We start from the raw sequence: 225,119 nt of genomic DNA on the forward strand, positions 1-225,119 counted from the left end.
GCCGCCTACGCCCTGTCCAGACTGCGGCCGATCTTCGGCAGGGCGATCTTCGCGGGGATGCTGGCCACCCTCATGCTGCCGGTCGCCGCGCTGCTGGTGCCCGCCTACCTGACCCTCGTCGACCTGCCGATCCTGCACCTCAACCTGCTCAACTCGCCCTGGGGTCTGTGGTTGCCGGCCGCCGCGAACGGTTTCAACATCTACGTCCTCAAACGCTTCTTCGACAACATCCCGCACGAGATTCTCGAGGCCGCCGCGGTGGACGGTGCGTCCCGGCGAACGACCCTCACCAGGATCGTGCTGCCGCTGTCCCGACCGGTCCTGGCCGTGATCTCCATCTTCTCGATCATCGGCATGTGGAAGGACTTCCTCTGGCCGATGCTGGTCATGCAGGATCCGGAGAAGCAGACCCTCTCGGTCGCGCTACAGCGGCTGTCGGCCACCAGCCAGGTGCCGCCCACCGAGATGATCGCCGGCATGACCCTCGCCTCCATCCCGATGATCGTCATCTTCGTGGTCTTCCAGCGGCACATTCTCGGCGGACTCTCCGCCGGCGCCGTCAAGGGCTGACCCGGCCCCTTCCCACCCTCGCTGTCTTGGAGTACTGCCTTGCCTCGAACCGTTACTCGAAGTGACCAGTGGTGGCGCTCCGCAGTCATCTACCAGGTGTACGTCCGGTCCTTCGCCGACGCCAACGGCGACGGTGTCGGCGACCTCGCCGGCGTCCGCGAACGCCTCCCCTACCTGGCAGAACTCGGCGTCGACGCCCTCTGGTTCAGCCCGTGGTTCGCCTCTCCCCAGGCGGACGCCGGGTACGACGTCGCCGACTACCGGGACATCGATCCGCTCTTCGGCGACCTCGCCGACGCGGAGGCGGTGATCACCGAAGCGCACGCGCTCGGCCTTAAGGTGATCATCGACATCGTTCCGAACCACGTCTCCGACCAGCACGCCTGGTTCAAGGCGGCGGTCGCCGCCGGCCCCGGCTCACCGGAACGGGAACGGTTCTGGTTCCGGCCGGGCCGCGGCGACCTACCCCCCAACGACTGGCAGTCGGTGTTCGGTGGGCCGGCCTGGACCCGGGTCCCGGACGGGGAGTGGTACCTGCACCTGTTCGCGCCCGAACAGCCGGACGTCAACTGGAACAGCCCGGACACCGCCGCCGAGCACGAGGACGTCCTGCGCTTCTGGTTCGATCGGGGCGCGGACGGCATCCGCATCGACTCGGCGACCATGCCCGCCAAGGATCCGGACCTGGCCGATTTCGATGCCGCGAACCCGCCGCAGCCGCACCCGTTCATCGACCGCGACGCCGTCCACGACATCTACCGGGCCTGGCGAACCGTCGCCGACGAGTACGATCCGCCCCGCGCACTGATCGGCGAGATCTGGCTGGACAAGCCGGACCGGCTGGCCATGTACCTACGGCCCGACGAGATGCACACCGCGTTCAACTTCGACTACCTGAACTGCGCCTGGGACCCGAAGGCGCTACGACACGTCATCGATGCCACCATCAAGGCGCACGTTAAGGTCGACGCGCCGCCGACCTGGGTGCTGTCCAACCACGACGTGACCCGGCACGTCACCCGGTACGGCCGCGCCGACAGCAGTTTCGGCCACACCACGCGCCAGCACACCACCCCGGTCGACCTGGCCAAGGGCACCCGTCGCGCCCGCGCCGCCCTGATGCTCAACCTCGCGCTGCCGGGCTCGGTCTACCTTTATCAGGGTGAGGAGTTGGGACTCGACGAGGTCGACGACCTCCCGGCCGCCGCCCGCCAGGACCCGATCTTCTTCCGCACCGGTGGTCAGGACGTCGGCCGGGACGGCTGCCGGGTACCGCTGCCCTGGTCGGGGACGGCACCGCCATTCGGCTTCAGCTTCTCGTCGGCCGGCGTGTCGCCGTGGCTGCCGCAGCCGACGAACTGGGCCACCCGGACAGCACAAATCCAGAGTGGTGACCCGGAGTCGATGCTCGAACTCTATCGCACCGCGCTGCGACTGCGCCGTGAGCACCTGAACGAGGCCGGCGCGGACCTGGATTGGCTGCCCGGCAGCGCAGAGGTGCTGAACTTCACCCGGCCCGGTGGATTCACGTTCCTGGCCAATCTGTCCGACCAGGCGGTTCCGCTGCCAAACGCTTCGTCGGCCGGCTCGTCGGCTGTCGAGGTGCTGCTGGCCAGTGGGCCGCTCACCGCTGGTGCGGTTCCGCCGGACACCGCGGTCTGGCTGCGCACCATCTGATCAAACCTGCCGCGCCGGGCCTGCTGCGTGCGCCCGGCGCGGCCACCGCTGCGGCCCGAAGGTGCCCGCTACTGCCATGATCTCCCCTCGGCCACCAGCCCACCGGAGGCTCGGCCGAGCAACGCCGTTTCCCGGTCCTCGCCGGTGCGGGAGGAGGATGACGGGGCCGTTCGCCGTACGGCCGTATACGGTTCCGTGCCAGGCGGTCGTAACGGTGGGGGCGATGCGGTTTGCCTTCTTGTCGGGTAGTTCCCAGAGCCACTTCCCGCTGTCGTCGAAGGCGCCCGCCCAAGCCTGGCGTTGGTCCTGGCAGATGGTGACGCTGCGGTCGTCGTGGCGGCAGGTGATGTTGTAGGCGGTGGCCTTGCGATCCGCCGGTGGCGGTCACGATCTTCGGGCGGGCCCGCCTGATGGTGATCGTCACTGCGGGCCCGGTGCGCCAGCGCTCCGCGCCGCTGTCGATGGCGAGTGCACGCGCGACTGGGTCTTGGGGAGTGTAGCGACTTTGGCCCACTGCCGCGACCCGCCGGCTGACCCAGCAACCCCACGCCCGAGCAGCAGCACGGAGGGACCCGGCCCAGCACGGGCCGCCAGCATGCCGGGCTTCCCGGCAGCCTCAGGCTGCTCGGGACTGTTCGGCGCGTTCTCGGAGCAGCCGGTGTTCCACCCGGATCAGCCGCAGGAATGCCACCAGGCCCACCCCGCCGACCACGTTACCGAGCACCGACCAACCCAGTACGCCGAGCCAGTCGAGGTAGCCGAACGGGGCGCGCCCGGTTGCCAGTGCGGCGAACATCAGGATCGAGTCCAGCACGCTGTGGAGCAGTTGCCCGCCGGCGAGCAGCGCGCCGAGGAGCAGGGCCGGCACCAGTCGGACTCCGAGGCTGTCCGTGGCGTGCTGCATTCGGGTCATCAGGGTTATCACCATGCCGGCGAGCACCGCCAGGACGAACGAGCGCAGGTTGATGCCCAACTCGGCGTAGAAGCGGCCGGTCTCGATCGCCGTCTCGCGCAGCTCGGGCAGGCCGGTGACGATCAGCCAGGCCAGCAGCCAGCCGCTGACCAGGTTGCCGGCCAGGGTGACCACCCACAGCCGCAGCAGCGAACCGAGCGACTTGCGTCGAGCGGCCACCGCGGTGACGGGTACCAGAAAATTCTCGGTGAACAGCTCGCTGCGGGCCAGCAGTAGCGCCACGAAGCCCACGCTGAACGCCAGCCCAGCCAGCAACGGCTGGCCGGTGGCGTGCTCGACCAGCAGGTACGCTAGCACCCCTGTTCCCACATCGATGCCGCCGAGCAGCGCGGTGGCGATCAGCGGCGGCCAGGGCCGGGCCAGCCGCGTCTCACCCTCCTCCACCAGCCGGTCGTATGCCTCTTCGAGCTCGGGCTCCGGTCGCTCGGGAGCAGCCTGCTCGACCCAGCCGGCCGTGCGACCCTCTTCGTTCATCCCCCCGCCTTACCCGAACTGGCGCGGGCTAGACGAGCTATTCCACCAGGTCAGTGGTCTTCGGCGGTCGTCTGGCCCCTGAGGTTCGGGAAGTGCGAACTGAGCTTCGCAGTGGCAGCGGGTCACACCGGCGATGGTCGTCGGTTGGATCGCATCGCCGCTAATCGAGCAGTGGCCGCCTACAAACTTGATGACGGAGACGCGTCAGGAGTCAGCGGTCCAGCGCGCTGCCGAGCCGCTTGAGGGCGGGGCGGGTGGCCGCCGAGGTGGCGGTGCAATTTGGGGCAGCCGGCCGGGCCGGCTCGGCGGTGCCGGCGATGCGCGTCGCCGCGTACAGGATGAGCTTGACGGTGACGGGCCGGCGGACCTGTCGCTGTGTGGCACGCTGCTCGTCGAGGCCGCCCTCGCGGCGGCCCGCTGCGCCGACGTGCGGGGCGCGCTCGAACTGGTCAGCGAGGCGGATGGTGGAGGGCGACGGTTGGCGGTGGTTGCCCGTCGCGCATCGTGCCGCCCAACTGGTCGACGTCAGCCGCGCCGGCCGAGGTACGCCATCGACCTGTCGCCCGCGACCTGGCAAGCCGACCGGCTCGGCAACCGGACGTCCCGCCGGCCGTGGTCCGGCTCGCCGGCGCCCTGGTGCCGTAGGGGTCTGACTCCGAGCGATGTGATCGCGACGTGCATCGTCGATGTGGTGTCCGGCGGACCAGCCATGGTTGCCGTGCCCGACGCGGCGCGGACGGCATCGAAAAGGCGGGTCACCCGGATCGCGTTCTCGTCGCTACGATGACGCCCCCGGCGTCGATCAAGGCGCCACCGCGGGGAGGAGACACCCACATGAAACCCCTCAGATCGGCTGCCCCGATGACGGTTCTCGCCGTCGTGGCCGCCGTGCTGACCACCGGCTCCCCGGCCTCGGCCGCCGATTCGTACGACATACCCCTGAAGAGTTGGACCTATCTCGACTCGCAGAGCCCGAAGACGAAGTTCGTCGACGCGGACGTGACACCGCCGGTCGGTACGTCCCGGGACGACGCCGGCCGGACGCACACCTACCGGTCCTACTTCACCTACGACCTGACCTCGTTGAAGGGGACGGTCGTCCACAGCTCCTACGTGTGGGCGAACGAGAAGACGGTCACCGACTGCTCGGCCCCGGCCACCATCGAGGTGTGGCGGACCGGGCCGGTCAAGGACACCACCACCTGGCTGCGTCCGCCGGCCGAGGTCGAGAAGCTGTCGACCGCCGAGCGGGGCGCGGGTGCCTACTGCCCGGGCTACCTGGGCGTCGACATGGCTGCCCAGCTCAACGAGGCGCTGGCCCGGCGCGAGAAGAGCATCACCCTGGAATACCGGGTGACCGCCGGCCAGGAGGCCGACGCACGGACCGGTCGTACGTTCGTGAAGCCGCTGCTCAGCGCGACCGCGAACCACCCGCCCACCATCACGGGTCTCCAGCTCAAGTATCCGGACCGGCCGTGCGGCACCCTGGCGAAGCCGTCGCCGGCGGCACAGCACACGGTGTTCGCCGCCACCGCCAGTGACGCGGACGAGGGCCAATACCCGACCGTGCGGTACGCGATCTGGCCGGTCGACCATCCCGACCAGCGTCGCGAGTTCCACGACTACTACGGCACCGACCTGAGCGAGTACGCCGACGGCACGGTCCTCGCCTGGCAGGCGCGGGCCAGTGACTACGACGACCAGGGCCCATGGAGCAAGACCTGCTACCTCGTCATGGACCGGACCGCCCCGGCGAATCCGCCGGTGGTGTCGTCGCGGACGTACCCCGAGGGCGATTCGCCGGGTGGCGGCAACGGCATCGAGGGAACGTTCCGCTTCGACGGGGCCGGCGACCGGGACGTGGTCGGGTTCGTCTGGCGTGACTCGATGGGATATTCGGGGCAGCTCTCGGCCAAGCGCCCGGGCGGCTCGGCCATCCTGAAATACACCCCGAAGCTGCGGTTCAGCACCGACCTCTACGTCGCGTCCGTCGACGCGGCGGGCAACCGCGGGCCCGAGCGCGACTACCGGTTCCGGGTCGCCGAGACGGCGCCGTACGCCGATGTCGTGGTGAACGGCGTCGGCCTGCCCAGCACGATCACGTTCCTGGCGCGGAAGGCGGAGACCACCGCGTTCGGTTACCAGCTCAAGGACGGCTCGGAGGTTCGCCTCCCGGCGATCGACGGCAAGGCCACCGGATCGATCACGTTCACCGCGACCGGCCAGGTCGACGTGGCGGTGCGGAGCTACGTGAAGAACAAGCTGATCGGGCAGGAGACGCTTCAGGTCTGGGTGACCGACGCGCCCGGCGTCGAGTCGGCGGAGTTCAACTTCGACCACGACCAGGTCGCCGGCACGGTCGGTTCGTTCCGCTTCACCCCGCACAGCGACGACGTCACCGCCTACGAGTACAACCTCGACGGTGAGTGGAGCACCGTCCCGGCGGCGGACGACGACACCGCGGTGCTGTCCTGGACGGCGACGCCGGGCTGGCACTCGATGGTCGTCCGGTCGGTCCGGGCGGACGGCTCGACGTCGATGGAGACGGACTACCCGTTCAACATCATCGACACGCGTCCGAACGCCTACGCCAGCGACCTGAGCAGTTGGCCGCGTCGGGACGGGGTCGGCGTGCCGTTGCGCGTCGAGTTCCAGAGCCAGTTGCCGGACCTGACCGGGTTCGTCTACCGGTTCGACGGCGGCGCCGAGCAGACCGTCTCCACCGAGGGCAACCCGTACGCCTACGTGACGGTCACGCCCACGCACGCCGGCGACAACACGGTGGTCGTCGAGGCGCTGTTGTCGGACGGTACGCGATCGCCCGCCACCACCTACACGTTCGGCATCTGGTCCGGTCCCGTGGTCTCGCAGACGCCCGAGGGCAGCGGCACCGTCGGCCGGCCGATGACGTTCACGTTCCACCCGGGGCTGCCGGACGTCGTCTCCTACCGCTACTCGCTGTACGGCGGCGACGAGCAGACCATCGCCGCCGGTCCCGACGGCACCGCGTCGGTCACGTACACGCCGACCTCGTGGGGCTACAACGACGTGCGGGTCACCAGCGTCGGCGCGGACGGCACCGAGTCGGAGCTGCGGATCGAGGCGTTCAGCGTCCGGGACAACCGGGTCGACGTGTACAGCACCTACGACTGGTCGCGGAGGGGAATCGGCTGGACCGGCTACTTCTTCTTCCACACCCAGCTGTTCGGCGAGGTGACCGAGTACCACTACCGGGTCAACGACGGCCCGGAGCAGGTCATCCCGGCGAGCACCGACGGCACGTCGACGCTGGTCGCGGTGCCGTTCGACCGCAACGGCACGAACACGCTGCACGTCCGGAGCCTGACGTCGGGCGGTGAACTCTCGCCCGTGACGGACTACGACTTCACGGTCGGCACCGCGCCCTACGTGGTGAGCGCCCAGTATCCGGACGGCACGTGGTCGGGCGGCGGCGGCGTTCCCGGCACCTTCGAGTTCAGCGGGGGCACGGCGGGAATCACGTCCTTCTCCTGGCAGATCGACGACGGCCCGTCGACGGACGTGCCGGCCGACAGCCAGGGGAAGGCGTCGATCACCTGGACGCCGACGCAGAACTACGAGACGCGCACCCTGTCGGTGACCGGCCACAAGGCGGACGGCACGGACACCGACACCACCCGCTACTCCATCTACGTCGCCAGCGGCGCCTGACGACCGGGTACGCCACAACCGGCCCCTCCGGTGTCCGTGATCGGGACACCGGAGGGGCCGGCCGTCTGTCGTCAGGAGTTGGCGACGAGCTGGAACCGCTGGTTGGCCTGCCCGTTGCAGTCGTAGATCTGGACCTGCTGCCCGTTGCCGGTGCCCCAGACGTCGAGGCAGCGGCCGGATTGGACGCCGGTGATGGTGCCGTTGGAATTGACGTTCCACTGCTGGTTGGCCTGGCCGTTGCAGCTGTAGATCTGCACCGCCGCGCCGTTGCCGGAGCCCGCGGCGTCCAGGCAGCGGCTGCCGCCGTAGATGGTCAGTTGCCTGCTCGACGTGTAGGTCCACTGCTGGTTGGCCTGCCCGTGGCAGTCGTAGAGCTGCACCCGGGTGCCGTTGTTCTGCGACGAGTTGGGCACGTCCACGCATCGGCCGGACTGGTTGCCGAGGATCCGGCTGGCGCCGCCGGACGGCGGCGGCGTGGTCGGCCCGGAGGTCGGCGTGGCCGTCGGGGTGCCGGTCGGCGCGGGGCCGGCGGCGTTGAGGGCGTTGAGGACCGAGGTGTACGCGGCCTTCTTGTTGCCGCCGCCGTCGAAGAGCAGCGGGCTCTCGTTGGAGCGCCAGGAGTCGCTGTCCCGCACACCCCACACGGTGATGCCGATGCAGCGCGGCACGTTCAGGCACGCCTGCGTCAGGCCGGCGTACTGCGAGGTGGACGAGTTGGTGACGTCGACCTCGGTGAGGGCGACGTCGACGCCGAGGGCGGCGAAGCTGGACAGCGTGGTCTGGAAGTTGCCCGGCAGCGAGCTGCCGCCGGTGAAGTGGGTCTGCAACCCGACGCAGTCGATCGGCACGCCCCGGGACTTGAAGTCCTGGATCATCCGGTAGACGCCCTGCGTCTTGCCGTAGGACCAGTTCTCGATGTTGTAGTCGTTGTAGCAGAGCTTGACCGACGGGTCGGCCGCCCGCGCGGTGCGGAACGCCACCTCGATCCAGTCGTTGCCGGTGCCCTGCAGGTTGGAGTTGCGGCGGCTGCCGTCCTCGTTGAACGCCTCGTTGACCACGTCCCACGCGGCGAGCTTGCCCCGGTAGTGGGCCATCACGCCGTTGATGTGGTTGATCATCGCGTTACGCAGCGTGCTGCCCTGCATGTTCTGCATCCAGCCGGGCTGCTGGGCGTGCCAGGCGAGCGTGTGACCCCGCACCTTCAGGCCCCGCTGGGTCGCCCAGTTGTAGATCTGGTCGCCGGCGGAGAAGTTGAACTGGTTCTGGTTCGGCTCCGTGGCGTCCGGCTTCATCTCGTTCTCGGCCGTGATCATGTTGAACTCACGCGCCGCGATGGTGCTGTAGGTCGAGTCGCCGAGCCGGCCGGCCGCGATCGCGGTGCCGAAGTAGCGGCCGGACTGCGCCGCCGCGGCGCCCAGGGTGGTGGCCGCCTGGGCCGAGCCGGGCACCAGCAGCGCGGTGGCGGCCAGCGCCAGCGATCCGGCGGCGGCCGCCGCCAGTACGCGGTAGCGGTGCCGCCTCAGTGGACGTTCCATGACACTCCTCTGCATATCGGACGGGTGATGCGCAGGGTTGTCGACACGGCGCGCGCACCTGGCGCGGGGCGCCACCGGGCGGTACGCGTTCCGGTCACCGGCCCTGAAACTTTCGGAAACGTACCGGTAACTCCAGGGCAAGATACTTCGATGAACCGTCATCGGTCAATGTCGATGACCTCGCAGGTGACCGCGAGGTCAGGCGAGTCCGGGCCGGACGCGTTCCGGAAATTTCCCCCCGAACGGCTGCCTTCCCTTTTCAGCCGAGGGCGGTGCACTGCGGCGGCAACCGCAGCTCCAGTTCGATCTGCACCTTCTCCTGGCTGACGGTGATCGGCTCCGGCCGACCGGTCCAGTAACCCTGGGCGAAGTCGACCTCGCACCGGCGCAGCAGGTCGATGGTCTCCTCGTCCTGGACGTACTCGGCGGCGACCCGGATGCCGAGCGTGTGGCACAGCTCGACCAGTGTCGACACCACGGCCTGGTCGATCGGCGATCGGCAGAGGTCGACGATGAAGGTGCCATCGATCTTGACCAGGTCCACCGGCAGGTACTTCAGATGGGTCAGCGCGCCGTAGCCGGTGCCGAAGTCGTCGAGCGCCAGGTGGCCTCCGATCTCCCGGATACCGGTGGCGAACGCCAGCGCCTCGTTGCGATTCTCGATCAGGGCCGTCTCGGTGATCTCGAACGTCAGGCACTCCGGGTTGACCCCGTGTCGGCGTATCGCCTCGGTCACGTGGGTGAGCAGCCCCGGGTCGGCGAGCGACTTGCCGGAGATGTTGACCTGGTAGTGGGAGGTCTGGGCACCGCGACCGATCAGCTCCAGGGCGTGGTCGACGACCCACCGGTCGACCGTGAGGATCTCACCGACCCGCTCGGCCATGTCGAGGAAGGCCCACGGCGCGACCGGCTCACCCGTGTCGCTCCGCACCCGCAGCAGGATCTCGTGCCGGGTGATCTGGTTGAGCTGAAGTTCGACGATCGGCTGGGCGTAGAGCGCGAAGCGGCCGGCCGCGACGGCCCGCTGGATCCGGGACCGGCATCGGTCCGTGCGCGTTCGCTCCTCGACCGGCTGGTCGAGGACCTCCACCGCGGCGTTGGCGCGGCGCGCGTCGCGGGCCGCGTGCTCCCCGTCGATGATCAGGTCGAACCCGGTCGTGGCGACACCACTGTCGAAGTGCACCACCCCGGCGAAGACGGTGAGGCGCAGTGGCCGCTGGCGGACGCGGAACAGGTGGTTGCGGAGTGTGTCGACGATCCGGGCCGCCAGGTCCTCCGCGCCCGCGGCCCCCTGCCCGAGGAGCACCCCCCACGAGCCGGAGCCGAGGAGACCGCAGGTCACCTCCTCGCCGACCACGGCACGGAGCAGGCCGGCGACCTCCGCCGTCACCTGGTCCCGGTCCTCGTCGGTGAGCGCCTCGGGCAATCGGTTGGCCGGCTCGGTCGCGATCACGACGAGGGCACCCCCGGTGCTGCGGCGCGCCCGGTCGACCTCGTCGATCACGTAGCTCCGGGTCGGCATTCCGGTGAGGACGTCCCGCACGGCCAGGTCGGTGCCGAGCATCCGACTGCGGACGGCGAGCCGGCGGCGCTCCTGCCGGGCCAGTTCGAGAACGGTGACGTCCTCACCGGTCGCGATGATCCCGGACGGCTCGCCCGCGTCGAGGAGTATCTCGAGATGGCAGTGCACGTGGCGGATGCGACCGCCCGGCTGGACCACCCGGAAGACCACCTCGTCGGGGCAGCTCCGCGCCCAGGCCGTCCGGACCGCCGCGCGAACCCGCCGGGCGTCGGTGGGATGGACGAGGTCGAAGAACGTCCCGGGCGTGAGGCGCAGCGTTCCCGGGGCGTGCCCGAAGATCATCGCCATCTCGTCCGACCAGGAGAGCCGACCCGTGGAGCGGGACCGGTCCGGGCCGGCGACCCAGGTGATCGTGCCCAGCTTCGACAGTTGGGCGGCGCGCGCGATCCTGGTCGCCTCGTCGACGTCCCCGGTCAACGGGTCCGTCAGATCGGCGTCGACCAGGATCTCGTAGCCCTCGGCGACGGAGAGGTCGTACTGGCTCTGCACGGTGCGCGCGACCCGGCGCGCCCGGGCGAGTTCCAGCGGGCTGGGCGCGGTCTCGGCCAACGCCAGGATGTCATCGAGATCCACGGCGCTCCCCCTGCCGCCGGCTGCCCTGCGAGCGGGTGAAACCGGCCCGTTCGGCCAGCTCACCCAGCCCCTTGCGGGCGGCGGCCTTGTAGGAGCGGACGCTGGTCTCGGCCAGCCCGAGGAGGCGGGAGATCTCCCGGTTGGAGAAACCCTCCCGCGACATCTGGAAGACCTCGGCGTGCCGGGCGGGAAGCTGGCGCAGCCAGGCTCGGAGCGTCTCCTGCGCCTCCCACACGTCGGCGATGTCGGAGTGGGGCGCCGGCGGCAGGTCCTCCGGCGCCACCGCGGCCTCCCGGTGCCGCCGATCACGGTCCTTCAGGATCTTGAACCGGGCCGTCCGGATGATCCAGCCGATCCGCCGGTCGTGTTCGCGGACCTTGGACCACTCCACCCGTGCGTGCAGGTACGCCTCGTGCAGGGCGTCCTCCACCACCTCGCGGTCCCACCACACCGATCGGAGCACCCGCTCCACCGTGTGGTACGACTCCTCGACGAACGCGGCGAACTCCTGGTCGTGCTCGGCCTTCCGGCATACGGCCTCCGCCTCGCACGCGGCATCGTCGACGGTCGGATCCGGTGTCCGGGCGGCGGTGCCGTCGACGTCGTTCACGCCGCCTCCCCGGTGACGTCGGACTTCGGCAGGCCGCGACCGCCCAGCTCCACCTCGCGGTGTCCGTCGCGGTCGCGCTCCACGATGCGCACCAGGTCGTGGTCGGCCTCCGCGAGCCGGATGAGCCAGGTCACCCGAGCCGCGGTACGTGTTGTCGCCTCCCGCTCCTCCTGTATCCGTGCCCGGTGTGCCACGTAACCCCGTACCAAGCCACCGACCACGCCGGCCACGGCCACCGCCACCGCCAGTGCTGCGTCCATCGTTCCCCCTCGCCCCCTCGGATTGCTAATTACTATCCGTGGCGGGCGGCGAATGTAGACGGCTGTCGGTCCACAATGTTCGTGGAGATCGACGATCAAGCTTTCCACGTGCGCAGACAGCAGAAAGTCATGCCTGAGGAACGCTGCGCGAAGGGAGTTCGGCGCCGATTACTCGGCAATTTGCATGTGCGTTCGGTAACCGTTAGCGACGGGCCGACCACGGTGCCGCCGAGGTTGGCGTCCGCCAGCCGGACGCCGTTCAGGCCGGTGCCGAAGAAGCAGGCGCCGGTCAGGTCGGTGCGGCCGGCCATCCGGTCAGGCCGACCAGACCGGCTGCGCCGCCGCCAGCGCCGCGGCCTGGTAGGGCGTCGGCGTGCTGCCCACGGCGACCACCTCCATCGGCCACTTCTCCCGAAGCGTGGTCCACAGCCTGGCGCTAAGGCCCGAGCGCGCCTTCAGCTCGTCCGCGCCGTCGACGACCCGCAGCACGTACACCCAGGTCGGGCCGTCGGGAGCGGAGTCGAGCGGGCTCCGCCACGCCCGGTGCAGGCGGCGGCCGCCGTGCCGGGGGGCCTCACCGGCCAGCAGCCGGTCCGCCGCGGACGGGTCGGCGGCACCCGCCGGACCGGCCGGCGCGAAGCGGTACGCCAGTGCCGGGACCTCGTCGACGACCGGCACATCGAGCAGATCGGGGTTGTCCGGGTCACTGAGGAAGGAGCGGATCAGGGCCTGCTCCTCGCCGGTGATGCCGACGTGCTGGAACGCCAGGCTCAGCAGGAGCGTGTCGTCGCCGATGGCCCACTCGCCGGCGGCGTACTGGTCGCGGAGGGCGCCGAGCGAATCGTCGGGCAGTCGACCGGCGAGCCGGGCGGACATCTCGGTGATCGCCCCGTAGAACCTTGCGTCCATGGCGCTCACTTCTTGTAGTCGCCGATCTCTGTCGTGGTCACGTTGCCCTGGGCGTCCTGGACCACCCGCACGATCTTATTGCCCTTCGGCCCCTCCCACGTCCAGCTGCCGTCGCCGCCGACGTCCGGGTGCGCGTAGTGCGGCGCGACACCCACTGGCGTACCTCTCGGGGCCGGATTCGGCGCGGCCGGATTGGTGATGACCCCCGCGTCGGCCGGGTTGTTCGGGAAGGCGGTACGGATCTCGCCGTTGGCCAGCACGATGGTCTTGACCTCGACGCCGTCGACCCGGCCGGTGTAGTCGTACGCCCAGGTCGGGTTCCCGTCGGCGTCCTTGGCCGGGTACGGCCCGTTCGCCGGCGGCCCCTGCTGGGTCACCTGGTGGGCGGCGTCCAGAACCTTCGCGTCGTCCCAGTCCTTCGGGAACTCGGTCTTCTTCGACAGCCCGGTCCCCGCGCGGTGGCCGCCCTGCTTGCCGCCGTCGCCGTCGAGGATGTGCTGCCGCGACACGTCCGTGTGGCGGATGTCGCCCGCGCCGGGCGGCGTGTTCGGCGTGGTGGACCGGTCGGGCCGGTTGGGCCGCCTCGGTGCGCCGGGGGCGGGACCACCGCCGGGCCGGCCCTGCTGCGCCTGCGACGCGACGGTGTTCTGCGCGGCGTTGACGTTCGTCGGCACGTTCGCGCCGTGCGGCCGCCCGGACGGGCCGTGCCCGCCGTCGCCGTCGCCGTGCGGGTGGGACGGGCCTCCACCGCCGGGAGTGTGGGGTCTGGCCATGGTGAGGGCTAGCCGTCCAGGAGTGCGGAGAGGTTGGTCAGGCTGCTGATCAGCGCCATGACGTAGGTCAGGATCCGGCCGGCCCACTTGACCACCGCGGCGGCGATCTGCGACGCGATCACCGGGATGGTGACCACGAAGATGGCCTCGACGGCCCACACGATCACGCGCGCCACCAGGTCGGCGATCAGGTCCCGGACGATGTCGCGGGTGAACATCACCAGATTGCCGGCGGCCTGGGTGGCGGCGGCCATCGCGGCGGACACCCCGCCGAGCCCGTTGATCGCCTCGACGTTGTGTTCCATCAGGTTGTGGTAGGCGTCGGCGGCCCGCCCCTGCCAGTGCGGCATGTCGCCGTCCACGAAGGACTTCAGGTCGGTGGCCATGCCGGCCAGGGCGGCGGCCATGTTGTCCCAGGTGGCGGCGTGCGAGGCGACGACGTCGGGCATGCCGGTCAGCTCGTCGAGCACCTGGCGCAGCGGCTCGAAGTATTCCATCGCCCAGCCCAGCCCGTTGGCCAGCAACGCGCTCAGCGGGTCCATCACGGTGGCGGCGACCTCGACGCCGAACGCCGCGCCGGCGATCAGGTCGTCGACCCAGCCCTGACTGTGGATGGCGTCGACCAGCCCCTGGCAACTGTCGGCCAGGGCGGCACCGGTCCACGGCTTGCGGGTGGACACGACGCCGGCGACCAGCGAGGTGTCGGTCACGGTGTGGCTCCGGTCAGCCCGCCACCCGCCTTGCGGACCGCGGCGTCCGCGTCGGCGTCGGCGCCGTCGTAGTTGTCGGCGGTGGTCCGCAGCCCGGCGACGACCAACGACAGGTTCTCCTCGACGTACGCGATCAGCTCGTCCTGCCGCGTGTGCCGGCCCTCCAGGATCGCGGGCAGCCAACTGCACAGCAGCCCGTAGGCGGAATCGTCCCGCGCGATGTGCGCGCTGGCGGTCCGCACCGCGTCGAAGCGGGCCCGCACGGCGTCGACGTTGCGGGCGTGCGCGCGGATCTGGTCCGCGTCGACCGCGAAGCCGTCGGCCATCCCGCTCACCACCGCCCGGGCTGGTCGCCGGCGCCCCCGGTGGTGTCCGGGTCGCGCAACCGCTGGCCGACCCGCTCGGCGATCGCCCGGCCGGCGGCCGAGTCGGTGCCCACCGTGTCAGCGATGATCTCCTGCGACCGGTCGGCGAGTTGCCGCTTCGCCTCGCGGATCGTGTCCATCACGGTCCGCGCCACCACGTCGGGAGCGACCCGCTGGCTGCGCGGGCCCAGCCGCAGGTCACACAGCGCCCCGCCGGAGTCGACGGTCACCTCGCAGAGGCCGTTGCCGTCGGCCGCGGTGACCCGCAGCTCCTGGAGCCGGTCGCTCATCGCCCTGGTGTCGGCGGCGAGCTTGTCGATCCGCCCCTTCCAGGCCGCGAGCCGCTCGACGGCACCGTCCGGATCCAGCAGGCCACCAGAGGTCACGAAGCCGGCCATGTGTCCCCCGATACCTTCCCCATGATCACGCCTGGCGGGAGGAGGCTAGCACCGCATCCACGCGGGTGACCACGGTCCGTACGGTGCCCGACAGTCAGCCGGACTCAGCAGCGCACCGCGACCCGGCCCACCACCCGGTCGGCCGTCTCGGGCGGCAGGTCGCGCCCGCCATCGATCTCCAGCGCCAGCAGGCCCTGGTCCAGGCCGACCAGCAGCGTGCCGTCCACCGTGCAACAGCTGAGCGCCGGATGGTAGACGGGGATGGTGTGCACCGCCCGGCCGGTGGACGGGTCCCAGATCCGTACCGTCCGGTCCCGGCTGGTCGAGGCGAGCAGGTCCCGCCCGTCGACCCGCACCAGGCTCAGCCCGGTGACGGCAGCCGTGTGCCCGGTGAACCCGCCCGCCGGTTGGCCCCACTCGGCGTCCCACATGCGGATCGTGTGGTCCGCACTGGCCGACGCCAGCATCCGACGGCCCGCCACGACCAGGCCGCAGAGCGCGGTGACCGCGTCCTGGTGACCCTGCCGGGTCCAGACCGGGGCGTCCCGGCCGGCCCACAGCATCACGGTGCCGCTCTTGTCCGCGGAGGCGAGCGCCTCGACACCGGGCCACCGGACCGTCGCGAGGGCGGTCACCCAGGCCCGGGTGACGTGCCCGAGCAGGACCGTCCGCACCGCGCCGGTCTGCGGGTGCCACAGCCGGACGGCCTGGTCGTCACCGGCCGACGCGATGAGCGTCTCGTCGTCGATGACGATCGGGCAGACCGCCGCGACCGGCGCGTGGTGCTCGGTCATCGCGCCCACCAGCTCGCCGTGCCGCACGCTCCACGACCCGACCGTGTTGTCGTCCTGCGCGGTGACGAGCAGCGGCTCCTCGACGTCGGCGACCGCGCACATCGCGTTGACCGGACCGCCGGGCGTCGGGATCTCCCGCAGCCGCTCGCCCGTCGCGACGTCCCAGAGCCGTACCCGGCCGTCGGCGCCACCGGAGGCGACCACGCCCGGCCGCTCGTCGGGGATCGCGCACAGGCTGTGCACCGGGCCGAGCAGGTCCCGCTCGGCGACGGTGTCCGGCCGGCCGCCGGCCGGATCCCACAACCGGACCGTGCCGTCGTCACCCGCCGTCGCCAGCATCCGGTCCTTCGCGGTACGCAACTCGCACACCGCGCGGATCCAGCTCGCGTGTCCCCGCAGGCTCGGCCGGCTGGTCCAGGTCGACACGTCCCACACCCGGATGAGCCCGTCCTCGCCGGTCGACACGAGCAGACAGCCCTCGTCGACGTCGACGGTGCACAGATCGGTGACCGGCCCGCCGGTTTCCAGGACGCGGACGCAGTCGCCGGTGCCCGGGTCCCAGAGCCGGACCGTGCCGTCGTAGCCGGCCGAGGCGAGCAACGTGCCACCCGGGGCGCGGACGGCGTAGAGGGTGGTCACCCAGCCGACATGTCCGGTGAGGATCAGCGTCGGTCGGGTGTCGGCGGTCGGCTCCCAGATCCGGACCACGCCGTCGAAGCCGGTGGAGGCGAGCAGGTGCCGCCCGCCCGCCGGGACGTACGTCACGGCCGTCACCCACCCGGAGTGCCCGGTCAACGCGTACCGCTGCGCCCCGGTCACCGGGTCCCACACCCGCACCGTCCGGTCGTCGCCGGCCGAGGCGAGCAGGTCGCCGTCCGGCAGCGGGATGACGCAGATGTTGCGTACCCAGTCGTCGTGCCCGCGCAGTTCGTGCCGTCGCTGACCGGACCGCGGATCCCACAGGCCCACGGTTCCGTCGTGGCTGGCGGTGGCGATCAGCGTCCGACCGTCACCGGCGCGCACGGCGCACAACCCGCGGATGGTGTCGACGTGGCAGGTGAAGACCGCCTCGGCCTGGTTGGTCAGCGGGTCCCACAGCCGGACCGTGCCGTCGTCGCCGGCGGAGGCGAGCAACCGCCGGTCGTCCAGTTCGACGGCGGCCACGTCGTAGACCGCCTGCGAGTGCCCGTCCAGCACGCTGCGTTCCTGCCGGGGCGGGGTGTGCGCCCAGCGCGCCCGGTACGGCGCGGCGTCGGCCTCGATCCCGCTGCCCAGCCCGTCGAGCCGGTCGACCACCGAGAAGAGGGCGGCACGCTCGGCCGGCGACGCCGCCACGGCGAGCGGCGTGCGGTGCAGCAGTCGCACCCGGGATCGGGACAACGGCGCCAGCGGACGCTCCGTGTCGACGACCGAGAGCAGGCGATCCAGGTGCGCGTGCAGGAGATAGTCCTCGTCGGCGAGGAGCCGTTCCACGAGCCCGGCCCGCGAGGCGTGCTGGGGCAGAGAACGCCGCAGGTAGTCGGGCACGGCGGCCCAGCCGACCTCGGCCGCCAGCCCGGTCCAGGCCGCGACCAGCCGTCGCTGGTCGTCCCGGCGGGACGCCCCGGCCAGCAACGCGTCGTTGAGCGCCTGGTGGAACAGGCGGTACGCGGGCCGGCTGCCGCCGCCGGTCTCGACCAGGAAGTTCGCCGCCGAGGTCCGGGCGAAGGCGAGGAGTTCGCCCTCGGTGACCGTGCCGCCCAGCGCGGTCACCGCGAGCCGCCAGAGCGACAACGGCAGACCCGGCGTCTCCGCGTACGCCAGTGCGGTGAGGGCAAGCCGGGCGGAGGCCGAGCCGGCCGCCGGCAGCCCGGCCAGATAGGAGTCGAGCGCGTGGGCCACGGTCGCGGTGAACGACACCGACGCCGGGTCGACCGGCTCGATGTCACGCAACGCGTGCGCCCGGGCGACGAGACCGGCCACCAGGAAGTTTCCCTTCGCCAGCGCGGCGATGCGGCGAGCCAGCGGGGCCGCCGCCGCCGGGTCGGTGTAGGGGTTGCCCGGCCGTTCCGCGCCGAGCAGCCGCAGGGTCGCCAGGGCGTAGTTGACCAGATCGGCCTCGGCGAAGTATTCCGGCGTGTCCAGGTCCACCAGATCGACCGTCTCGCCGAAGCAGGCGATCAGGTCACCCCGGTCGTCGCCCCGCCGGGTGCCCACGACCACCCGGAGGCCGTAGCGGCCGCACTCGCGGGCCAGCGGCAGCAGGACGTCGTCGATGACCTGTCGGGCCTGGCCCGGGTCGGCCGCCTCGTCCAGCGCGTCGATGACCAGCGCGAACCGGGCCGGACGGCGCGACAGCCGGTCACGCACCGCCGGCATCAGGTCGGCCGGCGCGCCGGGCAGGTCGACGGCGACGGCGCGGGCGATCTCGGTCGCCACCTCGAGCGCGGTCTTGCCCTTGGCGTGCACCGCGCAGGAGACCGAGCCGGCCGTGGCCCGCACCGCGGTGTCGTCCTCCGGCAGGCCGGCCCGGATCTGCTGGTCGGCCGTGGTCACCACGCGGCCCAGCGCGGCCGACTTGCCGACCCCCGGTGATCCGGTGACGATCAGCGGCCGGGCGGCGGCCGCCGGGCCGTCGACGAACTCGACGACGCGTCGGAGAGCGGCGGTACGCCCCCGGAACCGCGCGCCCCCCTCGGTGTCGACGGCGACGCCGCGCGCCCGGGGCAGCCAGTGCCGGCCGGCCTCACCGTCGGTGCTCAGCGTCCATCCCCATGCGGAGAGCGCGGCGTCGTCGGCGTCCTCGACCCGCCAGGCCGACAACGCGCCCAAGGTCATCGCCGGCACCTGTTCGTCGGCGTGGTGCAGGGTCACCGCTTGGCCCTTGCCCTTGCCGTCGGCGGTGACGACGACGCCGACCACCGCCTGGTATTCCGGGGACCACAGGGCGCCCCCGCTGAACCCCTTGCTGAGTGGCCCGGCGGCGCCGCTGTCGATGGTGACGTGGCCGTAGCCGCCGGCCTCCACGACGGAACCCGTCGCCTGGAGGCCGCCGACCACGCCGCCCGGGAAGCCGTACGCCCAGAAGGGGCGGTCGAGCAGCGGTGCGGTCGGCAGACAGCGCAGCCGTGCCGGGGTGACCGTCGCCGGCACCGCCTCGACGAGTTCGAGCACCACCAGGTCGACGTGTGCCGCCCGCATGCCGTCGTGCCGGCACCGCCGGACCTTGCGCCGGTCGAAGTAGGCGACCTTGGGCGCGCGCGGGAAGGCGACCGAGAGATCGGGGTGCAGGGTGCCGTCGGCGGTGAACGCCACGTGGTGGCAGGTGAGCACCAGGTCGGCGGCGATGACGATGCCGGTGCCGACCGCCATGTGCGGGTTCGCGTCCCGGTGCAGGGCCACCGCCCACGGGCTCTCGTCCGGGGCCGTCGTCACGGGCCGCCCCCTCCGTCAGCGTCGTGGGCCGGCACCGCGATCGGTGGTGCCGTCCGGCTGCCAGGCGAGCGTGACCTCGAAGTTCGCCTCTCCGGTCGCCTTCGCGACCACCCAGCTCGCCGTGCCGGTGGCCTTGATCCCGAAGCGCACCTCCACCGCGTCGGGAGAGACGGTCTTGACCTGTTCCAGCAGTTCCCGGGCGGCGGCGACCGCCGGTGCCGCGGATTCGCGTACCCAACCGGCGACGTCACCGAAGCCGGCGGGCTGAAACCCGGGTGTGGGCTCGACCTCGATCAGGGCAACCGTCTCGTCGTCGACCTGGTAGCGGACCACCTCGGACTGCACCGGTGACCTCCGTCCTCTCGCCGGTCTGCCATGCTGCCCGCTGCCCTTGTCGCTTGGCAATGGTCCCATCGGCGAACCGTCCCGGGACAGCCGAACAGGTGTATCAGGCAGGGCGTCCACGCAGGATCGTCGGAGATCCACAGTGGTGTCCTGTCGGCTTTCGTCAGCGAGGTCGATGACCTTGCGCGAGTCGGACACCGTCGGCAGAATCGGCCCGTGCGCCGGGGCCGACCCCGTTGCCGCTCTCGATCATGGCCACCCCTTCCGAGCCTTCGATCACACCGTTGACGCGGTGGGAGCTCGTGCCGCAGAGGAGCATCCGCATGCCGGAAAAGGAACTGACCCTCGTCGACCGGTGCATTCTCGTCACGCTGATGGTCAAGGCCGCGCCACTGCCACAGACCTACCTCACCAACGTCGCCGGGATCAGCCTGAAGGCGGACCACCGCCGTCGTCTCGAATCCCTCGGCCTGATCGAGGTCACCCAGAAGCCGATCACGTTGGCGCTCACCGACAAGGGATGGGACCGGGCCACCGAGGAGTTGGGCGCGGAGCCGCCGAAGGGTGCCGGCACCGCGGGCGGAGCCCTCTACGTCGCACTCGACTTCCTGCGCCGGCTGATCGACCACTCCGGTGTGCCCGCCGACGACCTGTTCCGCATGCAGATCACCCGGGACGAGGTCCGCCCGGCACCCGCGCCGTCCCCTACCGGCGACGCGGCCACGCTGATCCGGCGGGCCTACCACGAGATGGCCGCCAAGCCCGGTGACTACGTGATGCTGGCCGACCTCCGCGACGCCCTCACCGAACTGCCCCGCGCCGACTTCGACGCGGGGCTCCGCACGCTCAACCAGGAGCGCGCCGTCAACCTGGTGCCCGAGTCGAACCAGAAGGTGCTCAAGCCGCAGGAGCGGGCCGCGGCGGTGACCATCGGCAACCAGGACAAGCATCTGATCGCCATCTCGTCATGACCGGTGACGAGCAACGCCGCGCCCTCGCGGCGCTGAGGTTCAACTGGGCCCCGACCCCGGACGACGTCTGGAAACCCACACCGTTCCATGTGGAGGGCCTGCACCACGACGTGGTCACGACGGTGCTGGACAGCTTCGCGGAGGCTCAGGCCAGCGCCGACTCCAGCCCGGTCGGAGTGGCCGTCCTCGGCCAGCGCGGCACCGGCAAGACCCACCTCATCGGCACCGTCCGCCAGCAGGTGCAGCGGCGCGGCGGGTTCTTCTTCCTGGTCGAACTGCTCGAGGCGCGGACGTTCTGGCAACGCACCGCGATCTCGATGCTGGAGGGCCTGGTCCGGTCGATGCCGGACGGGACGACCCAGTTACGGACGTTCCTGCGGCGCCTGGCCGACGAGGTCGGGGCGCCCCGGACGGTACGGCGCGCGGTCACCGGCGAGACCGAACTCAGCCGGTCGACGCTCGACGCGTTCGTCGACCTGATCCGCAAGAAGGACCGGCAGATCGGCACCGAGTGCCAGGACACCGCGCGTGCCCTCGTGCTGTACGCCGCCGAGCAGTCCACCGTGCAGGACATCGGCTACGACTTCCTCTCCTCGATGGACGAGGAGGAACCCGGCCAGCGGGCCGGATGGGGGCTGCGGCGCAGCCGGCGCGCGCCGCAGGAGGTGGTACGGGACATCTCCCGGCTGCTCGCCGTCGTCGGCCCGACGGTGGTCGCGGTGGACCAGATCGACCTGATGATCGCCCAGTCCGTGAAGGCCACCAACCAGGAGGTGCGGGGCGATGCGGACTGGCAGACCTCGCTCCTGCTCGAACAGGTCGCCAGCGGCCTGATGGCGTTGCGCGAGACCACCCGCCGGACCCTGTCCGTCGTGTCGTGCCTGCCGCAGACCTGGCGGAGCATCCAGCAGCAGGCGACGGACACCGTCCAGGACCGGTTCCGGGAGGCCGCCTCGCTCAAGGAGATCCCCACCGTCGAGGTCGGCCGCGAGCTGGTCGAGAAGCGGTTCGCGGTGCTCTTCGAGAGCATCGGGTTCACGCCCCCGCACGCCACCTGGCCGGTCCACCCGGACGCGTTCCGGGAGGTCGTCGGCTTCACCCCCCGGGAGCTGCTGCGCCGGATCGACGCGCACGTGCGGGGCTGCCTGGCCGACGGCGAGGCGCGGGAGCTGCGGCACCTGCTGCACAGGTCGGGTGACCGGCTCGCCGACGCCGGCGCGCCGACCCCGGTCACCGGGCCGCCGACGGAGAGCCGGACGACCGGATTCGGCAAGATCGACGCTCGGTACGCGGAGCTGGTCGCCGCAGCCGACACCACCTCCGCCGGGTCACCGCAGTCGGAGGACGTCCGCGTTCCGCGGCTGCTCGAAGCGGGCCTGACCGCGTGGATCGCCGCGCAGGGCGCCGACGTCGACGCGTTCAGCCTCGACCCGATCCCCGCCGGGACCAAGCCGGCGCTGCACGCCCGGTTGCGGCACAGCCTGAGCGAGGACAGCGAGGACGAGGAGCACTGGTCGTTCCGGGCCATCTCCGCGCCGCACCACATCGCCGCGCTCAACCGGATCCGCAACGCGATCACGGCCGCCGGGCTCACCGGGGGGGTCGCGAAGCGGAAACTCTTCCTGCTGCGCAGCGCGAGCTGGTCGACGGGCGCCCGGACCCGCGAGGTGGTCGACGCGTTCGAGCGGGCCGGCGGCCGGACGCTGGGCCTGACCGCTCCGGACGTCGCCCGGATGGCCGCGCTGGAACAGCTCATCGGGGACTACGGGCGGGAGACGCTGCGGCCGTGGTTCGCCGATCGCCGGCCGGCGTCCGACATCATCTGCCTGCGGGAGGCGTTGGGCGACGGTCCGGGCGGGACGGCGGCCGTCCGGGCCGAGGAGCGGCCGGCGGAGGCGCCGGAGTCCGGGCCGGTCGGGACGCCGCCGCCGGTCACCGCCGCGCCCCGCTCCGCCGACCCCGTCCCGGTGCCGCCGGCGGCCGGCGTCGACCCGGAGCGGATGGAGATCGGTACGGTCACCGGGCGCGCCGACCCGGTCGGCGTCGACCTCGAAGCGTTGCGCCGGCACACCGTCATCTTCGCCGGCTCCGGTTCCGGGAAGACCGTCCTGATCCGCCGCCTGGTCGAGGAGTGCGCCCTGCGGGGTGTGTCGGCGATCGTGCTCGATCCCAACAACGATTTGGCCCGGCTCGGCGAGGCGTGGCCCGAGCCCCCGCCGGGCTGGGGCGCGGACGACTCCCGCCGCGCGACGGAATACCTGACCGGCACCGACATGGTGATCTGGACGCCGGGACGGCAGGCCGGTCGCCCGTTGACCTTCCAGCCGCTGCCGGCGTTCGCGGACGTGCTCGACGACCCGGACGGGTTCACCTCGGCGGTGAACGCCGCCGTCGCCACGCTCGCCCCGCACGCCCGCGTGGACGGCGGCACCGACAAGGCCCGACTCGGCCGGGCCGTGCTGCGCGAGGCGCTCGTCGGCTACGCCCGCACCGGCGCCAACGACCTGCGCGAGTTCGCCGACGTCCTCAACGACCTCCCGGACGGGGTGAGCCAGCTCGACAGCGCCCCGAAGCTGGCCGCGGGCATGGCGCAACTGCTCAAGGCCGCGTTGATCAACGATCCGCTCCTGGGCGGCGCCGGCACGCCCGTCGACCCGGGCGAACTGCTCACCCCACCCCCGGGCCGCCGGGCCCGGATCTCGGTGATCAACCTCGCCGGCCTGACCGAGGAACATCAGCGGCAGAGCTTCGTCAACCAGTTGCAGCTCGCGTTGTTCACCTGGATCAAACGGCACCCGGCCGGGGACCGGCCGCTGGGTGGGCTCTTCGTCATGGACGAGGCACAGACGCTGGCGCCGTCCGGCGCGGTGACCGCCTGCACCCAGAGCACCCTCGCCCTGACCTCGCAGGCCCGCAAGTACGGGCTCGGGCTCGTCTTCGCCACCCAGGCCCCGAAGGCGTTGCACAACCAGATTCCCGGCAACGCCGCCACCCAGTTCTTCGGCCTGCTCACCGTGCCGGTGCAGATCGAGGCCGCCCGCGACGTGGCCCGGGCGAAGGGCAGCGACGTGCCCGACATCGGCAAGCTGCGGACCGGCCAGTTCTACGCCGCCGTGGAGGGGGCCCGGTTCGTCAAGATGCAGGCGCCGATGTGCCTGACCCACCACCCCCGCAGTCCGCTGACCGTGGAGGAGATCGTCCGGCGAGCCGCCTCGCCCGGGTGAGCGCCGGCTCGGGACATCGCCCGGCCGGCGCCACCGGTCAGGCCAGGGCCGCGCGGCCTGGGCTGAGCCTCACGCCCTGGTCGGCGTCGGAAGGTCAGCGGCGCATCCCCACGCCGCCGTAGCCGTGTGACACCGCCGCCCGCGGCTCGCCGTCGGGCCGCCAGTCGGCCAGCCGGACCAGGCCCGGCTCGACCAGGTCGTAGCCGTCGAGGAAGCGGGCCACCTCGGCGTGGGTACGGGGCATCAGCGGCGCGCTGCTGCGCCGGTAGACCTCGGTGCCGGCCCGCGCCGGCATCGGCGGCGCGCCGTCCAGGGTCAGGTGGGAGAGCGCGAGCAGGCTGCCCGGGGCGGTGGCGTCGCGCAGCCGCGCCACCGCCGCCCACGGGTCGTCCGCGTCGGGCACGAAGTGCAGCACCGCGACCAGCAGCAGCGCGACCGGCTCGGCCAGGTCGATCGTGGCCCGCAACGCCGGGTCGGCCAGCCACTCATCGGGCCGCCGCAGGTCACCCCGGATGACCACGGTGCGGCCGTCGGCGGGCAGCAGCCGCCGGGCGTACGCGACGGCCACCTCGTCGTGGTCGACGTAGACCACCCGGGCGTCGGGGTTCACCGCGCGGACCACCTCGTGCACGTTGCCCTGGGTGGGCAGCCCGGCGCCGACGTCGAGGAACTGGCGTACGCCTCGCTCGGCCGCCCAGCGCACGGCGCGGCGCAGGAAGGCACGGTTGGTCTGGGCCGCCACCGACGTGTCCGGGAAGATCGTCAGGATCTCCTCGGCGGCGGCCCGGTCGGCGGCGAAGTTGTGGCAGCCGCCCAGGTAGTAGTCGTACATGCGGGCGACGTTGGGTCGCGTCTCGGCGTCCGTCACGCCCTGATGTCTAGCACCCTGCGCGACCCTCCGCCGACCCGCCGTGCGGTGTTGAGGACGGGCCCCGCCTTGCCTCCGGGCGGGGCCGAGCACACGTTCAGGTGGTCAGCACGAGCGTGGCGGCGGTGCCGAGGACGAGGAACGGGCCGAAGGGCAGATCGCTCGACCAGCGGAGCCGGCGGACCGCGAGCAGCGCCAGGCCGGCCACCCCGGCGAGGGTCATCGCGAGCACCAGGCCGGCGAGGAGCACCGGCCAGCCGTGCCAGCCGAGCAGCGCGCCGGCGCCGAGCGCCAGCTTGGCGTCGCCGAGGCCGAACCCGCGCCGGCCGAACAGCAGCGTGGTGACCGCGAAGCCGGCGGCGAGCGCCAGCCCGGCCTCGACCGCCCGCAACCAGGACGCCGGGCCGGATCCGGCCAGCGCGGTCACGCCGAGCAGCGCCCACACCCCGGCCGCCGCCGGCCAGGTGAGCCGGTCGGGCAGCCGGTGCGACGCGGCGTCCACCAGTGCCATGGGCACCGCCCAGGCGAGCCACCAGGCCAGTGCCAGGCGCACGCCGAGCGGCCCGCCGGACAGGGTCAGCACGGCCGCCGCGATCAGCAACGCCACCTCCGCCACCGCGGGCGGCGCGCCGACGCGGGCTCGGCAGCCCGGGCACCGGGCCGCCGGACCGAGCGCCGGCAGCGGTTGGTCCAGCCCGATCGGGGTGCCGCACGCGTCGCAGCCGATCCGGTCCGGGTGGTCCGGCTCTACGGCGTAGCGGGCCACGGCGAGCCGGACCGGCGGTACGACCGCGAGGACGGCCAACAGCCGGACGACCGGGCGACGGGCGGCTACCGGTGGGTGGGGGCGGCGGGCCCGTTCGGTGGTCACGCCGGCTCCCCCGTCCGGCCGGCGTGGCCTCCACAGCGGAGCACGCAGAGTGACAGATCTTCGACCGGCGTGTGACGGATGGCGCGGAAAGAGGCGGCCGCGCGCCCGGTGCCGCCGGCGTGGACGAGCTGCGGCGGGCCGGTGGGACGGATCGGACGACCTGGGTGTTCCTCTCCCATATCGGTGGCCCCGAGGGGGGTCGCTGAGGGTTGGTGGACGAGTGCGGGTGGGCGCACGCCCTCCGCCCGGCCGACCGTGGCGCATCCACCCGTCGCGGTCCGGACATTCACCCGCACCCACCACCCGTCTTCACTCACCGTGTTCACGTGAATTGCCTCTGTTGCATCGGCGGACGTCAGCCTATGCTCGCCCCTTGGGTACGACGCAACCCCCGATCAATTGGCGTCGGAGGCCGACCGAGGACATCAGCTCCACATTCGACAAAGATCAGCACAGGTAAATGCAAGCGGTGGCCATCGAGGCCCGGTCGGACAGATCCGGGCGTGCTTCCGCATGCCCGGGGCGACCCACGCGACCGCACCGGGCCGGCACCGAGGAGGGCTCGGCCTTGCGCGTATGGCAATCCCGCCGATGGGAAATCTGCCTGCTCAGCCTTGCACTGGTGGCCGGCACGGCCGGCTGCGGCGGCGGGGCCGAGGTGGCCGCCGGCCCGCTGGCCGGGGGCGCCGCCGCACCCGCCACCCATTCCACCGCCGACGAGCGCGCCGCCGAAAAGGCGGCACTCGCCGCCTATTCCGGATATCTCGACGTCTCCCGGGCGGCGAGTGCGCGCAGCGATCCCGGCCATCCCGCACTGGACCGTTTTCTGGCCGATCCGCTGCTGACCCGGGTGCGGGTGGCAATTCGTGACGCGAAGGAGCACGGCGCGATGCGTACCGGAAAACTCGTTTCCGATCCGACCGTCGTCTCGGTCGACCTGGCCGCCGACCCGCCCACCGTCGAGATCCAGGACTGCCTGGACGCGAGCGGCTACCGGCTGGTCTACGCCAAGGACCGCAGGACCGTGCCCGGCACCCGCGGCGGGCGCTACCTCGCCACCGCGACCGCGGCCCGCTACCCGGACGGCCGATGGCTGGTCAACACCGGCGCGGCGCACCAGGACCAGCCGTGCTGACCTGGGGAGGAGAGGACGTCCCGGCCCGGCCGGCCCGGGCCGGGACGTCCCACCGGCGGTGGTTCGCCGCCGGCCTGGCGGCGCTGCTCATGCTGACCGGCGCGCCGGCACGGGCCGCCGACCCGGGCGGCTCCTGCCCACCGGGACAGACCGACTGCGACGTCTGGGACGACGACCCACCCGTCCCCGGAGACCCCGGCGGGCCGGGCGGCGGCGGAGACGGCGGCGGCAACGGGGGCGGCGCCGCGAAGTGCCAGTGGAACGGCCGCGCCATCCCCTGCTACGACGATCTGCTCGGCTGGTTCAACAACGGCGACGGCTGCTACTACAAGCTGGCGGAGCCGCAGGGGGACCCACCCCCCGGCAAGCAGTACTACGTGGCGAGCTGCAACGGCGGCGCCACCGGGCAGCAGACGCTCGTGCTGCGCGACGCCCCGCCGCCCGGCTACGGCACACCGCCCGACCCGGAGGAGTTGGCCCGGCGCGCGCTCGCCTCGATCTCGCTGCTGCGGCCCCGCGTCTCGGTCGCGCCCCGGCGCAGCAAGGGCCCCGGTCTGGTCGGCCTGCCGGTCTGGATGTGGGCCAGCCCCGGCGCCTCCTACTTCGGGCCGCTGTCCGCCTCGGCCTCGGACCGCGGGCTGACCGTCGAGATCACCGCCAAGGTGAGCCGCATCGTCTGGCACATGGCCGACGGCCTCGACGTCACCTGCACCGGGCCGGGCACCCCCTACCAGGCGGACGGGCCGAATGCCGGAGGGCCCTCGCCGGACTGCGGCCTCCCGCACGGCTACGCCCAGGCGCGCACCTACCAGGTCCACGCCACCACGTTCTGGACCGTCGAGTGGACGTCCAGCGGCGGGGAGAGCGGCGAGATCGCCCAGAGCCGGGTCAGCGGTGTCGTCCCGGTGCAGATCAACGAGCTTCAGGTGGTGACCCGATGAGTGTCGTGGCAGCCCGGAACGGGACCCCGGTGGAGGCGCCCGTCGCACCGCCCAAGGTGGTCCGGCAGCGGCGGATCCGGCCCGGCCTGCTCGGCCTGGCGATCCTGCTGATCGCGCTCGGCGGCCTCGGCGCGGCGTTCGCGGTCACCTCGGTGCGCTCCACCGGCAGCTACCTGGCGGTGGCCCGGCCGGTCGAGGTGGGCCAGCAGATCACCGCCGACGACCTGGTGCCGGTGCGCGTCTCCGGCGGACGCGAACTGCGTCCGGTGCCGGCCGCCCGGATGAAGGACCTCGTCGGCCTGCGCGCGGCCGTCCGGCTCACCCCGGGCACGCTGCTCACCCCGGCCCAGCTCACCGACGCCCCGCTGCTCGGCCCCGGCCAGCAGCAGATCGCGCTGGGCCTGGAGACCGCCCGGGTGCCGGCCCGCAAGCTGCACCCCGGCGACAAGGTGCTGCTGGTCAGCACGCCGGACAGCGGCGCCAGCGGCGCCGAGGCGACGCGTGGCGGCGGCACCCGGTTCGAGGCCACCGTGATCGACACGGCCACGCCGGAGAACGACGACGTGGTGGTCTACCTGGCGCTCGCCGTCCGGGACGTGCCGGCGGTGGTGGTGCTGGCCGCGGACGACCGGATCGCGCTCGTGCTCACCGGGGCGGCCTGATGGCGATCATCGCTTTGCTCTCGGCGAAGGGTTCGCCGGGCGTCACCACCACCGCGCTCGCCGCGGCGCTGAGCTGGCACCGCCGGCTCGTGCTGGCCGAGTGCGACCCGGCCGGCGGCTCGATCCTCGCCGGTTACCTGGGCGGGGCGCTCGACGGGCCGCGCGGCATCGGCGAGCTGGCCGTCGGCGAGCTGCGCGACGGCAGCCTGGAGAGCGCGTTCTGGTCGCAACTGGTCGACCTGGACGCGCCGCGCCGCGAACGGCTGCTGCTGCCCGGCGTGGTCGACCCGGCCCAGGCCGGCAGCCTGGTGCCGCTCTGGCAACGCTTCGCCGACTACTTCACCGGCCTGGAACGGGGGATGCCCCCGTACGACGTGCTGGTCGACTGCGGACGGTTGGCGGTGGGTGGTCCACCGTGGCCGCTGCTGCGGGCCGCCGCGGTGGTGCTGCTGGTCACCCGGGCGCACCTGCCCGACCTCTCCGCCACCCGGGCCACGGTCCGGGCCGTCGAACGGGACCTCACCGAACACCGGGTCCCGCCCGGCAACCTGCGCCTGCTGGTGGTCGGCGACGGGCACGGCACCAGCGAGATCAGCAAGGCGCTGCGACTGCCGGTGATCGCCCGGCTGCCGCACGACCCGCGTACCGCCGAGGTGCTCGCCCACGGCGGCACCGTGCGCGCCAACCGGCCGCTCATGCGCGCGGCCGGCGCGCTGGAGGTGCCGGTCCGGGCGCTGCTGGACCGGCGGCGGGCCCGGCTGGCCTGGCCCGGGGCGACCGCGCCGGCCACGACGCCGACGCCCAGCGTCCAGGGGGTGCCCGGTGCGGTTTGAGCCTGTCTCGTACGACCCGCGCGGGCAGCAGCCCGGCGTCGTCTCCACGGTTCCGCCGCTGGCGGCGCCGAACGGGCGGCACCACGTTTCCGGGCCGGCGCTGCCCGCCGCCCCGCCGGCCGCGCCGCCGCGCCCCCGGGTCGACTTCGCGGTGGTTCGCGAACTGCGCCGGGAGCTGAGCGAACGGCTCACCCACTGGCAGCGCGGCCGGGAGTTCGACGCCGACGCCGAGGAGGTCGAGCGGGCCCGGCTGGCCGTCGCGGTGGTCTCCGCCTACGCGGACTCGGTGCGCCGGGGCGGCCGGCCGATGGCCGCCGACGAGGAGCGGCTGCTGCTCGACCAGGTGACCGCCGAGCTGGTCGGGCTGGGCCGGCTCCAGACGCTGCTGGTCGACGAGACCATCGAGGAGGTGCACATCCTCGGCTGCGACCAGGTACGCATCACCCGGCACGGCGGCGGCGTCGACTGGGCCGAGCCGATCGCCGAGACCGACGACGAGCTGGTGGAGATCCTGCAGGCCGCCGCCCGCCGGGCCGGGGCCACCGAGCGGTCGCTCTCCACCAGCAAGCCCACGCTCGACCTGCAACTGCCCGACGGCAGCCGGCTCGCCGCGGTGTTCCTGGTCAGCCACCGCCCCTACGCGGTGATCCGCAAGCACAACACGCTCGACGTGAGCCTGGAGGACATCGCCGGCGGCCGGCCCGACCTGGACGAGATGATCGACCCGCTGCTGCGCGACTTCCTCCGCGCGTCCATGCGGGCCGGGCTGAACATCATGGTCGCCGGGCTGGCCGGGGCCGGGAAGACCACTGTCATCCGGGCGTTGATGGACGACATCCCGGCCGACGAGCCGTACGTGCTGCTGGAGGAGAGCCGGGAACTGCTGCCGGCCCGGCGCGGGCACAAGCACCGGGCGGTGATGAGCTTCGAGTCCCGGGAGGGGCACGGCGAACGCGGCGCGGACGGTCGACCCGCCGGCGAGGTGAGCATCGCCGACCTGATCCCGGTGTCGCTGCGGATGGGCGTGCTGCGGATCATCGTCGGCGAGGTGCGGTCCCGGGAGATCGTGCCGATGCTCCAGGCGATGACCACCAGCCGCGGGTCGATGTGCACCATCCACGCCCGCACCCCGGCGGGGGTGAGCGAACGCATCATCGAGCTGGCGCTCTCTCACGGCCGGGAGATGACCGTCGACCAGGCCCGGCGAATGGCCGGCAACGCGCTCGACCTGATCGTCTACGTCACGGTCGAGGACGAGACCGCGATCGGCGGCCGCAAGCACCGCTTCGTCTCGCACGTCGAGGAGGTCATCGGCGTCGGCGAGGGCAACCGGATCACCACCACCACGGTCTTCGGGCCGGGGCCGGACGGCCGGGCGGTCCCCCGCCACCTGCCCGAGCGGATCCGCGACCAGTTGCTGCGGGTCGGCTACGACGCCCGCCTGCTCACCCGGTTCGTCGAGGCCGGGGTGGGCGCCTGGCGGCGTCCCCGGCACACCCGTCTCGGGCACCGGCCGAACGGGGGGCCGGCATGACGCAGATCGAACTGATCGCGGTGGTCTCCGGCGCGGCCTGTGTGGCCGGTCTGGTGCTGACCGTGGTCGCGCTCGTCGGCACGCGCCGGCCACCGAGGTCGACGCCGGGCGGCGCCGGGCCGGGCCTGGGCCGGCTCTGGACCGGCTCCGGCGCCGGCCGGGCCGACCAGCGCCGGCACCAGATGCTGCTGGTGGCCGCGGTGGTCGTCGGGGCGCTGGCGTTCCTGCTCACCGGGCTGCCGGTGGTCGGGTTGCTGGTGGCGCTCGCGGTGCCCGGCGTGCCGTGGCTGTTCGCGGTCGGCCGGGCCGAGCAGCGGGCCATCGCCCGGATCGAGGCGGTCGGCGAGTGGACCCGGCGACTCAAGGACATCTCCGGCACCGGCCAGGGGCTCCAGCAGGCCATCGTCGGCACCATCACCACCGCGCCGGAGGAGATCCAGGAGGAGATACGCACGCTCGCCGCCCGCCTCCAGGCCGGATGGCTCGCGAAGTCCGCGCTGCTCGCCTTCGCCGACGAGATCGCCGACCCGGTGGCCGATCAGGTGGTGGCCGCGCTGATCCTGCACCTCACCGACCGGGGTGAGCGCCTCGGCGACGTGCTCGGTTCGATCGCCGGCGCCGCCTCCGCCGAGGTCGCCACCCGACGCGAGGTCGAGGCGAAGCGCACGCAGCCCCGGTTCGCGGTCCGCTTCCTCACCGGCATGACCCTGGCGACGCTTGCCTACGGGCTGGTGAACAGCGACTACATCCGCCCCTACGGGACGGTGACCGGGCAGCTCGTGATGGCGGTGCTCGGCGCGGCGTTCATCGCGCTGCTGGTCTGGGTGCGGTCGATGAGCCAGCCGCCGCGCCCGGCCCGCTTCCTGCCGGCCCCCGACCCGGAGGAGGCGATCGCCTGATGATCATGAACTGGCAGCTCGTCGTCGCCGTGCTGGGCGGATCCGCCATCGGACTCGGTCTCTTCCTGGTGGTCCGGGAGGCGCTGCCGGCCACCCCGGCGCTCGGGCCGGCCCTGCGTCGGCTGCACCAGCCGCCGGGTCAGGCCCCGGTGACCGGCGCCGGGCCGGACTGGCTGGGCGGGTTCGCCCGCTGGCTGCGCCCGCCGACCCGGCAGCTCGCCCTGCTCGACCGCACCCCCGAGCAGTACGCCATGTCGGTGCTGCTCTCCGCGCTGATCGGCTTCGCCACCCCGGCGGTCGTCTCGGCCGTCCTCTTCGTCGGCGGGGTGGCCATGCCGGTGGTCGCGCCGGTGCTGGCCAGCCTGGGCCTGGCACTGGTCGCCGGTTTGGTGGCGCACCGGTCGGTGCTGGCCAAGGCGGACGCCGCGCGGGACGAGTTCCGGGCGGCGGTCTGCACCTATCTCGACCTGGTGGCGTTGCAACTCTCCGCCGCGCACGGCCCGGTGCAGTCGCTGGAACGCGCGGCGACGGTCTGCGACGGCTGGGTCTTCGACCGGATCCGGGAGGCGTTGCGGCTCGCCCAGCTCCAGATGCACTCGCCGTGGGACGAGTTGCAGCACCTGGCCGACCGGATCGGCATCCCGGAGCTGGGCGACGTGGGCGCCATCATGCGCTCCTCCGGCAGCGAGGGCGCCCAGGTGCACGAGACGTTGCGGTCCCGTGCCGACTCACTACGCGACCAGATCCGCACCGACAACCTGGCCCGCGCCGAGGGGGTGACCAGCAAGTTGGACATTCCCGGCTCGCTGCTGGTCTTCGTCCTGCTCGGCTTCGCCGTCTATCCGTTCATCGCCCGTCTGTGACACCCACCCCCGAGAAGGAGACGACCATGTACCTCTACACCTACCTGTACGCGGCGGTGAGCAACCGCCTCGCCGAGCTGCGCCGCGACGGCGAGCGCGGCGACAGCCCGGTGCCGACCGCAGTGATCATCTTCGGTCTGGTCGCGGTGGCCATGGCGGTCACCGGGCTGGCCCTGGCCCGCGCGAACAACTGGATGGAGGCCATCCCGAACAACACGGCCCCGAAGGCGCCGTGATGCTCCGCCCCGCCCGTACGCTCCGGAGCCGGCCGGCACCCGCCGGCCGGCCCGCCGGTCCGCGCGGTCCGGGGCGGATCGCCGCCGCCGTGCGCGCCCGCCTCCGCCGGGGCGGGCGCGAACGGGGCGCCAACCCGGTCGAGCTGGCCGTGATGATGCCGGTGATCCTGGTGCTGCTCTTCGGCTCGATCCAGGTCGCCGTCTGGTTCGTGGCCCGGTCCACCGCGTTGAACGCGGCGCAGACCGGGGTGAACGCCCAACGCACGTTCGACGCCTCGCCCACCGCCGGCCGGGACCGGGCGACCAGCTTCCTGCGCCGCTCCGGGGACTGGCTGATCGGCTGGGACCGGACCGGGCCGACCTGCGTCGAGACCGCCACCGACGTCACCTGCACGGTGCGCGGCCGCTCCCTGTCGGTCATCCCCGGCGTCGACTTCGAGGTCGTGCAGACCGCGCACGGCCCCGCCGAACGCTGGACCGCGGGGTGAGGCCGGTGCCACGGGACCGGGGTTCCGTCTCGATCGAGGTGGCGGTGCTGGCACCCGCCTTCATCGCGCTGATGGTGCTCGCCGGGGTGGCCGGCCGGACCGCCGTCGCCGACGAGGCGGTGGAGTCGGCCGCGCACGACGCCGCCCGGGCCGCCTCGATCGCCCGGACCGCCCGCGAGGGCGAGCAGGCGGCCGAGAAGGCGGCCCGCGACCAGCTCAACTGGTCCGGCCTGCGCTGCACCGCCCCGCCGAGCCTGAGTCTGACCGGGTCGGTGGGCGGGAAGCCGGCCGCCTTCGCCGGCGCGTACCGCAGTGACCCGGGCGTGCCGGCGACCGTGACGGTCACCGTGACCTGCACGGTCTCCTTCGACGACCTGCGCGCGCCGGGGCTGCCCGGGGTGCCGGGCGGCAAGACCGTCTCGGCGCGCTTCACCTCGCCCCTGGACACCTACCGGAGTCGCGGATGACCGGCCGGCGGGTGGCGGAGAGCGGCCGGGTGAGCCTCTTCCTGGCCGTGGCGATGACCGGCGTGCTCGGCATCGTCAGCCTCGCCTACGACGGCGCCGGGCAACTGCGCACGCTGCAACGTGCCGACAACCTGGCCGCCGAGGCGGCTCGCAGCGGCGGCCAGATGATCGACCGGGCGAGCGCCATCGAGGGCGGCCCGAAACGGATCGACCAGGACGCCGCCCGCACGGCCGTCGCCGGCTACCTCGACGCCGCCGGCGGCGTCGGCGGCCACGAGGTCGACTTCCCCGTGGTCGGCACCGAGACCCAGATCCGGGTACGCGTGCGGATCACCTACCGCCGGGACCTGCTCGGTCTGTTCGGCGCGCCGAGAACCGCCACCGTCACCGGTGAGGCCACCGCTCGGGCGCTCACCGCGCCACCACCGTAGGAAGGAAGGCCGCCATGGGTGCACCAGGACGTTCCGCCGCCCGCCGCGCCGGTCAGGTCGTCACCGGGCTCGGCGCCCTCGTCGTGCTGGTCGGGGTGCTGGCCGGCGGGCCGGTCGCGCTGCTGGCCTTCGCCGGCAACCCGCTGCCCGACCACCTGCCCACGCTGGCCGAGGTGGGCACGACGTTGACCAGCCGCGACGACGGGCAGCTCTTCCTGCGGGCGCTGGCCGTGGTCGGCTGGTTCGGGTGGGCCACGTTCGCGTTCTCGGTGGTGGTGGAGCTGCTCGCGTCGGCGTTGCGCCGGCCCGCGCCGAAGCTGCCCGGGATGCACCGCCAGCAGCGGGCCGCCGCCGCGCTGGTCGGTTCGGTGGCGCTGATCCTGGCGGCGAGCCCGGCCGCGGCCAGTGCCGCCGCGCTGACCGCCCCGCCACCGGCGGTCGCGGCGCCGGCGGTCACCGCGGCGTACACCGCACCGCCTGTCGCCACGCCGGCCCCCGACGCCGCCGGCCCGGCGGTGTACCGGGTGGCGAAGGGCGACTACCTGGGCGAGGTGGCCGACCGCTACCTGGACGACTTCGACCGCTACCGGGAGCTGGCCCGGCTGAACCGCCTCGCCGACCCGGACCGGATCCGGCCCGGCCAGTTGATCGAGCTGCCCGGCGGCGCGGTGGACGACGGCGCCCGGCGGCACGCGGCGGGCCGGCTGGTGGTGACGGCGGCGAAGCCGGCGCCGGCGAAGCCCGCCCCGGGTGCCGCGCCGTCGGCGGCGAAACCCAAGCCGAAGCCCGCGCCGGACTCGCCGGCCCGGGACGCCACGCCGACCGTGGAGGCGCCGGACGGGCAGCAGCCGGCCATGGCGGCGGGCGCGTCACGGGCCACCGCCGAGGAGGGCATCAACCGTCCGCTGGCCATCTCGGCGGTGCTGGCGGTGGCGAGCATCGTGGGCGCGCAGATCGGCGCCGTCCTCGGCCTGCGGCGGCGGCCGGTGCCGGCACGGGTGCCGGGCAACGGCCGGCACCGCCGCGACTGAGGCGGGCCCGGGGGTCAGGGCAGTCGGGCCTCGACCCGGCCGGAGACCACCCGGGTGGGGAGCACGACCTGGTCGTTGGCGGCCGGGCCGTGCACCACCGCGCCGCCGTCGAGGCGGAACGCGCTGCCGTGCCACGGGCAGACCACGCAGGCGTGGCCGTCGATCTGCTGGACCTCGCCCTCGCCGAGCGGCCCGCTCTGGTGGGGGCAGCGTTCCAGCATCACGGCGACGTCGTCGCCGTGTCGGTAGACGAGGACCGACACGTCGTCGATCTTCCGGGTGAGCAGTTCCCGCTGCGGCAGGCTGCTCAGGTCGCCCACCGGGTGCCAGCCGTCGCCGATCAGGTGCAGCTCGGAGACGCTTTGGCTGACCTGCGCTCCCTGCTTGTAGGCCAGGTGCCCGCCCAGGTAGGCCCCACCGCTCGCCGCGGAGAGCCCCAGGTAGGCCAACGTGCGGCCGAGCCCGTGCCGCCCGTTCAGTCGGGCCGCGAGCGAGCCGGCGTAGAGGGTCAGGCCGACGATGTTGGCTCCGGCGTGCACCAGCCCGACCCGGCGCTGGTCGCGGGAGAGGGCCGCCCAGTCGTTCCACCCGGCGACCGCCGCCGGCAGCGCGCTGACCGTGCCGAGCCCGACCAGGGCGGTGGCCGCCCGGCGCTGGCCGGGGAGCAGGTCCACCACGGCGGCCGAGATCCACGCGCCGACCGGGACCTGCACCATCGCGGGGTGCAGCGGATGCCCCAGCCAGACGCCGTGCAGCGCGTCCCGGACCCGCTGCGAGCTGAGCGTGCCCTGGACGGCACGTTGCAGCCGGTCACCCACCCGGTCGAGTCCGGCGGCCTGTTCGAGCTTCGTCAGTAGTCGGCGCACCTCTTCCGACTTCCCGGCAGCAGAGCCCCCAAACCGGACGCCCGGGAAAACCGGATGATGCCGCGCGTACCGTCGGTGCATGGCCCGTCGTCGTATCCCCCGCTGGCTCGCCCGCGCGCCGATCCCGCTCTACCGCAACGGTCTCGGCCGGCTGCTCGGCCGCCGGTTGATGATGCTGGAGCACCGGGGCCGCCGCTCCGGCCTGCCCCGGTACGTGGTGCTGGAGGTGGTGGACCGCGAGCCGGGCGCGCTCTTCCTCGCCTCCGGCTACGGCCCGGCGTCGCAGTGGTTCCGCAACGTGCGCGCGGATCCGGCCGTGCGGGTGTGGACCGGGCCGGACCAGGGCGGCGGCCCGCTACCGGCGGACGTGGACGCCCGGCTCCCCCTGGTCCGCCTCGACCTCGCGCACCACTGACGGCGCGATCAAGTAACAGGGCGGCGCCCGCTGGCGCGTCGGGCGCCGTCGCGGGCATGCTGGGCCCATGGGGGTACGCGTCGAGCACGCCGGTGCCGTGACCACGGTGATCCTGGACCGGCCGGAGGCCCGTAACGCGGTGGACGGGCCGACCGCCCGCGCGCTGGCCGACGCGTTCCGCGCGTTCGACGCCGACCCGGACGCGGCGGTCGCGGTGCTCTGGGGCGCGGGCGGCACGTTCTGCTCCGGCGCCGACCTGAAGGCGATCGGCACCCCACGCGGCAACCGGGTCGAGGCCGAGGGCGACGGCCCGATGGGGCCCACCCGGATGGCGCTGTCCAAGCCGGTGGTCGCCGCGATCTCCGGGTACGCGGTGGCCGGCGGCCTGGAGCTGGCGCTCTGGTGCGACCTGCGGGTCGCCGAGTCGGACGCGACGCTCGGGGTGTTCTGCCGGCGCTGGGGGGTGCCGCTGATCGACGGCGGGACGGTTCGGCTGCCTCGGTTGATCGGGGAGAGCCGGGCGATGGACCTGATCCTCACCGGGCGGGCGGTGCCGGCCGACGAGGCGTACCGGATGGGTTTGGTGAACCGGCTGGTCGCGCCCGGTGCGGCCCGGGCGGAGGCCGAGCGGCTGGCGGCCGGGATCGCCCGGCACCCGCAGACCTGCCTGCGCAACGACCGGGCGGCGCTGCTGGCCGGCGCCGACCGGCCGGAGCCGGAGGCGCTCGCCGTGGAGCTGGCCTACGGCATGGAGTCGCTGGCCGTGGACGGGGTGCGGGGTGCCGGCCGGTTCGCCGCCGGCGCCGGCCGGCACGGCGCGCCGGCCGGCTGAGGCGTCACTTCAGGTTGCGCAGCGCGTCGGAGATGGCCCGGTGGAACGTCGGGTACGCGTAGATCATGTGCCGGAGCTGGCTGACCGGCACCGCCGCGTGCACGGCCACCACCAGCGCGGAGAGCACCTCACCGCCGGCCGGTCCGGCCGAGGTGGCGCCGACCAGCACGCCCTGGTCGGCGTCGGCGATCAGCTTGATGAAGCCGGCGTTGCCGGTCTTGTGGATCCAGCCCCGGGCCGACGAGGTCAGGTCGGTGTGGCCGACCTGGACGTTGATGCCCCGGTCGCGGGCCTGCCGCTCGGTCAGGCCGACCGCGCCCACCTCGGGGTCGGTGAACGTGACCCTCGGCAGCGCCCGGTAGTCGGCGACCGGGACGCTGCCCGGCGCGACCGTGGAACCGCCCGCGCTCATCGCGCCGCCGACGGCGCTGACCACCCCGGCCGCGCCGCCGACCACGCTGGCGGTGCCGCTGGCGTCCGGGCCGCCCCTGGCGCGCCGCATGTGGTCGAGCACGTCGGCCACCACGATGCCGGCCTGGTACATGGCGATGTGGGTGAATGCGCCCTCGCCGGTGAGGTCGCCGACCGCCCAGATCCCGCCGGTGACGTGCATCCGGTCGTTGACCGCCAGGTATCGCTGCCCGGCGTCCACGCCGACCGTGTCCAGCCCCAACTCCTCCAGGTGCGCCTTGCGGCCGGTCACCACCAGCAGCTTCTCGCCGGTGAACGCGGCACCGTCGGCGTGGACGGTGAACTCGGCGCCGTCGTGGCTGACCCGGCCGACCTTGACGCCGGTGCGGATCTCCACCCCGTCGGCGCGCAGCGCCTCGGCGGCGAGCGCGGACGCCTCGGGCTCCTCGACCGCGAGCACGCGGTCGGCCGCCTCGACGACGGTGACGCGGACGCCGAAGCGGGCGAACACCTGCGCCAACTCCAGCCCGATCGCGCCACCGCCGAGCACCAGCAGCGTGCCAGGCAGCTCCTCGACCTCGATGGCCTGGTGGTTGGTCCAGTAGGGCGTGTCGGCGAGCCCGTCGATCGGTGGGATCGAGGGGCGGGTGCCGGTGCCGAGGACCACCCCGAAGCGGGCCTCGAAGACCTGGTCGCCGACGCGTACCCGGTTGGGCCCGTCGAGCCGGCCGCTGCCGCGCACGAACCGGCCGCCCTTGCCGGCGAACCGGTCCACCGCGACCTTGTCGTCCCAGGTGTCGGTGGCCTCCTCGCGGATCCGCTTCGCCACCGGCGCCCAGTCGGGCCGCACCTGCGCGGAGCCGGCCAGCTCGTTCACCCGGTGCGCCTCGGCCAGCGCGTTCGCCGCCCGGATCATCATCTTGCTCGGCACGCATCCCCAGTAGGGGCACTCGCCGCCGACCAGATCCCGTTCGATGCCGACCACGTCGAGGCCGGCCTCGGCGAGCCGCTCGGCCACCTCCTCGCCGCCGACGCCGAGCCCGACCACGACCACGTCCACCACTTCCGGCTCTGCCATCCCGCCAGCATTCCGCACCGCCGGAGGCCGGGCCACCGGACCCGGCCGGAATTCCTCCGCCGGTAATGAGTGCGACGGCCTACCGTGACCGGATGCACGCGCGCTTCGCCCCGGTCCGGGACGCCTTCCACGACCTGTTCGCCGCCGGCCGGGAGACCGGCGCGGCGCTGTCCGTCCGACTCGACGGCGTGCCGGTGGTGGAGCTGGTGGGCGGCACCACGGCGGCGGTACCGCCGGGCGCGGTCGTGCCGGCCGTCGGGGCGGACCGGCCGTGGCTGGCCGAGCACGACCGGGTGAACGAGCTGGCCGAGGTGTTGCACTCCTGCCTCTGACCACCCGTCACTTTCCGTCATGTCGGGACGTCGTCACGGAGCGCGTTCGGCCCGGTCGGCTGGCACGTCGCCCGTGGCCGCCTTTGCTCTGCAGCCAATGACACAGCACCGCATTGAGCAGGGATTCTCTTGCGGTTCCGAAAACCGCGCGAGGCTCGGCCGCTCACGGTGCGCAACCGGTGCGGATATGGCTGCAGAGCAAAGGCTGTCGTGGGTGACCACGTGGGCGGACACGCGCGTCACCGACCGTCACCGACGAGCGCCGAACCGGCGCCGCGCGGCCTCGCGCCCCCGTCAGCGCATCCAGACCGGGTCGCTGCCGGGCACGTCCAGCGGCGGCGGGTAGTCGCGCGCGCGACGCTTCTCGTCGGGCAGCCGCCACGGCTGGTGCACCGCCTTGCCCGCCACCGACTCCAGTTCGGGCACCCACCGCCGCACGTAGGCGCCGTCCGGGTCGTACCGTTCGGCCTGGCGTACCGGGTTGAAGCCCCGGTAGGGCCGGCTGTCGTTGCCGGTGCCGGCCACCCACTGCCAGTTGCCCGAGTTGTTGACCCGGTCGCCGTCGAGCAGCCAGCGGAAGAAGACCCCCATCCCGGGCCGCCAGTCCAGCCCGAGATGCTTGGTGAGGTAGCCGGCGGTGATCAGCCGGGCCCGGTTGTGCATCCAGCCCTCGGCGCGCAGCTGCCGCATGCCGGCGTCCACGATCGGCATGCCGGTGCGTCCCTCGGTCCAGGCCGCCAGCGCGTGCGGATCGTCCCGCCAGTCCTCCCTGGCGCCCCGCCGGTAGGCGGTCGTGGACAGGTCGGGGAAGCCGGCCACGACCTGGTGGTAGAAGTCGCGCCAGCAGAGCTGCCGGACGAACGGCCCGTCGCGGTCGCCGGCCCGGTTCGCCACCGCGAGCGGGGAGACGCAACCCCACCTGAGGTACGGGCTGAGCCGGGAGGTGTCGTCGCCGGCCATGTCGTCGTGGATGTCGTCGTAGCGGTCGAGCGTGGGCAGCCACACCTTGAGGCGGCGCTGGGCGGCGCTCTCCCCGCCCTCGGCCGCGTCCGGGCTGTCGCCCTTCGGCGGTTCCGGCAGCCGGCCCGGGTCGACGCCGTCGGGCAGCCGGATCCGCTTCGGCGCGGCCAGCTCGTCCCGGAGCTGCACGCCCTGCCAGGCGCGGAAGTAGGGGCTGAACACCCGGTAGTGGTCGCCACCGGCCGGGCGCAGCGCGCCCGGCTCGACGATGGTCAGCCCGGGGAACAGTCGCAGGAACATCCGGTGCCGGTCGCACTCGTCGCGCAGGCGGCGTTCCCGGCGGTGGGCGTACCGGGTCACGTCGGCGGAGAGCCCGACGCCCTCGGAGCCCACCGCGCGGGCCAGCTTGACCGTCTCGGCGACCGGGTCGCCGCGCCGGACGACCAGGTCGCCACCGCGCCTGCGGAGCGCCTCGCGCAGCTCGGCCAGGCTCTGGTGCAGGAACCGGGTGCGGTTCGGGGAGAGCTTCCGCAGCGTCGGGTCGAGCACGTAGAGCGGCACCACCCGGTCGAACGCCGAGGCGGCGGCGGCCAGCGCCGGGTGGTCGTGCACCCGCAGGTCGCGGGTGAACAGCACGACCGCCGTACGCTCGGTCATCCGGCCAGGGCCGGGGTGCGCGCCGGGCCGGGCACCTGGACCGGCGTGCCGGTCGGGGTGAGCAGCGCCCGCGCGGCCACCGCCATCCGCCGGCGTTGCGGCACCAGGGCCCGACGGACGAAGACGTCGAAGCCCTGCCCGGCCACCTCGTCGAGGATCCCGCCGTAGAGCGCGTACGCGGTCCGCATGCACGCCTGCGAGGCGGGGTTGAGCAGCGGGATGCCGGGCGCGGCGGCGAGGTAGTGGGCCTGGGCGCGGGTCACCTCGTACTCGATCAGCTCGCGGATCGCCGGCGTGGTCCGCCCGGCGGCCTGGGCGGCGAGCAGGTCGTCGCGGGTGACGCCGAACTTGGCCAGGTCCTCGTCGGGCAGGTAGGTGCGGCCCCGGTCGAGGTCCTCGGCGACGTCCCGGATGAAGTTGGTGAGCTGGAACGCGAACCCGAGCTGGCGGGCGGGCTCGCGGGCGGCGGCCGGGTCGGAGCTGCCCAGGATCGGCAGCATCATGGTGCCGATGACGGCGGCCGAGCCCTCCATGTAGTCGAGCAGGTCGTCGTAGGTCGGGTACGACATGACGGTCAGGTCCATCGCCATGCTGCGCAGGAACGACGCGAAGTCGTCGCGGTCCAGGTCGAACACGGCGATGGTGTGCAGCACGGCGGGCAGCAGCGGGTCGTCGACCGACGCGCCGTGCAGGCCGGCGACGAACCGGTCGGACCACTCGCGCAGCCGGGCGGCGCGCTCGGCGGGCGGCAGGTCCTCGGTGCGGTCGACGATCTCGTCCGCGTAGCGGGTGAATCCGTACAGGGCGTGCACATGCCGCCGTTTCCAAGCGGGGAGCAGCCGGGTGGCGAGATAGTAGGTACGGCCGTGACGCCGGTGCAGCTCGCGGCAACGGTCATAGGCAGCGGTGAGATCCGTGTCCACCGGCCCTCCTCGGTTTTCGACGCAGCAATCGACGCAACTCGTAACCCTAGGGTACGCTCCCCCTCATGGCCAACGACGCAGTTGCGGGTAATGCGCTCCGCGTCGCCCCGGCACAGCCGGAAGCGACGGACGATCCGGTCAACGGCGTGCTGGCCGCGTTCACGAAGGACCTGATCACGGGCGTCGACGACACGCTCGCCGCGTTCCTGACCGCCGAGGTCGACTCGCTCACCGAGATCGACGCAGCGATGGGTGGTTTCGCCGCGACGGCGCGCGACTCGGTGCTGGCCGGCGGCAAGCGGGTGCGCCCCACGTTCGCCTACTGGGGCTGGCGGGGCGTGGTCGGCGGCGACGGGTCACTGCCCGCGGTGCTGCCCGCCCTCGCCGCGCTGGAGCTGCTGCACACGTTCGCGCTGGTGCACGACGACGTGATGGACGCCTCCGACACCCGGCGCGGCAAACCCACCGCGCACCGCGCCGCCGCCGCGCGGCACCGGTCCGCCGGGCACACCGGCGATCCCGACCGCTACGGCGAGGCCGTCGCCGTGCTCATCGGCGACCTCTGCATGGTCTGGGCCGACCGGCTGATGGCGCACGCCGCCGTGCCCGCCGACCGGCTGCTCGACGTGCGCCGCTGCTACGACCAGATGCGGGTGGAGACGGTCGCCGGGCAGTTCCTGGACGTGCTCGGCGAGAACGACGCGGCCAACTGGTCGGTCGACCGGGCGCTGCGGGTGGCCCGCTACAAGACCGCCAGCTACACCGTCCAGCGACCGCTGCTCTTCGGCGCCTGCCTGGCCGGCGTCGACGCGGACGGCCCGCTGATCGCCGCGTACACCCGCTACGGGCTGGCCGTCGGCGAGGCGTTCCAGCTCCGCGACGACCTGCTCGGCGTCTACGGCGACCCGGCGGTCACCGGCAAACCGGCCGGCGACGACCTGCGCACCGGCAAGCCGACCGCGCTGCTGATGCTGGCCCGGCAGCTCGCCGACCCGACCCAGCGGCGCGCGCTGGACCGGGCCGGCTCGGTCACCGGCGCCGGCGAACTGGCCCGCCTGGCCGACCTGGTCCGGGAGACCGGGGCCACCGCCCAGGTCGAGCGGATGATCTCCAAACGGGTGACCGAGGCGCTGGCCGCGCTCGACACCGCACCGATCGACGAGACGGCGCGCACCGCGCTGACCGGCCTCGCCACCGCCGCCACCGCGCGGCGGTCCTGATGAGCGATCTGAACAAGGGAGCCGGAATGCGCACCGTCAACGGACGGACCGACCGGGTGGTCGTGGTCGGCGCCGGGCTGGGTGGGCTGGCCTGCGCGCTGCACCTGGCCGGCAGCGGCCGGCAGGTCACCGTGCTGGAGCGCGAGGCGGTGCCGGGCGGGCGCGCCGGCCGCCTCAGCGTCGACGGGTACGAGTTCGACACCGGCCCGACGGTCCTCACCATGCCCGACCTGATCGTCGAGGCGCTCGGCGCGGTCGGCGAGGAGCTGACCGACTGGCTCGACCTGACCCCGCTCGACCCGGCCTACCGGGCCTACTATCCGGACGGTTCGACGCTCGACGTCATCACCGACACCACCCGGATGGCCGCCGAGATCGCCAAGGTCTGCGGCCCCCGCGAGGCGGACGGCTACCTGCGCTTCGTCGACTACGCCCGCAACCTGTGGAAGTGGGAGCGGGCCGACTTCATCGAGCGCAACCTGGACGCGCCGACCGACCTGCTCACCGGCAACCTGCTGAAGCTGTTCGCCAACGGCGCCTTCCGGCGACTCCAGACGAAGATCAACCAGTTCTTCCGCGACCCGCGTACCCAGCGGATCTTCTCCTTCCAGGCGATGTACGCCGGCCTGTCGCCGCACGACGCGCTGGCCATCTACACCGTCATCGCGTACCTCGACTCGGTGGCCGGGGTGAGCTTCCCGCGCGGCGGCATCCACGCGGTCTCCCGCGGCATGGCCGGCGCGGCCGAGAAGCACGGCGTGCAGATCCGCTACGGCACCACGGTGAGCCGGGTGGAGACCGCACACGGGCGCGCCACCGGCGTGGTCACCGCCGACGGCGAGTTCGTCCCGGCCGACGTGGTGGTGCTCAACCCGGACCTGCCGGTCGCCTACCAGGAGCTGCTCCCGGAGAGCCGGCAGCGCAAGCTCACCTACTCGCCGTCCTGCGTGGTGCTGCACGTCGGCTCGAACCAGGGCTATGGCAAGATCGCCCACCACAACATCCACTTCGGACGGGCCTGGAAGGGCACGTTCGACGAGGTGATCCGGCGAGGCGAGCTGATGACCGACCCGTCGCTGCTGGTGACGAACCCGAGCCGCACCGACCCGTCGGTGGCCCCGGCCGGGAAGCACACCTACTACGTGCTGGCCCCGGTGCCGAACCTCGACCGGGCGCCGTTCGACTGGCCCGGCGACCTCACCGAGCGCTACTCCGACCAGCTCGTCCGCACGCTGGAGGAGCGCGGCTACGTCGGTTTCGGTGAGGGCATCGAGGTGCTGCGCACGGTCACCCCGGCCGACTGGGCGGCGCAGGGCATGGCCGCCGGCACCCCGTTCGCCGCCGCGCACAGCCTCTTCCAGACCGGCCCGTTCCGCCCGTCGAACCTGCACCGGACGCTGGGCAACGTGGTCTTCGTCGGCTCCGGCACCCAACCCGGTGTGGGCGTGCCGATGGTGCTGATCAGCGGCAAGCTGGCCGCCTCCCGCATCACCGGGCGTCTCTCGTGACGGCGCGGGAGGACCACCTGGTCGAGCTGGTGGACGACGGCGGCCGGGCGATCGGCGAGACCACCGTGGCCACCGCACACCAGCCGCCCGGCCGGCTGCACCGGGCCTTCTCGGTCCTCCTGGTCGACCCCGCCGGCCGGGTGCTGCTCCAGCGGCGGGCCGCGGTGAAGACCCGGTTCCCGCTGCGCTGGGCCAACTCCTGCTGCGGGCACCCGCTGCCCGGCCAGTCGCTCACCGAGGCCGCCAACCGCCGGCTCGCCGAGGAACTCGGCCTCGGCCCGGTGGACCTCACCGAGGTGGGGGTCTACCTCTACTACGCCGAGGACCCGGCCACCGGCCGGGTCGAGTTCGAGTACGACCACGTGCTGCGCGCCGGGGTTCCCGCCGACGTGGCCGTCCGGCCCGACCCGGACGAGGTGGCCGAGCTGCGCTGGGTCGACCCGGGCGCGGTCTCGGCCGACCTCGACATCGACCCGCGCGCGTACGCCCCCTGGCTGGGTGGCGTGCTGAACCGGCTGCTGCACCCGGCCGACCCGTCCCGGTCGAACGAGCCGGCCGGGCCGTCCCGGTCCGGCGCGCCGGCCACCGAGGCACCGGAGCGGTCGGGTGGCCGATGAGGCGCTGAGCGCGGGGGCCGTCGCGCGCCGACTGGGTGTGGCGGTCACCACGCTGCGAACCTGGCACCAGCGCTACGGCCTCGGTCCCAGCGAACACGTGCCGGGTCACCACCGGCGCTACACGCCTGTCGACCTGGCCCGCCTGGAGATCATGCGACGGCTGACCGCCGAGGGGATCGCGCCCGCCGAGGCCGCCCGCTGGGCCCGGCAGGCGCCGGCCGTGCTGCCGCCCGACCGGCTCGGCCTGAAGGCCGGCGCGCACTCGGTCCGGGACGGCGGCGGCACCACCATCCCGGTCGGCCGCGCCGGGCCGGTCGCCCGTGGCCTGGCCCGGGCCGCCATGCGTCTGGACTCGGTGACGATCGGCCGCACCATCGCCGACGCCCTGGCCAGCGACGGCGTGGTGGCGACCTGGGAGGGGCTGCTCCGGCCGGTGCTCGCCGGCATCGGGGAACGGCACGCCGCCACCACCGGGCTGATCGAGGTGGAACACCTCATGTCCCGGTGCGTGTCCGAGGCGTTCGCCTCGGTGGCCCGGGCGCGTCCCAGCGTCGGGCCGCCCCGGATCCTGCTCTCCTGCGCCGACGAGGAGCAGCACTCGCTGCCCCTGGAGGCGCTGGCCGCCGCGCTGGCGGAGGCCGGGGTGAGCTATCGCATGCTCGGGGCCCGGGTGCCGGTGCCCGCCCTCGTCGAGGCGGTCAACCGGACCGGGCCGGCGGCGGTGGTGTTGTGGTCCCACACCCGCGCCACCGCCGACCCGCACCAGCTCGCCGCGCTGCTCGCCGTCCCGCGCCGGCCGCTGCTGGCGCTGGCGGCCGGGCCCGGCTGGCGGGCCGACTCCCTGCCGGCCGGCGTGGTCCGACCGGTCGACCTGGCCGAGGCGCTCTCGCTGGCCGTCGCCGTACGGGATTCTCTGGATCAGTCGACGGCGGGCTGAGGGGGCCTCCCGCTCGGAGGGTGTCGTCCACTACGGTCGGAAAGTCCGTCTGACCCGACCCCCTCCGGGAGCGACAGATGCGTCCACGCACCGTTCTGGTGTTCGCGCTCGGCTTGGTGCTCCTCGTCACCGGCTGCGGCGGCCCGGGTAAGACCCCGCAGAAGGCCGCCGCCCCGCCGTCGGTCTCGGCCGCGCCGGTGCCGACACCCAGCCCGAAGCCGAAGCCGACCCGCACCACCCCACCACCGAAGCCTAAGCTGCGGCCGCTGCCCGAGAAGCTCCCGGCCGGCCTGCACCGGCGCAGCGGGAGCCCCGGGGTGGCGCTCACCTTCGACGACGGGCCGGACCCGCGCTACACCCCGCAGATCCTGGCCCAGCTCCGGGCGGCCCACGTCACCGCGACGTTCTGCCTGGTCGGCCGGCAGGCCAAGCGGCACCCGGAACTGGTGGCCCAGATCGTCCGCGAGGGCCACCAGCTCTGCAACCACAGCTGGCGGCACGACATGGACCTCGGCCGGCGCCCGCTCGCCGAGATCCGGGCCGACCTGGAACGAACCAACCGGGCCATCCACGCCGCCGCGCCGAACGCGCCGATCACCTGGTTCCGGCAGCCCGGCGGCCGGTGGACCGCCGAGGAGCTCACCGTGGCCCGGCAACTGGGGCTGCGTCCGCTGCACTGGAGCGTGGACCCGCAGGACTGGGACCACCCGCCGGCCACGAAGATCATCAAACGGGTGGAGTCGGCCAGCCGTCACGGGTCGGTCGTGCTGATGCACGACGCAGGCGGCGACCGGACCCAGACGATGGCCGCCTGCCGGCACCTGATTCCCGATCTCAAGCGGCGGTACGGCATCGTCCGGCTGCGCTGACCTGCGGTTTCACTCCGCGATACGCCTGCCGCCATACCGGTTTTGTCGTCCGAGGAGGCATGGCATATGCTTCTCATGCCTCCGGCGGGGCCGGATGGGAGCAAGTCCGCTTGAAGTTGCGAGTGTGCAATGATGGCGGGGCCGCCCTCATCGTCTAGCGGCCCAGGACGCCGCCCTTTCAAGGCGGTAGCACGGGTTCGAATCCCGTTGGGGGCACGATCCGGCTCACGCCGGTTGCAACACCAGCCAGGTCCTGTGGAGCAGTTGGAGTGCTCGCCGCCCTGTCAAGGCGGAGGTCGCGGGTTCAAGTCCCGTCAGGACCGCAAGCGCTGACGCCGCGCACATCATGCGCGGCGTTCTGCGTATCGGCCCGTGCGGTAGCATGTGCCGAGCACCACGGCCAGGTAGCTCAGTTGGTACGAGCGTCCGACTGAAAATCGGAAGGTCGGCGGTTCGACCCCGCCCCTGGCCACATAGCCTTTCGCCGGGCTACAGAGATCCCCACCAGCCGAAACGCCGGTGGGGATCTTGCTGTATCCGCTCAGGAGCAGCAGGTGCCTTCCGCCTTCTTCTCCAGTTTCGGCGAGTCGGCCTGCACGGTGTAGACCTCCCAGGGCTCGTCGCCCGGCCCACGCACCCAGACCTTGTCCTGGAGCGCGTAGCAACACTCGGTGTCGTTCTCCTCGAGAGTGATCAGGCCGGCGCCGGTGAGGCGTCCGGTGGCGGCGTCGACCTCGTCGGTGCTGGCGACCTCGACCCCGAGGTGGTCCAGGACGGTAGGCCGGTCGGCCTCGCCTTCGAGGAGGACGAGCTTCAGCGGCGGGTTCTCCACGGCGAAGTTGGCGTAGCCGGGGCGGCGCTTCGCCGGCTCGACGCCGAACAGCTTGCTGTAGAAGGCCACCGAGCCTTCGAGGTCGGACACGCGCAGGGCGAGCTGGACGCGGGACATTCCGTCTCCTTGTCTAGATGATTTTCGAAGCAGCACCCACGTTGCATGCTGTTTCGAGATCTGTCAACCTAGAGCGATGTCGAAACAATCGTTGCCGGTGGTGGACCTCCGCGCGGTCGCCTGCTGCCCGCCGATCGCCGCCCGTCCGATGGACGCCGACCAGGCCGTGGTGGTGGCGCCGATGTTCAAGGCCCTCGGCGACCCGGTCCGGCTGCGGCTGATGTCGATGATCGCCTCGGTGCCGGAGATCTGCGTGTGCGACCTCACCCCGGCCTTCGACCTCTCCGGGCCCACCGTCTCGCACCACCTCAAGGTGCTGCGGGAGGCCGGCCTGGTCGACTCGGAGCGGCGCGGCACCTGGGTCTGGTACCGGGCCCGGCCCGAGGCGTTCCGCCGACTCGGCGACCTGCTGGCGATCGGTGCCGGAGGCGGCGACTCGTGACCCTCGCCCTGCCCCGCCGGGCCACCGCGGAGTTCGCCGGCACCGCCCTGCTCGTCGCCGCCGTCGTCGGTTCCGGCGTCGCCGCCAGCAGGCTCTCCCCGACCGACGTCGGGCTCCAACTCCTGGAGAACGCGATCGCCACCGCGCTCGCGCTGGGCGCGCTGATCCTGACCTTCGGCCCGGTCTCCGGCGCGCACTTCAACCCCGTCGTCTCCGCGGTCGACTGGTGGCTCGGCCGCCGGGCCGGCGCCGGACTCGCCACCCGGGACCTGGCCGCGTACGTCGTCGCCCAGGTCGCCGGCGCGATCACCGGCGCGGTCCTGGCCCACCTGATGTTCGACCTGCCCGCCGTGGCGTGGTCACGCACCGGGCGCGGCGGCGGCCACCTGTGGTTGGCCGAGGTCGTCGCCACGGCCGGCCTGATCGTCCTGATCTTCGCCCTCGCGCGCTCCGGCCGGACCTCCGCCGCGCCCGCCGCCGTGGGCGCCTGGATCGGAGCCGCCTACTGGTTCACCTCGTCGACCTCGTTCGCCAACCCCGCGGTCACCGTCGGCCGTGCGTTCACCGACACCTTCGCCGGCATCGCCCCGACCTCGGTGCCCGGCTTCGTCGCCGCCCAACTCGCCGGCGACCTGATCGCCGTCGCCGCCCTCGCCCTCTGGTACCCGCGCGCCGCCGACACGGCGGACGACGTGGTGGTGCCGCACCTCGCCCAGGAGACCGAAGTCCGATGAGCAAGCCCAGCGTCCTGTTCGTCTGCGTGCACAACGCCGGCCGCTCCCAGATGGCCGCCGCGTGGCTCCGCCACCTCGCCGGTGACCGCGTCGAGGTCCGCTCGGCCGGCAGCGAACCCGCCGAGGGGATCAACCCGGTCGCGGTCGCGGCCATGCGCGAGGTCGGCATCGACATCACCGACCAGACTCCCGCCCGGCTCACCTGGGACGCGGCCGAAGCCAGCGACGTCATCGTCACCATGGGCTGCGGCGACGCCTGCCCGGTCTTCCCCGGGAAGAGGTACGAGGACTGGCCGCTCACCGATCCCGCGGGTCAGCCGATCGACGTGGTCAGGCAGGTACGCGACGAGATCCGGCAGCGCGTCGTCGAGCTGGTGGCCCGGCTCCCCGGCTGACCGGTCAAGTGGTGGCCGTGCCCTACCGTCGGGTCATGACGACGCTGGTGCTCTCCCTCCTGGTGGCCGTGCTGCTGGTGCTCGCGGTGGCGATCCTCGTCGGTCGGCGCGACCGCAGCCGGAGCGTGTCGTCGGAAGACCCGACCGCGCTGCGGGCCGCCCGCGCCGAGCAGGCCCGCACCGACGTGCAGCGCCACCTCGGGCAGAGCGAGGCGTACCGCAGCCGCACCCCGAACAGCACCTGACGAGCCGCGCCCGGCTGCCGCGGCAGCACAGCGCCTTCCAACTCTCCTCGTCGGGTCCGGTCAGCGTCTCGGACGCTGCTGACGTTGCTGGCTCACGCCGCTCTGGATCGCCTCCCAGACGCTCCGGCCGGCCTGCCGCAGCGTTTGCCCGGCCTGCCCGGCCAACTGCGATGCCCCGGCCGCGGAAGACGGAGCGGCCCCACCAGCCCGGTCGCCACCGGCGGACCCAGACCCACCGCCCGACCCGGCGTCACCGCCCGACCCGGCGCCACCGCCCGACCCGGCCCCGGGGCTCGACTCGGCTCCGCCGCCGGGCGCACCCCCACCGGTGGGACCGGAACCGGCCGACCACTCCCTCCCGGACGACTCGCGCGCGGCCGGCTCGGCGGGTGCGGACCGCCCGATCCGCCCGGCCACCTCCGGCACGGTCCGGTCGACCACCGCGCCGGCGTCGGCGGTCCGGTGCACGGCCGGCGCGGCGACCTGCCCGGCCACCCGGTGCACGTCGTCGACCGTCACCCCGACCGACCGGGCCAGCGCGTCGATCAGCTCGGGATTGCGGTCGATGGTGGTCAGCGCCCGGTCCAGGATCTGCACCAGCTTCTCCAGCCGCACCTTCAGCAGTGCCTCCGCCCGGACGCCGGTGATGTCCAGCTCGACGCCCTCCAGGTGCACCGGACACCGGCGTCGAGCTGGAGCAGGTTGGCCAGCCGGGCACGCAGTGAGAGGTCCGCGTCGAGCCCGTCGACCGCCAGCCGGATCTCGTCGACCGACAGTTCCGGTACGTCGAGCAGGACGTCCGGCTCCGTCTCGGCCGTGCCGGCGGCGGGTCGCCGCTCGTCGGTCGGCTCCCGCGCCCGTTCCGTGGCTCCGCTGTCGCTCATGCTCCCGCTCCCCCGTCGGCCGGTCCGGATCAGCGGCGGTTACCCGCTTTCCGGTGGGGCATCCGCCGGCCCTGCCCACCCGCCGGTGACGGCCGGTGGGACTGTCGGGAACCGGGGATCCCGGTGTCCGGAAGCGGGCGGAAGCAAAGCTGCACAGCGAGACATCAGCCGGTATGGTCCGGGCTTATGGGACAGGAGATGGCCGATCAGGAAGAGGTCCGGCAGGAATCCGACCGTTTCTCCCTCCGCAGCAGCCTTCTCGTCACGGCGTCCGCCGAACGGGCGTACGCGGTCTTCACCGGCGCGCTCGACGACTGGTGGGTCCGCGAATACACCTGGTCCGGGCCGGAGGCGCTGGCCGGGCTCGGCGTGGAGCCGCGGGCCGGCGGCATGCTCTACGAGATCGGCCCGTACGGGTTCCGCAACGACTGGGGCCGGGTGCTGACCTGGGATCCGCCTCGGCGTCTGGTCTTCACCTGGCAGATCGGGCCGGACCGGGTGCCGGTGCCGGACCCGGCCCGGGCCAGCGAGGTGGAGGTGCTCTTCCACCCCGCGGGCCCGGGGTCGACAAGGGTGGACGTGGAACACCGCTACTTCGACAGGCACGGTACGGCTGCCGAGGGCTACCGCGAGGCGCTCACCGCCGGCTGGCACGAGTTGCTCTGCCGCTATCTGGCGACGGTCGCCCGCACCGCCGACTGATCGGGCCGGCGGAGCGGGAGCGGGCGTCAGCCGGCGACACCGCGGCTCGCGCCCGTCCCGGTGAGGCCGGGGTCGCCCAGGTCGGCGCGACGGCCGGCGGCGGCGCCCGGGCCGAAGCCCCCGCCGGCGAGCCGACGGCGCGGGGCGGTGCGCAGGCGCGGGTACACCTCGGCGAGCCGGCGCTGGACGCGGTCGGAGCGGTCCGCCAGCACCAGCGCCACCGACGGCACGCCGGACTCGGCGACCGCGCCGGCCTCGGCCGCGCGCAACCGCTCGGCGACCACCTGGGCGAAGCCGGCCAGCCAGGTGCGCCGGAACGCGGCCGGATGTTCCCCGACCGGTACGGCCGCCCCGGCCAGCCCGTGCGCGGCCTGCACCAGCAGCGAAGTGAAGAGCAGCTCGACGCGTTCCAGGTCGCTGGCGAAGCCGAACAGGTGCATGGCGAAGCCGTTGCCCTCCCGGCGGCGTACGCAGCGGCAGCGCAGTGGGTCGGCGACGGCGGCGAGCAGGCCGGCCTTGTCCCGGGCGTACGGGGCGACCACCTCGACCACCCGGTCGCCGACCGGGTCGGCGGTCGGCTCGCGGGCGGCGAGCAACGCGCGGTCGACGCCGTAGCGGGCGATCAGCTCGGTGGCCTTGGCCATGAAGGTGGCCGACTCGGCGGGTGTGCAGGCCGGGTCCTCGGCCTGGGCGAGCAGCTTGCGCACCTTGCTGAGCATCGCCTCGGACATCGTTCAGGGGTATCACAGACGCGACGCCCGGTGTCAGCCCTCCCGGCTGCGCAGCGTGGCGATGGTCGAGCCGGCCAGCGTGAGCAGGCAGTCGGGCAGCAGCCCATCGGCGGCCGCCGCGCCGAACAGCGCCTCACCGGTGTCGATGTCGTCGTTGGCGTACGCGCTGACGAAGCGGGCCACCCAGCGGGTGTCGTAGTCGGCCTGGTCGATGCCGGGGAAGTCGAGCGCGGCGGCGCCCCCGGGGGCGTCGTCGCCGAGCATCGTGGCGGCCAGGCACCACGCCACCCCGTACGCCCCGGCCAGCCCGGAACGGCCCACGACCGCGTCGAAGGCGCCGACGACGCCGGCGCCGTCGCCGGCCAGCGCCGAACGGAGCACGGCCGTCGCGTCGTCGAGCGTCTGCTCTGCGTCGTCGGTCACCTGCGGAAGAGTAGCGGCGAGGGTCAAGCGGTGACCCGCAACCGGGCCCACGATCACCCACAGTGATATCCGCAGTCGGCGTCCCGACGGAGCCAGGTCCACAGTCCCACGTGCCGCGCGGGCACGCTAATGTGCGCAGCGGACCTTCGCCGGAGGAAGGACGACCATGCTTGGAAATCGCACGTCGCGCGCGGCCCTGTCCACGGCCTGCGCGGTGCTCCTGCTCGCCACCAGCGCCTGCGGGAGCGACGAGCCGAAGGACGCGGGCACCACCCAGGTCCGCCTCTACGGCACCGACGGCAACATGCAGAACTCCTTCGCAGCGGAGCTCAAGGACCGGGCGAGTCTGATCAACGGCATGAAGGGCACCACCCCGCTCACGCCGCTGCCGGAGAGCTTCAAGGAACGGCTACGCACCGTAGATCCGAAGTTGAACGACTTCCTCTATGCCGCCGAGTCGTACGACGCCGTGGTGATCAGCGCGCTGGCGACCCAGCTCGCCGGCACCACCGCGCCACGCGAGATCGCCCAGCAGATCGTCGGGGTGACCGCCGGCGGCCAGCGCTGCGACGAGGTAACGGCCTGCCTCCAGCTCGCCCGCGCCGGTCAGGACCTGGAATACCGGGGCGTGTCGCTGACCCGGGCCGGCTTCACCGACACCGGCGAGCCGGCGACCGCGAGCTACGGCACGTTGCACTTCGACAACCAGCAGCTCGACGACGGGAAGACCGAGTTCGTCGGCGCGGGCGAGGAGGCGGGTGCGAGCAGCAAGGCCCCGCCGCGCGGCCGCAAGACCCGCGGGAAGGCGAAGGACGCGCCGCTGGTGATGGGCGGCCTGCTGCCGAAGACCGGTGACCTGGCGTTGGCGTACCCGCCGATGGCCGCCGCGGTCAGGCTCGCGCTCAACGAGATCAACGCCGCCGGCGGGGTGCTCGGCGAGCCGGTGAAGTTCATCGAGGGCGACGACGGCACCAACCCGGCGGTGGCCAAGGCGACGGTGGCCGGGCACGTCGCCCAGGGGGTTTCGATCATCATCGGCGCCGGCGCGTCGGGCATCTCCCGGGCGGTGCTGCCGGACGTGGTGGCCGCCGGGCGGATCCTCTTCTCCCCGTCCAACACCGACGCCGGGCTGAGCGCTGTCGACGACAAGGGCCTCTACTTCCGCACCGCGCCGCCGGACAGCCTCCAGGGCCGCGCGCTGGCCGACGTGATGCTGCGGGACGGGCCGCGCAAGATTGTGATCCTGGCCCGCAAGGACTCCTACGGCGAGGGCCTCCAGGAGAACGTCCGGGCCGAACTGGAGAAGGCGGGGGTCGGCGCGGACCGGCTCAAGCTGCTCACCTACGCCCCGCCGGAAGACCCGAAGACTCCGGTCGACTTCGGCGGCATCGCCCAGGAGATCAAGAGCTTCGGCCCGGAGGCGGTGCTGGTCATCGGTTTCGGTGAGTCGGCCGGGGCGATCACCGCGCTGGCCGACGCCGGGGTGCGGATCAGGGGCTGAGCCACCAGGCAACGAGGGCCGCACCGGATGATCCGGTGCGGCCCTCGCCGTGGTGGTTCAACGCGGCCGGCGGCGCTCCAGGAACTCGGTCATCCGCCGCTGCTTCTCCTCGTCCTCGAAGAGCACCGCCTGGCTCAGCAGGTCGAGCTGCGGGTGCGCGGCCGGCGGCGCGTCCACCGCCAGCTTGGTCAGGCGCAGCGCCAGCGTCGAACCCTTGGCCATCTCGTCGAGCAGACCGTGGGCGGTGGGGAGCAACTCCGCCGGGTCGGCCACCACCCGGTTGACCAGCCCGATCCGCAGCGCCTCGCCCGCGTCCACCCGGCGGCCGGTGAAGAGCAGCTCCTTGGCTCGCGCCTCGCCGATCAACGCGGGCAGCCGGTAGGTCGCGCCGGCGCCGGCCAGGATGCCCAACCGCACCTCGGGCTGGCCGAAGACCGCCCGGCCCGTGCACACCCGAAGATCGCAGGCGTACGCCAGCTCGGCGCCGCCGCCCAGCGCCGGGCCGTCGACCGCCGCCACGGTGGGCAGCGGCAGCGACCGGATCCGGGCGAAGACCCCCTGGTTGATGGCGGCCAGCGCGTCCAGCCGGCCGCGCTCGCGCAGTTGGGCGATGTCGGCACCGCCGGCGAAGATCCCCTCCGTGCCGCCGGTGAGCAGCATCAGCCGGGGCCGCGCCTCCAGCTCGGCGCAGATCGCGTGCAGCTCGCCGACCAGGTCGGCGTCGATCGCGTTGCGCTTCTCCGGCCGGTCCAGCGTGACCACGAGCCGGTCCGGCTGTTCCTCGATCCGCAGCCCGCTCACCGCTGCGCCAGCCTTTCGTTCGCGACTGCGGGGCTCGCAAGCTCACTCCTCGCGCTCACTGTCGTGTGCCGCCTTCCCAGGTGTAGAACCCCTGCCCGGACTTCTTGCCCAACCGGCCGGCGGCGACCATCTCCTCCAGCAGCGGCGGCGGCGCGAACCGGTCCCCGTACGCGGCCTGGAGGGTGCGCGCGATGTCGAGCCGGACGTCCAGCCCGACCAGGTCGGTCAGCTCCAGCGGGCCGATCGGGTGCCGGTAGCCCAGCACCATCGCCTTGTCGATGTCGACCGGGGCGGCCACCCCGTCGGCCACCATCCGGATCGCCTCCAGGCCGAGCGTGACGCCGAGCCGGGAGGTGGCGAAGCCGGGCATGTCGCGTACCACGACGGGGTCCTTGCCCAGCCGGGCGGCGAGCGCGACGGCCGCGTCGGTGGTCGCCGGCGCGGTGGCCGGGCCGACCACGACCTCGAGCAGCGCCATCGCCCAGACCGGGTTGAAGAAGTGCAGCCCGAGGAAGTCCGCCGGACGCGCCAGCCCGTCGGCGAGTTCGGCGATCGGGATGCTCGACGTGTTGCTGCCGAGCAGCGCCGGCCGGCGACCCTCGGCCTCGCGGAGCACGGCCCGCTTGAGGTCGAGCCGCTCGGGCACCGCCTCCACGATCACGTCCGGCCCCTCGGCCACCTCGGCCAGGCCGGTCCGCAGTGTCACCCGGACCCGGTTGGCGGTGGCCGCCTCCGCAGTCAGCCTGCCCCGCCCGACGGCGCGGTCCCACAGCTCGCCGAGCCGCCGGACGGCGTCGGCGCCCCGCTCCGGGTCGACCTCGACCAGCTCGACCGCGTACCCGGCGCCGGCCGCCACGTACGCGATGCCGAGGCCCATGGTGCCGGCCCCGACGACCACAAAACGACCACTCATCGCTGTCCCTTCGTCGCGGCGGTGGCGCGCGGGGTCTCCGCCGCGCCGGGCCGGCCGCTCGCTCGATCCTGGATGCGACCCTATGCAGGGCGGGTCCGTCGGGCATGCGTGGGGGCCGGCCGGACGGGGTAAAGACCGCCGTCAACGCCGAAGGAAGGAACGAGATGAGCCAGGCACCGGAGAGCGCGCAGGGCACCGAGACGGTCGAGACGGTCGAGACGCGCGGTGACGAGCGGGTGGACCTGCTTCGTGCCGACACCAACAACGACGGCAAGACCGACGTGTGGGTGGTGGACACCGACGGCGACGGCAAGGCCGACCTGTTCCAGTTCGACACCGACGGCGACGGCAAGGTGGACATCACCATGGTCGACATCGACGAGGACGGCACGCCGGACGAGGTGGTCGACGGCGACGGCGGCCTGCCCCCCGAGGAAACCGCGCCCACCGTCCAGGTCTGAGAGGTAAGGAGGGGCCCCTTCTTATCGCCTACGCGATAGGAGGGGCCCCTTCCTAACGCCTCAGCTCGAGCGTGGCGAGGTAGTACGGACGGTCGGTGGTGTCCACGTCGGCCAGCCGCCACGGCGAGCCGTGGACCAGTTCGGCGAACTCGTCGGGCGAGCACACGAGGTAGTCGAACCACTCGGTGCCGAGCAGCCGGTAGCGCAACCGCAGCCGCAGTTGCCCGCCCAGCCGGCCCCGCCGCCGGTTCGCCTCGTGGTAGGCGGTGTGCACCGGGTCGGTGGTGCCGTACGGGTCGGTGCCGTGCGCGATCACCCGCGCGCCGGGGCGGGCCAGCGCGGCGAGCGCGGCCAGCAGCGCGGGGGCGCGCTCGCGTCCCTCGAACAGGCCCAGGTTGTTGCCGAGCAACAGGAAGCTGTCGTAGCGCCGGCCATCGGCGACGTGCTCGTCGACCGTGGCGTGCACCAGCTCGCGGACGCCCCGGTGGCGGCTGACCCGCAACGCACCGAGCGAGGTGTCCAGGCCGGTGACCGGCACCCCACGCTCCTGGAGGCGCAACGCGATCCGGCCGGCGCCGACGCCGACGTCGAGCACGTGGCCGTGCACCCGGTCCACCGCCCGGTGGTCGTGCGGCTGCCACCGTTCGGGCGGATCCAGGTAGTCGTCGGCGGGCGCGCCGTTGACCAGCCCGTCGTCCCGCTCGATGATCTCGATGACCGGGCGCGGCAGCCGACCGCCGGCCATCGGCCGGGGCCCGACGCCGGTGGCCACCGCGTACGCGTCGCGGATCATCTCGCCGAACACGTCGCCGATCGTGGGCTCGGAGGTCATGGGAGCACGCTATCTCCGGCTCGCCGGCACGGTCGCGGCCGTATCCTGGGCGACGTGACCGATCTGGATCGCCTCGCGGCGGAGAAGTACGTCCTGCTCACGACGTTCCGCAAGGACGGTCGGGCGGTGCCGACGCCGGTGTGGGCGGTGCGCGACGGTGACGCGCTGGCGGTGTGGACGGTGTCCGACTCCGGCAAGGTGAAGCGGATCCGGCGTGACGGTCGGGTGACGGTGGCACCGTGCGACGTGCGCGGCCGGCCGCACGGGGAGGCGGTGCCGGGTCGCGCCACCATCGACGACCCGGAGAGCACCCGCCGGGTGCGGGAGTTGCTCAAGCGCAAGTACCGGCTGATCGGCCGGCTCAGCCTGCTGGGCAGCCGGCTGCGGCGCGGCGAGGGTGGCACGGTGGGGCTGCGGATCGTGCTGGACCCGACCGCCCCCGGACACGATTAAGGGCGGTGGCCCGTCGGCCGACCGCCCTTGATCGGGAAGCTGGAAACTCCGTGTCGTCAGTCCCCCTGACGCTGCTGGGGGATCTGCCCCTGCAGCAGGGCCCGTACCTCCGACTCGCGGTAACGGCGATGGCCGCCCAGGGTCCGGATGGCGCTGAGCTTGCCAGCCTTGGCCCACCGGGTCACCGTCTTCGGGTCGACTCGGAACATCGACGCCACCTCGGCCGGTGTGAGTAGCGGCTCTGGTTCGTGCGTTCGCGATGCCATCGGGGTCACTCCTCCACATGTATAGACATCGGCCGGGGTCCCGCCGGCCGACGCGTCTCCCATGGTCCGGCTAGTCCCCGATGTCCGACATGGGCCGAACGGCTGAAGGTCGCTAGACGGACGGATGAACCATGCCCGATTTTTACGACTTTTATGCCGCAGAAACTACCTTATTCGGACTCATGATCACGGTTCGTGATGCGTCAACTACGAGACAGTCTCGCATCCCCTACCCCGAAGGGGGGCAAAGCGGGCGTCAGTTACAGCGTTCCAGAAGTTGCACCGCGCGCCAGCGGGCGACCAGCTTGTCGTACGCCGCCGACGCCTCCTCCGCCTCGCCCCGGGCGAGCCCGGCCAGCCCGGTCGCGACCAACTCGGTCGAGTCGTCCTCCGCGAGCGTCTCGTCCGGCAGCAGCCGCACCAGGCCGCCGTAGTCCAGCTCCACCACCGAACGCGGGTGGAACTCCTCCAGCCAGCGGGCGGCCTCCTCGACCGCCTCGGTGATCGGCGCCTCGCCCACCGACTTGCGCAGCACCGACAGCGCCCGCGACGAGCGGCGACGCGCCTTGGAGATCTCGGTGCGGTAGCGCAGCGCCCGCCGCTCCGGGTCGGTGACCAGGTGCCGCTCGCCGGCCTCGAAGAGCACGAACCACCGCAGCGGCACGCCCCAGGTGGCGACCTGCTCGTGCACCCGCGGCACCCCGTGCTCCAGCACCCGGGCCCCGCTACGCCAGTCCTCCACCACGGCCTTGGCCTGCCCAGCGAGCACCGGCGGCACGAACGCGTCGGCAAGGACCGAGGGCACCCCGTCGCGGGCGCTCAACGCCGCCTCGGCGACCCGGATCCGCAGGTTCCACGGGCAGACCAGCAGCGTGTCGTCGGCCTCCAGGACGTACGCCTCCTCGGGCAGGTCGGGCAGCCGGGTCCAACCCGCGCCCAGCGCCTCGATCACCGAGGTCCGCTGCCGGCCCGGCCCCTCCAGCGGGGCGATCGCCCGGCCCTCGCTGACGTACCGGCGCCAGTACGACTGCCGGTCCCGGTCGAAGGCGGTCAACGGCTCGTACACGCGCAGGTATGAAGCGAAGAGCGACGGCACGGCGCGATCCTCCCACGAGACGGGACCGTCCGTCGCCGCCGTCACACCGGCGACGTGACGTGGGCGACAGTACGGTTCCGGCCGATATTAGGCTCAACGGCACCGGCAGCATCCCGCCGGCGTGCCATCGAAGGTTCCGCGCCCCACAAGGGCGCACACCGACACAGGAGTCAGCCATGGGCGTATTCGCCAGCACCGACGACCCGGGGTCCACGGGTCACGAACAGGTCGTGTTCTGCCAGGACAAGCAGTCCGGCCTGAAGGCGATCATCGGGATCTACTCCACCGCGCTGGGGCCCGCCCTCGGTGGCACCCGCTTCTACCCGTACGCCAGCGAGGCCGACGCCCTCGCCGACGTGCTCGACCTCTCGCGCGGCATGGCGTACAAGAACGCCCTGGCCAACCTCGACCTCGGTGGCGGCAAGGCGGTCATCTGGGGCGACCCGGAGCAGCTCAAGAGCGAGGCCCTGCTGCGCGCGTACGGCCGCTTCGTGGAGTCGCTCAACGGCCGCTACTACACCGCCTGCGACGTCGGCACCTATGTCGCCGACATGGACGTGATCGCCCGCGAGACCCGCTACGTGACCGGCCGCAGCGTGGAGCACGGCGGCGCCGGCGACTCCTCGATCCTCACCGCCTGGGGCGTCTACCAGGGCATGCGGGCCGCCGCCGAGCACGTGTGGGGCGCACCGACGCTGGCCGGCCGGCGGGTCGGCGTGGCCGGCCTGGGCAAGGTCGGCAAATACCTGACCGCGCACCTGCTGTCCGACGGCGCCGAGGTGGTGGCGACCGACGTCAACCCGCGCGCCCAGGAGTGGGTGCGCACCACCCACCCGCAGGTCACCCTGGTCGACGACACCGCGGCGCTGGTCGCGTCCGACATTGACGTGTACGCCCCGTGCGCGCTGGGCGGCGCGCTGAACGACGAGACCGTGCCGGTGCTGCGGGCCAAGGTGGTCGCCGGCGCGGCGAACAACCAGCTCGCCCACCCGGGCATCGAGAAGGTCCTCGCCGACCGGGGCATCCTCTACACCCCGGACTACGTGGTGAACGCCGGTGGCGTGATCCAGGTGGCCGACGAGATCGAGGGCTTCAACGTCGAGCGGGCCAAGCTGCGCGCCACCCGGATCTTCGACACCACCCGGGAGATCCTGCGGCTCGCCGACGACGAGGGTGTCCCGCCGGCGGTCGCGGCGGACCGACTCGCCGAGCGGCGGATGGCCGAGGTCGGCCGGCTGCGCGCCATCCACCTGCGCTGACGGCCTTCGGGGGCGGGCCGCCAGCTCCGCCCCCGAGCCGCGCGATCCACGTCGGGGCGTTAAGCTGGTCCTCGGTGGCTTCGTGCCGATTTGCCCGCTGTCACGGCCACCCCCGGTGGTCACCCCTTACCCGGTACACTGTGTGACAGCCGGAACACTGCGACGCGCAAGGCCGGTCGACGGTGACCCGAGGTGCCGAACGGTGGCATCCCCATGTACCGTAAGAGCCACGAGAGATGCCTGACGTCATCGGGGCCCGCCTTCGGGCTGCCCCGCATTCTGTGCGAGGGGGTCGAGCCATGGGGCGCGGCCGTGCTAAGGCCAAGCAGACGAAGGTGGCCCGGGAGTTGAAGTACCACTCCCCGAACACCGACCTAACCGCCTTGCAACGTGAACTGGCGGGTAGTGGAAAGTCTGAGCACAACTTCGACGACGACTACAAAGAGTATGTCGACGACGATGACGAGGACCACACGGACGACGACCCGGATCCCTGGGCCCGTCCGACCCGCTGACCTCCGGTCGCATCTGAGCACGCGGTAGCCCCCGCGTGCTCACGCATGTGCCCACCCGGAGCCGGTGGACGACCGACGATCAGGGACCTGCCGCACCGGGTGCCTCCCCGGCCGCGCCGGCAGGTCCTTGATCTCGGGACCGCCGCCTCAGCGCGGCCGGTTGTTCCAGTTGTAGAACGTCGGGATGTTCTCGAAGTGGTTCCACGCGCACACCGCGTGGGCGCCGTCGGAACCCGACACCTCCGCCCGCAGCAGGCGCGCCGCCTCGGCCTCGTGGAGCAGCGCGGACAGCCCGACGGCGGCCTCCCGCACCCGGTCGGCGACCACGTCCCGGTCGGTGTCACTGGTGATCTCGGGCATGCTCCAACACTCCCTCCAGTAGGCGGATCTTGCTGTTGCGGCAGTGCTCGGTCTCCGTGCCGTCGAACCGCCCCTGCTCGAAGTAGCGGTTCGCGGCGTGCCCGCCGCCACAGAAGCCGAAGTAGGCGCAGGACGCCCGGCACGCCTCCACCCCGGCGAGGAACTCACCCACCCAGGGTGTCCGCCCGGCGTCGGCGAGGATCTCCCGCAGCGGGGTGCTGAGCACGTTCCCGCTGCCGAAGTCGCCGTAGTGGGGATCGGTGAAGCCGGCCAACTCGGGGGAGAGCACCACCACCGAACCGTCGTGGCCGATCGTCGGGATCGGGTCGAGCCGGCGGGGCAGCAGGTCGTCGGCGGCACCGGCCAGGACCGCGCCGGCGTACCGCAGCGACCACTCCACCTCGCGCAGGTGGATCCGGGGATCGCGGCGCCAGGCCGCGACCAGCTCGGCCCAGAAGCCGGTCACCGCGGCAGCGTCCCGCGCGTTCGTCCGGGTGTTGACGCCCTCGGTCTCCTCGATGTTGACGCCCAGCACCTCGCAACCCAGGTCGAGGAAGTAGCCGTACAGCTCGGCCGCCAACCCCGGCTCCGGCCGGGAGACCACCGCGAGGGCCGAGAAGGGCAGCCTGTGCCGGCGCAGCGCCGCCACCCCGGCCACGATCCGGTCGTACGCCGGACGGCCGCCCCGGGTCACCCGCTCGGCGTTGCACGCCTCCGGGCCGTCCACGCTCACGCTGACCCGCACCCGGTGCTCGGCGAAGAACGCGCACCAGGCGTCGTCGATCAGGGTGGCGTTGGTCTGCACGTGGTGCTCGACCTCCGGCCCGAACGGGGCCAACAGGGCGGCCAGGTGCTCCCGGCCGGCGGCGAGCGGCTCACCGCCGTGCCAGACCACCGAGCAGCGACCCTGGGCCGCCCAGGGGTTCACCGACGCCGCCACCGCCTCGGCCACCGCCACCGGCATCCGCCGGTCCGCCGCGCGCCACGGCAGGTAGCAGTAGGCGCAGTCGAGGTTGCAGAGCGTGGTCGGCTGCATCACCACGTACGAGGGAACGGCGGCGATGCCCCGCATTCCCCCGGGCGCGCGCGCAGCCATCGAGCCTCCCCGCCGGAAAAAACCGCACCTTCAGGCTAGGCGGAGGCGGCCACTCGGGTGAACCCCCGATCAGGTGCCCAGATGATCAACGCAGTGTGATCATCAGCCCCGGGTGTGCTGACCGACCATCTGCACGTTGCCGGTGCCCTCGATGATCCCGCCAGCCTGCCAGGCGTCGACGCCACGACCGGTCAGGGTGGCCAACGCGCGGTCGGCGTCCTCGGCGGCGACGATCGCGAACATGCCGACGCCCATGTTGAACGTCGACTCCATCTCCGGGTCCTCGATCCGGCCCTTGGACTGGATCAGGTCGAAGATCGGCTGCGGCTTCCAGGTGGACCGGTCGACCACCGCGTCGACGTGCTCGGGCAGGACCCGGACCAGGTTTCCCGGGATGCCTCCGCCGGTCACGTGCGCCAGCGCCCGCACCTCCGCCTCGGCGATCAGCTTGAGGCAGTCCTGCGCGTAGATCTTGGTCGGGGTGAGCAGCTCCTCGCCCAGCGTGCGCTGGCGACCGAAGTCCTCGATCACCACGTCCAGCCGCATCCGGCCGGCGCCCAGCAGCACGTGCCGGACCAGCGAGTAACCGTTGGAGTGCAGACCGGACGACCGCATGGCGATCACCACGTCGCCCACCTCGACCCGCTCCGGACGGAGGATCTCGCTCTCTTCGACCACGCCGACGCCGGTGGCCGAGATGTCGTACTCGTCCGGACGCAGCACGCCGGGGTGCTCGGCGGTCTCGCCGCCCAGCAGCGCGCAGCCGGCGTACCGGCAGCCGTCGGCGATGCCGGCGCCGATCTCGGCGACCCGATCCGGCACTACCTCGCCGGTGGCGATGTAGTCGAGCAGGAACAGCGGCTCGGCGCCGCAGGCGACCAGGTCGTCGACGACCATGGCGACCAGGTCGATGCCGACCGTGTCGTGGATGTCGAGCTGCTGGGCGATCACCAGCTTGGTGCCCACCCCGTCGGTGGAGGAGGCCAGGATCGGGCTCTTGTACTTCTTCGTGTCCAGCCGGAACAGGCCGGCGAAGCCGCCCAGGTCACCCATGACCTCCGGGCGCCGGGTCTCCCGGACCTTGGACTTGAGCAGCTCGACCGCGCGGTCGCCCGCCTCGATCGACACCCCGGCGTCGGCGTACGAGACCGAGCGTTTGCGCTGCGTCCGGCCGGACCCCGCCGACCAGGGCTGGCGGTCGCCGCCGGCGCCCGTCGGGCTGGATCCTGCGCCGCTGCGCTCGGACACGTGCGTCACGGTTCTCCCCTTTGTGGTTCCGCGGGGCCGGAGCGGCCGGACCCGCGTCGGTGGTGCTACGGGTGATGGGTCGGTGTGGCGACGAGCGGGTTGGTGGGCTCGGCCGCCTCGGCGACGACCCGGCGGCCCACTCCCTCGAGCACGTGCTTGCCGATCAGGTTCCCGGCCGGCAGTTCGATCGGATATTCCCCATCGAAGCACGCCCGGCAGAGCCGGGTCTTCGGCTGCTCGGTCGCCGCGATGAGACCGGGCAGGGATACGTAACCGAGCGTGTCGGCGCCGATCGACCGCCGGATGCCCTCGTTGTCCAGCCCGTTGGCCAGCAGTTCGGCCCGGGTGGCGAAGTCGATGCCGTAGAAACAGGGCCAACTGACCGGCGGCGAGGAGATCCGGACGTGCACCTCCAGCGCGCCCGCCTCCCGCAGCAGCCGGACGATGGCCCGCTGGGTGGTGCCCCGGACGATCGAGTCGTCCACCACCACCAGCCGCTTGCCACGCACGTTCTGCCGCAGCGGATTCAGCTTGAGCCGGACGCCGAGCGCGCGCAGCGTCTGCGAGGGCTGGATGAACGTGCGCCCGACGTACGGGTTCTTCATCAGGCCCTGGCCGTAGGTGACGCCGGACTCCTCGGCGTAGCCGATGGCCGCCGGCGTGCCCGACTCCGGCACCGGTATCACCAGGTCGGCCTCGACCGGATGCTCCTTGGCGAGCTGGCGACCGATCTGCACCCGGGCGGCGTGCACGTTCCGGCCGGCAATGGTGGCGTCCGGCCGGGCGATGTAGACGTACTCGAAGAGGCAGCCCTTGGGTTCGGGGGCGGCGAACCGGCTGGACCGCAACCCACCCTCGTCGATCGCGATCAGCTCGCCCGGCTCGACCTCGCGGACCACGCTCGCGCCGACGATGTCCAGCGCGGCGGTCTCGCTCGCCACCACCCAGCCGCGCTCCAGCCGGCCGAGGACCAGCGGGCGCACGCCGTGCGGGTCGCGCGCCGCGTAGAGCGTCGACTCGTCCATGAAGACGAAGCTGAACGCGCCGCGCAGCTGCGGCAGCACCTCCAGCGCGGCCGCCTCGACCGAGAGGTCGGGCCGACTCGCCAGCAGCATGGTGACCAGTGACGTGTCGTTGCTCGACCCGTCGGAGTCCATCCCCCGGGCGGACACCTCGCGCTGGAGGTCGGCGGTGTTGACCAGGTTGCCGTTGTGCGCCAGCGCGATCGTCGTGCCGGCGCTGGTGGCCCGGATCGTCGGCTGGGCGTTCTCCCAGGTCGACCCGCCCGTGGTCGAGTAGCGCGCGTGCCCGATCGCGACGTGCCCGCGCAGGCTGGCCAGGGTCGGCTCGTCGAACACCTGGGCGACCAGGCCGAGATCCTTGTAGACCACCACCCCGGAGCCGTCACTGACCGCGATGCCGGCGGCCTCCTGGCCGCGGTGCTGGAGGGCGTAGAGCCCGAAGTAGGTCAGATTGGCGACTTCTTCCCCGGGCGCCCAGACACCGAAGACGCCGCACGCGTCCTGGGGGCCGGGTCGTTGGGGGTCAAGGTCGTGGCTCAGCCGGCCATCGCCTCGGGGCACCTGCCGCTCCCTCGTGCTGGGGGTCTGGACTGGCCTGGCGGAGTCGGGGGGCAGCTCCGCACCGTGGGCCGGGACCGTCGTCGGCCACCAGTGTACGCGAACAGACGTCGCCACCGACAGTCACGATATGTACGCCGAGCGCGACGATTCGGCCGACTAAATCGGGAGGTACGCGGAGAGGTCGGCCCGGTTTCCCGAGACCCGTACGCGACCCTCGGTGACCGCCTCCGCCCACCCGAGGCGACCGGTGGCGACCGCCAGCCAGGTGGCCGGATCCATCTCCACCACGTTCGGTGGCGTGCCCCGGGTGTGTCGCGGGCCGATCACGCACTGCACCGCGCCGTATGGTGGGACGCGCACCTCCACCGATCGGCCGGGGGCGCGGTCCGTGAGGGCGGCCAAGAGCGTCCGGACCGCTTCCCGGAGCACCGGCCGTTCGGGCGTACGCCCCTCGTCGAGCGCGGTGAGCGCGGCGAGCACCGAGTCGGAATAAGCGTGCGGAGAGGACACGACGGGACGATACGACCCGGCAGAAGGCCGCCCGACGCCGGCCCTGGGTAGAGATGATCCGGTCAGACAAGGCATAGTTGCCGACGGCGTAATTCGTACCGTGAGTGATCAACCCGGCCGGACCGGCCGGCGGGGAGATCAGACCCGGAAGGCGGTGGACGTGTCAACACACCGACGTGCCTGGAAGCATCGGGCCGGTGTGGTCGTGGCGCTGGTGTTCGGCGCGCTGCTCACCGTCCCCGCCACACCCGCCCTCGCGGCGTCGATCGTCACTGCCACCAACTCCGTCTCGATCGATGCGGGCAAGAGCAGTCAGGTCGTCGTCAAGGTTCGCCTGGGCAACGGGGAGACGTCTGCCGACATCGACGTGAGTGACCTGCCCGACGGCGTCAACTGCGGAGGCTGCGGTTCGGTCGACTTCAAGGGCGGGCAGGAAACGGACGTCACGCTGACGCTGTCGGCAGCCGGGGACGCCCCGGCCAACAACGCGTTGGCGAAGATCACGGTGACCGGTGGGGGCGTACGCCCGCTTCGCGTCGCCGTGAAGGCCGCCGCCCCGCCGCCGCCGCAGCAGCCGCAGACCGTCAAGACGGTCTCCGGCAAGGTGATCAACTCCGACGGTGAGCCGATCTCCGGCGCGCTTGTCATGCTGCGCGACAGCGCCGGCAAGGAGCGCCGGACGAACACGAACGGCAGCGGCAACTTCAGCTTCAGCGGCTCGGTCGACAACCCGATCGCACCGGGCCGGATCGACCTGGGCGCCTCCGCGGACGGTGCCAGCCCGACCGCCAAGTCGATCAACGCGGCCGCGGGTCAGTCCGCCACCGGGATCCGGCTCAGCATCGCGGTCAAGGCGGCGTCGGAGAGCCCGAGCGCGAGCCCGTCGGCCAGCGAGTCGGCCCCGCCGTCGGAGGAGGCGACCGAGGAAGCGGCCAGCGAGCCGCCCGCCTCCGACACGCCGGCCGCACCGCAGCCGGCCGCCAGCGAGGAGGACTCCGGCGGCTTCGGCTCCTGGTTGCTCATCCTGCTCGGTGGCCTCTTCGTCGCCGTCGGCGTGGGCACCATCGTGCTGCTCTACATGCGCCGCAAGAACGAGGACGGCGACGGCCCGGACGGCCCGATCGGTCCCGGTGGCCCGGACGGGGCCGGCGCGATCCCCGCGGCGCGCGGCGCCTACCGGGGCGCCGACGACCAGACCCGGATGGTCAACGGCATGGGCGCCGGACCGGCACCGACGATGGTCGGTGGCGCCGCGCTCAGCGAGGCGCCGACCATGCTCCAGCGCCCGGTCGTGGACGATGTCCCACCGGATCCGTACGGTGCCCCGCCCGGGCCCGCCTACGGCGTCGGCGCGGGCCAGGGCGGTTACGGCTACGGCGAGAACGCGGCCGGTCCGGGCGGCAACGACGGCTACGGCAACGCGCCCTCCTCGGGTGGCGGCTACGGCAGCGCCCCGTCCTCCGGCGGCGGCTACGGCAACGGCCCGTCCTCCGGCGCCGGCTACGGCGGCCCGGACTACGCGGCCGGCTATCCGCCGGCTCAGGGCGGTGGCTACGGCAACGAGCGCTTCGACGAGCCCACCGGCCGCTACCCGGGTGACGGCACCCAGTACACGCCGGCGGCCGACCCGTACCCGACCAGCACCTACCAGTCCGAGGCGGATCGGGGCTATGAGCAGATTGCCCCGGGGCAGTACGGCCGGGGCTCGGAGCAGGGCGACGGCTATCGCACCGGCGGCGGCTACGGTGACGCGCCCAGCGGTTACGACAACGCCTCCGGCGGCTACGACGGCGGCCGGCAGCAGGCCGGCTACGGCGACAGGCCGACCGGCGACTACGACGCCGACCCCGCCGGCGGCTACGGCGCCACCCGGGGCGCGACCTACGGCGACGCCCCCACCGGCGGCTACGGCGACACGCCGGGCTACGGCGGTGGCCGACCCGGCAGCGGCTACGACAGCCCCCCGACGGGCGGCTACGACAGCGCCTCGACGGGCGGCTACGACAGCGCCTCGACGGGCGGCTACGACAGCGGCCGGCCGACGGGCGGCTACGGCGACGCGCCGACCGGCGGTTACGACGCCACCCCGGCCGGTGGCTACGACGGGCGGCAGTCGGGCGGTTACGACGGCGGCCAGGCCGGCTACGGTCAGCAGGGCGGCTACGACGGCGGTCAGCAGGGCGGCTACGAGCAGCGCCCCGGCTACGGCGACGGCTACGGCCAGTCGCCGCAGGGCGGCTACGGCCAGGGTGGCTACGGCGACCAGGCTGGCTACGGCGACCAGGAGCCCCCGCAGCAGCGCGGCGGCTACGACAACCAGGGCGGCTACCACAACGACCCGGCCCAGGCCGGTCGCGCCCGGGACGGCGGCCAGCCCGACCGGGGTGGACGGCGTCTGGACTGGCTGGACGACTGAGTTTCGCCTGCACCACGGTGGCCGCCCGCTCTCCGCGGGCGGCCACCGTCGTCAGGCCACCGGATCGGTGGAGGAAGGCTGCCTGATCAGGACCATGAACTTGGGCGCGTCATCCCAGGTCGGCGTCAGATGGGTGACGTGCTGCCATCCCCAGGAGTCGTAGGCGCGTCGGGCGACGGCATTCTCCGGATCCACCAGAAGTGTCGCGCGGTCCTCGGCGCGGCGGCTCAGCAACTGGTCGTGCAGCGCCCGCGCCACACCGCGGCGTCGCCACTGTGGCCGCACGAGCAACTCACTGACGGCGAACGTGCGTCGGCCCGTCTCCTCGGTGAAACCCGTCGGCGTGGGTTGTTCGATCCCCGCCCACCACCCGGTCTCCGGGGGCAGGGGAAAGCCGTAGATGTATCCCACCAGCTGACCGTCGGCCGTGGCGGTGACCAGGGTCCAGCCGGCGCGCGTCATGTGAGCGTCGAGTTGACGGCGGTACCGGTCCTCGCTGTGGAACTCGCCGCCGTCCGCGTACACCTGTCGGTAGACGGCGACGAGGTCGTTGACGAGCGGCACCGCCTCGGCGGCGGCGTGGTGACGCAGGTCCAGTTTCTGCACTACCGCCTCACCGCCTGGTCGTACGCGTCGACGAACTCCCGGCGCGCGGGGGTCGGTCGCTGGGTCTGCGCCAGGCTCGCCCTGACCCTCGCGAGATCACGCCGCACCCGCCCGGAATTCACCTGGTCCAGGTCCGGCAGGACGTCCATCGCCGTCCGCGCGGCCTCGTCGACGTCGCCGAGACGGCACCGCGCGTCGGCGAGTTGCACCGCGTAGTAGATCCGATTCCGGCGCAGCGCCGGAGGGATGCTGTCGGTGATCGCCTGGAACGCGTCCGCCGCGCGGTCGGCCCGGCTCATCGCGAGGTACGACAACCCTTCGATGCCCTCGACCTCCTGCGCGGTGACGAAATGCAGGAACGGCAGGTCGTCGTCGCTGGTGCCGCGCTCGAACTCGCGGCGGGCCCTGGTCATCGCCCGGCCGAAGCCGCTCACGTCCCGCAGTGCGGCGTATGCGTGCGCCGTCCGCAGGTGGACCAAGGTCGCCAGCCTCGGCGTGCCCCACCCGGCGGAGGCCCGCAGCGCCGCATCCGCGCTGTGCAGCGACTCGGCGGGGTGGTCGTCCCGGACGAGCAGCGCGAGCTGGATGAAGGCGAGAACCTCCAGGCGCGGATCGTCGGCGATGCGGGCCCGGGTGATCGCCTCGTTCAGGTACGGCCGCGCCATCGGCCGGCGGTCGGAGTCGATGGCCAGCCAGGCGGTCGCAATCGCGAGGTCGGCCAGCGCGATCTGCAAGGCCTCGCCGACCTCCCTGGTGTAGGTGGCCTTCGTCGCCCACGACGAGAGGCGCGCATGGACCCGGGCGGCGATGTCGTAGAGCTGGTCGGCGCCCGCCACCGCATCGGCCTGCCGGAGCTGCTCCACCAGCGAGCCCGCGTAGCGCACCTGTTCCATGCCGACGCTGCGAGGTGCGTCGGCGGGTGCGGAGAGCAGGTCGTGGAAACCGGTCGCGGCGATGCCGGCAAGCGCGGCCAGGGCGTGAAAATGTCGCCGGTCCGTGGTGCCACCTCCTCGGTTTGATGCCGATGTCGCGGCATCCGCCGGGGCCGGCGGGTTCGCCGCCCCGGCTGTCTCCATGGTCGCGGCCGACTCGTGGTCGGGCCGCCCAGCGTCCCCGTGCGATCTGGCCAACGGCTGGTCGGGCAGGCTGATCCACAGCCGGAAGGCCGGAATCCGCAGCAGCCGCGCCCAGTGGATGAGGCGGTCCAGGTGAACGATCGGCGGCCCGTTCTCCACCCGGCTCAACTGCGCCTGCGTGATCCCCAGCCACCCGGCCACCACGCTCTGCGGCAGCGGGCTCCGGCCCTGATAGGGGTGATTCCGGTACGCGCGGATCACCTGCCCGAGATGCCGCCCGGCCAGTGCCACCCGTACCGGTTCGTGCTTCCAGAAGGATGCGGGCACCACCGGCGGTGCACTCCACCGGTCCCGCTCGGCGGCCTGGCAGGGCGCGCAGCGTCCACTGTCGTTGTCGCGAGCCAGGCGTCCCCCGCACCGGGGGCAGTTGGCGTGGGTCACCGGCGACCTCGCTTCGCACGGGTTGCTGTGTCCGAATTCGAGCTTAACCATTCAAGCGGTTCCGCGGCGCGACAGTATGCGTGGCGCGTATATCGCCGTTGGTGCCACTCGACAGCGGCCCCGGCGACCAGTCAGGCGGCGGTGAAGTAGCCCTGCCGGAGCACCGGCACCACGTCGGAGACACCGACCTCGGTGGCGATCACGACGTCCTGGGCGAAGCCTCCCTCGGCCAGTTCCCGGCCGGAGACGCAGCCCCGGACCGCCGCCGGCACGTCGGGCGTGCTGGCCAGCGCGGCAAGCGTCACGGCCGCCTCGACCGAGAGGCCGCCGCGCACCCCGGCCAGCGCGTCCAGCACGCACGCCGCCCCGAGCTGGTCCTCCACGCAGGGTCGCAGTGATCCGTCGGGCCAGCGCTCCCCGGCGGCCACCACACCCACCGGGGCGTCGTTCGTCCCGTACCCCTGGTCGCGGAGCCACCGCCCGACGGCGCGCGCGTTGCGCAGGCACGCCGCCACCACCGGCAGGCCGGTGGCGCTCGCCGCGGCGCTGATCGCCGAGCCGTTGGGCGACGGCAACACCAGGTCGGTGACCGCCGGCGCGGTCCGCAGCGCCGCCGGGGAGAGCGACCACGGATGCTTCGGGGTCGTCTGCCGGCGACCCACGGCGGCGACGGCGCCGATCCGGCGGGCGTACTCGGCGGCCTGCTCGCCCCACGGGAACGGGTGCACCCGGGAGCCGCGGCTGACCGCGACCTGCACGGCGGTGGTGAACGACAGCACGTCCACCACCACCAGGGCGGCGCAGACCCGGCCGAGCTCCGCCGCCCCGGCCAGCCCCCAGTCGAACCGGGCGCCGGCTCCGGGCTGGGCGAAGACGGCCAAGGTCAGGGCCTCAGCGCTGGTCCGGCGCCGGGCGCTGGTCGGGCTCACCGGAAGCCGGTTCGGTGCCGTCCGAGGCGGTCGCCCCGGGCGCCTCGCTCGGGCCGCCGGCGGGCGTCGCCTCGGGCCCGCTCGCCGCGGGCTCGGTGGACTCGGCCGCGACAGTGCCCCGGTCGCCCGGAACCTCGGCCTCGGCAGCGGGACCGGTCTCGGCGATCGGCTCCGCGTCGACAGCGGCCGGCTCCACGCCGACCGGTTGCTCGGCGGTGGACGGCAGCACGGTGGTGGTGCCGGCACGCGTCGCCGCCACCTCCACCTGCGGCGCCTCGGTCTGGCCGAAGAGACGCGGCAGGGTCGCTCCGTGCGCCTCGCGCAACTCGTCGCGGCCGATCCGGAACTGGCCGCGCACCTCAAGCGCGCCGCTGGCCGGGTCGGTGACGCCGATGAACTCCCACGGCACGCCGTGCTCACCGCAGAGGGCGGTGAACGCCTTCTCGTGCCCGCGCGGCACCGACACCAGCACCCGGCCGGCGGACTCGCTGAACAGGAAGACGAACGGCATCGAGCCCTCGGCGAAGTGCTCCGGCAGCGCGATCTGCGCGCCGACGCCACGACGCAGGCTGGACTCGACCAGGCTCTGCGCCAGGCCGCCGTCGGAGAGGTCGTGCGCCGAGCTGACGTGCCCGACCCGGGCCGCCTCCGCCAGCAGCTCGCCGAGCTGCCGCTCGCGGGCCAGGTCGACCTGCGGCGGGATGCCGCCGAGGTGCTCGTGGGTCACCCAGGCCCACTCCGAGCCGGACAGCTCGACGTGCGTCTCCCCCAGCAGGAAGAGCTGGTCGTGGTCGCCGGCCGGCCGCGGCTCGAAGCCCATCGGCACCCGCTGCGCGACGTCGTCCAGCACCCCCAGCACGCCCACCACCGGGGTCGGGTGGATGGCCGCGGCGCCGGTCTGGTTGTAGAAGCTCACGTTGCCGCCGGTGACCGGGATGCCCAGCTCCAGACAGCCGTCCGCCAGGCCGCGCACGGCCTCGGCGAACTGCCACATCACGCCCGGGTCCTCCGGCGAGCCGAAGTTGAGGCAGTTGGTCACCGCGATCGGCTTCGCGCCGGTCACGGCCACGTTCCGGTACGCCTCGGCGAGCGCCAGCCTCGTCCCTTGGTAGGGGTCGAGGCGGGCGTACCGGCCGTTGCCGTCGACGGAGAGAGCGACGCCGAGGCCGCTCCGCTCGTCGATCCGGATCACGCCGGAGTCCTCCGGCTGGGCGAGCACGGTGTTGCCCAGCACGTACCGGTCGTACTGCTCGGTCACCCAGGTCTTGTCGGCCAGGTTCGGCGAGGCGATCATGCGAAGCACGGTCTCCCGGAGCGCGTCCGGGGTGCTCGGCCGGGGCAGCGTCTCGGCCCGGTCGGCCTGGAGCAGGATCAGGTCGGCCGGCTCCCGCATCGGGCGGGCGTAGACCGGACCGTCGTCCACCAGCGAGCCCGGCGGCACGTCGACCACGAGCTGGTCGCGCCAGGTGATGACGAGCCGGCCCGGACGACCGTCCGGGGACGGCGCGGTGACCTCGCCGATGGCGGTGGCCCAGACGCCCCACTTCTCGGCGGTCTTGAGCACCGCCTCCAGCTTCTCCGGCGTGACGACCAGCAGCATCCGCTCCTGGGACTCGCTGGCCAGGATCTCGTGCGGCTCCATCGAGGGCTCGCGCAGCGGCACCCGCTCCAGCCAGACCCGCATGCCGGTGCCGGCGGAGGCGGCGGTCTCGGTCAGGGCGCAGGTCAGGCCGGCGCCGCCGAGGTCCTGGATGCCGACGACCAGCTCGGCGTCGTACAGCTCCAGGCACGCCTCGATGAGCAGCTTCTCCATGAACGGGTCGCCCACCTGCACCGACGGGCGGCGCTGCTCGCTGCCCTCGTCGAAGGTGGCGCTGGCCAGCACGGACACGCCGCCGATGCCGTCCCGGCCGGTCTTGGCGCCCATCAGCACCACGACGTTGCCGGGGCCGGTGGCGTCCTTCTTCTGCAGCCGGTCGACCGGCAGCACGCCCAGGCAGAGCGCGTTGACCAGCGGGTTGCCCTGGTAGCAGGGGTCGAAGACGACCTCGCCGCCGATGTTGGGCAGGCCCAGGCAGTTGCCGTAGCCGCCGACGCCGGCCACCACGCCGGGCAGCACGCGCGCGGTGTCCGGGTGGTCGGCGGCGCCGAAACGCAGCGGATCCATCACGGCCACCGGCCGGGCGCCCATGGCGAGGATGTCGCGGACGATGCCGCCGACGCCGGTCGCCGCGCCCTGGTAGGGCTCGACGAAGCTCGGGTGGTTGTGCGACTCGACCTTGAAGGTCACCGCCAGTTCGTCGGAGACCCGGACCACGCCGGCGTTCTCCCCGATGCCGGCGAGCAGCCGGTCGCTCGGCGGCGCCTTCTCGCCGAACTGGCGCAGGTGCACCTTGCTCGACTTGTAGGAGCAGTGCTCGCTCCACATGATCGAATACATGGCCAGCTCGGCCTGGGTGGGCCGGCGGCCGAGGATGTGCCGGATCCGGTCGTACTCGTCGTCGCGGAGCCCCAGCTCGGCGTACGGCTGAAGCTCCTCCGGCGTGCCGCCGGCGCGCTGCACGGTGTCCACGCCCGGCGCCCAGTCGTCGGTCGGGCCGGTCTGCGGCACCACGCCCTGCGCCTGGGGCAGGGTCGGCTCCGGATGGGTGGTCATGACGTCTCCTTGCTGCGCTCGCTCGCGCTCACGCGGGGGCTCCCACCAGGTGCTTGAGCACCGAGGTGAAGAAGCCGAGGCCGTCCAGGGAGGGGCCGGTGAGAGCCTCCACCGCGTGCTCGGGGTGCGGCATGATGCCGACGACGTTGCCGGCTTCGTTGGTGATCGCGGCGATGTCACGCTGCGACCCGTTGGGGTTGCCGCCCAGGTAGCGGGCGACGACCCGGCCCTCGGCCTCCAGCCGGTCGAGCGTGGCGGCGTCGGCGACGTAGCAGCCCTCGCCGTTCTTGACCGGGACGAGCACCTCCTGGCCCGGCTGGAACGCGTTGGTCCACGCGGTGCCGGTGGCCTCGATGCGCAGGACCTGGTCGCGGTTGCGGAAGTGCAGGTGCTGGTTGCGGGTGAGCGCCCCGGGCAACAGATGGGCCTCGCAGAGGATCTGGAAGCCGTTGCAGATGCCCAGCACCGGCAGGCCGCCCCGGGCGGCCTCGACGACCTTCTCCATCACCGGGGCGAACCGGGCGATGGCACCGCAGCGCAGGTAGTCGCCGTAGGAGAAACCGCCGGGCAGGACGACGGCGTCCACCCCGTGCAGGTCCGGGTCGCCGTGCCAGAGCCGGACCGGCTCGGCGCCGGCGATGCGGACGGCCCGGGCCGCGTCCCCGTCGTCGAGCGAGCCGGGGAAGGTCACCACACCGACCCGGGCGGTCACGAGTGCGCGCCCGCGGTCTCGTCGGCGGTGACGACGTGGACGGTGAAGTCCTCGATCACCGGGTTGGCGAGCAGCTTGTCGGCGATCTCGCAGGCCCGGTCAAGGTCCGGTTCGCCGGTGAACTCGATCTCGATCCGCCTGCCGATCCGGACCGAGGCGACGTCGCTGACGCCGAGCCGGGGCAGCGCGTTTGCGACGGCCTGGCCCTGTGGATCGAGGATCTCGGGCTTGAGCATGACGTCGACGACGACGCGAGGCACTGGGCACTCCTGACTGTGTACGCAGTTGGGTGCCGGCCCACAAACGGCCGAGCGCAGCCAGCCTACCTGGCAGATACCGTCCCGCCCGCACCGGCCGGGGGCAGTTCGGGCGATGATCGGCGGGACCGGCGGCGCGGGTCGACGACCGTTGCGAGTTCGTTGCGCCGTCGATACGTAAACGTTGCCCGCCGAGCCGCGCCCCGGCCGCCCGCAGCGGCTCTCACCAGGCATTTTGCTTATCACTGCCGGTTCATGGGACCGGTTTCCGACATCACCCCGCCACGCCGCGCGGCGCACCTCACACGATCGACCTCGTTCGATCCCTATCTTGTGACACGGCCGGGCACACCCGTAGCATGCATCGTCAGATGTCGATGTGAATGATCGATGTCGCCCGTCGGTCCACCCCGCCCGGCGGGCCCGGTCCCACACCCGGCGACCCCGGGTGTCCCCCCGCAGAAGGAGCCCGACCATGCGCCTCCGTTCCCTGCTCGCCGTGCTGACCACCGCGCTGGCCGGCGTGCTGGCCACCGCGTCCGGCGCCGGCGCCGCACCGGCCGGCCCGCAGCCGATCATCGGCGGCGGCACCGTCTCGTCCGCGCCCTGGGCCGCGGCCGTCTTCAGCAACGGCTCATTCACCTGCTCCGGCAGCGTGATCGCGTCCCAGTGGGTGCTCACCGCCCGACACTGCGTCAGCGGCACCATGTCGGTCCGGGTCGGCAGCGTCTACTATGCCTCGGGCGGCGTCACCCGTAGCGTGAGCGCCTCCTACACCCGCTACGACCTGGCCCTGCTCCGGCTCTCCAGCACGGTCAGCACCTCCACCGTGTCGCTGGCCAGCAGCAACCCGCCGGTCGGCTCCACCAACTCGATCTACGGCTGGGGCATGACCTGCTACAGCGGCTGCGGCGCGTCGCCCCAACTCAAGACCGCCAGCGTCCGGGTGACCAGCACCAGCGTCAGCGACGCGTACGGCGGCCAGGCGATCCGCAGCACCCGGGTCAACGGCAACGCCTGGCGCGGCGACTCGGGTGGCCCGGAGTTCTACAACGGCCAGCAGGTCGGCGTGGCCTCCACCGCCGACGGCTCCAGCATCCAGAACTACGGCAGCGTCGCGTACAACCGGGCCTGGATCACCTCGGTGGCCGGTGTCTGACGCTTTGCACCGGATGCGGCGCGGATGGGCCGGGAGCCGCCCGGCCGTCCGCGCCGCGCCGTTTCGCAGCATGCGATCAGGTGCACACGGCACCCGAACCACCCCCGCCGGTGACTGACAGCATCGGAACCGTGCTGGTCGTGACGACGGATCAACTGCCCGGCTACGAGATCCGCCAGATCCTCGGCGAAGTGGTCTCCTCGATGGCGAGGACCCGCAACCCGTACCGCGAGGGGGTCAAGAACCTGCGCGGTGGCGCCTACGACCCGATGGCGCCGGACAACCTGACCCGGTGGCGGACCGACTCGGTGGCGCGCCTCGGCGAGGAGGCGCAGCGGCTCGGCGCGAACGCGGTGATCGGCATGCGCTTCGACAGCCGCGACTGCGGCGAGATGTGGATGGAGATCTGCGCCTACGGCACTGCGGTGATCGTCGCGCCGAAGACCCCCGACGTCATGCCGCCCGACCAGCCGATGATCGCGGCCGAAACGGCCCACGACCCGGAGATCGCCTCCGCGCCCGGCGGCATCGCCGAGCCGGCCAGCGCCCCCAACCTCAGTTCGGCGGCCGAAACCCCCACCGGCCCCTGACAGCCTCCACCACCCACCCCGCCCCGCACTGTTGATCAAGGAGTGGGGAGCGGTGCAGTCAGAGGATGGGGGGTGGGGAGTAGGCGGCGGCCTCGGGGTGGGCCTCGATGATCCTGGTGATTCGCACGTTGACCCGGGTCACCTGGTCGTCGGCGGCGCCGGTGAAGGTGTTGCGGTCGGCGACGAGGGCATCGATCTCGGAGCGGGTCAGGTTCAGGCGGCCGTCCGTGGCCAGGCGGTCGAACAGGTCGTTCTCGGCCGCGCCCTTCTCCCGCATGGCCAGCGCCACGGCGACCGCGTGCTCCTTGATCACCTCGTGCGCGACCTCCCGGCCGACACCCCGGCGCACGGCGGCGACCAGGATCTTCGTGGTCGCCAGGAACGGCAGGAAGCGCTCCAGCTCCCGGTTGATCACCGCCGGGTACGGGCCGAACTCGTCGAGCACGGTGAGGAACGTCTGGAACAGGCCGTCGGCGGCGAAGAACGCGTCCGGCAGCGCCACCCGGCGCACCACCGAGCAGGAGACGTCGCCCTCGTTCCACTGGTCGCCGGCCAGCTCGCCGACCATCGACAGGTAACCGCGGATGATCACCGCGAAGCCGTTCACCCGCTCCGAGGAGCGGGTGTTCATCTTGTGCGGCATCGCGCTGGACCCGACCTGGCCCGGCTTGAAGCCCTCGGTGACCAGCTCCTGACCGACCATCAGTCGGATCGTGGTGGCCAGCGACGACGGCGCGGCGGCCACCTGCGCCAGCGCGGCGAGCACGTCGAAGTCGAGCGAGCGCGGATAGACCTGGCCGACGCTGTCCAGCACCCGGGCGAACCCCAGGTGCCCGGCCACCCGCCGCTCCAGCTCGGCGACCTTGCCGGGGTCGCCGTCGAAGAGGTCGAGCTGGTCGGCCGCGGTGCCCACCGGACCCTTGATCCCACGCAGCGGGTAGCGCCCGATCAGGTCCGCCAGCCGCTCGTACGCGATCAGCAACTCCTCGGCGGCCGACGCGAAGCGCTTGCCCAGCGTGGTCGCCTGCGCCGCCACGTTGTGCGACCGGCCGGTCATCACCAGCGGCGAGTATTCACCCGCGTGCCAGGCCAGCCGGGCCAGCGTGGCGACCACCCGGTCCCGGATCAGCTCCAGCGACGCCCGCACCTGGAGCTGCTCGACGTTCTCGGTCAGGTCGCGGGAGGTCATCCCCTTGTGCACGTGCTCGTGGCCGGCGAGCGCGCTGAACTCCTCGATCCGGGCCTTCACGTCGTGCCGGGTGACCCGCTCCCGCGCGGCGATCGAGGCCAGGTCGACGTCGTCGACCACCCGCTCGTACGCCTCGACCACGCCGTCCGGCACCGGCACACCGAGGTCGCGCTGGGCCCGGAGCACCGCCAGCCAGAGCCGGCGCTCCATCCGTACCTTCTCCTCCGGCGACCAGAGGGCGACCAGCTCGGGCGAGGCGTACCGGTTGGCGAGCACGTTCGGGATCGTCGTCACGGTGCCATTCTTCCGCACCCGTCGGCCGGTCCCGGTCGGGGTGGGCGCGCCAGGATGTGGAACAACGCGGCTGTCGCCTCCGCCTCGGAGGCGTACCGCCGCCACAGCTTGTAGCGGCCGCGCTCGTAGGGGCCGATCTCCCAGCCGCCGTCACCGGATCGCAGGAACCAGAAGTCGGGCGGGACCGGCTGGTACTCGTGCGCGTCCGCCAACTGGAAGGCGTCGGGTGACACCCCGTTGTTCGCGGTCGGCCAGCGCCGCCTCCGGCAGGTACGCCTCGGCGTGGTCGGGCAGCTCGTCGGTGGATCGCTCGCGGCGCCACGGGCGGCGCCGCTCGTCCAGCCAGGCATTGGTGAGCATGCCCCGGACGTACGCGTCGACGTGTTCCACGCGGCGCACCCGACGCCAGTGTCGATAGAGCTTGCCGACGGTGATGGCGACCAGGTCGTCCGCCGTGTGCCAGTCCCGGCACAGCAGGAAGGCGGTGACCCGCAACGGCTCCAACCGGGCGCTCACGAACTGCCGGTACTCGTCCTCGTCGGCCTGGTTCACCGCGGCGGACCTTGTATGCGTCTCATGTCTGGGGAACGGGGCGACCCGCCAGGCGGGTTGCCCCGGCCCTCGAAGTCGGTGGGTCAGCGCTCCAGGATCGCGGTCACGCCCTGCCCGCCGGCCGCGCAGATGGAGATCAGGCCGCGCCCGCTGCCCTTGCCGTCGAGCAGCTTGGCCAGCGTGGCGACGATCCGGCCCCCGGTGGCCGCGAACGGGTGCCCGGCGGCCAGCGACGAGCCGTTGACGTTCAGCCGGTCCCGGTCGATCGACCCGAGTGGCGCGTCCAGGCCCAGCCGCTCCTTGCAGAACTCCGGCGACTCCCAGGCCGCCAGCGTGGCCAGCACCTGCGAGGCGAACGCCTCGTGGATCTCGTAGAAGTCGAAGTCCTGGAGCGTGAGCCCGGCCCGGGCCAGCATCCGGGGCACCGCGTAGGCGGGCGCCATCAGCAGCCCCTCGTCGCCGTGCACGAAGTCGACGGCCGCCGTCTCGGACCAGGAGAACCAGGCCAGCACCGGCAGGCTGTGCGCCCGGGCCCACTCCTCGGAGGCGAGCAGCACCGTCGACGCGCCGTCGGTGAGCGGCGAGGAGTTCCCGGCGGTCATGGTGGCCCGCTCGGCGTCCGGGCCCTTCGTGCCGAAGACCGGCTTGAGCGAGCCGAGCTTCTCCGAGGTGGTGTCCGGCCGGAGGTTCTGGTCGCGGGTCAGCCCCAGGTAGGGGGTCATCAGGTCGTCGAAGAACCCCTTCTCGTACGCGGCCGCGAGCCGCTGGTGCGAGCGGAGCGCCAGCTCGTCCTGGGCCGCCCGGTCGACGTTCCAGCGCAGCGCGGTCACCGCGGCGTGGTCACCCATCGACAGCCCGGTGCGCGGCTCGGCGTTGCGCGGGATCTCCGGCTTGAACGGCTGCGACGGGCGCAGCTTCGCCGCCACCTTGAGCCGCGCGCCGAGGGTACGGGCCGAGTTGAGCTGGATCAGCGTGCGGCGCATGTCCTCGTTGACGGCCAGCGGAGCGTCCGAGGTGGTGTCCACGCCGCCGGCGATGCCCACCTCGATCTGCCCGAGAGCGATCTTGTTGGCGACCAGGATGGCGGCCTCCAGCCCGGTGCCGCAGGCCTGCTGGACGTCGTACGCCGGGGTGTGCGGGTCGAGCCGGGAGCCGAGCACCACCTCGCGGGTGAGGTTGAAGTCGCGCGAGTGCTTGAGCACCGCGCCGGCCACCACCTCGCCGACCCGCTCGCCGGCCAGCCCGAACCGGGCGACCAGCCCGTCGAGCGCCGCGCCGAGCATGTCCGCGTTGGACGCGTGCGCGTAGCGCGAGTTGGACCGGGCGAAGGGGATGCGGTTGCCGCCGATCACCGCGACCCGCCGGACACTCTGCACGATCAGCCTCCTGGTAGCTGTTGCCCAAACCCTACTCGCCAGTAGGCTACGCCTATGACCGACAGGTACGCGAGCTTCGTCCAGACGGGGGCCGGTCGTGCGCTGGTCAAGCGCCTCGGCCTGCCCGACCCGCCCCGACTGCGCCGGCACACACCGGGCGACCCGCTCGTCCCCGGGCCGGTCCTGCTCGGCGCCGCGACCGGCGGCCGGCTCGCCGAGCCGACCGGCAAGATCCTGACCGCCGCCGGGGTCGAGCTGGCCGACCCCGCCACCACGACCGGCGAGAGCCGCTTCGCGGCCCTGGTGTACGACGCCAGCGGCGTCACCGACTCCACCGGGCTGCGGCAGCTCTACGACTTCTTCCACCCGCGGGCCCGCTCGCTGATGCCCAGCGGCCGGGTGATCGTGCTGGGCACGCCGCCAGCCGAGTGCGGCTCGCCCCGGGAGGCGACCGCCCAACGCGCCCTGGAGGGGCTGACCCGCAGCATCGGCAAGGAGTTCGGCCGGGGCGTCACCGCCCAGCTGGTCCACGTCACCCGCGACGGGGACGCCGGCACCCCGGTGAGCCTGGAGTCCACGCTGCGGTTCCTGCTCTCCGGCCGCTCCGCGTACGTCTCGGGCCAGGTCGTCCGGGTCGGTGCCGGCACCGCCGTCGCGCCGGCCGACTGGGACCGGCCGCTGGACGGTCAGGTCGTGCTGGTCACCGGCGCGGCCCGGGGCATCGGCGCGGCGCTGGCGAAGGTGCTCGCCCGCGACGGCGCCCAGGTGGTGGCGCTGGACATCCCGGCGGCCGGCGACGAGCTGGCCGCGGTCGCCAACGAGATCGGCGGCAGCGCGGTGCAGCTCGACCTGACCGCGCCGGACGCGCCGACCCGGCTGGCCGAGCACCTCGCGTCCCGGCACGGCCGGGTCGACGTGGTGGTGCACAACGCCGGCATCACCCGGGACAAGACGCTGGGCCGGATGGACGCCGACCGGTGGGACTCGGTGATCGACGTCAACCTGTCCAGCCAGGAGCGGATCAACGACGTGCTGCTGGAGCGCGACCTGATCCCGGCCGGCGGCCGGATCGTCTCGGTCTCCTCGATCGCCGGGATCGCCGGCAACCGGGGGCAGACCAACTACGCGACCAGCAAGGCCGGCGTGATCGGCCTGGTCGACTCGCTGTCGCCGGTGCTGCGCGAGCGCGGGATCAGCCTGAACGCGGTCGCGCCCGGGTTCATCGAGACCCGGCTGACCGCCCGCATCCCGTTGACGCTGCGCGAGGCGGGCCGGCGGATGAACAGCATGGCCCAGGGCGGCCTGCCGGTGGACGTGGCCGAGACGATCGATTGGCTCTCCTGGCCGGCGTCCGGCGCGGTCAGCGGCAACGTGGTCCGGGTCTGCGGCCAGAGCCTGCTGGGGGCGTGATGGGGCGGCGCAAGCAGCGGCCGGAGGAGCCGGCCGAGGAGCTGTCGGTGCACGACCTGATCGAGGGCCCCACCCAGGACCTCACCTCCGCCCGGGCGGCCCTGGCCGCGCGCGGCACGCCACAGCCACCGGTCGAGGCGACCCAGGATCTCTCCGCGCTGGCCGACCAGCTCGGCCGGCAGCCGTCCGGGCCGGCGGACGACCGCACCCAGGACCTGACCGCCTCGGCCGGGCGGCTCGGCGGCGGCCGGACCCCGGCGGACGACCGCACCCGTGACCTGACCCAGGCGGCGGCGACCGTCACCGCGGGCTCGGCGGCTGGCCCGGACGAACCGGCCGGCGCGGACCTCGCCACCGGCGCGGCGGCCACCTCCGACGGGTCGGCCCGGGCGGACGGTGCCGCCGGGGACGGCCGGCCCGCGCCGGACCACGCCGGGCCGGACGGGCGGGCACGCGTCGACCTGCCCGGGCTGCCCGCGCCCGGAGCGCTCTACCGGCGCGCCCTGTTCGGGGCGCTGCCCGGCACCGGTCGGCGGCGGGGGCGGGAGCTGCCCGCCGTCGAGCTGGGTGCCGCCGGGGTGACGGTCGACCCGGCGCACCTCGCCGACTACGACCGGGTCTGCGGGCTCCGGCTGGCCGACCGGCTGCCGGCGACCTACCTGCACGTGCTCGGGTTCCCGCTGTCGCTGCGGCTGATGACCGCCGCCGACTTCCCGATCCCGCTCACCGGCGTGGTGCACGTGGCCAACCGGATCACCGTGCACCGACCGGTCCAGGTCGGCGAAAGCGTCGACTTCCGCACGTACGCGGAGAACCTGCGCCCGCACGAGCGGGGCCGGCAGCTCGACGTGGTGCTGGTCGGCTCGGTCGACGGCGAGGAGGTCTGGCGGGGCGTGTCGACGTACCTCGGGAAGGAGCGTGCGGCCGGCGGCGGCCCGCGGCGTGACCGGGGGGACCGACCCGCGCCGCCGGCCGCGTCGGCCCGATGGCGGGTGACGCCGCGCGTCGGTACGGACTACGCGCGCGTCTCCGGCGACCACAACCCGATCCACACCTCCAAGCTGGGTGCGCGGCTGTTCGGCTTCCCCCGCCCGATCGCGCACGGCATGTGGAGCAAGGCCCGGTGCCTGGCCGCGTTGGAGAGCCGGCTGCCGGACGCGTACACCGTGGACGTGGCGTTCAAGCTGCCGGTGCCGTTGCCGTCCACGGTCGCCTTCAGCGCCGCCACCTCGGGCGGCGGCTGGGACTTCGCGCTGCACGGCGACCGGGACGGCAGGCCGCATCTGGTGGGCACCGTCCGCTGAGGAAAGTGGGGGCTTGGCATCCCCACTTTCGTGCGCTAGGTTGTTCTCGGATTGAGTTGTTCTCAGGTTGAGAGAGTGAGCGCCGTGAACGAGCAGGACTTCCTCGCCGGATACGACCCCCGGGCCTACCCGGCGGTCGCGGTCACCGTCGACGTGGTGGCGCTGACCATCCGCGAGGGCGCGCTGCACCTGCTGCTGATCCGACGGGGCGCGCCGCCCTACGCGGGGCACTGGGCGCTGCCCGGCGGCTTCGTCCGCCCCGACGAGGACCTGCTCGCCGGCGCGCGACGCGAACTGGCCGAGGAGACCGGGCTCGGCGGCGAGCGGCTCGACCGGGTGCACCTGGAACAGCTCGGCAGCTACGGCGCGCCCGACCGGGACCCGCGCATGCGTGTCGTGTCGATCGCCCACCTGGCGTTCGCGCCCGACCTGCCCGACCCGGTCGCCGACACCGACGCCGCCGAGGCGCTCTGGCTGCCGGTCACCGCGCTGCCCAACCGGCAGCTCGCCTTCGACCACGGCCGGATCATCGACGACGGGCTGGAGCGGGCCCGCTCCAAACTGGAGTACACGTCGCTGGCCACCCGCTTCCTCGCCCCCGAGTTCACCGTCACCGAGCTGCGGGCGGTCTACGAGACGGTCTGGGGCGAACCGCTGCACGCCGGCAACTTCCACCGCAAGGTGCTCTCCGTGCCCGGCTTCGTGGAGAGCACCGGCGCCAGCACCGAGCGCGGCGGCGCCCGGGGCGGGCCGCGCGCCAAGCTCTACCGCCCCGGCACCGCCCGCCTCCTCCACCCCGCCCTCCTCCGGACCCTCCGATGAGGTGCAAGGAGGGGCCCCCTGTTAACGCCTCCGGTAGAGAAGGGCACCCTTCTCACCGGCAGATGAAGGCACCGCGGCACCCGAGCGACAACGACCTGATGGCACGCGAGGCGCGGGCACTTCGGCGGATCGCGGAGCGCGGGGATCCGCGCCACCTGGCGTACGTGCCCCGGTTGGTCGACTCCTACCCGGTGCGCGACCCCACGACCGGCGCGCAACTGCTGGTCAACGTGCTGGAGACCGTACCCGGGCTGCACAGCCTGGACGACGTGCGGCGGGCGTACCCGAACGGGGTCGACCCCCGCGACGCGGCCTGGATGTGGCGGCGGCTGCTGGTGGCGCTCGGCCTCGCCCACCGCGCCGGCGTGGTGCACGGCGCGGTCCTGCCCCGCAACGTGCTGATCGAACCGGACGCGCACGGCCTGGTGCTCGTCGACTGGTGCTTCTCCGCCGAACCCGGCGGGCTGGTGCCGGCGCTGGTCACCGACCTGGCCGACTGGTATCCGCCGGAGGTCACCGCCAAGCGGCCGTGCGGCCCGGGCACCGACATCGCGCTCGCGGCCCGGTGCCTGACCTGGCTGATGGCCGACCGCGCGCCGCGCGAGCTGCGCGCCTTCGCCCACGGCTGCCGGCAGCCCGCGCTGTCCGCCCGGCCCGACGACGCCTGGCGGCTGCTGCGCGAACTCGACGAGGTGCTGGAACGGCTCTACGGGCCGCGCACCTTCCGACCCTTCACCCTCAACCCCTAGGGAGGCTGCCATGGGCAGCGGAATCTGGTCCACCGACGTGTACGACGCCGCCGACCGCTACCGGCGGAAGACCGGACGGAGCGCGTTCTCCTACAGCGACAGCGGGGCCCGAACCGTGCACCCTGCCCTCGACCCGCGCGGCGCGACCCGGGAGAGCCGCGACTCCGCCGAACACCCGCAGTCCACCCCGATCGCGGTGCTCTTCGACGTCACCGGCTCGATGGGCCACGTGCCCCGCGTGCTCCAGAGCAAGCTGCCGCAACTGCTCGGCCTGCTGCAACGCCAGGGGTACGCCCGCGACCCGCAGGTCATGTTCGGCGCGATCGGCGACGCCACCTGCGACCGGGTGCCGTTGCAGGTCGGCCAGTTCGAGTCCGACAACCGGATGGACGACGACCTCGGCCGGATCGTGCTGGAGGGCGGCGGTGGCGGCCAGATGACGGAGTCGTACGAGCTGGCGCTGCACTTCATGGCCCGGCACACGGTCACCGACAGCTGGGCCAAGCGCGGCCGGCGCGGCTACCTGTTCGTCATCGGCGACGAGCTGGCGTACCCCCGGTTGAAGGCCCGCGAGGTGACCCGGTGGATCGGCGACGGCCTGGCCGAGGACCTGCCGATCCGGCAGGTCGTGGACGAGGTGACCGCCCGCTGGGACACCTACCACCTCCTCCCGGCCGGCAGTCACTACGCCGGCAACCGCAAGGTGCTCGACTTCTGGCGCGGGCTGCTCGGGCAGAACGCGGTCGAGCTGGACGACCTGGACGCGGTCTGCGAGACCATCGCGCTCACCGTCGGCCTCGGCGAACAGGCCATCGACCTCGACGCCGGCCTGGACGACCTGGCTCGGACCGGCTCGACCGCCACCCGTACCGTCTCCCGGGCGCTCGCCTCACTCGGCGGCGACCGGCGGGCGGTGGCGGCACTGCCGTTCACCCCGACCGACGGCGGCAGCGGGGTCACCCGGCTGTGAACCACGTGCTGGTGGTCGACCTCGGCTACGGCGACGCGGGCAAGGGCACGGTCGTCGACGCGCTCTGCGCCACCCGACCGGTCCACACTGTGGTGCGCTTCAACGGGGGCGCGCAGGCGGCACACAACGTCGTCCTGCGCGACGGGCGGGCGCACACGTTCGCGCAGTTCGGGGCCGGCACGTTCCGCCCCGGCGTGCGGACCCACCTGGCACGGCACGTGGTGGTGGACCCGCTGGCGCTGGCCGCCGAGGCCGACCACCTCGCGTCGGTCGGGGTGCCCGACGCGCTCGACCGGTTGACCGTGGACGGGGAGGCGCTGCTGGCCACCCCGTACCACCGGGCCGCCAACCGGGCCCGGGAGATCGCCCGGGGAGCCGACCGGCACGGCTCCTGCGGGCTGGGGGTGGGCGAGGCCGTCGCGTACGGCCTCGCCCACCCCGACGAGGCGCCCCGGGTGGCCGACTGCCGCCGGCCGGCGGTGCTGCGCCGCCGGCTGGCCGCGCTACGGGACCGGCTCACCGCCGAACTCGGGCCGCTGCACGCGCCGCCGGTCGACGACTGCCTGCCGGCGTACGCCGCCTTCGCCGACCGGGTGGCGATCGTCGACCGGAGCTGGCTGGCCAGGGCGCTACGCGAGGGCACCTGCGTCTTCGAGGGCGCGCAGGGGGTGCTGCTGGACGAGTGGCACGGCTTCCACCCGTACACCACGTGGAGCACCACGACGTTCGCCAACGCGGAGACGCTGCTCGCCGAGGCGGGGATGGCCGGCACCGCCCAGCGGCTCGGGGTGCTGCGGGTGACCACCACCCGGCACGGCCCCGGGCCGCTGGTCACCGAGGACCCGGCGCTGCCGTTCACCGACCCGCGCAACCCCGCCAACGAGTGGCAGGGCCGGTTCCGGTTCGGGCACTTCGACGCGGTGGCCCACCGGTACGCGCTGGAGGTGGCCGGCGGGGTGGACGGGCTGGCGCTCACCCACCTCGACCTGGCCGGGCCTCGCCTGCGCATGTGTCGTCGTTACGTCGGCGGCGTCGACCGGCTCGATCCCGGACCGGCCGGGGACCTGGCGCGGCAGGCGGCGCTGACCGGGCGGCTGATGCGGGCGCGGCCGGTGTTGGAGTCGGCCCCGGGCGACTGGGTGGCGGCGGTGGAGGAGGCGCTGGGCGCGCCGGTGCTGCTCAGCTCGCACGGCCCCACCGCCGAGGAGAAGGAGGGGCCCCTTGTTAACGCCTTTTGTATAGGAAGGGCCCCCGCTTAACACCGCAGCGTCGAGCATGGGGGCATGGGGGACGTGCTCGACCTGCTGCACCAGACGGTGACCTCGCCGTGGGTGTACCTGGTGATCATCGCGGTCACCGCCGTCGACGCGTTCTTCCCGGCGGTACCCGGCGAGACCGTGGTGATCACCGCCGGGGTCTTCGCGGCCGGCGGCGAACCGAACCTGGTGGCGGTGATCGTGACCGCCGCGCTCGGCGCGCTGCTCGGCGACCACGTCTCGTACGCCATCGGGCGCGGCGGCGGCGCGCACCGGCTGGCCCGGCTACCCGGCGACAGCCGGCGGCGGGCGAGTTCCGACTGGGCCCGCCGGGCGGTCGACCGGCGGGGCGGGATGATCCTGACCACCGCCCGCTACGTCCCCGGCGGCCGCACCGCGGTCACGCTCACCATGGGCGCGGTCCGCTATCCGCTGCGCTCGTTCCTGCTCTACGACGCGCTGGCGTGCGGCACCTGGGGGATCTACTGCGGGCTGCTCGGCTACTTCGGCGGTCTGGCCTTCGAGCACAACCCGGTCACCGCTCTGCTCGCCGGCGTCGGCATCTCGCTGGCGGTCACCGGGCTGTTCGAGGCAGCCCGTTGGGCCCGGCGGCGGGCGCGATCCCGGGCCGCCGCGCGGCGGGGGTGTTAACAGGGGCCCCCGCCTATGCAAAATGCGTTAGTAAGGGGCCCCTCCTTACACCCCCGGGTGCCAAGTGACGCCGCGTAGGAGTTGGTCGGCGCCGAGCCAGGCGACGTTCATCATCCGGGTGGCGGTCTTCTCGGCGTCGGCCTCGGGGTGGTCGGCCAGCCAGTCGGCGAGCGACTCGGTGGCGCCGACCAGCGCGTATGCGACCACCTCCAGGTCGGTGGCGCCGACCTCGCGCCCGGAGGCGCGCAGCGCGTGGTCGAGCATTCCGGCGACCACCTCGACCAGCCGACCGCGCATGGTGGCCAGTTCGGCGGCGAACGGCTGGGAGCCGCGCGCCTGCCGGTAGAGCACCGCCCAGCCGTCGCGGTGGGCGCCGACGAAGCCGAAGAACGCGCGCAGCCCGCGCCAGAGCCGCTCGTCGGCGGGCAGGTCGGGGGCGGCGGCGCCGGCGATGGCCTCCATCATCCGGGTGCCCTCGCGGTGCAGGCAGGCGACGAAGAGTTCTTCCTTGGTGCCGAGGTAGGCGTAGACCATCGGCTTGGAGATGCTGGCGTCGTCGGCGATCTCGTCCATGCTGGCCGCGTGGAAGCCGCGCCGGGAGAAGACCTTGACGGCCGCGTCGAGCATCTGCTGCTCGCGTACGGCCCGGGGCAGGCGCTTGAAGGTCGGTGGGCTGGACACCCTTGCGAGCATACCTACTCGTGCGTAGGGTTACGCCAGAGTAACCAAGTCGAGAGGTGCATCCCCCATGACTGACTTCGACCCGGCCAACTTCGCCAACGTCGGCCCGAAGGAGTTCGCGCAGCTGGTCAAGTCCACGCCGGACGACAAGATCGCCGAGATCATGTCCGGCGAGGCGCGCGGCAAGATCCTCAGCGAGGTCTTCAACCGGATGCCCACGCTGTTCCGCGCCGACCGCGCCGGCTCCACCAACGCGGTCATCCACTGGAACATCACCGGCCGTCCGGACGGCGGCACCGACACCTACGAGATCGTCATCGAGAACGGCACCTGCACCGTCTCGGAGACCCCCACCCGGGACCCGAAGCTCAGCCTCACCATGGGCCCGGTCGAGTTCCTGAAGATCGTCTCCGGTGGCGCCAACCCGGTGATGATGTTCATGACCGGCAAGCTGAAGGCCAAGGGTGACCTGGGCCTGGCCGCCAACATCGCCAACCTGTTCGACATCCCCAAGGCCTGACCATGGCCGAGTTCTCGCTCGACCTGAACGAGGAGCAGCGAGACCTTCGCGACTGGGTGCACGGCTTCGCCGCCGAAGTCGTGCGCCCGGCCGCGGCCGAGTGGGACGCCCGGGAGGAGACTCCCTGGCCGGTCATCCAGGAAGCGGCGAAGGTCGGCCTGTACGGGTTCGAGTTCCTCGCCACCTGCTGGGCCGACCCCACCGGCCTCTCCCTGCCGATCGCCAGTGAGGAACTCTTCTGGGGTGACGCCGGCATCGGCCTGAGCATCTTCGGCACCGCCCTCGCGGTCGCCGGCATCTACGGCGCCGGCACCCCCGACCAGCTCGTCGAGTGGGTGCCGCAGTGCTTCGGCGACGTCGACCAGCCGGCCGTCGCCGCGTTCTGCACCAGCGAGCCGGAGGCCGGCTCCGACGTCGGGTCGATGCGCACCCGCGCCGTTTACGACCAGGCCACCGACGAGTGGGTGCTCAACGGCCAGAAGGCGTACGCGACCAACGGTGGCATCGCCGGGGTGCACGTGGTCACCGCCTCGATCGAGCCGGAGCTGGGCTCACGCGGTCAGGCCGCGTTCGTCGTACCGCCGGGCACGCCCGGCCTCAACGCCACCCGCAAGCTGCGCAAGCTCGGGCTGCGCGCCTCGCACACCGCCGACGTCTTCCTCGACGACGTCCGGGTGCCGGGCCGCTGCCTGCTCGGCGGCAAGGACGCCCTCGACGAGCGGCTGGCCCGGGCCCGCGCCGGCCAGCGCGCCTCCGGCCAGGCGGCGATGCGGACGTTCGAGCTGTCCCGCCCGACCGTCGGCGCGCAGGCGCTCGGGGTGGCCCGCGCCGCCTACGAGTACGCGCTCGACTACGCCAAGAGCCGGGTGCAGTTCGGGCGGCCGATCATCGAGAACCAGGCGGTCGCGTTCGCGCTCGCCGACATGAAGATGGAGATCGACGCGGCCCGACTGCTGGTCTGGCGGGCCTCCTGGATGGGTCGCAACAACCGGCCGTTCACCGCCGGCGAGGGCTCGATGTCCAAGCTCAAGGCCGGCGAGGTGGCCGTCTCGGTGACCGACCGGGCGGTCCAGCTCCTCGGCGGGGCGGGCTTCCTGCGCGACCACCCGGTCGAACGGTGGTACCGGGACGCCAAGATCTACACCATCTTCGAGGGCACTTCCGAGATCCAGCGGCTGGTCATCTCCCGGGCCATCTCCGGGATGCAGATCCGCTGATCGCCGGCGGACCCCGACCCGACCCGCGACGACGCGCCGTGCCGGGCGCACCCGTCGCGGGTCGGGCCGCCGGTCCGCGATCGGGGGATGTCCGCAGGTTGGGCTGATGATCACGCCGGCTGGGCGGACGGATCGCCCGGATGCATGATCGGGAGATCACGAACGCGAAGGAGGTTGCGCCGTGGACCTGCCGTTCATCGTCGCCACGCTGACCCGACGCGGACTACTCGCCCCGGGCCGCCCGATCCGGGTCGCCTCGCAGCTCAACGCGCTGCGCCGGTGGGGCTGGAGCCTCGCCGGGGAGTTGCGCCAGGCTGCCGCCCGTGACCCCGGCCGCGTCGCCGTCGTGGACGAGCACGGCGCCTCACTCACCTACCAGGAGTTGCTGGACCGGTCGGAGCGGCTGGCCCGCTCGCTGCGGTCCGGGCTCGGCGTGCAGACCGGCGACCGGGTGGGGCTGCTCTGCCGCAACCACCACGGCCTCATCGAGGCGATCGTCGCGTCGATGCTGCTCGGCGCGGACGCCGTCCTGGTCAACACCGGTCTCTCCGCCGCGCAGTTGGTCACCGTCGCCGAGGAGCAGGGCCTGCGCGCGCTGGTGCACGACGCGGAGTTCGCCGACCGGGTCCTCGGCCTCCCGGCCGAACTGCACCGGATCGACGAGCGGCGGCAGGAGGAGCTGATCGCCGGCGCCGTGCCGGGCGACAGGCTCCAGCCGCCGGAGCGCGACGGCCGGACCATCGTGCTGACCTCCGGCACCACCGGCACCCCCAAGGGCGCCCGTCGCCCCACCCCGCACGGCTTCGGCCCGCTGGTGTCCATCATCGACCGGATCCCGCTGCACGCGCGCGACGTCGTCATGATCGCCGCGCCGATCTTCCACACCTGGGGGTACGCCGCCCTCCAGGTCTCGTTCGCGCTGCGCGCCACAGTGGTGCTGCACCGCCGCTTCGACCCGGCCGCCACCCTGGCCGCGCTGGCCGAACAGTCCTGCGACGCGCTCTTCGCCGTACCGGTGATGCTGCAACGGCTGATGGAGGTCGCGCCGCCGCAGCCCCGCCCGCCGCTCAAGGTGGTGGCGGTCAGCGGCTCCGCCCTGCCGGGCAACCTGGCCACCGCCTTCATGGACCGCTACGGCGACGTGCTCTACAACCTCTACGGCTCGACCGAGGTTTCCTGGGCGTCCATCGCCGGCCCGGCCGACCTGCGCGCCGCGCCCACCTCCGCCGGCCGCCCGCCGCACGGCACCCGGCTGGAGATCCTGGACGAGGCCGGCCAGCCGGTCCGCGCCGGGCAGGTCGGGCGCATCTTCGTCGGCAACGAGATGCTCTTCGAGGGCTACACCTCGGGCACCGGCCGGGAGAGCCGCGACGGCCTGCTGGACACCGGCGACCTCGGCCGGTTGAACCCGGACGGTCTGCTCTTCGTCGACGGGCGGGCCGACGACATGATCGTCTCGGGTGGGGAGAACGTCTTCCCCTCCGAGGTGGAGGACCTGATCGCCCGGTTGCCGCAGGTCCGCGAGGTGGCGGTGATTGGCGTGCCGGACCCGGAGTACGGGCAGCGGCTGGCCGCGTTCCTGGCGCTGCGCCCCGGCGAGACGCTCGACCCGGAGGCGGTCCGCGAATACGTCCGGCGCTACCTGGCCCGCTTCTCGATGCCCCGGGACGTGGTCTTCGTCAAGTACCTGCCCCGCAACGCCACCGGCAAGGTGCTCGGCCGGGAGCTGCGCCGCTACTTCGACTGACCGCCCCGCCCGTCAGCCGGGGATCGTGATCCGGCCGTCCACCGCCGCCGCCGCGATGTCGGTGCGGTGGTGGGCGCCGGCCAGCTCGATGCCGCGTACCAGGTCGTAGGCCGCGTCGCGCGCGGCGGCCAGGTCCGCGCCGGTGGCCGTACCGCAGACGACCCGGCCGCCCGCGGAGCGCACGGTGCCGTCGGCGTCCCGGCGGGTGCCGGCGTGGATGATCCCGGCGCGGTCCGCGCCGGTGAGCACATCACCGGTACGCGGGCCCTGCGGGTAGCCCTCGGCCGCGACCACGACGGTGACCGCCGCGCCGTCGCGCCACCGCAGCGGCGGGTGCGCGCCCAGCGTGCCGGTGGCGGCGGCGTGCAGCAGCCCGGCCAGCGGCGTCTCCAGCAGGGCCAGCACCACCTGGGTCTCCGGGTCGCCGAAGCGCGCGTTGAACTCGATCACGCGCGGCCCGGCGGGGGTGATCGCCAGGCCCACGTAGAGCAGGCCGCTGAACGGGGCGCCCCGGCGGCGCAGCTCGGCCAGCGTCGGGTGCACCACGTCGCGCATCACGTCGTCGACCAGGCCCAGCGGGGCCCAGGGCAGCGGCGTGTACGCCCCCATGCCGCCGGTGTTCGGCCCGGTGTCGCCGTCGCCGACCCGCTTGAAGTCCTGCGCGGGCAGCAGCGGCAGGGCCGCCTCACCGTCGGTGACCACGAAGAGGGAGACCTCGGGGCCGGACAGGTACTCCTCGATCACCACCCGGCCGCACTCGGCCGCGTGCCGCTCGGCGACCGCCCGGTCGTCGGTGACCACCACGCCCTTGCCGGCGGCGAGCCCGTCGTCCTTCACCACGTACGGCGCGCCGAACTCGTCCAGCGCCCGCGCCACGGCCGCCGCGTCGGTGCAGGTGTGGGCGCGTGCGGTCGGCACGCCGGCCGCCGTCATCACGTCCTTCGCGAACGTCTTGGAGCCCTCCAGCCGGGCCGCCTCCGCACCCGGGCCGAACACCGCGATGCCCTTGGCGCGCACCGCGTCGGCGACGCCGGCCACCAGCGGCGCCTCGGGGCCGACGACCACCAGGTCCGCCGCGACCTCGACGGCGAGCGCCGCCACGGCCGCCGGATCGGTCGGCGTCACCTCCCGCAGCGAGGCCACCTCGGCGATCCCCGGGTTGCCCGGGGCCGCGACCAGCGCCTCCACCGACGGATCAGCACTCAACCCGAGCGCGAGAGCATGCTCCCGCCCGCCACCACCCACCAGAAGAACCCGCACGACCCAGCATCCTACTGACCCCGACCCCTCACCCAGTTGATCATGAAGTTGGCGGCAGGATGTGAGATCGAACGTGCCGCCATCTTTCTGATCGACGGAAAGGGGGTTAGGGGAGGAGGGGGTGGCGGAGGACGTTTTCGTCTCGGCCTGGGCCTACTCCGACCACGCTCACCCGGGTGTTGGTGAGTTCCTCGACGCGGGCGATGTAGCGGCGGGCGTTCTCCGGGAGCTCGTCCTCGGTTCTCGCCTTGGTGATGTCTTCCCACCAGCCGTCGAGCTCTTCATAGATCGGGGTGGCGTGGTGGAAGTCGGTCTGCGTCATCGGCATGTCGTCGAAGCGCTCGCCGTTGATCTCGTAGCCGACGCAGATCGGCACCTTGGCCAGGCCGGTCAGCACGTCCAGCTTGGTGACCACCAGGTCGGTGACGCCGTTCAGGCGGCACGCGTAGCGGGCCACGACCGCGTCGAACCAGCCGCAGCGACGCTCCCGGCCGGTGGTGGTGCCGTACTCGTGGCCGACCTTGCGCAGGTGCTGCCCGTTGTCGTCGAACAGCTCGGTGGGGAACGGACCGCTGCCCACCCGGGTGGTGTACGCCTTGCTCACCGCGATGACCCTGGTGATCGCGGTCGGCGGGATGCCCGCGCCCACGCATGCGCCGCCGGCGGTCGGGTTCGACGAGGTGACGAACGGATAGGTGCCGTGGTCCATGTCGAGCATGGTGGCCTGGGCGCCCTCCAGCAACACGGTCTCGCCGCGGTCGAGCGCGTCCCAGAGCATCACCCGGGTCTCGGCGATGTACGGGCGCAGCCGCTCGGCGTACTGCAGGTAGTCCTCGACGGTCTCGTCGACGTCGATCGCCTTGCGGTTGTAGACCTTGAACAGGGTCTGGTTCTTCTCCCGGAGCGCCAGCTCCAGCTTCTTGCGCAGGATGCCCGGGTCGAGCAGGTCCTGGAGCCGGATCCCCATCCGGGCGACCTTGTCGCCGTAGGCGGGACCGATGCCCCGGCCGGTGGTGCCGATCCGGGAGCTGCCCAGATACCGCTCGACCACCCGGTCCAGCGCCCGGTGGTGCGGCATGATCAGGTGCGCGTCGCCGGAGATACGCAGCCGGGAGACGTCCACGCCGCGCTCGGCGAGCCCGTCGATTTCCTGCAGCAGCACCTTCGGGTCGACCACCACGCCGTTGCCGATGACGATCATCGCGCTCGGGGAGAGCGCGCCGGACGGCATCAGGTGCAGGGCGTACTTCTGGCCGTCCGGGGTGATCACCGTGTGACCGGCGTTGTTGCCGCCGGAGTAGCGCACGACGTAGTCGACCCGCTCACCCAGCAGGTCGGTAACCTTGCCCTTGCCCTCGTCGCCCCATTGGGCGCCGAGGAGCACGATCGCTGGCATCTTCTCCGCCTCCAGAAGGCTCGGGTGCCAGGTGGCGACCGGTCGGCGAGCCCGGGGTGTCAGGCTAACAAGTAGTGACGGCGGGACCGGCAGGGGTTCGTCGAGAAGCAGGAGGCTCCTTCGTGTACGACGTGGTGCTGCTCACCCTCGGCTCGGGGCGGGGCGCTCCCGGTGGGGGCTGCGGCAGCGGCGGAGCCTGCTGCGGCGGCGCGGACGACACCGCCGCCACGCCCGAGACCGACCGCTGCGAGACGCCGCGTGTGCCGGTGCTGGCCTGCGCTGACGCGTTGACCGCCCGGGGTGCCCGGGTGACCACGGTGACCGCCCGGTCGGACGCGGAGATCGACGAGGTGCTGGCCCGCCTCGACGGGCCGCCCCGCGCCGACGGCCTGCCCTGGCCGGACTCCGACGGCAAGACCCGACTCGTCGTCGCCACGGCCAGTGACGGTCAGTTGCGCGCCGTGCTGCGCCGGCTGGTCCGCAGGTACGCTCCACCGCCCAGCCGCCGCCCGGCGGACCTGGCCGAGAACCGGACGCTGCCCGACCTGCCGCCGGTCGGCGTACTCCCGTTGGACCCGGCCCGGGCCGGGACGGCGCGGGACGTGGCGGCGCAACTCGGGCTTCCCCGCGACCCGGCGGCGGTGGCCGCGGCGGTGCTGGACGGCACGCCGCGCCGGCTCGACCTGCTGCGCAACGACGGTGGCTCGGTGACGCTCGACGGCGCGCTGCTCGGCGCGGCCGACGACGCCGGCCGGCCGCTGCACTGGCGGGCCCGGGTCGAGGTCGACGGCACGGTGCTCAGCGACGGCAGCGAGCCGATCAGCGCGTGCGCGATCGGCAACGCCGGCGGCTACGCGCGTCTCGGCGAGGTGGCCCTGCTCGCCGACCCGGACCCGGCCGACGGTCGACTGGCGGTCGGTGTGGCCGTGCCCGTGGTCACCCGATCGGCGTTGGGCCGGAAGAGGGTCCGGCTCGAGGTGCGCCGGGCTCGGGGCCGGGCGGTGGCGGTCGTGCCTCGGGACGAGAAGGTGCCCTTCCTCGACGACGGGGTCGAGGGCGAGTTGAGCCGGAAGCGGTCCTGGTGGACCGAGCCGGGCGCCTGGGCGGTCTGGACGGGCTGACCCCGATCGATCCGCACCCGGCTCGCCCGGCTGGCCGGACCGCCTATCCTCGGCGGGAGGGATGGGGAGGAACCGCGTGGTGCATGAGAACGACGACCGAACCCCCGTGCCGGGCCGACCGCAGGTGCCGGAGCGGGACGTCGAACCGCTCTGGCCGCCCGAGGAGATCGACGGGGTGCTGGCCGCGCCGCCGTGGGCGGCTCCGGTCCAGCCGGCCGCACCGCCCTGGCCTCTCCCGCGCGCCGACGCCCCGGCCCCGTCGCCGCAGGCCACCCCGGCCCCGTCGCCGCAGGCCAGCCCGGTGCCGCCGCAGGCCGCTGCGAGGCCGCGGGCGGACCCGGGGCCGTCCCAGCCCGGCCCGGCGGAGGATGCGGGTCACGGAGTGGATGCCGGCGGACCACCACGGCCCGCGGTCGGCCTCGATCTTCCGTTCACGCTCGACCAGCCGACACCCGTGCCGATCCCGGCACCCTCCGGCCACCAGCCGGGGACGACCACGCCCGGCCCCGCGACGACCTTCTCCGACGCTCCCGGGCCGACCACGTCCGGCTCCGTGCCGGCCCCCGGCCACCATCCGGCAACGAGCGCGCCGGCGACCTTCGGCGACGTTCCCGGGCCGACCACGTCCGGCCCGACGGCCACCGGGGGTGGACCGGAGTCGGCCACGCCGGGCCCGGAGGGCGCGGACGACCGGCCCGCAGGCACCCCCGCCCCGGCGGCGGCAGGCGGCGGAGGTGCCGCACCGACCAACGGGCGGGCCGCGTCGCCGTGGGCGCAGCCGCCGCAGCGCGGCACGGCCGATCCCGGCTCGACGGGTCCCACCCCGGCCGACGGCCCTGTCCCGGTCGACGGTGCGGCCCGGGCGGACGGCCCGAGCCCGGTCGACGGTCGGACCTCGTTCGGGATGGCGCGGGTCGACGGCCCGGCACCGGTGGTCGGCCCGATGCCGGTAGACGGTTCGACCTCGTTCGGGGTGGCGCGGGTCGACGGTCCGCAGCAGGCAGCGGGACCGGAGCTGTCCGCCGGGGAGCCGCCCCGGCTCGGCCCGTTCCCGCCGTCGCCGGGCGTGCCGATGCCGCAGCCGCCGCCCTACGGCAACGGGCCGACCTACCCGCCGGTCCCCTACCCGCCGCAGCAGCCCGGCCCGGCCGGTCAGCCGGGCTGGTATCCGCCCGGGTGGCCCGCGCAGACCGGGGCACCCCAGCCGGGCGGACCGACGCCGCAGCCCGGAGCGATCCCGCAGCCCGGCCCGACCCAGCACGGCGGCCCGACACCGCACGGCGGGCCGACCCAGCACGTCGGGCCGACACCGCACGCCGGGCCGACCCAGCACGCCGGGCCGGCCCAACACGCCGGGCCACCGCAGGCCCCGCAGCCGCAACCGCCCGCCCTGCCACCCGGCGTGTACCCGGAGCCCGGGTGGACACCGCAGCAGGCGGCACCACCGACCGCCGAGGACTTCGCCCGGCGGCGGCAGGCCCGTCCGGTCGACCCGGTGGCCACCATGGGCGTGCGCGCGGTGGTCAACCGGATGGGGCTGGTCCGGCTCGCGCCGGGTCGCCACGAGCAGGAGATGAAGCGCGACATCGAGATGGTCCGCCGCAACTTCGGCGGGCTGCGCCAGGTGACCGTGGTCAACCCCAAGGGCGGGGCCGGCAAGACGGTGGCCATCCTGCTGCTCGCGATGACCTTCGGGCAGAAGCGCGGCGGGTACGTGCTGGCCTGGGACAACAACGAGACGCAGGGCACCCTCGGGATGCGGGCGCAGCAGGACTTCCACGCCCGCACGGTGCGCGACATGCTCCGCGACCTGGGCCAGTTCCAGGGCGCGCACGGGCGGGTCGGCGACCTGTCGCAGTACGTCCGCTCGCAGGGCGAGGGCATGTTCGACGTGCTCGCCTCGGACGAGTCGGCGACCGGCGGCGAGATGCTGACCGCCGCCGCGTTCGCGGAGATCCGTGACGTGGTCAGCCGCTTCTACAAGCTGATCTTCGTGGACACCGGGAACAACGTCCGGGCGCAGAACTGGCAGGCCGCCATGGACGCGACCGACCAACTCGTGGTCACCATGTCGGCGCGGAACGACTCGGCGGAGACCGCCGCCCGGATGCTCGACCACCTGGAGCAGAGCGGCCGGCAACGACTGGTCCGGCAGGCGGTGACGGTGGTCTCGATGCCGCCGTCCCGCAAGGAGATCGACCTGCCGGCCATCCAGGCCCACTTCGCCGCCCGCACCCGGGCGGTGCTGCTGGCGCCGTACGAGCGGCTCATCGACACCGGCGAACCGCTGCGCTACGGCCAGCTCTCCGCCGCCACCCGCGACGCCTGGTTGAAGATCGCCGCGTCGGTGGCGGAAGGGTTGTAGGAGACGGCACGACGGCCGGCCCGTGGTGGGCCGGCCGTCGTCGGGCGGGTCAGTCGCTGGCCAGCGCGTCCCCGGCGGCCGGGTCGCAGTCGCGCAGGAACTGGGCGCAGCGGGCGGCCTCGTCCGCCTCGCCGATCTCGCCGGCGGCCCGGGAGAGCACATAGAGGCAGCGGAGGAAGCCCTGGTTGGGCGCGTGCGACCAGGGCACCGGGCCGTGGCCCTTCCAGCCGCTGCGGCGCAGCTGGTCCAGGCCCCGGTGGTAGCCGGTGCGGGCGTAGGCGTACGCCGGGACGACCTGACCCGCGTTGAGCGCGCGGCCGGCCAGCGCCGCCCAGGCCGCGCTGTAGGTCGGAAAGCGGGCCGCGACCTCGGCGTACGCGTCATCGGTGCCCTGCTCGACAGCGGCGGCGAGCGCGGCGTCGGCCTCCTCGGAGACGGGGAGCAGGGTGGCCGGTGGCTCAGGTAACAGGTTCTGCATCGCCCCATTCAACCCGCTTCGCCCCCGGGTGCGCGAGGGGGCTGGCCGGCCGGTCAGCTGAACGGCTGAGGGTTTCGTCACGCCTGCGGCGGGACCAGACGTACCGGCGGCCCATGCCGTCGGCGTGGTTCTTGCACTACAACTACAGATCCGGAGCCTCCCCAGGAACCGGTTACGCAGGAGCCCGGCGGCGTGCCCGCCGGGCTCCTGTCCGTACCGCCCGGGTTTGCGCGGTTGCCCGGTCGGGGCAGGATGATCCGGTGCCGACCCCACCACCCGCGGACGTCATCGAGCCGCACGACACCAGCATCGACGAGATCGAGACCCGCGGAGAGTTCGACAGGCGGATGGCCGAGGGAACCCTCGCCGGCCTGACCGTGCAGGGCCTCCGCCTCGACCTGGAGCCGGTCCCCGACCTGCGCGACGTCGACGTCGCCGGCACCCTCTTCGTGGGCTGCCGGTTCGCCGACCGCGAGGTGGGCGCGGACCTGGTCCGGCGGGGCGCCAACGTCGTCCCGCCGTTCTCCGGGCTGCCCTACCCGACCCAGCCGTCCCACCTCTACACCGCGGACGACCTGGCCGCCGGCTTCGCCGAGGGCGGGTTCACCGAGATGTACGACACCCGGGTGTACGCGCACTTCCGGGCGCACGGCGGCGCGCTGCCGGACGTCCGTGAGGCGCTCGGCCAGCGGCTGCACGACCACGGCGTGGACAACGCGCTCGCCGACGCCACCCGCTCGTGGCTGGCCGCGCACGGCCCGCAATCCGTGGTGGGCGTGATGGGTGGGCACGCGGTGCCGCGCGGCAGCGCCGCGTACCGGATGGCGGCGGTGCTGGGCTGGGAGCTGGCGCGGGCCGACCGGCTGGTGGTGACCGGCGGCGGCCCGGGTGTGATGGAGGCGGCGAACCTCGGCGCGTTCCTCGCGGCCTGGCCGGCGGAGGAGCTGACCGCCGCGATCGACGTGCTCGCCGCCGCGCCGGACTTCACCGACCACGACCGCTACACGGCGGCGGCGCTGGCGGTGCGCAAGCGGTACGCGGACGGACCGTCGCTGCCCACGCCGCGCCCGGCGGCGCCCGGCACCGAGTGGGCGCGCTCCGGCGGCCTGGCGATCCCGACCTGGCTGTACGGCCACGAACCGGCGAACCTGTTCGCCGGCCGGATCGCGAAGTACTTCTCGAACGCCATCCGGGAGGACACCATCCTGCGGCTGGCCCGGGGCGGGATCGTGTTCGCGCCGGGCCGGGCCGGCACCGTGCAGGAGGTGTTCCAGGCGGCGACGAAGACGTTCTACGGCACGGACGGGGCCAGCGGCGCCTACGTCTTCCTGGACCGGGCGTTCTGGACCACCGAACTGCCGGTGGAGTCGTTGCTGCGGCCGCTCTTCGCCGGCTCCCCGTTCGGCGACCTGTCCCGGACGATCCACCTCACCGACGACGTACGCGAGGCGGTCGCCCTCCTGGTGAAGTGAAAGGAGGGGCCCCCTCTTAACGCCTGCGGTAGAGGAGGGGCCTCCTATTAACAGACGCGTTAATAGGGGGCCCCTCCTTACCCGCGAAGCGGGTCACTTCATCCGGGTGCCGGTGGAGCGCAGGTGCTCGCAGGCCTCGACCACGCGGGCGGCCAGGCCGGCCTCGGCCAGCTTGCCCCACGCCCGCGGGTCGTACTGCTTCTTGTTGCCGACCTCGCCGTCGATCTTCAGCACGCCGTCGTAGTTGCGCAGCATGTGGTCCGCGACCGGGCGGGTGAAGGCGTACTGGGTGTCGGTGTCGATGTTCATCTTCACCACGCCGTAGTCCAGCGCCTCCCGGATCTCCTCCAGCAGCGAGCCGGAGCCGCCGTGGAAGACCAGGCTGAGCGGCTTGTCCTTGCCGTACTTGGCGCCGACCGCGTCCTGGATCTGCTTGAGCACCTCGGGGCGGAGCTTGACGTTGCCCGGCTTGTAGACGCCGTGCACGTTGCCGAAGGTCAGCGCCGCCATGTAGCGGCCCTTCTCGCCCAGGCCGAGCGCCTCGACCATGGCCAGACCGTCGTCGACGGTGGTGTAGAGCTTGTCGTTGATGGCGTTCTCGACGCCGTCCTCCTCGCCACCGACGACGCCGACCTCGATCTCCAGGACGATCTTGCCCTTGGCGGCCTCGGCGAGGAGCTGCTCGGCGATCTGCAGGTTCTCCGCCACCGGCACGGCCGAGCCGTCCCACATGTGCGACTGGAACAGCGGCTCCTGGCCGTTCTTGACCCGCTCCTGGGAGATGGCCATCAGCGGCCGGACGAACTTGTCCAGCTTGTCCTTCGGGCAGTGGTCGGTGTGCAGCGCGATGTTCACCGGGTAGTTCTTGGCGACCTCGTGCGCGTACGCGGCGAACGCCGTCGCGCCGGTCACCATGTCCTTGACCGACGGGCCGGAGAGGTATTCCGCGCCGCCGGTGGAGACCTGGATGATGCCGTCGCTCTCCGCGTCGGCGAAACCCTTGAGCGCCGCGTTCAGCGTCTGGGAGGAGGTCACGTTGATCGCGGGGTACGCGTACCGGCCGGCCTTGGCCCGGTCCAGCATCTCCGCGTAAGCCTCGGGGGAAGCGATGGGCATGTCGAACGCTCCTTACTTACCGCTCTCGGCCGTGCAGGCCGCCGTCTTTCCTCGGGTGCGCCGGACCGCGCTGTCCACCGCGGGAAGTATCCCGTAGGAGCGAACGCGAGGCACAACCGACCCGGGCACCGCTCACCGCTTGTCCAGCCGGTCCGGCACGGCGACGCTGATCAGCCAGCTCACCACCGACACCACGATGGCCCCCCAGAACGCAGCCCAGAAGCCGTCCACGTGGAACGGCAGCTTCAACAGGCCGGCGATCCAGTCGGTGAGCAGGAACAGCAGGGCGTTCACCACGAGCGCGAACAGGCCGAGCGTGAGCAGGTAGAACACGCAGCCGAACACCTTGATGAGCGGCTTGAGCACCGCGTTAACCACGCCGAAGACGAGCGCCACCACGATCAGCGTGAACACGGTGTTGCCACCGTTGCGACCGGTCACCTCCACGCCGGGCACGATCAGCGTCGCGACCCACAGTGCGACCGCGGTGATCGCCAGCCGGATCAGGAAGCCCACGCCTCCATCCTGGCACCGGCCGCCGCCCCCGGAGGGGACAATCGCCGACTCCGCCGTTCGCCCGGCTCCGAGCGGTGGCCCGGACCAGCCCGTACGGTGGTGTGCAGGACGCCCGCACGAGACGCAGGGAGGGACGATGGGTCAGCCCGACGAGGACTTCACCCCGAGCGACCACCTCGCTCCGGAGGAGCGGGATCCCGAGGCGGAGCCGGCCGACGCGGTCGAGCAGGCCGCCACGGTCACCGACGACGCCGACGGGGAGCCGCACCGGGGCCTGGAGGTCGACGACTGGGACGCCATGGAGCAGGCCCGGGTGGTCACCGCCGACGAGGACGACTACCGCTGACCGGCCCGGCGAAGTCGATCAACCGTTCGGTCAATGTTCGGCATGCGGGACAGCAGGTGGATTAAGGAATCCTTAAGCTCCACGGGCTCCACCTGATCACCCCCACGGGAGGACCCCCGCATGCTCAGCAACTCCACCCGGCGTTGGTTCGCCGGGTTGGGCGTCGTAGGCGCGTTCGTCGCCGCCTCCGCCACTCCCGCGCTCGCCGCCCCGCCCGCGCTCCCCGAACCGCCCGCGGACGACCTGCTGCTCTACGCCAACGACGCGATCGTCGCGCCGGGCGGTCCGGCCAAGGCGGTCACCCTCTACGCCTTCACCGAGGCGCTGCCCAGGGACGTCACCGTCACCGTCGACCACCGCGCGGTCGACGCCTTCGCCGACGTCACCCTGACCGACCGGATGCCCGGGTGCGCGGACACCGCGGGCGTCCTCACCTGCCAACTCAAGGGCGCCGACGTCATCGACTACGTGCTCGACCTGACCGTCAAGGCGAAGGACGGGGCCGCGGAGGGCACCAAGGGCGACCTGCTGCTGAGCCTGGCGCCCAAGGGCGGCAAGGCGGTCAGCACGCGGTCGACCGTGGAGATCGGCGAGGGCGTGGACCTTCGGGCGCCGGAGCGGCTCGGCCTGACCGGCGCCCCGGGCGCCACGGTCCGGACCCCGCTCGGCGTGGCGAACATCGGCGACCGTGCCGTGCACGGGACGGTGCTGCTGCTGGCCACCATGCCGACGCTGACGCCGACCACGAGCTACCGCAACTGCTCCTCGGTCGTCGACTTCGGCTCGACGTTGACCGTGTGCCGCTTCGACGACGACATCCCGGCGGGTGCGGCCCGGCAGCTCGACAGCTCCTCGGCCCTGAAGATCGCCGGTGACGCCTGGGCACCGAGCCGCCAGTACGGTTCGGCCTTCTGGTTCACCGGTGCGGACTTCGAGGAGTTCGCCGCGGACGTCCTGCCGGCGGACGGCTGGCAGCCGGGCAGCGGGGCCGCGCTCACGCTGGTGCCGGCGCCGTCCGCGCAGGCCAGGTCGCTGCGGCAGACCGACAACGACCCGACCAACAACGTCACGTCCGTCGAGGTCGACGTGACCGGCAACCAGCGGGCCGATCTCGCCGCCACCGGCGCCGAACTGCCGGGTACGCCCGGCCGCACGGTCACCGCCGAGGTCGGTTTCGTGAACAACGGCCCGGCGATGGCCAACACCTTCACGCCGGGCGAGGTCGTCACGATCGCCCAGGTGACCGTTCCGGCCGGTGTCAAGGTCGTCAAGGCTCCCGAGGGATGCTCGCCGGGCACCCTTGAGGAGCCGACCGGCGGCTACGGCGAGCCGGGCGCGCGCGTCTACTCCTGCGAGTGGTACGACGTGCTGCACAAGGGTGACGCGGCGGTCTTCGCCTTCGGCCTGAAGATCGTCGAGGCGGGCGGCGCGCCGGGCAAGGTGGAGCTGCGTCACTTCGACCTCGGCGACAAGGGCCAGGTCGCCGACCTGAACCCGAAGAACGACACCGCCGCGCTGGTCGTCGCCGCCGCGGAGGGCGGCCAGGGTGGCGGCGGCACGCTGCCGATCACCGGTTCGTCCACCGGCCTGATCGCCGGAGTCGGCGTGCTGCTGCTCGCCGGCGGCGCCGCGGGCTACGTGGTCTCCCGCCGCCGCCGGACCCACTTCGTCGCCTGACCCGAGAACCACAAGGTGCCCCGCCGACCCGAGGTCGGTGGGGCACCGCCCTATCCACCCCAACCCCAGCAGCAGCACGGGTAGCGACGAAGGCCGACCCAGGCAGGTTTCCGGGGGAGCCCGACCCGCTCAGGGGATCAAGCCTGACCGCCCGGAGCGGGTCGGGCTCCCCGGAAACCCCCACGACAGACGAAGCAAGAGCAAGGAACATCAACCACGTGCTGCTGACCCTCACCACGACCCACCGCCCCGCCACCGACCTCGGCCACCTGCTCGTCAAGCACCCGGACCGCGTGCAGAGCTTCGACCTGCCCGCCGGCGCCGCGCACGTGTTCTATCCCGAGGCGGGCGAGGCGCGGTGCACGGCGGCGCTGCTGGTCGAGGTGGATCCGCTGAAGCTGGGCGGTGGCCGGGGCCGCCGGCAGGCGACCGCGCCGGAGAGCTTCACCCTCGGGCAGTACGTCAACGACCGCCCGTACGCGGCCTCCAGCCTGCTCTCGTCGGCGCTGGCCAAGGTGTTCCGCTCGGCGCTGCGCGGCGAGTCCCGGGACCGGCCCGAGCTGGCCGCCACCTCGATCCCGCTGACCGTCCGGGTGCCGGTGCTGCGCTGCCGTGGCGGCGCCGACCTGGCGGTACGGGTGTTCGCGCCGCTCGGCTGGACGGTGACGGCCACCCCGATCCCGCTCGACGAGTCGTACCCGGAGTGGGGCGACAGCCGCTACGTCGACCTGACGCTCGCCGGTTCGCTTCGGCTCGCCGACGCCCTCAACCACCTGTACGTCCTGCTGCCGGTGCTCGACGACGCGAAGCACTACTGGGTGGCACCGGACGAGGTGGACAAACTGCTGCGGGCCGGCTCCGGCTGGCTGGCCGGGCACCCGGAGCGCGGTCTGATCATCCGTCGCTACCTGGCACACCGCCGGGCGCTGGCCGGCACGGCCCTGGCCCGCCTGACCGCGCTGTACCCGGCCGACGAGCCGCCCGCCGACGACAGCGTCGATCCGACCGCCGACGGGGCCGCCGTCCCGTCCCCAGCCGGTGCCGGGGCCACGGCGGCGCACCGGGCCCCGCTGGCGGTGCTCCGGCGCGAGGCGGTGCTCGCCGCGTTGCGCGACAGCGGCGCGAGCCGGGTGCTGGACCTGGGTTGCGGCGGCGGCGCGCTGCTCGCCGCGCTGGTGGCCGACCGGCGGTTCACCGAGGTGGTCGGCGTCGACGTCTCCGACCGGGCGCTCGGCCTGGCCGCCCGCCGGTTGCGGCTGGACCGGTTGCCGGAGCGGCAGCGGGAGCGGATCCACCTGCGCCAGTCGGCGCTGACCTACTCCGACGACCGGCTGCGCGGCTATGACGCGGCGGTGCTGATGGAGGTGGTCGAGCACCTCGACCCGCCCCGGCTGCCGGCGCTCCAGGACGCGGTGTTCGGTCACGCCCGACCCGGCACGGTGGTGGTGACCACGCCGAACGTGGAATACAACGTCCGCTACGAGGGGCTCGGGCCGGACCGGTTCCGGCACGCCGACCACCGGTTCGAGTGGACCCGGGCGGAGTTCGCCTGCTGGGTGGAGGGGGTGGCGGCGGCGCACGGCTACACCGCCACGATCACCGGTGTCGGCGACGCCGACCCGGAGGTGGGCTCGCCGACCCAGATGGCGGTCTTCACCCGCGACGACCGGAAGGAGACGGACCGATGACCGTGCTGGACATTCCCGAGCTGGCGCTGGTGGCGCTGGTCGGCGTCTCCGGCGCCGGCAAGTCGACGTTCGCCCGCCGGCACTTCGCGCCCAGCCAGGTGCTCTCGTCGGACATGTTCCGTGGGCTGGTCGCCGACGACGAGAACGACCAGGCCGCGTCCGCCGACGCCTTCGACGCGCTGCACCACGTGGCCGGCGTCCGGCTGCGGCGGGGCCGACTGACCGTGGTGGACGCGACCAACCTCCAGCCGCACGCCCGGGCCGGGCTGATCCGGGTGGCCCGGGAGCACGACGTGCTGCCGGCGGCGATCGTGCTGGACGTGCCGGAGGCGGTGGCCTGGGAACGCACCGAGGCGCGCGCCGACCGCACGCACGGCCGACCGGTGCTCACCCGGATGCGTCGTGACCTGCGGCAGTCGTACGGGCGGCTGGCGCGGGAGGGCTTCCGCAAGGTGCACGTGCTGCGCGGGGTGGAGGAGATCGACGCCGCCGAGGTCCGCTTCGAGAAGCTGTTCAACGACCGGCGGGAGCTGACCGGTCCGTTCGACGTGGTCGGCGACGTGCACGGCTGCCGCGCCGAGCTGGAGGCGCTGCTGTCCCGGCTCGGTTACGCGCTGCGCCGCGACGACGCCGGCCGCCCGGTGGACGCGACGCACCCCGCCGGGCGTACCGCGGTCTTCGTCGGTGACCTGGTGGACCGCGGCCCGGACTCGCCCGGTGTGCTCCGCCTGGTGATGGGCATGGTGGCGGCCGGGCACGCGATCTGCGTGCCCGGCAACCACGAGCAGAAGCTGCTGCGCAAGCTGCGCGGCCGGGACGTGCGGCTCACCCACGGCCTGGCCGAGACGATGGCGCAGCTCGCCGCGGAGCCGGCCGAGTTCGTCGCCGCGGCCGAGACGTTCATCGACGGGCTGGTCAGTCACTACGTGCTGGACGGTGGCCGGCTGGTGGTGGCGCACGCCGGGCTCAAGGAGGCCTACCACGGCCGGGCGTCCGGCCGGGTGCGGTCGTTCGCGCTGTACGGCGAGACGACGGGCGAGACCGACGAGTACGGCCTGCCGGTGCGCTACCCGTGGGCGCGCGACTACCGGGGCTCGGCCATGGTCGTCTACGGGCACACCCCGACGCCGGAGCCGGAGTGGGTCAACAACACCATCTGCCTGGACACCGGTTGCGTGTTCGGCGGAAGGTTGACCGCGCTGCGCTACCCGGAGCGGGAGCTGGTGGCGGTGCCGGCCGTGCGGGAGTGGTACGCGCCGGCCCGCCCGCTGGTCCCGCCGACCCCGACGCGGCCGGACACGGTGCTGGACCTGGCCGACGTGACCGGCCGCCGGCACCTCACCCACGCGTACGGGTCGCTGACCGTGCCGGCCGAGAACGCCGCCGCCGCGCTGGAGGTGATGAGCCGGTTCGCGGTCGACCCGGGCCGGCTGGTGTGGCTGCCGCCGACGATGGCGCCCTGCTCGACGTCGAGCGTGGACGGGTTCCTGGAGCACCCGGCGGAGGCGTTCGCCGACTACCGCGCGGCCGGTGTGGACCGGGTGGTCTGCGAGGAGAAGCACATGGGCTCGCGGGCCGTGGTGCTGGTGGAGCGGGAGCCGGGCCGGTTCGGCGGCGGCGTCGTGCACACCCGCACCGGTCGGCCGTTCTTCGGGTCTCCGCTCGACGAGGAGCTGCTGGCCCGGGTGCGCGCGGCGGTCACCACCGCCGGCCTCTGGGCCGAGCTGGACACCGACTGGCTCCTGCTCGACGCGGAGCTGCTGCCCTGGTCGGCGAAGGCCGCCGGGCTGATCCGCGAGCAGTACGCCGGGGTCGGCGCGGCCGGCCGGGCGGCGCTGCCCGCGGTGCTGGCCACCGTGGACGCCGCGGCCGGGCGCGGGCTGCCGGTGGACGGGCTGCGGGCCCGGATGGCCGAGCGGGCGGCCGAGGTGACCGCGTACTCGGCGGCCTACCGGGCGTACGTCGGGCCGACCGACGGGCTGCGCGGGGTGACGCTGGCGCCGTTCGCGGTGCTCGCCGGCGCCGGGGTGAGCTACGCGGACCGCGACCACGGCTGGCACCTGGCGTTGGCGGACCGGCTCCGGGCGGCCGACCCGGATTTCCTCACGGCGACCCGGCGGCTGGTGGTGGAGCTGGCCGACGAGACGGCGGTGACGGCCGCGACCGACTGGTGGCTGGCGCTCACCGCCGCCGGCGGCGAGGGCATGGTGGTCAAGCCGTACGCGGGCCTGGCCGCCCGTTCGCCGAAGGGCGCGCTGCTCCAGCCGGGGATCAAGTGCCGTGGGCGGGAGTACCTGCGGATCATCTACGGCCCCGGCTACACCGAGCCGGCGCAGCTCGCCGCGCTGCGCAAACGTTCGCTGGGTCGCAAGCGCGGGCTGGCCCTGCGCGAGCACGGCCTGGGCCTGGCCGCGCTGGACGCGCTGGACGCGGATGCGCCGCTCTGGCGTCGCCACGAGCTGGTCTTCGCGATCCTCGCCTGCGAGTCGGAGCCGGTAGACCCACGCCTGTGACCAGGTGGCCCGGTCCGCCGCGAGGCCGGACCGGGCCCGGGTACCCTTTGTGCCCGTGGACACCGCAGAGAAGACCCGGATGATCTCCGAGAACGTGGCGTTGAACCCGCTCGATCCCAAGGATCTCATCCACACCTTCGGGATGATCGGCGTCTGGGCGATCCTGTTCGCCGAGACCGGCCTGCTGGTCGGCTTCTTCTTCCCGGGTGACTCGCTGCTCTTCCTGGCCGGGGTGGCCGCCTCCCCGGTGGCGGACGCCATCTTCGGTGACGGCACCCGGCTCTCGCTGGCCGGTCTGATGGTCGGCGGCCCGATCTGCGCGATCGCCGGCGCCCAGCTCGGGCACTGGCTCGGCGCGCGCTACGGCCGGCGGATGTTCGACAAGCCCAACTCCCGCCTGTTCAAGCGGGAGTACGTGGCCAAGGCGGAGTACTACTTCCAGAAGTTCGGCCCGGCCAAGGCCGTGGTGCTGGCCCGGTTCATCCCGATCGTGCGGACGTTCCTCAACCCGGTGGCCGGGGTGCTCGGCATGCCGGCCCGGCAGTTCTTCGTGTGGAACGTGGTCGGCGCGGTCCTCTGGGTGGACGGCATCCTGCTGATCGGCTACCTGCTGGCCCGCCAGATCTACGACGCGATCGGCGACAAGATCGACCGGTACATCCTGCCGGTGGTCGCGCTGATCATCCTGATCTCGGTGCTGCCGATCTTCTTCGAGTTCCTCCGCGACCGGAGGGCGCGCAAGCGTGGCGAGGCGGTCGCGGTGATCGCCGCGGCGACCGCGGCGGGTGCGGTGGACGCGGTCCGGGACGCCGTCGACGGCGACGACCACCCGCACGGGCACGGCGGCCAGCACCGCCGCTGACCGGCACGGACGCCGAAGGCCGGCCCCCGGGTGGGGGCCGGCCTTCGCGCCTGTCCTGTCGGGTGACGGCAGCCGTCACCCGGTGCGACCGATGGCGCCACCCCTCGCACGCCACCGGTCCGGCCCGCATCCGGTCGGGACCGCCCGCCGGGTTCGGCGCGCGTGCCATCGCGCCGTGGCCTCGGCCGGCCGGCCCGTCGGAGGCCGGGCCGTGACGTCAGCGAGCCTTCTTGGTGGCCCGCTTCCGCGGCGGGGTGAGCAGATCCGCGATCGTCGCGATCGCGGTCGGCACCAGCCGGTAGTATGCCCAGACCCCACGCTTCTCCCGCTCCAGCAAGCCGGCCTCGGTGAGGATACGCAGGTGGTGGCTGACCGTCGGCTGCGAGAGGCCGAGCGGCGCGGTGAGGTCACACACGCACGCCTCCCCCTCGGGAGCCGACTGGATCAGGCTGAGCAGCCGCAGCCGGGCGGGGTCGGCGAGGGCCTTGAGGACCCCCGCCAGCCGCTCGGCGTCGGCGCGTTCGATCGGCTCGCCGGCAAGCGGCGAGATCTGAGGCATGGTCATTTCAGCCAACGCAGTTCCCACGTATTCCATCCTTCCACCAGCAGCATCGATCCGCCTGCATATCAGCAGATCCGAATCGGCAAACTTTTAGGCCACAAGGCCGAGGTCAGCCAACGTATAGGCCGCCCGATAAGGCAATCCGGCGGCTCGCACCGCGTCGCCGGCACCTCGATCAACAATAACCGCAACACCCACGACTTCCGCCCCGGCCTCACGCAACGCCTCGATGGCGGTCAACACACTTCCGCCGGTGGTCGAGGTGTCCTCCACCGCCAGGACGCGACGTCCGGCCACGTCCGGCCCTTCGATGCGACGCTGGAGGCCGTGCGCCTTGCCCTCCTTGCGGACCACGAAGGCGTCCAGCGGGCGGTCGGTGCCGGCCGAGGCGTGCAGCATCGCGACGGCCACCGGGTCGGCGCCCAGGGTCAGCCCGCCGACCGCGTCGTACGCCCAGTCCGCGGTGAGGTCGCGCATCACCCGGCCGATCAGCGGGGCGGCCTGGTGATGGAGCGTGACGCGACGCAGATCGACGTACCAGTCCGCTTCGCGGCCCGATGAGAGCACGACCCGACCGTGGACCACGGCCAGGTCAGTGATGAATTTACGCAGGTCGTCGTGGTCCCCCATGGCAACAGAGCGTACTTCGCGAGTCTGTGCGCCGTCCGTGGGGCCCACCTCGGTCAACCCTGCGGGCGACCGATGAGTGGCGATGCCCGGCTACGCTGCGCGACCGTCCATCCCGGTCCGCCACCGCGCGGGCCGACCGGCCCGGTCACGACCGGGTCAGTCGCGAGCCCGGTCGACCCGCCCGCGGGTGTCGCGCGTGAAGCGCCGCAGCAGCCGCTTCGGCGCGTGCCGCAGCCCGGCCACGGCCAGCTTGTACTTCCAGTCCGGAACGCTCACCAGCTTGCCTTTGCGCAGGTCAGCGAGGCCCTCCCCGACCACCTCGTCGGCCCGCAGCCAGGCCCAGGACGGCAGGCGCGACATGTCGATGCCGGCGCGTTCGTGATTGCCGGTGCGGGTGTAGCCGGGACAGAGCGCCATCACGCGCACACCGAGCGGCGCCACCGACTGACCGATCGATTCACTGAAATTCGTCACCCACGCCTTGCTGGCCGAGTAGGTCGATCCCGGCATGGGGACACCGAAACCTGCTACCGAAGAGACATTTATCACTGCCCCGTCGCCGCGTTCGATCATCGGGCCGAGCACCGCGTGGGTCAGCCGGAGCACCGCCAGCACGTTGAGCCGCAGCAGCCGGAACTCCTCCGGGACCGCCGAGCGGACGAACGGGGTGTTGAGGCTGATGCCGGCGTTGTTCACCAGGAGGTGCACCGGCGGCCCGTCGGTCAGCCGGCGCTCCACCACGGCGCAACCGTCGTCGGTGGACAGATCGGCCGGGATCGTCCGCACCTCGCCGCCGTGCCGCCCGGTCAGCTCCGTCGCCAGGGCATCGAGCCGGGCGAAGTCCCGGGCCACCAGCACCAGGTCCCAGCCGTCGGCGGCGAGCCGGCGTGCGAACGCCGCACCGATGCCCAGACTGGCGCCGGTGACCACGGCGCAGCGGCGGGCGGGCTGGGATGTGCCGGTCATGCGCGGTCCTCCGGAGGTGACGCCGGCCCGGGCGGGGTCAACGAAGGTCCGGCCGGCGCGGACGGCGACCCGGGCGGAGCGGACGCCGGTGGCGCCGACGGCGAGGTCAGGCCGGGCGGCAGGCCCCAGGGCGTCGGCCCGGCCACGGGAGCGCCGGATGCGGTCGTGCCGTAGCCGGTCGGCGGACCGGACGGCCTACCTGCCGGGGCCGGGTGGCGGTGCAGGAAGGCGTTCGCCGACGGCAGCGTGAGCAACGCGGCCACCACCAGGTAGCCGAGGATCTGCGCCACCGACAGCGCCGCGTTCACCGGGATCCACCAGGCCGGATACGCGTCGCCGACCAGCCCGAGCAGGTCGGCGGTGACCCGGTCGTCGGCACCGAGGCGCAGTGGGGCGGCTCGCTGCCCGACCAGCACCGCGAGCCCGCAGCAGCCGCAGAGCAGGCCCAGCCCGGCGACCACCCAGGTGGCGGTCCGCGCGCCGGGCCGACCGGAGCGCAGGCCGAGTGCGAGCCCGACCAGCAGCAGCGCGGCCAGCACGCCGAGCACGGCGGCCAGCACCGTCGAGCCACGCAGCAGGCCGGCCACCCGGTCGACGTCACCGCCGGTCGCGTCGGTTTCCGCCGCGGCGGCGCGGAACCTCCCGACCGTGCCGCCGGCCACCCCCAGGCTCGTCACCGCGTAAGCCAGGGCGCCGACCGCCATCAGCAGCAGCACCGCCACCGCCGCGACGACCGTGGCCGGCCGGCGGGGCGCGGCCCGATCGGGGTACGACACGACGGATCCCTCCGGTAGGCGTTGGCAAGCAACCTACTCGGAGGGATCGTCGGCGTCGCTGTTTTCCGGCGGTCAACTTCCGGGTGGCGGCTCCGGGTCACGCCGCTCGCCCGGCTGACCGGTCGGCCCGGCCGGCGGCTGGTCACCGGGGGGCGTGGCCGACGGGCCGGGCGTCGACGGGTACGCCGGGTCGCCCGAGTGGCCCGGGGGCGACGGGTAACCCGGCTCGGCGGACTGGCCCGGGGCCGACGGGTACGCGCCACCCGGGACCGGTGGCTCCCACGCCGCCTTCGGCTTGCGGAAGAACTCGTTCGCCTTGGGCAGCGCCAGCAGGATCAGCGCGCCCAGCAGGGCGACCAGCGCGACGACGCCGAGCAGCAGGCTGACCGGGGCGTACCAGGACGGCAGCGCGTCCTCCAGCCGGCGCTGGATCTCCTGCGTGCTGGGCAGGTCGCCGTTGCCGTTGCCGCCGTTGCCCATCATGCCGCCGGAGACGCCGTTGAGCAGGCTGCCACCGGTGCAGCAGAGCAGGATGCCACCGACCACCCAGGTGATGATCCGGGAGACGTTGCGCCCCCGGTTGTTCAGCAGCGCGAGCACGACCAGACCGATCGCGAGCAGCAGCGTCAGCACCGACGAGCCGATGGTGAAGGCGTACGCGAGGTCGCCGGCCGACTCGGCCGACGTGCCGGCGTACGCGTCCTTGAGCACGTCGCGGATCTTGCCGATGACGGCGAGCGTCACGATCAGGTTCAGCACCTGGATGACGGCGACGAGAATGAGCAGCCAACTGGAAAGCGTCACCACACTGGGACGCGCGCGGGGCGTGGTGCCCGGAGCATCGACCATGATTCTCCCTCCCTGGATCAGATGACCACCGTAGCGATGTCGGACCAGGTGGGCACGGTAGAAAGGCTCAGCGGTCGGCGGCGCGGCGCAGCCGCCGGTGTTCGGCGGTGACCACGCCGAGCAGCGCCAGGTCCAGCGCGACCGCGAAGACCGCGCCGAACTGGTTGACCGTGAAGTTGAAGACCTGCCCGAACAGCAGGTCGACCAACAGGGCCAGTTTGAACAGCCGGAACGCCTGCGTCCGGTCGCGGCGCAGCAGCCAGGCGGCCCGCAGGCTCAGCACGGCGGTGACCAGCGCGGTGGCGCTGACGCCGAGCACCGCGCCCCCAGCCCGCCGCCGCCGAGCTGCGGGTAGTCAGTGGCCCGGAGGTAGGCCCGGACGGCCAGCACGGTGACCACGCCGGAGAGCACGAACGCCTGGAGGTACGCGGCCGCGTCGATCGCCCGGGCCGGCAGCCGGCGGGCCAGCCGGTGGTGTGACCGCATGCCCCGGAACCTAGTAGCCGCGCCACTCCTCGCGCGCGTACTCCAGCACCCTGGGCTGCAACAACGTCGAGGCGGGCACGTCGGCCCGGCCCCGGTCGGCGGGGAACGTGGCGGCGGCGGCGAGCACCTCCGGGGTGAGGAAGCGCAGCGGCGGCGCGTCGGTGGGCAGCGCCAGCTCGGGCGCGCTGCCGCCGGGCGCGGCGAGCACGAAGCCCCAGTCGCCGAAGCTCGGCACGTCGACGTGGTAGGGCACGGTGGCGAAGCCCGCCTCCCGCACCGACCGCTCGACCGACCAGTACGACCGGGGCGCGAAGTAGGGCGACCCGGACTGCACGACGAGCCGCCCGCCGGGGGCCAGCACCGGACGGATCAGCGAGTAGAACTCGACAGTGTAGAGCTTCGCGGTGGCCGTCTCGTCCGGGTCGGGCAGGTCGGCGATCACCACGTCGAAGCGGCGCGTGGCGGTTCGCAGCCAGCCGAACGCGTCCAGGTTGAGCACCCGCACCCGTGGGTCGGTGAGCGACCGGCGGTTCAGGTCGCGCAGTTGCGGCTCGCTGCGGGCCAGCGCGACCACGGCCGGGTCGAGGTCGACGAGCGTCACCGACCGCACGTCCGGATATTTCAGGATCTCCCGGGCGGCGAGCCCGTCGCCGGCGCCGAGCACCAGCACGTCCCCGTGCGGCCCGCGCATCGCCGGATGCACCAGCGCCTCGTGGTAGCGGTATTCGTCGACGGAGCTGAACTGGAGGTCGCCGTTGAGGAACAGCCTCAGGTCGGTGTCGGTGTGGCCGACCTCCCGCACCGAACGGGTCAGCACGATCTCCTGGTAGCGGCTGCGCTCGGCGTGCACCACCGGGTCGCGGTAGAGCTGCTGGCGGGCGGTCACCTCGAAGTCTTGGGCGGTGACCCACGCGTACCCGAGCAGGAGCCCGACCACGACGGAGCCGGCGCACAGGCCCACCCGCGCCCGGCGGCCGAGTTCGTCGCGGAACACGGTGAACACCAGCGCGACGCCGGCGACCGCGTTCACCGCGCCGACCACCAGCGCGCCCTTGAGCTGGCCGAAGACCGGCATCAGCAGGAACGGGAAGGCCAGCCCGCCGAGCAGCGCGCCGACGTAGTCGGCGGCGAACAGGTCGGCCACCGCGCTGCCGGCGGACTGCTCCCGGATGCGTTGCAGCATCACCATCAGCAGCGGGATCTCCGCGCCGATCAGCAGGCCGAGCACGAACGCGGTGCCGACGAGCGCCGGGCCGTAGAGGTCGAGCCAGGCGAACGCCGCGTAGAGCCCGAGCACGCTGAGGCCACCGAGCAGCGCCAGGGTCAGCTCGATCACCGCGAACGCGGCCGCCGCCCGGGACTGCAACGGCTTCGCCACCAGCGCGCCGACGCCCATCGCGAAGACCATCACGCCGAGCACGATCGACGCCTGGCCGACCGCGTCGCCGATCAGGTAGCTGCCGAGCGCGACGAGCGCCAGCTCGTAGACCAGGCCGCAGGCCGCGCAGACGAAGACCGCGAGCAGGACCGCCGCGCGGGCGGCGCGCCACCGCGGCCGCGCGGGCACGTCGACGGTCACGCTTCCTCCCGGGTACGCCCGGCGACGCCCGCCCCGGGGCGCTGCGCGGTCACCGGTCCCCGAGGCTGCCGACCGCTCCCGCTCGGCGCGCCCGGCGCCGCGCCGCGACCCGGAGCGGTCGCCCGGCGGCGCTGCCGCACGCCCACCGTGATGAACAGCGCGGCGACCAGCAGCAGGACGGCGGCGGTGAGCAGCCAGCCCCAGCGGTCGCGCAGCAGGTCGTTGCCGGCGTCCGGCAGCGGGGCCGGCGTGCCGGACGGGGCCGGGGTCGCGGCGGTGGGTGCCGGATCGGCCAGGCCGACCTCGGCGGCGAGCAGCGGCAGCACGGTGGTCGCCCGGGTGATCGCCCAGCCGGGCTCGTCGACGAACGCGTCCGCGTCCAGCCCGAACCGGCCCAGCCCGGAGGCGATCGGGTAGAGGTCGGCCCGCTCGATGTCGGGGGAACCGTCGACGCCGATGCTCGCCGAGTCCTGCGACTCGCTGCTGGAGGAGGTGTAGCGGACGACGGCGGAGACCTCGATCCAGCGCGGGCAGCGCGGGTCGTCCCGCACCGGCGTCCCGTCGCCCAGGTTGGAGCCGACGCTGATCTCGGTGCTCCAGTCGTAGAGCCGCCAGCCGTAGCAGACGCCCTGGGCCTCGAACGCCGACGCCAGCAGCGGCACGGTGGCGGTGCGCTGCTCGGTCGTCGGCGCGGGCACGTCGGTGCTCTCGCCGCCGTTGACGATCCCGATGGCGCAGGGCACGCCGACGAACAGCCCGAGCACGACGGTCCAGACCACCGCCGTACCCCGTTTGTCCTTCGCCTTCGCGGTGGCGGCAGTCCCGGTCATCAGCTGATCGCGGCGGCGATGATCGCGCCGGTGGCGACGTGCACGGTGGCGGAGATCCAGACCGCCGGGTGCGGCTCCGGGTCGACCAGCAGCTCGCCGAGCTTGCCCGGGGTGGCCACGTCGAGCAGCACGAACGCCGCCGCCATGATCACCAGGCCGAGGATCCCGTACGCGGCGGCGCCGACCAGCCCGAGCGCGAAGTCGTCGTCGCTGGCCACGATCGCGGCGACCACCACGGTGCCGACGCCGAGCAGGTTGGAGGCGAGCAGCAGCGTGGCGTTTCGGTTTCGACCGGCCCAGATCAGCTCGTGGAGCTTGCCGGGGGTGGCCAGGTCGACGAGGAGGTAACCGACGGCCATCAGGACCACGCCGACCACGCCGTAGGCGAGGGTGACCAGCAGGTCGGTGACGAGATGCTCCACAGGGACTACTCCAGGGTGAGGGGGTCGGACGGGCTACTTGCCGGCACCGGGGCCGCCGCCCCGGACGGTGCTGCCTCGGCCCCAGCCCCAGCTGTTGCCGACGACGCCGTGGTAGCGGGGATAGGCGGTTCGCATCCGTTCCAGCAGGATCACCGAGCCGACGGCGAGCGGGAGGATCACCACCGAGTCGTCGTCGTAGCGCAGGTAGACGCCGCTGCCGTCGACGTACTGGTCGGCCGGCTGCCAGGTGTCGGTGATCTCCTTCGAGACCTGGCTGGGCGACTTGTTCGAGGTGTACGCGACCGCCTGCGAGCCGATGTCCCGCCCGGACGCGCGGGAGAAGTGGTCCTGCACGTAGCCGCGGGGCGAGAAGTTGCCGTAGAAGATCGCGAAGGCGGCGACCAGGGCGCCGACGACGGCGACCGCCACGCCCACCACGAACCACCGTCGGTACGTCACAGCTCCTCCACCACCGTCTCGGTCAGGACCAGCTCGTTGGTCTGCGGGTAGGCGTGCCAGGTGCGCCAGGCGACCGCGCCGTCCGGCGGGTCGGGCGCGACGGCGAGCGCGGTGACCGCGTCCTCGTCGCCGGGGAACACGCCGACCAGCGCGTACGGGTCGCCGGCCAGCTCGGCGCGGAGCGCCGCGACCCGGCCGCGCAGGCCGTCGCCGGCCGGCCGGAGCACGGTGGCGGTGAAGCGGTAGCCGGCGGCCACGTCGTGCAGGCTGTCCGGCAGGTGCGGCCGGCGGCCGGGCAGGCAGGCGACCGTCTCGGTCAGCGCGCCGGCGACGACCTGGTGGGAGGCGCCCAGCAGGCGCAACCGCAGCCGTGGCCGGCCGGGCAGGTCGAGATCGCGGACGGCGAGCGCGGGCAGCTCCGGGCCGCCGAGGGTCAGGCTCAGGTCGGCGGCGCGGCTGTCGACGTAGGGGGTCTGAAGGGCGACGAGCACGCTCACTTCACCTGGTCCGGGCCGCCCTGCGGGTAGATCATCACCTCGGCGCGGCGCAGTTCCTCACCGAGGTTCACCTCCCAGCCGGCCTCGCCGTACGCCTCGAACGACAGCCGGGCCCCGCCGGGCGCCTGGTAGTCGTGGTAGCGCATGGTGCCGCGCGGGTCGAGGCCGGTGCCCTCGGTGGCGGTGTAGCGGGCCTGGCCGGACTCGTCCCAGTTGTAGCGCCGGCCGCCGATCTCCAACGTGGGCGCGCCCGGCGTGATCGTGGCCCCCGGCTCGCTGGCCCAGAGCACCATCTCCAGGTCCGGCTCCGCCTCGACGGAGAGCCAGCGCTTCACCCCGCCCGCGTCGTCGAGCAGGTGCTCCGACCAGCTCCAGCCGCCCTCGACCAGGTGCACCGAGCCGCGCACGGTGTAGGGCACCGAGCGGATCTCGACGATGTCGCCGGGCTTGAGCGCGCGCGGGTCGCCGCGCAACGCGTCCGCGTCGGATTCCCGGAACGGGTCACCGGGGGCCGCCGCCTTCGGGCGGGACGTCGAGCGGGACCTGCGCAGCGCGAGCACCGCGACCACCACACCGGCCGCCCCGAGCAGACACCCCAGCGTGGCCACCACGTACGCCACCGAACCGTTCATGACCGCCTCCCCCAACGTGCATTGGCGGAGACGGTAACAACCCCGCGCACCTTGCCCGAAGTGCTGTTCGCTGAGTGTGTGGTCAGCTACGGTCAGCCGCCGGTGAGACGCTCGGCGGCGTACTCGCGCAGCGTCGTCCGGCCCATCACGCACCCGCTGAACGTGGTGAACTCGCCGTCGTCGTCGCGCAGCCGCTCCCAGGCGTTCCGCCCGGCCTCCGGGTCGACCGCCTCCAGCAGCGTCGCCGCGTACGCCTTCCCGGCGGGCGTGCCCTTCTTCAGCAACCGCTCGACGCGCTTCCGGGCCGCCTCCGGGTGCTCGCGCAACTCCTGCTCCAGCACCCGGTACGCCTCGGTCGCGGGCAGGATCTGCCCCGCGAACCCGACCCCGCCGAAGGCCAGGGTGTCCGCGTCGTCGAGCGCCCGCGCCGCCTGGTCCAGTTCCCGCTTCCCGCTCATACCCCACTATGTGCCCACCCCACCCCCTCCTCACCCCTCTGCCCACCCCCACGCCCCCGCCCGGCAGGGTGCAGGCCCGGCCGGAGGGCCGGGCCTGCACGGGGAGAAGCGGGTCAGGCAGAGGTGACCGTCAGGGCGTCCTTGGTGTCGGCGAGGTCGACCTGGACCGTGTCGCCGTCGCGGATCTCGCCGGCCAGCAGCGCCTTGGCGAGGCGGTCGCCGATGGCGGACTGCACCAGGCGGCGCAGCGGGCGGGCGCCGTAGATCGGGTCGTACCCGTGCTCGGCCAGCCAGGTGCGGGCCGTGTCGGTGATGTCCAGGCCCAGCCGGCGGTCGGCCAGCCGGCGCCGCAGCCGGTCGAGCTGGATGTCGACGATCGCCCGCAGGTCGGCGCCCTGGAGCGCGGCGAACACCACGATGTCGTCGAGCCGGTTGAGGAATTCCGGCTTGAAGTGCGACCGGACCGTCGCGAGCACACCCTCGCGCCGCTCGTCCTCGGTCAGCGTCAGGTCGCTGATCACCGACGAGCCGAGGTTCGAGGTGAGGACCAGGATCGCGTTGCGGAAGTCCACGGTGCGGCCCTGACCGTCGGTGAGCCGACCGTCATCGAGCACCTGGAGCAGCACGTCGAAGACGTCCGGGTGGGCCTTCTCCACCTCGTCCAGCAGGATCACCGAGTAGGGCCGGCGGCGCACCGCCTCGGTGAGCTGGCCGCCCTCGGAGTAGCCGACGTAACCGGGCGGGGCGCCGACCAACCGGGCCACGGAGTGCTTCTCGCCGTACTCGCTCATGTCGATGCGGACCATGGCCCGCTCGTCGTCGAAGAGGAACTCGGCGAGCGCCTTGGCCAGCTCGGTCTTGCCGACACCGGTCGGGCCGAGGAAGAGGAAGCTGCCGGTCGGGCGGTCCGGGTCGGCGACGCCGGCCCGGGCGCGGCGGACCGCGTCGGAGACCGCGCCGACCGCCTCGGCCTGGCCGACCACCCGGGAGCCGAGCGACTCCTCCATCCGCAGCAGCTTGGCGGTCTCGCCCTCCAGCAGCCGGCCGGCCGGGATGCCGGTCCAGGAGGCGACCACGGCGGCGATGTCGTCCGACCCGACCTCCTCCTTGAGCATCGCGCCGTCGGCCTGGAGCCGGGCCAGCTCCTCCTCCGCCTGCTTCAGCTCGCCCTGGAGCGCGGGGATCCGGCCGTACCGCAGCTCGGCGGCGCGTTCCAGCTCGCCGTCCCGCTCGGCCCGCTCGGCCTCGCCGCCCAGGCGCTCCAGCTCCTCCTTCGCGGTGGAGAGCTTGGTGATGTGGCTCTTCTCGGTCTGCCAGCGCTCGGAGAGCGCGGTGAGCTGCTCGCGCTTGTCGGCCAACTCCTTGCGCAGCCGCTCCAGCCGCTCGGCGGACGCGGCGTCGGGCTCCTTGGCCAGCGCCATCTCCTCGATCTCGAGCCGGCGCACCGCCCGCTCGATCTCGTCCACCTCGACCGGCCGCGAGTCGATCTCCATCCGCAGCCGGGACGCGGACTCGTCGACCAGGTCGATCGCCTTGTCCGGCAGGAACCGGTCGGTGATGTAACGGTCGGAGAGCGCGGCGGCGGCGACCAGCGCGGCGTCGGTGATCCGCACGCCGTGGTGCACCTCGTAGCGCTCCTTGAGCCCGCGCAGGATGCCGATGGTGTCCTCGATGGTCGGCTCGCCGACCAGCACCGGCTGGAAGCGGCGCTCCAGCGCCGGGTCCTTCTCGATATGCTCGCGGTATTCGTCGAGCGTGGTCGCGCCGACCATCCGCAGCTCGCCACGGGCCAGCATCGGCTTGAGCATGTTGCCGGCGTCCATCGAGCCCTCGCCCTTGCCGGCACCGACCACGGTGTGCAACTCGTCGAGGAACGTGATGACCTGACCGTCGGAGTTCTTGATCTCCTCCAGGACGGACTTCAGCCGCTCCTCGAACTGCCCCCGGTAGGACGCGCCGGCCACCATGGCGCCGAGGTCGAGCGAGACGAGCTTCTTGTCCCGCAGCGACTCCGGCACGTCGCCGGCCACGATCCGCTGGGCCAGGCCCTCGACGATGGCGGTCTTGCCGACGCCCGGCTCGCCGATCAGCACCGGGTTGTTCTTGGTGCGCCGGGACAGCACCTGGATCACCCGGCGGATCTCCGAGTCCCGACCGATCACCGGGTCGATCTTGCCGTCGCGGGCGCTGGTGGTCAGGTCGACGCCGTACTTGGCCAGCGCCTGGTAGGTCTGCTCCGGGTCGGCCGTGGTCACCCGCCGGTCCCCGCCCCGAACGGTGGGGAACGCGGCGACCAGGTTCTCCTCGGTGGCACCGGCGTTCTTCAACGCGACCGAGACCGCGCCGCCGACCTGGGCGAGCCCGGCCAGCAGGTGCTCGGTGGAGGTGTATTCGTCGCCCAGCGGCCGGGCGATCTGCTCGGCGGCGCCGATGGCGTTGACGAACTCCCGGGCCAGGGTCGGCTCGGCGAGGCTGGACCCGCGCGCCGCCGGCAGCGCGTCGACCGAGCGCAGCGCGACCCGGCGCAGCTCGGCCGGGTCGGCCCCGACCGCGCGCAGCAGGCCGGCGGCGGTCGAGCCGTCGGTGTCCAGCAGCGACAGCAGCAGGTGCCAGGGCTCCACGGTGGCGTGACCGCGCTGGTTCGCCAGCGCGACGGCACCGGTGATGGTCTCGCGGCTCTTGGTGGTGAGACGTTCCGTGTTCATGGGCTCCCCCGGGATCGGCGTGTCCACTGGGAACGACACAACCAGACTTGAGTCTATTCCGCTCAACTCTGTCGGTGTGACCCGGGTCACTTTCTGGACGGGCCGGGCAGGCGCGCGGTGCAGGGCGTGACGTGGTCGGCGCGTAACACACAGCGCCGGCCGCCGTCGAGCCTGCGGTCGCAGAACACCCAGTGGCGCACGCACTGCTCGTCCTCGGCCGAGACGGTGATCCCGCCCAACTCGACCACCGCCAGGAACCCCAGCGCCCAACCGGCGGTACGACCGAGGATCTTCGCCCGCGCCAGGTCCGCCGCCCGCACCGGCAGGTGGATCACGTATCGCCCGGTCACGGCCGACAGGCCAGGTCGCGCATCGTGGGCGCCCGCCGGGACCGCCACTCCCGCAACGCGCCCTTGATCCGGGCCGCCTCGTCCCGGCTGCGGACCACCTCGGCGTACGCGGCGGCGAGATCCCCGGCGACGCGATCGAGGAACGCGGCGACCTCGGCCGGGTCCGGCCCCCGGCGGCGCGTCCGGAAGCTACGGCCCCGCACCTGCCAGGGCCGCAGCGGGAGGTAAGACGTGGAGCGGTGGGCACCGGGCGGCGCGACGTTGGACGGACCGACGTCCCGCCGCCGGGCACGGATTCGCACGAGGTCGCGCACGACGCTTATCCCTTCTCGCGGGGCGGGGGTCGGGACGAGCCTCGGGGACGCCCGTCCCGACCCGGGGAAGCGCTCCAAGTGCCACCCGGGAGCGTTCACGAGCAACCTACAATCGGTACCGGTTGCAGGTCAACGACCAACCCACGATTGCTTGAGGTCGGAGGTGGAGACGTGGTCGAATGGGCATGCCACCCGGGGAGTGTGTATGCCCAAGCAGCAGTACCAGATGCTCGCAGACGAGATGAAGAGCAAGATCGATTCGGGAGAGTGGCCGCCCGGCCACAAGCTGCCGAGCCGCGCTCAGCTGTGCAAGGAGCACGGCGTCTCCGACACCGTGGTCGGCAAGGCGATGATGATCCTTCGCGCGACCGGCCTCACCGAGACGCTCGAAGGCGTCGGCGTGTTCGTCGCCGACCCCAAGTAGGCGAGCCGGAGCCGACGCCGCCGCCAACCAGTACATGTCCGGCAGAGGTAGCCTCACCGGCGTGCGAGTACGTGTCGAACAGACCGCCTTACCCGGGATCGGCGTACGTCATGACTTCATGACGGAGTCCGGCCGCCGGCTCGGCGTGGTCTCCCACCGCAATGGCCGCCGCGACCTGGTCCTCTACGACCCGGACGATCCCGACTCCGGTCAGCACGACATCCCTCTGACCGACGACGAGGCGGAGGCGCTCGCCGACATCCTCGGCGCGTCGCTGATGCTGGGCCAGCTCTCCGGGCTGCGCGAGCAGGCCGCCGGGCTGCTGACCGAGCAGATCGTCATCCCGGCCGGCTCCAAGTACGTCGGGCGGCGGCTCGGCGACACCAAGGCCCGCACCCGGACCAGCGCGTCCATCGTGGCCGTGCTGCGTCAGGGCGAGGTGAACGTCTCGCCCGACCCCACCTTCCGGTTCGAGAACGGCGACGTGGTCGTCGTGGTCGGCACCCGTCAGGGTCTCGACGGCGTGACAGCGATCCTCGCCGAGACCGATCCGGACGGCTGACGCGTATGCACGAAACCACCGTCCTGCTCATCGAGGTCGGGGCGCTGCTGCTCCTGCTCGGCCTGCTGGGCCGGCTGAGCCGTCGCTTCGGCGTCTCGCCCATCCCGCTCTACCTGCTCGCCGGCCTCGCGTTCGGGCACGGCGGCCTGCTGCCGCTGAACGCCAGCGAGGAGTTCTTCGCCGTCGGCGCGGAGATCGGCGTGATCCTGCTGCTGGTCATGCTCGGCCTGGAATACAGCGCCAACGAACTGGTGGGCAACCTCCGCTCGGCGGCGCCCGCCGGCCTGATCGACGCGGTGTTCAACGCGCTGCCCGGGTTCGCCTTCGCGCTGCTGCTCGGCTGGGGCTGGGTGGCCGCCGTGGTGCTCGCCGGCGTGACCTGGGTGTCCTCCTCCGGCGTGATCGCCAAGGTGCTCGGCGACCTGGGCCGGGTCGGCAACCGGGAGACCCCGGTGATCCTCTCCGTCCTGGTGATCGAGGACCTGGCGATGGCCCTCTACCTGCCGCTGGTCACCGCCTTGCTCGCCGGGGTCGGCCTGGTCAAGGGCGGCTTCGCGCTCGCCGTCGCGGTGCTCACCGTGGTCGTCGTGCTGGCCGTGGCGATCCGGTACGGCCACCTGATCTCCACCGCGCTCTCCGCCAAGGACCCGGAGGCGCTGCTCCTCGGCGTGCTCGGCCTGACCCTGCTGGTCGCCGGCCTCGCGGCGAAGCTCCAGGTCTCCGCCGCGGTCGGCGCCTTCCTGGTCGGCATCGCGCTGTCCGGGCCGGTCGCGCACCACGCCACCGAGCTGCTCTCGCCGCTGCGGGACCTCTTCGCCGCGGTCTTCTTCGTGTTCTTCGGACTGGTCACCAATCCGCTGGACATGCCGCCGGTGCTGCTGCCCGCGCTGCTGCTCGCCGTGGTGACCATGGCGACGAAGGTGGCCACCGGCTACCTGGCCGCCCGCCGGGCCGGCATCGCCGAGCCCGGTCGCTGGCGGGCCGGGCTGGCGCTCACCCCGCGCGGCGAGTTCTCCATCGTCATCGCCGGGCTGGCCGTCTCGGCCATCCATCCGGTGGAGCCCAGGCTGGCCGCGCTCGCCACCGCGTACGTGTTGATCACGGTGGTGACCGGTCCGCTGCTGGCCCGGCTGCCGGACACGCCGTGGTTCAAGCGGTGGCTGCGCCAACGCGCCGCCGCCACCCGGGCCACCACCCAGGTACGGGTGGGCGACTGACCTCGGCCGGGCCGGAGTCGCGACTCAGCGCTCCGGCCCGGCCAACGGTTGTCAAATTGATTCCGGGAAGGTCTACCACTGCTCCGCCCAACCGCGTTAACGTGTCGCCCCAGCAGCAGCATCTGCGGGTGGCCAGCGCCCCCCGCCAGCGAATGCGGAAGGTCGGCCGGTGAGCGTGCAGGAAGAGACGTTCCACGGCTTCGCCAACCCGGTCGACCCGTCGCCCGCCGAGCTGCGAGCCTGGGCCTACCAGCCGGACTCGGTGCCGCTGACCTCCATGCCGCCAGACTGGGACCTGCTGGTCGCCGGTGACCACCTGGTGCAGACGCTGTTCGACCTGGCGATGGACCAGAGCTGCCCGGCGCGTCGGTTCGCGCTGCACTGCCTCTACATCTACGCCGCCGACGGCATCCGGACGAACTTCCGGGCCCACCCGAAGCGGCGCTTCCGCAAGCTGGTCGAGCACGCCGAGCGGGCCGGCGACGACCTGATGCGCAACTGGGCGCACAACAGCCGGGTGCTGCTCGCCCGCCCCGACCTCTTCGTCTACCGGGACTGGTGCGAGGGCGGCCTGGTCCGCGAGAACCGCCGCCTCTGACCCCCGCCCCGCCTCCGAAGCCGTGACGAACGGGCCGGGACCCCCCGTGGGTCCCGGCCCGCACGTCGGTGGATCGTCAGGTCGATCCGCCCTACTTCTTCCGGCGCTCGTCGTCCCTGGCCCGGTCCACACCGTGGTCGGTCTGGTCGCCGAACCGCCCCTCCTTGACCTTGTCGCTGAAGCGGCCCTCGGTCACCCGGTCGAACCGCTCCCGGACGTTCTCGGCCACCTTCTCCAGCCGTTCCTCCGCCCGTTCCGCCACCTTCTTCGCCGGTTCCGCCATGGCTCCCCCCGCCAGCCCGGATTCCGTTTCAGGGCAGTTATCCCTGATCAGCAGCGTAGTGCACGCCACCCTGCCGCACCCGGCTTTCCGGGCAACCTCCGCCCGGTCACGCGCGGTCGGACGCCATGCGTCCCTCAGCGCGTCGGAGACACCCATGGCGCTCCACCGGACAGGCGCCCGCGACGACGAAGGCCAGCACCCCCGGGAGAACGTGGGGATGCCGGCCTTCGGTGGAACGCGAGCGTCAGCGGTCGGGGGTGCGGCGGGGGCGCCAGACGACGAGCGCGGTGGAGGTGCGGTTGGTCGGCACGAGGTCGCCGCGGGCGAAACCGCCCAGCGACTCCAGCTCGGCGATCCGCCGGTACGCGGCATCCAGCTCCGCCTCCAGCCGGGCCACCCGCTGCTGCGCCTCCTCCAACAGCCGCTCCAGCCCGATGATCCGCTTCACACCGGCCAGGTTGATCCCGTCGTCCTGGCTGAGGCGCTGCACCTCGCGGAGCAGCACCACGTCCCGGACGCTGTACCGTCGACCGCCGCCGGCCGCCCGGCCGGGCTGCACCAGGCCCAGCCGGTCGTACTGGCGCAGCGTCTGGGGATGCATGCCCGCCATCCGCGCGGCCACCGAGATCATCAGAATCTTGGCCTCGTAGGCCGGGTCACCCGACCCGACGTACTCCTCCGACATGCCCGCTCACCTCCGCTGCCGCCGTCAACCGAATCGACGCACCCGCGCGTCGAGATGTTCCCGCGCGGCGGGCGGGGTCTGCGCCGCGAAGGTCTCCAGGGCCGCCCGCGCCTCGTCCGACACCGTCGCCGGGACCACCACGTCCAGCGTGACCAGCAGGTCACCGGCGCGGCCGTCCTTGCGGACGACGCCCTTGCCCCGGGCCCGCAGCACCCGTCCGGCGGGAGTACCCGGCGGAACCCGCAGAGTCACCGTGCCGTCCAGGGTCGGGACCCGCAGGTCGGTGCCGAGCACGGCCTCGGCGTACGTGATCGGGACGTTCAGGGTGAGATCGTCCCCGGTGCGCCCGAACAGGTCGTCCGGGCGGACCTTCACGTGCACGAACAGGTCACCGGCCGGACCGCCCCGCTCGCCCGGCTCACCTCGGCCGGCCAACCGGATCCGCTGCCCGTCGGCCACGCCGGCCGGGAAGCGCACGTTCAGCGTGCGGGTCTTGGTGACCCCGCCGGTGCCGTGGCACTCCGGGCACTTCTCCTCGACGACCGTGCCGACACCCTGGCAGTTGCGGCACGGCTCGGAGAAGCTGAACGACCCCTGGTTACGGGTCGTGACCCCGGCGCCGTGGCAGACCGGGCAGGCGACCGGTTGGGTGCCCGGCTTCGCGCCGTTGCCGTGGCAGGTGTCGCAGACCCCGGGCGCGCGCAGGGTCAGCGGCAGCGTGACGCCGCGAACCGCGTCGGAGAAGTCGAGCGCCACCTCGGCCTCGACGTCCCGGCCGCGGGCGGAGCCGCGCGGGCGGGCCGCGCCGCCGCCGGAGAAGATCGTGCTGAACAGGTCGGTGAAGCCGCCCCCGCCGAACCGGGTGTCGCCGCCACCACCGCCGCCTCCGCCGAACAGGTCGGAGACGTCGAACGGCGCGCCGCCCGGCTGGCCCGCGCCGCGGGCGCCGCGCCGGAACGCGCCCGAGCCGAAGAGCGACCGCATCTCGTCGTACTCGCGCCGCTTCTTCTCGTCGCCGAGCACCGCGTACGCCTCGGAAACGGTCTTGAACCGCTCCTCGGCCCCGGTGTCACCGGGGTTGTGGTCCGGGTGCGACTCCCGGGCCAGCTTCCGGTACGACTTCTTGATGTCGTCCGAGGAGGCGGACTTGTCCACGCCCAACGCGGCGTAGTAGTCCTTCTCGATCCAGTCCTTGGAACTCACCGGTCCACCCCCTTCCACGGGTCGGATCCCGATCGTCCCGCCCGCCCGAGCGGGGCGGGCGGGACGTCACGGGTCGGCACTACTCCGGGTCCGCGACCGCGACCAGGGCCGGCCGCAGCAGCCGCTCGCCGAGCTGGTAGCCCCGGCGCATGACCTGCACGCAGGTCGGCTCGGTCACCTCGGCGGACGTCTGGTGCGCCACCGCCTCGTGCCGGGTCGGGTCGAACGGGTCGCCCTGCTCGCCGAACGCGGTCAGGCCGAACTTGCCCAGCGCGCCGGTGAGCTGCTCGGCCACGCTGCCGAACGGGCCCACCAAGTCGCCGTGCTCGCGGGCCCGGTCCAGGTCGTCGAGGATCGGCAGCAACGCGGTGAGCACCCCGCCGGTCGCCTGCTCCTGGACCAGGTTGCGGTCCCGGTCGACCCGCTTGCGGTAGTTGGCGTACTCCGCCGAGACCCGCTGGAGATCGCGGGTGCGCTCCTCCAGGTCGGAGCGGAGCGACTCCAGCTCGGCGCCGAGCGGGGCGGCCGTGCCGCCGGTCTCCCCGCTCGGCTCGGCGGGCGCGTCGACCACGGGCGGCCCGGAGACGTCGGCCTCGCCGACGATCTCGTCGACCACCACCTCGGCCTCCTCGACGAGCCCCTCGGCGGGCGCGTCCGCGGCGGCGTCGGCGGCCGAGGCGTCGTTCGCCGGCTCCTCGGTCACCTTGCCGAGCTTGCGCTTGTCGCGGATGACGACCCGCGGCTCGTCGCCGGCGTCCTTGCCGGCGCCGGCGGAGCCACCCGGCGCCGACCCGGTGGAGCCCGGGTCGGCCGCTCGTGGCGTGTCCGTCATGCGGTTACCTCATCCCTCTGCGGTGCGAGTCGGGTCGGGGACCGGCTGTCACTTCTTGTCCTCGTCCACGATCTCCGCGTCGACCACGTCGTCGGCGCCGCCGGCCTGCGGGCCACCGGTCGCACCGGCGCCGGCACCGGGGCCGGCCGCACCGGCACCCGGGGCGCCCTGGGCACCCGGCTCGCCCTCCTGCTGCTGGGCGTAGAGCAGCGAACCGGCCTGCTGGGAGACCTGGGCCAGCTTCTCGTGCGCGGCCTTGATCTTGTCGATGTCCTGCCCGCCGAGGGCGCTGCGCAGCTCGCCGAGCGCCTCGTTGAGCTGGTCGCGGTTCTCCGCCGGCAGCTTGTCGCCGCTCTCGGCGAGGAACTTCTCGGTCTGCCACTGGAGCGCCTCGGCGACGTTGCGGGTCTCCGCCTCCTCGCGACGGCGCTTGTCCTCGTCGGCGTGCTCCTCGGCGTCCCGGCGCATGCGCTCGATGTCGTCCTTCGGCAGCGAGGAGCCGCCGGTGATGGTCATCTTCTGCTCCTTGCCGGTGCCCAGGTCCTTGGCGTGCACGTTCACGATGCCGTTGGCGTCGATGTCGAACGTGACCTCGATCTGCGGCACGCCGCGCGGCGCCGGCGGGAGGCCGGTCAGCTCGAAGGTGCCGAGCTTCTTGTTGTAGGCCGCGATCTCGCGCTCGCCCTGGAACACCTGGATCAGCACCGACGGCTGGTTGTCGTCGGCCGTGGTGAAGACCTCGGAGCGCTTGGTCGGGATGGTGGTGTTGCGCTCGATGAGCTTGGTGAAGATGCCGCCCTTGGTCTCGATGCCCAGGCTCAGCGGGGTCACGTCGAGCAGCAGGACGTCCTTGACCTCACCCTTGAGCACGCCGGCCTGGAGGGCGGCGCCGACGGCGACGACCTCGTCCGGGTTGACGCCCTTGTTCGGGTCGCGGCCGGTGAGCTGCTTGACCAGGTCGGTGACGGCCGGCATCCGGGTCGAGCCGCCGACCAGGATGACGTGGTCGACGTCGGAGACCTTGATCCCGGCGTCCTTGACGGCCTGCTCGAACGGGCCCTTGCAGCGGTCCAGCAGGTCCTGCGTCATGCGCTGGAACTCGGCGCGGCTCAGCGTCACGTCGAGGTGCAGCGGGCCGGCGGAGCCGGCGGTGATGTAGGGCAGGTTGATGTTGCTGGTGGTGGCGGCGGACAGCTCGATCTTGGCCTTCTCGGCCGCCTCCTTGAGCCGCTGCATGGCCATCTTGTCCTGGGAGAGGTCGATGCCGTGCTCGCCCCGGAACGTCTTCACCAGGTGGTCGATGATCCGCTGGTCCCAGTCGTCGCCGCCGAGCTGGTTGTCACCGCTCGTCGACTTGACCTCGACCACGCCCTCGGCCAGCTCCAGCAGCGACACGTCGAAGGTGCCGCCACCGAGGTCGAAGACCAGGACGGTCTGCTCCTTGGAGCCCTTGTCCAGGCCGTACGCCAGGGCCGCCGCGGTCGGCTCGTTCACGATCCGCAGCACGTTGAAACCGGCGATCTCACCGGCCTCCTTGGTGGCCTGGCGCTGCCCGTCGTTGAAGTAGGCGGGGACGGTGATCACCGCGTCCGCGATCTGCTCACCCAGGTAGGCCTCGGCGTCCCGCTTGAGCTTCATCAGCGTCCGCGCGGAGATCTCCTGCGGGGTGTACTTCTTGCCGTCGATGTCGACGGTCCAGTTGGTGCCGATCTCCCGCTTGACCGAGCGGATGGTCCGGTCGGGGTTGGTCACCGCCTGACGCTTGGCGACCTCACCGACGAGCACCTCGCCGTTGCGGGCGAACGCGACGATCGAGGGAGTCGTCCGCGAGCCCTCGGCGTTGGCGATGACGGTGGGCTCACCGCCCTCGAGAACGCTGACGCAGGAGTTCGTCGTGCCGAGGTCGATGCCGACCGCACGTGCCATGTTCGCTTCCTCGCTTCGTAACGGGTGAGCAGGTCGGACGACCTGCCCGGCGGGTCGCCCGGAGGCGGCCGCACCACAAGTTGAGTGAACTTGACTCAATAGTGCCACGCCGTCGGCAAACCGCAAGTCGAGGTTGAGTCGACCCGGCGCAACCTGACCGTTATTACCGTCCGGTTGTCTTACCTTGCGTCGGTCGGGCACGCTTTAGCGGTGACGACGCATGGCGATCCCGCCACCCGTGCCGGCGCGCCCGCCGTCGCCGCCCGCACCGCAACCACCGACGGCGAGAACCCGCCCGGCGGAGACGCCTCGGGGCTGTCCGCCGCGCTCGCCGGCCTGCGGTCCGCGATCGACGCGGCTCGCTTCCCGCTGACGCTGCCGTCGGCCGAGTCGGCCCGGCAGGCCGCCCACAGCCTCACCGACCAGATCGACGACTACCTGCTGCCGCGGCTGGCCCGGCTCGACGCCCCGCTGCTGGTGGTGGTCGGCGGCTCGACCGGCGCCGGCAAGTCGACGTTGGTCAACAGCCTGGTCCAGGCCCGGGTCAGCGCGGCCGGCGTGCTCCGACCGACCACCCGCTCCCCGGTCCTGGTCTGCAACCCGGCCGACGCGGCCTGGTTCCGCCAGGGCGAGTTGCTGCCCGGTCTGACCCGCACCACCGAACCGAGCGAGCATCCCGGCACCCTGCAACTGGTCACCGCCCCGGCGCTGCCACCCGGCCTGGCCTTCCTGGACGCGCCCGACATCGACTCGGTGGTCGACGCCAACCGGGCGCTCGCCGGGCAACTGCTCGCCGCCGCCGACCTCTGGTTGTTCGTCACCACCGCCGCGCGCTACGCCGACGCCGTCCCCTGGGAGCTGCTGCGCAGCGCCCGGGCCCGGGGCACGGCCGTGGCCATGGTGCTCGACCGGGTTCCGCCCGAGGCCGCCGACGAGATCGCCGCCCACCTGTCGCAGATGCTCGCCAGCCAGGAGCTCGGCGCCGCGCCGCTGTTCGTGCTGCCGGAGACCTGGGTGGACGGGCAGGGGCTGCTGCCCGACCGGATGACCGCCCCGCTGAGCGGGTGGTTCGCCCGCCTCGCCGGCGACGCGGAGGCCCGCTCGGCGGTGGTCCGGCAGACGCTCGACGGCGCGCTGGCCGCCCTGCGTCCGGTGGTCGAGGGGCTGGCCGACGCCGCCGACGAGCAGGTGGCCGCCGCCGAGGCGCTCGACGAACGGGTCCGGGCCGCCTACCGGGGTGCGGAGCGCACCGTCGACCAGGGGCTCAAGGACGGCCGGCTGCTCCGGGGCGAGGTGCTGGCCCGCTGGCAGGAGTTCGTCGGCACCGGCGAGTTCTTCCGCAGCCTGGAGGCGCGGATCGGGCGGCTGCGTGACCGGGTGGTCGCGGCGGTCACCGGGCGGCCCGCGCCGGCCGCGGAGCTGCGTACCGCGATCGAGTCGCAACTCGTCACGTTGCTGCGCGGCGTGGCCGCCGAGGCGGCGGAGAACGCGTACACCGGGTGGAAGGCGCATCCGGCCGGCGCGGCGCTGCTCGAACCGGAGCTGGCGCACGCCTCGGCCGACCTGCCCGCGCGCGGTGAGCAACTGGTCCGCGACTGGCAGCGCGGGGTCCTGGAGCTGGTCCGGGTCGAGGGCGCCGATCGGCGGTTCGTGGCCCGCACCGCCGCCTACGCGGTCAACGCCACCGGACTGGCCGTCATGATCGGCGTCTTCGCCTCCACCGCGTTCATCCCGACCGGCCTGGAGGTGGCCGCGGGCACCGGCACCGCGGTCGCCGGCCAGACCGTGCTCCAGGCCATCTTCGGTGACCAGGCGGTGCGGAACCTGGCCCGCAAGGCACGGGTCGACCTGCTCGACCGGGTCGGCGCGCTGATGGCCGAGGAGGCCGCTCGTTTCCTCGCCCGCACCGAGGCCGCCCGGCCGGCCACCGACGCCGGCGAGACGCTGCGCCGGGGCGCCGGGACCGTCGAGCGGGCCCGGCACCGCAGCGGCCTGTCCACCGCCGACACCGCGTTGCCCACCACCGGACAGGACGGTCTCCGCCCATGACGAACATCGTGGGACGGGTGCGCGAGGCGTTCCGGGCCGACCAGCGGGTCGACCCGGACGTCCTGATCGCCCGTCTGGAGGCGGTCCAGCGGTTCCTCCGCGCGGTGGACGGACAGGTGCCCGACGCCCAACTGGTGGCCGGGCACACGGTGGTCGAGCGGGCCGGCGACCGGCTCGCCCTCTCCGGCCGCCACACCGTGGTCGCCCTCGCCGGCGCCACCGGAAGCGGCAAGTCCAGCCTGTTCAACGCGCTGGCCCGGATGGATCTCTCCCCGGTCGGCGTGCGCCGCCCGACCACCGGGGTGGCGCACGCCTGCGTGTGGGGGCCGCTCGACGGCGCGGTCCGGTTGCTCGACTGGGTCGGCGTGCTGCCCCGGCACCGCTTCGTCCGGGAGAGCCCACTGGACGGCGACGACGAGTCCACCCTGCACGGTCTCGTCCTGCTCGACCTGCCCGACTTCGACTCGGTGCAGCACCACCACCGGCTGGAGGTCGACCGGCTGCTCGGCCTGGTCGACCTCGTGGTCTGGGTGGTCGACCCGCAGAAGTACGCCGACCGCGTGATCCACACCAGCTACCTGCGCGAGTTCCACCGGCACAAGGACGTGACCGTGGTGGTGCTCAACCAGGCCGACCGGCTGCACCCGACCGAGCTGCCCACGGTCCTCGACGACCTGCGCCGACTGCTCGACGCCGACGGGCTGGGCGGGGTGCCGATGCTGCCCACCGTGGCCACCGACCCGGCCGGGCTCGCCGGGCTGCGGGGTGAGTTGGAGAAGACGGTCGCCGAACGGCAGGCCGCCCTGCGCCGGCTCTCCGGCGACGTGGACGCCGTGGTGGCCGATCTGGAGCCGCTGGTCGGGCCCGAGCCGCCGCGCACCCGGCCGGGCGACGCCTCGGCGCAGGAGCTGACCCGGGCGCTCGCCGGGACGGCCGGCGTGCCGACCGTGGCGCAGGCGGTCGAGGGCGCCTACCGGCACCGGGCGGTGAGCAGCACCGGCTGGCCGCTGGTGCGGGGTTGGCGGAAGCTGCGTCCGGACCCGCTGCGCCGGCTGCACCTGCCCGGGCGTGACCCGGACGCGCCGGCGGAGAGCCTGATCTCGGCCACCTCCGTACCCGATCCGACCGCTGCGCAGCGTTCGTCGCTGCACCTGGCCATCCGCGCGGTTTCCGACCGCTCCAGCACCGACCTGCCGGCGCCCTGGCCGGCGGCGGTGACCGCCGCGGCCCGGTCCCGGCTGACCGACCTGCCGGGCGCGCTCGACCACGCGGTCGCCGCCACCGACCTCGGCATGGACCGGCGGCCGGCGTGGTGGCGGGTGGTCGGCGGCATCCAGTGGCTGGTCACCCTCGCCGCGCTCGGCGGGTTGCTCTGGCTGCTCCTGGGCTACGCGCTGCGTTTCCTCGGCCTGCCGCCGTTGGCGCACCCGACGCTCGGCGAGGTGCCCTGGCCCACCGTGCTGCTGCTGGGCGGCCTGCTCGCCGGGTTGCTGGTCGCGGCACTGACCCGGCCGGTGGTCGGCTGGGCGGCGCGGCGCGCCCGGCGGCGGGCCGAGCAGCGCCTGCTCACCTCCGTGGGCAGCGTCGGCGAGAAGTACGTGCTGGACCCGGTCTGGGCGGTGCTGGCGCGTTACGGCGCGGCACGGGACGCACTGCGGGAGGCCGAGCGGCGCTGAACCCGGCGTGCTGACCGGTGTGATGGCCGACCGCGCGGCGTAGGGTCGGTGCATGGCCACGCCACAGACCCCCTACGACGCGGTGCTGCACGCCGCGCGCGACGTGACGAGGCTCGACTCCGCGCTGGACGCGGAGATGCTCGGCGCCGCGCTGCTGGGCAGCGTCTACGCCGTCGCCGAGCACGACCGGGAGCAGGCCGTCCGCGAGTTCGTGGCCGGTTTCCTGGCCGCCACGTCCCGCCGGCGCAGCGCCGCCGCGACCACCATCCGCGCCGTCTTCGCCACCCTGGTGCCGGACGCCACGGGCGCCGCCCGGGTCCGGCCGGGCGCGCACGCCCCGGCCTGGGCCGGCCAGCTCGGGCGGGTGCGCCTCACCGGCACCTGGGCCTACGGCGACGTGTACGGCGACCAGACCTCCTACCTCGCCACGTTCGCCTACGACGACGAGGAGCAGGGTGGGCCGGAGCACGCCCTGGTGGCCCTCGTCGACCACAACATCGGCATCACCAAGGACGTGTTCGTCGGCGGCCCGGCGGACCGGATCGTCGAGCAGGCCCGGGAGATCTGCACCGAGGACGAGCTGACCTGGTTCCGCACCGAGGACCCGGCTCGGATGCACGCGGAGGTGAGCCGGCACCTGGCGGTCACCGACGACCTCGGCGAGCTGCCCGCCCAGGGGTCGCTCGCCACCGACCGGGCGCTGGTGGGCGCGCGGCTGGCCGCGTTGCCCGGGCCGACCCGGTCGGCCGGCCCCACCGGCACCCCGCCGCCCACCGACGAGGAACGGACCCGGCTGGTGCGTGCCTTCCTCGACGCGCCCGAGGCCACCCGGTTCGGCCTGCCCGAGGTCGCCGACGGCGAACTGGCCTCCCTGCACTTCTGCCTGGGCCTGCTGCTGGACCACACGGCGAGCTTCCCGGACGCGGACCCGATGCGGTGGAGCCCGATGGTCGCCGAGCTGTTCCTGCTCGACTGGGTGCACCGTCGCGCCGTGCTCGACATGGACGACGCCGCGATGCTGCCCCGGGTGCTGCGCGCCTGGGCGGCGTACGCGGCCCGGCAACGGGGGCTGTCGGCGGCCGCCGCCGGCCGGACGGACGAGGCGATCACCGAGATGATCCCGGAGTTCGCGCGGCTCTACAGCACCGGTGAGCGACGCAGCCCGGCCACCGCGGCGGTGGCGCAGCTGATGGCGGACGGGGTGGACCCGGACGACCCGGAGGCGTTGAACGCCTGGATCGAGGCGAATCGGCACCGTCTCACCGACGACCCCGCCTGACAGTGCCCGGCGACCGTCCCGCCGCCCGATCACGCCCGCCAGATCCACACCAGTACGGCGAGGTGGCGGTATCGGACCGACCGCGACACCACCACCTCGCCGAAGTGGAGTCGATCAAACCGCCCGGGCTCGGCGGCGACCCACCTGCGCCCACAGTTTCGCAGGCACCGGAACGGCTCTGCGGGAGCGCGGCGGCCACCGAGCGGACCGGTCAGGCTCCGCGGACGCTCCGCGTCGTCACCACCGAAGACGTGCCGCTCGGCGTCGCGGACCGACTCGGCGTCGCGGACCGACTCGGCGTCGCGGACCGACTCGGCGTCGCGGACCGACTCGGCGTCGGAGAGTCGCTCGGCGTCGGCGTGGTGGTGGGAGCGGCGGTGGGGCTCGGCTCCGGCGACCCGTCCGGCGGCGTGGTGGACGGTTCCGGCCCGTCGCTCGGAGTCGGCTCGGACGAGGTGCCGGAGGGCTCCGGCGTGGCTGAGGTGACGGACGGCTCGGGTGTCGGGTTCGGGGAGACCTGGTCCGACGGGGACGGCGACGGCGAGGGCACCGGTGAGGGTCGCGGCGGTCGTACCGGAGTGGGCCGGGTGGGCGCATGTGGGGGCACCGGTACGACGGACGGCCGGGACCGACGGCCGGAGCCCAGGTCGCTGTCGTCGGGCAGGGACGGGGCCGCCGGGAGCACCGGTCGCGGTGGGACGGTGGCGGTGACGCCGACCGCCGGGGTGGGCGCGGGCAGCGCCGGGCCCTGGGTGGTCTGGGGCAGCGGGATGACCACCGGCCCGACCGAGGGGGTCGGCATGAACCGGGTGCCGGCGTCGGGCAGGGCGCTGTTCCCCACCGAGGCGGTGCCGGTGCTGATCGCGGCGAGGATCGGCATCGACGCGGTGCCGGCGAGCAGCGCCACGGTCAGCAAATAGCCGCGACTCGGGGCACCGGCGCCGGGAGCGCGGTGCGCGCCGACCACCGGCCGGTAGCGGGCGGCGGGCATCGCCCGGTGCCGGCCGAGGAAGGGAGCACCTGGCGGACTCTCTGGCTCGGACACCGGCACACTCCTCGTACGCGTCGACGGGAACGAAAGAGCACACGCGGATATTCGGACAAATGCCGCGCGATGCCCTTCGTCAGCTTGACCCAGTGACGCTCAGTTCACCAGCCACCACCGCGTGTCGACACACAATTTGTCCGACGGCCTACGGGGGAGGCCATACTGTGGGCCCGCTCACCTCCTCTGCAATCATTCAGGCACGACGGCAACGCAGCCGCTACCTCCGCGCACCCCGCGGCTGGTGCGGAACGGCGCCGGCGCTCCCGGGCCTGGGTCCCCCGACGGACCCCGGCTCACGCCGCGCGGCAACCCTCACCGGGGCTATGGCGCGGCCGCCAGGGACCGACCCGGCACCTGCCGGGCGGGCGCACGACGTGCGCGGCTCGGGTCACCCCCGGCGCGGCGCAGACAGACAGGGAGAGACGGATGGCAAAGGGCGACCCCGGGGCCGCCACCCGCAGCAAGCGGGCCGCACCCCGTACCAGGCGCGCCGCCGCGACCGGCGAACCGGAACTCGTACAGCTGCTCACCCCCGAGGGCGAGCGGATCGAGACCGCGCTCGGTCCGGACGGGACCGAGTACCGCGTCGACTTCACCGACGAGGAGTACCGCGGGCTCTACCGGGACCTCGTCCTGGTCCGCAAGCTCGACGCCGAGGCGACCGCCCTGCAACGCCAGGGCGAGCTGGGCCTGTGGGCCAGCCTGCTGGGCCAGGAGGCCGCGCAGGTGGGCTCCGGCCGGGCGCTGCGCGCGCAGGACATGGCCTTCCCGACCTACCGGGAGCACGGGGTCCTCTACTGCCGCGGCATCGACCCGATCATGCCGCTCGGCCTGTTCCGCGGCGTCGACCAGGGCGGATGGGACCCGAACGAGTTCAAGTTCAACATGTACACGATCGTGATCGGGGCGCAGACCCTGCACGCCACCGGGTACGCCATGGGCGTCGCGATGGACGGCAAGACCGGCGGCGAGGACGGCGAGGCGGTGATCGCCTACTTCGGTGACGGCGCCACCAGCCAGGGCGACGTCAACGAGTCGTTCGTCTGGGCCAGCGTGTTCAACGCCCCGCTGGTCTTCTTCTGCCAGAACAACCAGTACGCCATCTCGGAGCCGCTGGAGCGGCAGACCCGGGTCCCGCTCTACCGCCGGGCCGGCGGCTTCGGCTTCCCCGGCGTCCGGGTGGACGGCAACGACGTGCTCGCCTCGTACGCGGTGACCCGGCACGCGCTGGACACCGCGCGCAACGGCGAGGGCCCGTCGCTGATCGAGGCGTACACCTACCGGATGGGCGCGCACACCACCTCCGACGACCCGACGCGTTACCGGATCGCCAGCGAGGTCGAGGCCTGGCAGGCCAAGGACCCGATCGCCCGGATGAAGACGTTCCTGCTCAAGCAGCAGATCGTCGACGAGTCGTTCTTCGCCGAGGTCGACGAGCAGGCCCGCGCCGAGTCGGTGCACCTGCGCGAGCGGGTGCTCAACATGCCCGACCCGCAGCCGGTCAGCATGTTCGACCACGTCTACCCGCACGGCTCCGCCGAGCTGGACGAGCAGCGGGCCCGGTTCTCGCAGTACATGGAGTCGTTCGAGGGGAGCGCGCACTGATGGCCACGGAGACGCTCACCCTCGGCAAGGCGCTCAACACCGGCCTGCGGCGGGCCCTGGAGAACGACCCGAAGGTCGTCGTCATGGGCGAGGACGTCGGCAAGCTCGGCGGCGTGTTCCGCATCACCGACGGCCTGCAGAAGGACTTCGGCGACCAGCGGGTGATCGACACCCCGCTGGCCGAGTCCGGCATCATCGGCACCGCGGTCGGCCTGGCCATCCGCGGCTTCCGGCCGGTCTGCGAGATCCAGTTCGACGGCTTCGTCTACCCGGCGTACGACCAGATCGTGTCGCAGGTGGCGAAGATGCACTACCGCTCGCAGGGCAAGGTGCGGATCCCGATGGTCATCCGGATCCCCTACGGCGGTGGCATCGGCGCGGTCGAGCACCACTCGGAGTCGCCCGAGGCATACTTCGCGCACACCGCCGGCCTGAAGGTGGTGACCTGCGCGAACCCGCAGGACGCGTACGTGATGATCCAGCAGGCGATCGCCTCGGACGACCCGATCGTCTTCATGGAGCCGAAGCGGCGCTACTGGGAGAAGGGTCCGGTGGACCTGGACGCCCCGCTCGCGGACGCGTACCCCCTGCACAGCGCGCGGGTCGCGCGGCCCGGCACGGACGCCACCGTGCTGGCCTACGGCCCGATGGTCCGCACCGCCCTGGACGCGGCCACCGCCGCCGCCGAGGACGGCCGGGAGCTGGAGGTCGTCGACCTGCGGACGCTCTCGCCGCTGGACCTGACCGCCGCCTACGAGTCGGTGCGGCGCACCGGCCGCTGCGTGGTCGTGCACGAGGCGCCGGGCAACCTGGGCCTCGGCTCGGAGATCGCGGCCCGGGTGACCGAGGAGTGCTTCTACTCCCTGGAGTCCCCGGTGCTGCGGGTGACCGGCTTCGACATCCCCTACCCGGCCGCCCGGGTGGAGGAGGAGTACCTGCCCGATCTCGACCGGGTGCTCGACGCCGTCGACCGCACCTTCGGGTGGTGAGCGGCATGTCACGGGTCAAGGAGTTCAACCTGCCCGATCTGGGCGAGGGCCTGACCGAGGGCGAGATCCTCGCCTGGCTGGTCAAGGTGGGCGACGACATCGAGCTGAACCAGCCGATCGTCGAGGTGGAGACCGCGAAGGCGGCGGTGGAGATCCCGGCGAAGTGGGCCGGCCGGGTGCAGGCGATCTTCCATCCGGAGGGCGCCACGGTCGAGGTCGGCGTGCCGATCATCGCGATCGACACCGACCCGAACGCCGGGCCGCTGGAGCAGTCCACGACCGGCGCGCCGGAGCAGGCACTGCCGACCCCGTCGGCCGCCTCGCTGGCCGCGGTGGAGGTCGCGCCGGCCGAGGGCATGGTCGAGCCGGGCCTGATCGGTGGCGCCGCCCCGGGTGGGCGTACCGCGGTGCTGGTCGGCTACGGGCCGCGCAACGCCCCGGCCAAGCGTCGGCCGCGCAAGGGTGACGTGCCGGCGCAGGCGACGGCGGCGCCGCCCGCGCCGGCTCCGGCTCCGGCTGCGCCCGCTCCGGCGGTGAACGGCAACGGCCGGGTCTCCGGCCCGGTGCTGGCCAAGCCGCCGGTCCGCAAGCTCGCCAAGGACCTCGGGGTCGACCTGGCCGCGCTGACCGGTTCCGGTCCGCTGGGCTCGATCACCCGCGAGGACGTACAGCGGGCGGCGAGCGGGACCCCGGCGGCGGCCGAGCCGCCGACGGTCGCGGCCCCGGCCGCGTCGGTCGCGAGCTTCGGCGCGGACCGCGAGCAGCGCATCCCGGTCAAGGGGGTACGCAAGCTGACCGCCGAGAACATGGCCCGCTCGGCGTTCACCGCCCCGCACGTGACGGAGTTCCTGACCGTCGACGTGACCCGGGCGATGAAGGCGCTGGACCGGCTGCGCGACCGGCGTGAGTGGCGGGACGTCCGGGTGTCGCCGCTGCTGCTGGTCGCCAAGGCGGTGCTGCTGGCGGTCAAGCGGCACCCGATGGTCAACTCGACCTGGGCCGGCGACGAGATCGTGGTGAAGGAGTACGTCAACCTGGGCATCGCGGCGGCCACCGAGCGCGGCCTGATCGTGCCGAACATCAAGGACGCCGGCCGGCTCTCGCTGCGCGAGCTGGCGGACGCGATGACGGCGCTCGTGCAGACCGCGAAGTCGGGGAAGACCTCCCCGGCGGACATGTCCGGCGGCACGCTGACCATCACCAACGTCGGCGTCTTCGGCGTGCACACCGGTACGCCGATCCTGCCCCCGGGTGAGTCGGCGATCCTGGCCTTCGGCGCGGTGCGCGGGCAGCCGTGGGTGCACAAGGGCAAGGTGAAGCCGCGCCTGGTCACCACGCTCGGCCTCTCCTTCGACCACCGGATCGTCGACGGTGAGCTGGGCTCGAAGTTCCTCCGCGACATCGGGGACTTCCTGGCCGACCCGGAGGCGGCGCTGCTCGCCTGGACCTGACCGGTCACGGTTCCGGCAACGGCCGGTGTGCCTCGGGTGAACGCCCGGCACACCGGCCGTTGCCGTTGAGGGGCGGAATCGTCGGCTAGATGGGGCGGTGGGCCTACGATCCTTAGGCAGGTGGCTCAGCTCACCTTCAAATCGATGGAAATTCGTAGCCAGGTGCGCTTAACTAGAGACATCAAGGGCTGACAACCGAATAGCCAGGAGGAGAGACCCAAGATGAGCATGATCGAGCGAATCCGCACCCGCCGCGACGCCAACCGCCGGGCCCGTGCCATCGAGCACGCCCTGCGTTCCGCCAACTCGCCCGCGGTCCGCGAGGAGCTTCTCGCCATCGCCCAGCGTCACATGAGCTGACGCCACCGACCTTTCTCACCTCCTCCAGTCCGAAGACCCGCCCGGCACGCCGGGCGGGTCTTCGGCGTTCCACGTCGTTCGGCACCGGGATTCCACCTCGCCGCACCGCCCGGTACGGTTGGCACGGTCGCCAATCGACTGCCTCCGGACCGACACGGGAAAGCGAAACCCATCGACGTCGCCCGGTGACTTTCGGTGACGGCTGAGGCTCCCCCGAGCGCCCCCGGGCGACCACCGGATACGGTGCGGGGAGCCCGCACGGCCGGTACCCGCCGGCGACGCCGGCAGCCATGCCGACGGTCCCCGACCGGCATCGGCGGCCGACCTGTGATGGAGGAGGCGCACCCATGACGTCCGAGGCTCCGCACCGCCCCGGCCAGGAGCCGGGCGAGGTGTCGCCGGGCACCGGCGGACCGGTGCCGTACGGCGATCAGCCGGCGCAGCAGGACAACGGGTACCCCGGCACACCCGACCTCGGCTGGGCTCCGCCCCCGCCGGCCGGTCGGCCCGCCCCGGCCGCCCCGGCCTGGGCCGCCGGCGAGGACCAGCCACCCGCCTGGGCCCCGCCCACGGGTCAGCAGGTCACCGGCCGGGCCAGCGCCCAAGTGCCCCCGCCCGCCGACCCCGGTGGTCGCGGCCAGCAGCCCGCCTGGGGTGCTCCCGAGCCGGGCGCGCCCGCCTGGGCCACCCCCGGCCAGGGCGCACCCGCCTGGGGCGCCGCCGAGCAGACCGGCCCCGAGCGGGCCGGTCCGACGCCGCCGTCCTGGGCCGCCGCACCGCCGAACAACCCCGCCGATCCGGCACCGCCCGCCTGGGCCGCCGAACAGAACCGCCCCGCCTGGGGCGGCGGCCAGGCCGACGAGCAACCCGCCTGGGCGCAGCCCGGCGACGCGGGCGCACGCGGCACCGGTTACGTGCCCGCGCCGGCCACTGTGCCGAACGAGACCTGGGTCACCCCGGTCGCCGCGGACGCCGGTGGGTCCGCTCCCGCCGCACCGCAGCGTGACGACGTGAGCCACTCCGGCGGTTGGGCCGTCGGGGCCGGCGCGCAGGCGGACGACCCCAACCGCTCCGGCGGCTGGACGCCCCGCGACGAACCGGCCGACGATCCCCACCGCTCCGGCGGCTGGACGCCGCGCGACACGCAGCCGACCTGGGCCCCCACCGGCCAGCAGAGCGGTGCCACCTGGCCGCCCGCCGAGCCGACCGCCCGGGCCGCCGCCAAGGCCTCCGTGCCCGGCAGCGTCCGCCCGGAGCAGGCGTGGTCCACTCCGGAGCAGTCCGACCAGGACGGTCGCGTCGAGGACGACCCGCGGCGCTCCGGCGGATGGAACCCGACCGGTGGGCCGCAGCACGACGACCCGGCCCGCTCCGGCGGCTGGCCCGCCCCGCAGGCCGAGAACCGGGCCGGTGACTGGGACGGGTCCACCCGGGACGACGACCCCGACCGCTCCGGCGGCTGGGCGGCCGGCGGGCGCGCCGCCGAGACACCGCAGACGAACACGTGGGGCGAGCCGGAGCAGTCCCGAGCCACCGGTTGGCACGGTGCCGAGGCGCCGCAGCGACAGGGCGACGAGCAGGCCGGCGGCTGGAATCCCGCCGTGGCCGTGCCGCCGCAGCGGGAGCCCGAGCGGCAGGCGGACGAGCCGGCGCAGCCCGGTTGGGGCGGCACCGGGGTGCCGGCCCGGGCCAGCGCGTCCGTGCCGACTCCGGACGCGCCGTCCGGCTGGGGCGGCACCAACCCCGACGAACAGGCACCCGAGCGGCCCGCGGTGCCGGACGCCGAGCCCTGGTCCCCCGCCGAGGCGTGGGGCCGGGCCGACGAGGCCGAGTCGGCACCGTCGCGTGGCTGGCAGCCGGCCGACGACGGTCCGGCCTACCAGCCCGCGCCCGCGCCGGGCATCGCCCCCGGCAACGCGGTGCCGCTGCCCGCCCAGGGACAGCGCGTGCCGGGGGCCGCCCTGGCCGCCTCGCCGCCCGCCGACCACCCGGCCGCCGCGCCGTTCGGCGCGGGCGAGCCGGAACACGCCGACGCCGGCTGGGGCACCTCCCGGTCCGGCCACGAGGAGCCGCAGTCGCCGGCCGGACCTGTCGTTCCCGGCCCGCGTACGTCGCCCGAGGCGGGCGCGGTCACGGCCAGCGCCTCGGTCCCGGTGGCCAGCCGCGTCGCCCCGCCGACCGACCAGCCGGTGCATCCCACCGGGTCCTCGACGCCACAGCCCCGGGTCTACGGCCGGCCGGCCCGTCCGGAGCCCGAGGAGAGCGACGGCCCGGACGACGCGCACGGCTATCCGGGCCACGCTGACCCGGCCGCCTTCGGCGGACCGCAGTCCCGGCCCGACGAGGGGCCCGGACACCCCGGATCCCCGTCCCGCTCCGACGACGGCCACGGCTACCCGGCGTCACCGTCGCGACCGGACGACGTACACGGTTATCCCGGCTCGCCGTCCCGTTCGGACGACGGCTACCCCGGGCCGGGCGGTCCGCCGCCGTTCGGCGGCCCGCCGCCGCGGTCGGACGACGCGCACCGCTACCCCGGCCCGGACGGTCCGCCCGCCTTCGGCGGACCGCAGTCGCGGCCGGACGACGACGAGCCGCGCGGGTACGCCGAACCGTCGTCGCCGGCCGGCCCGGCGCCGTTCCCGGTCGGCGTGCCCTCCTTCGTCGACCCGCCCGGCAACAACCGGCCGGCCAACGGCGTGCACCCGCACGACGCCGAGCAGTCCGGTAGGCCACGCGACCCGTTCGGCGCGCCGGGTGGGCCGCAGAACCCGTTCGGGGGCCCCGGCGGTCACCAGGACGCGTTCCACGGGCCCGCCGGCCGACCCGACCCGTTCGGCGGCCGCGGCGGCCAGCCGGACCCGTACGGTCCGCCGGCCGGTGGCCGCGCCTCGGTCGCCGTACCCGGTCAGGGTCCGGCGGGTGAGCCGGGCGGCTTCCCGCCCGCGTTCCCGCCGCCGCCGCAGCAGGCGCCGCCGGCCTGGTCGACCGACGGGCCGTCCGACGATTCCGACCAGGGCCGCTTCGACGCGTTCAAGCCGGACGCCGAGCCGCAGACCGAGGCGCCCACCCCGAAGGTGCGCAACGGGCGGGTACTCGCCGCCGTGCTGGTAGCGGCCGTGCTCATCCTCGCCGTGCCGCTGGGCCTGCTGACGCTGCTGGGCAAGATCAACGGCGACGACAAGCCGGCGGGATTCGACCCGGCGGTCGGCTCGTGCATCAAGCAGTCCGGCACCACGGCCGTGGCCACGAACTGCAACGAGCAGGGCGCATTCAGCATCGTGTCGAAGGTGGACAACAAGGACAAGTGCGCCGACCTGTCCCAGCCCACCGTCGTCCTTCAGGACGGCGGCACCAACCGGGTCCTCTGCCTGAAGCCGGCCGGCCAGTAACACCTCCGCGAAGCGCCCGCCCCCGACCCGGGGGCGGGCGCTTCGCGCTGCGGTGTGCGGCTCTTCACCCGGCGGTCTCCGCCGACGGCGATGCCCGCAACGGCCGGTCCCTCGCCGAGCAGGAATCCGAACTACGCGGCCTAGCCGCCCGCCTCGGCCTCTTCGTCGTCGCCGAGTACGTCGAGCGCGAGGGCACGGGCGCCTCTCGGTTCTCCCAGAAGGCCCGGCCCCAATGGCAGAAGGCCCTAGATGACCTCCGGGTCGGCGACGGCTTCCGTACCATCCTCGCGTGGTCGCCAGACCGCGCCGACCGCCGAGGCGCCGTCGAGATCGGGAAGATCCTCGACGAGCACGCTGACGGCTCGCGCCGGATCGTCGGAGCCGACGGGACCGACACAGGCGACCCCAAGCGGCGGCTGGAACTCATCCTCCGCGCTGAGATTGCCCGCGAGAAGGTCGAGAACCTCTCTCGCCGCGTCAGCCGTACCAAGAAGTTCCGGCGCGCCGAGGGCCGCTGGCTCGGAGGCCAAGCCCCGTACGGGCTCCGCATCGTGGACGGCCAGCTCGCCCACGACCCCGACACGTACCCGGTCGCGCGCCGGATCGCCGACGAACTGCTCACCGGCTCAACGATCTGGGCGACGGTCAAGGGCTTCAACGACGACGGCATACCCTCCCCGCGCGGCAAGTCCTGGGGCGTCGGCAGCCTCGCCGCCCTCATCCGCTCGCCCGGCTTCGCCGGCCTCCAGTCCATCCGCGAGCGCACGCCCGAGGGTCGCTGGGCGTACGTCGCCGAGCCCTACCGGAACGAGCACGGCCAGACCGTGAGCGTCGGCGAGGGCGTAGTCAGCCCCGGCGAGCGTGCACGTATCCTCGTCGCGGTCAACGGCCGCGCGGCGACCACGGCCGATCGTGGCGGCCGGTTCGTCGGTCGCGGCGACCGCCGCTCGTCGACGCTCCTCGCCGACGCCCTGCGCTGCGCTGAGTGCGGCGGCCGGACGGCCCAGAGCGGGGCCACGGGCCGCAAGGTCTACCGCTGCGGCAACTACGGCAACGGAAAGAGGTGCGGCGGCTTTACGGCCCCGCTCGCCGAGACGGACGAGGCCGTATCCCTCGCCTTCCTCCGCCGCCTCGCCGAACTTGAGTCCGGCGACCCCTTGCTAGAGGCCGTCGCCGACGCCTGGGTCGCCCGCGTCGCCCCCGAGGACCTAGCGGCCCGCGACTCCGCACAGGATGCCCTAGACGCCGCCCGAGCGGACCTCGCGCGAATGCGCCGCCTCATCGCCGCTGGGACGTTCACCGAGGAGGACGCCGCCGAGGTCATGCCCGAGCTTCGCGCGAAGGTCAAGGCCGCCGAGGACGCCCTCGCCCGTATCCCGATCCCCGAGGCCGATATCTCGCCCCTGCTGGACCTTGCGCAGTCTGTTCCCGCGTGGTTCGACCTCCCTGAGGCCGAGCGTCGCGGCCTCCTCGGGCTGGCGATCGCGGAGGTACGCGCCACCCGCGCGGCTGGGCGAGGTACCCGGTTCCGGCCGGACGAGCGCCTCCTGATCGTCTGGGCCGACGGGACGTCGTCCCGGCCCGCGCCCGTGAGGGTCGACGAGAAGGCCGAGCGGGTCGCGAAGGTCCTCGCCATGTTGGCCGAAGATCCGGCTCTCTCGCTCGCGGATGTGGCCCAAGCGATCGGCCGCTCGCCGCGAACGGCCCGCGGCGTCCTCGACGCCGCCCGAGCCGTGCCTTCCGACACCCACTGACTCCCCGCCCCGCCCAACCAAGGAGCCTCAATGCCCTGGGGAGCACAACCCGCAGAGCTTGTCCACGCCCCGCCGTCGTACCCGTGCTCGACTACTACACCGGCGAGGGCGAAATCTTCACGATCCGCTGCATCGCGCAGCGCGTGGTGAAAGCACCGGGAGTTTCCCCAGGCCTTACCGTGATCGCGTGAACCTCACTCCTGCCCCCGCCGTCGCCGGCACGCCCGCGACTATCCACGTCGGCGACGACGCCTACCCGGCCGTCGTCGTCCGCGCGTCGGCGACTGCCGTAACCGTCCGGCGCGTCGAGGCCGTCGGTGAGCGTCGCAACCGCGAACACTCCGCGATCGTCGGCGCAGGCGACCTGACCGCCCCGGTCGGTCCGCCGGAGGTGTACCGACTCCTTGACGGCCGCTACCGCACCCGCTCGGCATTCCTCACGCTCGGCGACGCCGTGTCTCGTACGCCTCTTCCCGCGCCCCGTCGCGCCGGCTGGTCACCCATGGTGAGGCAGGATGGACCCATGGCAGCACGCGTACGCGCGCCCGAGCTTCGCGGCCGGGCCTGGCTCAACACCGGCGGCAAGGCCCTCACGCTGGCCGACCTAAAGGGTCGTATAACCGTCCTAGATTTTTGGACCTTCTGCTGCATCAACTGCCTGCACGTGCTCGACGAGCTGCGCCCGCTCGAGGAGAAGTACGGCGACGTGCTCGTGGTGATCGGCGTGCACTCGCCGAAGTTCGAGCACGAGAAGGACCCGGACGCGCTCGCCGCGGCCGTCGAGCGCTACGGCGTGCACCACCCGGTGCTCGACGACCCCGAGATGGACATGTGGCAGCAGTACGCGGCGAAGGCCTGGCCGACGCTCTCGGTGGTCGACCCCGAGGGGTACGTGGTCGCCACCATGGCCGGCGAGGGGCACGCCGAGGGGCTGGCCCGGCTGGTCGACGACCTGATCGCCACCCACGAGGCGAAGGGCACCCTGCACCGCGGCGAGGGCCCGTACGTGCCGCCCGCCGAGCCGGAGACGGCGCTGCGCTTCCCCGGCAAGGCCGTCGCGCTCGACGGTGGCAACCTGCTGGTCTCCGACTCGGCCCGGCACTCCCTGGTCGAGCTGGCCCCGGACGGGGAGACGGTGCGCCGGATCGGCGCGGGTGGGCGGGGCCGGACGGACGGCCCGGCGACCGCCGCCACCTTCGCCGAGCCGCAGGGGCTCTGCCTGCTGCCGCCGCACGTGGCCGAGGTGGCCGGCTACGACGTGGTCGTCGCGGACACGGTCAACCACCTGCTGCGCGGCGTACGGCTGTCCTCCGGCGAGGTGGTCACGGTGGCCGGCACCGGGCGGCAGTGGCGCTCGACGGTCGACGACCACGCGCACGACGCCCGCTCGGTCGACCTCTCCTCCCCTTGGGACGTGGCCTGGTACGACGACCGGGTGGTGGTGGCGATGGCCGGAATCCACCAGCTCTGGTGGTTCGACCCGATCAGACGGACCGCCGGCATGTACGCCGGCACCACGGTCGAGGCGCTGCGGGACGGTCCGCTGCCGGACGTCTGGATGGCCCAGCCCTCCGGGCTGTCGGTCTCGGCCGACGGCTCCCGGCTGTGGGTGGCCGACAGCGAGACCAGCGCGATCCGGTGGGTCGCCGGCGGCGAGATGCACACCGCCGTCGGTCAGGGCCTGTTCGACTTCGGCCACGTCGACGGGCCGGCCGACCAGGCGTTGCTCCAGCACCCGCTGGGCGTCTGCGCGCTGCCCGACGGCTCGGTGCTGATCGCGGACACGTACAACGGCGCGGTGCGCCGCTTCGACCCGGAGACCGGCCAGGTCGGCACGGTGGCCGACGGGCTGGCCGAGCCGAGCGACCTGGTGGTCACCGCCGAGGGCGAGGTGCTGGTGGTCGAGTCGGCGGCGCACCGGCTGACCCGGCTGGCGCCCGGCGCGCTGACGGCGGCGGGGGCGGACACGGTGGCCGGGCCGAGGCACCGGCTGGAGCGGAAGCCGACCGACGTGACGGCCGGCGAGCTGACCCTCGACGTGATCTTCACACCGGCGCCGGGGCAGAAGCTGGACGAGACGTACGGGCCGTCGACCCGGCTGGTGGTCTCGGCGTCCCCACCGGAGCTGCTGGTGGAGGGGGCCGGTACGACCACCGACCTGTCCCGCCGGCTGCTGGTCAACGGTGACGTGGCGCAGGGGGTGCTCCAGGTGACCGCACAGGCGGCCACCTGCGACGCCGACGTGGAGCACGCCGCGTGCCACCTGACCCGGCAGGACTGGGGCGTACCGGTCCGGGTGGTCACCGGCGGCGTCACCCGTCTCCCCCTGGTCCTGCGCGGCTTGAACGAGTGATAAAAGGGGGCCCCTGCTATGCAGAATGTGTTAACTGGGGGCCCCTCCTTTCACGCGAACGGAGTGAGCGTGACCCCCGCGTCGAGGAGCGCCGCCCGCACCAGCTCCGCGCAGCGCACCGCGCCCGGCGTGTCCCCGTGCAGGCAGATCGACTCCACCGGGCAGGAGACCGCGCTGCCGTCGACCGCGACCACGGTCCGCTCGACCGCCATCCGCACCGCCCGGGCGGCGACCTGGTCCGGGTCGGTGACCAGCGCGTTCGCGGCGCTTCGGGGCACCAGCGCGCCGTTGGGCAGATAGTTGCGGTCGGCGAAGCCCTCGGCGACCACCCGCAGGCCGGCGCCGGCCGCGAGCTGGGCGAGCACGGTCCCGGGTTGGCAGAGCACCGGCAGCTCGTGGTCGTAGCCGCTGATCGCCGCCACCAGCGCGGCGGCCTGCGCCTCGTCGCGCGCGGCCGCGTGGTAGAGCGCACCGTGCGGCTTCAGGTAGCGCACCCGGGTGCGGTAGAGCCGGCAGAACGCGTCGAGCGCCCCGAGCTGGTAGATCGTCTCGTCGCGCAGCTCGGCGAAGTCGTAGGCGATGTGCCGGCGGCCGAAGCCGGCGAGGTCCCGGTAGCCGACCTGCGCGCCGACCGCGACGCCGCGCTCGGCGGCACCGGCGCAGACCCGGTGCATGGTGGCCGCGTCACCGGCGTGGAAGCCGCAGGCCACGTTCGCGGAGCTGATCAGCCCGAGCAGCGCCTCATCGTCGCCGAGCCGCCAGCTGCCGAATCCCTCACCGAGGTCAGCGTTGAGGTCCATGGAACCTCACCGTAGTGCCTGGGCGGGCCTGGGCGAGCGGCGTCACGTCGTCGACCACCCCGATGACCGGGTAGCCGCCGGTGGTGGGGTGGTCGGCCAGGAAGACCAGCGGTTGGCCGTCCGGCGGCACCTGCACCGCGCCGAGCACCAGGCCCTCGCTCGGCAGTTCGCCGGCCACCGCGCGGGGCAGGGCCGCGCCGGCCAGCCGCGCGCCGACCCGGTTGCTGTCCGTCCCGACGGTGTACGCGCTGCCGAGCAGCCGGTCGAGCGCGGCCGGGGTGAACCAGTCCCGCCGGGGTCCGGGTCGCACGGCCAGCCACACCTCGGTCGGGGGCAGCCGGGTGACGGTGAGGTCCACCGGCGCCGGCGGGCCGGCCGGGGCACCCAGGGGGAGCCGATCCCCGTCGCGCAGCGGTGGGGGCCCCAGGCCGGAAAGGGTGTCGGTGGAGCGGCTGCCGAGCACCGGCTCCACCGCGATCCCGCCGCTGACGGCCAGCCAGGTCCGCACCCCGACGCGGGCCGGCCCGATCCGCAGCACCGCCCCGGCCGGCAGCGACAACGGCCGGCCCACGTCCCCGGGCCGTCGGACGCGCCCACCGGGCGGCTCGGCGTCGCCGGCCACCGCCGACGGACCGACGCGGGCCGGCGGCGGACCGCCGGGACACCGCTCCGGCCGGACGACTGTCGAGCCCGGGCGGGGTGGGTGCTCGACGTACACGTCGGCCGGGGTTCCGGTGAGCGCGACGGTGACCGCCCGGGTGACTCGCAGCACGCAACCGGTGACCGTGATCTCCAGGCCGGCGGCGTGCTCCGGGTTGCCGACGAGCCGGTTGGCCAGGCGCAGGGCACCCGGGTCGAGCGCGCCGGAGCGGGGAACGCCGAGGTGGGCCCAGGCGGGCCGGCCCTGGTCCTGCACCGTGGTGAGCGCGCCGGCCCGCAGCACCTCGATCACGACGCGTCGACCAGCCGGACCCGGGTGCCGGGGGTGAGCCGGGCCGGTGGGTCGGCCCGCACGTCGAAGAGAGCCATCCCGGTCCGCCCGACCAGCAGCCAGCCGCCGGGCGACGCGGTCGGGTAGATGCCCGCGTACGGGCCGGCGAGCGCGACGGAGCCGGCCGGCACCCGGGTGCGCGGGGTGGCGAGCCGTGGCACGGCCAGCTCCGGCGGCAGCCCGGCGAGGTAGGCGAAACCGGGCGCGAAGCCGCAGAACGCAACCCGGAACCCGGTGCGCCGCAGCCGGTCGACCACGGCCGGCACGTCCACGCCCCAGTGGTCGGCGACCGCCGGCAGGTCCGCGCCGTCGTACACGGTGGGCACCCGGACCTCGGCGGTGTCGGCGGCGGACGCGGAGCCGGCGGGGTGCCAGCCGGCGATCCGCGCGGCGGTCGCCGTCGGGTCGGGCACGCCGTCGAGCAGCACGGTGCGCGCGGCCGGCACGATGTCGACGGCGACCAGGTCGCCGGCGGCGCGCCGGCGCCACAGCTCGGCACGCCACGCCTCGACCTGGTCGGCGTCGTCGCAGTCGAGCAGCAGGGCGTGCGCCCCGGCGGGTCGGATCCGCATCCGGCCATCCTCGCGCCGCCAAGCGTGACGGTCCACACTACTTGCAAGTAACCTACGGTGTCGTAACCTGATGACGTGACCACCTCCGCACCGCTCCGGCTCCGGCCGGTGGACATCGGAAAGCCGCGCATGCGCGGCTGGCTCCACGCGTACGCGTTCTTCGTCGCGCTCGTCTGCGGCATCGTGCTGTGCGCGATCGCCGCCACCCGGCCCGGGTGGGCGCCGCTGGTGAGCTGTCTCGTCTACAGCTTCACCGTGTGCGGGCTCTTCGGCACCAGCGCGCTCTACCACCGGCGGGTCTGGTCCGAGCGCGGATACCAGATCATGCGCCGGATGGACCATTCGATGATCTTCGTGTTCATCGCCGGCACCTACACGCCGTTCTGCGCGCTGCTGCTGGACACCCGGCCCGCCACGATCATGCTCGGCCTGGTCTGGGGCGGCGCGCTGGCCGGCGTGGCGATCAAGATGATCTGGCCGCACGCGCCGCGCTGGGTCTCCGCGCCGCTCTACCTGGCGCTCGGCTGGGTGGCCGTGGCGATGTTGCCGCAGATCCTGCACTCCGGCGGCGTCACCGCGCTGGTGCTGCTGAGCGTGGGCGGCGCGATCTACAGCGTGGGCGCGGTGTTCTACGCGCTCCGCCGACCGAACCCGTGGCCGACCGTCTTCGGCCACCACGAGTTCTTCCACGCGTGCACGCTCGTGGCGGCGATCTGCCACCACATCGCGATCTACTTCGCGCTGTTCGCCTGAACCGCCCCGGACTCGATCCGGCCCCGGACGTGCGCGAGGGCCCCGCGCCGTTGCGGGGCCCTCGGGTCTGTGGGGGGATGGGTCAGGCCGGGTAGCCCGAGCCCGGGCGGCGCACCTCGCGGTACTCCTCACGCACGACCCGGTCGCCCTGCACCGGCACCACCGGCTCCGCGACGACCTGCTCGCGCACCGGCGCGGCGACCACGCGGCGGCGGCTGTTCCAGAAGTAGAGCGTGGTGAGCAGGCCGGCGAGCCCGGCGAGCATGAGCACCCAACCCACCACGTTGAGGTTCAGCCATCCCAGGTTGGCGTCGACCGCGAACGCGAAGATCGCGCCGACCGCGATGAGGAAGATGCTGGCACCGATGCCCATGACGTCGCCTCCTTGGCGTCCTGCTGGCGTTTCCTGCCCGCCGCGGCCATGGATGAGGTAGCGGCACGCATCGACATACCCCGGCGCTCTGATCGCCAATCAGGCAAGCTTGGGCGCATGACGGACGGCAGGAACGGGCAGCGCACGTTGGTGCTGCTGCGACACGCCAAGGCCGAACAGTCCCCGGACGCCCCGGACGCGGAACGGCCGCTGACCGCGCGGGGGCACGCCGACGCCGCCGCGGCCGGCGCCTGGCTGGCCCGCCGCGAGCTGCTGCCCGACGTGGTGCTCTGCTCGCCGGCCCGGCGCACCCGGCAGACCTGGCACGGCGTGGCGATGGGCATGACGGGCTCCCCGGCCGAGGGCGGCCCGGCCGGCTCGACCCCGGCGGTGCGATACGAGCCGACCGCCTACCAGGCGCACCCGGACGAGCTGCTGGAACTGGTCCGTGGCGTCGACCCGGCGGCCGGCACGGTGCTGCTGATCGCTCACAACCCGGGCATCTCGCTGCTGTCGGCGCTGCTCGCCCCGGAGCGGGCGGATCCGGACGGCCTGCGCACCACCGACATCGTGGTGCACCGCCCCACCGGGGCGTGGTCCGAACTCTCGCGCGCACCGCTCTCCGCCCGCCACACCGCCCGCGCCTGAGATGTAAGGAGGGGCCCCCTATTAACGCCTCCGGTAGAGGCGGGGCCCCCTCTTAACGGGGCGACGTCAGGACGGCGGGGCCGTCGGCGGCGGCGGGTCGGGCGGCGGCGGCATCATCGCGGTCGGGTGCGAGAGCCGGTTCTCCTCCACGATGAGGGTGCGGGCCCGCTTGCGGCGGTCCTGCCAGAACCACAGCGTGGTCAACAGGACGCCCAGCCCGGCCAGGATGAAGACCCAGCCGACCGCGCGTAGGTCGATCCACCAGACGTTGGCCCGGATGGCGAAGGTCATGATCGCGCCGAGCGCGATGAGAAAGATGGCGCTGCCAATGCCCATGTGCGCTGCACTCCCCCGTGCGGTGGCCCTTGGGCGTGCTCCGGTCGTGGTCCGCGACGGTTACCCGCCCACCGGCGCGCCTATCCACCTGCCGGCCACCAACGACGACGGCCGGCGGGATGTCGTCCGCCGGCCGTCGTCGTGAGGGGGAGAATGATGCTTCAGGGGAGGATCACCCCGGAAGGGGTCAGAACGCCTCCTCCGGGAGGTCCATGATCTCCAGGTCGGCGCCCTCGATGATCCGCCGGTCCGCGCCGATGCGGGGCAGCACCTCGCGGGCGAAGAACCGGGCCGCCGCCACCTTGCCGGTGTAGAACGCCTTGTCGGTGGTGGAAACCTCACCGCCGAGCGCCTTCAGCGCCACGTCCGCCTGCTTCTGCAGCAGCCAGCCGACCACCAGGTCACCGATCGCCAGCAGGAACCGGCGGCTGCTCAGGCCGACCTTGTAGAGCGCGCGGGCCTCGCCGGCCTGGGCCTCGCCCAGCCAGCCGGTCATCACGCCGAGGATGTTCTGGATCTCGGAGAGCGCCTTGCCGAGCGCCTGGCGCTCCTCCTTGAGCTGGCCGTTGCCGGCCTCGGAGGTGATGTGCTCCTGGATCTCGCCAGCGACCGCCATCAGGGCCTTGCCGTTGTCCCGGACGATCTTCCGGAAGATCAGGTCGAGGCTCTGGATGGCCGTGGTGCCCTCGTAGAGGGTGTCGATCTTGGCGTCCCGGACGTACTGCTCCAGCGGGTAGTCCTGGAGGAAGCCGGAGCCACCGTACGTCTGGAGCGACTCGTGGCCGAGCAGCTCGTACGCCCGCTCCGAGCCGACGCCCTTGACCAGCGGCAGGAGCAGGTCGTTGACCCGCTTGGCCAGCTTGGTGGCCTTCTCGTCACCGGCCGCCTCGGCGATCGCGACCTTGTCCTGCCAGCTCGCGGTGTAGCAGACCAGCGCGCGCAGGCCCTCGGCGTACGACTTCTGCATGAGCAGCGAGCGGCGCACGTCCGGGTGGTGGGTGATGGTCACCCGGGGGGCGGTCTTGTCGGCCTGCTGGATGAGGTCGGCGCCCTGCACGCGGTTCTTGGCGTACTCCAGCGCGTTCAGGTAACCGGTGGAGAGCGTGGCGATGGCCTTGGTGCCGACCATCATCCGGGCGTACTCGATGATCATGAACATCTGGCGGATGCCGTCGTGCTTGTCGCCCAGCAGCCAACCCTTGGCCGGTACGCCGTGCTCGCCGAAGGTCACCTCGCAGGTGTTGGAGACCTTCAGGCCCATCTTGTGCTCGACGTTGGTGGCGTAGACGCCGTTGCGCTCGCCCAGCTCGCCGGTCTCGGCGTCGAAGTGGAACTTCGGCACCACGAAGAGGGACAGGCCCTTGGTGCCGGGGCCGCCGACGCCCTCCACGCCGACCGGGCGGGCCAGCACGTAGTGCACGATGTTGTCGCTCAGGTCGTGCTCACCGGAGGTGATGAAGCGCTTGACGCCCTCGATGTGCCAGGTGCCGTCCGGCTGCTGGACCGCCCGGGTGCGGCCGGCGCCCACGTCCGAGCCGGCGTCCGGCTCGGTCAGCACCATGGTCGAGCCCCACTGCTTCTCGATGAAGAGCCGGGCCCACTTCTTCTGCTCGTCGTTGCCCTCGACGTGCAGCACGTGCGCGAAGGACGGGCCGGAGGCGTACATCCAGACCGGGGCGTTGGCGCCGAGCACCAGCTCGGCCAGCGACCACCAGAGGGCGCGCGGGGCGTTCGTGCCGCCGAGCGCCTCGGGCAGGTCGAGGCGCCAGAACTCGGAGTCCATGAACGCCTGGTAGGACTTCTTGAACGACTCCGGCAGCGGCGCGGTGTGCGTGGCCGGGTCGAAGACCGGCGGGTTGCGGTCGCTGTCCGTGTAGCTGGCGGCCAGGTCCTCGCGGGACAGGCGGTCGACCTCGGAGAGGAAGCTGCGGGCGGTGTCGACGTCCAGATCCGTGTACGGCTCCTGGCCGAACGTCCGGTCCGCCCCGAATACCTCGAACAGGTTGAACTCGAGGTCCCGAAGGTTGCTCTTGTAGTGGGTCATGCTCGCTGGCCCCGCTTCCGGACAGGTGTTACCGATCAGTAACTCCAGACTGTATTACTCGCCGGTAGGTAACGACAAGCCGATCTCGGAAGTGACAGCGATTACACACTTCCGGTTCACCCGTCGGCGGCACCGACCTCCCAGCTCGGCACCGGGGCCGCGGCGGAGCTGCGCGGGCCGGCGTATTCCATCAGGACCAGGGCGATGTCGTCGTCGAGGCGGCCGTGCACCCACTCGACGAGCGCGGTCTCCAGCGAGGCGAGCCCGTCGCCGACCGTGCCGTGACCGAGCAGCCGCCAGGCCCGGTCGGCGGTCGGGAAGAACTCGCCGTCGCGCCGGGCCTCGCCCAGCCCGTCGGTGAACAGCAGCAGCCGGTCACCCGGTTCCAGCCGCTCCACCCGGGGCCGGACCACCGGCATGAAGCCGAGCGGCGGCGCGGGCGCCGGCGGCTCCAGCGGGATCACCTGGCCCCGGCGCAGCAGCAGCGGCGGCGGGTGCCCGCAGTTGACGATGGTGAGCGTGCCGCCGCGCTCCTCGACCAGCGCGGCGGTGACGAAGTCCTCGTCACCGACGTTGCGGGCCACCGCCCGGTCCAGGTCGGTCACCACCGCGCGCAGGTCGGCCCGCTCGTAGGCGACGTGCCGGTAGGAGCCGAGCACGATGCTGGCGAGCCGGACCGCGTCCAGGCCCTTCCCGCGCACGTCCCCGATGATCATGCGGACGCCGTACGGGGTGTCCATCACCTCGTACAGGTCGCCGCCGATCTCGGCGGTCGCGGTGGAGGAGATGTAGCGCGCGGCCACCGCCAGCGTGCCGACCTGCGGGCCGAGCGGACGCAGCACCGCCTGCTGGGCCACCGAGGCGAGCCGGGACAGCTCCGCGATCCGTTCCGCCTGTCGCTGCCGCACCGCGGCCGTGGCGGCGGCGATCGCGGTGACCAGCGCGATGGCGGCCACGCTGACCGCGGTCACCAGCGAGGCGCCCCGTTCGCACATCGCGAAGGCGACGCCGGCCGAGGTCGCCAGCGCCCCGACCGCGAGCACCACCCGCCAGTCGGCCAGCGCGGCGGCCAGGACCGGGGCGGCGGCCATCAGCGCGAGGTAGTGCGCCGGCCGGCCGTCACCCGCCTCCACGGCCGAGACGATCGCGAGCAGCGCGAGGGCCGCGCCGAGGCCGGCGCGGGATCCGGGGCTCAGCGGGCCGTGGCCCGGCTGGAAGGGTCGAGTGCGTACATCGGACAGCATGCCTGATGGATGTGAGACGGAGAATGAACCTGGCCCGTCCGTCGCGGAAGTTCTGCCTGACGGGCCGGTCAGCCCAGCACCTCGTAGCGGACGGCCACCTCACCGAGACCCGTCGAGGCGATGGCCGCGAACGCGGCGCGGGACAGGTCCAGGCAGCGGCCGTCGATGTACGGGCCACGGTCGTTGATCCGGACCACCACGGACTTGCCGTTCGCCGGGTTGGTGACCCGGACCTTCGTGTTGAACGGCAGCGTCTTGTGCGCGGCGGTCAGGGCGTCCGGGTTGAACGTCTCGCCGTTCGCGGTCATCTGCCCCTCGTCGTAGAAGGACGCGCCGCAGGAGCCGCTGTCCACCACCGTCGGGGCGGCGGTCTTCTTCTTCGTCGCGGTCGGCTTCGGCGCCGCCGTGCGGGCCTTGCCGCGCGACGCCGCCTGGGTGCGGGTCGGCCGGGCGCTCGGCGTGGCCTTCGGCGACGGGCTGAGACTCGGCGAGGCGGAAGCGCTCGGCGACGGCGCGGCCGAGGTGGGGGCGAGCGTGCTGGGCAGCGCCTCGACGGCGACCGGCCCGGCCGGGGGCTCGGCGGAGGTGAGTTGCACCGCGCCGACGGTGCCGCCGACCGCGAGCGCCACGCCGACCGCCGCGGTCGCGGCGATGCCGGCGGGCGAGGAGAACAATCCGCGGGTACGAAGGTGCCTAGCAGCCACCGGGCCGTCCTTTCGTCAACTCAACAAACCGGCCCGGACCGTAACGAGAGAAGCACTTCCGAAGTCAACATGATCATGGTGGTATGCCCGCATTTACCCTGGTACGTGTAGCCGATCAAGCCATCCACGCTGGGCCGAACGGTGGAAGGTGTGCAGGATGGACCGCGTGCTGAACCGTCGCCTGGTCGAGCTGTTCCGCTGGACCGATCCTGGGCCGGCCAGCAGCCACCTGGTCAGCGACCTCTCCGGCTGGTGGCGCGACCCCCACGTGCTCGCCGAGGTCGGGCCCGCGCTGGCCGGCCTGCACCCCGACGCGCGGCCCACCGTGGTGATCGCCCCCGAGGTGACCGGCCTCCTGCTCGGCCCGCTGGTCGCGGTGGCCGCCGGCGCGGGTTTCCTGCCCGCCCACAAGGCGGGGGGGTGAACGGCGGCGGATCGGGCCGACCCGGTGGGCGGAGACGCCGCCGGACCATCGTGGGCAGCGGCTACGCATCGGCGTGGACGGCCGCCGGCTCGGCCCTGGTGACCGGGTGCTGCTGGTGGACGACTGGGTCGACACGGGCGCTCAACTCGACGCGCTGCACCGGCTGGTGACGAACGCCGCCGCCGAGCCGGTCGGCGCGGTCGCGTTGGTGTCCACCTGCCCGCCCGCCGTGGCCGAGCGACTACGGCTGCGCGCCCTGCTCACCGGCGACCAACTCCCCGACGCTTGACCTCGAGCACGCTTGAACCCGGACGATCGCCGGATGGACGACATCCTGGACGAGGCATACCAGCGACTGCATCGCACCGGCCCCGAGTTCGAGGGTTGGTTGTCCAACCACGGGCCGATGGCCGCCGAGGCGCTGGTCCGGCACGGGCAGGGCGCGCGCGTGCACCGCTGGCTCGACGGCTACCTGCGCCGGCTCGACGAGCTGCCCCGAGGGCTGCGACCGATCGACGACTGGCGGGCCGCGCTCGGTGACCCCAAACGGGCCGGCGACTGGCTTGATCACTTCGATCGCGAGCTGCGCGAACGACAGTGGCGGGACGTCCTCGGCGAGTGGTGGCCCCGGCTACTGCCCGGCATCGCGGCCGGCGCCACGCACGGCGTGATCCGGGTCGGGCACGCGGTGCGGGTGCTGCGTCTCGACGGGGAGACGCCGGACCGCCGCGCCGAACTGGCTCAGGCGCTCGGCTACTGGGCGGCGCGCTGGCAACCGGTGCCCGGCGCCGGCCCGCTCACCGGCCACTCCGACGTCGCGTCGGCGCTGGCCGGGGTTCCCCGGATCGCCGAACGCACCGGCGGCATCCGGGAGCGGCTGGGCCGGCTGACCGGCGTACCCGGATGGTCCGACGCGGTCACCGCGCTGCGCCCGCCGGCGGACCCGGACGAGGCCGCGGGCACGCTCGGCGAGATGGTGCACCGGGCCGCGCTGGACTACCTGCGGTTCGGGCACGGCGAGCCGGTGATGCTGGTGCACGCGGTGACCGCGCCGACCGCCGTGCTGCGTACCCTGCCGGCCCTGGATCCGGCGCTGTGGAGGCCGAGCGTCGGTGCGGCCTGGTCCGCGACGGCGGCCGTGACCTCGGTGTACGCCGCACCCGCGCCGGCCGCCGCGACGCCGGTCGGCGGGTCCGCCGACCCGGACGAGATGTTCGCCCGGGCGGCCCGGCACGGCGACGAACACGTGGTGAAGCTCGCCGACGCGATGCTGGAGTCCTACGCCACGACGGGTGACCGGCGGGTGCTGGCCGCACCCGCCCACGCCGGCCGGCTGATCTGAGTAGCCTCGGCAGGATGTGGCCCCGCATCGGTGGACTGCGTGCGCTCGCCCTCGGCACCCCGGGCGGGCTGCGCGCCGACCTGAACAACCTCGTGCTCGCCGGCGTGAAGACCGCCACCGCCGGGCTGATCGGCGAGTACGCCGAGGAGAACGAGGAGTTGGCGGCACGTAAGGAGGGGCCCCTTCTTAACGCATTCTGCATAAGAAGGGCCCCCTCCTAACACCTAGCGGCGCAGCTCCGGCAGCAGCGCGGCCACCTCGGCCAGCACCGCCTCGTCGCCGGCGTACCAACTGCTGGCTCGGGGCCAGTGCGTCACCACGTCGGTGAAGCCCAGCCGGGCCGCCCGGGCCACCTGCTCGGCGAACAGGTCGGCGCTGGTCAGCGAGAAGACCGGGGCCGAGTCGAGCGAGAGGTAGCGGTCGAGCGTGGCCGGATCCCGGCCGGCCTCATCGAGCGTCCGGGTCATCCGTTCGGACAGCTCCGCCACCGTGCCCCACCAGCCCTCCAGGTCGTCGCCGCCGAGGCCGGTGGTGACCCAGCCCTGCCCGAACCGGGCGACCAGCCGCATCGAGCGGGGCCCGTTCGCCGCCAGCACGAACGGCACCCGGGGCCGCTGGACGCAACCGGGGTTGTTGCGGGCGTCCACCGCGGCGAACCACTCCCCGCGCCAGGTCGTGCCGTCCTCGCGCAGGATCAGGTCGAGCAGCTCGGTGAACTCGGCGAACCGGTCCACCCGCTGCCGGGGCGGCAGCGTCTCCCCGCCCAGCACCGCCGAGTCGAAGCCGATGCCGCCCGCGCCGAGCCCGAGCAGCACCCGGCCGCCGGAGACGTCGTCCAGCGCGGTGACCTGGCGGGCGAACGCCGCCGGGTGGCGGAAGTTCGGCGAGGCGACGAGCGTGCCGAGGCGGACCCGGGAGGTCACCGTCGCCGCCGCGGTCAGCGTCGTCCAGGAGTCGAACCAGGGCCCGTCGACCAGGTCACGCCAGCCCAGGTGGTCGTAGGTCCAGGCGTGGTCGAAGCCCCACTCGTCCGCCTGGGCCCACCGGTGACGCGCCTCCGACCAGCGCTGGTCGGGCAGGATCACGATGCCAATTCGCATGATCGCCAGGGTACGACCCGGGCCGGACATGCCGGCCCGGGTCGGTCGATCACCCGCCACGTCGGCCACCACGCAGGCGACGTTGTCCGGCGCGCCCGCCGCGTAGGCCAGCTCGACAAGCTTCCCGACGGCGGTCTCCGGGTCGTCCGCCCCGGCCAACGCGGCGTGCAGCGCGCCGGGGGCGACGGTCGCGGAGAGGCCGTCCGAGCAGAGCAGGTAGCGGTCGCCGGGCAGCGCCGTACGCAGCGCCAGGTCCGCCTCCACCTCGCCGCCCGCGCCCAGCGCCCGGGCCAACAGCGCCCGCTGCGGGTGCGCGCCCGCCTCGGCCGGGGTGAGCCGCCCCTGGTCGACGAGGGTCTGCACGTACGTGTGGTCCTGGGTGAGCCGGGTCAGCTCGCCGCCGCGCAGCAGGTAAGCCCGGGTGTCCCCGACGTGCACCAGCGCGAGCCGGGTGCCCCGCCGCACGATCGCGGTGAGTGTGCTCGCCGGCCGGTCGTCGTCGGCGCCCTGGGCGCGTACCGCCCGGTCGGCCCGGGTCACCGCGTCGGCCAGCGCGGCGAGCAGGTCGGCGGCCGGGGCGTCGGCCCGCTCCAACGGCCGCAGCGCGTCCACCGCGGCGGCGCCGGCGGCGGCCCCACCCGGACCGCGTACGCCGTCGGCGACCGCGAGCAGCGTGTCGCTCGCGTACGCGGTGTCCTCGTTGGAGTCCCGGACGGCGCCGGTCTCGCAGCGCGTCGCGTACCGGAAGGTGGTGTTCTCGGACATGGTGCTGCCCCTCTCGGTGAGCTGGTCGACGAGGAGCGCGACGGTCCGGCCGCGGGCGGCGGTGTCCGCGCTGACCCGCCGCCACCAGGCGTCCAGCGCCTCGGCGGCGTCGTCCGGCGGCAGGGCGCAGACGGTCCGGATCTCCGCCAACGGCATGCCGGCCCGGCGCAGCGCGGCGATCAGCCGGGCCCGGTCGAGCTGCTCCGGCGCGTAGTAGCGGTAGCCGGAGTGCGGGTCCACGGCGGCCGGCGGCAGCAGCCCGCAGTCGTCGTACACCCGCAGCGCCTTGGCGGTCAGGCGGGCCGCCCGGGCGAACGCCCCGATGGTCAGCAACCGCATCGCGCCCTCCTTCCTCGTGCCGGCCCCGGTGGCCGGCAGGGACCACGCTGGGCCTTGCCGCAGGGGCCGGGTCAAGGCGTGACGGCGGCCAGCTTCGCCAGCATCCGGCCCAGGTGCGGCTCGACCGTGCCGGCCGGGGCCGCGGCCACCTCCGCCGGCGGCCACCAGCGGATGCCCCGGAACTCGACCGGGTCGGGGGTGAAACGCTGCCCACGGTCGGCGGTCAGCACGAACCACAGGCTGACATCGGTGTGCCGCTGCTCGGGCGGGCCGACCGTCTCGGTGACCGTGAGGAACGCCGGGCGCTCGCCGTACGCCGGCGCGAACACCGCCGGCACGCCCAACTCCTCGCGCAGCTCGCGACGCACCGTCTCGGCCGGGTGCTCGCCCGGCTCGACGTGACCGCCGCTGGGCAGCCACATGCCGGCGTTGCGGTGGTCGACGAGGAGCACCGCGCCGTCGGCCGGGTCGCGGAGCAGGAAGTACGCGACCAGGTGCGGCGACGGGGTGCGCGGCTTGACCCGGCGGAAGACGTCCTCCGTGCCGGCCAGCCAGGCCAGCGCCTCCTCCCGGTGCCGCGCCTCCCGCTCGTCGCCCGGCGTCAACTCCTCGACCAGGGCCCGGATCTCGTCCCGCATCCGGCCGATGCTGCCAGCCGGGTACGACCGTGTCAGTCCGCCGGGGGCGGGTTGGCGTCGACCGCCGCGCGGACGAACTCGCGTACCCGGGTGGTGGTGTTGCCGGCCAGCCAGACCGGACCGCGCCGGATCGGCGGCGCGTCGTGGATCGGCACGTAGGCCAGGTCGGGCCGGGCGTGGTACTGCCGGGTCTGCTCGCCGACCGGCAGCACCCCGCGCCCGAGCGCGACGAGCGCGAGCATCTCGGAGAAGCTGCCGCCGACCGGGCCCTTCGGCACCGGGCGGCCGGCCGGCGTCCGGTCCGGCGTGCGGTCCCGCTTGAACGCGGCCGACGTCACCGCCGGATACTGGATCACCGGATGGTCGCCGAGCACCTCCAGCGACACCGACTCCGCGCCGGCCAGCGGGTGACCCGCGGCCACCGCGAGCAGCCGGCGTTCGTGCAGCAGCGCCGGGCCGTTCGCCATCCCGTCGAACGGGTACGAGGCGATCAGCACGTCGATCGTGCCGTCGACCAGGCTCGACCGGGTGGTGGCCAGCGGGGCCTCGTGAACGTGCACCTCGCAGTCCGGGTGGCGTTCGCTAAACCGGGCCACCGCCCGCAGCAGCACCGGGGCGGTCGACTCACCGACGTACGCCACCCGCAGCTCGCCGGTGAGGCCACGCCCGGCGTCCACGGCCCGCCGGACCGCTTCCTCGATGCCGGCCACCAGTGGGCGCATCTCCTCGGCCAGGCGCTCACCGATCGGGGTGAGCCGGACCACGCGGCTGGTCCGCTCGAACAGCGGCGCGCCGATCCGCCGTTCCAGCCTCCGCACCACGTGGCTGGTCCGCCCGGTGGTCACCCGCAGCCGCTCGGCGGTGCGCCCGAAGTGCAGCTCCTCGGCCAAGGTCAGGAACGCCTCGATCTCGTACCGCTCCAGCACCCGGCGCTCCCGTCGTTGACCGTCGGGCAACGATGGTAGAGCGATCGCGTCTTGGTCCGGCCGCCGCCTCCGACCAGGGTTGACGGTGTTCCCAACCTGGTCAGGAGGATCTGATGACGATGCGTGTGACCGGTTTCGACCACCTGGTGCTGGCGGTGGAGGACGTCGAGCGCTCCCTCGACTTCTACTGCGGCACGCTCGGCCTGGCCCCGGTGCGGGTCGACCGCTGGCGCGCCGGCGAGGTGCCGTTCCCCTCGGTGCGCGTCGACGCCGGCACCATGATCGACCTGGTGGCCGGCGCGCCGGGCGGGTCCAACGTGGACCACTTCTGCCTGGTGGTGGCGCCGGTCGACTGGGCGGCGGTGGTGGCGTCCGGGCGGTTCACGGTGCTGACCGGGCCGGTGCCGCGCTTCGGCGCGCGGGGCACCGGCACCTCGATCTACGTCAGCGACCCGGACGGCAACACGGTCGAACTCCGCAGCTACGACTCGCTAGCCTGACGCGGTGCCACACCTCGAACGCCTCGCCGCCCACCACGCGCCCGCGTTGCTGCGGTTCGAGCGGGAGAACCGGGCATACTTCGCCCGGTTCGTCGCCGACCGGGGCGACGCGTACTTCGCCGGCTTCGCGGCCCGGCACGCGGCCCTGCTCGACGAGCAGGAGCGCGGCGTCTGCCACTTCCACCTGCTGGTGGACGACGACGGCAGCGTGCTCGGCCGGTTCAACCTCTTCGACGTGGCCGACGGCGGCGCCGAACTGGGCTACCGGGTGGCCGAGCACGCCACCGGGCGCGGCGTGGCCCGACGCGGCGTCCAGGCCGTCTGCGACCTGGCCCGGACCGAGTACGGTCTGCGCCGGCTGGTCGCCTCGGCCGCGCTGGCGAACCCGGCGTCGCTGACGGTGCTGCGGCGCGCCGGCTTCGTGCCGGACGGCGAGGTGGAGGTGGGCGGGAAGCCGGCCGTGCGGCACGTCCTCGACCTGACCGCTCAGACCTCCACCGGCGGCTCCGCCTGGTAGGCCCGGTGCAGCGTGGCCAAGAACTCCTCGGCCTCCGGGAACCGCACCGGGCCGATCCGGGACACCGGCACCCCTGGTGTCCGAGAGTTCAGCACCGCCGCCCCGGCGAAGCCGGGCAGGTCGTCCCGCGTCACCGGCCGGGTCCGCTGCGGCACGCCGAGCCGGTCCAACTGCCGCCGGAGGATGCCCATGGTGGTGCCGACCAGCATCGGCGCATCCGGCCAGACCACCGCGTCACCGTCGGCGAACACCAGGTTCCAGATCGTCGCCTCGGTGAACCGGCCCGTCCGATCCACGAACGCGGCGTCGTCGAAGCCGTCCCGGACCGCCCGGCGGGCGAGGTGACTCTTCGCCAGCTCACCGACGTGCTTCACCGCCGGGAGGAACCGCTCGTACTCGTACGCCGCCAGCGCCAGCGGCCCGGCCGGCGGTGACGCGGGGGCACGGGTCCGGACCAGCAGGTCCGGTTCGCTCTCGCCGGGATGGATCGTGGCGGTCAGCGTGACGTCCGGCGGGGCCGGCCTGGATGGCGACCCGCATCGCAGCGCGCACCTGGTCGTCGGGCAGCGCGGTACCGAACAGCTCGTGGGAGGCGTCCCGCAGGCGGGCGAGGTGCAGGTCGAGGCCGCGCACCCGGCGGTCGCGCACCTGCATCGCGGTGAAGTGGGCGTTGCCGGCGAAGGCGAGCGGCGCCAGGTCGTCGGCGGTCGCCGGCCGGCCGTTGCGGTGTACGGCGAAGAACCCCATGCCGGAACTCTAGGGGCGGTGATCGCGAGCCCAGGCGCCGAGTCGGGCGGCCAGCTCGTGCAACCGCTGGCGAAACTGATCGCGCAATGCCCGGTCGGTGCCCGCCAGCACGCCCGCGGGAAGGTCGGCCCAGAACTCCTGAGTGAGGCGGCACGATCCAGGGTCCAGCGGCTCAACGGTGAGCGCACCCCACGTCGGCGGGTACATCAGACTACGCGTCACCGCGCGGCGGCCCTGTTCCATCTCGATCACCTCGTGCAGAATGCCGAGCCGGCCCTCCGGGGTCCGCTGCACGAACGCCTGGATCTCGCCGACCCCGCTACGCCCGGGCAGAGTCACCGCCACTTCCGTCGAGTCGAAGAGCGTGCGGGTGGACGCTGGATCCCACATGAACGAAAATGCCGTCTCCGCATTCACCGGCAGGTCGACGGTGGTCGTCTCATGGACCCGCACCGGATCGGCCGCCACTCTCATCATGCGAAGGCGTATGCGCACGCCGCATTGTGGCAGACGCGCCATCGAGACTCGGAAACGCCGGACGGGTGGCGACGCCGACCTCGGCCGGTCCGGCCTGGTGGCGCGCCGGAACGAGTACGGGCGCAGGTGTCCCGCCAGAGGGAGGTGACCTACTAGCCCTTCACCCGCGCATCCATGGAAGCAGTCCCGCCCTCGGGAACATCGACCACCAGAGGAGGCACACAGGCGGCCAGTAGGTCACGGCGGCGACGGCGAAGTACCACGGGCGCCATCCGTCGAACAAGCCGCGGTAGCCGCTGGCATCGGCCCAGTCGTGCACGGCCCAGCTCCATAACGCGTAGCCAGCAAGGAAGGAGAGGGAGCAGCCAACTCGTGCTGCTTTTCCGGGTGTACGCCCGCACCAACGGTCCAGTGCCTTCCGCCCCACGCGTACATCATGACCCTGCCTTGCAAAGGTCAGAACTGCTGTCAGCCGGTGTGTGGGACCTGCCGCTAGTCTGGGGCACCGACGCGGACCGGGTTACTTGGTGCAGTTGGTGACCTTGACCGTATCCGTGTGGGGCGGTCAGCTGGCCTGGTGGGGAGTTGAGGCCATGATCCGGCGGAATGACCCGCTCGCCCTGTTGGCAATCGCCATGGGCACGGCGACCGGCATTTTCGTCTGGGTAGCGCCCTCCCACATCCCCTACACCTCCCAGATGCTGCTGCTGCTCCTTGTGCCGATCGGCACGCTTGTGCTGCTCATGTACCTCGCAGGGCCGGCTGCCTTCGTGGCGGTGACCCGCACGCATGTCGTCGTGGGCAACCCGCTCGTCAGATACAGCGTTCCGCGGTCACTGGTCGATGGGGTCCGGATCGATGGGTTTGGCATCGAGCTGCAGGTTTCCGGGCACTCGCCCATTCCGATCGCTGCCCTGACGCCGGCAGTGGGCGGTCACAACCGGGTGCGTCCAGGCGGGTACCGAACGCGCTTGGACAGGATCGCGGCGCTCTTGGAGCACACGCCGGCGACACTCGTAGCCGGCACGATGGTGCGCCGGCACCGGTATGTACACCTCGTCCTCTTGACGGTCGACGTGCTGGCTCTGGTCGGGATGGTGTTCTACATCAGCACCGACCCCCTCAAGTAGGAGCGAACCGGCGGGCACAGGCCGGCCGGGCACATCCGGACGACGACAAGGTGGAGCGGCCCACACTATGACCGCGACGCCGACACCGTCACAGCCAGCGGCGAGCGATGGCACGCCTGGGAACTCGACAAACCCACCGACCTCGACGTGCCACCCATCGGCCACCGAGTCCTCCACGCCATCTCGGAACGCAGGCAGTGGCGCGCCCGGCTCGACGCCGCGAGACGGGCTGCCGACCCGCCTGACGTTCGGCAACTAGCTGCAAGCCCACCGAGAGCGGGGAGGGATGACGGTCAGTGGATGAGGTGCTGACGGTGGAGGAAGCCGCGCCGCCGATGAAGATGAGCATCCACTACGTGCGGCGGCTGGCCGCGCAGCGGCGCATCGCCTTTTCACAAGGTCGGCCGCTGCGTGGCCGAGCCCTCGGACAAGGGCAAGAAGGCAGGTGAGAAGCGTGGCCGGTGGATGGCCGGAGGGGCGCTGATGGCCGGTGGAACGTCGAAGACCCTGGCTCGGACTCGCGTCCTGGGCAGGGCCTTCGTGGTGGAGCGGGTGACGGGAATCGAACCCGCACTGTCAGCTTGGGAAGCTGATGTTCTGCCATTGAACTACACCCGCAGGCGGCACCACTGTACCTGAGGTCACCATCCCCGTGCACCCAGGCACCCCCGCCGGAGCGGTCCGGCCAGTTGATCAAGCGATGTTGCATGCCGGCAACATATGGCCGTTCTCAAATTTGTCGATGGGATGTAACGTCTGCTCCACGTTTCCGACCCGGCGTGACACACCCCCGGTCACGCCGTCAGAAAGAGGTGGGCCCATGGGACTCCGTCCCAACCTGCTGACCCGGCGTACCGCCGGTGTCGCGACGTCGACCCTCGCGCTGCTGCTCAGCACCGCGGCCGTCGGCGTCGTCCCCGCTGCTTCGGCCTTCTCGGCCGCCCCGGCCGGCGTCTGCGCCGAGCCGGCCGACGCCCACGCCGACGCCCGCGTCGCCAAGGGCGGCCACGCCAAGCTCGACCCGAACCACCTGACCGCCAAGCAGGTACGCGAGCGCGAGGCCGACCTCGCCACCGCGCAGCGCGAGCGGGCCAACTTCCGGACCGGCGCGGTCACCCCGTTGGCGACCGTCACCATCCCGGTCGTCGTGCACGTCATCCAGGAGAACAGCACCCGGGCCGGCGGCAACATCCCGGACTCGCTGATCAACCAGCAGATCAGCGTGCTCAACCAGTCCTACTCGGGCTCGACGGGCGGCGCGGCCACCGCGTTCTCCTTCCAGCTCGCCAAGATCAACCGGGTGACCAACCCGTCGTGGTACCCGATCGTGCAGGGCTCCTCGGCGGAGCGGTCGATGAAGACCTCGCTGCGCACGGGCGGCAAGAACACGCTGAACATGTATCTCGGTGAGCTGAGCGACGGCCTGCTCGGCTGGGCGACGTTCCCGAAGCGCACGCTGGACAAGATGGACGGCGTGGTCGTGCTGAACGAGTCCCTGCCCGGCGGCACCGCCACCAACTACAACCAGGGCGACACCGGCACCCACGAGATCGGCCACTGGCTGAACCTCTACCACACCTTCCAGGGCGGCTGCTCGGGCTCGGGTGACAGCGTCTCCGACACCCCGGCCGAGGCCTCCCCGGCGTACGCCTGCCCGACCGGTCGGGACACCTGCTCGGCCACGGGCAAGGACCCCATCACCAACTTCATGGACTACACCTACGACTCCTGCATGTACCAGTTCACCGCCGGCCAGGCGAGCCGCATGCTCACCGCGTGGAACGCCTACCGCGCGGCCTGACCTGCCGCACCGCGTACCGGTGCCGGCCCTGTCCTCGGACGGGGCCGGCACCTGTCGTTTGCGGACCCGGTCAGGCGGCCGGGCGGCGGGTGTCGAAGCCGTGCCGGCCGCGTCGACCCTCGGCGACGAGCGGGTCGCGTCGCCGGACCGGCGTGGCGTCGTGCGGGTCGAGCCAGAGCCGCACCTGCGGCCCGCCGGCACCGGGGCGGGCCACCTGGTCGCGCCGGGTCAGCATCGCCACATCGACGGTGAACTCGAACAACCGCCAATCGCCCTGCGGAGTCGCCCGGCCGAGCCGGGCCAACCGGGCCACGGCGGCCGGATCGGAAACCGGGCGAGCCCGACCCGCCACGTATGCCTCGTCGTCGCTCTCCTCCGGCGGGAAGGAGTGCAGCGCGTAGCGGCCGTCGCGTTCGAGGTCGCGGCGCTTCGGCGAGTCGATGACGAAACACCAGAGCCCGTCATCGGTGATCAGCGGGGAGACCGGGTGCACCCGGGGGCCACCGTCGGCGCGGACCGTGGCGAGGTAGCCGAAGCCCGGCCCGTACTGCTGGAACAGAAGGCGGATCTCGGCGGCGAGGCGGGGCTCGTCGGCGGCGAATTCGGACCAGGAAGCCATGCCGACATCCTATCGAACAGGTGTACGAGAGCGCAGTCCGACACGCAGGTCACCCGCACCGGTCGCTATGGTGTTCCGATGCTGCTCTCCGACCGCGACCTGGTCTCCGAGATCAAGGCGGGCACGCTCGCGCTGGAGCCCTTCGAGCCCACGCTGGTGCAGCCGTCCAGCATCGACGTACGCCTGGACCGGTTGTTCCGGGTCTTCAACAACCATCTCTACACGCACATCGACCCGTCGGTGCAGCAGGACGACCTGACCTCGATGGTGGAGGTGCCGGAGGGGCAGCCGTTCGTGCTGCACCCGGGCGAGTTCGTGCTCGCGTCCACGCTCGAGGTGATCTCGCTCGGCGAGGAGTTGGCCGGCCGGCTGGAGGGCAAGTCCTCGCTGGGACGGCTCGGCCTGCTGACGCACTCCACCGCCGGCTTCATCGACCCGGGCTTCTCCGGGCACGTCACATTGGAGCTGTCCAACGTGGCGAACCTGCCGATCACGCTCTGGCCGGGCATGAAGATCGGTCAGCTGTGCATCTTCCGGCTCTCGTCGCCGGCCGAGCACCCGTACGGCTCGGCCGTCTACGGCTCGCGCTACCAGGGCCAGCGCGGCCCCACGCCGAGCCGCTCCTGGCAGAGCTGGCGCACCTGGCCGACGCGCTGACGCCGCCCGCCGCCTGTTAAAAGGGGCCCCCTGTTATGCGGAATGCGTTAACAGGGGGCCCCTCCTTGCACCTCAGCCGGGGCGGCCGTAGCTGTTGATGTCGCCGTCGTCGACGCGCTTCATCGTGATGGGCTTGCCGGACTGGGAGGCGTGCACCACCCAACCGTCGCCGACGTACATGCCCACATGGTGCAGGTCGCCGTAGTAGAAGACCAGGTCGCCGGCGCGCAGCTCGGCGCGGCTGACCCGCCGGGTGACGTTGTGCTGCTGGCGGGCGTTGTGCGGCAGCGAGACGCCGGCCTTCGCCCAGGCGGCCATGGTCAGGCCGGAGCAGTCGAAGTGGTCCGGGCCGGCGGCGCCCCAGACGTAGATCTTGCCGATCTGGGCGCAGGCGAACTTGACCGCCACTCCGGCCGCGCCGCCGGGATACCCGGACGGGCAGGGCGCCGGACGCAGCGGGCCGCCACCGCCGTTGCCGTAGACCTTGAGCCGCAGCTTCTGCAGCTTGGCGATCTCGGCGTCGATCTGCTTCTTCTTCGCCGCGAGCTGCGCCTCGGTGCGACTGAGGTCGGCGACCATCGCGTCCAGCGGCTTCTTCTTCGCGGCCAGCTCGTCGCGGAGTTCGGCGATGTCGCGCACCTGCTCCTGCTGGTGGTGCGCGAAGCGGTCGAGCATCTCCAGGCCGCTGACCAGCTCGCTCGGCGAGCGGCTGCCCAGCAGGGCGTTCACGGTCGAGAGGTTGTCGCCCTTGTACGCGTCGGCGGCGAGCCCGCCGACCTGCCCGAGCGCGGCGTCCACCCGCGCCTGCAGCGGGGTGATCTGCCTACCGAGCGCGTCGGCCTGCCGGCGCCGCACCGCGAGCTGCTCGCGTACGGCGTTGACCTGCTCGATGACGGGTTCGAGCTTGTTCCAGTCGCGGTCGATCTGGGCCTCGATCTCGGCGACCGAGGGTTCGGCGTGGGCCGCCGTCGCGCCACCGGTCATGACGACCGCGGCGCCGACCAGTGCGGCGAGTGTGGTGGTGAAGCGGGACCAGCGGGAACGCGGCACGACCACGGACCGGTCGATCGACCGGCTCGACGTCGGCCGCGGGGCATGGTGTGCCACCGGGCGTCCGTACTCCTTCGTCTGACCGCCTACCGGGTTAGCTGACGGGTTCGGGCGGGAAGGGAGCCGCCCTACCGCAGTGGCTGCGGATTCACCCCAGGTACCTGGGTCCCCGGTTCGCCCGTGGGCGACTCGGCGGTGTCGGACCGTCACCGCCCGGGTTGGACGATGAAACTGGCGGCCGACGATTGACCAGAGTAGGTACCTCCGTTATCGATCCGCAACCCGAACGGCAGTGACACTCCGTACCCAATATCTGACGCGAGACGCGAGTGAAGCTTTCTTTCACGCAACTTTCAACACCGGAAAGGTATTGACCGACGCGGGTGCCCGGAGTGAGGGTGGGAACGCAGTGACCCCCATCCCTGTCCAGGAGGTTCGATGCACCTCTCACCCCCGCCGTCGGGCGGACGGATACTGCTCGCCGCCGCCGTGGCGACCGCGACCGCACTGGCCACCACCGGCCCGGTGATCGCCGCGCCCGCCGCGCCGGCCGTCGGAGACCGGCAGCAGCAGTACGCCGCCGCGGCGGCCGAGTACGGCGTGCCGCCGAACGTGCTGCTCGGCGTCTCCTACCTGGAGTCCCGTTGGGACGTCCACCCGGGCCAGCCCAGCACCAGCGGCGGCTACGGCCCGATGCACCTGACCGACGCCACCCACGTGCTCGCCACGCCCGGCAGCGCGCACGTCGACGAGGACGAGGACCCGCGCGGCGACGACTCGCGCCCGCTCACGCTCGACCCGGCCACGGCCGCCGCGCCGGCCCGGGAGACGCCGCTGCCGACGGCCTCGCTCCAGACGGTCGACGCCGCCGCGACGCTCACCGGGCTCGACGCGCAGAAGCTGCGCACCGATCCGGCCGCGAACATCCGTGGCGGCGCGGCGCTGCTCGCCTCGTACCAGAAGGCACTGGGCGGGCCGGTCGGCGCCGCCAGCGACCCGGCGGCCTGGTACGGCGCGGTGGCCCGCTACTCGGGCGCGGACACCACCGACGCGGCGGCGGCCTTCGCCGACGAGGTCTACGACCAGCTCGGCCAGGGCGCGACCCGCACCACCGACGACGGGCAGCGGGTCACGCTGGCCGCCACCGCCGCGCGTCCGGACCGCGCCGCCCTGACCCGGCTCGGGCTGCGGCACGCCACGCGGCCGGACGGGCTGGAATGCCCGGTGCGGCTGGCCTGTGAGTGGATCCCCGCGCCCTACGAGCAGCTCGGCGCGGACCCGGGCGACTACGGCAACCACGACCTGGGCGACCGGCCCGAGCAGCAGAAGATCGAATACATCGTCATCCACGACACCGAGGGCTACTTCGCCCCCAGCGTCGACCTGGTGAAGCGGGCCGACTACCTGGGCTGGCACTACACGCTGCGCTCGGTCGACGGCTACGTGGCGCAGCACATCAACGCCAAGGACGTCGGCTGGCACGCCGGCAACTGGTACGTCAACGCCAAGTCCATCGGCCTGGAGCACGAGGGCTTCGCCGGGCAGGGCACCTGGTACACCGAGGCGATGTACCGCAGCTCGGCCAAGCTGGTCCGGTACCTGGCGCACAAGTTCGGCATCCCACTGGACCGGCAGCACATCATCGGCCACGACAACGTGCCCGGCACCACCGCCGGCACGGTCAAGGGCATGCACTGGGACCCGGGACCCTACTGGGACTGGTCGCACTACTTCGACCTGATGAAGGCGCCGTTCCGGACCACCGGCACGTCGCGCACCGGACTGGTCACCATCGACCCCGACTTCGCTGCCAACCGACCGGCGTTCGTCGGCTGCAACCAGCAGCCGCCGGGCGTCCCGACGCCCACCCCGCCGGCCGAGACCTGCCCGTCGCGCGGCTCCTCGGCGGTCGTGCTGCGGACCGCGCCGAGCGCGGACGCCCCGCTGGTCAACGACCTCGGGCTGCGCCCGGACGGCACGCCGGACACGATGTACATCTCGGACCACGGTGCCCGCGCCTCCGCCGGGCAGACGTACGCGGTGGCCGGCCGGCAGGGTGACTGGACGGCGATCTGGTATCTCGGCCAGAAGGCGTGGTTCCAGAACCCGGCCTCGGCGCCCACCGCGAAGTGGGCGACCGGCTTCGTGGTGACGCCGCGGCCCGGGAAGGCCACGATCCCGGTGTACGGCCGCGCCTACCCGGAGCAGGCCGCCTACCCGGACACCATTCCCTACCAGACCATCTCTCCGCTGCAGTACACGTTGGCCGCCGGCCAGCGGTACGCGGTCGGCGGCGTGCTGCCCGGCGAGTACTACCGGGCCGTCTCGTTCGACGGCACCGCGCCGGGCGACCGGACCGTGGTCCGCGGCAAGAACCGCTACGTGCAGGTCCAGTTCGGCCACCGGATCATGTTCGTGAACCTCGCCGACGTGCTGATCCTGCCGTCGCCGGTCGGCGCGCCGCGATAGCGCCACCGGCGTGACGAAGGCCCCCGGTCCAGGTGGACCGGGGGCCTTCTCCGTCGAGGCCGGTGCGGGTCAGGCGACCCGGACGAAGCCGGCGAGCGGTTGGGTGCTGATGCTCGACACCTGGACCGGTTTGCCGGTGCGCGGCGCGTGCACCATCACCCCGTTGCCGAGGTAGAGCCCGACGTGGTGCAGGTCGCTGCCGAAGAACACCAGGTCGCCCGGTCTGGCGTCGGAGCGGGAGACCCTCCGGCCCTCGTTCCACTGGGCCCCGGTGAAGTGGGTGAGCGAGATGCCCGCCGCCTTGTAGGCGTACTGCGTCAGGCCGGAGCAGTCGAACGAGTTCGGGCCGGTGGCACCCCACACGTACGGGTCACCGACCTGGGCGCACGCCGTCTTGATCGCGGTACGCGCGGCACTGCTCACCACCCCGTCGACCGCCGGGCAACCGGCCGGCCGGATCGAGGTCACCGGCAGCATCGCGGTGAGGCGCTTGATCTCCGAGTCGATCTGCTTCTTCTGCGAGGCCAGCTGGGCCTCCTGCTTCTTCTCGGTCGCGATGATCTCGTCGAGCTTCTGCTTCTCCCGGTTGTACTTGTCGCGGGTCGCCAGCACACCGGCGATCTGCCGACGCTGGTCGTCGGCGATCCGGTCCAGCATGACCAACTGCTCGGCCAGCGTGCCCGGCTTGGTGCTCACCAGCAGCGCGCCCATCTCCTGCGACGGGCCGCGCATGTAGTAGCGGGCGGCGATGTCACCGACCTTGTTCATGGCCAGCGTCGAGGCCAGCTCCAGCGGGACCATCTTGTCCCGCAGGGTCGCCGACTTCTTCTGGTTCACCTTGAGCTGGGCGCGAACCTTGTTGTAGTTCTCGATGGTGGGTTCGAGCTTCTCCCACTGCTTGTCGATCTGCGCGTCGATCTCGTCCACCGAGGGCGCCGCGTGCGCGGGGGCGGTCAGCATCCCGGCGCCGACCGCGACGGCCGCGACCAGGGTGACCAGACGGCGTACCACCCGGTGGAACCCGGCCGGCCGGCCGGGTGGAGCGCTCGGGGCGTGACGTTGGGGGGGCATGGTTGCCACCGGCACGGACTCCTTTGCAACCGACCGGCGGGCGCCTCGCGAGAGGGAAGATCGAGGCGGACGACCCACAACGGTCGGTGCATCACATTAGGGAAGGCACCCGGGTGGAATCAAGGCGACCCGTTGTTCAATCACGTGTCCGCAATCAGGTGCACACAAAGGGTATTCATTCACTTGCCCATGATGGCCGTCAATACGTCGTCGAGCGTCACCACACCCAGGGGCCGACGACCGTCGCTGACCAGCACCATGTGCCTCCGCTCCCGGCGCATCGCCAGCAGCAGGTCGGCGAGCGTACGGTCCGGCGGCACCACGGCCAGCGGCCGGTAGACCTCCGCCGGCACCGGGCCCCGACGGCTCGCGCCGGCGTACCCGAGCACGTCCTTGACGTGCACGAAGCCGAGCACCCGGCGGGTGGACCGCTGCACCACCGGAAAGCGGGACCGGCCGGTACGGGTCGCCAGCACCTCCAGCGAGGCCGGTGAGACGTCCTCGGCCACGGTGGTCACCGTGGACCACGGTTGCAGGGCGTCGGCGGCGGTACGGCTGTGCAGCGCCAGCGCCCCGGTGATCCGGGCGTGCTCCTCGGCGTCCAGCAGCCCCTCGGTGCGCGCCTGGGAGACCAGCCCGGCCAACTCCTCGGCGGTGAACACCGTCTTCACCGCGTCCGTCGCCTCCACCCGCCACCAGCGCAGCACCTGCCGGGCCGACCACTTCATCGCCAGCAGCAGCGGCTTGGTGGCCAGGCAGAACGCGAGCATCGCCGGGCCGAGCCACAGCGCCGAGGGCTCCGGACCGGCGAGCGTGATGTTCTTCGGCACCATCTCGCCGACCACGGTGTGCAGGAACACCACCACCGCCAGCGCGATCACGAACGCCACCGGGTGCACCGCCGACACCGGCAGGCCGAGCGCCTCGAACGGCACCTCAAGCAGGTGGGCCAGCGCCGGCTCGGCGATCGCGCCCAGACCGAGCGAACAGACCGTGATGCCGAGTTGCGCGCCGGCGATCATCAGCGGGATCTGGTTCATCGCGGCGAGCGCCCAGCGGGCCCGCTTCGACGTCGCCGCGAGCGGTTCGATCACGGTGCGGCGGGACGCGATCAGCGCGAACTCGCTGCCCACGAAGAAGGCGTTGCCGAGGAGCAGCACCAGGGCGACAAGCAGTTCAGGCACCGTCGTCGGGCTCCTCGGGGCGCACCACCCGGACCTGCTCGATCCGGTGCCGGTCGACCTCCACCACGGTGAACTCGTACCCGGCCTCGTCCACCGACTCGCCGGGGACCGGGATGTGGCCGAGCCGGGCCATGAGGAAGCCGCCGAGCGTCTCGTACGGACCGTCGGGCAGCGGGAAACCGGTCTGCTCGACCAGCTCGTCGGCGCGCAGCACGCCGTCGACCAGGACGGTCCGTTCCCCGCCCGGCACGGTCAGCTCCACCGGCCCGAGGTCGTCCACCGCGGCCGGGTCGAACTCGTCGGCGATCTCCCCGACCAGCTCCTCGACCAGGTCCTCCACGGTCACCACGCCGTCGGTGCCGCCGTACTCGTCGACCACGATGGCCAGGTCCGCGCCGGCGTCCTTGAGCGCGGCCAGCACGCCGTCCAGGTCGAGGCTCTCCGGGACGTACACCGGTTCCCGGGCGACCGACGCGACCGTGGTGGCGGCGCGGCGGGCCAGCGGCACGCCCAGCGCGTCCGGCACCCCCGCGACCCCGGTGACCAGGTCGAGCGTCTCCTCGTAGACCGGGAACCGGGTCCGGCCGGTCTGCCGGGACAGGTCCAGGAGTTCGGCGACCGTGGCGGTGGCCCGCAGCGCGATCACGTCGACCCGCGGGGTCATCGCCTCGGCGGCCCCGCTTGTCGCCGAAGCGGATGGTGCGGCGCAGCAGCATCGCGGTGTCCGGCGGCAGTGCGCCGGCCCGCGCCGAGATCGCCGCCAGCAGCCCCAGCTCCTCCGGGGAACGGGCGCTGGCCAGCTCCTCCTGCGGCTCCACGCCGAGCCGGCGGACCAACCGGTTGGCCGAGTCGTTGAGCAGCCGGATCAGCCAGCCGAAGGTGCGGGAGAAGGCGCGCATCGGCGCGGCGGTGGCCAACGCGGCCGGCATCGGGCGGGCCAGCGCCAGGTTCTTCGGCACCAGCTCACCGAAGAGCATCGAGACGAGCGTGGCCAGGGCCAGGGCGAGCAGCCCGGTGAAGCGGTCCGCGCCACCCAGCGGGCGCAGCAGCGGCGCGACGAGCCGGGCCAGCGCGGGCTCGGCCAGATAACCGGTGAGCAGCGCGGTGATGGTGATGCCGAGCTGGGCGCCGGAGAGCTGGAAGGAGAGGTCCCGCAGCGCCCGGCGGACCGTCACGGCCCGGCCGTCCCCCTCGCCGGCCCGCCTGTCGATCTCCGCCCGGTCGACGGTGACCAGGGCGAACTCGGCCGCGACGAAGAAGGCGTTGCCGGCGGTCAGCAGCACGAAGCCGACCAGGGGCAACAGCGTCAGAACCAGCAGGCCGTCGATGGGCGTGATTGTGGCACGTGGGCGCCGGTGGCGGGTCACCCGTACCGTGGCGGGCATGGACGGCCTGCTGCTCACCGACGAACTCGTCCTGCTCGCCTACGACGACGGCGGCGTCAACCGGCTCGGCCGCCCGCACCTCGACTACGGCCTCGCCGGGGCGGTGCTGCTGGAGCTGGCCCTGGCCCGACGGGTGGAGGTGGCGGACAAGCGGCTGGTGGTGACCGACCCGAGCCCGACCGGCGTGCCGCTGCTCGACGAGGCGCTGGCCACCGTCGGCTCCGGCCGGCCGCGCAAGCCGAAGGACTGGGTCGGCAAGCTGGCCAAGGGCCTGCCGGACCGGGTCCTCGACGGGCTGGTCGGCGCGGGGGTGCTGCGCCGGGAGTCCGAGCGGGTGCTGCTCGTCTTCCCGCGTACCCGCTATCCCTCGCCGACCGGCGCGGAGCCGGTGGCGGAGACGGCGGCCCGGCAGCGGATGACCGCCGCGCTGGTCGGCGACGGGCCGGTCGACGCGCGGACCGCCGCGCTGCTCACCCTCACCCGGGCCGTCGGCCTGGACCGCAAGCTCTTCCGGGAGCTGCCGAAGGAGCGGGTCAAGGCCCGGTTGACCGAGATCGCCACCGGCGACTGGGCGTCCGCCGCCGTGAAGAAGGCGATCGACGAGATGCAGGCCGCGGTGATCCTCGCCACCACGGTGGCCAGCACGACGGCGATCACCGCCGGTAACTGAACGACGGCGGCGGCACCGCAGGGGTGCCGCCGCCGTCGTGGTCCGGCTCTCGCCGGGGTACGCCTCAGCCGGCCGCCGGCGCGGTCTCCGGCTCGCCCGCCGGGGCCTCCGGCTTGACCGAGCGCAGCAGCACGCTCGCGACGTCGACCACTTCGACGTCCTCGCCGGCTCCCTTGCCGTTCACACCGTCGTTGAGCATCGTCGAGCAGAACGGGCAGCCGACCGCGATCGTCTTCGCCCCGGTGGACATGGCCTCCTCGACCCGGTCCACGTTGATCCGCTTGCCGATCTTCTCCTCCATCCACATCCGGGCGCCACCGGCACCGCAGCAGAAGGAGCGCTCGCTGTTGCGCGGCATCTCGGTCAGCTCGCCCTGGATGGAGTCACCGAGCACCTCGCGCGGCGCGGCGAAGATCCGGTTGTGCCGGCCCAGGTAGCAGGGGTCGTGGTAGGTGACGCCGCCGTCAACCGGCTGCACCGGGGTGAGCTTGCCCGCGCTGACCAGGTGAGCCAGCAACTGGGTGTGGTGCACGACCTCGAACTCGCCGCCGAGCTGGCCGTACTCGTTGCCGAGCGTGTTGAAGCAGTGCGGGCAGGTGGCCACGATCTTCCGCTTCGCCTTCTCCCGGCCCTCGAACGCCTCGTTGAGCGTCTCGACGTTCTGCTGGGCCAGCATCTGGAAGACGAACTCGTTGCCGATCCGGCGGGCCGGGTCACCGGAGCAGGTCTCGCCCTCGCCGAGGATGGCGAAGCTGACGCCCGCCTCGTTCAGCAGGGTGGCGACGGCCCGGGTGGTCTTCTTGGCCCGGTCCTCGAACGCGCCGGCGCAGCCCACCCAGAACAGGTATTCGAAGTCCTCGACCTCGCCGACCCGGGGGACCTCGAAGCCGAGCCCCTTGGTCCAGTCCTCGCGGGTGTTCTGCGGCGCGCCCCACGGGTTGCCCTTGTTCTCCAGGTTGCGCAGCATCACGCCGGCCTCGGAGGGGAAGCTCGACTCGATCAGCACCTGGTAGCGGCGCATGTCGACGATGTGGTCGACGTGCTCGATGTCCACCGGGCACTGCTCGACGCAGGCGCCGCAGGTGGTGCAGGACCAGAGCACGTCCGGGTCGATGACGCCACCCTCCTCGGCGGTGCCGATCAGCGGGCGGTCGGCCTCGGCCATGGCCAGCACGTCCACGCCGGCCAACTGCTCCTCGGTGCCCCTCTCCTCGCCGGTCAGGTCCTTGCCGCCGCCGGCCAGCAGGTAGGGCGCCTTCGCGTACGCGTGGTCACGCAGGCTCAGCACCAGCAGCTTCGGCGACAGCGGCTTGCCGGTGTTCCAGGCCGGGCACTGCGACTGGCAGCGGCCGCACTCGGTGCAGGTGCTGAAGTCGAGCAGGCCCTTCCAGGTGAACTGCTCGACCTGGGCGACACCGAACTGGTCCTTCTCGGGGTCGGCCTCCTCGAAGTCGAGCGGCTTGCCCTCGCTGGTCATCGGGCGCAGCGGGCCCAGGCCGGATCCGGCCGGCTTCTCCGGGTCACGCTTGAAGAAGATGTTGGGGAAGGCCAGGAAGCGGTGCCAGGCGACGCCCATGGTGACGTTCAGCGAGATCACGATGAGCCAGGTCATCGAGATCATGATCTTGATGAGTGCGGCCACGCTGACGCCGGCCGACCAGTCCGGCAGCACCGAGCCGACCGCGTGGCTCAGCGGGGTGGCCCAGACCGGGTACTCGAAGTGGTCGGTGGCGACCTTGAAGCCGCGGATGACGAACCCGAAGATCAGGACCAGCAGCACGACCCACTCGACGAAGTAGCCCTGCCACATGGTGGAGCCGGTGAACCGGGAGCGGCTCTCCGGCCGGTTGGGGCGGTTACGCAGCCGGATCGCCATCAGCACCACGATGCCGACCAGGCCCAGAATGCCGATCCACTCGGTGACCAGGCCGAAGATCGTCCAGTGCCCGACGATCGGCAGCCCGCCGCCCGGCGTGACCACCTCGAAGTACGCCTCCAGCACCAGCAAGGACAGCACGACGAAGCCGACCATCACGAACCAGTGCGCGGCCCCGACCACGCTCCACTTCAGCATGCGGGTGTGGCCGGCGGTCTCCACCAGCATCTTCGTCGCGCGCGCACCCTTGCCGCCGAAGCGCTCGGGCGCGGGCTGGCCGAGCCGGATGACGGCGGTCATCTTCGCGACCGCACGTACCGCTAGCCACACCGCAACGGCGGTGATGGCGGCCGCGAGGATCGTGGTGACGATCTGGACGCTGCCCATCGAGTTGGCCTCCCGGTCTGCTGCTTGTCAGTGCAGCCTACGCGGAAGGTTACTCAGCAGTAACGTGAGTCTTCTCGCATCGGCCACGCCGCCCTGCGGACACCTTAGGCGGACCGGCGCCGGTGCGCCGGGCAGGGGCGGCGTGGCGTGACGTGGAGTGGGGTGGAACCGCGCCGTCAGCGCCAGCGGGAGAGCAGGATCAGCGACGAGACCATCGCGCCGAAGCCCACCGCGAGGTTCCAGTAGCCCCACGAGGCGACCGGGTAGGCCTGCTCGGAGAGGTAGTAGAGCACCAGCCATCCGATACCGACCACGATCAGCGCGACGGCCGTGACCGGCAGCCAGATCGGGCTAGGCTTGCGCGTCGACGCCGTCGCCGTCGGACGCACGTCCGTCGGCGGGGTGTACACCTTCTTCTTGCGGACCTGAGACTTGGGCACGACGCTCTCCAGAGGGGGGTACGACCTCGTCCGGCCTGACAACCGGGCGCGAGGGCGACGGTCCATGGCCAATAATGTTCGACAGTCAGCGTAGTCCGGAAGGACCGTCCAGGCCACGAATGGGGTCGGGCCGGTGCACGGAGTTACCGAAAAGAGCGGACTTTTCGGGTCGAGCAGAGCGGTTCGCACCGGTGCGGGCCGGAACGAGACGACGGGAAGGGAACGCCCGGTGGAGTACACGTCCGGCGCCGCCTCCTGGCAGAAGGCTCTCCGCCGCGCGGCGGCGGGCCTGCTGCCCCGACGCGCGCGCCAGCGCCGCCCGGGCTGGTCGATCGGCGTGCCCCTGATCGCCGCCGCGGCCGGGCTCCTGTTCACCACCACCGCGACCACCGCCGGCGGCACCTCGCTGCGGGAGGACCGCCGTCCCCAGCTCACCCAACTGATCGAGGACCGACGTGAGCAGGTGGCGGCGAGCGAGGCCAAGGCCGCCCGGCTGCGCGACGAGGTCGAGCAGCAGACCGAGGCGCTGGCCGGCACCGACGGGCCGGTGAAGACGCAGCGGGACCGGGCCGCCGCGAGCCGGCAGGCCGCCGGGTTCACCGCGCTCACCGGCACCGGGGTCACCATCGAGCTGAACGACGCCAACTGGGGGCCCGGCCAGCCGCTCCCCAAGGGCGCCAGCAACGACGACCTCGTCGTGCACCAGGGCGACGTGCAGGCGGTGGTGAACGCGCTCTGGGCCGGCGGCGCGGAAGCCATGTCAATCATGAACGTCCGCGTGCTCAGCACCAGCGCGGTACGCTGCGTCGGTAACACCCTGCTGCTGCACGGCCGGGTTTACTCCCCTCCTTTCAAGATCGTGGCCATCGGCGATCCCGCCGAGTTTCAGCGGGCGCTCGCCGCCTCTGAGGGAGTCCGGGTGTTCAAGGAAGTAGCCGACCACTACCAGCTCGGCTACCGCGAGCAGGTCTCCACCGTCACCGTGCCGGCGTTCGAGGATTCCACCGCGCTGCAGTCCGCGACGGTGCCGAGGTGAACGGCGACGGCCCCGGCGAGCGCGACGGCCGCGGTCGGGCCCGACCGGAGGAACCGACCGAGTTCCTGGCAAAGGTGGAGCGCCCGGCACCCCCCAGGGCCGAACGTCCGAGGCCCCCGCTCGATCTGCCCTGGCCGGACGACGGACCGGCGCACTCCGCCCCGGCACGCCGCAGCCCCGCCCGACCGCCCGCACCGCCGCCCACGTGGCCGGGCAACCAGGCCCGCCCGCCGAGCGCAGCGTCCCGCGCCGAGACCTCCCCACCGCCGCGCCACCCCGACCGGCCGTCCGTCGGCCCGGAGCGCCGGGCCGCGGAAGGTCGCGCCGCCGGACCGCCCGCCGCCGAACCCCGGTGGTCCGCCGGTGCGCCCGGGGTCGCCGCCGGCCGACGGTTCGACTCCCCCGACCGGGGAGCGCCCTCCCGCCCGGCCGACGACCGCATGCCCGACCGCCGCACCCACCCGGCCGACAACGGCATGCCCGACCGCCGCTCCGGCCCGGATCGTGCCGCCGCGCCCGGCCGGCCCGGCTCCGCAGCGGGCCGAGGCGGTGGCGTGCGGCCGGCCGCGCCGGGTGACGGACCCACCCACTTCATCCCGCCGGTGACCGAACGATCCGCTCGGCGTGCCGACGCCGCCGAGCGGCGTCCCGGCGGATCCCGATCGGGTGGCCCGACCGGCCGCGGCCCGGACGGGCCCGCGCCGGCCGATCCCGGGGCGACCGCGGTGCTGCCCGCCGTCACGCGCCCGCCGGCTGATCCGCGGCTCGACGCCACCGGGCTGATGGGTGCGGTGCCCCCGGTGCCCGACACCGGCGACGACGGCACCGAGCCGCCCGCCGAGCCGCCGCGACCGCGGCGCGGCGAGCGGGTGGTGCAGCTCCGGCCGGAGCAGACCGGCGAGGGTTACAAGAGCGTCTACTCCGAGCTGACCCGCCCCACCACCGGCTCCCGGGTGCGCAGGCTCGTCCGGGGTACGGGGGAACTGCTCATCACGTTCGGCCTGGTGGTGCTCCTCTTCGCCGGCTACGAGATCTGGGGCAAGTCGGTCATCGTCGATGCCCACCAGAGCGACCTGAGCGGCCAGCTCGCCCAGGAGTGGGCGGCGGACCCGACGGTCGGGCCGACGACCGGCCCGAGCACGAAGCCGAAGCCGCCGGCCGAGGGAAAGCCCGTCGCCGGGCTCTACCTCCCGAAGCTCGACAAGCACTGGGTGGTGGTCGAGGGAGTCACCCCGGACGACATCAGGTACGCCCCCGGCCACTACCCGGACAGCGCCATGCCCGGCCAGGTGGGCAACTTCTCCGTCGCCGGGCACCGCATCCGCTCCACGTTCTGGCGGCTGGACGAGCTGAAGACGGACGACGCGATCGTGGTCGAGACCAAGACCGAATGGCTCGTCTACCGGGTCTACCAGCAGCGCATCGTCAAGCCGTCGCAGGTCGAGGTGGTCGCGCCGGTGCCGGGCAAGCCGGGCAGCCGAGCGACCGAGAAGCTGCTCACGCTGACCACCTGCAATCCCAAGTTCGACAACTACCAGCGGCTGATCATCCACGCCCGCTTCGACCACGCACAGGCGAAGTCGGCGGGCCGACCGGCCGAGCTGGAGGGCTGACCCGTGTACTCGTGGATCTGGCGGAAGCTGCCGTGGGGGTTGCCCGGCAAGCTGATCGGCTCGACACTGCTGGCCGTGGCGACGGTCGCCCTGCTCTGGCTCGTGGTCTTCCCCTGGGCCGAGCCACTGCTGCCCTTCGACGACGTGCAGGTCGAGCAGCCCGCCGGTGAGCCGGGCGGCCGCTCCGAAGAGCTCACCGACCCGACCGGGCAACCCGCCGAGGACGAGGAACTGCCCTACAGCACCGAGACGAACAACGCCCCGCCCTCCGCCCCGAACAGGTGACCCGATGCGCGTCCTGGTGATCGACAACTACGACTCGTTCGTCTTCAACCTGGTGCAATACCTGGGCCAACTCGGCGTGGACTGCGACGTCCGCCGCAACGACGAGATCGACGTGGCCGAGGTCGGCCGGGTCGGCGCGGCCGGGGTGCTGCTCTCGCCGGGGCCGGGCAGCCCGGACCGCGCCGGCATCTGTCTGGACGTGATCCGCGAGTACGCCGGTAAGCTCCCCCTCTTCGGCGTCTGCCTCGGCCACCAGGCAATCGGCGAGGCGTTCGGCGCCACCGTGACCCGCGCGCCGGAGCTGCTACACGGCAAGACCTCCGAGGTACGCCATCAGGGCGTCGGCGTGCTCGCCGGCCTGCCCGACCCGTTCACCGCCACCCGCTACCACTCACTCGCCGTGCTGCCCGAGACGCTCCCCGACGAGTTGGAGGTCACCGGTCGGACCGCCTCCGGCGTGGTGATGGCGATGCGGCACCGCACGCTGCCGATCGAGGGCGTCCAGTTCCACCCCGAGTCGGTGCTGACCGAGGGCGGCCATCTGATGCTGGCGAACTGGCTCGCCGCCTGCGGCTTCCCGGCTGCGCTGGAGCGGGCCCCGGAGCTGGCCGCCGAGGTCGACGCGCGCCGCCGGGCCGCCTTCGCCACCGTCTGAGCCCCGGAAGCGCCAACGTGGCGGCACCCAGAGGGGTGGCCGCCACGTTGGCGTCGAGGACTGTCAGCCGTTGCTGCGCGCCGGCGGGACGGTCGGGAACGGGAAGCCGCCACCTCCGCCGCCCGGTGTGGTCGGCGTCGCGCTGGGGGTCGCGCTCGGCGTGGCGCTGGGGGTTTCCTCGGGCAGCGGCACGTCGACCTCGATCGTGACCTGCTCACCCTTGGCCAGGTCCTTGCCGGCGGACGGGTTCTGGCCGCTCACCTTGCCCGCCTGGGCCGGGTCGACCTGTTCACCCTCGACCACCCGGACGTCGTAGCCGGCTTCCTTCAGCCGCTTCTTCGCCTGATCCTCGGTGAAGCCGCGAACGTCCGGCACCTTGGTGATGTCGCCCTTGGACACCTCAAGGGTCACCTCGCTGTTCGGCTTCACCGTGGTGCCGCCCTTGGGTGACACCTTGACGACCTGCCCCGCGGATTCGCTGCTGCTGACGTCCTTGCGAGCGACTCTCAGCCCCATATTTTCAAGCTGCGCCTTCACAGCCGTGTACTTGCCACCCTCCAGGTCCGTCGGGATGGTGACGTTGTCCGGGCCGGCGCAGATCTGCACCGTGACGGCGGTGTCCTTCTCCACCCGCTGGCCGAACGGCGGGCTCTGCCCGACCACGGTGCCTTCCTTGCACTCGGCGTTCTTGACCTGGGTGCCGGGCACGAAGCGCAGCCCGGCCTGGGTGAGCGCGGCCTGCGCCTCCGCCTGCGTACGGTCCACCAACTGCGGCACGGAGACCTTCTCGGTGCCGGACTGGTTGAGCCAGAGCGCGGTGCCCAACGCGATCACCGCGAGCACGCCGAGCGCGGCGAACGTGGCGATGACCCAGGAGGAACTCTTGCGCTTGCGCGGGTCACCGACCCGGGCCGGCGCCTGCTGCCGGGTCTGCGGGCCCATCATCTGGGTCTGCTGCGCCGCCTGGTAGCCGCCCGCTGCGGCCGCCATCGGCATGGTCTCCTCGGTCGGCATCACCGGGGTGGCCAGCACCGGCCGGCCGGCGGCGGCGCGGAGCAGGTCCGCCCGCATCTCGCCGGCGCTCTGGTAGCGGTTGAGCGGGTTCTTGGAGAGCGCCTTGAGCACGATGGCGTCGACCGCGGGGTTGACGTCCGGGTTGATCGTGCTCGGCGTCGGCGGCTGCTCCCGCACGTGCTGGTAGGCGACGCTGACCGGGCTGTCCCCGACGAACGGCGGGTGCCCGCAGAGCAGCTCGAACAGCACGCACCCGGCCGCGTAGACGTCGGACCGGGCGTCGACCGCCTCGCCGCGCGCCTGCTCGGGGGAGAGGTACTGCGCCGTGCCGATGACCGCGCTGGTCTGCGTCATCGTGGTGGCGCCGCTGGCCAGCGCCCGGGCGATGCCGAAGTCCATCACCTTGACCTGGCCGGTCTGGGTGAGCATCACGTTGCCGGGCTTGATGTCCCGGTGGATGATGCCGTGCCGGTGGCTGAACTCCAGCGCCGCGCACATGTCGGCGCAGATCTCCAGCGCCCGGCGCGGCTGGAGCCGCCCCTCGACGCCGAGGACCTCCTTGAGGGTCCGCCCGTTGACGAACTCCATCACGATGAACGGAAGCGTCTCGCCGGTGGGCGCGGTCTCCTCGCCGGTGTCGTAGACCGCGACGATGGCCGGGTGGTTGAGCGAGGCGGCGTTCTGCGCCTCCCGACGAAACCGCATCTGGAAGGTGGCGTCGCGGGCCAGGTCGGCACGGAGCATCTTGATCGCGACGTCCCGCCCGAGCCGGAGATCGCGGCCGCGGTGCACCTCCGCCATGCCGCCGTAGCCGAGCAGCTCGCCGACCTGGTACCTGCCACCGAGCAGGCGGGCCTGCGCTGTCATCGCGTCTCTCGTCCTTCGCTCGTCGTCGAACCGCCGCCGGCCGGCTGGAGGCGTACCTCACGACGGTACGACGCGCGGACCGGATAGTCGCCCCCGTACGCCCGCACCGCGCCGGAGGTCACGCTCACACTTGCGGAACCGGGTGCGCCGGCGGCGCCGGCCGCGTACTTCCGGTACCAGAACGAGATCACGCCCGAACAGAGGATGACCAGCACGGCCACCAGGATCGCGGTGGTCCAGAGCCCGGAGCGCGAGCGGCGGGGCGGCGCCTGCGGCGGCCCGGCCGGCGGGCGAGCGTACCCCAGGGGGTTGTGCGGGGGGCGTGGTTGCGGAATGGGCGCCGCGCCGCGCGGCCCCACCGGCGGGCGGGCCTGCGGGGCGGGATGCGCGACCATGGTCGGGCGCGGCCCGACCGGTGGGCGGGCCGGTGTCACCGGGGGTCGCGGCGGCTGCGGGCGGGGCGCCGCGGTCGGCACCTGCGCCCGCGCGGCGGGCGCGGCCGGCGAGGCGGGTACGCCGGAGATCGGGCGACCGCCGCGCGCCTGCTGGGAAAGCGCGAGCTTGGCCTGTCGGGCGACGCTCGCCAACGCGGCGGCGCTGGGCCAGCGGGCCTTCGGATCCTTCGCCATGGCGCGCTCGACGATGGCCCGCACCTGCGGCGGGATGTCTCCGGGTAGAGCCCTCGGGGTGTCCCGGACGTGCTTCATGGCGATCTCGAGGGGATTGTCCCCCTCGAAGGGGCGCCGACCGGCCAGGCACTGGTAGGCGACCACGCCGAGCGCGTAGACGTCCGAGGCGGGCGTGGCGACCGCGCCGGTGGCCTGCTCGGGCGAGATGTAGGACGCGGTGCCCAGCACCGAGCCGGCTGCGGTGAGCTGGCCGACCAACTCCGAGCGGGCGATGCCGAAGTCGGTGAGCACCAGCGTGCCGTTCGGCCGGACCAGCAGGTTGCCGGGCTTCACGTCGCGGTGCACGATGCCCTTCTCGTGCGCCGCGTGCAACGCGTCGGCGGCCTGGGCCAGCAGCGCCATGGTGCGGGCCGGGGTGAGCCGGCCGACCCGGCCGAGCGTGGCGGAGAGCGCGTCGCCCTCCACGTACTCCATCACCAGGAACGCGATCTGCTGGTCGCTGCCGAAGTCGTAGACGTCGACCACGCCCGGATGGTTGATGGTGGCCATGGTCCGGGCCTCGCCGCGGAACCGCTCGGCGAAGCCCGGCTCGTCGAGTAGCGCGGGAAGCAGGCTCTTGACCGCGACCGTCCGGCCCAGCACCTGATCGGTGCCGCGCCACACGTCGCCCATGCCACCGCTGGCGATCCGCTCGTCGAGCCGGTAGCGGTTGCCGAGCTGCACCCCCGGGCTGAGCACGTCAGCGCCTCCCGGAGTCCGCGATGGCCGCCGCCATGATCCGCCCGGCGATCCGGGCCGCCTCGGCGCTGCCCCCGCTGCCGGCCTGCTCCAGCTCCACGCAGACGGCGGAGAGCGGGGTGCCGTTCCTGTCGAGTGCGAAGCCGATGAACCAGCCGTGGTCGGGCGTGTCCGGGCCGGACTGGGCGGTGCCGGTCTTGCCACCGACCACGTAGCCGTCGATGTCGGCCCGGCGGCCGGTGCCCTCCTTCACCACGTTCTGCATCATCGACCGCAGATCGGAGGCGACCTGGCTGCTGACCGGGCGGCGCAGCTCGCGCGGCTTGGCCGCGTCGTAGACCGTGGTGCGGTCCGGCCCGAGCAACTGCTTGACCAGGTAGGGGCGCATCTGGCTGCCGTCGTTCGCCACCGCGGCGGCGATCAGCGCGCCCTGCAACGGCGTCATCCGCACGTTGTTCTGGCCGATCGACGACTGGGCCAGCGCGGCCGGGTCGGTGCTGCCGTCCGGGTTCTGCATGTCGCCGGTGCGGCTGGCCGCCACCGGCAGGCCGCCCTCGCCGTTCTGGCCGACCGTGAGGTCCTCCTGCTCGAAGCCGAACTGCCGCGCCTTCTCCTTCACCTTGTCCGCGCCGAGGCGCACGCCGAGCTGCGCGAAGCCGGTGTTGCAGGACTCGGTCACCGCCTCCCGCAGGGTCACCTGCGACTCGGGGCAGATCGACGGCGCCGCGTTCTTGATCGGCGACCCGGAGGTCGGCGGGGTGTAGCTCGCACCGGCCGGGATCTGGGTCTGCTGGCCGATGCCGTTCTCCAGCGCCGCCGCGGCCATGACGATCTTGAAGGTGGAGCCGGGCGGCAGCACCTCGGCCAGCGCCCGGTTGGCAAGCGGCCGGTCCTTGTCCTTCTCCAGCGCGTTGTAGGCCCGGTCGGCCTCCGTGCTGGAGTGGCTCGCCAGCGGGTTCGGGTCGAAGCTCGGCATCGACACCAGCGCCTGCACCGCGCCGGTACGCGGGTCGATCGCGATCGCCGCGCCCTTCTTCGCCCCGACCTCGTTGTTGTTGAGCTGCTTGAACGCCGTCTCCTGGGCCCGCTTGGAGAGCGTCAGCAGCACGTTGCCACCACCGGTCTCGTCACCGGTGAACATGTCCTTGATCCGGTTGGCGATGAGCGCGTCACTGGTGCCGGCGAGGAAGTCGTTCTCCACCCGCTCGATGCCGCTCGCGCTGCCGTTGACCGGCTTCCAGCCGAGCACGTGCGCGTACATCTCGCCCTCGGGGTAGGTGCGCAGGTACTTCAGCTCGCCGCCGGTCTCCTTGCTCAACGCGTAGGCGGTCCCGCCGACCTCGATGTTGCCGCGCTTGCGGTCGTACTCGGCGACCTGGACGCGGCCGTTGTAGTCGCTGGTGCGGTATTCGTCGGCCTTGTAGGCCTGGATCCAGTTGAGGTTGGCGAAGAGCAACCCGAACAGGATCATCACGACGACACCGACACGGCGCAGGGGTGCGTTCACGGCCGGATCACCTCCGTGGGGGCGCCGTGCAACTGCTCGGGCGGGCCGCCGGCGGGCCGGGCCGCCGAGCCGCCGGCGCCGGTCACCGGCCGGCGGGCGCCGTCGGAGACCCGTAGCAGCACCGCGATCAGCAGCCAGTTCGCCATCAGCGAGGAGCCGCCGGCGGAGAGGAACGGGGTGGTCTGGCCGGTCAGCGGGATGAGCTTGCTGATGCCGCCGACGATGACGAAGACCTGAAGGCCCAGCGTGAACGCCAGACCGCCGGCGAGCAGCTTGCCGAACGAGTCCCGCACCGCCAGCGCGGCGCGCAGGCCCCGCTCGACGATCAGCAGATAGACCACCAGCAGCGCGGAGAGGCCGAACAGGCCGATCTCCTCACCGATGCCGGCGAAGATGAAGTCGGTCTGCACCTCGGGCAGCAGCGTCGGCTGACCGCCGCCCGGCCCGGCCCCGAAGAGGCCGCCGGTGCCCAGCGTCAGCAGGCCCTGGACGAGTTGGTAGCCCCGGTCGTACGGCTCGGCGAACGGGTCGAGCCAGATCTGCGCCCGGTCGTAGAAGTTGGCGAACGGGCCGCCCACCGTGCTGCCGAGCACATAGGCCAGGTAGGCGCCGCCGAAGAACAGGAGCAGACCGATCAGCAGCCAACTGACCCGCTCGGTGGCGATGTAGAGCGTCACCACGAACATGCCGAAGTAGAGCAGCGACGTGCCCAGGTCCTTCTCGAAGACCAGCACCATGAGGCTGATCAGCCAGACCACCAGGACCGGGCCGAGATCCCGCCCGCGCGGGAAGTCGATGCCGAGCACCCGCCGACTGGCCAGCGAGAGCACCTCACGCTTGCGCACCAGGTAGTAGGCGAAGAACGTGAGCAGGGCCAGCTTGGCGAACTCACCCGGCTGGATCTGCCCCAACCCGGGCACGATGATCCACAGCTTGGCACCGTTGATCTCGGAGAACCGGCCGGGCAGCACCGCCGGGATCATCACCAGCACGATGCCGGCCAGCCCCAGCGTGTAGGCGTAGCGGGAGAGCGTGCGGTGGTCGCGCAGGATCGCCAGCAGCGCGGCGGCGAGCACCACCGAGGCGAGCGTCCAGGCCAGTTGGCGGCCACCGGTGCCGGCGAAGATGGCCAGATCCTCCCGCTCCGCCGGCGCGGCCTGGGCCAGGTCGAAGCGCCGCAGGAAGCCGACCCCGATGCCGTTGAGCAGCGCCACCGCCGGCAGCAGCGCGGGGTCGGCGAACGGCGCCAGCCACCGGATCACCAGGTGCAGGCCGAGGAAGACCAGCCCCAGCGCGGCGGCGGGGATCCAGAAATCCCCGGTGATCGTGTCGAGCGCCTTCGCCTCGATCATCGCCGAATAGGCCGCCACCAGCACCATGGCCAGCAGGAGCAGGGACAACTCGGCGTTACGCCGGGACCGGGCCAGGCGTACGCCGGACTGCTCGCCCGTCGAGGCGGGCGAGGCTGCCGGTACGGCGGCTGCGGTCACGGATGCGTCCTCGGGATCGAGCCGGCGCTCACTCCGGCGACCGGCAACCGGCGGGATCGGCCGGCGGAACGGTGTCGGAGGGTACGGCGTCGGGCGTGGTGGTCAACGTCGGCACGGGCGTCGGCGTGCCCGCCGCGCGGGTCGGCGCGACGGGGGTGCCGGTGGCCGCCGGGCTCAGCACGCCGGCGGTCGCCACCGGGCTGGGACCGGGCGTGCCGGGCGTCGGGCTGGGCGGGCAGAGCGGCTTGAGGTTCGGGTTGGCCGGGTCGTCGCTGGTCAGCTCCGCCAGCCGGCGCTCGGCATCCGGTTCGCTCTTGGCCTGGATGCCCTGCTTCACCCGCTCCTGGGCGGCCAGCGTCAGGTCGTCGAGCCGGGACCCGCTGCGCTCGTGCACGTCCGACAGGTCGAGCCCGGCGATCTGGCCGGGCACCCCGCGGAAGACCGCGAGCTGACCGTCGTCGGTGGCGCCGACGTAGTACTGCCGCTGCGTGTAGGTCCAGCCGCCGAAGAGGCCACCACCGACGATCACCGCCAGGGCGAGCGCCATCGCCACTGTCCGTAGCGGCCGACGCCGACGCTGCTCCGGCTCGTCGTCACGGTTGTCGGCCGGGTCCTCGGGAGCGGGCGGACGCGGGGCAGACAGCGCCGAGGCGCGGGCCGCCGGGGTGGAGTCGTCCGCCGACGTCGCCATGCCCCGGTCGCGGGCGGCGGCGCCGCCGACGATCGGGGACGCCTCCACGATGTCCTGGTCGGTCGCGTCGGCGATGATCACGGTGATGTTGTCCGGGCCGCCGCCGCGCAGCGCGAGCTGCACCAGCCGCTCCACGCACTGCTGCGGGTCGGGGTATTCCCGCATCGTGTCGCCGATGGTGTCCGCGCTGACCACGCCGGAGAGGCCGTCGGAGCAGATCAGGTAGCGGTCGCCGGGCAGCACCTGGCGGACGCTGTACTCCGGGTCGACGTCGCGGCCGTCGAGCGCGCGGGTGAGCAGCGAGCGCTGGGGGTGACTGCTCGCCTCCTCCGCGCTGATCCGGCCCTCGTCGACGAGCATCTGGACGTAGGTGTCGTCCTTGGTGATCTGCGCGAACTCGCCGTTGCGCAGGAGGTAGGCCCGGGAGTCACCGATGTGGACCATGCCGAGCTTGCTGCCGGAGAAGAGGGTTGCGGTGAGCGTCGTGCCCATCCCCTCCAGCTGCGGGTTGGCATCCACGGTGTCGCGGAGCTGCTGGTTGGCGGTGCCCACGGCAGATCGGAGCGCGTCGACCAGGGCGTCACCGGGGACGTCCTCGTCGAGCGGCGCCATGGCACCGATGACGATGTTGCTGGCGACGTCACCGGCGGCCATGCCGCCCATGCCGTCGGCAACGGCGAGCAGCCGCGGTCCGGCGTAGACGGAATCCTGATTGCCGTCTCGGATCAGACCGCGGTCGCTGTGGGCCGCGTAGCGCAGGGTCAGAGTCATGGCCGTAATTCGAGGGAAGTGCGGCCGATCCGGATCGGCACGCCGAGGGGGACGGGGGTTGGTCCGGTGACCTTAGCGCGATCGAGGTAGGTGCCGTTAGTCGATCCGAGGTCCTCCACGTACCACTGCCCGTCGCGCGGGACCAGCCGGGCGTGTCGCGCCGAGGCGTAGTCGTCGGTGATCACCAGTGTCGAGTCCTCCGCCCGGCCGATGGTGATCTGGGCCTCCCCGAGGGTGATCCGCGTGCCGGCCAACTGACCGGCGGTGACCACCATCTGGTGGGCGGCGCGACCCCGCTTGACCTTCGCCGGCTTGCCGCTCGGCTGGCTGGTCGACGCGCCCACCCCCCGTGGCGCGGCCACCAGCCGACCCGACCGGGCCCCCGCGAAGAGGTCCCGGCGGATCACGCCGACCACCGTGAAGACGAAGATCCACAGCAGGATGAGGAAACCGAACCGGGCGACGGTGATGACGAGCTCCGGCAACGGGGATCAGCCGTCCACGCGGAAGGTCAGCGTCGTGGTGCCGAGCTGGATCATGTCGCCGGGGTTGAGGGCCACCGCCGAGACCCGCTGGCCGTTGACCATCGTGCCGTTCGTGGACCCGAGGTCGGTCAGCACGACCTGGCCGCCGTCGAAGTCCAGCCGGGCGTGCCGCCGGGAGATCCCGACGTCGGGCAGGCGCAGGTTGGCCTGGTCACCGCGACCGATCACGGTCGAGCCCATCTGCAACGGGTAGGTGCGGCCGTCGCCGGAGACCAGCCGCACGTTGCGGCCGCCGCCGTGGCCGGGCGGGGGGCCGTAGCCGCCGCCCTGGTCGTAGCCCGGGTACGCCGGGCCGGCGTCGTAGCCGCCGCCCTGGTCGTAGCCGCCGGGCGCGGAGACCGGCGCGACGTCGCCGCCGGTGTAGACCTCGGCGGTCACCCGGAACATGCCGGTGTCCAGCCCCTCACCACGCTCGACCTCGACGATCACGTCGCCGTAGACCGTCCAGGCCTGCTCGCCGATGAACTCCGCCTGCGACTGGGCCAACTCCTGGGCCAGCGCGGCGGCGTACGGCGCCAGGCGACTGTGGTCGTAGGGCGAGAGATCGATCACGTAGCGGTTGGGCACCAACGTGCGCCCACCGGCCAGGATCGCCTTGTGCGCCTCGGCCTCCCGCTGCATGGCGTTGAGGATCTCCACGGGGTGGACCACCCCTTTGAAGACCTTGGCGAAGGCCCCCTCGACCAGGCCTTCCAGACGCTTCTCGAAGCGTTGCAGCACGCTCACCGGCTCCTCCTCGGGTCCCGAGGCAATGATGGTATCCGGACACCGCCTCCGCAGCTCACACGCCGCTCGGCCGGCCACCGTCGACCCGTTCGTGACCAGGCCCGCGAGCGTGCTACAGTTTCGCCCGCCACGAACGGTGATCGTTCGTGGCGTGACCAGTGGACAGCGTAATATGTCCCGGCACCTGCCGCAGATGGCGGGCACGGGGTGCGATATGGTGTCCCGGTCGTGCCACGGGGATGTGGCGGAATGGCAGACGCGCACGGTTCAGGTCCGTGTGTCCGAAAGGACGTGGGGGTTCAACTCCCCCCATCCCCACCAGAACGAGGGCTCCGCAGGCTGCGGGGCCCTCGCGCCGTATCGGGGCGTACCGGACGTCACGCTATGCTCCGATGGTTTCCCTGCCTCCCATGGACCAGGAGTGGCGTGTGAGTGTCGCGTTGGTGACCGGTTCCGGCGGTCTGATCGGCTCCGAGGCGGCCCGGCACTTCGCCGGCCTCGGTCTCGACGTGGTCGGCATCGACAACGACATGCGGCGGTACTTCTTCGGCGAGGACGGCTCGACCGCCTGGAGCCTCGACCGGCTCGCCGCCGACCTCGGGCCCGCCTACACCCACCACGCCGTGGACATCCGGGACCGGGACGGACTCGAGAAGGTGTTCACCCGCTACGGGCGGGATATCGCCGTGGTGATCCACAGCGCCGCCCAGCCGAGTCACGACTGGGCCGCCAAGGAGCCCTACACCGACTTCGACGTCAACGCGGGCGGCACGCTCAACGTGCTGGAGAACACCAGGCGACACGCGATCGACGCGCCGTTCATCCACTGTTCCACCAACAAGGTCTACGGCGACCGGCCGAACACGCTGCCGCTGATCGAGCTGGAGACCCGCTACGAGCTGCCCGAGGACCACCACTGGTACGGCGGCATCACCGAGGACATGTCGATCGACGAGTCGCTGCACTCGATCTTCGGCGCCTCGAAGGTCGCCGCCGACGTGATGGTCCAGGAGTACGGCCGCTACTTCGACATGAAGACCGCCTGTTTCCGCGGCGGCACACTCACCGGCCCGGCGCACTCGGCGGCCGAGCTGCACGGCTTCCTGGCGTACCTGATGCGGTGCGTGATGGAGGGCCGGACGTACAACCTCTTCGGCTACAAGGGGAAGATGGTCCGCGACGCCATCCACTCCCACGACGTGCTCACCGCGTTCGAGGCGTTCTTCCGCGAGCCGCGTTCCGCCCAGGTCTACAACCTCGGCGGCGGCCGACACTCGAACACCTCGCACATCGAGGCGTTCCGGATCGCCCAGGAGATCACCGGCCGCGAGGCGCGGATCAACTACGTCGAGCAGGCCCGCACCGGCGACCACCAGTGGTACGTCAGCAGCATGGCCCGGTTCGAGGAGCACTACCCGGCCTGGAAGATCACCTACGACGTCCCGATGATCCTCCGCGAGATCCACGAGGCGAACGCCGACAAGTGGGTGCCGAAGGCATGACCGCCGACACCAAGCGCAACGTGCTCGGCGTCGGCGTCGACGCCACCGACTACGCCCGGGCCACCGAGGCGGTGGTCGACGCCGCCCGGGAGCGCCGGCCGCTGGCCCTGACCGCGCTGGCCGTGCACGGCGTCATGACGGGCGTGCTCGACCCGGCGCACAACGCCCGGCTCAACTCGTTCGACGTGGTCACCCCGGACGGGCAGCCGGTGCGCTGGGCGCTCAACCTGCTGCACGGCGCCAACCTCACCGACCGCGTCTACGGCCCGGAACTGACCCTTCGGGTGCTGTCCCGGTTCGCCGACGAAGGGCTTCCGGTCTATCTCTACGGCTCCACCGAGGAGACCCTGGCCCGGTTGATCCCGGCGCTGGAGCGCCGGTTCCCGGCGCTGAAGATCGCCGGGGTCGAACCGTCCAAGTTCCGGGCGGCGAACCCCGGTGAGGACGCCGAGATCGCCGAGCGGATCCGCGACAGCGGCGCCCGCCTCGTCCTGGTCGGGCTGGGTTGCCCCCGGCAGGAGGTCTTCGCCCACGCCATGCGGCCGCTGCTGGACATGCCGCTGATGGCGGTCGGCGCGGCGTTCGACTACCACGCCGGGCTGCTGCGAAACCCACCGCCGTGGATGCAGCGGGCCGGGCTGGAGTGGTTCTGGCGGCTCGGCCTGGAGCCGAAGCGGCTGTGGCGGCGCTACGTCATCCTCAACCCGGCCTACCTGGCCCGGCTCGCGGCGCAGAAGACCGGCGTGTGGCGGGCCACCCCGCCGCCACCGGCCACCGAGCGGCCCGCCACGTTCGACGTCTGACGTCGTCCCCTACGGGACGACGTTCCGGGTCGACCGGGGTGCCGTCCCGGATTCGGCGCGCGTCGAAGTGGGCAAGGCTGGGGCCATGGATGACCGTCTCGCCGTGCTGCTTCCCGTCGCCGCCGTCTGGCTGGCCGCCGCGCTGGTGGCGGAGGGCCTGCCCGGGCTGGACCGCGCGCGGGCGCTGCGTCGGCGTACCGGATGGTTGTCCGCCCTGGTGCTGACCGGCCTCGCGCTCACCGCGGCGGCCCTGGGCGCGGGCCTGCAGAGCGCCGGTGACACGGCGCTCGATCGGGCCACCGCCGGGCTCGCCGTCGCGGCGGTGCCGGCCGCGCTCGTCGCCGGCTGCACGGTGCGCCGGATCCGCCGGCTGCGGGCCGGCGCGGGCGCCTTCGCCACCGCGCCGGGAACACCGGCGCCGCACGGGCTGCGGGCGGCCGCCGCGCATCCGCTGATCGCGCTTCCGCTCCACGCCACCGCGCTCGCGGTGCTCGCGGCGATGCTCCCGGCCGTCGGGGTCGACCTGGCCGCCGCGCCGGGCGTGGCCGGACCGGCGATCACGGTCGCGGTCCTCGGCGTCGCCGCGATCGGGGTACGCCACGCGCTGCGGCACAACCGGCTCGCCGAGCGGGCGTTGCCGCCGGCCGGCGCGGCGCCGGCGGTGTCAGCGCGTGCGGCTCGTGCCCTGCACGTATAGCAGTTCCAGGATCGCCCGGGTCGCCTCGAACCACCGGTCGAGCCAGCCGGGCGGCGGCACGCTGCCCTTCGGGGGCAACTCCAGCAGCAGGCCGCGCAGCAGCGGGTGGTCCACCAGGGACTCCTGCCGCTCCATCGGCCACCCGCTGGGCGGGAAGGACGGCTCGGTGAGCGGGTTCGGGTCGAGCGACGGCAGGGAGAGCGCCGGGGCGACCTGCTCCGGGGTGCCGGCGTCCCGGCCGGCGAGGTCCTCGCCCTCGCCGGAGACCACCTCGGTCAGGACGGTGTCCCGGCGCGCCCCGCGATACTTGCCACCGAACCGCTCCGGCTTGCCCGGACCGTTGGTGAGATTCTCTGAACCGATCGTCGTCATCCGTCTCGCCTGCCTCGTTCGGTTGCCGATCCGTGCGGTTCAACGAGGCGGAACGGAACTGGCGACGGGTGACGGCACGCGGCGGTGCGGGGGACGGAACGGTCCCGCCCGGCGACGCTGCCGGGCGGGACCATGCTTCGGTGGTGCCGATCAGCTCCGACCGAAGGTCTCGCCCCTGGCGCCGGCGACGAAGGCGTGCCAGTCACCCGGGGCGAAGACCAAAGCCGGACCGGCCTTGTCCTTCGAGTCCCGGACGCCGACCGCCCCGGTCACGTAAGCGACCTCCACGCAGTTGTCGCAGTTCGGCCCGCTCTTCGAGCTCTTGAACCACGTCGCCTGCGTCAGGTCCACGGGGAACTCCTTGGTCGCCATTTCCACAGCGGCTCCTCTGCCAGTTTCGCGATGTGTGCGACGGACTCCTCCGGTCGTATGGCCGCTGCTCGAATGTGATCGAAGATGAAGCTGTACTTCTGCAGTTCGTCGCTCTTCTCCAGGAAGAGCCCACCCGTGGCGTTCTCCGCGTACACGACATCCGGATCACTCGGTTCGGGGAAGCTGAGGATCGTGAAGGTCCCGTCCATGCCGGCGTGCGCACCCACCTCGAAGGGCAGGACCTGCACCGTCACGTTCGGCAGTTCGGCCACCTCCACCAACCGCTTGAGCTGGCCACGCATCACCGCGTCGCCGCCAACCGGCCGGCTCAGCACCGCCTCATCGAGCACCACCCACAGATCGACCGGATCGTCCTGCGTCAACAACGACTGACGGCCCAGTCGGACACGCACCCGTTGGTCGATCTGTTCGGCGGTGAAGTCCGGCCGGGCGGCGCGGATCATCGCACCGGCGTACTCCTCGGTCTCCAACAGGCCGGGCACGACCTGCTGTTCGTACGCCCGGATCTGGCTGGCCGCGGCCTCCAGGCCGACGTACGCGCCGACCAGCACCGTGCTGTAGGGGTGCCACCAGCCCTTCTGCCGCGCCTCCCGGGCGATCTGCACCAACTCGTCGCTCTCCGCGCCGACCACCCCGTAGATGCGGAGCATGTCCCGCACGTCGCGGGGCGTCGCGGTGGTGTGCCCGGTCTCGATGCGGGAGACCTTCGACGCCGAGCACTCCAGTTGCTCGGCGACCGCCTCTATGGTGATGCCGGCGGCCTCCCGCTGGCGGCGGAGTTCGGCCCCGAGGCGGCGCCGGCGGATGGTCGGGCTGCGCCGTTCGCTCACGAGCACTCCTCGGTACGCGGCTTCGGGGCCGGCGGGCAAGCGTTCGCGGCGGGGGTGGTGCCGGTCGTCGACCGGCCGCGACGGGCGAAACCGGCGTCCAGTGTGCCGTCCCGACACCTGAGGCTTCAAGCGTCCCGTTCACGTGTCCCGCTCACCTATCGGCAAAAGTCGACGTGCAACTTGCATGACGCACGTCGCTGATGCACTCTGTCCGTATGGCACGGGTTACTCACCGTCTTCGCTTGATCTCCGGGCGTGGTGACACCACGGTTCGTGGGACGGCCGGAGGGGAGCCGTCCCGCGCCGTGAGACCTGCACCGGAATGAAGACCCCGCCGCTGCACGCCGGCTCGGCTGCGGCGGCGGGAGCGGTAACCGGGAGCAGCCGGGTGATGGTCGGGTGGCGGTCCGCCACCGTGGGTACGGCCCGACCAGCACCGCCCCACCGAACCGTCGGTCCACGAGGCAGAACCCCCGTCCCCGGACCGCACCCGACCCCCGTTCAGCCTCGCCGGCCCCGCCGCCGGCCGAACCTTCCCAGGAGCCCATGTGCTTCCCCGCTCCGGTGACGTACTGCACGTGACGCGCGCGGCGAGTGTCCAGTTCCTCCGACCGATCATGTTCCGGATGATCCGGGTGCTCGACTGGCCGACCTACGACGGTTGGCTCTGGCTCGACGGCTACGAGTTGAACGCGGCGGGGGACGCGGTCAACCGGCGGTCGATCTTCGTACAGCAGGAGGGGCTGCGGCAGGTCCAGGCCGCGCCGGTCCCTCGTCAGCACACCGTCCGCACCGCCCGGCGGCCGATCGCACGGACCCCGGTACGGGTGGGCTGACCTCACGATTCCCGGCCGGATGGGCGTACCGCCGCCATAGAATCGGTACGCCCACCCCGGCACGTTCCACCCCGCGCGCCTCGGACCCTGAACCAGGGATGGTCATGGTCAAACTGTCTGCCGCGCGGCGGCACCGTCGGTCCCGCATCGGCTACGCCCTCGGGCTCCTCGTGTTCCTCGGGGCCGCGACCGCGCTCGCGCTCGTGGTCCGCCACCCGGCCCTCTCCGCAACCCAGCAGCTGGCCGAGCCCGTACCCGCTCCCGAGATCACCGTGGCCGAGGGCGACGCCGGCGCGGGCGTCGGGACCGCGCCGGACGAATCCGAACCGGACGAGGACGAGCCGGCGGCCGGTGCCGACGCGGCCATCCCCCCGACCGGCACGGCAGGCGTCGGCGCCGGGGCGGGCTCGCTCGCCGAGCCCGCCGGCGACCCGATCGAGCCCGGCCGGTCGCTCTTCTACACCGGTCTGCTCGGACTGGCCATCTCGCTGGCCGGGCTCGGCCTGGTCGGCACCCGCCGCCGCCAGTGGTGACCGTCAGGGGGTCGCGGTGGTGGTCGGCGTGGAGCCCGAGGTGGTCCGCGCGGTCGTCGGCGCCCCGGTGGTGGGCGCCGCCGGCTCGGCCACCACGATGGTGACCCGTTCGCCCTCGCCCACCGAGTAACCGGCCTCGGGATCCGTGGCGATCACCGTGCCGGCCGGCCGGTCCGACGCCCGGCGTCGCACCCGGTAGTCGATGCCGAGCCGGTCCAGTGCCGCCCGGGCGGCCGTCTCCGGGAGCCCCACCAGCGGCGGCATCGGCACCTCGGCCGCCGCCGTCGTGGTCGGCGGTGTGCTCGGCGGTGAGCTGCTCGGCGACGCGCTCGTCGGCGCGGCGCTCGTCGGCGCGGAGGTGCTCGGGACCGCCGACGGCGACGCGCCCGGCCCGGAGTCGCGGTCCGCGGCGCGCAGGGCCAGCCAGACCCCGAGCGCGATCAACCCGATCAGGACCAGGGCGAGGATGCCCAGCAGGATCGGCATCCACCAGCGGCGGCCGGCCTGCTCGTCGCCGTACCACTCGGCGCCCGGCTCCGGGTAGCCGGCAGGTCGTGGCGGCGGCACCCCGGCCCGCCCCGACCAGGCCCCACCGCCGACCGGCTCCTGGCGGCTGGTGGCGTCGAGAGGCCGGCCCGTCCCACCGGGCAGCGGCCGGGTGGCGTCGCCGCCGGGTTGGATCCGCGTCGCGTCCCCACCTCGGTCACCGGGCATCGCCCGCGTGGCGTCCGCGCTGCCGGCGGCGTTGCGGGGCATCGCCCGCGTCGCGTCCGCGTCCTCGGCGCCGGCCGTCTCGCGGGGCATCGCCCGCGTGGCATCCACGTCCTCGGCGCCGGCCGTGCCGCGGGGCATCGCCCGCGTCGCGTCCGGGTCGGGCGGGGTGGCGGCGGCGCCCCGGTCCGGCGGCAGCGCCCGGGTCGCGTCCGCGTCACCGGCCGGTGGCTCCTGACGGTCGTCGCTCATGGCACACGTCCTCCCCACCGGGACGGGGCACGCGGCCCTCGAACGTCAAAGGTAGCGGGCCGCGACCAAGCCGGCCGGGATCAGCGCGCCGGCCCGCCCGGTCGCCCGTGTCGTCAGGGTGTCGGTGGGCCGGTGGCCGTCGGCGGGTCGGAGGGCGCGGTGCCACAGGTCAGCGCGATCTGGTCGTTCCAGCGAGCGGCGCTCCCGGCGGCCGGGTCCTGCGCGGTCACCGCACCCTGGCGGCCGGTTCGGTAGCGGGGATAGAGCCCGGCCTCCACCAGTTCGTCGGCCGCATCGGAGCAGGACCGGCCGGCCAGGTCGGGCACTGTGACGGCTGGTGCCGGCCCGGCCACCCAGACGGTGACGGTGACACCGCGCCTGACCGATGAGCCGGCCCGCGGTGAGGTGCGTTCCACCGACCGGCCCGAGCCGTCGCCGAACACCAGCCGCCAGCCGAGCTTGCGTTCCCGCAGCTCCTGCCGGGCCCGCTCGAAGTCGGTGCCCACCAGCTCCGGCACCGCGAGACCGGACGGGGTGGTCGACCGCGTGCCGGTCGGGCGGTCCTCGCCGGGCCGGGACCCGGTGGACGTCGCCTCACCTGCCGGGGAGGACGGAGCAGCCGGTGGTGGCGTCGACTCGGACGAGGCGGTGGGCCGGTCCGGCTCCCCGGCCAGCACCCACCCCCCGCTGGCACCGATCACCGCCAACAGGAGCGCGGCCAGGCCGCCGCCGACCAGCAGCCGGGTCCGGTCCGGGCCGGCCTCGTCGCCCACCGGCTGCCGATCGTCAGTCATCGCGTCCACCGCCTCAGTCATCGGCGACCGTAGCCGGTGCCGCCAAGGCACTCACGCCCGGCCGGCAGCTCCCACGACTCGCCGGGCCGACCTCGGGACGCTACGCTGCCCCGCATGGCCAGACGGGGCTGGGGAGGATCGACCGCCGCCGCGCTCGGCGTGGCTGCCGGAGCGGGCGCCGCGCAGCTCGGCTTCGGCTACGGGCTCGGCATCATCAACTGGGCGCCCACCGGCGCCGTGCGGGTCGAGTCGGCCTGGGTGGCGAGCCTCGCCTGGGCCACCTGGATCGCTGCGACCTCGGTCGTCGTCGGTGCGGTCTGTGCACAGCGCCTGCGCGGCGGCGACGAACCGGTGGGCACGCTGCCCCGGCTCGGGATCGCGCTCGCCGCAGGTGTCGGCGCGCTGGTCACCGTGCTGCTGGTGGCGGTGCCGGCGCGAGCGGCCCGGGTGCCGGACACGACCGCGCCGCAGACCGTCGCCGCCGCCTACGCCGCGGCCGGCCTGGTGCTCGGCGTGCTGTTGGCGACCTGGGCGCTGCACACCCGCGCCGCCGCTACGAACCTGTTGGCCACCACCGGCTGGCTCTGGCTGCTCGCCGTGGTGTCGGTGGTGGACGGGGTGCTCTCCGGCCGGGGTCTCACCACCGCACAGCTCGGCATCTGGCAGATCAGCGCGGACCGCGCCGGGTTCTGGATCCGCGACTACTTCTACTGGCCGGGGGCACTGCTCTCGCTGGGCTCCGCCCTGCTGATCGGCGTGCTGGCCGCCCGCCGCGCGGCGCGGTCGCCCCGGGCACGCGTCGGCGTGACCGCCTCCGGGGCGGCCGGTCCGCTGCTGGTCGCGCTGGCCTACCTGCTGGCCGTGCCGCGGCTGGCCGGGATCGCCGCCGAGCAGTTGTCGGCCCACCTGATCGCCCCGTACGCGGTGATCGCCGGCGTGGGCGGCTCGGCCCTGGTGGCCGCGCTGGCTCAGCGGTCCGACCGGCGCGCCGCGGACCGCACGTCGGCGGCCGGGCCCGACCAAAACGGCGGGGACCCGGAGCCGGGCAACGAGAAGCGCGGCTCCGACGAGGCGCGCGGCTCCGACGAGGCGCGCAGGGCCGCCGAGGAGCGCAGGGCCGCCGAGGAGCGCAGGGCCGCCGAGGAGCCGCTGGCCGGCGGGCAGCAGCCGGCCGGGACGAGGCCGGCCGGGCGGTTCTTCCGGCGTCGCGCCGCGTCCGCCACCGCGCCGACCTCCGGGAACCGACCGGGCGGCGCGGCCGACGGGACCGGGACGACTGACGTCCCGGCTTCCACCGGAAGCCGACCGGACAGTGGACGGACTCCGGTGGAGGTGTCGGGTCCGCCCGGCGGGCCGGCGCCTGCGACCGAGCACGACCCGGAGGCGACGGCAGGCTCAGGCCGCGACGCCCTGACCGGCTCGGGTCGCGACGCGGTACGCGGCCCAGGTCGCGACGCGCCGACCGGCTCGGGCCGCGACGCGGTCACGGCGGATGAGCAGGGCGGGACGGCGAGCCGCGCCGGACGGGCGTCCGACGGGCAGGCGGGACCGTCGGGCGGGGCCGGGCCGTCGGGCGGGGGCGCGCGGTCGACCGCCGCTCGTCGGAGCCGGGCGGTGCCGCAGCAGCGGCAGTCCGACGACGCGCCGCAGGTCAGCACCACCGACCGGGCCGCTGTCGACGAACCGGAGACCGGGGACGCCACGGTCGCCGAGCCGAAGAGCCGTCGCCGTACCCGCTGATCCCGCCGTTACCCGTGGAGCGCGTGTTGAGCGGGGGCCCCGCCTCTACCGCAGGCGTTAACAAGGGGCCCCGCCTTGCACCTCAGTCGACGGGCCAGGTGTGGACGGGCTCGTTGGTGCGTTGAAGCTCGGCGTAGCGCTGGACCATGTGGTGCAGCGCGGCCGTCCGGTCCATCCCGCGGTGCCGCTCGGCCGCCCACACCGTCTCGGTCTGCCAGACCGCGCCGTTGCGGCCGGTACGGCAGCGCCCCTCGATCACGCCGAGGAGGCGGTCCCGCTCGGCCGGGGCGACGCCGAACCCGTCCAGCCCTTGCGCGGCCACCGGCAGCAGCGTGTCGAGGACGAGCGTGGTGACCGGCACGTCGCCGAGCCGGGGCCAGTGCAGCACCGCGTCGATGCCGCGCCGGGCGGCGGCGTGGAAGTTCTCCTCGGCCGAGGAGAACGTGAGCTGGCTCCAGATGGGGCGTTCCGCCTCGGCGAGGCCGCGGGCGAGGCCGAAGTAGAACGCGGCGTTGGCGAGCATGTCCACCACGGTCGGGCCGGCGGGCAACACCCGGTTCTCCACCCGCAGGTGCGGGCGGTCGTTCATGATGTCGTAGACCGGGCGGTTCCAGCGGTAGACGGTGCCGTTGTGCAGCCGCAGCTCACCGAGCTGGGGCACGCCGCCGGCGTGCAGCACCTCGACCGGGTCCTCCTCCTCGCAGATCGGCAGCAGCGGCGGGAAGTAGCGGACGTTCTCCTCGAACAGGTCGAAGATCGAGGTGATCCAGCGCTCGCCGAACCAGACCCGCGGGCGTACGCCCTGGGCCTTCAACTCGTCCGGCCGGGTGTCGGTGGCCTGCTCGAACAGGGCGATCCGGGTCTCCGCCCAGAGCTGGCGGCCGTAGAGGAACGGCGAGTTGGCGCCGACGGCGACCTGGACGCCGGCGATCGCCTGGGAGGCGTTCCAGTGGTCGGCGAAGCTGTCCGGCGCGACCTGGAGATGGAACTGGAGGCTGGTGCAGGCCGCCTCGGGCGCGATCGAGTCGGTATGCGTACGCAGCCGCTCGACGCCGTTGATGTCCAGCTCGATGTCCTCGCCGCGGGCGCCGACGATCTGGTCGTTGAGCACCCGGTAACGCTCGTCGGTGGAGAGGTTGTCGGCGACCAGGTGACGCTCGGTGAGGGTAGGCAGGATGCCGACCATCACGATGGTGGCCTCGGACTTGGCGGCCCGCTCGTCGGCGCGGCTGAGGCTGCTGCGCAGATCCTGCTCGTAGTCGGTGAACCCGGTGCCGTCGATCAGCCGGGGCGACGCGTTCAGTTCGAGGTTGAACCGGCCCAACTCGCTCTGAAAGAGCGGGTCGGCGATGTCGGCCAGGATCTGGTCGTTGCGCATGGCCGGCTCGGCGGCGGCGTCGACCAGGTTCAACTCGATCTCCAACCCGGTCATCGGCCGGTCGGCGTCGAAGCCGAAGTCGTCGAGCATCAACGCGAAGACGTCCAGGCACCGCCGGACCTTCTGCCGGTAGCGGACCCGATCCTCGCGGGAGAAGGCGCCCTGCTCGACGTCCCTGCCCATGTGTCCTCCCGGCGCCGGCGCGACGGAACCGTTGGCGTTCCGCAACGCATTGTGAACCATCCACGTGGTCTGCGTAAGTGCGCCCGGCCCTGGTGGAAGCGCGGTCGGGTGCAGGTCTGCACCTGTACCCCGCCGCGACCTCGCGCATCGCGTGTAAACAGCGAACATCACGTGACAATCCGCACGACCCCGGATACGCCGGCGGGCCCGCCACCGCCGGTGCGACGGTGCGGGCCCGCGGGCCTGGCGACGGCTCAGCCCTGACGGATGGCCTCGCCCTCGATCTCGATCTTGACCTTGCGGCCGACCAGGACGCCACCGGTCTCCAGGGCGACGTTCCAGGTCAGGCCGAAGTCCTCCCGGTCGATCTCGGTGTGCGCGGAGAAGCCGAAGATGTCCTCCCCGAACGGGCTGCGGCCGACACCCTCGAACTCGACCTCGAGGTCCACCGGACGGGTCACGTCCTTGATGGTCAGCTCGCCGGAGAGCACGAACTCGTTGCCCTCCCGGGACTTCACGCCGGTGCTGCGGAACTCCAGCGTCGGGAACTTCTCGACGTCGAGGAACTCCGGGCTGCGCAGGTGGGCGTCCCGGTCGGCCTGCGCGGTGGTGATGCTGGCGGCCTGGATGCTGGCGGTGACCGTGGAATGCATCGGGTCTTCGGTGACGGTGATGGTGGCGGTGGCGTCGGCGAAGTCACCGCGTACCTTGCTGACCATCATGTGCCGCCCGACGAAGCCGACCCGCTTGTGTGAGGCGTCCAGGAGGTAGGTGCCGGGGGCCGGGATGGTGAGACCCTCCCAGTCGCGGGTAACGGCGTCGGTGTTGCTGGTCATGGTGCTCTCCTCCGGAGAAGATTGTTTAGTAGCCCAAAGACTGACTAAGCAACTATAGCTTTGACAATATTCCTTGTGTCAAGTATTGCTAGGATGGGTGGCGTGGACCAGAACGTGTTCGACGATCCTCGGATCACCGCCGTCGGCCTCCTCTACGAGGCGCACGCCGGGCTCTCCGCCCGGTTCGCCGCCCAGTTCGAGGAGCACGGGCTCTCCCCCGTCGAGTTCGAGGTGCTCACCCGCCTCGCCCGCTCGCCCAACAACCAGCTGCGGATGACCGACCTCGCGGCGCAGACCTCGCTCTCCACGAGCGGCGTCACCCGGGTGGTCGACCGGATGGAGCGCGACGGCCTGATCCGCCGCCGGGCCTGCCCGTCGGACCGGCGCAGCTCGTTCGCGGTGGTCACCGCCGCCGGGCTGGGTCGACTGGACGAGACCCTCCCCGGCCACCTGACGATCATCGAGCAGTGGTTCACCGGCCAGCTCGCACCGGCCGAGCTCGCCGGGCTGCTGGACGGGCTGCGCCGGGTGCGGGACGCGGTGCACCCCGGCGCCACCGCCGGCAGCACCGAACCGGCCGGCACCTCATGAGCCGCCGTTACCCGTGGGTCACCGGCAGAACGACCGGCAGAACCGGCTTGTCGCGCGGGCAAAAGACCGTAAGCGCCGACAAAAGGTTCGACGTGTCTGGATAGGCTGCCGAAAGCGGGGGGCACCGGGGGTGCTGGCGCGAGCGTGGAGCGAGGGGCAGCACCAGGGGGCTACTTCGCTCGCGCCACCCCCGCGCCCTCTCGGGAGCCCCACCGGCTCCGGTCACGCCCACCGCGCGCGTCCCCGCTGCGCCACCAGGGAATAGAGCAACTCCTCCTCCCGGGGCAGCAGACTGACGCCGGTGACCTGCCGCGCCCGGTCCAGCCGGTCCAGCACGGCCACCTCCCCGGTGCTGGCCGCCAACCCCACGAGGGCCTCGACCAGATCCCGCCGGTCGGCGGCGCCGGCCGCCGCTTCGGCCGCCGCGGCGAACCACTCCGCCGCCAGCTCCCGATCCCCCCGATTCAACGCCACCTGGCCCTCGATCAACGCCCGGAGCGCGTCCCCGGTGCGGACGCCCCGGCCGGCACCGGGCGGATCCCACCGCTCGACCGCCGACGGGCGACGCGGGCCGGGTACCTGGTTCGACGGCCACAGCTCGGCCACCGCCGCCAACGCCTCGTCGTCCCGCCCCTGGAGCGCGAGCGCCAGACCGACGCCGCCGATCGTCCGGCGGCGCCGACCCGGGTCACCCAGCTCGACGAGCGCGGCCGCCGCCCGCCGCCCCTGCTCGGCCGCCTCGGCGTAGCGGCCCTCCAGCCGGGACAGCTCGGCGAGGTCGGCCCGCGCCAGCAACCGGAGCCGCTGGTCCCCGCACTGCGCGGCCAGCCGGTCGACTGTGGCCAGCCGCCGCCGGCCGCCGGCCAGCTCCCCCACACGTACGTCGTGCCAGGTCAGATGGTGCTGGGCGACCGCCATCTCGCGTACCCGACAGTGCCGGGTGGCCAGCGCCAGCGCCGCCTCGGCCTGCTCCCGGGCCTCGTCGTGCGCGCCCAGCCCGCGCAGCACCGCGCAGAGCACCGACCGGGCGGACAGCTCCCCGGTCACGTCGCCGGCCTCGGCGAAGACGGCCAGCGCCGTCCGCGCCGCCGGCAGTTCCTCTGGCCCCGCCCCGTGCTCGGCGGCCAACCGGGCCGAGCCGAGCAGCGCCCAGGCCCGCAGCACCGGCGGCGCCCCGGCGGTACGCGGATCGGCCAGCAACCGACGCAGCCAACGGCGGCCCGAGACGTCCCGTCCCCGCAGCCGCCACCACCGAGGCAGCGCGGCAGCCAGCAACAACGCGATCGCCGGGGCGTCCTCGGCGGCGTACGCCAGCGCGGCGCTGATGTCACCGGTCGCCTCGTCCAGCAGGTGCACGGTGCCCGGCAGCTCGGCGCCGACCAGGCCGGGCGCGGTGCGCCGGACCAGCCCGGCGATCACCGACGCGTGTCGCAGCCGGATGCCCGCCGTCTCGAACTCCAGATCGGCCTGCTCGGCCGCGAAGTCGCGGACCGCGTCCAGAAGCCGGAACCGGAACGGGCCGGCACCCCGGACGCTGAGCAGGCCCAGCTCCCGAAGCCGGTCCAGCAGCGGAGCCGCATCCCACCGGTGGCCGCCCTCGGCGAGCAGGTCCTCGGCCAGCTCCACCGACCAGCGGTTGCGGAACGCGGACAGCCGGCGCAGCGCGGCACGGTCGGCGGAGGCGAGCAGGTGATAGCTGGTCGCCACCGCCTCCCGCAAGGTCACCGTGCCGGCGACCGGATCGGCCGGCTCCCAGCCGGGGCGCACGCCGGCCAGGTCGAGGACGCGGTCGCCGTAGCGGTCCAGCAGCTCGGTGACATCGAGGATGCGGCCCCGCGCGGCCATCAACTCGATCGCCAGGGGCAGCCCGCCCAGGCGGCGCACCAGCGCGGCGAGTGCCGGCAGCTCGGCCCGGGTGGGTGGCGCGTGCCGAGCCTGGGTGAACCGGGCGGCGAAGAGCGCGGCGGCGGGCCAGCGGTCCAGTTCGGCGCGGTCCGCGGGATCCATGCCGGCCGGCGGCACGTCGAGCGGCGCGACCGGCCGGACCAGCTCGCCGGAAAGCCCGACCGGCCGGCGGCCGGTCACCAGCACCCGCAGGCCCGGCGCGGCCTCGGCCAGCGACCGCAGCGCCTCGGCCACCGCTTCGGGCGCCCGGTCGACGGCGTCGACCAGCAGCAGCGCCGGCCGGTCGGCGAGCCGGCAGGAGAGGTCGGCGAGCCGGTTCACGCCGAACACCGACGTCGAGGCGGCGAGCACGTCGGCGGCGTCCGAGCCCTCGCCGACCAGCACTCCGGCCACCCCGGCCGGGTGTCGGGCCGCGACCGCGTGGGCGACGGTGAGCGCGAGCGCGGTCTTGCCGACGCCGGCCAGACCGACCAGGCTCACCACCGGATAAGCGTCGAGCAGGGCGGAGACCTCGGCCGTGTCGCGCTCCCGGCCGAGCAGTGGCATGGGCTGGGGCAGCGCGACCGGCGTCCCCGGATCGGGTTCGACCTCGACCGGCGCGGCGGCGGCCGGCCGGGCGGCGGCGACGAACTCCCGCCGGGAGGCGCCGGTCAGGCCGAGCGCGTCGGCGAGTAGATCGACAGTGGTGCGTTGGGGCCGGGTGGCCCGGCCCCGCTCCAGGTCACGGACGGTCCGCACTCCCACGCCCGCCCGGTCGGCCAGGTCGGCCTGGGTCAGGCCGGCGACGAGCCGATGCCCACGCAACAGATCGGACAGCGGTGTCCGGCCAGCCGGGCCCCGCGAACGATCATGGTCGGGAGTCATGGGCACGAAGAGTACGGACGGGATCCGACGCTCCACAGCCGATCGTCAACCACCCGACCGTATGACGCCGATATCCGACAGACGGCCGAGGCGGGCGGCGGTCACATGCCGAGGTCGCGCGCGATGATCATGCGCTGCACCTCGCTGGTGCCCTCGCCGATCTCCAGGATCTTGGAGTCGCGCCAGAAGCGGGCGACCGGGTACTCGTTCATGAAGCCGTAGCCGCCGTGGATCTGGGTCGCCTCCCGGGCGTTGTCCACCGCGACGGTGCTGGCGTGCAACTTGGCGATCGCCGCCTGCCGCTTGAACGGCTCGCCGGCGAGCATCCGGGCGGCCGCGTCGTAGTAGGCCAGCCGGGCGGTGTGCGCCTTCATCTCCATGTCGGCGATCTTGAACTGGATCGCCTGGTAGTTGCCGATCGGCTGGCCGAACGCCTGACGCTCCTTGGCGTACTTGATCGACTCGTCGACGCAGCCCTGGGCCAGGCCGACGGCGAGCGCCGCGATGGCGATCCGGCCCTCGTCCAGGATGCGCAGGAACTGGGCGAAGCCCCGACCGCGCTCGCCGAGCAGGTTGGCCGCCGGCACCCGGCAGTCGTCGAAGGTCAACTCGTGGGTGTCCGAGGCGGTCCAGCCGACCTTGGAGTAGCCGGGCGCGACGGTGAAGCCGGGCGTGCCGGACGGCACGATGATGGTGGACAGCTCCTTGCCGCCGTCCGGCCGGGTGCCGGTCACCGCGGTGACGGTGACCATCGCGGTGATGTCGGTGCCGGAGTTGGTGATGAACGCCTTCGAACCGTTGATCACCCACTCGTCCGTCGCCTCGTCGAGCACCGCCCGGGTCTGGGTGCCGCCGGCGTCGGAGCCGGTGCCCGGCTCGGTCAGCCCGAAGCCGGCCAGCGCCTCACCGCTGAGCAGCTTCGGCAGCCAGCGCGCCTTCTGCTCCTCGGTGCCGAAGCGGTAGATCGGCATCGCGCCCAGCGACACCGCCGCCTCCAGGGTGATCGCCACGCTGGAGTCAACCCGGGCCAACTCCTCCAGGGCCAGGCAGAGCGCGAAGTAGTCACCGCCCATGCCGCCGTGCTCCTCGGCGAAGGGCAGGCCGAACAGGCCCATCTTGCCCATCTGCCGAATGACCTCGTACGGGAAGGTGTGCTTCTCGTAGTGCTCGGCGATCACCGGGGCGACCACCTCGCGGGCGAAGTCCCGGACGCTCTCCCGCAGCGCCTGCTGCTCCTCGTCGAGCCGGAAGTCCATGTCGATCCTCCTGGGAAGGGGCGGGCCGCCGGCGCTCGTGACACCGGGAGCGGCTGAAGCGTTAAGCGGGGCCCCTTCCTCTGCACCAGGCGTTAAGCGGGGGCCCTTCCTTACCGGTCAGACGGGGGTGACGCCGTGGCGACGCGTGGAGAAGTCGCGGTTCTTGGTGCGGGCGGCGGTGAAGCGGCGGACCAGCTCGGCGCGCAGCTCGTGTGGCTCGACGATCGCGTCCACCACCAGCTCGCTGGCGAGCCGGACGACGTCGATGTCGCGCTCGTACTCCTCGCGCTTCGCGGCGACGAACGCGGCCCCGCTCGGTCTCGTCGGCGATCGCGGCGATCTTGTTGGCGTAGACGGCGTTGACCGCGGCCTCGGCGCCCATCACCGCGATCTTCGCGGTGGGCAGCGCGATGGTGGCGTCGGGCTCGAAGCCGGGACCGGCCATCGCGTAGAGGCCCGCGCCGTACGCCTTGCGGACCACCACGCAGATCTTCGGCACGGTCGCCTCGGAGATCGCCGTGATCATCTTCGCGCCGTGCCGGATGATGCCCTGCTTCTCCACCGCGCTGCCGACCATGAAGCCGGGCACGTCGCTGAGGAACAGCAGCGGCACGTTGAACGCGTCGCAGAGCTGCACGAACCGGGTCGCCTTGTCCGCCGAGTCGACGAAGAGCACGCCGCCCTTGAACATCGAGTTGTTGCCGACCACGCCGACGACCTCGCCGTTCAGCCGGCCGAAGCCGATGGTCAGCTCCTTGGCCCAGAGCGCCTGGATCTCGAAGAAGCTGCCCTCGTCGACCAGGCCCTTGACGTACCGCCGCATGTCGAACGCCTGCCGCTCGCTGGCGGGGACCAGCGCGGCCAGGTCAGCCTTCTCGGGCGCCGGCCTCGCCTCGGCGGCCGGCGGCGCCTCGGTCCAGTTGGCCGGCAGGTAGGACAGGTAGGTCCGCACCACGTCGAGCGCGTCGGTCTCGGTCTTGCAGAGGAAGTGACCCACGCCGGACTCGGTGCAGTGCACCTTGGCCCCACCCATCGCCTCCAGCGTGGTCTTCTCGCCGGTGACCATCTCGACCATCCGGTCGGAGCCGAGATACATGCTGGCGTTGCCGTCCACCATGGCCACCACGTCGCAGAACGCCGGAATGTACGCCCCGCCGGCCGCGCTGGGCCCGAAGAGCGCACAGACCTGCGGGATCGCGCCGGAGGCCCGGACCTGGTTCCAGAAGATCTTGCCGGCGCCGCGGCGACCCGGGAACAGGTCGACCTGGTCGGTGATCCGGGCGCCCGCGGAGTCGACCAGGTAGACCATCGGCACCTTGGTCGCGTAGGCCCGCTCGATGATCCGGATGATCTTCTCGACGGTGCGCGCGCCCCAGCTTCCGGCCTTGACCGTGGAGTCGTTCGCCATCAGGCAGACCGGCCGGCCGTCGATGGTCGCGGTGCCGGTCACCACCCCGTCGGCGGGCAGCCCGTCGGCCATCGCGTTGGCATAGAGCCCGTCCTCGACGAACGAGCCCTCGTCGACCAGGTGCGCCACCCGCTCACGGGCGAACAGCTTGCCCTTCGCGGCGTTGGCCGCGTGGTATTTGTCCGCACCGCCGGCACGGGCGCGCTTGCGCAACTGCTCCAGAGCCTCACCGTCGAGCGTCACGCCGACTCCCTCGCCACCCCACCGACCTGAACGATCGTTAGGCTACCCCACGCCCGCCCCCTCCGGCGACCCCGGCGGGAGCGGGCGGCGCGGTCAGCCCGGCAGCGGGGTGAGGCGGGTACGCGGCCCGGCGCGGAGCACGCCCGACGGGAGCTTCTTGCCGACCAGCCGCTCGGCCAGCTCCGCCGCCCCGATCAGCGCGTCCAGGTCGATGCCGGTTTCCACGCCCATGTCGTGCAGCATGTGCACGGCCTCCTCGGTGGCCAGGTTGCCGCTGGCCCCCGGCGCGTACGGGCAGCCGCCGAGGCCGCCGACGCTGGCGTCGAACTCGGTGACGCCCAACTCCATCGCGGTGAGCATGTTGGCCAGCGCGGTGCCCCGGGTGTTGTGGAAGTGCAGCAGCACCGGCAGGTGGGCGTTGCGGTCCCGGACCGCGGTGACCAGCTCGCGGACCCGCCGGGGCGTGCCCATGCCGGTGGTGTCGCCGAAGGCGACCCGGTCCGCGCCGTCGCGGGCGACCCGGTCGACGATCCCGGCGACCCGCCGCGGGTCCACGTCACCCTCGTAGGGGCAGCCGAAGCTGGTCGCCACGATCACCTCGGCGGTCGCGCCCGCGCCGTGCAGCAGGTCGATCAGCTCGGCGATGTCGTCCAGCGACTCCTCCGTCGAGCGGTTCACGTTGCGCCGGTTGTGCGTGTCGCTGGCCGACACCACCACCTCGATCTCGGTGAAGCCGGCGGCCAGCGCCCGCCGCGCGCCCCGGGTGTTCGGCACCAGCGCCGAGTAGCGCACCCCGTCGATCTTCTCCGCCCGCTGCCACACCTCGTCGGCGTCAGCCATCTGCGGGATCGCCTTCGGGTGCACGAAGGAGACGGCCTCGATCCGCCGCCCCCCGGTCCGGGACAGCGCGTCGAGCAGCCGCACCTTGGCGTCGGTCGGGATCGGCTCCTCGTTCTGCAGCCCGTCCCGGGGGCCGACCTCACGGATGCTGACGTGGTCCGGCAGTTCCGCCATAAGGGGTCACCTCGCTGTGACGTCGTTCGTGCCTCATCTTCAAGAAGTGTGTCACCACGACCGGGGGTCGCCTTGCCGGAGCTCCTCGGATGGTGTCGGATCGGGGCGCAGCCGTTCGTGGAGTTGGTGTGCCGCGGCTGATCGGGCCGCCGCGCGGGATCTTGAGGAGACGACCATGACGGAGTACCTGATCGCGTTCAACGACGAATGGGTGCCCGAACACACGGCGGAACAGGCGCGGGAGAAGGACGCGGCGGTCCGGGTGGTGATCGAGGAGATGCTCGCGGAGGACGTGCTGCTCTTCGCCAACGGCGGGCTCGACCCGTCCACCGTGGTGTGCGGCGTCGAGCCGGTCGACGGCCGGCCGGTCTTCACCGACGGCCCGTACGCCGAGACCAAGGAGCACCTCGGCGGCTTCGTCGTCGTGGACGTGGCCGACGACGAGGCGGCGCGACACTGGGCCGGCCGGCTCACCACCGCGCTCGACTGGCCCCACGAGGTGCACCGGTTCCGCGGCCCCGGTCAGACCCGGCGCAGCGGCACCTGATGTCCGCCGAGGAAGCGATCACCCGCGCCCACCGCGAGGAGTGGGCGGGGCTGGTCGCCGGCCTCGCGCGCCGCTTCGGCGACCTGCACGTGGCCGAGGAGGCCACCGCCGAGGCGTTCGCCGCGGCTGCGGCCCGGTGGCCGGCGGAGGGCGTGCCGCCCAGTCCCGGCGGCTGGCTCGCCACCACCGCGACCCGCAAGGCGATCGACTGGTTCCGGCGCGAGTCGCAGCGCGACGCCAAACACCGGGCGGCCCGACTGGTGCACGACGACACCCCGCCCCGACCGACCGGCCCGATCGACGACGACCGGCTCAGACTGGTCTTCACCTGCTGCGATCCGGCCCTCGCCATGGAGGCCCGGGTGGCACTCACCCTGCGCCTGCTCGGCGGCCTCACCGTCGCCGAGATCGCCCGCGCCTTCCTGGTCCGGGAGACCACGATGGCGCGCCGGATCACCCGGGCCAAGGACAAGATCCGAGCGGCCGGCATCCCCTACCGGGTGCCGTCGAGGGCCGACATCCGCGAGCGGCGCGCCGGCGTGCTGGCGGTCGTCTACCTCGTCTTCAACGAGGGCTACCTCGCCGGCGGAGGCGCCGATCCGGTCCGCGTCGACCTCTGCGACCAGGCCATCCACCTCGGCCGCCTGCTCCGCACCCTGCTTCCGGACGACGGCGAGGTGGCCGGTCTGCTCGCCCTGATGCTCCTCCTCGACGCCCGGCGGCCGGCACGCGTGTCCGGTGCCGGGGAGCTGGTGACGCTCGCCGAGCAGGACCGCGGCGCCTGGGACCGGGTCCGTGCCGCCGAGGGCAGGGCGCTGGTGCGAGAGCGGATCGAGGCGCTGGCGGCCGGCGGTGACCCGCCCGGGCGCTACCAGGTGCAGGCCGCGATCAACGCGGTCCACGCGGATGCCCCGACCGCGCGGGACACCAACTGGTCCACGATCCTCGCGCTCTACGACCGGCTGGCGCTGCTCGATCCCTCACCGATCGTGCGGCTCAACCGCGCGGTCGCGGTCGCCGAGGTGGACGGCCCCGGGGCCGGGCTGGCCGAGGTCGAACGACTCGCGCCGGTCCTCGACGGCTACCACGCCCTGCACGCCGCCCGCGCCGACCTCCTGCGGCGACTCGGACGCGACGGCGGCGCGCGGGTGGCGTACGACCGGGCCATCGACCTAGCCGGCAACAGCGCGGAGCGGGCCTACCTCACCCGCCGCCGCGACCAGCTCGGGCCGGCTCCCCTCCCGACGCCGGGCGGCCGGTAGCGGGCCCGGCCCTCCGGCGCCGGTCGGTTCAGCGCATCCGGCCCACGATGCCGGTGTCGTAGTCGCCGGAGAGGAACTCCGGGTTCTCCAGCAGCTCGGCGAAGAACGGCAGGTTGTTCTTCGGCCCGGCGATCTCGAACCGGGCCACCGCCGCCCGGGCCCGCTCGACCGCCTGCTCCCGGGTGTCACCGCTGACGATCAGCTTCGCCAGCAGGCTGTCGTAGAACGGGGTGACCGTGTTGCCCGCGACGTAGCCGGAGTCCACCCGGACGCCCTCGCCATCGGGCTCCACCCAGGTCCGGATCGCGCCCGGGCCGGGCAGGAACCGCTTCGGGTCCTCGGCATTGACCCGCAGCTCGATCGCGTGCCCGCGCGGGGCGAGCGCATCCGGGTCGAACGTCGGTGGCAGGCCGGCCGCCACCCGGAGCTGCTCCTCGACCAGGTCGACGCCGTAGACGTACTCGGTGACCGGGTGCTCGACCTGGAGACGCGTGTTCATCTCCAGGAAGAAGAACTCCTGCGTGCTGGGGTCGAGCAGGCACTCGACCGTCCCGGCGTTGCGGTAGTTCACCGCCTCGCCGGCGCGGACCGCCGCCGCCAGGAACCGCTCGCGCAGTTCCGGCGAGACCGCCGGGGACGGCGACTCCTCGACCAGCTTCTGGTTGCGTCGCTGCACCGAACACTCGCGCTCGCCGAGTGCCACCACCCGGCCGTCGGCCAGGCCGAGGATCTGCACCTCGACGTGGCGTACCCGGGGGAAGTAGCGCTCGATCAACACCGAGCCGTCGCCGAACATGCGCTCGGCGAACGCGCGGACCTTGTCGTACTCGGTGCGCAGACCGGCCTCGTCGGCGGCCACACCCATGCCCATGCCGCCGCCGCCCGCCGCGGCCTTCACCATCACCGGGTAGCCGATCCCGGCGGCGGCGGCGACGGCCGCGTCCAGGTCGGCGGCCGGCTCGGTGGCGCCGGGCGCGACCGGAACGCCGGCCGCCGCCATCAGGTTCCGCGCGTTGATCTTGTCGCCCATCGCGGTGATCGCGTCCGCGCCCGGCCCGACCCAGATCAGGCCGGCCTCGGACACGGTACGGGCGAAGTCGGCGTTCTCCGAGAGGAAGCCGTAGCCGGGGTGGATCGCCTGCGCGCCGGTGCTGCGGGCGGCGGCGAGGATCGCCTCGACGTTCCGGTAGCTCTGCGCCGGGTTGGCGGGCCCGACGCAGATCGCCTCGTCGGCCTCGGTCACGAACGGCAGGTCGGCGTCGGCCTCCGAGTGCACCGCGATCGCCCGCACCCCGAGCCGCTTGGCCGTGCGGATCACCCGCCGCGCGATCTCCCCACGATTGGCCACCAGCAGCGAATCAAACATGTTCGGCAAGGAAGGGCCCCTTCTTAACGCCTGGTGTATAGCCGGGGCCCCTTCTTAACATGCGTTAAGGCGCGCGCGGCGTGTCAGGGTCGGTGGGTGCCAGCAGGGCCGCCAGGGCGGCGCCGCGCAGCAGCTCGGCCCGGCGTCGACGGTCCACCTCGCCGCCGAGGAACGGGGTGGAGTTCATCAGGCCGAACGCCGCGTGGGCGAGCACCCGGGCGGCGCCGTCCGGCAGGCCCGGGTGCAGCGCGGTCAGCACGGCGACCCACTCCTCGACGTACATCCGCTGGAGCCGGCGGATGCGGCGGCGCGGCTCGTCCGGGAGGCGGTCCAGCTCGTGCAGGTGCAGCGCGATCACCGCCGGGTTGGCGAGCGCGAACTCGACGTGGAAGTCGATGAGCGACTCCAGCGAGCCGCGCGGGTCGTCCGGGTGGTCGGCGGCGCGCTCCCGGCCACCGGCGAGCAGCCCCTCGCTGACCGGGATCAGCGCGGCGGCCAGCATCGCCTCCTTGCCGGCGAAGTGGTGGTAGAGCGCCGGACCGGTGACGCCGGCGGCCGCGCCGATGTCGTCCATCGAGACGCCGTGATAGCCACGCGCCGCGAAGAGGCCGACCGCGATCTCCAGGATCTCGTCCCGCCGGGACCGACGCCGGGCCGCGCCCGCCGCACCTCGCGCCTGCTGTTCCACCGCCACCGGGCCAGCCTAGACCTCGCCTTCCAGGTGAGGGAGTCGTGGTTACCCGTCAGTCACGTCACCCGTCCCGCCCCACCAGGTCGATCTTGCACTTCCGGCCCCGGCGAACGGCAGAAAGCGGACCTGACCCGGGCGACAACTGCAAGGTCGACGGAGGTCAGGGGGTCGGGGCCGGGGCGGGAGAGGGCTCGAAACCGGCCAGGCGGACGGCCAGTCGTTGTCGGGCGAGGGGGAGGGTGGATGCCGTTCGGAGCAGGAGGTTCCGCAGTGGCCGCAAGGGGGGCGGGGCCGCGGCGAGCCGGGTGAGACCGGCGGCGAAGCCGAGCACCTCCTCGGCCCGGGGGCGGCGGTCCGCCGGGTAACGGTCGAGGGCCTCGCCACCCACGGCGAGCGCGTCGCCGAGGGCGACCGCGTCCCGCAGCCCGAGGTTCATCCCCTGCCCGCCGGCCGGGCTGTGCACGTGTGCCGCGTCGCCGGCGAGCAGCACCGGGCCGGACCGGTAGCTGGTCGCGATCCGGTGGTGGATCCGGAACCGGGACGCCCACGCCACGCCGGTGACCCGGGCCGGCCGCCGGGCCGGGCCCCGCTCGTCGAGCAGCGCCTGGAAGTGCCGCGCCTGCGGCTCGCGCGGCGCGTCGGCGACGGTGGCGACCAGCCGGACCGTGCCGTCGGGCAGCGGCGCCCAGACCAGCGGCCCGCCGCGCGACAGGAACAGGGTGACCTGGTCGCGCGGGAGCACGCTGTCCACCCGCACGTCGGCGAGCAGGAACGACTCGCCCGGGTCGGCCGGGCCGCCGAAGCCGATGCCGGCCAGTTCGCGGACCCGGCTGTGCATCCCGTCCGCGCCCACCACCCAGCGGGCCCGGACCGTGCCACCGTCGGCGAACCGGGCCGTGGCGCCGCCGCCGTCGAGGTCGAGGCCGGTCAGCTCGTACGGCCGCAGCACCCGCCCGCCGAGCGCGGCGAGGCGGTCGGCGAGGACCGCCTCGGTCTCCGCCTGCGAGATCAGCAGCGCGTACGGGTAGCGGGACGGCAACCGGTCGAACGGGACGGTGAGCAGCAGCCGGTCCCGGTCGCGGATGCTGAACCGGGCCGAGTGCAGGCCCCGGGCGGCGAGCGGGTCGGCGACCCCGATCCGGTCGAGCACCTCCAGCGTGCCGGCGTGCACCACCGCGGCGCGCGAGGTGATCGGCGGCTCGACCAGCCGGTCGACCACTGTCGCGCGCATCCCGTGCCCGGCCAGGGTGACGGCCACGGCCAGGCCGGTCGGCCCGGCCCCGACCACCAGGACGTCAGTGCGTTCGGGCAGCATCGCTCCACCTCCAGGCTAGGTCAACAACTGTTTGCCAACACTTGTTGACCCAACACTAGCGTCGATGTCAACGCGCGTTGGCCTACAGTCGTGGACATGACCGAGCCGTCGTCCCGCACCCGCCGCTCCGACGCCACCCGGGCCGCCATCCTGCGCGCCGCCCGGGAACGCTTCGCCGCCGACGGCTACGACCGGGCCACCATCCGGGCCGTCGCCGCCGACGCCCGGATCGACCCGTCCATGGTGATGCGCTACTACGGCAGCAAGGAGGGGCTCTTCGCGGCGGCGGCCGAATTCGACCTGCACCTGCCCGACCTGGCCCAGGTGCCGTCCGAACAGCTCGGCGAGACGCTGGCCCGACACTTCCTGCGCCGGTGGGAGGCCGACGGCACGCTCGTCGCCCTGCTCCGGGCCGCCAGCACCAACCCCGGCGCGGCCGAACGGATGCGCGGCATCTTCGCCGGGCAACTCGCCACGGCGGTGGCCCGCTCCGGCGCCGACCCGGCCACCGCCGCCCGCCGGGCCGGCCTGGTGGCCAGCCAGATCCTCGGGCTCGCCCTCACCCGGTACGTGATCCGGCTGCCCCCCGTGGTCGACCTCGACCCGGACGAGCTGGCCGAATGGGTCGGCCCGACGATCCAGCGCTATCTCACCCAACCTTTTGCCCCGCCCCACGCGTCTGCCGGGTGACGGAGGGAGAAGCCGGATGGGGCGTACCGCGGAGCAGGGGCGGGCGGACTACCTCGCCTTCGTCGAGGCGCACCAGCACCGGCTGCTGCGCGCCGCGTACCTGGTCTGCGGCAACCGCCACCAGGCCGAGGACCTGCTCCAGGACGCGTTGTTGAAGCTGGCGCTGCGCTGGCCCACGGTGCGCGACGGCGACCCGGCCGCGTACGTGCGCGCCATCCTCTACCGCGACGCGATCTCCTGGTGGCGACGCCGGCGGCGGGAACGGCTCAGCGCGTACCCGCCGGACCGGGCGGGCGCGGACGCCGACGACGCGCTGCGCCTGACCGTGCGGGCCGCGCTCGACCGGCTGCCGCCACGCCAGCGGGCGGTCCTGGTGCTGCGCTACTTCGAGGACCTGACCGAGGTGGCCACCGCCGACGCGCTCGGGGTCACCGTGGGCACCGTCAAGAGTCAGTGCCACGCGGCGCTGCGCCGGCTCCGCGAGGTCGCGCCCGAGCTCGGCGGAACCGACGACGGCCTGGTCACCGGCATGGAGGCGAACCCGTGAACGAGACCGACCTGACCCGGCTGCTGACCCGCGCGGCCGAGGACGTGCGGCCGACCCGGCCCGCCGCCGCCGGCTGGGAACGGGCCCGGCGGGTCCGCCGCGCCCGCCGGGCAGCGGGCGCCGCCGCCGTGGCGGTCGCCCTGATCGGCGGCGGCACGACCGCGCTCCTGCACCGCACCGCCCCACCCCTGCCCGCCCCCGCGGTGAGCCCGACCTCGACCGCGCCACCGGTGCAACAGCCCCCGGCCACGCTCGACCAGCGCGACGACCCGCTCGGCCGGCTCGGTGGCCGGGTGGGCACGCCGCTCTCCGCCCGTCCGGTCGGCCGGGCGCTGGCACTGCTCCAGCCGATCGACCGGGAATCCGGCGCGGCCGGCACGATCCGGATCCTCGGTGACGACGGCGTGGTTCGGGCACTCGACGTGGTCACGCTCGCGCCGACCCGGGACGCCGACGGCAACGAGGCGGCTCCGCTCAAGCCGGGCAGCCTGTCACCGGACGGCCGAACCGCCGCGTTCGCGCAGACCGGCGAGGTGGTCGTGGTCGACCTGACCGACGCCGGCGTCCGCCGCTACCCGCTCGCGGGCTACCTGGAACACGTCGTCTGGGCCGGTGACCGGCTGCTCGTCGGCGACAACGACACCACGTACGAGCTGGACCGGCGCACCGGGACGGCCCGGCCACTGCCCGTCGACCCGTGGGGGCTGGTCGTGCCCGAGCCGGCCCACCCCGGCGACCTGCTCAGCCTCGGCAGCCCCGAGGACCTGCTGGCCGTACGCCGCTTCCCCGCCGCCGGTGGCTCGCCGGACCGGCGGCCGGTGACCAACGACGAACTTCCTACCGGCTACCGGCTGAACGAGGTCTACGGGCGGGGCTGGCAACGTGGCGACCGGATCGCCGAGGCGGGCTGGATCACCACCGGCACCATGAGCGGGGTCGAGGGGGTGGCGGTGCTGGACGCCCGGACCGGGGCGGTGACCCGCCTGCTCGACCTGGGCCGGAAAGACCGGGCGAAGACCTGCTGCGAGGTGCTCGGCTGGTCCGCCGACGGCGCGGTGCTGTTCCGCTACGACCTTGGTGGCCTGGCCCGTTGGCAGCCGGAGACCGGCGAGGTCGCCTGGGTGGCCCACGACGTCGACGGCCTGGTGGCGCTCCCCGCCAACTGACCGGCCGATCCCTGCCACGCGGCAGGGACCGGCCGGATCGGATCAGCGGTTCAGGCCGCCGGGCTGGTCGCCCTTGACGACGGGCGCCCGGACCAGGTTGCCCCACTCGGTCCACGATCCGTCGTAGTTGCGCACCTGCGGGAAGCCCAGCAGGTGGTGGAGCACGAACCAGGTGTGGCTGGACCGCTCGCCGATCCGGCAGTAGGCCACCACGTCGTCGGCCGGACTCAGCCCGAGCTGGTCGGCGTAGATGGCCCGCAGCTCGTCGGCGGACTTGAACGTGCCGTCGTCGTTCGCGGCGGACTTCCACGGCTTGCTCACCGCGCCCGGGATGTGCCCGCCGCGCAGCGCGCCCTCCTGCGGATAGTCCGGCATGTGCAGCATCTCGCCGGTGTACTCGCCGGGCGAGCGCACGTCGACCAGCGGCCGGCCGGCCGCCACGTGCGCCATCACCTGCTCCCGGTAGGCCCGGATCGGCGCGTCGTTGCGCTCCGGCACCGGATAGTCGGCGCGGGGCCGGCTCACCTTCTCCCGGGTCAGCTCCCGACCCTCGGCGATCCACTTCTGCCGGCCGCCGTCGAGCAGCCGCACGTCGGCGTGGCCGAAGAGGGAGAAGACCCAGAGGGCGTACGCGGCCCACCAGTTGAAGTTGTCGCCGTAGAAGACGACGGTGTCGTCGCGGCCGATGCCCTTGGCCGCGCACAGCTCGGCGAAGCTCGCGGCGTCCAGGTAGTCGCGGGTGACCTGGTCGTTCAGCTCGGTGTGCCAGTCGACCTTGACGGCGCCGGGGAGGTGGCCGGTGTCGTAGAGGAGCACGTCCTCGTCGGACTCGACCACCACGAGCCCTTCGTCGCCCAGGTGCTCGGCCAGCCACTCCGTGGTGACCAGGCGCTGCGGGTCGGCGTACGACTGGAGGTGGGGATGCGGATCGCTCGGCACAGGCATGATCCCCAAGGTACGCCGGATCGCCGGGGTGCGGCGCCGGGAATCGGGTGCAGCGGATCCGGCGGGTCACACGTGACAGTTGCGAACACCGCCGACCGCAGAGGACCGCGATGACCCCACGGCAACAGGCCCGGGTGCCCCCGGGCGGGACCGCACCGGTGGACTTCACCGAGTTCTACCGGGCGCACTTCCACCGGATCGCGGTGCAGCTCTACGCGTACCTGGGCGACCACGGCGAGGCGCAGGACCTGACCCAGGAGGCGTTCTGCCGGGCGCTGGAACGCTGGTCGCGCATCGCCGCGTACGACGACCCGTCCGCGTTCGTCCGCCGGGTGGCCTGGAACCTGGCCACCAGCCGACTGCGCCGGATGCGCACCGCCGTGCGGCACCTCGCCCGACAGCGGGAGGAGCACGTGCCCGGCCCGGAGCCGGACCGGGTGGTGTTGCTGGAGGCACTGGCCACCCTGCCCGCCGACCAGCGCCGCGCGATCGTGCTGCACCACCTGGCCCACCTGAGCGTCGCCGAAATCGCCGAGCAGGTCGGCGCGCCGGAGGGCGCCGTGCGCTCCCGGCTGTCCCGGGGGCGGGCCGCGCTCGCCGGCCACCTCACCGAGACCGGATCGGAGCTGCGCCGTGCCTGACCTGGAGGACCTGTTCGTCGAGTTCGAGACGGCGGCGGCGGCCACCTTCCGGCCACCGGGCGTGGCCGACGCGCAACGCCGGATCCGGGGCCGCCGACGGCGACGGGGCCTGCTGGCCGGCCTGCTCGCGGTGGTGCTGGCCGGGCCGGCCTCGGCGCTCGCGGTCGCCCACCGCGCCGACCGGCCGGAACCGCGGCCGACGCCGTCGGTCTCGCCGAGTCCGACCGGTCGGCTCACGGTCCGCACCGTCACCCTGCCCGGGGTGCCCGGTGAGCTGGCCGACCTGCGCTTCGTCTCGGCCCGCGCCGGCTGGGCGCTCTTCGACACCTGCGTTGACGCGGGCGAGTCCCGGAGCGGGTGCCGGCGCACCGTCGCCCGGACCGTGGACGGTGGCGTGACCTGGCAGCGAGCCGGGCTGCCGGCGGTGCCGGACGGCGGGTTCCAGCTCCTGCCCGTGGACACGGACACGCTGGTCGTGACGACACGCGCGGGCTACCTGGTCACGGCGGACGGCGGGAACAGCTTCACCAGTCACCCGTACGAGGCGCCGCCGGTGGCGGTCCGGCGCGTCTTCGCCACCCCCAGCGGGCTCTACCTCGGTTGCCCCCCGGACGGAGTTCGGCCGAACTGCGACCGGCAACGCGTGCTGCGGGTGAGCGGCGGGCTGCACTTCCACCAGCCGCCGGTCACGCTGCGGTCGGACACCGAGAACGCACTGGTCGAGGGTGCCGACGGTCGACTCTGGCTCACGGTCGGCGACGACAACGGCCTGACCGTGGTGACCAGCGCCGACCAGGGCACCACCTGGCAGGAGCTGCCGCCGGTTCCCCGGGCCGCCCGGCAACTCGCGCTCGCCCCGGACGGGCGTGACGTCTGGCTGGTCCGGACCACGCAGCCGAACGGGGTGTGGCGGCTGGCTGGCACCCGCTGGGAACCCGGGCCCGCCCTGCCGGACGACACCGACGGGATCGCCGCGCCCGGCGCCGGCCTGCTGGTGGTCACCAGCGCGTACGGCGGGTTGGGCTTCGTGACCGGCGGCGGCTACGTCGAGGTGCCCGAGCTGCGCGGTCCGTTGCGGACCTCGGATCCGCGGGACTCGGATCCGCGCACCTCGGTGAGCGTGCTGCCGGACGGCACCGTCCTGGCCCAGCACGGCCGGTCGTGGTTCCTCGGCGTCGGTCGGGGGATGGACCGGAGCTGGTTCCAGTACTCCTGAAGCCGCGGATCAGGCGCGGCGGTGCACCAGCCGGCCGGCGACCACGGTGGCCCGGCAGGAGCCGTCCGGGTCGAACACCGCGAGGTCGGCCCGACCACCGACCACCAGCGCCGCCGGCCGGGCCGCGGGCAGGACCGCGACCTCGTTGCGCGCGGCGGCGGCCCGCAGCGCCGGGTCGGCGAGGTGCGCGTCGAGCACCGCGGCGGCGCCGAGCCGGAACAACGCGTGCACCCGCTCGCGCGGGGTCGGCGCCGGGGGCAGCGGGCCGTCGTGCACCGGCGCCGGCCCGAGCGTGCCGGCCCATCGCCGCACCCGCACCCCGGGGTACGCGGCGGTCAGCTCCGCAAGCGGCGCGACCGCCTCGACCCGGTCGCCACCGACCAGCACCCCCAGCCCGGCGCGCGGCTCATCGTCGAGGGTGAGCCGCAGCAGGTCGGCGGCGTGGACGGTGCGCACCGGTCAGCCGTCGACCGGACCGAGGACCGGACGCTTGGCGGTGACGAAGTCGCCGGAGGACCGGCCGGTCAGCCGGCGTTTGATCCACGGGGCCAGGTGCTGGCCGGCCCACCGCAGGTCGGCGGCGCGGGCGGCCAGCCACGGGGTGGGTGCCGGATGCGGCGGCACCATCAACCACTCCTCCTCGCAGCCGACGCCGAGCGCGGCGAGCACCTGCGCGGCGACCCGCCGGTGGCCGGCCTCCGACAGGTGCAGTCGGTCGGTGCTCCAGAGCATCGGGTTGAGGTAGGCCTCGTCGGAGTAGAGGTCGACCAGGATCGCCCCGTGCCGCTCGGCGACCTCACCGACCGCCCGGTTGAGCAGCGTCACCCGGGGGGCCACCAGCCGCTGCCCGGGCAGCCGGGCCATCACGTCGGCGAACCGGAACAGCACCACGTCGCTGCCACCGCCCCGCAGCCGCTCCACCACCTTGTCGAAGCGCGGCACGAAGACGTCCGGGTCGAAGGAGCGGCGCAGCACGTCGTTGCCGCCGGCCGCGAACGTGATCAGGTCGGGCTTCATGGCCAGCGCGGACGGCACCTGCTCGGCCACGATGTTCGGGAACAGCCGGCCCCGGATGGCGAGGTTGGCGTAGCCGAAGTCGGGCCCCGCCTCGGCGGCGAGCCGGGTGGCGACCAGATCGGCCCACCCCCGGTAGCTGCCGTCCGGATACGCGTCATCCATACCCTCGGTGAAGCTGTCGCCCACCGCAACGAAGCTGCGCCAGCGCACGGCGCCTCCCCTCCGACGTCCCCGCGGAAATGCGTCGCTCAGTCTTCCACCGCACCGGCCGGTCCCGCCCGCCCCCGGGGCCGGACGTGGTGGACGTCTCGACGTCCGGTTCCCGACAGCCGCCCGAGCGGACAAACCCCCCCGGCACGTGCGGGTGGGGCAGAATCCGCCGGCCGGACCGGGGATGATGTCAGCCGTCATCCGGTCGGGCGCGCCCCGGCCGGTCCCGCGTACGGCACGAGCGAGGATCCGAATGACGCAGGGGCACGCCTACCCACCACCGCCACCGACCTCGCGCCGGAAGCTCTGGATCGGGCTCGCGGCCGGCGCGCTCGCGCTGGCGGTCTGCGCCGGCGCCCTGGTCGGTGTCGGGCTGGGCCTGCGCGGCGACGACGAGGAGGGCGCGGCGCCGAAGGCGGCGGCCGCGGCCAACGGCGTCACGGTCACTGACGCCGAGCTGACCGCCCTGCTCGACCGGCACGGCAAGGCGCTGGCCGCGAAGGACCTCGACGGCTGGCTGGCCGCGTTCGACCCGGCGCGCGAGGACCTGGTCGCCGCGCAGACCCACCTCTTCCGCAACCTCGCCAAGCTGCCCCTGTCGGTGGCCCGCTACGAGACCGTCGAGAAGCAGGGCCGGGCCAGCGACGCCTTCGGCCAGGGCGTCACGTTCCAGCTCGACGTCTCCTTCGTGCACCAGTTCGACGGCTTCGACCTGGCCCCGGTCACCGAGTGGTACCGCTGGACGATCGTCCGCCCGGCCAAGGACGCGCCGGTCCGAGTCACCGCGGTCACCGGCGCGCCGGCGGCGGCCAACGGCAGCTCGAAGACGGTCTACTACCCCGGCCCGTGGGACCGGTGGCGGGAGATCCACGTCGAGCGGACGCCGCACACCCTGATCATCGCCGACTCCGCCCGGGCAGCGCTGGCGAAGCGGTACGCCCCGACCGCCGAGGCCGCGGTCGCCCACGACCTGGCCGTGTGGCGGGCCGGTGGCCTGCCCGGCCCGGTGCCGAACGGTTTCGTCCTCGCGCTCGCCAAGGGCAAGGACGAGATGGGCTCGCTCTACCGGATCGGCACCGGGAAGGCCACCGAGGCGGGTTTCTCGCTGGGCATGGTGGCGGCCGAACGCCGCGACGGGAAGTTCACCATCGGCGGCACCCGGGTGGTGGTGGACACCGACGAGAGATACTTCGGCCGCTCCGGCGGTCGCAACGACGCCGGCATGGTGTTCCGGCACGAGTTGGCGCACTCGCTGATGACGCCCCGGACGAACCTGACCGAGGTGGACGCGTTCGACAGGCTCGACGAGTGGGTGGTCGAGGGCTTCGCCGAGTACGTGGCCTTCCACGGCCGGCCGTTGGGCGACAGCGAACGCACGGTGGCGGCCCGGCGGCTGCTCCGCGGGTGGAACGGGAAGCTGCCGGGCAACGGCGACTGGAACGACCCGGACCTGGTCAGCTTCCACTACTGGCTCGGGCACACGGCGATGAACCACCTCGCCGAGAAGTACGGCGAGTCGAAGCTGTTCCGCTTCGTCGACGCCGTCTACGCGGGCACCCCCACCGACCGGGCCGCCCGGGACGTGCTGGGCGTGTCGCTCGACGAGTTCCAGGCCGGCTGGGCCGACTACGTCCGTGCGCAGACGCGCTGAACGGGATCGGAGACGGATGACGTACCAGCACCAGCAGCAGCCGCCCGCGTACCCGCCGACGGGCTGGCCGGGCCGGTCGGCGCGCCGCCGACGCCGCCGAGGAGGCGCGGACGCCTCGCGCTGTTCGCCGCCGGCGGCCTGGTGGCCGTGCTGGCGGTCGCCGCCGGCACCGCCTACGGCGTGTCCCGCCTGGTCGGCGGCGATGACGACGGGCAGGCGCTGCGCACCGCCTGGGTGCTCGACTTCCCCGAGCGGCAGCGCAACGGCCTGAAGACGTACGACGGGCAGGACATGTTCGGCGCCTGGCTGGTCGGCGACGCGGTGGTCCGGGCCCAGCCCGACGGCGTCATCGCCTACCGGCTCGGCGACGGCGGGCAGGCGTGGGGCGTGCCCGCGCCGCAGGGCAGTTCGCTCTGCGGCGCCGCCCGGGCGCTGGCCGAGGGACGCGGCGTGGTGGCGCTCGGCTCGGCCGACTCCTGCGACACCCTGGTCGGCTTCGACGCCGCCACCGGCGCCCGGTCCTGGCAGGCGACGTTCCCCGCCGAGCGCCGGGCGGGCCGCGACACGCTCGCCGCGCCGGACCTCTCGGTGGCCGGCGGCCAGGTGGTCGTCCGCGCCGACCAGCGTGTCCTCGGCTTCTCGCTGGCCGACGGGCGGCGGCTGTGGCAGAGCGACGCCGACCGGCTGCTGCCGGGGCGGGACTGCCGGCTCTCCGACGCCCAGGCCGCGGGCGACCTGGCCGTGGTCACCGCGCGCTGCGACGGCGACCGGGGCACGCTGCTCGGCCTGGATCCGGCCACCGGGAAGGTCCGCTGGCAGCAGCGGCTACCCACCGCGAGCGCCGGCGTGCTCAGCGTGGACCCGCTGGTCAGCCTGCCCGGCCTGAACGACTCGACGTTCGCCGCCCGGGACGCCCCCGGCAGGCCGCGCGCCACGTTCGGCAACCCCGTCGACGGTACGCGGTTCAGCGACCTGCCGGTCAACCGTTCCAACTCGGTCGAGGGCCCGGCGGTGCGGCCCCACCTGGCCGACGCCGAGACGATCTACCTGCCCACCGAGGCGGCGAACGTGCCGGGGAAGATGCGCCAGGCCAACCAGGTGGTGGCGATCGACCTGGCCACCGGCAAGCGGCGCTGGGTCTCGGCCGGGCACACCGACAGCGAGGTGGAGCTGATCCGCCTGGACGAGACGGGCCTGCTCGCCTGGGAGGTCGGCGACCACCGGGATCTCGCACCGCGACTGGTCCGGATCGACCGGGCCTCCGGGAAGGTGTCGGTGCTGGCCGAGGGCCCGAGGTCGGCCGGCACCGAGGGCAGCGACGCGACGGTGCTGGAACGGGACGGGACCGTGGTGCTGGTGCCGTGGAAGCACGTCGCCGCGGACGCCGCGATTACCGTGCTGCGGTGAGCCCGGCTCATCAGTCGAACGCCGACCAGCAGATGTCGTTGCGCAGGCGCTGGTCGTCGAGGACCAGCTCACGGATCGCCGCCGGGAGCCGCTCGCGCTGCCACCGGCACTCGGCACGCCCCGCCGCGTCGCCCCGACCGTCCGGCGCCGCCGCCCGCACCGCCTTGATCGCGTACGCGGCGGCGCCCAGCTCGTGCGCGGCCACATGGGCGACGGCCCCGGCCTGGCCGGCGGCGTACGCGGCGTGGCGCGCCGCCCCACGCAGGTCCCGGGCCGCGCCCATGGCATGACCGCCGGCCGCCCGGGACACCATCATGGTGACCTCGCCGCGCACCCACGCCCGGATGCGCGCGATCGCCTCGCGCGGGCGCGGGTCGTCCGGCCGGACCGCCTCGAACAGGCCGAGGACGTGCTCCGCGCAGTCGGCGGCCCAGAGCGCGAGCAGCCGGTGGTCGTCGTCGGTGAGCGTGCCGCCGCGACGGATCGTGATGAAGCGCGGATCCCGGACCTTCGGCAGGATCACGAGTCCTCCTCGTCGTCGGCGGCCGGCTTCCGTCGCAGGGCATCGTCCAGGGTGCTCATCAGCCGGGCGACCCGGCTGCTGCCACCGGTCACCGGTGGATAGCGGCGGAGCACGTCCACGAGCACGGGCGTGGCCCGCCGCCGCGCACGGACCAGCAGGGCGTCCCCGACCGCCGGGTCGCCGCCGGCCGTCAACTCCCCGATCCGCGCCGCGCTCGCCGCGGCCCGCAGGATGTGGCCGACCTGGTTGGCCTGGGCGAGCGGATGCAGGTACGCCGCGGCTGCGGCGTCACCGGCGGATCGGGCGGCCAGCCGTGCGGCCTCGGAAGGCGCGGACCGGGCCGCCCGGTGCGCCTCGATCGACGCCACCCGCTGAAGCTTCGTCCGGTCGGCGCCGTCGACGAACGTCCGGGCCGCCTCGATCGCCGCCCGGGGGCGCGGATCGTCGGGTACGGCCTGTTCGAAGACCGGCAGGACGTCCTCCGCGTGCGCGACCACGTAACGGGCCACCACGCGCGGCTCGTCCATCGTCAGGTCGAAGTCTCCGGACACCACTTGTCTACGTGCTGCCATGGCGGTGGATCCTATCGACGGAGACGGCCACCGCCCCTGCTCGACGGTCATCCCGCCCCGGCGACACCGCGCCGGTACGGGCCCCAGCCGACGAACCGGTCGAAGAGGTCGCGTGGGGTCGGGCCGTCGTGCGGGTTGAGGCGGAACAGGTCGTGGGTGGCCTCGTGGTAGAGCCCGGAGAGGTAGACGGCCAGGTCGATCGGGTGGTCGGCGTAGTCGACCTTGAGCAGGAGGCGGGCCTGGGCGCAGGGCCACGGTGCGCCGCAGGCACGGCAGAGCCACAGTGGCCGGAGCGGCAGGTGCGCCGGGTGGTCCGGCGGGTAGGGGCGCGGCCGGTCCGGGTACGGCGCGAGGCGGGGCACGGGAAGATTCATGCGTGACAGTCTGCTGAAACCGCCATTACGCTCGGAAGTCGTCGGCGCCGGCCCGGGAGGGGGTCGAGAAGCCGGCGGGCGATCGAGGAGACCGGGTGGAGAACGAGCCGACCGCCGAGTTGATCCGCGCGCAACTGCGGCGGCTACGACTCAAGGCCGAGTTGAGCCAGGAGGAGTTCGGGAAGCTGGTCCACTTCTCCAACTCGCAGGTGTCGGCGGTGGAGTTGGGCCAGCGGGCGCTGGACCGGTTCTTCCTGAAACGGGCCGACGAGGTGCTGGGCACCGGCGGCCTGTTGACGTCACTGCTCAAACTCGCCGAGCGGGACGGCCAGCCGAGCTGGTTCCGCCCCTGGCTGGAAGCCGAACGCCAGGCCCAGCAGTTGCGGTGTTATCAGCCGAGCCTGATCCCCGGCCTGTTGCAGACCGAGAACTACGCACGCTCCATGATCCACACCGATGACATGCTCGGCAGCGAGGAGGGTGACCGGCGGCTGGCGGTCCGGCTCGACCGACAGTCGGTGCTCACCCGGCCCGAACCGCCCAAGTTCGTCGCGATCATCGAGGAAGCGGT

At 73.2% G+C, this 225,119-nt stretch carries 220 protein-coding genes, 5 tRNA genes, 7 pseudogenes and 1 riboswitch (2 of these 233 running past the window's edge); of the genes and pseudogenes, 110 read left to right on the forward strand and 122 right to left on the reverse strand.

Annotation, left to right across the window (positions count from 1 at the left end; translation table 11 throughout):
• Window positions 1–570 carry the 3' portion of a carbohydrate ABC transporter permease gene (locus tag O7618_RS24940; RefSeq protein WP_278108556.1) on the forward strand. Its footprint begins 309 nt before the window's first position, so the window shows 570 of its 879 coding nt (coding positions 310–879); its start codon lies beyond the left edge, outside the window; the stop codon is at window positions 568–570.
• A 39-nt stretch (window positions 571–609) separates the two neighbouring features.
• Window positions 610–2,247, forward strand: coding sequence for a glycoside hydrolase family 13 protein (locus tag O7618_RS24945; RefSeq protein ID WP_278108557.1), 1,638 nt, complete (start codon window positions 610–612; stop codon window positions 2,245–2,247).
• A gap of 616 nt (window positions 2,248–2,863) precedes the next feature.
• Here the strand turns inward: O7618_RS24945 and O7618_RS24950 are convergent.
• Window positions 2,864–3,694, reverse strand: coding sequence for a formate/nitrite transporter family protein (locus O7618_RS24950; RefSeq protein ID WP_278108558.1), 831 nt, complete (start codon window positions 3,692–3,694; stop codon window positions 2,864–2,866).
• Window positions 3,695–3,884: 190 nt separating this feature from the next.
• Between O7618_RS24950 and O7618_RS24955 the strand changes: the two genes are divergently transcribed.
• Both O7618_RS24955 and O7618_RS24960 read left to right on the forward strand, forming a co-directional pair.
• The gene (locus O7618_RS24955; RefSeq protein ID WP_278108559.1) at window positions 3,885–4,481 is read left to right on the forward strand and encodes a hypothetical protein; all 597 of its coding nucleotides are present in this window, start codon (window positions 3,885–3,887) and stop codon (window positions 4,479–4,481) included.
• Between the two features lie 74 nt (window positions 4,482–4,555).
• Window positions 4,556–7,384 (forward strand): hypothetical protein, encoded by a 2,829-nt coding sequence (locus O7618_RS24960; RefSeq protein ID WP_278108561.1) that lies wholly within the window; start codon window positions 4,556–4,558, stop codon window positions 7,382–7,384.
• A 71-nt stretch (window positions 7,385–7,455) separates the two neighbouring features.
• Here O7618_RS24960 and O7618_RS24965 read toward each other — a convergent pair whose 3' ends face one another.
• The 12 genes from O7618_RS24965 to O7618_RS25020 form a co-directional block, all read right to left on the reverse strand.
• Window positions 7,456–8,919: an endo-1,4-beta-xylanase gene (locus O7618_RS24965; protein WP_278108562.1), complete on the reverse strand. Its 1,464-nt coding sequence runs from the start codon at window positions 8,917–8,919 to the stop codon at window positions 7,456–7,458.
• 259 nt (window positions 8,920–9,178) lie between these two features.
• A complete protein-coding gene (locus tag O7618_RS24970; protein WP_278108563.1) occupies window positions 9,179–11,074 on the reverse strand; it encodes a GGDEF domain-containing phosphodiesterase in 1,896 nt (631 codons plus the stop codon).
• Window positions 11,061–11,684 carry a sigma-70 family RNA polymerase sigma factor gene (locus O7618_RS24975; RefSeq protein ID WP_278108564.1) on the reverse strand — a complete coding sequence of 208 codons (624 nt, stop codon included), beginning with the start codon at window positions 11,682–11,684 and terminating at the stop codon, window positions 11,061–11,063. The genes O7618_RS24970 and O7618_RS24975 overlap by 14 nt, the downstream gene beginning before the upstream one ends.
• The gene (locus O7618_RS24980; protein WP_278108565.1) at window positions 11,681–11,944 is read right to left on the reverse strand and encodes a hypothetical protein; all 264 of its coding nucleotides are present in this window, start codon (window positions 11,942–11,944) and stop codon (window positions 11,681–11,683) included. Before O7618_RS24980 ends, O7618_RS24975 begins: the two co-directional genes overlap by 4 nt.
• A 95-nt stretch (window positions 11,945–12,039) precedes the next feature.
• Window positions 12,040–12,255, reverse strand: a complete 216-nt coding sequence (locus O7618_RS24985) for a hypothetical protein (protein ID WP_278108566.1) — start codon at window positions 12,253–12,255, stop codon at window positions 12,040–12,042.
• A gap of 4 nt (window positions 12,256–12,259) precedes the next feature.
• A complete protein-coding gene (locus O7618_RS24990) occupies window positions 12,260–12,853 on the reverse strand; it encodes a hypothetical protein (RefSeq protein ID WP_278108567.1) in 594 nt (197 codons plus the stop codon).
• 5 nt (window positions 12,854–12,858) lie between these two features.
• Window positions 12,859–13,626, reverse strand: a complete 768-nt coding sequence (locus O7618_RS24995; RefSeq protein ID WP_278108568.1) for an EndoU domain-containing protein — start codon at window positions 13,624–13,626, stop codon at window positions 12,859–12,861.
• 8 nt (window positions 13,627–13,634) lie between these two features.
• Window positions 13,635–14,336: a hypothetical protein gene (locus O7618_RS25000; protein WP_278108569.1), complete on the reverse strand. Its 702-nt coding sequence runs from the start codon at window positions 14,334–14,336 to the stop codon at window positions 13,635–13,637.
• Window positions 14,333–14,662, reverse strand: a complete 330-nt coding sequence (locus O7618_RS25005; protein WP_278108571.1) for a type VII secretion target — start codon at window positions 14,660–14,662, stop codon at window positions 14,333–14,335. Before O7618_RS25005 ends, O7618_RS25000 begins: the two co-directional genes overlap by 4 nt.
• 5 nt (window positions 14,663–14,667) lie before the next feature.
• Complete coding sequence (locus O7618_RS25010; protein ID WP_278108572.1) at window positions 14,668–15,099, reverse strand: YbaB/EbfC family nucleoid-associated protein; 432 nt, start codon at window positions 15,097–15,099, stop codon at window positions 14,668–14,670.
• Between the two features lie 104 nt (window positions 15,100–15,203).
• Window positions 15,204–19,307: an AAA family ATPase gene (locus O7618_RS25015; protein ID WP_278108573.1), complete on the reverse strand. Its 4,104-nt coding sequence runs from the start codon at window positions 19,305–19,307 to the stop codon at window positions 15,204–15,206.
• A 15-nt stretch (window positions 19,308–19,322) separates the two neighbouring features.
• Window positions 19,323–19,652, reverse strand: coding sequence for a CU044_2847 family protein (locus tag O7618_RS25020; RefSeq protein WP_278108574.1), 330 nt, complete (start codon window positions 19,650–19,652; stop codon window positions 19,323–19,325).
• A gap of 323 nt (window positions 19,653–19,975) precedes the next feature.
• Between O7618_RS25020 and O7618_RS25025 the strand changes: the two genes are divergently transcribed.
• Both O7618_RS25025 and O7618_RS25030 read left to right on the forward strand, forming a co-directional pair.
• Entirely contained in the window at window positions 19,976–20,623 is a 648-nt protein-coding gene (locus tag O7618_RS25025) for a hypothetical protein (protein ID WP_278108575.1), read from the forward strand.
• Entirely contained in the window at window positions 20,620–23,847 is a 3,228-nt protein-coding gene (locus O7618_RS25030; RefSeq protein ID WP_278108576.1) for a DUF87 domain-containing protein, read from the forward strand. Before O7618_RS25025 ends, O7618_RS25030 begins: the two co-directional genes overlap by 4 nt.
• A 94-nt stretch (window positions 23,848–23,941) precedes the next feature.
• On the opposite strand, the gene O7618_RS25035 is transcribed toward O7618_RS25030, so the two are convergent.
• Window positions 23,942–24,715: an SAM-dependent methyltransferase gene (locus O7618_RS25035; protein ID WP_278108577.1), complete on the reverse strand. Its 774-nt coding sequence runs from the start codon at window positions 24,713–24,715 to the stop codon at window positions 23,942–23,944.
• 97 nt (window positions 24,716–24,812) lie between these two features.
• Window positions 24,813–25,586 (reverse strand): A24 family peptidase, encoded by a 774-nt coding sequence (locus O7618_RS25040; RefSeq protein WP_278108578.1) that lies wholly within the window; start codon window positions 25,584–25,586, stop codon window positions 24,813–24,815.
• Between the two features lie 568 nt (window positions 25,587–26,154).
• Between O7618_RS25040 and O7618_RS25045 the strand changes: the two genes are divergently transcribed.
• The 12 genes from O7618_RS25045 (at window position 26,155) to O7618_RS25100 (ending at window position 35,106) form a co-directional block, all read left to right on the forward strand.
• A complete protein-coding gene (locus O7618_RS25045) occupies window positions 26,155–26,721 on the forward strand; it encodes a hypothetical protein (RefSeq protein ID WP_278108580.1) in 567 nt (188 codons plus the stop codon).
• A gap of 89 nt (window positions 26,722–26,810) precedes the next feature.
• The gene (locus O7618_RS25050; RefSeq protein WP_278110141.1) at window positions 26,811–27,662 is read left to right on the forward strand and encodes a hypothetical protein; all 852 of its coding nucleotides are present in this window, start codon (window positions 26,811–26,813) and stop codon (window positions 27,660–27,662) included.
• Window positions 27,659–28,324: an SAF domain-containing protein gene (locus tag O7618_RS25055; protein WP_278108582.1), complete on the forward strand. Its 666-nt coding sequence runs from the start codon at window positions 27,659–27,661 to the stop codon at window positions 28,322–28,324. The genes O7618_RS25050 and O7618_RS25055 overlap by 4 nt, the downstream gene beginning before the upstream one ends.
• Window positions 28,324–29,157: a ParA family protein gene (locus O7618_RS25060; protein WP_278108583.1), complete on the forward strand. Its 834-nt coding sequence runs from the start codon at window positions 28,324–28,326 to the stop codon at window positions 29,155–29,157. Before O7618_RS25055 ends, O7618_RS25060 begins: the two co-directional genes overlap by 1 nt.
• Window positions 29,147–30,691 (forward strand): CpaF/VirB11 family protein, encoded by a 1,545-nt coding sequence (locus tag O7618_RS25065; protein ID WP_278108584.1) that lies wholly within the window; start codon window positions 29,147–29,149, stop codon window positions 30,689–30,691. The genes O7618_RS25060 and O7618_RS25065 overlap by 11 nt, the downstream gene beginning before the upstream one ends.
• Entirely contained in the window at window positions 30,688–31,590 is a 903-nt protein-coding gene (locus tag O7618_RS25070; RefSeq protein ID WP_278108585.1) for a type II secretion system F family protein, read from the forward strand. Before O7618_RS25065 ends, O7618_RS25070 begins: the two co-directional genes overlap by 4 nt.
• Complete coding sequence (locus O7618_RS25075; protein WP_278108586.1) at window positions 31,590–32,453, forward strand: type II secretion system F family protein; 864 nt, start codon at window positions 31,590–31,592, stop codon at window positions 32,451–32,453. The genes O7618_RS25070 and O7618_RS25075 overlap by 1 nt, the downstream gene beginning before the upstream one ends.
• 26 nt (window positions 32,454–32,479) lie before the next feature.
• On the forward strand, window positions 32,480–32,689 hold the full coding sequence (locus O7618_RS25080; RefSeq protein WP_278108587.1) for a hypothetical protein: 210 nt from the start codon (window positions 32,480–32,482) through the stop codon (window positions 32,687–32,689).
• Window positions 32,689–33,177 (forward strand): TadE family protein, encoded by a 489-nt coding sequence (locus O7618_RS25085; protein ID WP_278108588.1) that lies wholly within the window; start codon window positions 32,689–32,691, stop codon window positions 33,175–33,177. Before O7618_RS25080 ends, O7618_RS25085 begins: the two co-directional genes overlap by 1 nt.
• 5 nt (window positions 33,178–33,182) lie before the next feature.
• Window positions 33,183–33,644 (forward strand): TadE/TadG family type IV pilus assembly protein, encoded by a 462-nt coding sequence (locus O7618_RS25090; protein ID WP_278108590.1) that lies wholly within the window; start codon window positions 33,183–33,185, stop codon window positions 33,642–33,644.
• On the forward strand, window positions 33,641–34,075 hold the full coding sequence (locus tag O7618_RS25095) for a hypothetical protein (RefSeq protein WP_278108591.1): 435 nt from the start codon (window positions 33,641–33,643) through the stop codon (window positions 34,073–34,075). Before O7618_RS25090 ends, O7618_RS25095 begins: the two co-directional genes overlap by 4 nt.
• 14 nt (window positions 34,076–34,089) lie before the next feature.
• Complete coding sequence (locus O7618_RS25100; RefSeq protein ID WP_278108592.1) at window positions 34,090–35,106, forward strand: LysM domain-containing protein; 1,017 nt, start codon at window positions 34,090–34,092, stop codon at window positions 35,104–35,106.
• 14 nt (window positions 35,107–35,120) lie between these two features.
• Here the strand turns inward: O7618_RS25100 and O7618_RS25105 are convergent, their stop codons facing one another.
• On the reverse strand, window positions 35,121–35,972 hold the full coding sequence (locus O7618_RS25105; RefSeq protein WP_278108593.1) for a Rieske 2Fe-2S domain-containing protein: 852 nt from the start codon (window positions 35,970–35,972) through the stop codon (window positions 35,121–35,123).
• A 79-nt stretch (window positions 35,973–36,051) separates the two neighbouring features.
• Between O7618_RS25105 and O7618_RS25110 the strand changes: the two genes are divergently transcribed.
• Window positions 36,052–36,387, forward strand: coding sequence for a nitroreductase family deazaflavin-dependent oxidoreductase (locus O7618_RS25110; protein ID WP_278108594.1), 336 nt, complete (start codon window positions 36,052–36,054; stop codon window positions 36,385–36,387).
• A gap of 67 nt (window positions 36,388–36,454) precedes the next feature.
• Window positions 36,455–37,219 (forward strand): crotonase/enoyl-CoA hydratase family protein, encoded by a 765-nt coding sequence (locus O7618_RS25115; RefSeq protein WP_278108595.1) that lies wholly within the window; start codon window positions 36,455–36,457, stop codon window positions 37,217–37,219.
• 4 nt (window positions 37,220–37,223) lie between these two features.
• Here O7618_RS25115 and O7618_RS25120 read toward each other — a convergent pair whose 3' ends face one another.
• Window positions 37,224–38,708, reverse strand: a complete 1,485-nt coding sequence (locus O7618_RS25120; RefSeq protein ID WP_278108596.1) for an FAD-dependent oxidoreductase — start codon at window positions 38,706–38,708, stop codon at window positions 37,224–37,226.
• A 92-nt stretch (window positions 38,709–38,800) separates the two neighbouring features.
• On the opposite strand from O7618_RS25120, the gene O7618_RS25125 reads away from it, so the two are divergent.
• Window positions 38,801–39,040, forward strand: a complete 240-nt coding sequence (locus tag O7618_RS25125; RefSeq protein ID WP_278108597.1) for a hypothetical protein — start codon at window positions 38,801–38,803, stop codon at window positions 39,038–39,040.
• Window positions 39,041–39,334: 294 nt separating this feature from the next.
• On the opposite strand, the gene O7618_RS25130 is transcribed toward O7618_RS25125, so the two are convergent.
• Both O7618_RS25130 and O7618_RS25135 read right to left on the reverse strand, forming a co-directional pair.
• On the reverse strand, window positions 39,335–40,657 hold the full coding sequence (locus O7618_RS25130) for a deoxyribodipyrimidine photo-lyase (RefSeq protein ID WP_278108598.1): 1,323 nt from the start codon (window positions 40,655–40,657) through the stop codon (window positions 39,335–39,337).
• On the reverse strand, window positions 40,654–41,580 hold the full coding sequence (locus O7618_RS25135; protein WP_278108599.1) for a phytoene/squalene synthase family protein: 927 nt from the start codon (window positions 41,578–41,580) through the stop codon (window positions 40,654–40,656). Before O7618_RS25135 ends, O7618_RS25130 begins: the two co-directional genes overlap by 4 nt.
• A gap of 65 nt (window positions 41,581–41,645) precedes the next feature.
• Here O7618_RS25135 and O7618_RS25140 point away from each other — a divergent pair, with 65 nt between their 5' ends.
• From O7618_RS25140 to O7618_RS25175, 8 genes are all read left to right on the forward strand, one after another.
• Window positions 41,646–42,800 carry a polyprenyl synthetase family protein gene (locus tag O7618_RS25140; protein WP_278108600.1) on the forward strand — a complete coding sequence of 385 codons (1,155 nt, stop codon included), beginning with the start codon at window positions 41,646–41,648 and terminating at the stop codon, window positions 42,798–42,800.
• Window positions 42,801–42,826: 26 nt separating this feature from the next.
• Complete coding sequence (gene crtI, locus O7618_RS25145; protein ID WP_278110142.1) at window positions 42,827–44,308, forward strand: phytoene desaturase family protein; 1,482 nt, start codon at window positions 42,827–42,829, stop codon at window positions 44,306–44,308.
• The gene (gene idi / locus O7618_RS25150; RefSeq protein ID WP_278108601.1) at window positions 44,305–44,925 is read left to right on the forward strand and encodes an isopentenyl-diphosphate Delta-isomerase; all 621 of its coding nucleotides are present in this window, start codon (window positions 44,305–44,307) and stop codon (window positions 44,923–44,925) included. The genes crtI and idi overlap by 4 nt, the downstream gene beginning before the upstream one ends.
• Window positions 44,915–45,862, forward strand: a complete 948-nt coding sequence (locus O7618_RS25155; protein ID WP_278108602.1) for a MerR family transcriptional regulator — start codon at window positions 44,915–44,917, stop codon at window positions 45,860–45,862. Before idi ends, O7618_RS25155 begins: the two co-directional genes overlap by 11 nt.
• A 77-nt stretch (window positions 45,863–45,939) precedes the next feature.
• Window positions 45,940–46,731 carry a polysaccharide deacetylase family protein gene (locus tag O7618_RS25160; RefSeq protein WP_278108603.1) on the forward strand — a complete coding sequence of 264 codons (792 nt, stop codon included), beginning with the start codon at window positions 45,940–45,942 and terminating at the stop codon, window positions 46,729–46,731.
• 143 nt (window positions 46,732–46,874) lie between these two features.
• Window positions 46,875–46,947 (forward strand) — tRNA-Glu (locus tag O7618_RS25165).
• A 33-nt stretch (window positions 46,948–46,980) separates the two neighbouring features.
• Window positions 46,981–47,054: transfer RNA gene (locus O7618_RS25170), tRNA-Asp, on the forward strand.
• A 75-nt stretch (window positions 47,055–47,129) separates the two neighbouring features.
• A tRNA-Phe gene (locus tag O7618_RS25175) sits at window positions 47,130–47,203 on the forward strand.
• Between the two features lie 69 nt (window positions 47,204–47,272).
• Here the strand turns inward: O7618_RS25175 and O7618_RS25180 are convergent.
• Window positions 47,273–47,680, reverse strand: coding sequence for an ArsI/CadI family heavy metal resistance metalloenzyme (locus O7618_RS25180; protein WP_278108604.1), 408 nt, complete (start codon window positions 47,678–47,680; stop codon window positions 47,273–47,275).
• Between the two features lie 76 nt (window positions 47,681–47,756).
• Here O7618_RS25180 and O7618_RS25185 point away from each other — a divergent pair, with 76 nt between their 5' ends.
• The 4 genes from O7618_RS25185 to O7618_RS25200 are packed head-to-tail and all read left to right on the forward strand — an operon-like array spanning window position 47,757 to window position 49,496.
• Window positions 47,757–48,122, forward strand: a complete 366-nt coding sequence (locus O7618_RS25185) for a metalloregulator ArsR/SmtB family transcription factor (protein ID WP_278108606.1) — start codon at window positions 47,757–47,759, stop codon at window positions 48,120–48,122.
• Complete coding sequence (locus O7618_RS25190) at window positions 48,119–48,856, forward strand: MIP/aquaporin family protein (protein WP_278108607.1); 738 nt, start codon at window positions 48,119–48,121, stop codon at window positions 48,854–48,856. Before O7618_RS25185 ends, O7618_RS25190 begins: the two co-directional genes overlap by 4 nt.
• Window positions 48,853–49,251, forward strand: a complete 399-nt coding sequence (locus O7618_RS25195; protein ID WP_278108608.1) for an arsenate reductase ArsC — start codon at window positions 48,853–48,855, stop codon at window positions 49,249–49,251. Before O7618_RS25190 ends, O7618_RS25195 begins: the two co-directional genes overlap by 4 nt.
• A 35-nt stretch (window positions 49,252–49,286) precedes the next feature.
• The gene (locus tag O7618_RS25200; RefSeq protein ID WP_278108609.1) at window positions 49,287–49,496 is read left to right on the forward strand and encodes a hypothetical protein; all 210 of its coding nucleotides are present in this window, start codon (window positions 49,287–49,289) and stop codon (window positions 49,494–49,496) included.
• Between the two features lie 60 nt (window positions 49,497–49,556).
• On the opposite strand, the gene O7618_RS25205 is transcribed toward O7618_RS25200, so the two are convergent.
• Both O7618_RS25205 and O7618_RS25210 read right to left on the reverse strand, forming a co-directional pair.
• Window positions 49,557–50,171 carry a hypothetical protein gene (locus O7618_RS25205; protein ID WP_278108610.1) on the reverse strand — a complete coding sequence of 205 codons (615 nt, stop codon included), beginning with the start codon at window positions 50,169–50,171 and terminating at the stop codon, window positions 49,557–49,559.
• Window positions 50,114–50,380, reverse strand: a complete 267-nt coding sequence (locus tag O7618_RS25210; protein ID WP_278108611.1) for a hypothetical protein — start codon at window positions 50,378–50,380, stop codon at window positions 50,114–50,116. Before O7618_RS25210 ends, O7618_RS25205 begins: the two co-directional genes overlap by 58 nt.
• Window positions 50,381–50,566: 186 nt before the next feature.
• Here O7618_RS25210 and O7618_RS25215 point away from each other — a divergent pair, with 186 nt between their 5' ends.
• Window positions 50,567–51,082, forward strand: coding sequence for an SRPBCC family protein (locus O7618_RS25215; protein ID WP_278108612.1), 516 nt, complete (start codon window positions 50,567–50,569; stop codon window positions 51,080–51,082).
• A gap of 26 nt (window positions 51,083–51,108) precedes the next feature.
• Here the strand turns inward: O7618_RS25215 and O7618_RS25220 are convergent, their stop codons facing one another.
• Together O7618_RS25220 and O7618_RS25225 are read right to left on the reverse strand one after the other, a co-directional pair.
• The gene (locus O7618_RS25220) at window positions 51,109–51,813 is read right to left on the reverse strand and encodes a DUF2786 domain-containing protein (RefSeq protein WP_278108613.1); all 705 of its coding nucleotides are present in this window, start codon (window positions 51,811–51,813) and stop codon (window positions 51,109–51,111) included.
• A gap of 33 nt (window positions 51,814–51,846) precedes the next feature.
• Entirely contained in the window at window positions 51,847–52,236 is a 390-nt protein-coding gene (locus tag O7618_RS25225) for a hypothetical protein (protein WP_278108614.1), read from the reverse strand.
• 166 nt (window positions 52,237–52,402) lie between these two features.
• Between O7618_RS25225 and O7618_RS25230 the strand changes: the two genes are divergently transcribed.
• Window positions 52,403–53,737 (forward strand): ABC transporter substrate-binding protein, encoded by a 1,335-nt coding sequence (locus O7618_RS25230; protein ID WP_278108615.1) that lies wholly within the window; start codon window positions 52,403–52,405, stop codon window positions 53,735–53,737.
• Window positions 53,738–53,794: 57 nt separating this feature from the next.
• Here O7618_RS25230 and O7618_RS25235 read toward each other — a convergent pair whose 3' ends face one another.
• Window positions 53,795–54,538: an enoyl-CoA hydratase/isomerase family protein gene (locus O7618_RS25235; RefSeq protein WP_278108616.1), complete on the reverse strand. Its 744-nt coding sequence runs from the start codon at window positions 54,536–54,538 to the stop codon at window positions 53,795–53,797.
• Window positions 54,539–54,593: 55 nt separating this feature from the next.
• On the reverse strand, window positions 54,594–55,451 hold the full coding sequence (locus O7618_RS25240; protein WP_278108617.1) for a 3-hydroxyacyl-CoA dehydrogenase family protein: 858 nt from the start codon (window positions 55,449–55,451) through the stop codon (window positions 54,594–54,596).
• A gap of 164 nt (window positions 55,452–55,615) precedes the next feature.
• On the opposite strand from O7618_RS25240, the gene O7618_RS25245 reads away from it, so the two are divergent.
• Complete coding sequence (locus tag O7618_RS25245; RefSeq protein ID WP_278108618.1) at window positions 55,616–55,912, forward strand: hypothetical protein; 297 nt, start codon at window positions 55,616–55,618, stop codon at window positions 55,910–55,912.
• 52 nt (window positions 55,913–55,964) lie between these two features.
• Here O7618_RS25245 and O7618_RS25250 read toward each other — a convergent pair whose 3' ends face one another.
• Window positions 55,965–56,744, reverse strand: coding sequence for a class I SAM-dependent methyltransferase (locus O7618_RS25250; protein WP_278108619.1), 780 nt, complete (start codon window positions 56,742–56,744; stop codon window positions 55,965–55,967).
• A gap of 54 nt (window positions 56,745–56,798) precedes the next feature.
• Here O7618_RS25250 and O7618_RS25255 point away from each other — a divergent pair, with 54 nt between their 5' ends.
• On the forward strand, window positions 56,799–57,197 hold the full coding sequence (locus O7618_RS25255; RefSeq protein ID WP_278108620.1) for a PPOX class F420-dependent oxidoreductase: 399 nt from the start codon (window positions 56,799–56,801) through the stop codon (window positions 57,195–57,197).
• Window positions 57,198–57,253: 56 nt separating this feature from the next.
• Here O7618_RS25255 and O7618_RS25260 read toward each other — a convergent pair whose 3' ends face one another.
• Window positions 57,254–57,463, reverse strand: a complete 210-nt coding sequence (locus tag O7618_RS25260) for a BldC family transcriptional regulator (protein WP_007073996.1) — start codon at window positions 57,461–57,463, stop codon at window positions 57,254–57,256.
• A gap of 256 nt (window positions 57,464–57,719) precedes the next feature.
• Entirely contained in the window at window positions 57,720–58,559 is an 840-nt protein-coding gene (locus tag O7618_RS25265; RefSeq protein WP_278108621.1) for a hypothetical protein, read from the reverse strand.
• A 176-nt stretch (window positions 58,560–58,735) separates the two neighbouring features.
• Here O7618_RS25265 and O7618_RS25270 point away from each other — a divergent pair, with 176 nt between their 5' ends.
• Entirely contained in the window at window positions 58,736–59,818 is a 1,083-nt protein-coding gene (locus tag O7618_RS25270; RefSeq protein ID WP_278108622.1) for a Glu/Leu/Phe/Val dehydrogenase dimerization domain-containing protein, read from the forward strand.
• A 299-nt stretch (window positions 59,819–60,117) separates the two neighbouring features.
• Complete coding sequence (locus tag O7618_RS25275) at window positions 60,118–60,333, forward strand: DUF3073 domain-containing protein (protein ID WP_278108624.1); 216 nt, start codon at window positions 60,118–60,120, stop codon at window positions 60,331–60,333.
• Window positions 60,334–60,480: 147 nt separating this feature from the next.
• On the opposite strand, the gene amcA is transcribed toward O7618_RS25275, so the two are convergent.
• The 5 genes from amcA to O7618_RS25300 form a co-directional block, all read right to left on the reverse strand.
• Window positions 60,481–60,693, reverse strand: coding sequence for a multiple cyclophane-containing RiPP AmcA (gene amcA, locus O7618_RS25280; protein WP_278108625.1), 213 nt, complete (start codon window positions 60,691–60,693; stop codon window positions 60,481–60,483).
• A complete protein-coding gene (amcB, locus tag O7618_RS25285; protein WP_347405428.1) occupies window positions 60,674–61,765 on the reverse strand; it encodes a cyclophane-forming radical SAM peptide maturase AmcB in 1,092 nt (363 codons plus the stop codon). Before amcB ends, amcA begins: the two co-directional genes overlap by 20 nt.
• Window positions 61,766–61,891: 126 nt before the next feature.
• Window positions 61,892–63,046: a phosphoribosylformylglycinamidine cyclo-ligase gene (gene purM, locus O7618_RS25290; protein WP_278108627.1), complete on the reverse strand. Its 1,155-nt coding sequence runs from the start codon at window positions 63,044–63,046 to the stop codon at window positions 61,892–61,894.
• 56 nt (window positions 63,047–63,102) lie between these two features.
• Window positions 63,103–64,620: an amidophosphoribosyltransferase gene (gene purF, locus O7618_RS25295; RefSeq protein WP_278108628.1), complete on the reverse strand. Its 1,518-nt coding sequence runs from the start codon at window positions 64,618–64,620 to the stop codon at window positions 63,103–63,105.
• Between the two features lie 156 nt (window positions 64,621–64,776).
• Window positions 64,777–65,100, reverse strand: a complete 324-nt coding sequence (locus tag O7618_RS25300) for a sterol carrier family protein (RefSeq protein WP_278110143.1) — start codon at window positions 65,098–65,100, stop codon at window positions 64,777–64,779.
• Window positions 65,101–65,290: 190 nt separating this feature from the next.
• Here O7618_RS25300 and O7618_RS25305 point away from each other — a divergent pair, with 190 nt between their 5' ends.
• Window positions 65,291–67,546, forward strand: coding sequence for a carboxypeptidase regulatory-like domain-containing protein (locus tag O7618_RS25305; protein WP_278108630.1), 2,256 nt, complete (start codon window positions 65,291–65,293; stop codon window positions 67,544–67,546).
• Between the two features lie 51 nt (window positions 67,547–67,597).
• Here O7618_RS25305 and O7618_RS25310 read toward each other — a convergent pair whose 3' ends face one another.
• The 6 genes from O7618_RS25310 to purS all read right to left on the reverse strand — a co-directional run bounded on the left by O7618_RS25310 (window position 67,598) and on the right by purS (window position 74,226).
• Window positions 67,598–68,110, reverse strand: coding sequence for a GNAT family N-acetyltransferase (locus O7618_RS25310; protein WP_278108632.1), 513 nt, complete (start codon window positions 68,108–68,110; stop codon window positions 67,598–67,600).
• Window positions 68,111–68,151: 41 nt separating this feature from the next.
• Complete coding sequence (locus O7618_RS25315) at window positions 68,152–69,558, reverse strand: helix-turn-helix transcriptional regulator (protein ID WP_278108633.1); 1,407 nt, start codon at window positions 69,556–69,558, stop codon at window positions 68,152–68,154.
• A gap of 242 nt (window positions 69,559–69,800) precedes the next feature.
• On the reverse strand, window positions 69,801–70,556 hold the full coding sequence (locus tag O7618_RS25320) for a 2-phosphosulfolactate phosphatase (RefSeq protein ID WP_278110144.1): 756 nt from the start codon (window positions 70,554–70,556) through the stop codon (window positions 69,801–69,803).
• 4 nt (window positions 70,557–70,560) lie between these two features.
• Complete coding sequence (gene purL, locus O7618_RS25325; protein WP_347405429.1) at window positions 70,561–73,230, reverse strand: phosphoribosylformylglycinamidine synthase subunit PurL; 2,670 nt, start codon at window positions 73,228–73,230, stop codon at window positions 70,561–70,563.
• A gap of 52 nt (window positions 73,231–73,282) precedes the next feature.
• A complete protein-coding gene (gene purQ, locus O7618_RS25330; RefSeq protein ID WP_278108635.1) occupies window positions 73,283–73,966 on the reverse strand; it encodes a phosphoribosylformylglycinamidine synthase subunit PurQ in 684 nt (227 codons plus the stop codon).
• Complete coding sequence (gene purS, locus O7618_RS25335) at window positions 73,963–74,226, reverse strand: phosphoribosylformylglycinamidine synthase subunit PurS (RefSeq protein WP_278108636.1); 264 nt, start codon at window positions 74,224–74,226, stop codon at window positions 73,963–73,965. The genes purQ and purS overlap by 4 nt, the downstream gene beginning before the upstream one ends.
• Window positions 74,227–74,698: 472 nt before the next feature.
• Between purS and O7618_RS25340 the strand changes: the two genes are divergently transcribed.
• Complete coding sequence (locus O7618_RS25340) at window positions 74,699–75,382, forward strand: DUF1986 domain-containing protein (protein ID WP_278108637.1); 684 nt, start codon at window positions 74,699–74,701, stop codon at window positions 75,380–75,382.
• A pseudogene (locus O7618_RS25345) lies at window positions 75,379–75,972 on the forward strand (YbjQ family protein). Before O7618_RS25340 ends, O7618_RS25345 begins: the two are co-directional and overlap by 4 nt.
• Window positions 75,973–76,030: 58 nt before the next feature.
• Here the strand turns inward: O7618_RS25345 and purB are convergent.
• The 3 genes from purB to O7618_RS25360 form a co-directional block, all read right to left on the reverse strand.
• On the reverse strand, window positions 76,031–77,455 hold the full coding sequence (purB, locus tag O7618_RS25350) for an adenylosuccinate lyase (RefSeq protein WP_278108639.1): 1,425 nt from the start codon (window positions 77,453–77,455) through the stop codon (window positions 76,031–76,033).
• A 150-nt stretch (window positions 77,456–77,605) separates the two neighbouring features.
• Window positions 77,606–78,007, reverse strand: a complete 402-nt coding sequence (locus O7618_RS25355) for a sigma factor (protein ID WP_278108640.1) — start codon at window positions 78,005–78,007, stop codon at window positions 77,606–77,608.
• An 83-nt stretch (window positions 78,008–78,090) separates the two neighbouring features.
• On the reverse strand, window positions 78,091–79,383 hold the full coding sequence (locus tag O7618_RS25360) for an acetyl-CoA C-acetyltransferase (RefSeq protein WP_278108641.1): 1,293 nt from the start codon (window positions 79,381–79,383) through the stop codon (window positions 78,091–78,093).
• A 54-nt stretch (window positions 79,384–79,437) separates the two neighbouring features.
• Here O7618_RS25360 and O7618_RS25365 point away from each other — a divergent pair, with 54 nt between their 5' ends.
• From O7618_RS25365 to O7618_RS25395, 7 genes are all read left to right on the forward strand, one after another.
• A complete protein-coding gene (locus tag O7618_RS25365; protein ID WP_278108642.1) occupies window positions 79,438–80,793 on the forward strand; it encodes a 3-oxoacyl-ACP reductase in 1,356 nt (451 codons plus the stop codon).
• A gap of 461 nt (window positions 80,794–81,254) precedes the next feature.
• Entirely contained in the window at window positions 81,255–82,097 is an 843-nt protein-coding gene (locus O7618_RS25370) for a MaoC/PaaZ C-terminal domain-containing protein (protein ID WP_278110145.1), read from the forward strand.
• Between the two features lie 84 nt (window positions 82,098–82,181).
• Window positions 82,182–82,919 carry an NUDIX hydrolase gene (locus O7618_RS25375; RefSeq protein WP_278110146.1) on the forward strand — a complete coding sequence of 246 codons (738 nt, stop codon included), beginning with the start codon at window positions 82,182–82,184 and terminating at the stop codon, window positions 82,917–82,919.
• Between the two features lie 62 nt (window positions 82,920–82,981).
• The gene (locus O7618_RS25380) at window positions 82,982–83,668 is read left to right on the forward strand and encodes a serine/threonine protein kinase (protein WP_278108643.1); all 687 of its coding nucleotides are present in this window, start codon (window positions 82,982–82,984) and stop codon (window positions 83,666–83,668) included.
• Between the two features lie 10 nt (window positions 83,669–83,678).
• Window positions 83,679–84,638: a hypothetical protein gene (locus O7618_RS25385; protein WP_278108644.1), complete on the forward strand. Its 960-nt coding sequence runs from the start codon at window positions 83,679–83,681 to the stop codon at window positions 84,636–84,638.
• Entirely contained in the window at window positions 84,635–85,897 is a 1,263-nt protein-coding gene (locus tag O7618_RS25390) for an adenylosuccinate synthetase (protein WP_278108645.1), read from the forward strand. The genes O7618_RS25385 and O7618_RS25390 overlap by 4 nt, the downstream gene beginning before the upstream one ends.
• 24 nt (window positions 85,898–85,921) lie before the next feature.
• Entirely contained in the window at window positions 85,922–86,545 is a 624-nt protein-coding gene (locus O7618_RS25395; protein ID WP_278108646.1) for a DedA family protein, read from the forward strand.
• A gap of 45 nt (window positions 86,546–86,590) precedes the next feature.
• On the opposite strand, the gene O7618_RS25400 is transcribed toward O7618_RS25395, so the two are convergent.
• Window positions 86,591–87,226: a TetR/AcrR family transcriptional regulator gene (locus O7618_RS25400; RefSeq protein WP_278108647.1), complete on the reverse strand. Its 636-nt coding sequence runs from the start codon at window positions 87,224–87,226 to the stop codon at window positions 86,591–86,593.
• Window positions 87,227–87,293: 67 nt separating this feature from the next.
• Between O7618_RS25400 and O7618_RS25405 the strand changes: the two genes are divergently transcribed.
• The 3 genes from O7618_RS25405 (at window position 87,294) to O7618_RS25415 (ending at window position 90,710) form a co-directional block, all read left to right on the forward strand.
• Window positions 87,294–87,746, forward strand: a complete 453-nt coding sequence (locus tag O7618_RS25405) for an SCP2 sterol-binding domain-containing protein (RefSeq protein WP_091565780.1) — start codon at window positions 87,294–87,296, stop codon at window positions 87,744–87,746.
• 2 nt (window positions 87,747–87,748) lie between these two features.
• On the forward strand, window positions 87,749–88,963 hold the full coding sequence (locus O7618_RS25410; RefSeq protein WP_278108648.1) for an acyl-CoA dehydrogenase family protein: 1,215 nt from the start codon (window positions 87,749–87,751) through the stop codon (window positions 88,961–88,963).
• Window positions 88,964–89,144: 181 nt separating this feature from the next.
• The gene (locus tag O7618_RS25415; protein ID WP_278108649.1) at window positions 89,145–90,710 is read left to right on the forward strand and encodes an AMP-binding protein; all 1,566 of its coding nucleotides are present in this window, start codon (window positions 89,145–89,147) and stop codon (window positions 90,708–90,710) included.
• Window positions 90,711–90,722: 12 nt separating this feature from the next.
• Here O7618_RS25415 and purD read toward each other — a convergent pair whose 3' ends face one another.
• Window positions 90,723–91,970, reverse strand: a complete 1,248-nt coding sequence (gene purD / locus O7618_RS25420) for a phosphoribosylamine--glycine ligase (RefSeq protein ID WP_278108650.1) — start codon at window positions 91,968–91,970, stop codon at window positions 90,723–90,725.
• Between the two features lie 106 nt (window positions 91,971–92,076).
• Window positions 92,077–93,366 carry an adenylosuccinate synthase gene (locus O7618_RS25425; RefSeq protein WP_278108651.1) on the reverse strand — a complete coding sequence of 430 codons (1,290 nt, stop codon included), beginning with the start codon at window positions 93,364–93,366 and terminating at the stop codon, window positions 92,077–92,079.
• Window positions 93,367–93,488: 122 nt separating this feature from the next.
• On the opposite strand from O7618_RS25425, the gene O7618_RS25430 reads away from it, so the two are divergent.
• Complete coding sequence (locus O7618_RS25430) at window positions 93,489–94,487, forward strand: diacylglycerol kinase family protein (protein ID WP_278108652.1); 999 nt, start codon at window positions 93,489–93,491, stop codon at window positions 94,485–94,487.
• A 76-nt stretch (window positions 94,488–94,563) separates the two neighbouring features.
• On the forward strand, window positions 94,564–96,852 hold the full coding sequence (locus tag O7618_RS25435; protein ID WP_278108653.1) for a chromosome partitioning protein: 2,289 nt from the start codon (window positions 94,564–94,566) through the stop codon (window positions 96,850–96,852).
• Between the two features lie 49 nt (window positions 96,853–96,901).
• On the opposite strand, the gene O7618_RS25440 is transcribed toward O7618_RS25435, so the two are convergent.
• Window positions 96,902–97,330, reverse strand: coding sequence for a DUF3151 domain-containing protein (locus O7618_RS25440; RefSeq protein WP_278108654.1), 429 nt, complete (start codon window positions 97,328–97,330; stop codon window positions 96,902–96,904).
• Window positions 97,331–97,590: 260 nt separating this feature from the next.
• Here O7618_RS25440 and O7618_RS25445 point away from each other — a divergent pair, with 260 nt between their 5' ends.
• Window positions 97,591–98,802: a hypothetical protein gene (locus O7618_RS25445; RefSeq protein ID WP_278108655.1), complete on the forward strand. Its 1,212-nt coding sequence runs from the start codon at window positions 97,591–97,593 to the stop codon at window positions 98,800–98,802.
• Between the two features lie 93 nt (window positions 98,803–98,895).
• Here O7618_RS25445 and fbaA read toward each other — a convergent pair whose 3' ends face one another.
• Both fbaA and O7618_RS25455 read right to left on the reverse strand, forming a co-directional pair.
• Entirely contained in the window at window positions 98,896–99,918 is a 1,023-nt protein-coding gene (gene fbaA / locus O7618_RS25450) for a class II fructose-bisphosphate aldolase (RefSeq protein ID WP_278108656.1), read from the reverse strand.
• 132 nt (window positions 99,919–100,050) lie between these two features.
• Entirely contained in the window at window positions 100,051–100,434 is a 384-nt protein-coding gene (locus O7618_RS25455) for a phage holin family protein (RefSeq protein WP_278108657.1), read from the reverse strand.
• A 136-nt stretch (window positions 100,435–100,570) separates the two neighbouring features.
• On the opposite strand from O7618_RS25455, the gene O7618_RS25460 reads away from it, so the two are divergent.
• The 5 genes from O7618_RS25460 to O7618_RS25480 all read left to right on the forward strand — a co-directional run bounded on the left by O7618_RS25460 (window position 100,571) and on the right by O7618_RS25480 (window position 107,520).
• Window positions 100,571–100,780, forward strand: coding sequence for a hypothetical protein (locus O7618_RS25460; protein ID WP_278108658.1), 210 nt, complete (start codon window positions 100,571–100,573; stop codon window positions 100,778–100,780).
• Window positions 100,781–100,900: 120 nt separating this feature from the next.
• Window positions 100,901–102,457 (forward strand): LPXTG cell wall anchor domain-containing protein, encoded by a 1,557-nt coding sequence (locus O7618_RS25465; RefSeq protein WP_278108659.1) that lies wholly within the window; start codon window positions 100,901–100,903, stop codon window positions 102,455–102,457.
• Between the two features lie 218 nt (window positions 102,458–102,675).
• On the forward strand, window positions 102,676–104,145 hold the full coding sequence (locus tag O7618_RS25470; RefSeq protein WP_278108660.1) for a 3' terminal RNA ribose 2'-O-methyltransferase Hen1: 1,470 nt from the start codon (window positions 102,676–102,678) through the stop codon (window positions 104,143–104,145).
• Complete coding sequence (locus tag O7618_RS25475) at window positions 104,142–106,658, forward strand: polynucleotide kinase-phosphatase (RefSeq protein WP_278108661.1); 2,517 nt, start codon at window positions 104,142–104,144, stop codon at window positions 106,656–106,658. The genes O7618_RS25470 and O7618_RS25475 overlap by 4 nt, the downstream gene beginning before the upstream one ends.
• Before the next feature lie 79 nt (window positions 106,659–106,737).
• Window positions 106,738–107,520 (forward strand): DedA family protein, encoded by a 783-nt coding sequence (locus tag O7618_RS25480; protein ID WP_278110147.1) that lies wholly within the window; start codon window positions 106,738–106,740, stop codon window positions 107,518–107,520.
• 217 nt (window positions 107,521–107,737) lie between these two features.
• Here O7618_RS25480 and O7618_RS25485 read toward each other — a convergent pair whose 3' ends face one another.
• The 17 genes and pseudogenes from O7618_RS25485 to O7618_RS25565 all read right to left on the reverse strand — a co-directional run bounded on the left by O7618_RS25485 (window position 107,738) and on the right by O7618_RS25565 (window position 120,023).
• A complete protein-coding gene (locus O7618_RS25485; RefSeq protein WP_007073957.1) occupies window positions 107,738–108,115 on the reverse strand; it encodes a metalloregulator ArsR/SmtB family transcription factor in 378 nt (125 codons plus the stop codon).
• 57 nt (window positions 108,116–108,172) lie between these two features.
• The gene (pyrE, locus tag O7618_RS25490; RefSeq protein ID WP_278108662.1) at window positions 108,173–108,712 is read right to left on the reverse strand and encodes an orotate phosphoribosyltransferase; all 540 of its coding nucleotides are present in this window, start codon (window positions 108,710–108,712) and stop codon (window positions 108,173–108,175) included.
• Window positions 108,713–108,868: 156 nt separating this feature from the next.
• Window positions 108,869–109,678 carry an SDR family oxidoreductase gene (locus tag O7618_RS25495; RefSeq protein ID WP_278108663.1) on the reverse strand — a complete coding sequence of 270 codons (810 nt, stop codon included), beginning with the start codon at window positions 109,676–109,678 and terminating at the stop codon, window positions 108,869–108,871.
• Window positions 109,675–110,454: a hypothetical protein gene (locus tag O7618_RS25500; RefSeq protein WP_278108664.1), complete on the reverse strand. Its 780-nt coding sequence runs from the start codon at window positions 110,452–110,454 to the stop codon at window positions 109,675–109,677. The genes O7618_RS25495 and O7618_RS25500 overlap by 4 nt, the downstream gene beginning before the upstream one ends.
• A gap of 72 nt (window positions 110,455–110,526) precedes the next feature.
• Window positions 110,527–111,303 (reverse strand): hypothetical protein, encoded by a 777-nt coding sequence (locus tag O7618_RS25505; protein ID WP_278108665.1) that lies wholly within the window; start codon window positions 111,301–111,303, stop codon window positions 110,527–110,529.
• 67 nt (window positions 111,304–111,370) lie between these two features.
• A pseudogene (locus O7618_RS25510) lies at window positions 111,371–111,640 on the reverse strand (hypothetical protein); the annotation flags it as partial.
• A complete protein-coding gene (locus O7618_RS25515; RefSeq protein WP_278108666.1) occupies window positions 111,580–111,789 on the reverse strand; it encodes a hypothetical protein in 210 nt (69 codons plus the stop codon). The pseudogene O7618_RS25510 and the gene O7618_RS25515, both read right to left, overlap by 61 nt.
• Window positions 111,790–111,799: 10 nt before the next feature.
• A complete protein-coding gene (locus O7618_RS25520; RefSeq protein WP_278108667.1) occupies window positions 111,800–113,368 on the reverse strand; it encodes a polyamine aminopropyltransferase in 1,569 nt (522 codons plus the stop codon).
• Window positions 113,365–114,198, reverse strand: coding sequence for a hypothetical protein (locus O7618_RS25525; protein ID WP_278108668.1), 834 nt, complete (start codon window positions 114,196–114,198; stop codon window positions 113,365–113,367). Before O7618_RS25525 ends, O7618_RS25520 begins: the two co-directional genes overlap by 4 nt.
• On the reverse strand, window positions 114,198–114,620 hold the full coding sequence (locus tag O7618_RS25530; RefSeq protein ID WP_278108669.1) for a DUF350 domain-containing protein: 423 nt from the start codon (window positions 114,618–114,620) through the stop codon (window positions 114,198–114,200). The genes O7618_RS25525 and O7618_RS25530 overlap by 1 nt, the downstream gene beginning before the upstream one ends.
• A 33-nt stretch (window positions 114,621–114,653) precedes the next feature.
• The gene (locus tag O7618_RS25535) at window positions 114,654–115,079 is read right to left on the reverse strand and encodes a DUF4247 domain-containing protein (protein ID WP_269694395.1); all 426 of its coding nucleotides are present in this window, start codon (window positions 115,077–115,079) and stop codon (window positions 114,654–114,656) included.
• Window positions 115,076–115,570, reverse strand: a complete 495-nt coding sequence (locus O7618_RS25540) for a DUF2617 family protein (RefSeq protein ID WP_278108670.1) — start codon at window positions 115,568–115,570, stop codon at window positions 115,076–115,078. Before O7618_RS25540 ends, O7618_RS25535 begins: the two co-directional genes overlap by 4 nt.
• Before the next feature lie 2 nt (window positions 115,571–115,572).
• Window positions 115,573–116,208 (reverse strand): DUF4178 domain-containing protein, encoded by a 636-nt coding sequence (locus O7618_RS25545; protein WP_278108671.1) that lies wholly within the window; start codon window positions 116,206–116,208, stop codon window positions 115,573–115,575.
• Window positions 116,209–116,300: 92 nt separating this feature from the next.
• A complete protein-coding gene (locus O7618_RS25550; protein WP_278108672.1) occupies window positions 116,301–116,666 on the reverse strand; it encodes a hypothetical protein in 366 nt (121 codons plus the stop codon).
• 113 nt (window positions 116,667–116,779) lie between these two features.
• Window positions 116,780–119,371, reverse strand: coding sequence for an ATP-dependent chaperone ClpB (clpB, locus tag O7618_RS25555; protein ID WP_278108673.1), 2,592 nt, complete (start codon window positions 119,369–119,371; stop codon window positions 116,780–116,782).
• A gap of 86 nt (window positions 119,372–119,457) precedes the next feature.
• On the reverse strand, window positions 119,458–119,721 hold the full coding sequence (locus tag O7618_RS25560; RefSeq protein WP_278108674.1) for a hypothetical protein: 264 nt from the start codon (window positions 119,719–119,721) through the stop codon (window positions 119,458–119,460).
• Window positions 119,718–120,023 (reverse strand): DivIVA domain-containing protein, encoded by a 306-nt coding sequence (locus tag O7618_RS25565; RefSeq protein ID WP_278110148.1) that lies wholly within the window; start codon window positions 120,021–120,023, stop codon window positions 119,718–119,720. The genes O7618_RS25560 and O7618_RS25565 overlap by 4 nt, the downstream gene beginning before the upstream one ends.
• 217 nt (window positions 120,024–120,240) lie before the next feature.
• On the opposite strand from O7618_RS25565, the gene O7618_RS25570 reads away from it, so the two are divergent.
• From O7618_RS25570 to O7618_RS25585, 4 genes are all read left to right on the forward strand, one after another.
• Window positions 120,241–120,459, forward strand: a complete 219-nt coding sequence (locus tag O7618_RS25570; protein ID WP_278108675.1) for a winged helix-turn-helix domain-containing protein — start codon at window positions 120,241–120,243, stop codon at window positions 120,457–120,459.
• A gap of 61 nt (window positions 120,460–120,520) precedes the next feature.
• Window positions 120,521–121,021: a cation:proton antiporter regulatory subunit gene (locus O7618_RS25575; RefSeq protein WP_278108676.1), complete on the forward strand. Its 501-nt coding sequence runs from the start codon at window positions 120,521–120,523 to the stop codon at window positions 121,019–121,021.
• Window positions 121,022–121,026: 5 nt separating this feature from the next.
• Entirely contained in the window at window positions 121,027–122,238 is a 1,212-nt protein-coding gene (locus O7618_RS25580) for a cation:proton antiporter (RefSeq protein WP_278108677.1), read from the forward strand.
• A 169-nt stretch (window positions 122,239–122,407) separates the two neighbouring features.
• Window positions 122,408–122,836, forward strand: a complete 429-nt coding sequence (locus O7618_RS25585) for a hypothetical protein (RefSeq protein WP_278108678.1) — start codon at window positions 122,408–122,410, stop codon at window positions 122,834–122,836.
• Between the two features lie 91 nt (window positions 122,837–122,927).
• On the opposite strand, the gene O7618_RS25590 is transcribed toward O7618_RS25585, so the two are convergent.
• From O7618_RS25590 to dnaK, 5 genes are all read right to left on the reverse strand, one after another.
• Entirely contained in the window at window positions 122,928–123,119 is a 192-nt protein-coding gene (locus O7618_RS25590) for a hypothetical protein (protein ID WP_278108679.1), read from the reverse strand.
• Between the two features lie 244 nt (window positions 123,120–123,363).
• Window positions 123,364–123,804, reverse strand: coding sequence for a helix-turn-helix transcriptional regulator (locus O7618_RS25595; RefSeq protein WP_278108681.1), 441 nt, complete (start codon window positions 123,802–123,804; stop codon window positions 123,364–123,366).
• Window positions 123,805–123,828: 24 nt separating this feature from the next.
• Entirely contained in the window at window positions 123,829–125,007 is a 1,179-nt protein-coding gene (gene dnaJ, locus O7618_RS25600) for a molecular chaperone DnaJ (RefSeq protein ID WP_278108682.1), read from the reverse strand.
• 79 nt (window positions 125,008–125,086) lie between these two features.
• Window positions 125,087–125,839: a nucleotide exchange factor GrpE gene (grpE, locus tag O7618_RS25605; protein ID WP_278108684.1), complete on the reverse strand. Its 753-nt coding sequence runs from the start codon at window positions 125,837–125,839 to the stop codon at window positions 125,087–125,089.
• Between the two features lie 48 nt (window positions 125,840–125,887).
• Entirely contained in the window at window positions 125,888–127,765 is a 1,878-nt protein-coding gene (dnaK, locus tag O7618_RS25610; RefSeq protein ID WP_278108685.1) for a molecular chaperone DnaK, read from the reverse strand.
• 210 nt (window positions 127,766–127,975) lie between these two features.
• Here dnaK and O7618_RS25615 point away from each other — a divergent pair, with 210 nt between their 5' ends.
• From O7618_RS25615 to O7618_RS25655, 9 genes are all read left to right on the forward strand, one after another.
• A complete protein-coding gene (locus tag O7618_RS25615; protein WP_278108686.1) occupies window positions 127,976–129,814 on the forward strand; it encodes a GTPase domain-containing protein in 1,839 nt (612 codons plus the stop codon).
• On the forward strand, window positions 129,811–131,490 hold the full coding sequence (locus O7618_RS25620) for a GTPase (RefSeq protein ID WP_278108687.1): 1,680 nt from the start codon (window positions 129,811–129,813) through the stop codon (window positions 131,488–131,490). The genes O7618_RS25615 and O7618_RS25620 overlap by 4 nt, the downstream gene beginning before the upstream one ends.
• A 52-nt stretch (window positions 131,491–131,542) precedes the next feature.
• The gene (locus O7618_RS25625) at window positions 131,543–132,769 is read left to right on the forward strand and encodes a hypothetical protein (RefSeq protein ID WP_278108688.1); all 1,227 of its coding nucleotides are present in this window, start codon (window positions 131,543–131,545) and stop codon (window positions 132,767–132,769) included.
• A gap of 62 nt (window positions 132,770–132,831) precedes the next feature.
• Window positions 132,832–133,689, forward strand: a complete 858-nt coding sequence (locus O7618_RS25630; RefSeq protein ID WP_278108689.1) for a hypothetical protein — start codon at window positions 132,832–132,834, stop codon at window positions 133,687–133,689.
• 554 nt (window positions 133,690–134,243) lie between these two features.
• The gene (gene pdhA, locus O7618_RS25635) at window positions 134,244–135,422 is read left to right on the forward strand and encodes a pyruvate dehydrogenase (acetyl-transferring) E1 component subunit alpha (RefSeq protein ID WP_278108690.1); all 1,179 of its coding nucleotides are present in this window, start codon (window positions 134,244–134,246) and stop codon (window positions 135,420–135,422) included.
• The gene (locus O7618_RS25640; RefSeq protein ID WP_278108691.1) at window positions 135,422–136,411 is read left to right on the forward strand and encodes an alpha-ketoacid dehydrogenase subunit beta; all 990 of its coding nucleotides are present in this window, start codon (window positions 135,422–135,424) and stop codon (window positions 136,409–136,411) included. Before pdhA ends, O7618_RS25640 begins: the two co-directional genes overlap by 1 nt.
• 5 nt (window positions 136,412–136,416) lie before the next feature.
• The gene (locus O7618_RS25645) at window positions 136,417–137,862 is read left to right on the forward strand and encodes a dihydrolipoamide acetyltransferase family protein (RefSeq protein WP_278110149.1); all 1,446 of its coding nucleotides are present in this window, start codon (window positions 136,417–136,419) and stop codon (window positions 137,860–137,862) included.
• Between the two features lie 222 nt (window positions 137,863–138,084).
• Window positions 138,085–138,222 (forward strand): hypothetical protein, encoded by a 138-nt coding sequence (locus tag O7618_RS25650; protein WP_013283356.1) that lies wholly within the window; start codon window positions 138,085–138,087, stop codon window positions 138,220–138,222.
• 347 nt (window positions 138,223–138,569) lie between these two features.
• Complete coding sequence (locus tag O7618_RS25655; protein ID WP_278108692.1) at window positions 138,570–141,614, forward strand: hypothetical protein; 3,045 nt, start codon at window positions 138,570–138,572, stop codon at window positions 141,612–141,614.
• 245 nt (window positions 141,615–141,859) lie between these two features.
• Here the strand turns inward: O7618_RS25655 and O7618_RS25660 are convergent, their stop codons facing one another.
• Window positions 141,860–142,186 (reverse strand): hypothetical protein, encoded by a 327-nt coding sequence (locus O7618_RS25660; protein WP_278108693.1) that lies wholly within the window; start codon window positions 142,184–142,186, stop codon window positions 141,860–141,862.
• Between O7618_RS25660 and O7618_RS25665 the strand changes: the two genes are divergently transcribed.
• Window positions 142,166–143,368, forward strand: a complete 1,203-nt coding sequence (locus O7618_RS25665) for a recombinase family protein (protein WP_278108694.1) — start codon at window positions 142,166–142,168, stop codon at window positions 143,366–143,368. The genes O7618_RS25660 and O7618_RS25665 overlap by 21 nt on opposite strands.
• Before the next feature lie 523 nt (window positions 143,369–143,891).
• Window positions 143,892–145,721 (forward strand): NHL domain-containing thioredoxin family protein, encoded by a 1,830-nt coding sequence (locus tag O7618_RS25670; RefSeq protein ID WP_278108695.1) that lies wholly within the window; start codon window positions 143,892–143,894, stop codon window positions 145,719–145,721.
• A gap of 50 nt (window positions 145,722–145,771) precedes the next feature.
• Here the strand turns inward: O7618_RS25670 and O7618_RS25675 are convergent, their stop codons facing one another.
• The 3 genes from O7618_RS25675 to O7618_RS25685 are packed head-to-tail and all read right to left on the reverse strand — an operon-like array spanning window position 145,772 to window position 148,084.
• Window positions 145,772–146,521 carry a 5-oxoprolinase subunit PxpA gene (locus O7618_RS25675; protein WP_278108696.1) on the reverse strand — a complete coding sequence of 250 codons (750 nt, stop codon included), beginning with the start codon at window positions 146,519–146,521 and terminating at the stop codon, window positions 145,772–145,774.
• Window positions 146,505–147,473 (reverse strand): biotin-dependent carboxyltransferase family protein, encoded by a 969-nt coding sequence (locus O7618_RS25680; RefSeq protein WP_278108697.1) that lies wholly within the window; start codon window positions 147,471–147,473, stop codon window positions 146,505–146,507. The genes O7618_RS25675 and O7618_RS25680 overlap by 17 nt, the downstream gene beginning before the upstream one ends.
• Complete coding sequence (locus tag O7618_RS25685; protein WP_278108698.1) at window positions 147,470–148,084, reverse strand: allophanate hydrolase subunit 1; 615 nt, start codon at window positions 148,082–148,084, stop codon at window positions 147,470–147,472. Before O7618_RS25685 ends, O7618_RS25680 begins: the two co-directional genes overlap by 4 nt.
• 75 nt (window positions 148,085–148,159) lie before the next feature.
• Between O7618_RS25685 and O7618_RS25690 the strand changes: the two genes are divergently transcribed.
• The gene (locus tag O7618_RS25690) at window positions 148,160–148,837 is read left to right on the forward strand and encodes a hemolysin III family protein (RefSeq protein WP_278108699.1); all 678 of its coding nucleotides are present in this window, start codon (window positions 148,160–148,162) and stop codon (window positions 148,835–148,837) included.
• An 82-nt stretch (window positions 148,838–148,919) separates the two neighbouring features.
• Here the strand turns inward: O7618_RS25690 and O7618_RS25695 are convergent, their stop codons facing one another.
• Entirely contained in the window at window positions 148,920–149,210 is a 291-nt protein-coding gene (locus O7618_RS25695) for a DUF6458 family protein (protein WP_091062077.1), read from the reverse strand.
• 117 nt (window positions 149,211–149,327) lie between these two features.
• Here O7618_RS25695 and O7618_RS25700 point away from each other — a divergent pair, with 117 nt between their 5' ends.
• The gene (locus O7618_RS25700) at window positions 149,328–149,858 is read left to right on the forward strand and encodes a histidine phosphatase family protein (protein ID WP_278108700.1); all 531 of its coding nucleotides are present in this window, start codon (window positions 149,328–149,330) and stop codon (window positions 149,856–149,858) included.
• A gap of 66 nt (window positions 149,859–149,924) precedes the next feature.
• On the opposite strand, the gene O7618_RS25705 is transcribed toward O7618_RS25700, so the two are convergent.
• From O7618_RS25705 to O7618_RS25720, 4 genes are all read right to left on the reverse strand, one after another.
• Window positions 149,925–150,194: a DUF6458 family protein gene (locus O7618_RS25705; protein ID WP_013283345.1), complete on the reverse strand. Its 270-nt coding sequence runs from the start codon at window positions 150,192–150,194 to the stop codon at window positions 149,925–149,927.
• 187 nt (window positions 150,195–150,381) lie between these two features.
• Complete coding sequence (locus tag O7618_RS25710) at window positions 150,382–152,238, reverse strand: acyl-CoA dehydrogenase (protein WP_278108701.1); 1,857 nt, start codon at window positions 152,236–152,238, stop codon at window positions 150,382–150,384.
• 116 nt (window positions 152,239–152,354) lie between these two features.
• On the reverse strand, window positions 152,355–153,482 hold the full coding sequence (locus O7618_RS25715; RefSeq protein WP_278108702.1) for a PP2C family protein-serine/threonine phosphatase: 1,128 nt from the start codon (window positions 153,480–153,482) through the stop codon (window positions 152,355–152,357).
• 68 nt (window positions 153,483–153,550) lie between these two features.
• Window positions 153,551–154,186 (reverse strand): septal ring lytic transglycosylase RlpA family protein, encoded by a 636-nt coding sequence (locus O7618_RS25720; protein ID WP_278108703.1) that lies wholly within the window; start codon window positions 154,184–154,186, stop codon window positions 153,551–153,553.
• 157 nt (window positions 154,187–154,343) lie between these two features.
• On the opposite strand from O7618_RS25720, the pseudogene O7618_RS25725 reads away from it, so the two are divergent.
• The 3 genes and pseudogenes from O7618_RS25725 to O7618_RS25735 all read left to right on the forward strand — a co-directional run bounded on the left by O7618_RS25725 (window position 154,344) and on the right by O7618_RS25735 (window position 156,173).
• Window positions 154,344–154,899: pseudogene (locus O7618_RS25725) on the forward strand (phosphoribosyltransferase).
• 33 nt (window positions 154,900–154,932) lie between these two features.
• On the forward strand, window positions 154,933–155,952 hold the full coding sequence (locus tag O7618_RS25730) for a questin oxidase family protein (RefSeq protein ID WP_278108705.1): 1,020 nt from the start codon (window positions 154,933–154,935) through the stop codon (window positions 155,950–155,952).
• Between the two features lie 14 nt (window positions 155,953–155,966).
• Entirely contained in the window at window positions 155,967–156,173 is a 207-nt protein-coding gene (locus tag O7618_RS25735; RefSeq protein ID WP_278108706.1) for a hypothetical protein, read from the forward strand.
• A gap of 3 nt (window positions 156,174–156,176) precedes the next feature.
• Here O7618_RS25735 and O7618_RS25740 read toward each other — a convergent pair whose 3' ends face one another.
• The 4 genes and pseudogenes from O7618_RS25740 to O7618_RS25755 form a co-directional block, all read right to left on the reverse strand.
• Window positions 156,177–157,082, reverse strand: a complete 906-nt coding sequence (locus tag O7618_RS25740; RefSeq protein WP_278110150.1) for an LLM class flavin-dependent oxidoreductase — start codon at window positions 157,080–157,082, stop codon at window positions 156,177–156,179.
• Between the two features lie 24 nt (window positions 157,083–157,106).
• A pseudogene (locus tag O7618_RS25745) lies at window positions 157,107–158,156 on the reverse strand (MerR family transcriptional regulator); the annotation flags it as partial.
• A 71-nt stretch (window positions 158,157–158,227) separates the two neighbouring features.
• Entirely contained in the window at window positions 158,228–158,794 is a 567-nt protein-coding gene (locus O7618_RS25750; RefSeq protein ID WP_278108707.1) for an NUDIX domain-containing protein, read from the reverse strand.
• Between the two features lie 32 nt (window positions 158,795–158,826).
• Window positions 158,827–159,720, reverse strand: a complete 894-nt coding sequence (locus tag O7618_RS25755; protein WP_278108708.1) for a LysR family transcriptional regulator — start codon at window positions 159,718–159,720, stop codon at window positions 158,827–158,829.
• A 113-nt stretch (window positions 159,721–159,833) separates the two neighbouring features.
• On the opposite strand from O7618_RS25755, the gene O7618_RS25760 reads away from it, so the two are divergent.
• Together O7618_RS25760 and O7618_RS25765 are read left to right on the forward strand one after the other, a co-directional pair.
• Window positions 159,834–160,220 (forward strand): VOC family protein, encoded by a 387-nt coding sequence (locus tag O7618_RS25760; RefSeq protein WP_278108709.1) that lies wholly within the window; start codon window positions 159,834–159,836, stop codon window positions 160,218–160,220.
• Between the two features lie 4 nt (window positions 160,221–160,224).
• The gene (locus tag O7618_RS25765; RefSeq protein WP_278108710.1) at window positions 160,225–160,737 is read left to right on the forward strand and encodes a GNAT family N-acetyltransferase; all 513 of its coding nucleotides are present in this window, start codon (window positions 160,225–160,227) and stop codon (window positions 160,735–160,737) included.
• On the opposite strand, the gene O7618_RS25770 is transcribed toward O7618_RS25765, so the two are convergent.
• From O7618_RS25770 to O7618_RS25780, 3 genes are read right to left on the reverse strand one after another with little or no spacing between them, the layout of a single operon-like run.
• On the reverse strand, window positions 160,707–161,198 hold the full coding sequence (locus tag O7618_RS25770; protein WP_278110151.1) for an aminotransferase class IV: 492 nt from the start codon (window positions 161,196–161,198) through the stop codon (window positions 160,707–160,709). The two genes, O7618_RS25765 and O7618_RS25770, sit on opposite strands and share 31 nt — an antisense overlap.
• The gene (locus O7618_RS25775; RefSeq protein WP_278110255.1) at window positions 161,095–161,484 is read right to left on the reverse strand and encodes a hypothetical protein; all 390 of its coding nucleotides are present in this window, start codon (window positions 161,482–161,484) and stop codon (window positions 161,095–161,097) included. Before O7618_RS25775 ends, O7618_RS25770 begins: the two co-directional genes overlap by 104 nt.
• Before the next feature lie 9 nt (window positions 161,485–161,493).
• Window positions 161,494–161,952 (reverse strand): SRPBCC family protein, encoded by a 459-nt coding sequence (locus tag O7618_RS25780; RefSeq protein WP_278108711.1) that lies wholly within the window; start codon window positions 161,950–161,952, stop codon window positions 161,494–161,496.
• A gap of 536 nt (window positions 161,953–162,488) precedes the next feature.
• Between O7618_RS25780 and O7618_RS25785 the strand changes: the two genes are divergently transcribed.
• Window positions 162,489–163,091 carry a hypothetical protein gene (locus tag O7618_RS25785; protein ID WP_278108712.1) on the forward strand — a complete coding sequence of 201 codons (603 nt, stop codon included), beginning with the start codon at window positions 162,489–162,491 and terminating at the stop codon, window positions 163,089–163,091.
• A 296-nt stretch (window positions 163,092–163,387) separates the two neighbouring features.
• Window positions 163,388–163,540 carry a hypothetical protein gene (locus O7618_RS25790; RefSeq protein WP_278108714.1) on the forward strand — a complete coding sequence of 51 codons (153 nt, stop codon included), beginning with the start codon at window positions 163,388–163,390 and terminating at the stop codon, window positions 163,538–163,540.
• Window positions 163,541–163,635: 95 nt separating this feature from the next.
• Here O7618_RS25790 and O7618_RS25795 read toward each other — a convergent pair.
• Window positions 163,636–163,709 (reverse strand) — tRNA-Gly (locus O7618_RS25795).
• 202 nt (window positions 163,710–163,911) lie between these two features.
• On the opposite strand from O7618_RS25795, the gene O7618_RS25800 reads away from it, so the two are divergent.
• Complete coding sequence (locus O7618_RS25800) at window positions 163,912–164,892, forward strand: zinc metalloprotease (protein WP_278108715.1); 981 nt, start codon at window positions 163,912–163,914, stop codon at window positions 164,890–164,892.
• A gap of 70 nt (window positions 164,893–164,962) precedes the next feature.
• On the opposite strand, the gene O7618_RS25805 is transcribed toward O7618_RS25800, so the two are convergent.
• The gene (locus O7618_RS25805) at window positions 164,963–165,511 is read right to left on the reverse strand and encodes a pyridoxamine 5'-phosphate oxidase family protein (protein WP_278108717.1); all 549 of its coding nucleotides are present in this window, start codon (window positions 165,509–165,511) and stop codon (window positions 164,963–164,965) included.
• Window positions 165,512–165,589: 78 nt separating this feature from the next.
• On the opposite strand from O7618_RS25805, the gene dcd reads away from it, so the two are divergent.
• Window positions 165,590–166,168, forward strand: a complete 579-nt coding sequence (gene dcd / locus O7618_RS25810) for a dCTP deaminase (protein ID WP_278108718.1) — start codon at window positions 165,590–165,592, stop codon at window positions 166,166–166,168.
• A gap of 72 nt (window positions 166,169–166,240) precedes the next feature.
• Here dcd and O7618_RS25815 read toward each other — a convergent pair whose 3' ends face one another.
• Window positions 166,241–167,275 carry an NlpC/P60 family protein gene (locus O7618_RS25815; RefSeq protein ID WP_278108719.1) on the reverse strand — a complete coding sequence of 345 codons (1,035 nt, stop codon included), beginning with the start codon at window positions 167,273–167,275 and terminating at the stop codon, window positions 166,241–166,243.
• A gap of 10 nt (window positions 167,276–167,285) precedes the next feature.
• A riboswitch (cyclic di-AMP (ydaO/yuaA leader) is annotated at window positions 167,286–167,423 on the reverse strand.
• A 233-nt stretch (window positions 167,424–167,656) separates the two neighbouring features.
• Between O7618_RS25815 and O7618_RS25820 the strand changes: the two genes are divergently transcribed.
• The gene (locus O7618_RS25820; RefSeq protein WP_278108720.1) at window positions 167,657–169,687 is read left to right on the forward strand and encodes a peptidoglycan recognition family protein; all 2,031 of its coding nucleotides are present in this window, start codon (window positions 167,657–167,659) and stop codon (window positions 169,685–169,687) included.
• 69 nt (window positions 169,688–169,756) lie between these two features.
• Here the strand turns inward: O7618_RS25820 and O7618_RS25825 are convergent, their stop codons facing one another.
• From O7618_RS25825 to O7618_RS25835, 3 genes and pseudogenes are all read right to left on the reverse strand, one after another.
• Window positions 169,757–170,773, reverse strand: a complete 1,017-nt coding sequence (locus O7618_RS25825) for a C40 family peptidase (protein WP_278108721.1) — start codon at window positions 170,771–170,773, stop codon at window positions 169,757–169,759.
• A 164-nt stretch (window positions 170,774–170,937) separates the two neighbouring features.
• Window positions 170,938–171,942 carry a hemolysin family protein gene (locus tag O7618_RS25830; protein WP_278108723.1) on the reverse strand — a complete coding sequence of 335 codons (1,005 nt, stop codon included), beginning with the start codon at window positions 171,940–171,942 and terminating at the stop codon, window positions 170,938–170,940.
• Window positions 171,935–173,243: pseudogene (locus O7618_RS25835) on the reverse strand (hemolysin family protein). The gene O7618_RS25830 and the pseudogene O7618_RS25835 overlap by 8 nt, the downstream one beginning before the upstream one ends.
• An 82-nt stretch (window positions 173,244–173,325) precedes the next feature.
• On the opposite strand from O7618_RS25835, the gene O7618_RS25840 reads away from it, so the two are divergent.
• On the forward strand, window positions 173,326–173,997 hold the full coding sequence (locus O7618_RS25840; RefSeq protein ID WP_278108725.1) for a GPP34 family phosphoprotein: 672 nt from the start codon (window positions 173,326–173,328) through the stop codon (window positions 173,995–173,997).
• Between the two features lie 64 nt (window positions 173,998–174,061).
• Here the strand turns inward: O7618_RS25840 and O7618_RS25845 are convergent, their stop codons facing one another.
• Window positions 174,062–176,260, reverse strand: coding sequence for a (Fe-S)-binding protein (locus O7618_RS25845; protein WP_278108726.1), 2,199 nt, complete (start codon window positions 176,258–176,260; stop codon window positions 174,062–174,064).
• Between the two features lie 176 nt (window positions 176,261–176,436).
• Window positions 176,437–176,700 (reverse strand): cell division protein CrgA, encoded by a 264-nt coding sequence (locus O7618_RS25850; RefSeq protein WP_181571065.1) that lies wholly within the window; start codon window positions 176,698–176,700, stop codon window positions 176,437–176,439.
• Between the two features lie 229 nt (window positions 176,701–176,929).
• On the opposite strand from O7618_RS25850, the gene O7618_RS25855 reads away from it, so the two are divergent.
• The 4 genes from O7618_RS25855 to O7618_RS25870 all read left to right on the forward strand — a co-directional run bounded on the left by O7618_RS25855 (window position 176,930) and on the right by O7618_RS25870 (window position 180,289).
• Complete coding sequence (locus O7618_RS25855; RefSeq protein ID WP_278108727.1) at window positions 176,930–177,736, forward strand: DUF881 domain-containing protein; 807 nt, start codon at window positions 176,930–176,932, stop codon at window positions 177,734–177,736.
• Between the two features lie 440 nt (window positions 177,737–178,176).
• Window positions 178,177–179,349: a class E sortase gene (locus tag O7618_RS25860; protein ID WP_278108728.1), complete on the forward strand. Its 1,173-nt coding sequence runs from the start codon at window positions 178,177–178,179 to the stop codon at window positions 179,347–179,349.
• Window positions 179,350–179,352: 3 nt separating this feature from the next.
• Window positions 179,353–179,634 carry a hypothetical protein gene (locus O7618_RS25865; RefSeq protein WP_278108729.1) on the forward strand — a complete coding sequence of 94 codons (282 nt, stop codon included), beginning with the start codon at window positions 179,353–179,355 and terminating at the stop codon, window positions 179,632–179,634.
• A 4-nt stretch (window positions 179,635–179,638) separates the two neighbouring features.
• Window positions 179,639–180,289: an aminodeoxychorismate/anthranilate synthase component II gene (locus O7618_RS25870; RefSeq protein ID WP_278108730.1), complete on the forward strand. Its 651-nt coding sequence runs from the start codon at window positions 179,639–179,641 to the stop codon at window positions 180,287–180,289.
• A 63-nt stretch (window positions 180,290–180,352) separates the two neighbouring features.
• Here the strand turns inward: O7618_RS25870 and pknB are convergent, their stop codons facing one another.
• Genes pknB through O7618_RS25905 form a run of 7 tightly spaced genes read right to left on the reverse strand, consistent with a single transcriptional unit; the run spans window position 180,353 to window position 189,294 of the window.
• The gene (gene pknB / locus O7618_RS25875; protein WP_278108731.1) at window positions 180,353–182,170 is read right to left on the reverse strand and encodes a Stk1 family PASTA domain-containing Ser/Thr kinase; all 1,818 of its coding nucleotides are present in this window, start codon (window positions 182,168–182,170) and stop codon (window positions 180,353–180,355) included.
• A complete protein-coding gene (locus tag O7618_RS25880) occupies window positions 182,167–183,537 on the reverse strand; it encodes a serine/threonine-protein kinase (protein WP_278108732.1) in 1,371 nt (456 codons plus the stop codon). The genes pknB and O7618_RS25880 overlap by 4 nt, the downstream gene beginning before the upstream one ends.
• A gap of 1 nt (window position 183,538) precedes the next feature.
• On the reverse strand, window positions 183,539–185,044 hold the full coding sequence (locus tag O7618_RS25885) for a penicillin-binding transpeptidase domain-containing protein (protein WP_278108733.1): 1,506 nt from the start codon (window positions 185,042–185,044) through the stop codon (window positions 183,539–183,541).
• Window positions 185,041–186,534: an FtsW/RodA/SpoVE family cell cycle protein gene (locus tag O7618_RS25890; protein ID WP_278108734.1), complete on the reverse strand. Its 1,494-nt coding sequence runs from the start codon at window positions 186,532–186,534 to the stop codon at window positions 185,041–185,043. Before O7618_RS25890 ends, O7618_RS25885 begins: the two co-directional genes overlap by 4 nt.
• A gap of 28 nt (window positions 186,535–186,562) precedes the next feature.
• Complete coding sequence (locus O7618_RS25895) at window positions 186,563–187,996, reverse strand: PP2C family serine/threonine-protein phosphatase (RefSeq protein ID WP_278108735.1); 1,434 nt, start codon at window positions 187,994–187,996, stop codon at window positions 186,563–186,565.
• Window positions 187,993–188,481 carry an FHA domain-containing protein gene (locus O7618_RS25900; RefSeq protein WP_278108736.1) on the reverse strand — a complete coding sequence of 163 codons (489 nt, stop codon included), beginning with the start codon at window positions 188,479–188,481 and terminating at the stop codon, window positions 187,993–187,995. The genes O7618_RS25895 and O7618_RS25900 overlap by 4 nt, the downstream gene beginning before the upstream one ends.
• 6 nt (window positions 188,482–188,487) lie before the next feature.
• Window positions 188,488–189,294 (reverse strand): DUF3662 and FHA domain-containing protein, encoded by an 807-nt coding sequence (locus O7618_RS25905; protein ID WP_278110152.1) that lies wholly within the window; start codon window positions 189,292–189,294, stop codon window positions 188,488–188,490.
• Window positions 189,295–189,502: 208 nt separating this feature from the next.
• Between O7618_RS25905 and O7618_RS25910 the strand changes: the two genes are divergently transcribed.
• From O7618_RS25910 to O7618_RS25925, 4 genes are all read left to right on the forward strand, one after another.
• A tRNA-Leu gene (locus tag O7618_RS25910) sits at window positions 189,503–189,588 on the forward strand.
• 71 nt (window positions 189,589–189,659) lie between these two features.
• The gene (locus O7618_RS25915; RefSeq protein WP_278108738.1) at window positions 189,660–190,769 is read left to right on the forward strand and encodes an NAD-dependent epimerase/dehydratase family protein; all 1,110 of its coding nucleotides are present in this window, start codon (window positions 189,660–189,662) and stop codon (window positions 190,767–190,769) included.
• Complete coding sequence (locus tag O7618_RS25920; RefSeq protein ID WP_278108739.1) at window positions 190,766–191,572, forward strand: WecB/TagA/CpsF family glycosyltransferase; 807 nt, start codon at window positions 190,766–190,768, stop codon at window positions 191,570–191,572. The genes O7618_RS25915 and O7618_RS25920 overlap by 4 nt, the downstream gene beginning before the upstream one ends.
• Window positions 191,573–191,657: 85 nt before the next feature.
• A complete protein-coding gene (locus O7618_RS25925; RefSeq protein ID WP_278108740.1) occupies window positions 191,658–192,269 on the forward strand; it encodes a hypothetical protein in 612 nt (203 codons plus the stop codon).
• Here the strand turns inward: O7618_RS25925 and O7618_RS25930 are convergent.
• From O7618_RS25930 to O7618_RS25940, 3 genes are all read right to left on the reverse strand, one after another.
• On the reverse strand, window positions 192,237–192,641 hold the full coding sequence (locus O7618_RS25930) for a hypothetical protein (RefSeq protein WP_278108741.1): 405 nt from the start codon (window positions 192,639–192,641) through the stop codon (window positions 192,237–192,239). The two genes, O7618_RS25925 and O7618_RS25930, sit on opposite strands and share 33 nt — an antisense overlap.
• 150 nt (window positions 192,642–192,791) lie before the next feature.
• The gene (locus O7618_RS25935; RefSeq protein ID WP_278108742.1) at window positions 192,792–193,013 is read right to left on the reverse strand and encodes a DUF397 domain-containing protein; all 222 of its coding nucleotides are present in this window, start codon (window positions 193,011–193,013) and stop codon (window positions 192,792–192,794) included.
• The gene (locus tag O7618_RS25940) at window positions 192,983–193,864 is read right to left on the reverse strand and encodes a helix-turn-helix transcriptional regulator (protein ID WP_278108743.1); all 882 of its coding nucleotides are present in this window, start codon (window positions 193,862–193,864) and stop codon (window positions 192,983–192,985) included. The genes O7618_RS25935 and O7618_RS25940 overlap by 31 nt, the downstream gene beginning before the upstream one ends.
• A 548-nt stretch (window positions 193,865–194,412) precedes the next feature.
• On the opposite strand from O7618_RS25940, the gene O7618_RS25945 reads away from it, so the two are divergent.
• Entirely contained in the window at window positions 194,413–194,700 is a 288-nt protein-coding gene (locus O7618_RS25945; protein ID WP_278108744.1) for a hypothetical protein, read from the forward strand.
• Window positions 194,701–194,798: 98 nt separating this feature from the next.
• The gene (locus O7618_RS25950; protein WP_278108745.1) at window positions 194,799–195,233 is read left to right on the forward strand and encodes a hypothetical protein; all 435 of its coding nucleotides are present in this window, start codon (window positions 194,799–194,801) and stop codon (window positions 195,231–195,233) included.
• 3 nt (window positions 195,234–195,236) lie between these two features.
• Here O7618_RS25950 and O7618_RS25955 read toward each other — a convergent pair whose 3' ends face one another.
• Window positions 195,237–196,196 carry a PASTA domain-containing protein gene (locus O7618_RS25955; protein WP_278108746.1) on the reverse strand — a complete coding sequence of 320 codons (960 nt, stop codon included), beginning with the start codon at window positions 196,194–196,196 and terminating at the stop codon, window positions 195,237–195,239.
• A gap of 113 nt (window positions 196,197–196,309) precedes the next feature.
• Window positions 196,310–196,990, reverse strand: a complete 681-nt coding sequence (locus O7618_RS25960; RefSeq protein ID WP_278108747.1) for a PASTA domain-containing protein — start codon at window positions 196,988–196,990, stop codon at window positions 196,310–196,312.
• Window positions 196,991–197,104: 114 nt separating this feature from the next.
• Between O7618_RS25960 and O7618_RS25965 the strand changes: the two are divergent.
• Window positions 197,105–197,977: pseudogene (locus O7618_RS25965) on the forward strand (hypothetical protein); the annotation flags it as partial.
• An 835-nt stretch (window positions 197,978–198,812) separates the two neighbouring features.
• Here the strand turns inward: O7618_RS25965 and O7618_RS25970 are convergent.
• Complete coding sequence (locus O7618_RS25970; protein WP_278108748.1) at window positions 198,813–200,291, reverse strand: glutamate--cysteine ligase; 1,479 nt, start codon at window positions 200,289–200,291, stop codon at window positions 198,813–198,815.
• A 254-nt stretch (window positions 200,292–200,545) separates the two neighbouring features.
• Window positions 200,546–201,127 carry a YceI family protein gene (locus tag O7618_RS25975; RefSeq protein ID WP_278108749.1) on the reverse strand — a complete coding sequence of 194 codons (582 nt, stop codon included), beginning with the start codon at window positions 201,125–201,127 and terminating at the stop codon, window positions 200,546–200,548.
• Window positions 201,128–201,229: 102 nt separating this feature from the next.
• Here O7618_RS25975 and O7618_RS25980 point away from each other — a divergent pair, with 102 nt between their 5' ends.
• Entirely contained in the window at window positions 201,230–201,718 is a 489-nt protein-coding gene (locus O7618_RS25980; RefSeq protein ID WP_278108750.1) for a MarR family transcriptional regulator, read from the forward strand.
• 222 nt (window positions 201,719–201,940) lie between these two features.
• On the opposite strand, the gene O7618_RS25985 is transcribed toward O7618_RS25980, so the two are convergent.
• The 4 genes and pseudogenes from O7618_RS25985 to O7618_RS26000 form a co-directional block, all read right to left on the reverse strand.
• Window positions 201,941–204,487 (reverse strand): helix-turn-helix domain-containing protein, encoded by a 2,547-nt coding sequence (locus O7618_RS25985; protein WP_278108751.1) that lies wholly within the window; start codon window positions 204,485–204,487, stop codon window positions 201,941–201,943.
• Window positions 204,488–204,588: 101 nt separating this feature from the next.
• On the reverse strand, window positions 204,589–205,743 hold the full coding sequence (locus O7618_RS25990) for an acyl-CoA dehydrogenase family protein (protein ID WP_278108752.1): 1,155 nt from the start codon (window positions 205,741–205,743) through the stop codon (window positions 204,589–204,591).
• A gap of 117 nt (window positions 205,744–205,860) precedes the next feature.
• Window positions 205,861–207,394, reverse strand: a pseudogene (locus O7618_RS25995) (acyl-CoA carboxylase subunit beta).
• A 93-nt stretch (window positions 207,395–207,487) separates the two neighbouring features.
• Window positions 207,488–208,408, reverse strand: coding sequence for a hydroxymethylglutaryl-CoA lyase (locus O7618_RS26000; RefSeq protein WP_278108753.1), 921 nt, complete (start codon window positions 208,406–208,408; stop codon window positions 207,488–207,490).
• 175 nt (window positions 208,409–208,583) lie between these two features.
• On the opposite strand from O7618_RS26000, the gene O7618_RS26005 reads away from it, so the two are divergent.
• Together O7618_RS26005 and O7618_RS26010 are read left to right on the forward strand one after the other, a co-directional pair.
• Entirely contained in the window at window positions 208,584–208,955 is a 372-nt protein-coding gene (locus O7618_RS26005; RefSeq protein ID WP_278108754.1) for a YciI family protein, read from the forward strand.
• On the forward strand, window positions 208,955–210,217 hold the full coding sequence (locus O7618_RS26010) for a DUF6596 domain-containing protein (protein ID WP_278108755.1): 1,263 nt from the start codon (window positions 208,955–208,957) through the stop codon (window positions 210,215–210,217). Before O7618_RS26005 ends, O7618_RS26010 begins: the two co-directional genes overlap by 1 nt.
• Before the next feature lie 28 nt (window positions 210,218–210,245).
• On the opposite strand, the gene O7618_RS26015 is transcribed toward O7618_RS26010, so the two are convergent.
• From O7618_RS26015 to O7618_RS26025, 3 genes are all read right to left on the reverse strand, one after another.
• On the reverse strand, window positions 210,246–211,583 hold the full coding sequence (locus O7618_RS26015) for a biotin carboxylase N-terminal domain-containing protein (protein ID WP_278108756.1): 1,338 nt from the start codon (window positions 211,581–211,583) through the stop codon (window positions 210,246–210,248).
• A gap of 64 nt (window positions 211,584–211,647) precedes the next feature.
• A complete protein-coding gene (locus O7618_RS26020) occupies window positions 211,648–212,277 on the reverse strand; it encodes a TetR/AcrR family transcriptional regulator (protein WP_278108757.1) in 630 nt (209 codons plus the stop codon).
• Window positions 212,278–212,434: 157 nt separating this feature from the next.
• Window positions 212,435–213,589, reverse strand: coding sequence for an FAD-dependent monooxygenase (locus O7618_RS26025; protein WP_278108758.1), 1,155 nt, complete (start codon window positions 213,587–213,589; stop codon window positions 212,435–212,437).
• A 96-nt stretch (window positions 213,590–213,685) separates the two neighbouring features.
• On the opposite strand from O7618_RS26025, the gene O7618_RS26030 reads away from it, so the two are divergent.
• Genes O7618_RS26030 through O7618_RS26040 form a run of 3 tightly spaced genes read left to right on the forward strand, consistent with a single transcriptional unit; the run spans window position 213,686 to window position 215,992 of the window.
• Entirely contained in the window at window positions 213,686–214,279 is a 594-nt protein-coding gene (locus O7618_RS26030) for a TetR family transcriptional regulator (protein ID WP_278108759.1), read from the forward strand.
• Between the two features lie 16 nt (window positions 214,280–214,295).
• Window positions 214,296–214,826: a SigE family RNA polymerase sigma factor gene (locus tag O7618_RS26035; RefSeq protein ID WP_278108760.1), complete on the forward strand. Its 531-nt coding sequence runs from the start codon at window positions 214,296–214,298 to the stop codon at window positions 214,824–214,826.
• The gene (locus O7618_RS26040; protein WP_278108761.1) at window positions 214,823–215,992 is read left to right on the forward strand and encodes a hypothetical protein; all 1,170 of its coding nucleotides are present in this window, start codon (window positions 214,823–214,825) and stop codon (window positions 215,990–215,992) included. The genes O7618_RS26035 and O7618_RS26040 overlap by 4 nt, the downstream gene beginning before the upstream one ends.
• 42 nt (window positions 215,993–216,034) lie before the next feature.
• On the opposite strand, the gene O7618_RS26045 is transcribed toward O7618_RS26040, so the two are convergent.
• Complete coding sequence (locus O7618_RS26045; protein WP_278108762.1) at window positions 216,035–216,937, reverse strand: sulfurtransferase; 903 nt, start codon at window positions 216,935–216,937, stop codon at window positions 216,035–216,037.
• 110 nt (window positions 216,938–217,047) lie between these two features.
• Here O7618_RS26045 and O7618_RS26050 point away from each other — a divergent pair, with 110 nt between their 5' ends.
• Window positions 217,048–217,578, forward strand: a complete 531-nt coding sequence (locus tag O7618_RS26050; RefSeq protein ID WP_278108763.1) for a SigE family RNA polymerase sigma factor — start codon at window positions 217,048–217,050, stop codon at window positions 217,576–217,578.
• Window positions 217,571–218,794, forward strand: a complete 1,224-nt coding sequence (cwsA, locus tag O7618_RS26055; RefSeq protein WP_278108764.1) for a cell wall synthesis protein CwsA — start codon at window positions 217,571–217,573, stop codon at window positions 218,792–218,794. Before O7618_RS26050 ends, cwsA begins: the two co-directional genes overlap by 8 nt.
• Before the next feature lie 9 nt (window positions 218,795–218,803).
• Here the strand turns inward: cwsA and O7618_RS26060 are convergent, their stop codons facing one another.
• A complete protein-coding gene (locus O7618_RS26060) occupies window positions 218,804–219,250 on the reverse strand; it encodes a hypothetical protein (protein ID WP_278108765.1) in 447 nt (148 codons plus the stop codon).
• A 3-nt stretch (window positions 219,251–219,253) separates the two neighbouring features.
• The gene (locus tag O7618_RS26065) at window positions 219,254–220,021 is read right to left on the reverse strand and encodes an SGNH/GDSL hydrolase family protein (RefSeq protein WP_278108766.1); all 768 of its coding nucleotides are present in this window, start codon (window positions 220,019–220,021) and stop codon (window positions 219,254–219,256) included.
• Between the two features lie 253 nt (window positions 220,022–220,274).
• Between O7618_RS26065 and O7618_RS26070 the strand changes: the two genes are divergently transcribed.
• Together O7618_RS26070 and O7618_RS26075 are read left to right on the forward strand one after the other, a co-directional pair.
• Complete coding sequence (locus tag O7618_RS26070) at window positions 220,275–221,672, forward strand: hypothetical protein (RefSeq protein ID WP_278108767.1); 1,398 nt, start codon at window positions 220,275–220,277, stop codon at window positions 221,670–221,672.
• 141 nt (window positions 221,673–221,813) lie between these two features.
• Entirely contained in the window at window positions 221,814–223,079 is a 1,266-nt protein-coding gene (locus O7618_RS26075; RefSeq protein WP_278108768.1) for a PQQ-binding-like beta-propeller repeat protein, read from the forward strand.
• A 10-nt stretch (window positions 223,080–223,089) separates the two neighbouring features.
• On the opposite strand, the gene O7618_RS26080 is transcribed toward O7618_RS26075, so the two are convergent.
• Genes O7618_RS26080 through O7618_RS26090 form a run of 3 tightly spaced genes read right to left on the reverse strand, consistent with a single transcriptional unit; the run spans window position 223,090 to window position 224,548 of the window.
• Complete coding sequence (locus O7618_RS26080; RefSeq protein ID WP_278108769.1) at window positions 223,090–223,602, reverse strand: putative immunity protein; 513 nt, start codon at window positions 223,600–223,602, stop codon at window positions 223,090–223,092.
• The gene (locus O7618_RS26085) at window positions 223,599–224,174 is read right to left on the reverse strand and encodes a putative immunity protein (RefSeq protein WP_278108771.1); all 576 of its coding nucleotides are present in this window, start codon (window positions 224,172–224,174) and stop codon (window positions 223,599–223,601) included. The genes O7618_RS26080 and O7618_RS26085 overlap by 4 nt, the downstream gene beginning before the upstream one ends.
• Before the next feature lie 47 nt (window positions 224,175–224,221).
• Complete coding sequence (locus O7618_RS26090) at window positions 224,222–224,548, reverse strand: hypothetical protein (RefSeq protein ID WP_278108772.1); 327 nt, start codon at window positions 224,546–224,548, stop codon at window positions 224,222–224,224.
• A gap of 95 nt (window positions 224,549–224,643) precedes the next feature.
• On the opposite strand from O7618_RS26090, the gene O7618_RS26095 reads away from it, so the two are divergent.
• A protein-coding gene (locus tag O7618_RS26095; RefSeq protein WP_278108773.1) for a helix-turn-helix transcriptional regulator crosses the window boundary here: on the forward strand, window positions 224,644–225,119 show its 5' portion. Its footprint extends 328 nt past the window's final position; only the first 476 of its 804 coding nucleotides appear in the window; it begins with the start codon at window positions 224,644–224,646; the stop codon falls past the right edge of the window.

The organism is Micromonospora sp. WMMD980 (assembly GCF_029626035.1).
In the GTDB taxonomy this organism is placed as follows: Bacteria; Actinomycetota; Actinomycetes; order Mycobacteriales; family Micromonosporaceae; genus Micromonospora.

Coding starts and splice junctions, on each gene's coding strand:
- O7618_RS24950 (WP_278108558.1), bottom strand. CDS start 3,694: ATGAACGAAGAGGGTCGCACGGCCGGCTGGGTCGAGCAGGCTGCTCCC.
- O7618_RS24955 (WP_278108559.1), top strand. CDS start 3,885: ATGACGGAGACGCGTCAGGAGTCAGCGGTCCAGCGCGCTGCCGAGCCG.
- O7618_RS24960 (WP_278108561.1), top strand. CDS start 4,556: ATGACGGTTCTCGCCGTCGTGGCCGCCGTGCTGACCACCGGCTCCCCG.
- O7618_RS24965 (WP_278108562.1), bottom strand. CDS start 8,919: ATGGAACGTCCACTGAGGCGGCACCGCTACCGCGTACTGGCGGCGGCC.
- O7618_RS24980 (WP_278108565.1), bottom strand. CDS start 11,944: ATGGACGCAGCACTGGCGGTGGCGGTGGCCGTGGCCGGCGTGGTCGGT.
- O7618_RS24985 (WP_278108566.1), bottom strand. CDS start 12,255: ATGGCCGGCCGCACCGACCTGACCGGCGCCTGCTTCTTCGGCACCGGC.
- O7618_RS24990 (WP_278108567.1), bottom strand. CDS start 12,853: ATGGACGCAAGGTTCTACGGGGCGATCACCGAGATGTCCGCCCGGCTC.
- O7618_RS24995 (WP_278108568.1), bottom strand. CDS start 13,626: ATGGCCAGACCCCACACTCCCGGCGGTGGAGGCCCGTCCCACCCGCAC.
- O7618_RS25005 (WP_278108571.1), bottom strand. CDS start 14,662: ATGGCCGACGGCTTCGCGGTCGACGCGGACCAGATCCGCGCGCACGCC.
- O7618_RS25010 (WP_278108572.1), bottom strand. CDS start 15,099: ATGGCCGGCTTCGTGACCTCTGGTGGCCTGCTGGATCCGGACGGTGCC.
- O7618_RS25025 (WP_278108575.1), top strand. CDS start 19,976: ATGCCGGAAAAGGAACTGACCCTCGTCGACCGGTGCATTCTCGTCACG.
- O7618_RS25030 (WP_278108576.1), top strand. CDS start 20,620: ATGACCGGTGACGAGCAACGCCGCGCCCTCGCGGCGCTGAGGTTCAAC.
- O7618_RS25050 (WP_278110141.1), top strand. CDS start 26,811: ATGCTGACCGGCGCGCCGGCACGGGCCGCCGACCCGGGCGGCTCCTGC.
- O7618_RS25055 (WP_278108582.1), top strand. CDS start 27,659: ATGAGTGTCGTGGCAGCCCGGAACGGGACCCCGGTGGAGGCGCCCGTC.
- O7618_RS25060 (WP_278108583.1), top strand. CDS start 28,324: ATGGCGATCATCGCTTTGCTCTCGGCGAAGGGTTCGCCGGGCGTCACC.
- O7618_RS25070 (WP_278108585.1), top strand. CDS start 30,688: ATGACGCAGATCGAACTGATCGCGGTGGTCTCCGGCGCGGCCTGTGTG.
- O7618_RS25075 (WP_278108586.1), top strand. CDS start 31,590: ATGATCATGAACTGGCAGCTCGTCGTCGCCGTGCTGGGCGGATCCGCC.
- O7618_RS25080 (WP_278108587.1), top strand. CDS start 32,480: ATGTACCTCTACACCTACCTGTACGCGGCGGTGAGCAACCGCCTCGCC.
- O7618_RS25085 (WP_278108588.1), top strand. CDS start 32,689: ATGCTCCGCCCCGCCCGTACGCTCCGGAGCCGGCCGGCACCCGCCGGC.
- O7618_RS25095 (WP_278108591.1), top strand. CDS start 33,641: ATGACCGGCCGGCGGGTGGCGGAGAGCGGCCGGGTGAGCCTCTTCCTG.
- O7618_RS25100 (WP_278108592.1), top strand. CDS start 34,090: ATGGGTGCACCAGGACGTTCCGCCGCCCGCCGCGCCGGTCAGGTCGTC.
- O7618_RS25110 (WP_278108594.1), top strand. CDS start 36,052: ATGGCCCGTCGTCGTATCCCCCGCTGGCTCGCCCGCGCGCCGATCCCG.
- O7618_RS25115 (WP_278108595.1), top strand. CDS start 36,455: ATGGGGGTACGCGTCGAGCACGCCGGTGCCGTGACCACGGTGATCCTG.
- O7618_RS25120 (WP_278108596.1), bottom strand. CDS start 38,708: ATGGCAGAGCCGGAAGTGGTGGACGTGGTCGTGGTCGGGCTCGGCGTC.
- O7618_RS25125 (WP_278108597.1), top strand. CDS start 38,801: ATGCACGCGCGCTTCGCCCCGGTCCGGGACGCCTTCCACGACCTGTTC.
- O7618_RS25130 (WP_278108598.1), bottom strand. CDS start 40,657: ATGACCGAGCGTACGGCGGTCGTGCTGTTCACCCGCGACCTGCGGGTG.
- O7618_RS25140 (WP_278108600.1), top strand. CDS start 41,646: ATGGCCAACGACGCAGTTGCGGGTAATGCGCTCCGCGTCGCCCCGGCA.
- crtI (WP_278110142.1), top strand. CDS start 42,827: ATGCGCACCGTCAACGGACGGACCGACCGGGTGGTCGTGGTCGGCGCC.
- O7618_RS25160 (WP_278108603.1), top strand. CDS start 45,940: ATGCGTCCACGCACCGTTCTGGTGTTCGCGCTCGGCTTGGTGCTCCTC.
- O7618_RS25180 (WP_278108604.1), bottom strand. CDS start 47,680: ATGTCCCGCGTCCAGCTCGCCCTGCGCGTGTCCGACCTCGAAGGCTCG.
- O7618_RS25185 (WP_278108606.1), top strand. CDS start 47,757: ATGTCGAAACAATCGTTGCCGGTGGTGGACCTCCGCGCGGTCGCCTGC.
- O7618_RS25195 (WP_278108608.1), top strand. CDS start 48,853: ATGAGCAAGCCCAGCGTCCTGTTCGTCTGCGTGCACAACGCCGGCCGC.
- O7618_RS25200 (WP_278108609.1), top strand. CDS start 49,287: ATGACGACGCTGGTGCTCTCCCTCCTGGTGGCCGTGCTGCTGGTGCTC.
- O7618_RS25210 (WP_278108611.1), bottom strand. CDS start 50,380: ATGAGCGACAGCGGAGCCACGGAACGGGCGCGGGAGCCGACCGACGAG.
- O7618_RS25215 (WP_278108612.1), top strand. CDS start 50,567: ATGGGACAGGAGATGGCCGATCAGGAAGAGGTCCGGCAGGAATCCGAC.
- O7618_RS25220 (WP_278108613.1), bottom strand. CDS start 51,813: ATGTCCGAGGCGATGCTCAGCAAGGTGCGCAAGCTGCTCGCCCAGGCC.
- O7618_RS25230 (WP_278108615.1), top strand. CDS start 52,403: ATGCTTGGAAATCGCACGTCGCGCGCGGCCCTGTCCACGGCCTGCGCG.
- O7618_RS25240 (WP_278108617.1), bottom strand. CDS start 55,451: ATGAGTGGTCGTTTTGTGGTCGTCGGGGCCGGCACCATGGGCCTCGGC.
- O7618_RS25245 (WP_278108618.1), top strand. CDS start 55,616: ATGAGCCAGGCACCGGAGAGCGCGCAGGGCACCGAGACGGTCGAGACG.
- O7618_RS25250 (WP_278108619.1), bottom strand. CDS start 56,744: ATGACCTCCGAGCCCACGATCGGCGACGTGTTCGGCGAGATGATCCGC.
- O7618_RS25260 (WP_007073996.1), bottom strand. CDS start 57,463: ATGGCATCGCGAACGCACGAACCAGAGCCGCTACTCACACCGGCCGAG.
- O7618_RS25270 (WP_278108622.1), top strand. CDS start 58,736: ATGGGCGTATTCGCCAGCACCGACGACCCGGGGTCCACGGGTCACGAA.
- O7618_RS25275 (WP_278108624.1), top strand. CDS start 60,118: ATGGGGCGCGGCCGTGCTAAGGCCAAGCAGACGAAGGTGGCCCGGGAG.
- amcA (WP_278108625.1), bottom strand. CDS start 60,693: ATGCCCGAGATCACCAGTGACACCGACCGGGACGTGGTCGCCGACCGG.
- amcB (WP_347405428.1), bottom strand. CDS start 61,765: ATGCGGGGCATCGCCGCCGTTCCCTCGTACGTGGTGATGCAGCCGACC.
- O7618_RS25340 (WP_278108637.1), top strand. CDS start 74,699: ATGCGCCTCCGTTCCCTGCTCGCCGTGCTGACCACCGCGCTGGCCGGC.
- O7618_RS25365 (WP_278108642.1), top strand. CDS start 79,438: ATGACCGACAGGTACGCGAGCTTCGTCCAGACGGGGGCCGGTCGTGCG.
- O7618_RS25380 (WP_278108643.1), top strand. CDS start 82,982: ATGAAGGCACCGCGGCACCCGAGCGACAACGACCTGATGGCACGCGAG.
- O7618_RS25385 (WP_278108644.1), top strand. CDS start 83,679: ATGGGCAGCGGAATCTGGTCCACCGACGTGTACGACGCCGCCGACCGC.
- O7618_RS25395 (WP_278108646.1), top strand. CDS start 85,922: ATGGGGGACGTGCTCGACCTGCTGCACCAGACGGTGACCTCGCCGTGG.
- O7618_RS25405 (WP_091565780.1), top strand. CDS start 87,294: ATGACTGACTTCGACCCGGCCAACTTCGCCAACGTCGGCCCGAAGGAG.
- O7618_RS25410 (WP_278108648.1), top strand. CDS start 87,749: ATGGCCGAGTTCTCGCTCGACCTGAACGAGGAGCAGCGAGACCTTCGC.
- O7618_RS25425 (WP_278108651.1), bottom strand. CDS start 93,366: ATGCCAGCGATCGTGCTCCTCGGCGCCCAATGGGGCGACGAGGGCAAG.
- O7618_RS25440 (WP_278108654.1), bottom strand. CDS start 97,330: ATGCAGAACCTGTTACCTGAGCCACCGGCCACCCTGCTCCCCGTCTCC.
- fbaA (WP_278108656.1), bottom strand. CDS start 99,918: ATGCCCATCGCTTCCCCCGAGGCTTACGCGGAGATGCTGGACCGGGCC.
- O7618_RS25460 (WP_278108658.1), top strand. CDS start 100,571: ATGGGTCAGCCCGACGAGGACTTCACCCCGAGCGACCACCTCGCTCCG.
- O7618_RS25465 (WP_278108659.1), top strand. CDS start 100,901: ATGCTCAGCAACTCCACCCGGCGTTGGTTCGCCGGGTTGGGCGTCGTA.
- O7618_RS25475 (WP_278108661.1), top strand. CDS start 104,142: ATGACCGTGCTGGACATTCCCGAGCTGGCGCTGGTGGCGCTGGTCGGC.
- O7618_RS25480 (WP_278110147.1), top strand. CDS start 106,738: ATGATCTCCGAGAACGTGGCGTTGAACCCGCTCGATCCCAAGGATCTC.
- O7618_RS25485 (WP_007073957.1), bottom strand. CDS start 108,115: ATGGAATACGTGGGAACTGCGTTGGCTGAAATGACCATGCCTCAGATC.
- pyrE (WP_278108662.1), bottom strand. CDS start 108,712: ATGGGGGACCACGACGACCTGCGTAAATTCATCACTGACCTGGCCGTG.
- O7618_RS25495 (WP_278108663.1), bottom strand. CDS start 109,678: ATGACCGGCACATCCCAGCCCGCCCGCCGCTGCGCCGTGGTCACCGGC.
- O7618_RS25505 (WP_278108665.1), bottom strand. CDS start 111,303: ATGGTCGATGCTCCGGGCACCACGCCCCGCGCGCGTCCCAGTGTGGTG.
- O7618_RS25515 (WP_278108666.1), bottom strand. CDS start 111,789: ATGCGGTCACACCACCGGCTGGCCCGCCGGCTGCCGGCCCGGGCGATC.
- O7618_RS25525 (WP_278108668.1), bottom strand. CDS start 114,198: ATGACCGGGACTGCCGCCACCGCGAAGGCGAAGGACAAACGGGGTACG.
- O7618_RS25545 (WP_278108671.1), bottom strand. CDS start 116,208: ATGAACGGTTCGGTGGCGTACGTGGTGGCCACGCTGGGGTGTCTGCTC.
- O7618_RS25550 (WP_278108672.1), bottom strand. CDS start 116,666: ATGAGCGGGAAGCGGGAACTGGACCAGGCGGCGCGGGCGCTCGACGAC.
- clpB (WP_278108673.1), bottom strand. CDS start 119,371: ATGAACACGGAACGTCTCACCACCAAGAGCCGCGAGACCATCACCGGT.
- O7618_RS25570 (WP_278108675.1), top strand. CDS start 120,241: ATGCCCAAGCAGCAGTACCAGATGCTCGCAGACGAGATGAAGAGCAAG.
- O7618_RS25580 (WP_278108677.1), top strand. CDS start 121,027: ATGCACGAAACCACCGTCCTGCTCATCGAGGTCGGGGCGCTGCTGCTC.
- O7618_RS25590 (WP_278108679.1), bottom strand. CDS start 123,119: ATGGCGGAACCGGCGAAGAAGGTGGCGGAACGGGCGGAGGAACGGCTG.
- O7618_RS25595 (WP_278108681.1), bottom strand. CDS start 123,804: ATGTCGGAGGAGTACGTCGGGTCGGGTGACCCGGCCTACGAGGCCAAG.
- grpE (WP_278108684.1), bottom strand. CDS start 125,839: ATGACGGACACGCCACGAGCGGCCGACCCGGGCTCCACCGGGTCGGCG.
- dnaK (WP_278108685.1), bottom strand. CDS start 127,765: ATGGCACGTGCGGTCGGCATCGACCTCGGCACGACGAACTCCTGCGTC.
- O7618_RS25620 (WP_278108687.1), top strand. CDS start 129,811: ATGACGAACATCGTGGGACGGGTGCGCGAGGCGTTCCGGGCCGACCAG.
- O7618_RS25625 (WP_278108688.1), top strand. CDS start 131,543: ATGGCCACGCCACAGACCCCCTACGACGCGGTGCTGCACGCCGCGCGC.
- pdhA (WP_278108690.1), top strand. CDS start 134,244: ATGGCAAAGGGCGACCCCGGGGCCGCCACCCGCAGCAAGCGGGCCGCA.
- O7618_RS25640 (WP_278108691.1), top strand. CDS start 135,422: ATGGCCACGGAGACGCTCACCCTCGGCAAGGCGCTCAACACCGGCCTG.
- O7618_RS25645 (WP_278110149.1), top strand. CDS start 136,417: ATGTCACGGGTCAAGGAGTTCAACCTGCCCGATCTGGGCGAGGGCCTG.
- O7618_RS25650 (WP_013283356.1), top strand. CDS start 138,085: ATGAGCATGATCGAGCGAATCCGCACCCGCCGCGACGCCAACCGCCGG.
- O7618_RS25655 (WP_278108692.1), top strand. CDS start 138,570: ATGACGTCCGAGGCTCCGCACCGCCCCGGCCAGGAGCCGGGCGAGGTG.
- O7618_RS25670 (WP_278108695.1), top strand. CDS start 143,892: ATGGCAGCACGCGTACGCGCGCCCGAGCTTCGCGGCCGGGCCTGGCTC.
- O7618_RS25675 (WP_278108696.1), bottom strand. CDS start 146,521: ATGGACCTCAACGCTGACCTCGGTGAGGGATTCGGCAGCTGGCGGCTC.
- O7618_RS25685 (WP_278108698.1), bottom strand. CDS start 148,084: ATGCGGATCCGACCCGCCGGGGCGCACGCCCTGCTGCTCGACTGCGAC.
- O7618_RS25695 (WP_091062077.1), bottom strand. CDS start 149,210: ATGGGCATCGGTGCCAGCATCTTCCTCATCGCGGTCGGCGCGATCTTC.
- O7618_RS25700 (WP_278108700.1), top strand. CDS start 149,328: ATGACGGACGGCAGGAACGGGCAGCGCACGTTGGTGCTGCTGCGACAC.
- O7618_RS25705 (WP_013283345.1), bottom strand. CDS start 150,194: ATGGGCATTGGCAGCGCCATCTTTCTCATCGCGCTCGGCGCGATCATG.
- O7618_RS25710 (WP_278108701.1), bottom strand. CDS start 152,238: ATGACCCACTACAAGAGCAACCTTCGGGACCTCGAGTTCAACCTGTTC.
- O7618_RS25715 (WP_278108702.1), bottom strand. CDS start 153,482: ATGCTGTCCGATGTACGCACTCGACCCTTCCAGCCGGGCCACGGCCCG.
- O7618_RS25730 (WP_278108705.1), top strand. CDS start 154,933: ATGGACGACATCCTGGACGAGGCATACCAGCGACTGCATCGCACCGGC.
- O7618_RS25735 (WP_278108706.1), top strand. CDS start 155,967: ATGTGGCCCCGCATCGGTGGACTGCGTGCGCTCGCCCTCGGCACCCCG.
- O7618_RS25740 (WP_278110150.1), bottom strand. CDS start 157,082: ATGTCCGGCCCGGGTCGTACCCTGGCGATCATGCGAATTGGCATCGTG.
- O7618_RS25750 (WP_278108707.1), bottom strand. CDS start 158,794: ATGCGGGACGAGATCCGGGCCCTGGTCGAGGAGTTGACGCCGGGCGAC.
- O7618_RS25760 (WP_278108709.1), top strand. CDS start 159,834: ATGACGATGCGTGTGACCGGTTTCGACCACCTGGTGCTGGCGGTGGAG.
- O7618_RS25775 (WP_278110255.1), bottom strand. CDS start 161,484: ATGGGGTTCTTCGCCGTACACCGCAACGGCCGGCCGGCGACCGCCGAC.
- O7618_RS25800 (WP_278108715.1), top strand. CDS start 163,912: ATGGGACTCCGTCCCAACCTGCTGACCCGGCGTACCGCCGGTGTCGCG.
- O7618_RS25805 (WP_278108717.1), bottom strand. CDS start 165,511: ATGGCTTCCTGGTCCGAATTCGCCGCCGACGAGCCCCGCCTCGCCGCC.
- dcd (WP_278108718.1), top strand. CDS start 165,590: ATGCTGCTCTCCGACCGCGACCTGGTCTCCGAGATCAAGGCGGGCACG.
- O7618_RS25820 (WP_278108720.1), top strand. CDS start 167,657: ATGCACCTCTCACCCCCGCCGTCGGGCGGACGGATACTGCTCGCCGCC.
- O7618_RS25840 (WP_278108725.1), top strand. CDS start 173,326: ATGGACGGCCTGCTGCTCACCGACGAACTCGTCCTGCTCGCCTACGAC.
- O7618_RS25845 (WP_278108726.1), bottom strand. CDS start 176,260: ATGGGCAGCGTCCAGATCGTCACCACGATCCTCGCGGCCGCCATCACC.
- O7618_RS25860 (WP_278108728.1), top strand. CDS start 178,177: ATGCCCGACCGCCGCACCCACCCGGCCGACAACGGCATGCCCGACCGC.
- O7618_RS25870 (WP_278108730.1), top strand. CDS start 179,639: ATGCGCGTCCTGGTGATCGACAACTACGACTCGTTCGTCTTCAACCTG.
- pknB (WP_278108731.1), bottom strand. CDS start 182,170: ATGACAGCGCAGGCCCGCCTGCTCGGTGGCAGGTACCAGGTCGGCGAG.
- O7618_RS25895 (WP_278108735.1), bottom strand. CDS start 187,996: ATGACTCTGACCCTGCGCTACGCGGCCCACAGCGACCGCGGTCTGATC.
- O7618_RS25915 (WP_278108738.1), top strand. CDS start 189,660: ATGGTTTCCCTGCCTCCCATGGACCAGGAGTGGCGTGTGAGTGTCGCG.
- O7618_RS25920 (WP_278108739.1), top strand. CDS start 190,766: ATGACCGCCGACACCAAGCGCAACGTGCTCGGCGTCGGCGTCGACGCC.
- O7618_RS25925 (WP_278108740.1), top strand. CDS start 191,658: ATGGATGACCGTCTCGCCGTGCTGCTTCCCGTCGCCGCCGTCTGGCTG.
- O7618_RS25930 (WP_278108741.1), bottom strand. CDS start 192,641: ATGACGACGATCGGTTCAGAGAATCTCACCAACGGTCCGGGCAAGCCG.
- O7618_RS25935 (WP_278108742.1), bottom strand. CDS start 193,013: ATGGCGACCAAGGAGTTCCCCGTGGACCTGACGCAGGCGACGTGGTTC.
- O7618_RS25950 (WP_278108745.1), top strand. CDS start 194,799: ATGGTCATGGTCAAACTGTCTGCCGCGCGGCGGCACCGTCGGTCCCGC.
- O7618_RS25955 (WP_278108746.1), bottom strand. CDS start 196,196: ATGAGCGACGACCGTCAGGAGCCACCGGCCGGTGACGCGGACGCGACC.
- O7618_RS25960 (WP_278108747.1), bottom strand. CDS start 196,990: ATGACTGACGATCGGCAGCCGGTGGGCGACGAGGCCGGCCCGGACCGG.
- O7618_RS25970 (WP_278108748.1), bottom strand. CDS start 200,291: ATGGGCAGGGACGTCGAGCAGGGCGCCTTCTCCCGCGAGGATCGGGTC.
- O7618_RS25975 (WP_278108749.1), bottom strand. CDS start 201,127: ATGACCAGCAACACCGACGCCGTTACCCGCGACTGGGAGGGTCTCACC.
- O7618_RS25985 (WP_278108751.1), bottom strand. CDS start 204,487: ATGACTCCCGACCATGATCGTTCGCGGGGCCCGGCTGGCCGGACACCG.
- O7618_RS25990 (WP_278108752.1), bottom strand. CDS start 205,743: ATGGACTTCCGGCTCGACGAGGAGCAGCAGGCGCTGCGGGAGAGCGTC.
- O7618_RS26000 (WP_278108753.1), bottom strand. CDS start 208,408: ATGGCGGAACTGCCGGACCACGTCAGCATCCGTGAGGTCGGCCCCCGG.
- O7618_RS26005 (WP_278108754.1), top strand. CDS start 208,584: ATGACGGAGTACCTGATCGCGTTCAACGACGAATGGGTGCCCGAACAC.
- O7618_RS26010 (WP_278108755.1), top strand. CDS start 208,955: ATGTCCGCCGAGGAAGCGATCACCCGCGCCCACCGCGAGGAGTGGGCG.
- O7618_RS26015 (WP_278108756.1), bottom strand. CDS start 211,583: ATGTTTGATTCGCTGCTGGTGGCCAATCGTGGGGAGATCGCGCGGCGG.
- O7618_RS26025 (WP_278108758.1), bottom strand. CDS start 213,589: ATGCTGCCCGAACGCACTGACGTCCTGGTGGTCGGGGCCGGGCCGACC.
- O7618_RS26030 (WP_278108759.1), top strand. CDS start 213,686: ATGACCGAGCCGTCGTCCCGCACCCGCCGCTCCGACGCCACCCGGGCC.
- O7618_RS26035 (WP_278108760.1), top strand. CDS start 214,296: ATGGGGCGTACCGCGGAGCAGGGGCGGGCGGACTACCTCGCCTTCGTC.
- O7618_RS26045 (WP_278108762.1), bottom strand. CDS start 216,937: ATGCCTGTGCCGAGCGATCCGCATCCCCACCTCCAGTCGTACGCCGAC.
- O7618_RS26050 (WP_278108763.1), top strand. CDS start 217,048: ATGACCCCACGGCAACAGGCCCGGGTGCCCCCGGGCGGGACCGCACCG.
- O7618_RS26070 (WP_278108767.1), top strand. CDS start 220,275: ATGACGCAGGGGCACGCCTACCCACCACCGCCACCGACCTCGCGCCGG.
- O7618_RS26085 (WP_278108771.1), bottom strand. CDS start 224,174: ATGGCAGCACGTAGACAAGTGGTGTCCGGAGACTTCGACCTGACGATG.
- O7618_RS26090 (WP_278108772.1), bottom strand. CDS start 224,548: ATGAATCTTCCCGTGCCCCGCCTCGCGCCGTACCCGGACCGGCCGCGC.